We start from the raw sequence: 226,656 nt of genomic DNA on the forward strand, positions 1-226,656 counted from the left end.
AGCGCTACGGCGAGCGCTGTCGCATGCTCAACGACGACATGCAGGGCACGGGCGCCATCACACTCGCCGCCGTCCGGTCGGCGCTGAAGGTCACCGGAGCACCGTTCCGCGAGCAGCGCGTCGTGGTCTTCGGTGCCGGGACGGCCGGCGTGGGGATCGCCGACCAGCTCCGCGAGGCCATGGTCCGTGACGGTCTGGACAGTGACGATGCCACCCGCCGCATCTGGCTCGTCGACCGGCCGGGGTTGCTGCTGGACGACATGGACGGTCTGCGCGACTACCAGCGCGGGTACGCCCGGCCGCGGGAAGAGGTCGAGGGGTGGCGGGACGCGTCGGACGCTCGGGGCGCCTCGGACGCGCGGGGCGGTGTCGGTGCGCGGGGCGGGTTCGATTTGCTGACGACCGTACGGAACGTGCGTCCGACTGTTCTTGTCGGCACCTCGACCGTACGTGGCGCTTTTACCCGGCAGATCGTGGAGGAGATGGCCCGGCACGTCGAGCGGCCCGTCATCTTCCCGCTCTCCAACCCGACCGAGAAGATCGAAGCGATGCCCGCGGACCTGCTGCGCTGGACCGGCGGCAAGGCACTGACGACGGCCGGCATCCCGGTGGATCCCGTGGAGATCGACGGCGTCCGGCATGTCATCGGCCAGGCCAACAATGCTCTCGTCTATCCGGGGCTCGGACTGGGCGTGGTGGTGTCGCGCGCCGAGCGGCTGACCTCCGGGATGCTGCTGGCTGCCGCCGACGCGGTCGCCGGGCAGGTCGACGGCGGCGGGCCGGGGGCGCCGCTGCTGCCTCAGGTGGAGAATTTGCGGGCTTCTTCGGCTGCCGTCGCGGTCGCGGTGGTACGGGCGGCCGTTGACGAAGGGGTCGCGCGCGTGACTCCCGACGATGTCGTACAGGCGGTGCAGGACGCGATGTGGCAACCGGAGTACGGGAATGAGCCGGCGCCCTCCGGTTGACGAGGCGTCCACTCAGTGGATCTAATGAAACGCGTGTGCGCGTGACGTCGGCCAAAGAGCAGTGGGCCGGCCGGCAGTCGGGTGACACACCTTTCTTCAGGGACTACGTCATGAGTTCATACTTCGCAGGCCGGGCCTGATTTTCGCGCGCCGAGCGCGCGCAGCGGCGTCTCGCATGCCCGGTCCGGTCCTCCTTTTGCCTTTTCGGTACAGGTACAGATGCCGACCGGAGCCGGAACCGGTACCTGTGCCTGTGCTTGTGCCTGTTCGAGTCCTGGGCTGATTTGCCCGGACGGTGACCAGGACAAGACCGAGGACGAGGCGTCCGCCTTTCCCGCTTCCCACCTTCTCACCTTTCACTTCACCGCGGTCGCGGCTGCCTGTGACGCGGCGCGCCCCTGAGGCAGCAGCCATGAGGCAGCCGGCCCGTGGATCACGTTCTCGGAGAGCGACATCAGCATGTCCCAGCGCCCATCCCAGTCCCCACCTCAGTCCTTCAACCAGTCTGTCATCGAGGAGTTTCGAGCCAATGGCGGAAAAGTCGGCGGCCCGTTCGAGGGCAGCGAACTTCTTCTGCTGACCACCACCGGCGCCGCGTCCGGAAAGCCGCACACCGTACCCCTCGGGTGCGTCCGTGACGGTGAACTGTTGCTCGTCGTCGGGTCGAATCTCGGCGCTCCGGACCACCCCGACTGGTACCGCAATCTGCTCGCGCACCCGCAGGTGCGGGTGGAGATCGGTACCGCGGCGTACGAAGCGATCGCGGTACCCGCCGAGGGAGAGCGGCGCGACCGGCTGTTCGCGCGGGCGGTGAGTGTGGCGCCCGGGTACGGCGATTATCAGGCCAGGACGTCCCGCACACTGCCGGTCGTGGTGCTGGAGTCCGCCGAGCCCGCGTATGTGAAGTCGGACGGGGAATTGCCGAGCGCGGTCACCTCGCTCGCCGACAAGCTCGTACAGGTGCACACGTGGTTGCGCGCGCAGTTGCGGCACGTACGCGACGAGGCCGAAGCCCATCTCGCGGCGCGGGCTGCCCACCAGGGCCCGGAGGCGCCGCTGGCGCCGGGGCTCGGGCTCCAGATCCGTCAGCACTGCCTGGCGTTCTGCCAGAGCCTGGAGTTCCATCACACCGGTGAGGACGCGCACATCTTCCCCATGGTCGCCCGATACCACCCCGGGCTACGCCCTGCCCTCGACCGGCTCCAGGAGGAGCACCGAACGATCGCCCGTATCCAGAGCGACCTGCTCGCCCTCCTCGCGGACATCGACAACGCCGACCCGAAACGTTTCCTCACCGATTTGGAGCGGATGTCCGATGAGCTGCGGGCCCACCTTGCCTATGAGGAGGAGCAGTTGATCCCAGCGTTGGCTGATGTTCCGTGGCCGCCTTCGGCGCCGACGCCGTAAGGGGATGGAATGCTGGCGGCCGGTGGCCGGCGACCACCGGCCGGCAGCCACCGGTCGCCGGCCGAAAGCCGCCGACCGGCAGGCGTGGGCCCAAGCTGCCGGAGCAATCGTTCGACCGTCCGGGCGAGCCCGACGGGGGCTCGACGGGAGAGCTCGACAAAGCGTGGGCCGGCCTGCAATTCCTGCTGGACGCCGAGGGCGTATCGATTGAGCTCATGATGGACGGCTTTCCGATCGGCGAGGACGGCCTCAGCGGGTGGAGCGTCGAAGAGGTACGGGAGGCTGCGGAGAGGTTGGGCGTGGTCCCGTTCGAGCGGTTGGCCGCCCATTAGGGCCCGGTTCGGTTGAGGGAGGTGGACGTGTATCCCAACGTATGAGGGATCGGTGAGGGTGCCGATGTCGAGCGCCTACGGGAGTACTACGAAGTGCTGAGCACTGCTGAGCACTTCTTCGGCGTCACGGCCGGTACGGATTCGGCAGCAATCATGTGTTTCAGTAACTGAGCCGGTACTTCCGGGATAAGGCAACGCCGTTCGCCCCACTCGGGGCTGCGAAGGGCGGGCCGGCCAGGTCGAGCGATACAGCCCGTCCCGGAGCGGCAATTCGTAAGCCTTCCGGTGGGGCGTAAGCGTCTCCATGGTTCGCATCCCACCGTAACTATGCGTTCGACGGGTGCTGGTCGTTCACCTCGCATGCGCTCGGCCGAGCCGCGGCTCGCGCGCGGCCAGGCCCAGGCGTGTCCGTCGAGGGACAGGTCGATGCCGGTCCAGGCTCCGCGGGGGACCGCGGGCAAAACCACAAGAAAAACCGCGGGGAGAACCGCGGGGAGAACCGCGGGGAGATCTGGACGAACAGTTGCGACGTGGGGTAGGTCCCCACCCGCCCGAACGGTGATGGCCAACGCCGAAGAAGCGTTGGCCATCAGCCGTACGGAGCAAGCGCCCGAGCGGCCTGGCGGTCCGCTCGCCGCGTGCTCAGCCCTTCGACGCCGCGATCTGTCGGGACATGATCGTCGTCAGTTCGTAGGCCGTGTGGGAGGCGGCCACCGACGTGATCTCGGCGTGGTCGTACGCGGGGGCGACCTCCACCAGGTCGGCGGAGACCAGGTTGCAGGAGGACAGGCCGCGCAGGATCTCCAGGAGTTCGCGGGAGGTGAGGCCGCCGGCCTCGGGGGTGCCGGTGCCGGGGGCGTGGGCCGGGTCCAGGACGTCGATGTCGATGGATATGTACAGGGGGCGGTCGCCGATGCGCTGGCGGAGCTGGTCGGCGACCTCGTCCACGCCGCGGCGCATGACGTCGGCGGACGTGACGATGCCGAAGCCCATCTTCTCGTCGTCGTCGAGGTCCTTCTTGCCGTACAAGGGACCGCGGGTGCCGACGTGCGAGAGGGCGGAGGTGTCGAGGATGCCTTCCTCGACGGCGCGGCGGAACGGGGTGCCGTGGGTGTACTCGGCGCCGAAGTAGGTGTCCCAGGTGTCCAGGTGCGCGTCGAAGTGGAGCAGGGCGACCGGGCCGTGCTTCTTGGCCATCGAGCGCAGCAGGGGCAGTGCGATGGTGTGGTCGCCGCCCAGCGTCATCAGGCGGGCGCCGGTGTCCAGGAGGTCGTCGGCGGCGGCCTCGATGGTCTCGACGGCCTCGTTGATGTTGAAGGGGTTGGCGGCGATGTCGCCGGCGTCGGCGACCTGCGCGAGCGCGAAGGGGGACGCGTCCTGGGCCGGGTTGTACGGGCGCAGCAGGCGCGACGCCTCGCGGATGGCGTTGCCGCCGAAGCGGGCGCCGGGGCGGTAGGAGACGCCGGTGTCGAAGGGGACGCCGACCACCGCGACGTCGGCCGTGCCGACCTGGTCGAGGCGGGGCAGCCGGGCGAAGGTCGCCGGGCCCGCGTAGCGGGGGACGCGGGAGGAGTCGACGGGGCCGACGGGTTCCTGGGTGGCGCCGGAAGCGGCGGATGCGGTGGTCATGGGGGGAGCGTAGGCAGGGGCGGCGGGGCTGCCCATGGACATTTGTGGTGATGTGGCGCCGGCCGATGGACATCACGTCCATGGGGTGGTGCTTCAAGGGACAATGACCTCATGCCGATACTGCCGCCTGTTCCCAGCCGCACCGAACTCGTCGACCATCTCGTACGGACCCGGATCGCCGGTGAGGTCGCCACTCCCCGCGAGAACAACCTCGACCACTACCGCAAGCTGGCCAACGGAGACCGTCACTACTGGCTCGGGCTGGAGCTCGGGAACCGCTGGAGCGACGAGCAGGACGTGCTCGCGGTGATGGCGGAGCGGTGCGGCGTCATCGACGACGCCCGCCACCGGATGGGCCAGGACACCATCGACCCCGAGCTCACGGTGGACGCGCTGGACCGCGCGGCCGCCCGGCTGCGCAAGGCCGCCGCCGGCCGGGAGCGCGTGCTGTTCGCGACCGGGCACCCCGGAGGGCTGCTGGACGTGCACCGGGCCACCGCGGAGGCGCTGCGCGCGAAGGGCTGCGACATCGTCGTCGTACCGGACGGGTTGCGGGCGGACGAGGGCGTGGTGTTCCAGTTCGCCGACGTGGCGATGCTGGAGCGCGGCGCGACGCTGTGGCACACCCACTCCCCCGCGCCGATGACCGCGGTGCTGGACGGGCTGGAGCGGGCGGGCGAGGCGCTGCCCGATCTCGTCATGGCGGACCACGGCTGGGCCGGGTGCGCCGGTCAGCGCGGTCTCGACGCCATCGGGTTCGCGGACTGCAACGACCCGGCGCTGTTCCTCGGCGAGGCGGAGGGCACGCTGCAAGTGACGATTCCGCTGGACGATCATGTGCTGAGCCCGCGGTACTACGACCCGCTGACGGCGTACCTACTGGGCGCGGCGGGCCTGACGGGCTGAGCCCTGGCCGATGCGGGGGCGGAAGCCAGCCCTGCGCCTCGACTGAAGTGGGGGGCGGGAAGCCAGCCCTCCACCCGGCTGAAACAAGACCGGAAGCCCCCCACCCCGACTGAAGCAGGACCGGAAGCCAGCCCCCACCCCGGCTGAAACAGGACCGGAAGCCAGCCCCCACCCCGGCTGAAACAGGACCGGAACCCCGCACCCCGGCCGAAGCGGGGGCGGGAGGCTAGCCCTCCACCCAGCCGGAACGGAGCGGGAGGCCAGCCCCCACCCCAGCCGGAACGGGGCGGAAGGCCAGCCCCCCACCCCAGCCGGAGATCAGTCCTCCGCCCCGCCCCTGTCCACCCCCCGCCGCTCCTGACAAGCCCCCGGTGTCGGGTCCAGGAACACCCGTCGGATGGCCGGGAAGCGGGCGCGGAGTCGTTGTTCCGCGTGCTCGCAGGCCCATTCTATCTGCTCGGCCGTGGCCACGTCCCGGAAGTCGATCTTCGCGGCGATCAGCACCTCACGCGGCCCCTGGACGAGGGTGACCAGTTCCAGTACGTCCACGACCTGCGGCACCGCGCGCAGTTCCGCCCGTACGGCGGCCCGCATCGGCGGCGGCAGCGGGCGGCCGATCAGGAGCTGCGCGTTGCTGCGGCCGAGCACCCAGGCCACGTACACGAGCAGCAGCCCGATGCAGACCGACGCGGCTCCGTCCCAGACGCCGGAGCCGGTGAGCTGCCCGCCGAGCAGTCCGCCCGCGGCCAGCAGCAGGCCGGCCAGGGCGGCGGAGTCCTCCATGACGACGGCCTTCACGGCGGTGTCGGGGGTGTGCGCCATGTACCGGTGCAGGGAGACGCCGAAGCGGGCCGCCTCGCCGCGTGCCTGGCGTACGCCCTTGAGGAGCGAGGCGCCTTCCAGGAGGAAGGCGAGGGCGAGGATGACGTAGGACAGGAGTGGGTCGCCCGGGTCCTCGCCGTGGGTGAGGGTGTGGATGCCGTCGTGGATCGCGAAGACCGCGCCGCCGACGAAGGTGGCGACGGAGGCGAGCAGTGCCCATACGTAGCGCTCGCCGCCGTGGCCGAGCGGGTGGTCCTCGTCGGCCGGTTTCCCGCTGCGTTTGAGGGCGGTCAGCAGGAGGAGTTCGGTGACGGTGTCGGCGGTGGAGTGGGCCGCTTCCGAGAGCATCGCGCTGGAGCCGCTGGCGGCACCGCCCACCGCCTTGGCCGCGGCGATACCGAGGTTCGCGGCGGCGGCGACCAGGACGGTGCCGGTGCTTTCGTCCGAGGCGGAGGGCGCGGCGGGAGCGAACGGGTCGGGAGGATCCGGCGGGCCGTCCGAGTCAGCCGCTCCGGACGGGTGTACGGACCTGCTGGAAGCATCCATGGAGATCCAGTATCCGCACACATCCGGCATCACACACTAAAAGCACCCCACAAGTCCCATCAAGCCCCACAAGCCCCACAAGCCCCATCAAGCCCCGCGAGCCCCACTGAGCCCCGCGAGCCCCACTGAGCCCCGCAAGCCCCGCAAACTCCCCAAGCCCCTCACTCCCGAGACTCCCGAGACCCCCCAGCCCCCCGAGCCTCCTGAGCCCCCCGAGGCACCCGAATGACCCCTTCCTGAATCACCGACACCGCCAGCCGCCCGTCCGCCGTGAAGATGCGGCCCTTGCCCAGGCCCCGTCCGCCCTGTGCGGTGGGTGACTCCTGGTCGTACAGCAGCCAGTCGTCGGCCCGGAACGGCCGGTGGAACCACATGGCGTGGTCCAGGCTCGCGCCGACGACGTCGCCGACGGCCCAGCCGCCGCGCCCGTGGGCGAGCAGTACCGAGTCCAGCAGGGTCATGTCGGAGACGTAGGTGACCAGGCAGATGTGCAGCAGGGGCTGGTCGATGTCGCCGTCGAGCTTGCCGTTCGTACGGAACCAGACCTGGGAGCGCGGTTCGCGCGGTTCGCCCGCGGTGCCGAACGGCGGTGCGTCCACGTAGCGCAGGTCGACGGCGGCGCGGGCCTCCAGGAGGCGCTGGGTGACGCCCGGTTCGCGGAAGCGGTCGGCGTAGCGGGGCAGCATCTCGGCGGCGGTCGGCAGGGTCAGCGGGTCCGGTGCGGGCGGCATCGGCTCCTGGTGTTCCATGCCCTCCTCGTACACCTGGAAGGAGGCGGAGAGGTGGAAGATCGGCTGGCCGTGCTGGACGGCGACGACGCGGCGGGTGGTGAAGGAGCGGCCGTCGCGGATGCGGTCGACGGTGTAGACGATGGGCGCGCCGGGGTCGCCGGGGCGCAGGAAGTAGGCGTGCAGGGAGTGCGGGGGGCGGTCTTCGGGGACGGTGCGCCCGGCGGCGACCAGGGCCTGGGCCGCGACCTGGCCGCCGAAGACCCGGGGCACGACGGAGGGGCGGCTGGTGCCGCGGAAGATGTCCTGCTCGATGCGTTCCAGGTCGAGCTGTTCGAGCAGGTCGGTGAGGGCGTCGTTCACGCGCGTACGGCTTTCGTTCGGGCTGCGGCACGTGGGCTCGGGCGCCGGCGCGGCAGCGGGCCGCGGGGCCTCACAGCCCCATGGACTTGGCGATGATGGAGCGCATGACCTCGCTGGTGCCGCCGTAGATGCGGGTGACGCGGGTGTCGGCGTACAGGCGGGAGATCGGGTACTCCTGCATGTAGCCGTAGCCGCCGTGCAGCTGGAGGCACTTGTCGATGACGACGGCGGCGCGCTCGGTGGTGAAGAGCTTGGCGGAGGCGGCGTCGGCGGCGGTCAGCTCGCCCGCGTCGTGGGCGTCGAGCGCGCGGTCGACGACGGCCTGCATGGCGTCGACCTCGGACTTGCAGTCGGCGAGGGCGAACTTGGTGTTCTGGAAGGAGGCGACGGACTTGCCGAAGACCTCGCGCTCCTGGACGTACGCGGTGGCGAAGCGGACCGCGGCGGCTGCCTGGGCGTAGGCGCTGACGGCGATGCCGAGACGTTCCTGCGGGAGGTTCTGGCCGAGGTAGGAGAACGCCTTGCCCTCTTCGCCGAGGCGGTCCTCGACGGGCACCTTGACGTCGGTGAAGGAGAGTTCGGCGGTGTCGGAGGTCTTGAGGCCGAGCTTGTCCAGCTTGCGGCCGACCGCGTAGCCCTCGGAGGTGGTGTCGACGACCAGGAGGGTGATGCCGGCGCGGCGGTCCTCGGGTGTGGGGAGCGCCGTACGGGCGCAGACGATGACGCGGTCGGCGAGGACGCCGCCGGTGATGAAGGTCTTGGCGCCGTTGAGGACGTAGTGGGTGCCGTCCTCGGAGAGCTTGGCGGTGGTGCGCATGCCGGCCAGGTCGGAGCCGGTGCCGGGCTCGGTCATGGCGATGGCGGTCATCATGTCGCCGGAGACGAAGGGCGGCAGCCAGCGCTGCTTCTGCTCCTCGGTGGCGTACTTGAGGAAGTACGGGAGGCACAGCGCGGTGTGGACGCCGGAGCCGCCGAAGCTGACGCCCGCCCGCGCGCATTCCTCGGTGATGACGGCGTTGAACTTGAAGCTGGTCTCGCCGGCGCCGCCGTACTCCTCGGGGACCTCGATGCCGAAGACGCCCAGTTCGCCGAGTTTCTTGTAGAAGTCGCGGGGGGCCTGTCCGGCCTGCATCCACTCGTCGTAGACGGGGACGACCTCGGCGGCGATGAAGTCGCGGATGGTCTCCCGGAACGCCTCGTGATCCTCGTTGAACACCGTACGACGCATCCGCCGCCTCCTCAGGTCCGCCGGCCGGCCACGGCCGACTCGTCGACTAAGCGCTTGCTCAGCCGAAAGCTACCCGGCGGTCAGTGAGGCTGTCCAGAGGGGTCCGAGGGGCCGGAGAGCGCGTCGGCGCCGCCCCTGCCGCCGTCCGCCCCCACCGCCGCGAAGGCGCCCCGCGCCAGCCGGTGCAGCAGTGCCGACATCTCCGTACGGCCCGGGAGCGCGCCGGGGCGGCTGAGGTGCGGGGTCGAGTTGAGCAGGCCGAAGACGGCGTGCACGGAGGCGCGCGCGTCCGCTTCCGTATAGGCCGGGTACACCTCGCGCACCACCTGCACCCACAGTTCCACGTACTCGCGCTGGAGGCGGCGGACCCGTTTGCGGTCGGCCTCGCGCAGCCGGTCCAGTTCGCGGTCGTGGACGGTGATCAGCGGGCGGTCGTCGAGGGCGAAGTCGATGTGCCCCTCGATCAGGGCGTCCAGCGCCGCGACGGGGGTGTCGCCCCCGGAGGCGGCGCGGATGCGGCCGCCTTCCAGGAGCCGTTCACTGATACCGACGAGCAGCTCGGCGAGCATCGCGTCCTTGCCGGCGAAGTGCCGGTAGAGGCCGGGCCCGGAGATGCCGACGGCGGCGCCGATCTCGTCCACGCCGACGCCGTGGAACCCGCGCTCGGCGAAGAGGCGGGCCGCCTCCTTGAGGATCTGCTCGCGTCGGCTGGTGGCTGCCGGGGCGTGTGTGCTGCTCATACAACTAATTGTAGACAGGCGGGTTAGTGGTCGTTAACCTGAGGGAAATGAAGTTAACGCCCATTAACCGTGCCGCCGGGCGATCCCCGGCGTCCACGGCTGCCGGACGGGAATGGCCGTACGGCAGCCGCACGAGAAAGGCCGTAGCGATGCAGCCGGTGGCGATGGAGCCGACGGAGACGGAGGTCCGGTGCTGATGGATCCGATGCCGATGGACCCGGCGCAGCAGGCCCCGGTGCTCGACACCACGGCCGATCCCGCCTCGGACACCTGGCGCGCCAACGAGGCCGCGCACCAGGAGCTGGCCGAGGACCTGCGGGCCCGCCTGGCCGCGGCCCGCCTGGGCGGCGGCGAGAAGGCCAGGGCCCGGCACACGGCGCGCGGCAAGCTGCTGCCCCGCGACCGGGTGGACGCGCTGCTGGATCCCGGCTCGCCGTTCCTGGAGCTGGCGCCGCTGGCGGCGGAGGGGATGTACGGCGGGGCCGCGCCGGCCGCGGGCGTGATCGCGGGCGTCGGACGGGTCTCCGGCCGCGAGACGGTGATCGTCGCCAACGACGCGACCGTCAAGGGCGGCACGTACTACCCGATGACGGTCAAGAAGCACCTGCGCGCCCAGGAGGTGGCGCTGGAGAACCGCCTGCCGTGCCTGTACCTGGTCGACTCGGGCGGCGCCTTCCTGCCGATGCAGGACGAGGTCTTCCCCGACCGGGATCACTTCGGTCGGATCTTCTACAACCAGGCCCGGATGTCGGGCGCGGGCATCCCGCAGATCGCGGCGGTCCTCGGGTCCTGCACGGCGGGTGGCGCGTACGTCCCGGCGATGAGCGACGAGGCCGTGATCGTACGGAACCAGGGCACGATCTTCCTGGGCGGGCCGCCGCTGGTGAAGGCCGCGACCGGCGAGGTCGTCACGGCCGAGGAGCTGGGCGGCGGCGAGGTGCACTCCCGTACGTCCGGGGTGACCGACCACCTCGCCGAGGACGACGCGCACGCGCTGCGCATCGTGCGCACCATCGTCTCCACGCTCGGCGGCCGCGGCCCGCTGCCCTGGACGGTGCGGCCCGCCGAGGAGCCCAAGGTGGATCCGGCGGGGCTGTACGGCGCGGTGCCCGCCGACTCCCGTACGCCCTACGACGTACGCGAGGTCATCGCGCGTGTCGTGGACGGCTCCCGCTTCGCCGAGTTCAAGGCCGAGTACGGCACGACGCTGGTCACCGGCTTCGCGCACATCCACGGCCACCCGGTCGGCATCGTCGCCAACAACGGCATCCTGTTCTCCGAGTCCGCCCAGAAGGGCGCGCACTTCATCGAGCTGTGCGACCAGCGCGGTATCCCGCTGGTCTTCCTCCAGAACATCTCCGGCTTCATGGTCGGCCGCGACTACGAAGCGGGCGGCATCGCCAAGCACGGCGCGAAGATGGTCACGGCGGTGGCCTGCACCCGCGTCCCCAAGCTGACCGTCGTCATCGGCGGCTCGTACGGCGCGGGCAACTATTCGATGTGCGGCCGCGCCTATTCGCCCCGCTTCCTGTGGATGTGGCCGAACGCGAAGATCTCGGTGATGGGCGGCGAGCAGGCCGCGTCCGTCCTCGCGACCGTCAAACGCGACCAGCTGGAGGCGCGCGGCGAGGAGTGGAGCGCCGAGGAGGAGGCCGCCTTCAAGGCCCCGGTCCGCGAGCAGTACGAGACGCAGGGCAGCGCCTATTACGCGACCGCGCGCCTGTGGGACGACGGGGTCATCGACCCGCTGGACACCCGCCGGGTGCTGGGGCTGGCCCTGACGGCGTGCGGCAACGCGCCGCTGGGCGAGCCGGGCTACGGCGTCTTCCGGATGTGAGGGAGTGCGGGGAGTGAAGGAACAGATGAGCATGTTCGACACCGTCCTGGTCGCCAACCGGGGCGAGATCGCGGTCCGCGTCATCCGGACGCTGCGCGCGCTCGGCGTCCGTTCGGTCGCCGTCTTCAGCGACGCGGACGCCGACGCCCGCCATGTCCGCGAGGCCGACACGGCCGTACGGATCGGCCCGCCGCCGTCCACCGAGAGCTATCTGCACGCGGGCCGGCTGATCGAGGCCGCGCGGCGCAGCGGCGCGCAGGCCGTGCACCCGGGCTACGGCTTCCTCGCCGAGAACACCGCGTTCGCGGCGGCCTGCGCCGACGCCGGGCTGGTCTTCATCGGGCCGTCCGCCGGGGCCATCGAGCTGATGGGCGACAAGATCCGCGCGAAGGAGACGGTACGGGCGGCCGGGGTGCCGGTCGTGCCCGGCTCCTCCGGCAGCGGGCTGACCGACGCCCAACTGGCGGACGCCGCGCGCGAGATCGGCATGCCCGTACTGCTGAAGCCGTCCGCGGGCGGTGGCGGCAAGGGCATGCGGCTGGTGCGGGACGAGGCGCTGCTCGCCGACGAGATCGCCGCCGCGCGGCGCGAGGCGCGCGGCTCCTTCGGCGACGACACGCTGCTGGTCGAGCGCTGGGTGGACCGCCCCCGGCACATCGAGATCCAGGTCCTGGCGGACGCGCACGGCAACGTCGTCCACCTCGGCGAGCGCGAGTGCTCGCTCCAGCGCCGCCACCAGAAGGTGATCGAGGAGGCGCCGTCCGTCCTGCTGGACGAGGCGACGCGGGCCGCGATGGGCGAGGCCGCCGTGCAGGCCGCGCGCTCGTGCGGCTACCGGGGCGCGGGCACGGTCGAGTTCATCGTGCCGGGCGACGACCCGTCCTCGTACTACTTCATGGAGATGAACACCCGCCTCCAGGTCGAGCACCCGGTCACCGAGTACGTCACCGGCCTCGACCTGGTCGAGTGGCAGCTGCGGATCGCCGCCGGAGAGCCGCTGGCGTTCGGGCAGGACGGCGTCCGACTGGCCGGGCACGCCGTCGAGGCCCGGATCTGCGCCGAGACGGTCTCCGTCAAGGAGGGCGCGCGCGGCTTCCTGCCGTCCGGCGGTACGGTCCTGGCGCTCGCCGAGCCGCAGGGCGACGGGGTGCGCACGGACTCCGGCCTGGCCGAGGGCACGGAGGTCGGCAGCCTGTACGACCCGATGCTCTCGAAGGTGATCGCGTACGGTCCGGACCGCGCGACCGCGCTGCGCAAGCTGCGCGCCGCGCTCGCCGAAACGGTTGTGCTCGGCGTTCCCACCAACACCGGCTTCCTGCGCCGGCTGCTGGCCCACCCGGCCGTGGTGGCGGGCGAGCTGGACACCGGGCTGGTCGAGCGGGAGATGGACGCGCTGGTGCCGCGGGAGGTGCCCGCCGAGGTGTACGCGGCGGCCGCCGCCGTACGCAACGCGGCGCTGGAGCCGGTGCCGGACGGCGGCTGGGTGGACCCGTTCGCCGTACCGGACGGCTGGCGGATCGGCGGCCGTACGGTACCCGTCACCCACCAGGTCAAGGTGCCCGGGCACGACCCGGTGGCCGCCACCGGCACCGGGCACGTCACCGCCGACCGGGTGCGCGTGACCGTGGACGGTGTCGTGCACACCTTCCACCGGGCCGGCGACTGGCTCGGCCGCGACGGCGACACCTGGCACGTCACCGATCACGACCCGGTAGCCGAGACGCTGCGCGGCGCCGCCGGCGCCCACGGCATGGACGCGCTGACCGCGCCGATGCCCGGTACCGTCACCGTCGTGAAGGTGGCCGTCGGCGACGACGTGGCCGCCGGGCAGGGACTGCTGGTCGTCGAGGCGATGAAAATGGAACACGTCATCTCCGCGCCGCACGCCGGCACGGTCAGCGAGCTGGGCGTCTCCCCCGGCAGCACCGTCGCCATGGACCAGGTGCTCGCCGTCGTGGACCCGCACGAGAGCGCGCCACAGGACCCGGCGTCCGGCCCGGCCGAGGAGGCAACGGCATGACCGCACCCGGACTCCCGATGCCCGTCCCGGCCCCCGGCCTGCCGGCCCGGGTCCGTATCCACGAGGTCGGCGCCCGCGACGGCCTGCAGAACGAGTCCGCCGTCGTCCCCACCGAGGTCAAGGCCGAGTTCGTGCGCCGCCTGGTGGACGCCGGGCTGACGACGGTGGAGGCGACCAGCTTCGTGCACCCCAAGTGGGTGCCGCAGCTCGCCGACGCCGAACAGCTCTACCCGATGCTGGCGGACCTCGACGCGCAGTTGCCCGTCCTCGTCCCCAACGACCGTGGCCTGGACCGCGCGCTGGCCCTCGGCGCCCGCCGTATCGCGGTCTTCGGCAGCGCCACGGAGTCCTTCGCCAAGGCCAACCTCAACCGTACGGTCGAGGAGTCGCTGGCCATGTTCACCCCGGTGGTCGCCCGCGCGAAGGAGGAGCAGGCGCACGTCCGCGGCTACCTCTCCATGTGCTTCGGCGACCCCTGGGAGGGCCCGGTGCCGGTCGCGCAGGTCGTACGGGTCTGCCGCGCCCTGTTCGACATGGGCTGTGACGAGCTGAGCCTGGGCGACACCATCGGCGTGGCCACCCCCGGCCACGTCCAGGCGCTGCTCGCCGCGCTGAACGAGGCGGGCGTGCCCACCGACCGCCTCGGCGTGCACTTCCACGACACGTACGGCCAGGCACTGGCCAACACCCTCGCCGCGCTGCAACACGGCGTCAGCACCGTCGACGCGTCGGCGGGCGGCCTCGGCGGCTGCCCGTACGCCAAGAGCGCCACCGGCAACCTCGCCACCGAAGACCTGGTGTGGATGCTGCACGGCCTCGGCATCGAGACCGGGGTCGATCTGGGCCGGCTCACCGCCACGAGCGTGTGGATGGCCGGACAACTGGGCCGTCCGAGCCCGTCCCGCACCGTCCGTGCCCTCTCCCACAAGGAGTGAAGGATGTCCCTGGACCACCGCCTGTCCCCCGAACTCGAAGAGCTGCGGCGCACGGTCGAGGCGTTCGCGCACGACGTGGTCGCCCCCAAGATCGGCGAGTTCTACGAGCACCACGAGTTCCCGTACGAGATCGTGCGGGACATGGGCCGGATGGGGCTGTTCGGCCTGCCCTTCCCCGAGGAGTACGGGGGCATGGGCGGTGACTACCTCGCCCTCGGCGTCGCCCTGGAGGAGCTGGCCCGCGTCGACTCGTCGGTGGCGATCACCCTGGAGGCGGGCGTCTCGCTCGGCGCCATGCCGGTCTACCACTTCGGTACCGAGGAGCAGAAGCGCGAGTGGCTGCCCCGGATGTGCGCGGGCGAGGTGCTCGGCGCGTTCGGGCTGACCGAGCCGGACGGCGGCTCGGACGCGGGCGCCACGCGGACCACCGCCGTGCGGGACGGCGACGAGTGGGTGATCAACGGCAGCAAGTGCTTCATCACCAACTCCGGCACCGACATCACCGGCCTGGTCACGGTCACCGCCGTCACCGGCCGCAAGGACGACGGCAGCCCGCTGATCTCCTCGATCATCGTGCCGTCCGGCACCCCGGGCTTCACCGTCGGCGCCCCGTACTCGAAGGTCGGCTGGAACGCCTCGGACACCCGTGAGCTGTCCTTCTCCGACGTACGGGTGCCGGTCGGCAACCTCCTCGGTACCGAGGGCCGCGGCTACGCCCAGTTCCTGCGCATCCTGGACGAGGGCCGGATCGCCATCGCGGCGCTGGCCACCGGCCTCGCGCAGGGCTGTGTGGACGAGTCCGTGCGCTACGCCAAGGACCGGCACGCCTTCGGCCGGCCGATCGGCCACAACCAGGCCATCCAGTTCAAGCTGGCCGACATGGAGATGCGCGCCCACACCTCCCGGCTGGCCTGGCGCGACGCCGCGTCCCGGCTGGTGCACGGCGAGCCGTTCAAGAAGGAGGCGGCGCTGGCCAAGCTCTACTCCTCCGAGATCGCGGTGGACAACGCCCGTGAGGCCACCCAGATCCACGGCGGCTACGGCTTCATGAACGAGTACCCGGTCGCCCGGATGTGGCGCGACTCCAAGATCCTGGAGATCGGCGAGGGGACGAGCGAGGTGCAGCGGCTGCTGATCGCGCGGGAGCTGGGCGTGTAGGGCGGGCAGCACCTACGGCGTACGAGTGCGCGTACGCGTACCGCTGCTGCCGGATACGGCGCGGGGCGGGTCCGGATCTCCGGGCCCGCCCCGCCGTCGTCACCGCCCTCGCTCACTTGTGCCAGGGGACCTGCGGCGACTTGTAGTAATCGAAGCCCATGGCCTCCCAGCGGGGCGCCTGGGACGCCAGCCGGTGCTTGTAGGTGTTCCAGTCGTGGGTGGACCTCGGCGACCAGCCCAGCTCGGCGATGCCGGGCATCCGCGGGAAGGTCATGTAGTCCAGGTGCTGGTCGGTGGAGAGGGTCTCGGTCCAGATGGGCGCCTCGACACCCATGATCGACTTCTGCGGCGCGCCCTTCAGGTACGTCGCGGGATCCCAGTCGTAGGACCGCTGCACCTCGACGTACCCGGCCCACGCCTTACCCAGCTTGGTGTCCTTGGTGTACTTCATGTCGAGGTAGGACCGGTCGGCCGGCGACAGGATGAGCCCGGCGCCCTTGCGGGCCGCCGCCGCGACCTGCTCCCGCTCCTTGGCGGGGGTCTTGTCGTAGCCCCAGTACTGCACCGCGGCGCCCTTGGCGGGCGTGACGGCGGTCAGCTGGTGCCACCCTATGACCTTCTTCTTGTACTTGGTCACCAGCGGCTGGACCTTGTTCATGAAGGTCACGTAATCGGCGTGGCTGGTGGAGTGGGCCTCGTCGCCGCCGATGTGCAGGTACGGGCCGGGGGTCAGCGCGGCGACCTCACGGAAGACGTCGTCCAGGAACTCGTACGTCACCTTCTTGGGCACGCACAGCGAGCTGAAGCCGACCTCGACGCCGGTGTAGATGGGCGGCGCGATGTTGTTGCAGTTGAGCTTCGCGTACGAGGCGAGCGCGGCCTGGGTGTGCCCCGGGGTGTCGATCTCGGGGATGACCTCCATGTAGCGGCCGGCGGCGTACCGCAGGATCTCGCGGTACTGCGCCTTGGTGTAGTAGCCGCCGGGGCCGCCGCCGACCTGGGTGCTGCCGCCGTAGCTGGCGAGGCGCGGCCAGGAGTTGATCTGCAGCCGCCAGCCCTGGTCGTCGGTGAGGTGCAGATGCAGCTTGTTGTACTTGTACAGCGCAAGCTGATCGATGTAACGCTTCAGCTGCTCGACCGTGAAGAAGTGCCGGGACACATCGATCATCCCGCCGCGGTATCCGTAGCGCGGGACGTCGGAGATGGTGCCGCCGGCGACCTTCCAGTGGCTGTGCTGCTTGCTGCGCTTCTCGACGGACGGCGGCAGCAGCTGGCGCAGGGTCTGCACGCCGTGGAAGAGACCGGCGGGCCGGGCGGCGGTGATCGTCACCGCGTGCCGGGTGGAGGTCAGACGGTATCCCTCGGCGCCGAGCTTCTTGGTGTCCTTGCCGCCCAGGCGCAGCACGATGCCGTCCCGGCCGTCCTTGCCGGTGACCGGCAGCGGGTAGCCGGTGGACGGGCGCAGGACGTCCGCGAGGTAGCCGGCCACCCGCCTGACCTCGCCGGACGCGCCGGGCACCCGGATCTGCGTCCGGTCGCCGATCGTGTACGGATCCTTGCCCGGCCTGACCGAGGCGGGCGCCGGGATGACCTGGTCGAGGGCTATCGGCTTGGCGTGGCGGGCGGACGGGCTGCCGCGGTCGGCCGCGGCGGACTGCGCCCCGGCCGTCGACAGGCCGGCCGCCGCGACCAGCAGCAGCGAGCAGAACAGTCTGCTTCGTCTCACGAGATTCCCTTCGGTGGGCTCATCGTGCAGGGCCGTGCGTGGACGTCGTACGTGGCGTCGGGCCGTCCGCGGCCCGAGCGGTACGTGGCATGGAGCAACCGAACGTCAACATTGAGTACCGCTCACCCCCCTGGTGGTCAAGGTGGGCACCACGTCTGGCGTCATCCGGCGTGTCGCTTGCCCGATATCGGGCAGGTTTCTTGCATTACCCGGGGCGACCCATCAGTATTCATCGGGTGCTTGATCGCCGTTCGCCTCATGAGGACCTCGTCGACCACCTGGTGCGCAGCACGCCGCTACAGCGCGGCGAGGCCGCCCGGGTGGTGCTCGACGTCCTCGCGTACTTCGACGAGACGACCGAGGACTACGTCCGCAGACGCCACCGGGAGCTGCAGTCACAGGGACTGCGCAACGAGGCGATCTTCGAACGCATCGGCCAGGAGCTGCCGCACCGCGCGGTCCGCCCGCCCGAGCTCTCGGCGCGCCAGCTGCGCCGCCTCGTCTACGGCTGAACCGGCCGAGCACCCGGCGCGCGCCGCATCGCGCGCCACCTGTCCAACTGCCTGACCGGGAGGGTCACCACATGTGCGGCATCGTCGGCTACATCGGTAAGCGGGACGTGGCTCCGCTGCTCCTCGAAGGACTGCAGCGTCTGGAGTACCGCGGGTACGACTCCGCCGGTATCGCCATCCACGCCAAGGGCACCGGCAAGGCCGCCGGCGGCCTGAAGACCGCCAAGGCCAAGGGCCGCGTCCGCGAGCTGGAGTCCCGCCTGCCCAAGCGCTTCGCGGGCACCGCCGGCATCGCGCACACCCGGTGGGCCACCCACGGCGCGCCGACCGACGAGAACGCGCACCCGCACGTGGACACCGAGGGCAAGGTCGCCGTCGTCCACAACGGCATCATCGACAACGCCGACGAGCTGCGCGCCAAGCTCACCGCCGACGGCGTCGAGTTCCTCTCGGAGACCGACACCGAGGTGCTGGCCCACCTGATCGGCCGCTCCCAGGCGCCGACCCTGGAGGAGCAGGTCCGCGAGGCCCTGCGGGTCATCGAGGGCACGTACGGCATCGCCGTGCTGCACGCCGACTTCCCCGAGCGCATCGTCGTCGCCCGCAACGGCTCGCCGGTCGTCCTGGGCATCGGCGAGAAGGAGATGTTCGTCTCCTCCGACGTCGCCGCGCTGGTCTCGCACACCCGCCAGGTCGTCACCCTCGACGACGGTGAGATGGCCACCATCAAGGCCGACGATTACCGCACCTACACCACCGAGGGCTCGCACACCTCCGCGCAGCCGACCACCGTGGAGTGGGAGGCCGAGTCGTACGACATGGGCGGCCACGACACGTACATGCACAAGGAGATCAGCGAGCAGGCCGACGCCGTCGACCGCGTGCTGCGCGGCCGCATCGACGACCGTTTCTCCACCGTGCACCTGGGCGGCCTGAACCTGGACCCGCGCGAGGCGCGCGCCATCCGCCGGGTGAAGATCCTCGGCTGCGGCACCTCGTACCACGCGGGCCAGATCGGCGCGCAGATGATCGAGGAGCTGGCCCGTATCCCCTCGGACGCCGAGCCGGCCTCCGAGTTCCGCTACCGCAACCCGGTCGTGGACCCCGACACCCTCTACATCGCGGTCTCCCAGTCGGGCGAGACCTACGACGTACTGGCCGCCGTGCAGGAGCTCAAGCGCAAGGGCGCCCGCGTCCTCGGCGTGGTGAACGTCGTCGGCTCGGCGATCGCCCGCGAGACCCACGGCGGCGTGTACGTGCACGCCGGCCCTGAGGTCTGCGTCGTCTCCACCAAGTGCTTCACCAACACCGTGGTCGCCTTCGGGCTGCTCGCGCTGCACCTGGGCCGCATCCGCGACCTGTCCGTCGCCGACGGCAAGCGGATCATCGAGGGCCTGCGCAAGCTGCCCGGCCAGATCCAGGAGATCCTGGCGATGGAGGACGAGGTCAAGCAGCTCGCGGCGGAGTACGCCGAGGCCAGGTCGATGATGTTCATCGGCCGGGTGCGCGGCTACCCGGTCGCCCGCGAGGCCTCCCTCAAGCTCAAGGAGATCTCCTACATCCACGCCGAGGCGTACCCGGCGTCCGAGCTCAAGCACGGTCCGCTGGCGCTGATCGAGCCGGCCATGCCGACCGTGGCGATCGTCCCGGACGACGACCTGCTGGAGAAGAACCGCGCCGCGATGGAGGAGATCAAGGCCCGCAGCGGCCGCATCCTGGCCGTCGCGCACCAGAAGCAGGACAAGGCCGACCACACCATCGTCGTGCCGAAGAACGAGAACGAGCTGGACCCGATCCTGATGGGCATCCCGCTCCAGCTGCTGGCCTACCACGTGGCCCTGGCCATGGGCCGGGACATCGACAAGCCGCGCAACTTGGCGAAGTCGGTCACGGTCGAGTAGGCGATCGACGGCGAGCGGTCGTACCCGGGCGGTGGTCGCCCGGGATGGCCGGTCGCTCGGGCGAGCAGTCGCCCGACGGGCCGCGGAGGTCCTGTCCACCTCCGCGGCCCCAGACGTACGTCCAGGGGGCGGGCGGCCTACGGGGGGCTGCCCGGACGGGCGGGACGTCCTTCGAGGGGGCGGGAGGCGGGGCCCCGCGCGTGCCACCATACGCGCGGGGCCCCGCCTCCCCTGTTTGCCGGCGTCGCCCTTACGCCGGCGGTGGCCACCTTCCCGGGAACCGTCACCTCCCGGGCGGCAGCACGCTGTTGACGGCCGGAGAGCCGGGTGGCGGACCGCCCCGGTCCGCCGGACGCCCGTACGCCCCGGGAGCGACGCGGGCCGCGCCCGGCCTCCCGGCCGTTCACGCTCCGTTCGCGTCCCCCTTGATCGGATTTCTACCCCCCAGCACCGCGCATTCCACCTCTACGGGCCAGTAGATATGCCGACTGCCGGTGGACGGGGCGCTGGTGACGCTCCTTCACCTTCCGTATCGGGAGTACGGGGGCAGAGGGACGCCCAGGGCGATGCTGACGGAACTCCATGGCCTTGGCCTCGCGACTCCCCCGGCTACCGCTGGGAGGCGCCCCCAGGCACGCACCCTCGCCGCACGGCGCGAAGGGGACAGGTGGCTCCGCCGCACGGCCCTTCACCCCGTACAGCGAGCGCACGCACCGAACACCGCTCAGGGCCCTCCACGGAGATCCACCAGAAACGCCCTGACGGTGCGGTCATTAGCTTTTCGTTAGAGAAGCATCATGCGCCGAGGGGACTCTTGCAGCACCGGGCGGGCCGGTGCTCGTCACACGGGCACCGAGCCACCGGCGCCGCGTCCCCTCGCCTCAGCAGCGGGGCGAGTGGTGCCGCAAGCGCGTACCGCCCGGGCCGTGAGACACCGACTCCCGACCCCGGCGTACGCCGGCGCCGCCACGTCTAAGGACAGTTGTGACCACTTCACCGCCTTCGGGAACCACCGCATCCCGCTCCGCACGGACCCGGCGCCGAGCCTGGGCCTCCGGCGCCTGCCTGGCCACCGCGGCTGTCGTCTGCGCCGTCTCGCTCGGCGCGAGCCCGGCGGCGTCGGCGCGTCCCGCCGATACCGCACCGCTGAGCACCGACACCGCCGAGGCGGCGTCCGGCAAGCCGCCCGCGGGCTTCAGCTCGTGGCGGGAGCTGACCGCCGCGCAGGAGCCGCTGAGCCGGGCGGCCAACGCCATCGAGGAGAAGCTCGGCGGCTCGGAGGCGTTCGCCGGCATCGCCGTGTCCGTCGAGACCGGCTCCGTGACGCTGTACCACAAGGGCGATGCCGGGCGCGTCGAGGCCGCGGTGGCGCCCGAGCGCGCCAAGGGCGTGCGGGTGGACCTGCGTTCCGCGCCGTACAGTCGGGACGAACTGCGTACGGCGGCCCGCGAGGTCGTCGGCAAGCCGCTGACCATCGACGGTCGGCCGACCACGGTGCACGCGGCGGGCCCCCGCCACGACGGCTCCGGCATCCTGGTCCAGGGAGCGCCGCGCGCCACGTCTGCCCAGAACACGGCCGCCGGGAGGGCGCGTTCCACCGAGCGTGCCGTGGAGCCGGCCGTGCCGTGGAGCGGCAGCGTCACCCCGGCGCCGACCCCCCTGGAGTCACGCGAGCAGGACGTGCCCCTGCACTCCGGCGGCAGCCTGCTGCGGCGGACCTACAAGGGCGGCCCGGTCTGCTCCGCGGGCTTCTCGGTCTGGCTGCCCCAGGCGAACACGGACTACCTGATGACGGCCGCGCACTGCGGTGAGATCGGCAAGCAGTGGTACGCCGGTGACACGGACGTCAGGGCAGGCACGATGGAGAAGCGGTGGGAGAAGCACGACACCGCGCTCATCGCGACGCACCACGGGGGGCAGCACAACTTCACCGTGTGGGCCGGCCAGCCCATCTACCGCCAGACCCAGCAGCTTCGCCAGGTGAAGGACGCCCGGCACTCCGTCGTGGGCGAATACCTGTGCGCGTCCGGCTCGCTGTCCGGGGAGATCTGTGGCCTGAAGGTCGTCGAGCCCAAGCAGTTCGAACGCATCGAGAGCAACAGGGACCTGGCCGAGGTCTACCTGCTGAAGCAGACGGAGAAGCGTCCCACGGCGATGAAGGGGGACAGCGGCGGCCCCATCTTCTCCTACAACGTGGACGGCTCCGTCGTGGCGCGCGGTCTGATCAGTGCCGGCCAGGGCACACCCGCCACGTGCAGCAACCCCGCCGTGAACAATTCTCCGGTCAATTGCTACCGGAACATCTACATGACCGACGTGGTCGACGTGCTCAACATCAATCCCGGCATGCGCATTCACGACTGACGCCCCCGGACCCGGCGGGTCGCCGAGTCCACAGGGACGAATCCCCCATGACGAATCCCCCATCACGCATTCCCAGTGGAGACGGACAGTGAAGATTTTGACGAAGAAGAAGACCGGCGTGATCAGTGCTCTGGTCGCCGCGGCCTGTATGACCGTCATGGCCGCGCAGACCCCGGCGTCCGCGGCGGGCCCGGCCAAGGCGAAGACGCTGACCAACTGGCAGACCAGCTACTGCCTCGACGGTGACGCCAAGGGTGCCCTCTACACCTCGAAGAACAGCAACGGCTGCGGATACAACAATTCCTACCAGCAGTGGAACTTCCACACCGGGGAGCACGGCGTGATGCTGCAGAGCCGCAAGACCGGCCTCTGTGTCACGGCCGGGGGCTCGGGCAGCGACCGGGTGTCCGCCAGGGCCTGCGACTCCGGGGACGACCGGCAGTGGTGGACTCAGGAGTACCTGATGGACGACGTGTATTTGATGATCAACTACCAGAACAAGCGCGCTCTGGACTCCAACATGAACGGCAACGTGTACACGAGTATCCCCTCGGACTCGAACTCCTACATGAAGTGGTTCATACCGAGCTGATGCCACTGTGACGACCACGGCGCGGCCGGGGCGGGACCTGATGTCCCGTCCCGGCCGCGCCGGTCTGTCGGGCGGGGACACTCGCCCGGCGTCCGTCCTCCTCCGGTGATCCGAGTCAGAAATTCGGTGGCTCTTGTGGGCCGCGTAATGGTCCAGGATCAGGGATCAGGTGCACTTCGAGGCTGTCGGGAATTTCCCGGTCGAGCTCGGTCAGGAATTTCTCTCACTCCGCGTCCGGTGCCGGCGGTGGAGCGAGCCGATGGCCTTGCCGGTGGCGACCTCAAGGGCGGCGAAGAGGGGGGTCGTGCCGGCCCGGACGTGGTCGTGGCGGCGACGTTCAGGGACACCGGCCACCGTCGACAGGCCGCCCCGAGCAGACCCGGTCGACCAGCAGCCGCCTGCCGAAGACCAGCGGCGGGGGCAGGGGGCAGGGGGGCAGGGCGCGTACGAGGCCGTACGGGAGGGGCGTAGCGCGTCGGACGGGCGGGCCATGGCGCCGTGCGCGGGGTGGGCCGGGTGCCGTCGGCGGTCAGGGAATGACGATCACGGGCCGCTGTGCCCGCCGGGCCAGCCGGCCCGCGACCGAGCCGAAGATCCGGCCGACGATGCCGTGCGTCGAGCCCACCACGATGGCGTCGGCCTCGTACTCGTGGCCGACCTCTTCCAGTTCGTGGCAGATGTCGCCGCCGCGCTCCACGAGGATCCACGGGATCTCCGAGAGGTGGTCGGCGCAGGCCAGCTCCAGCCCCAGCACTTCCGTACGGTGGTCCGGCACGTCCACGAAGACCGGCGGCTCGCAGCCCGCCCAGACGGTCGTGGGCAGCCGGTTGGCGACATGGACGATGATCAGGCCCGAGCCGGAGCGCCGCGCCATACCGATTGCATACGCCAACGCCCGTTCACTCGACGTCGAGCCGTCGAAGCCCACCACGACGCCGTGCCGGAAGGCGGGGTCGCAGGAGTGGCGTGTCTGATCCGCCGCTTGGAGGTCAGCCATCGGATCGGCGACCTGCTTGCGGTCCGCGGGTTCGGGGATTTCGTGACCGGCCATGGTGTCTCGGCGAAGGAAGTCCTTGCGGAGGGGCGGACGGGGAGCGGCGATTGACTTGATCCGGCAGTTGACTGAGCTGGCTTGATCGAGAGGTCGGCCCCATAGTTCAAAGGGGAACAACACGACCGGGAATCATCTTCCCAATGCCTTACCCCAAGAGTACGGCGCCGGCCCCCCGCTGCCCAGAGCCCCGCGCGGACGGCGGACCCCTGAGGCGGGGGCGGCCCCCCGCGGCCACACGGGCGGGGTACCGCTCGAACATTCCCCGGAGCATGCCGGAGCGTGGCCCGGTTGGCAATGCCCCGGCCTGCCCCCGTACGTACCCATCGCGGTGACTCATGGCCCCCCGCCGCCGTTGTAGTACCAGCCTGCCTGGAGGGAGTACAGCGTGCCCGGTCCGTCGAACACATCAGCCGATCCGGTGAGCGATCTCGTCCGCTGGGCGGCGTTCAGCTGCGCCGTGGTTCCCCTCGTCCTCGTCCTGTGCGGCGCGTCCGCCGCCGGAGCGCTCGGCACCGCCGTGGGGCTGGCGGCCGTCACCGGCGCCTGCCGGGCCCTGCTGCGCCAGTCCGAGCGCACCGCCGCCCGGCCCTCGCCCGACGAGATCGCCCCGCACCGCGGCCGGCACAGCCGCACCGGGACCGGAGCCCACCGCGGAGGGCGCCGCTCCGAGGGGCGTACGCCGGAGGAATGACGCGCTCGCAAGCCTGCCCAGGTTCGTTTTCGGCCAACTTCGTGCCCAGGTGCATCCCTTGGCAAAAGCGACCCACAACCTGGGCCTGAGCTGCGAGGAAAGGACCACCGGGCGTGGTTGCGCCCTACGGCTTACGGGCAGAGGCGAGAGGCGTACTTCCCAGCAGGCCCGACGAGTGGAACGCTTCGTGATCGAATGCTTCGCGCCAAGTTGCCATATCGACATACGAGCGGGTGGTGAACTTGGCACTCCATCCTCACGGGACGCAGTAGATTCGATCTTGGCAATCACGGCGGGGGAACAGTGCAGGACCGAGAGGGCGAGACGACCGAGGGGGGCTTAAGTGCCATGAGCCAGGACTCCGCTGCCGTACCAGATGCCGCACGCAAGCTCGCCGCCCGACGACGCCGCGAAATAGTCGCGGTGCTCCTCTTCAGTGGCGGCCCGATTTTCGAGAGCTCCATTCCGCTCTCGGTCTTCGGCATCGACCGCCAGGACGCGGGTGTTCCGCGGTACCGACTACTTGTGTGCGCGGGCGAAGATGCGCCTTTGCGCACCACCGGGGGGCTCGAACTGTCGGCCCCCTACGGGCTGGAGGCGATCGCCCGCGCGGGCACGGTCGTCGTACCGGCCTGGCGGTCCATCACACAGGCACCACCACCGGCCGCGCTGGACGCGCTGCGCCGGGCACACGAAGAAGGGGCCCGCATCGTCGGGCTCTGCACGGGAGCCTTCGTGCTCGCCGCCGCAGGGCTCCTCGACGGCCGCCCCGCGACCACCCACTGGATGTACGCGCCGACGCTCGCCAAGCGTTATCCGTCCGTCCATGTCGATCCCCGCGAGCTCTTCGTCGACGACGGCGACGTGCTGACCAGCGCGGGGACCGCCGCCGGCATCGACCTGTGCCTGCACATCGTCCGTACCGACCACGGGGCGGACGCGGCCAACGCGCTCGCCCGGCGGCTGGTGGTCCCGCCCCGGCGCACCGCGTCGGACCTGGGGCACCAGAGGTACCTGGACAGGTCATTACCGGAAGAGATCGGTGCGGATCCGCTCGCCGAGGTCGTGGCCTGGGCGCTGGAGCACCTCCACGAGCAGTTCGACGTGGAGACGCTGGCGGCCCGCGCCTACATGAGCCGCCGTACCTTCGACCGCCGTTTCCGGTCCCTGACCGGAAGCGCTCCGCTGCAGTGGCTGATCACCCAGCGCGTCCTCCAGGCGCAGCGGCTGCTGGAGACCTCGGACTACTCCGTGGACGAGGTCGCCGGACGCTGCGGCTTCCGGTCGCCGGTCGCCTTGCGCGGCCACTTCCGGCGGCAGTTGGGCGCCTCACCCGCGGCCTACCGCGCGGCCTACCGCGCACGCCGGCCGCAGAACGGGGTACCCGAGCAGGTCACCCGGTCGGACCGGCCGGAGCGCGGTGAGCGCCCCGGTGCCGGTGCGGACCGGTTCGCCGCGGCCGCGGCGGGCCACCTCCCGGGGGGCCACGGCCCGCTGCACCACGGGCAGGCGTCGCACAGCCAGGCGACGCACGCCCAAGGGGGTCTCGGCCCGGGCGGGCACACGCAGGGCCACCCGCAGAGCGGGCACGGTCCGGGCGGGCACCCCCAGGGCTCGCACGGCGGGCACGGTGGTCCGGGCGGGCACGGATCGGGCGGCCAGCCGGGGCACAGTACGGCGGGCCACTCGCAGCCGCTGCACAGCCAGGCCACGGCGCTCGCACCCACCGAACCGGGCAAACCGGAATCCGACGCGTACGCGCCACGGCTTCCGGAGCAGTCCGCCGGAAGGCCGGCCGGCCGCCCGGTGCTGCCCAGTCAGCGGGAGCGCCCCGTAGGGTGAGACGTATGAACGATCGCATGGTGTGGATCGACTGCGAGATGACCGGGCTCTCGCTGGCGAACGACGCGCTCATCGAGGTGGCCGCCCTGGTCACCGACTCGGAGCTGAATGTCCTGGGCGACGGGGTGGACATCGTGATCCGCCCCCCGGCCGAGGCCCTGACCACCATGCCCGAGGTCGTGCGCCAGATGCACACCTCCTCCGGGCTGCTGGCCGAGCTGGACAGCGGCACCACCCTGGAGGACGCGCAGGAACAGGTGCTCCAGTACCTCAAGCAGCACGTACCGGAACCCGGCCGGGCACCGCTGTGCGGCAACTCCGTCGGCACCGACCGGGGCTTCCTGCTCCGCGACATGCCGGAGCTGGAGAGCCACCTGCACTACCGGATCGTGGACGTGTCGTCCGTGAAGGAACTGGCCCGGCGCTGGTATCCGAGGGCGTACTTCAACAGTCCGGAGAAGAACGGGAACCACCGGGCACTGGCGGACATCCGTGAATCCATCGCGGAACTCCGCTACTACCGGGAGGCGGTCTTCGTGCCGCAGCCCGGCCCGGACTCGGACACCGCGAAGGCGATCGCGGCCAGGCACGTCCTGCCCGCGGCCCCGGAGTGACGTAGCTCGCTCCCGGCCTGACCCAAAGCCGGGAGCGAGCACCCCTCCAGACCCTGTACACTTTTCTCAGCCGGTGGGGAACAAGACACCACACAGCACCGGTCATGGTGGGTATAGCTCAGCTGGTAGAGCACCTGGTTGTGGTCCAGGATGTCGCGGGTTCAAGTCCCGTTACTCACCCCAACGAGTAGGGCCCCCGGACGTGAAAGCGTCCGGGGGCCCTAGTCGTTGGGGGGCTTGGGGGCCGTTGGGGGGATGCGCCCTGGCCCGGCGGTTGTGGGCGGGCCGGGGAGTCCGGTCGGGGCCGGTGGCCTCCGGGGCGCCCGGGCGCCGGCTGCGCCCCGTGGGCTCAGTAGCCGACGGTGAAGCGCTCGCCGATGTGCTGGGGCTTCTCGGCCTCGTCCAGGAGGGCGACGGCGTAGTCCTCGGCGGTGATCCGGCTGGTGCCCTCCGCGTCGGCGACCAGGTCGTCCAGGGCCGTGCGGTACGTGCCCGTACGCTCTCCGGGCTCGATCAGGGCGGCCGGGCTCACGTTGGTCCAGCGCACGTCCGTCACGGTGCGGTAGAAGTCCAGCGCGTCGCCGTGCGCGTGCATGATCTGGAGCAGGAACTCCGGCAGGCCCTCCGCGTCCCAGACCTGCTTGCCGTCCGGCGTACGCAGCGAGCCGGCGCCGCCGACGGCGATCAGCCGGGGCGCGGCCTCGCCGAGGGTGCGCAGGCCCGCGACCAGGGCCTCGGCCGCGGGCTTGATCGTCGCGAGGTGGCCCGGGCCGTCGCCGCCGCCCACCGCACTGACCAGCACGTCCTGCCCCTGGGCCGCGGCCGCGACGGAGGCCGGGTCGAGGATGTCGCCGGTGGTCACGGTCAGGTTCGGGTCGGTCTTGGTGATCTTCGCGGGGTCGCGGACGACCGCGGTGACCTGGTGGCCGCGGCGCAGCGCCTCGTCGAGGACGCGGCTGCCGATGGTGCCGTTGGCTCCGAAAATGGCGATCTTGGACATGGCGGTACTCCCTGCGCCCCTGCCGGGGCATACTCTGGCTTTCCTTTTTCCGTCATCAGCCGCGCTGACGCCTTCCACGCTAGGCGCGCGAACACGGCCTACCGGGGTGGACACGGGACCAGTGATGGTGAAAAAACGACACGCTGCGCAGGGCGCCGGGGAGAGCATCCCGGAGGTCGCGTTCACGGCACCGGCCGGGCGGCCGGCCGGGGTGGAGGTGCTGACCCTCGCCGAGCTGCGCGACCGCGCCGACGCCTGCGCCCTCGCCGTCCCGCACCGTCCGGACTTCCACCACCTCCTCGTGGTGGACAGCGGGCGCCTCCGGCACACCGTGGACTTCCGAAAGTATGAGCTGTGCGCGAATGACTGGATCTGGGTGCGTCCGGGACAGGTTCACCACTTCGGCACCTTGACCGGAGCGGAGGGACGGCTGGTGCTGTTCGAATCCGGCTTCCTGGATCCGGCGACAGCGGCCGTGGCCCGCCTGGAGGACTGGTTCGGCCCCGCCGTGCACCACCCGGAGGGGGAGGAGGCGCAGGCGGTGGAGTGTGCTCTGCGTCACCTGCACCAGGAATTCGGGGCTCTGCGCGGCCTGCCTCTGGAGACACACATCGAGGTGCTGCGCCATCTGCTGGCCGTACTGGTGCTGCGGGTCGCCCGGCTGTCCGCGCGGGGCCGTGATGGTGACGGCGGCCAGGCCGAGGGGGTCTGCGAGGCGAGCGAGACCTTTCTCCGGTTCCGCGACGCGGTGGAGCGCGACTTCACCCGCAGCCGCCGCGTCGAGGACTACGCGCGGGCGCTCGGCTACTCGCCCCGCACCCTCTCCCGCGCGACCGCCGCCGCCACCGGCGTGGGCGCGAAGGAGTTCATCGACCGCCGCGTGGTGCTGGAGGCCAAGCGGCTGCTGGCCCACGGGGACCAGACGGCCGCCCGGATCGCCGGACGCCTCGGCTTCGCCGACGCCACGAACTTCGCGAAGTTCTTCCAGCACCGCACGGGCAGTACGCCGATCTCCTTCCGGATGGAGGTACGCGGGCCGTCGTGAGGGGGGCTTGTGGTGAGGGCCAGGCTCGTCGTGAGGGGATGGCTTATCGCGAGGGCGGGGCTCGTCGTGAAGGCGGGGCCCGTCGTGAAGGCGAGGGTCCGTTCCGTGTGCGGGGGCCGTTGGATGGGCGGGGACCGTTGCATGGTCGGGGACCGGCGTGCGGGCAGGGAGACGTTGTATGGGGCAGGGCCCGTCGTGCGGGCCGGGGCCGTGGCCGGGCGCGCCGGGATGGAGAAGCGCGCGCCGGCCCGTTTCACCGCAACCAGTGGGAGCGCTCCCAAGGATTGAGGCGGGCGGGCGCTCCGTCAAGAGGGGCGCTCGCAGCATCTGACGCGGACTTCCGTCGCGGGATTTACGCAACTGCTATGTGAATCCCGCGCGTTGGCGCTAGCCTCCGTGCAACCAGTGGGAGCGATTCCATCCGTCGCGGGCCGCGCGGGCCCGCGTACGACCCGAGGAGTCGCTCCATGCGCAGACCGTTACGCCGGTACGCCCTGGCGGTGGCCGCGGTACTCGCTCTACCGGGCGCGTCCCCGCCTGCCCCGGCCGCCCCGGCCTCGTCACCGGCCTCGTCACCGGCCTCGTCACCGGCCTCGTCACCGGCCTCGTCACCGGCCTCGTCACCGGCCCAAGCGTCCGCTTCCCCAGCCCCCGCTCCTCCCCTTTCCGTCTCCTCCGTTCCCGCTGCGCCGGCCGCGCCGCCGCAGTTGCGCGTGGAGGGCAACCGTTTCGTCGACCGCGCCGGCGCCACACGCCGCCTGCTCGGGGTGAATCGTTCCGGCGCCGAGTTCGCGTGCGTGCAGGGCCGTGGCATCTTCGACGGCCCGGTCGACGACGTGTCCGTCGCGGCCATCGCGGGCTGGCGCGCCGACACCGTCCGCATCCCGCTCAACGAGGAGTGCTGGCTCGGTACGGCCAACATCGACCCCCGGTACGCGGGCGCCGCGTACACCTCGGCCGTACGCGACTACGTACGGCGCCTGACGGCCCACGGCCTGACCCCGGTCCTCGAACTGCACTGGAGCCACGGCCGCTACACCGGCCCCTCGGCCGGCTGCGCCGACGAGCACGCCGGCTGTCAGAAGCCCATGCCGGACCGGCGCTACTCCCCCGCCTTCTGGTCCTCGGTCGCCGGCACCTTCAAGAACGCGCCCGAGGTCGTGTTCGACCTGTTCAACGAGCCGTACCCGGACCGCGCGACCTCCGACCCCGAGCGGGCGTGGGCGTGCTGGCGGGACGGTGGGACCTGCCCCGGCATCGGGTACGAGGTCGCCGGGATGCAGACCCTGGTGGACGCCGTCCGGGCCACCGGCGCCCGCAACCCGATCCTGGTGGGCGGCCTCGCGTACGCCAACGACCTCAGCCGCTGGACCGCGTACGCGCCGAAGGACCCGGCGGGCAACCTCGCGGCCGCCTGGCACGCGTACAACTTCAACGCCTGTGCCGACGAGAGCTGCTGGTCACGCACGCTGGGGCCGGTCGCCGACCGCGTGCCGCTCGTCGCGGGCGAGATCGGCGAGAACACCTGCGCCCACGCCTTCACCGACCGCGTCATGCGGTGGCTGGACGGGCGCCGGGCGTCGTATCTGGGCTGGACCTGGAACACCTGGGACTGCGCCGCCGGCCCGGCCCTCATCAGCGACTACGCCGGGACGCCCACCGCGTACGGTGCCGGGCTGCGTGATCACCTGCGTGCCCTGAAGCCGGCGTCGCGGGCCCCGTGACCGGCACCACACTCCGCAGAGACCGAGACCGAGACACGTACAGGAACTCCTACCAAGACCGGGACACGTACGGGACTCCCTACCGAGACCGAGACACGTACGGGACTCCCTACCGAGAAAGGACGACCCGCTCATGAGACGTTCCGCTGAACAGTCCTCCGTACGCCGGCCGGACCCGGACGGCACCGTCCAGCGCTCCACCGTCCGGCCCTCCACCGTCCAGCGCTCCACCGCCCGGCACCGTGCCCGCGCCGCCGCGCTCGCGGCCTGCGTGGCGCTGATCGCCGCCGGGACGGCCGACGCTCTGCACGGCACCGCCCACGCGGCCCCGGCCGCCCGCGTCGACAACCCGTACGCGGGCGCCGGCGTCTACGTGAATCCGGAGTGGTCGGCGAAGGCGGCGGCCGAGCCGGGCGGCGGCAAGGTCGCCGGGCAGCCGACCGGCATCTGGCTCGACCGCATCGCGGCAGTCAACGGCACCGATGGCACGATGGGCCTGCGCGGCCACCTGGACACCGCCTTACGGCAGGCGGCGGGCCGGCCGCTCGTCGTCCAGCTCGTCATCTACAACCTGCCGGGGCGGGACTGCTCGGCGCTCGCCTCCAACGGTGAACTGGGCCCGACGGAGATCGACGCGTACAAGACCCGCTACATCGACCCCATCGCGGCCGTGCTCGCCGACCCGAAGTACGCGTCGCTGCGGATCGTGACCACCGTCGAGATCGACTCGCTGCCCAACCTCGTCACCAACACCGGCGGCCGCGTCACCGCCACACCGCAGTGCGACGCCATGCTCGCCAACGGCAACTACGTCAAGGGCGTCGGGTACGCGCTCAACAAGCTGGGCGCGGTCCCCAACGTCTACAACTACGTGGACGCCGGCCACCACGGCTGGATCGGCTGGGACGACAACTTCGGCGCGACCGCGCGGCTGCTGCACCAGGCGGCCACGGCCGAGGGCAGCACGGTCGACAAGGTGCACGGGTTCATCACCAACACGGCCAATTACAGCGCGCTCAAGGAGGAGAACTTCGCGCTGGGCGACAGCGTGGCGGGCCGATCGGTGCGGGAGTCTAAGTGGGTGGACTGGAACCGTTACGGCGACGAGCTGTCGTTCGCCCAGGCGTTCCGGCAGGAGGCGGTGCGGGCCGGGTTCCGCCCGGACGTGGGCATGCTGATCGACACCTCGCGCAACGGCTGGGGCGGCAGCGCACGGCCGGCGGGGCCCGGGCCGCGTACGGACGTGAACGCGTACGTGGACGGAGGCCGGTACGACCGGCGGCTGCACGTCGGCAACTGGTGCAACCAGGCGGGCGCGGGGCTGGGCGAACGCCCGCGGACGGCGCCGGCGGCGGGCATCGACGCGTACGTGTGGATGAAGCCGCCGGGTGAGTCGGACGGTTCGAGCGCGGCGATCCCGAACAACGAGGGCAAGGGCTTCGACCGCATGTGTGACCCGACGTACGAGGGCAATCCGCGCAACAACCATCACCGGTCGGGGGCCCTGCCGAACGCACCGCTGTCCGGGCACTGGTTCTCGGCACAGTTCAGGGAGTTGTTGAAGAACGCGCATCCGGCGCTGTAGGGGCGGGGGCCCAGTTGGGGTCGCCCGTAGTCCTGGAGGGGCTAGTGATTCTGGAAGGGCCGGTGGGTCCTGGGTGGGCCGATGGTCCTGGGAGGGCTGGTGGTCCTGGAAGGGCCGGTGGTCCTGGGAGGGCTGGTGGTCTTGCAGGCTACCTGTGGTCTTGCAGGGCACCTGTGGTCTTGCAGGCCACCTGTGGTCTTGCAGGGGCCGGTGGTTCCTTAGGGACGGTGGCGGTCTCGCAGGGACGGTGGCTCTGTATGGGGCTGTAGTTCCGCAGGCGCTGTAGGAGGACGGCGGGTCTGGTCCCGGCTTCGGAGCCGGGACAGCGGGTCTGGTCCCGGCTTCGGAGCCGGGGCCAGGCCCCTTGCCGTTCAGGAGGACGCCCGGCGCACCAGCTCCGTCGGGTACACGAGGTGGTGACCCGGCCGGTCCGCCTGACTGCCCGCCTGGCTGCCTGCCTGACCGCCCGTCTGGTCACCCACCTCACTGCCCAGCCCGCTGCCGCCCGCCGCCCCGGTGATCAGTTCCATCAGCAGCTCCGCCATCGCCCGGCCCATCTCCTCGATCGGCTGGCGGACGCTGGTCAGCGGCGGATCCATGTGCCGGGCGATGGCGGAGTCGTCGAAGCCGACCAGGGCCACGTCGTCCGGGATGCGGCGGCCCGCCGCGCGCAGTTCCTGCCGGGCGCCCGCGGCCATCACGTCCGAGGCGCAGAAGACGGCGTCCAGGGCGGGGCGGCGGGCGAGCAGTTCGCGCATGGCGCGCCGGCCGCCCTCCTCGGTGAAGTCGCCGTGGGCGACGAGTGCGGGGTCCTCGGGGTGGCCGGCGGCGCGTACGGCCTGCCGGTAGCCGTCTAGGCGGCAGTGGGCCACGTACATGTCGGGCGGCCCGGCGATGGTGGCGGCCTGGCGCCGGCCGCGGCCGATGAGGTGTTCCAGGGCGCTCTGCGCGCCGCCGGTGTTGTCGGAGTCCACGTACGGGACCGTCTCCCCGGCGGTGCGGCGTCCGTTGAGGACGGTCGGGATCGCCATCCGGCCCAGCAGGTCGGGCAGCGGGTCGTCGCCGTGTACGGAGACCAGCAGTACGCCGTCGACGCGGTGCGCGGCGAGGTAGTCCGCGAAGCGGCGCCGCTCCTTGGACGTACGGATCAGGGTGAGCAGCAGCTGCATGTCGTGGTCGGCGAGGCCGGCGCTGACGCCGCGGAGGATGCCGGAGAAGTACGGCTCGGCGAAGAGCCGGGTCTCGGTCTCCGGCACGACCAGGGCGACCGTGTCGGCGCGGTTGCCCGCCAGGGCGCGGGCGGCGCGGTCGGGTACGTAGCCGAGGTCGGCGACGGCCTGCTGCACCAGGGTGCGGGTCCGTTCGCTGACCCGGGGGGAGCCGTTGATCACGCGGGAGACCGTGCCGCGGCCGACGCCCGCGCGCGCGGCGACCTCTTCGAGTGTGGGCCTGCCGCCCCCTCGCCGTGCGCCTGGTGTCATCGCCGCCTCCGCTTGCCGTCCTGGCCGTACATTCAACAGCGTGCCGCCGTACGGGCGTTGGCGCGCGATCCCTTGACATGCGCGCCGGGGAACCGCGACCCTTCACCTCATAACGTCTGGGAGCGCTCCCACAGTACTGGACCCCCCACATCCCGCACGCACGGTCTGCAGGGCACCAGGAGGAGACGCAATGCGAACGACGATCCGCGGCACCCGTCGGCGGGCGGTGGCCCTCACGGCCGCCGTGCTCGGGGCCGCACTGCTCGGCGGCTGCGCCGAGGACAGCGACGCCCCCGGCGCGACGGGCTCGTCGGGGGCCGCCGCCGGGAAGAAGACCACCCTGACGGTCGGTGTCTTCGGTGTCTTCGGCTACCAGCAGGCCGGGCTCTACGACGCGTACATGAAACTGCACCCGGACATCACCATCAAAGAGACCTCGATCGAGCGGAACGAGAACTACTACCCGCAGCTGCTCACCCATCTGAGCACGGGCAGCGGGCTCACCGACATCCAGGCGGTCGAGGTCAACAACATCGCCGAGGTCACCGCCACCCAGGCCGGCAAGCTCGTCGACCTCTCGAAGGCGCCGGGCGTGCGCAAGGACGACTTCATTCCCTGGAAGTGGGCGCAGGCGACGAACGCGAGCGGCAAGACCGTGGGGCTGGGTACGGACATCGGGCCGATGGCGATCTGCTACCGCAAGGACCTCTTCGCCAAGGCCGGACTGCCCACCGACCGGAACGCGGTGGCCAAGCTCTGGGCAGGCGACTGGGGCAAGTATCTCGACGTCGGCGAGCGCTACATGAGCAAGGCCCCGGCCGGCACCGCCTTCGTGGACTCCGCCTCCGGCGTCTACAACGCGGTGATCTCCAGCAGCGCGGAGCGCTACTACGACCGGAACGGCAAGCTGGTCTACAAGGACAGCCCGTCCGTACGGAAGGCGTGGGACGCGGCGATGCGGGCGGCGACGGGCAAACTGACCGCACGCCTGCAGCAGTTCCAGAAATCCTGGGACCAGGCGTACGCCAACGGGCGCTTCGCGACGGTCTCCTGCCCGCCGTGGATGCTCGGTTACATCAAGGAGAAGTCCGGGGACGCGGGCCGCGACAAGTGGGACGTGGCCGCCGCGCCCAAGCCCGGGAACTGGGGCGGGTCCTTCCTGGCCGTACCGGAGGCGAGCCGGCACAGGAGCGAGGCGGTGAAACTGGCGGCCTGGCTGACCGCGCCCGAGCAGCAGGCCAAGCTCTTCACGAAGCAGGCCAGCTTCCCGAGCGCCCGGACGGCGTACGGGCTGCCCGCGGTGGCGGAGGCCAAGCATCCGTACTTCGGGGACGCGCCGATCGGCAAGATCTTCGCCGCGGCGGCCGAAGGCATCCCCCACCAGGTGCTCGGCCCGAAGGACCTCACCGTCAACCAGAACATCACCGATGTCGGGGTGCTCCAGGTCGACCAGCAGGGCAAGACGCCCGAGCAGGGCTGGCGGGCGGCGGTCGAATCGATCGACAACGCGCTGGACCAGTGAGCCGTGGACGGCCGAACCCCTCGCCCCGCGACCCCGGCCGCGGCCGGGACACCGCCACCGCCACCGGAATCGGAATCGGCATCGGCTCCGGAATCGGCATCGGAGCCGGAGCCGGAGCCGGGGCCGGAGCCTGCGTCGGAGCCGGGACCTGCGTCGGAGCCGGGTCCAGGCCCGAACCCGGACCCGGCCCGGAAGAACGCAGCCGGACCCCCCTCGCCCGGGCGGACCGTCACCGCCACCGCCTCCGGCACCGCCTCCGCCTCCGGCCGTGCCGGTGGCTCCGGTCGCGGCAGCAGCGCCGACAGTCCCGCCGCCGTCCGCGCCCGGGAGCGCCGCAGCCGGCGCTACCGCCGGGACCTGCGCTGGAGCCCGTACGTCTCCATCGCCCCCTTCTTCCTCTTCTTCGCCGCCTTCGGGCTCTTCCCGCTGCTCTATACGGGCTGGGCCGCGCTGCACCGGGTGGAGCTGACCGCGCCCACCGACATGGAGTGGGCCGGGCTGCGCAACTTCACCCGGCTGCTCGGCGACGACTTCTTCTGGAACGCCCTCGGGAACACGTTCGTCATCGGCGTCCTGTCGACCGTCCCGCAGCTGCTGATGGCGCTCGGACTCGCGCACCTGCTCAACTACCGGCTGCGCGGGTCGATGTTCTTCCGGGTGGCGGTGCTCACGCCGTACGCCACCTCGGTGGCGGCCGCGACGCTGGTGTTCGTGCTGCTCTTCGGGCGCGACTACGGGATGGTCAACTGGCTGCTGAGCACGGTCGGTGTGGACGGCATCGACTGGGAGAACGGCTCCTGGAGCTCCAAGCTGGCGGTCTCCACGATCGTCATCTGGCGGTGGACGGGCTACAACGCGCTGATCTACCTCGCCGCCATGCAGGCCATACCGCACGACCTGTACGAGTCGGCGGCGCTCGACGGGGCCTCCCGGTGGCAGCAGTTCCGGTACGTCACCGTTCCGTCGCTGCGGCCGACGATCCTGTTCACCTGCGTCGTCTCGACGATCGGTGCCACGCAGCTGTTCGGCGAGCCGCTGCTGTTCAGCGGGAGCGCCGGAGCCACGGGAGGCGCCGATCATCAGTACCAGACGCTGGGCCTTTATCTGTACGAGCAGGGATGGGTGAACCTCCATCTCGGCCGGGCCTCGGCCATCGCCTGGACCATGTTCCTGATCCTGCTGGTGATCGCCGCGGTCAACGCGCTGATCGCCCGCCGGCTGCGCACGAGCCCGTGAGGGGGAGCCATGACAGCCCGACGCGCCGGCCGGCAGCTGCACGGCGGGAAGGTGACCTATGCGGTGCTGATCCTCTTCACCGCGGGGTCGCTCTTCCCGCTGCTGTGGACCGCCGTCGCCGCCTCCCGCAACAACACCCGGCTCGCGCAGACGCCGCCGCCGTTCTGGTTCGGCGGGAACCTGCTGAAGAATCTCGGTACGGCCTGGTCCGACGCCAACATGGGCGCGGCGCTGCTGAACACCACGGTGGTGGCCACGACGATCGCGGCGGGGACGGTGGTCTTCTCGACCGTCGCCGGGTTCGCGTTCGCCAAGCTGCGCTTCCGGGCGAAGAAGCTGCTGCTGTTGCTGGTGATCGGCACGATGATGGTGCCGCCGCAGCTCAGTGTCGTACCGCTGTTCATGACCGTCGCCGAGCTGGAGTGGACCGATCAGCTGCAGGCCGTCATCCTGCCCACGCTCGTCAGTGCCTTCGGGGTCTTCTTCATGCGGCAGTACCTGCTCCAGGCGCTGCCCACCGAGCTGATCGAGGCGGCGCGGACGGACGGGGCGAACAGCTGGCGCGTGGTGTGGCACGTCGTCTTCCCGGCCGCCCGGCCCGCGATGGCGGTGCTCGGCCTGCTCACCTTCGTCCAGGCGTGGAACGACTTCTTCTGGCCGATCATCGCGCTGACGCAGAACGGCAATCCGACCGTGCAGGTCGCGCTGACCGGTCTCGGCCGCGGCTACATCCCCGACCAGTCCGTGATCATGGCGGGCGCGCTGCTGGGCACGCTGCCGCTGCTCGTCGCGTTCGTCCTGTTCGGCAAGCAGATCGTCGGGGGGATCATGCAGGGCGCGGTCAAGGGCTGACCGGTGGGCCGCCGCGCCACTCCCCCGGGCCCGTACGTGCTTGCGTACGGGCCGGACCTCCCCCGCGCACCACTCGTACCACCTGCACCACTCGCGCCACGCGCCCCGCACGGCCCGCGCCGTGCGCCGCGTCCTCGTGAACGGGAGTACCGCCATGTCCTGCCCCCTTCGTTTTCCGCCCGGCTTCGTCTGGGGTGCGGCCACCGCCGCCTATCAGGTCGAGGGCGCCGCCCGGGAGGGCGGCCGCACCCCGTCGATCTGGGACACCTTCAGCCACACCCCCGGCAAGGTCGCCGGAGGCGACACCGGTGATGTCGCCGTCGACCACTTCCACCGGCGCCACGAGGACGTGGAGCTGATGGCCGCCCTCGGGCTCGGTGCCTACCGCTTCTCCGTCTCCTGGCCGCGGGTGCAGCCCACCGGCCGCGGCCCCGCCGTACAGCGCGGCCTCGACTTCTACCGGCGGCTCGTCGACGACCTGCTCGCCCACGGCATCCGGCCGGTGCTCACGCTCTACCACTGGGACCTGCCGCAGGAGCTGGAGGCCGACATCCACGGCGGCTCCGCCTCCGGAGGCGGCTGGCCGCACCGGGACACCGCGCAGCGCTTCGCCGATTACGCGGCGATCGTCGCGGACGCCCTCGGTGACCGTGTCGAGTGGTGGACCACCCTCAACGAGCCGTGGTGCAGCGCGTTCCTCGGATACGGGTCGGGGGTGCACGCCCCGGGCCGCACCGATCCGGAGGCCGCCCTGCGCGCCGCGCACCACCTCAACCTCGCCCACGGGCTCGCCGCCCAGGCGCTGCGCGCCGCGCTGCCCGCCCGCGGCCAGATCATGATCAGCCTCAATCCGGCCGCCGTGCGGGCCCGCTCCGACGCGCCCGCCGACCTGGACGCTCAGCGGCGGATCGACGCGCTGGCGACGCGTATCTTCACCGGGCCCCTGCTGCGCGGCGCGTACCCCGCGGACCTCCTCGCGGACACCGCGCGTATCACCGACTGGACCTTCGTCCGCGATGGCGACCTCGCCGTCATCAAGCACCCCCTCGACGCGCTGGGCATCAATTACTACACACCCACATTGGTATCAGGCGGCACTGACAACGCCCCGCTGCCGCGGCATGACGGACACGGCGCTGGCGCCCGTTCACCCTGGCCAGGGGCCGATCGGGTGGCTTTCCACCAACCGCCGGGCGAGCGCACGGCGATGGGCTGGTCGGTGGATCCGACCGGCCTGTACGACCTCCTCATGCGCTTCCGCCGGGAGGCCCCCGGCCTGCCCCTGTACGTCACCGAGAACGGCGCGGCCTACGACGACCTGCCCGACGCCGAGGGCGCGGTGCACGACCCGGAGCGCATCGCCTACGTCCACGCCCACCTCGCCGCCGCGCACCGCGCGGTCTCCGACGGCGCCGACCTGCGCGGCTACTTCCTGTGGTCGCTGATGGACAACTTCGAATGGGCGTACGGCTACAGCAAGCGGTTCGGCTCGGTGTACGTGGACTTCACGACGCAGGACCGTACGCCCAAGTCGAGCGCCCACTGGTACGCGGACGTGGCGCGCGCCAACGCACTGCCGGCCCTGAGCGCCGGTGTGACCGCCTCGTGAGAGTGGCGGGACACAGCGGTGGGGGGTGGCCGCTGTGTCCCGCCGGTGGGGGTGGTGGTTCGGTGGTGGTTCGGTGGTGCCGGTCGGGTCGGGTCCGCGGTGCGGGCCGGATCGGGTCCGCGGTACCAGTCGGGCCTGGTCCGCGGTGCCGGCAGGATCTAGTAGGCGCCGAGCGTCTTCGTGAAGTCGAGCGGCTGCTGCGCGATCGAACTGCACGTCGGCTGCGCGGAGTTCTGCGGTCCGCCCGGGCACGGCTTGTCGCGCGTCGAGGACCACATGGACAGCCAGGCGAGGTGCTTGGACTGCGCGAAGGTGACCAGTTCCTTGGCGTCCTCGACCGTGAAGATCTCCTTCTGCACGTCGTTGACGCCGATCATCGGGGTCACGGCGACGGCCTTCCAGGCGGCCGCGTCACCGAGGCCGAGCGTCTTCTTGAGCTGCCCCTGGGTGGCGGTGGCGGCCTGGATGGCGTACTTGCCCATGTCACCGTCGTAGGAAGCGCCGTAGTCCATCGCCATGATGTTGACGGCGGAGATCTTCACGCCGTTCTTCTTGGCGTCGGCGACCAGGTTCACGCCGTCCTGCGTCAGGCCCTCGGGCATGACCGGCAGCGTGAAGGAGACGTCCAGGCCGGGGTGCTTCTTCTGGAGCTGCGCGACGGCCTGCGCCCGCCGGGTGTTGGCGGCGGTGTCCGGCAGCGCGCCGCCCTCGATGTCGAAGTCGACCTTCTTGAGCGCGAACTGGTCGATGACCTTGCCGTACGCGGCGGCCAGCTCGCCCGCCGACTTGCAGGCCAGGCCCAGCTCGGAGCCGTTGGCGCCGCCGAAGGAGACCCGTACGTCGCCGCCGGCCTTGCGCAGGGCCGGGATCTGCTTGGCCACCGCGTCGTCGCCCAGCCCGCCCGAGCCGCCCCACTTCGGTTCGCAGCCGCCGCCGGAGGTGACGAAGGCGAGGTTGAAGGTCTTCACCCCGGTCTTCCGCACGGTGTCGGCCATGTCGTACGGGGGGTACAGGGAGGTGTCGATGTACGGGGAGAAGGCGCCGCCGACCTTGGTCGCCGGAACGGCTGCCGGCGCCTTGGTGGCCAGGGCCGAGCCGGCGACGGCGAAGGCGCCGCCCGCGGCCAGCGCGGCCGCCGCTGCCGTACCGATCAGCTTGGCCTTGCGGCTCTTGCGGCGGCGGTGTGCCGAGGAACTCATGTCGTGCCTGCCTGTTCGTCAAGGGGGGACGGTGGTGCGGTGGTGCGTTCCGCACGCTAGCGATCAGGAAACGGACAAAAGGCGGTTTCGGTACGGCACTTGGAAGGCTTATGGCGCTCTTAAGGGACGGAAAGGGACTGGTTAAGCGGAGGGGGCGACCGGGCTTCCGTGCGTCCTGGTGGCGGCCGTGACGTCCCGGCCCTGACGCCTCTGTCGGTACCGCTCACTCCCCGCCGGAACCGGACTGCGGGCGCCTCGCCGCCCGTCGCCCCCGCGAGCGGCCCAGGCGGCGCCCCAGACGACGGCGCAGGCGGTGCCCCGTGTGCCGTCGGCGTGCCGCGCGCGCCCGCCGCACGCCGTTCAGCGCCAGCCACACCCGTACCTCCGTGCCGCCCAGTACGGACCGGCCGATGCGGACGTCCCCGCCGGTCGTCTCCGCGAGCCGCCGCACGATGTCCAGGCCGAGCCCCGTGGATCCGTCCCCGCCGTCCCCGTGGCCGCGGCGCAGGGCCGCGTCCGGGTCGTCGATGCCGGGGCCGGCGTCCGACACCAGCACGATCACCGCGTCCTCCGCGTTGTGCACGTCCACCGCGAAGGCGGTGCCCTCGGGGGTGTGCCGGAAGACGTTGCCGAGCATCGCGTCCAGCGCGGCGGCCAGATCGGGGCGCGCGACGGGGACGCGTACGGGCCGGTCCGCGCCCGCGACGCGCACCGTGCGCCCCTCGTCCTCCGCGAGCGCCGACCAGAAGTCCATCCGTTCCCGGATCACCTCGGCCGCGTCGCAGCCGATCGCGGCGGCCACCTGCTGGGCGTGCGCCTTCTGCTGCCGCGCGGTACGGATGATCTGGTCGACCTCGCGCTCCAACTGGGCGACCGCCTCGCGGGTCTGGTCGGCCGCGGGGCCCTCGCCGAGCGAGGCGGCGTTCAGGCGCAGCACGGTGAGCGGGGTGCGCAGGCGGTGCGAGAGGTCGGCGGCCAGCTCGCGTTCGTTGGCCAGGAGCTGGACGACCTGGTCGGCCATCGCGTTGAAGGCGGCGGCGGCCGCGCGCAGTTCGCGGGGGCCGTCCTCGCGTACCCGTACGCCCAGCTTGCCCCTGCCCAGGTCGTGGGCGGCGCCGGCCAGGCGCTCGGCGGGCCGCACCATACGGGTGCCGAGGCGGTCGGCCACGGCGACCGAGCCGACGATCAGCGCCAGGCCGACGCCCGCCAGCAGCGCCCACGAGGTGGTGACGCCGTTGGTCAGCGCGGCATCCGGTACGTACACCTCGACCACCGCGATGCCGGAGGCCACGGCGGTGGGCTGGAGCAGCACCGAACCGCCGGGCACCGGCGCGATGGAGGCGCGGCCGAGACCGACCGCGGCGTCGACGTCCTCGGGCCGGGCCCGCCGGGAACCGATCTCGGCGGGCTCGCCGCCCTTCTCGCCCGCCGGCACATGGACGCCGATGTGTTTTCCGGGCCCGCTCTCGGCGCTGGCGACGGCGCGCTCCAGCTGCGCGTGGTCGGTGGTGATGGCGAGGACGGGGCCGATGGTGGCCGCCTGCCGCTCGGCGTTGGAGAAGGCGCGGTCCTTGGCCATCTCCTTGACGACGAGCCCGAGCGGTACCGCGAAGGCCACCACGACCATCGCGGTGACGGCCAGGCACACCTTGACCAGGGCCCATCTCACGGCGCGTGCTCCGGCGCTGGCGCCTGCGAGCGCGCGCTCGGCACGGCGGCGCGCGTCACAGGGGTGGCTCCAGTTTCACGCCCACGCCGCGCAGGGTGTGCAGGTACCGCGGCTGTGCGGCCGTCTCGCCCAGTTTGCGGCGCAGCCAGGAGAGGTGGACGTCGATGGTCTGGTCGTCGCCGTACGACTGCTGCCAGACCTCGGCGAGGAGTTCCTTGCGGGGCACGACGACCCCCGGGCGGCCGGCCAGGAAGGCGAGCAGGTCGAACTCGCGGCGGGTCAGGTCGAGCGGCGTACCGTCCAGTTCGGCCTGGCGGCGCAGCGGGTCGATGCTGAGGCCGCCGACCTGGAGCACCCGGGACGGCGGCTCGCCGCCCGCGGCGGCGCCCCGGGAGCGGCGCAGTACGGCGGCCATCCGGGCGGAGAGGTGCTCCACCGAGAACGGCTTGGTCAGGTAATCGTCGGCGCCGTCGTTGAGGAGCCGGACGATCTCCGCCTCGTCGTCCCGCGCGGTGGCGATGATCACGGGGACGTCGGTGATCCCGCGCAGCATCTTCAGGGCCTCCGCCCCGTCCAGATCGGGCAGGCCGAGATCCAGGATGACGACGTCGAAGCCGACGTGAGCCACCTCGCGCAGCGCCTCCAGGGCCGTACCGACGCTGCGTACCGTGTGGCACGCCTCGGTCAGATGCCGGATGAGGGCCGAGCGCACGAACGGGTCGTCCTCAACCACGAGCACACTTGCCATGGGCCGCACCGTACGCCATTCGAGTGGTTTTCTTTATCTGAGGTTGACGTCGCGGAGCGTGCCATCAGCCCGCTTTTCGGCGGGTGTTGCGCGGTGTACCCGACCCGTCCCGGAATCTCCCTCCGTACCGTCTTCGTGCCGTCTTCGTCCCGGCCACTCCGGGCTCTCCGGCCCGCTGCCCCGGTTGCCCACGTGGTGCAATATGAACCGGATGCACAGAGGACTGGTTCACACGGCGGCCTGGACGCTGGCGACGGGTGCCGCCGTCACGCTGTCGTGGTTCGGCGTGCACACCGTGCTGGCCGGCACGGCGTACGACCCGCCGCGCGCGCTCCCGCTGTCCGACAACGCGCCGTCGCCGCACGACGGAGCGGACGGCGGAGTCTCGCCCCGCGCCTCCTCCACGCACCGGCCCAAGCCGACCGCACCGGCCTCCCCCCGCCCCGGTCAGTCCGCGAAACCGGGCGACCGCTCCAAGGAGGTCGGCGGCGCCGCGTCCGGCGGTGGCGGAAAAGGCACAGGCAACGGCCCGCAGCCACCGCCCGGGGACGGCGGCCGGTCCGCCACAGGCAGCTCGGTGAAAAGTTTCTCCACCGCGGGCGGGCGGGTGGTCATCGATCTGGGCACCCACTCGGCCCAGCTGGTCTCGGCCACCCCGGACGCGGGCTGGCAGATGCAGGTGTGGCAGCAGGACCAGTGGCTCCGGGTCGACTTCCGGGGCGGCACGGGACACGCGTCGGTCATCTGCGCCTGGAACGGCCACCCGCCGACGGTCGAGACGGACAACCACGCGACGTGACGCGCGCCTTGCCCGTCGGCATTCCGGGCCGGCCGCCGCTCAGGTGAAGACGGCGGGCGGCGGGGACGGCGAGTCCACCGCGGTCGCGTCCGTCACGGGCTGCGCTCCCCCGGTGAAGTCCAGCAGCGCGCGCCCGTGTTCGACGCGCCCCTGCTGCGGGTCGGTCGCGGCCCGCCGGGTCAGCTCGGCGACCGGGAGCGGCCCGGCGGCGGCGAGCAGGACGGCGTTGCCGAAGCGCTTGCCCCGAAGGACGGCCGGATCGGCGGTCAGGCACAGCTCGGGGAAGACCGTACGGACCGTGGCGACCTGCGCCCGTACGAAGGCCAGCGGCGGGCCGTCCGCGAGGTTCGCCGCGTACCAGCCGCCCGGCCGCAGCGCCCGCGCGACCTCCCCCGCGAACTCGGCGCTGGTCAGGTGCGCCGGGGTGCGGGCACCGCGGAACACGTCCGCGATCACGAGATCCGCCCAGCCGTCCGGGATCTTGGCGAGCCCGGCGCGCGCGTCCGCGTTGCGCACCCTGATCCGCCAGCCGCTGTCCAGAGGCAGCTCACGGCGGACCAGTTGCACCAGTGGCGCGTCGATCTCCACGGCCTGCTGGGTGGAGCGCGGACGGGTGGCCGCCACATAGCGCGCCATCGTCAGCGCTCCGCCACCCAGGTGCACCACCTGGAGGGGCTTACCGGGCGGCGCGGCGAGGTCGACGATGTGTCCGAGGCGGCGCTGGTACGCGAAGTCCAGGTACGCCGGGTCGTCGAGGTCCACGTGGGACTGCGGGGCACCGTCGAGGAGCAGGGTCCAGCCGCGCGGCCGGTCCCGGTCGGGACGCAGTTCGGCGACGCCGCCGTCCACGGTTTCCACCACGGCCTCGGGCCCCGTACGGGACCGGCCTCGCCTGCTCTTCGCCATGGCTCCAGTATGGCGCGTCGCCGCTGGTCAGAGTGGGCGGCGGGGTGGGGAGGAGGCGAGGGGCCCCGAGGGCGGCCGGCTCACCGGCAGCGGTCGACGGCCTCGATCGTGCGGGCCGCCTCACCGAGGGCCTCGCGCAGGACGACGGGGTCGGTGGCGGTGCCGCACGCGCCGTCCGGGGACACCAGCCAGTCGGTGCCCGTGACGGGCGGTTCCACGGGAGCGCTGTCGGCGTCCCGCGCGCCCCCGCCGGGCGCCTCGCGCTCGTACGTCTGCGTGCAGGCGCTGCCCGGCAGGTCCCAGCCGTCGGCCGTGCCCGGCGGCACCAGGAAGCCGAGGGTGTCGCACGCGTCGTCGTGCAGGACCGGGCCGACGCCGGCCCGCAGCCGCAGGATGTCCACCGCCTCCAGGCCCTGACGGGCCGGCACCGTCACCAGGTCGCAGGGCCGGGGCGCCTCGGGAAGCAGGGCGTGCTCCACGGAGGGCCAGCGGCGGTCGGCGGCCGGCGAAACGTGCCCGCCCGGACGGCCGTTAGCGTGCGGCGCTCGTACGGCGCGCACGGCACCGCCGTGCGCCGTCCCACCGGCGCCCGCCTCCCCGCTGACGGCGGTCCTGACGTTGGCCATGCCGGTCTCCCGCACGGAAACCCCTCCTCTGCACACGCCGGTCCCTTTACCTGCTGTTCAACGTCCGGACACGTCAACGGCTACGGCGGCAGAGCGCCGCAAAGGATGGCAGTTCATGGCGGATGGTGCGTGAGATATCCGTTTTGTAGCCAAACCCTGCGTGTCGAGCCAGTCACAGCTAGTACCGTCGTCCCGCCGCACCGCCAGGCCGCGGCATCGCCACGGAGCCGGCCCGAAGCCGGCACGGAGGATCTGCCATGGCGTCGCCCACCGCGGGATCAGCGTCGTCCCCCCATGTCCCCGCCCAGCCCAACCACGCCTTCCGGCAGTTGCGCGGCCGCCTGTCGCCGGGCGAGTTCGCGGCGTCGGTGCGCCGCGCCGCGCGCGAGATCGGGGAGCAGGTGGCGTGCGACGCCCGTTACGTGGGCCGCGTCGAGGCCGGCGAGATCCGGTGCCCGAACTACGCCTACGAACGGGTCTTCCGCCACATGTTCCCCGGCCTCACGCTCGCGGACATGGGGTTCGCGCCCCGGGAGACGGTGCGCGGGCGGCGGGCCCGTACGGCGGACGGAGGCGGCGGTACGGGGGCGGGGCGCGCCCCCTGGACGCTGCCCGGCACGCCGGCGAGCCCCGGGGGACTCGCCGGCTCATGGGCAGGCCCAGAAACGTTTACCGGGCCACAGGCGGATACCGGGCTGCTTCCCGGGCCACGGACAGATTCCGGGCCTCCCGGACCACGGACAGGCGCCGGTCCGGCGGCCGGGCGCCCGATGGGGCCCGCGACCGGGCCAGGGCATCGCGATACGGACATCCAGACCGGCAAGGAGAGCGACGTGCTGCGTCGCGCGTTCATCACGGGCGGCCCGGCCGCCGCGCTGGGGCTCACCGCCCTGCCACCGTTCGTCCCGGAGGCCGCGGCCGGGCCCGGCGTGCCGGACGCGGTGCCCCGCGTACCGGGTCCTGTCCCTGGGGGCGGTCCCGGGCGGGCCGGCGCGTCCGAGGCGGCGGCCGTGGAGGAGGCGGTACGCCGTATCCGGCTGCTGGACGACCGGCACGGCGGCGAGGGGCTCTACCGGCGCGCGGCGAAGCCGCTGCGGACCGCGTACGAGTTGCTGGACGCCGGAGTGCACCGCGGCTCCGTCAGCGACCGCCTGCACGCGGGAGCCGGGGAACTGGCCATCTCCGTCGGCTGGCTGGCCCACGACTCGGGCCGCTTCGGGGACGCCCGGTCGCACTACGGCGAAGCGCTGGCCACCGCCCGTGTCGCCGGGGATGCCGCCCTGGAGGCGCACGCGTTCTGCAACACCGCCTTCCTGGCGCGGGACGCGAACCGCCCCCGGGAGGCCGTGCGGGCCGCGCAGGCCGCCCAACAGGCTGCGAAGAAGCTGGGATCGGCGCGCCTGCTGTCCCTGTTGGCGCTGCGCGAGGCGGGCGGCTGGGCGGGGCTGGGCGACCGCAGGAGCTGCGAGCAGGCGCTGCTGCGGGCGCAGCGGCTCTTCGCCCAGGGGCCGTCCGACGGTGACCCGGAGTGGATGTCCTTCTACGGGGAGGCCGAGCTGGCGGGCTTGGAGGCGCAGTGCTGGTCCGCACTGGGCGAGCAGGGGCGCGCGGCGACGCACGCGCGCCGGGCGGTGGCGCTCCAGAACCCGCACTTCACCCGGAACATCGCCCTGTTCACCGCGGAACTAGCGGGCGATCTCGCGCTCAGCCGAGCGCCCGAGGAGGCCGCGTCGGCCGGGACGCGGGCGCTGATCCTCCTGGAGGACGTCCGGTCGGCCCGTATCCGCACGATGCTGGACGCGACGGCGCGGGCCCTGCGGCCGTACCGCGACGGCGCGGGGAGGACGGGCGACGAGGTCGGCGCCTTCCTGGACCGGCACGCCGCCACCCGGCCGCCCGTGCGGACCACGGCCGGCAAGGGCAGGCGGCGGACGGCGTACGGCACGGCGCGGCCGGGGAGGCAGACGGGCGCGTCTGCGGGGTGAGGGGGTGTCCGGGCTCCGGGCGGGGCGGTCGGGGGGACGGGGCGGGGGGGCGGAACGATGGGCCTACGGGGCCACCGGACCTCAGCCCAGGTGCCCCGTGTCGTTCCAGCGCTCGATGGCCGGTTCCCCGTAGGCCCAGCCCAGGACCGACAGGGACGTCGGCTCCAGGCGGATGCGGGCGGCGAAGGAGACGTCCAGGCCGAGCCAGCGGGCGCCCAGGGAGCGCAGGATGTGGCCGTGCGCGAAGATCAGGACGTCCCGGTCGGCCGAGCGCGCCCACTCCACGACCTCGTCGGCCCGTGCCGCGACCTCGGCCAGCGTCTCGCCCTCAGGGACGCCGTCGCGCCAGATGAGCCAGTCCGGGCGCCCGGCCTTGATGTCGGCGGGCGTCAGGCCCTCGTACGCCCCGTAATCGACCTCCATGAGCGCGTCCCAGTCCCGCGCACGGTCGCCGAAGCCGGCCAGCTCGCAGGTCTCCTTGGCGCGCACCAGGGGGCTGGTGCGGACCTCGACGTCCGGCAGGCCGTTCCAGGGCGCGCGGTGCAGCCGCTCCCCCAGGAGCTTGGCGCCGCGGCGGCCCTCCTCCAGGAGCGGAATGTCCGTACGGCCGGTGTGCTTGCCGGACAGGGACCACTCCGTCTGCCCGTGCCGGGCCAGCAGAATGCGCGGTGCCATGGGGAATACCTCTGGCCGATTGCTCGGCTCTTCCGTCCTCGGAGCCCGTTTCGGGGCTGTTGCTGCTCGTGTGTGCCCGATCGGCGCTGATCCGGGTCCGGCTCCCGTCGCCTTCGGGCGGTGGCCGTCCGTTCCATCATCGCGCATCGTTCCGGTACGCCCGCTGCCCCTCCCCGCCGGGAGCATCGCGCCGTACGGCGTACGGTGGAGGGTCGGCGTCTTTCCGCGCCGACGGGTGCCGCACCGCGCCGCACCCCCTCGCACCAGGCCCGCGACCGATCCGCCACGGGCCGCGCAGCTTGGAGAACGACCAGGATGGACGCCGTAGCGCGCCGCCCAGCGGCAGCCGGCAGCAGGCTCCGGTGGTGGACGGAACTGCCACTGCTGGCCCTCGTGTACGTGGCCTACTCCGCGGGCCGCCTCGTGGCCCGCGGTGACGCGCACACCGCCGCGGAGCACGGACGGACGATCCTGCGGTGGGAGGAGCTGCTGCAGCTGGACCCGGAACGTGCGCTGAATCGTCTCTTCACCGCCACGCCCGCCCTCGGCGTCCCCGCCGACTTCGCGTACGCCTCGCTGCACTACCTGGTCACGCCCGCGGTCCTCATCTGGCTGTGGAACCGGCGCCCCCGGCACTACCGGACGCTCCGTACGTGGCTCATGCTGGCCACCCTCATCGGGCTGATCGGCTTCACGCTGCTGCCGACCGCGCCACCGCGCCTGCTGGAGGCGGGCAGCGGGTTCGCGGACACCATGGCGCAGTTCTCCTCCTACGGGTGGTGGGGCGCCGACGCGAGCGCGCCGCGCGGGCTCGGCGGCATGACGAACCAGTTCGCGGCGATGCCCAGCCTCCATGTGGGGTGGGCGCTGTGGTGCGGCGTGGTGCTGTGGCGGCACGGCCGGTCGCGGGTGACGCGGATCCTGGGGGTGGCGTACCCGCTGCTGATCGTGCTGGTGGTGATGGGCACCGCCAACCACTACCTGCTCGACGCGCTGGCCGGTACGGCCGTGATGGGGGCGGGCCTGCTGCTGACACGCCCGGCGCTGCGGCTCGCGGACAGGGTGCGTGGACGGTTCCGGAAGGACGGGGACGGGGCCGGTGCGGGGGCGGGCGACGCGCCTCTCCCGGCCGCGGCGGTCGGCCCCGGCGCCGGTGCGGAGGCGGGCGACGCGCCTCTCCCGGCCGCGGCGCGTGGCTCCGGCGCCGGTGCGCCGCGCGATCTTCCGGCCGCCGGGATGCCGGGGGCGCACGCGAATGTCAGTGGCGGATGCCAGACTTCCGCGGGTGAACGTTTTCCGCGACAGCCGACCCGCCGCGGCCGACCGGCCGCCGGAGCCGCCACCGCTGCCGCAGCCGACGACGGGGCTGCGACAGCGGCTCGGTGAGCTGCGCGGCCCCGGCGTACGGCCGCGGCCCCTGGACGCCCGCGCGCTCGCCGCGCTGGCCGCCAACCCCGGCTGCCGCCGCCGCGCGCTGCTGGACGGCGCGGGCGTCGACAAGGCGGCGCTCGCGGGTGCCCTCGGGTCGCCGGCTGCCTACGGGCAGTCGCAGTTCGCGCTGGCCCGGGGCAACTCCTTCGAGGCCCGCGTCAAGGCCGACGACGGCGCGGACCTGATGCGGCTGCTGTACGAGCGGACGGGCGGCGGCGCGGCGGCCCCCGAGCCCGGCGGGGTCGCCGTCCCCGACCTGTCCGCCGCCGGTCCCGAGGGGCGGGCCGCCCGTACGGCTCTGGCGCTGCGCGAGGCGACGGCCGCCGGCGGCTGGACGCTGCTGGACCACCCCCTGCTCACCCTCGACGTGGCCGGCTCGCCCGCCTACCTGGAGCCGGACGCGGTCGTGGTGCGTCCGGACGGCGGCTGGACGGTCGTGGAGATCAAGTCCTTCCCGATGATCGACGGTTCCGCCGATCCGGCCAAGGTGGGCGCGGCGGCCCGCCAGGCGGCGGTGTACGTGCTCGCGCTGCGGCGGGTGGCCGGGCAGGTGCTCGCCAGTACGGGCCGTGCGGTGACGGTGCGGGACCAGGTGCTGCTGGTCTGCCCGAAGGACTTCGCGAACCTCCCCACCGCCGAGGCCGTCGACATCCGCAAGCAACTGGCGACGACCGAGCGGCAGTTGCGGCGCCTGACCAAGGTCGAGGAGATCGCCGGGCAGCTCCCGCCCGGCACCACCTTCGACCTGCGGCTCGCGGACGACGGGAAGACGGTGACGCGGTCCGCCGCCGAGCTGGCCGAGGCGGTCGAGTCCGTGGAAGCGGCGTACGCACCGGAGTGCCTGGCCGCCTGCGAGCTGGCGTTCCACTGCCGGGAGCGGGCGCGGGCGGCGGGCGCCGTGGAGTCGCTGGGCCGCGGGGTGCGCGGTGAGCTGGGCGGGCTGCGTACGGTCGAGGAGGCGCTGGCGGCGGCACGTACGGGGGGCGCGTGGGGCGGCGTGGGCGCGGCGGACGGGCTTGCGGGCGCGGCCGCCCACCCTCTGGGCGCGAACGCGGGCGTGGGCACGGACAAGGGCACGGGCACGGAGGAGGGCGTGGCCCCCGACGCGGACGCTCCCGCCGTCGAAGCGCTGCGGCGGGCGGCGGCCCTGCGCGCCGAGGCGCTGGCCGCCGCCGGACGCGGCGGTGCCGGGGAGGGAGCGGCATGGCGTTGATCGAGGTACTCGCCAGGATGGAAGCCGTGGCGGCGGGCCGCGCGCAGCCGCTGACGACGGTGCGGCACCGGCATCTGTCCGCGCGCCCGCTGGTCTTCGTCCCGCTGACCACCTCGGGTGAGGCGGGCGCCCCGCTGGGTGCGCTGGTCGGCACCGACCGCGAGAAGCCGCTGCTGCTCGCCGTGCCACAGCCGCGCGACCGTGACCTGCGGTTCGCGTTCCTCGCCGAGCTGGCCGAGACCGTCCTGCCGTACGTGGACGGGTACGCGGACACCGTCGAGCTCGAAGAGCGCAAGGAGACCGACCCCGAGACGGGCAAGAAGGTCCCGGTCGAGGTGGAGCTGTGCGCGGACGCGCCGCAGGTGATCGTGCCGAGCGCGGCGGGCGTGGCGTACGTACGGCTGCTGGGCCGCTCCATGCGGTTCCGGCGGACCGCCGAACAGGAACCGGACACTCCGCATCCGGCGCCGCCTCATGTGCCGCTGCTGGGCCGCTGGTTCACGCACTTCGGGGAGCGGGCCCGGGTGCCGGGCGCGAGTCTGCTGCTGCCGATGACCGGTCTGCTCGCCCGCCACTGGGCGACCGGCCAGAGCAACCTGGAGGACCAGCACCTGGGCGCGCTGCTCGCCTGGATCGACCCTCCCGAGGGCGAGCACGGCGCGACGGCCGCGCGGCGCGCGGAGACGGCCCGGGACGCGGACGGCCAACTGCTGTGCCCGCCGGCCGGCCCGGCCACCGACCCGGCCTTCGACAACAAGCGCCTCGCCCCGGCGATGGCGCGTTACGACGCGGGGCTGCCCGGCGCCGAGGACGAGATCCGCGCGCTGGTCGAGAGCCAGCTGCGGCCCACCTGGGACGCCGTGTGGCACGGCATCGACCTGCTGCGGGCCCTGCCGGAAGGCGCCCGGGTCGCCGACCGGTGGAAGCGCGACCGCTGGTCGTACACCGCGCACCGCGACCGGGTACGGGCCGGTGAGCCGCCGCAGCCCAAGCGGGACGACGCGATCACGGCCGCCCAGAAGCTGTCCTCCCGGGAGACCGCGCAGGCGCAGCTCGACGCGCAGGAGGCGCTGGACGACCCGCTGGTCATGGCGGGCCGACGGCTCGCCGGGGAGGCGCTGGCCGGTGAGGTGACCGGCGTGGAGATGGCGTATTCGGACGGCAAACGGCCGATGCCGCGCCCGCTGGTGACGCTCTGGACGGACGACCGGCCGCAGCTGACCGAGGGCGGCAAGCTCTACCGTCCGCTGCCGGACGGGAAGGCGCAGCCCGCCGAGTTCGTGGCGTACGTGACGGGCGGGACGGGCGGGACGGGCGGGACGGGCGGGACGGGCAGCCTGCCGAACGATCCGACGAGCGCCCCGGCGAGCGGCCCCGCAGCCAGCCCCGCACACGCCCCTCTGGGCCTGATCATCCGCCTGACCGGCGGCATGGGACGCGGCAAGGCCCCGGAACCCGGGTCCGTGCCCGAGCCCGGTGACCGGGTGTGCTGGACACTGTTCGAGCATCAGCCGCGCGGCGGGCCGGAGCTGCCCGAGCCCGAGGACACGCCGTGGACGCACGGCGGGCCGCCCGCGGCCGACGCCGCCGTACTGCCCGTGGACCAGCCCGACCCCGTCACCGCGGAGGACTTCCTGTGACCGAGGCCCGCCCCGCGTACCCCGGCGTGCCCGCCGCCCGGCGGCCGGACGGCGGGGCGCCCTTCGACCCCGGCGCGGCGGCGGCCGAGGCCACCGACGCGATCGTGCACAGCACCCTGCACGGCGCGCACCGCGGTGTCGTCGTCGACTCGCCGCCCGGCGCGGGCAAGTCCACGCTGGTGGTGCGGGCGGCCCGGGAACTGGCCGCGGCCGGACGCCCGTTGATGATCGTCGCGCAGACCAACGCGCAGGTCGACGACCTGGTCCTGCGCATCGCCGAGAAGGACCCCGAGCTGCCGGTGGGCCGGCTGCACAGCAGCGAACCGGGCGCGTTCGACCCGGCGCTCGCGGAGCTGCCCGCCGTGCGTACGTCGGCCAGGATCGCCGACCTGGCCGGGCTGGACATCGTCGTCTCGACGGCCGCCAAGTGGGCGTACACGAAGGTCGACGAGCCGTGGCAGCACGCCATCGTCGACGAGGCGTACCAGATGCGCTCGGACGCGCTGCTCGCCGTCGGCGGCCTGTTCGAGCGGGCGCTGTTCGTGGGCGACCCGGGGCAGCTGGACCCGTTCAGCGTGGTCGGCGCCGAGCAGTGGGCCGGGCTCGCGTACGACCCGTCTGCCAGCGCCGTGACCACCCTGCTCGCGCACAATCCCGGTCTGCCGCAGCACCGGCTGCCGGTGTCGTGGCGGCTGCCCGCCTCCGCCGCGCGGCTGGTCTCCGACGCGTTCTACCCGTACACGCCGTTCCGCAGCGGTACGGACCACGGGGACCGGCGGCTCGCCTTCGGGGTGCCCTCCGACGGCTCGGGCGTGGACCGCGTGCTGGACGAGGCCGCCGAGTCCGGCTGGGGCCTGCTCGAACTGCCCGCCCGCCACACCCCGCGGACGGACCCGGAGGCGGTGCACGCCATCGCGCGAGTGGTGCGGCGGCTGCTCGACCGGGGCGGCGCGGCGACCAGCGAACGCGGCCCCGACCCCGTGCCATTGACCGCCGACCGGATCGCGGTCGGCACGGCCCACCGCGACCAGGCGGCGGCGGTACGGGCCGCGCTGGCCGGGCTCGGCGTCGGCGGCGTCGCGGTGGACACCGCCAACCGCCTCCAGGGACGGGAGTTCGACGTCACGGTCTTCCTGCACCCGCTGTCCGGCCGCCCCGACGCGACCGCCTTCCACCTGGAGACGGGCCGGCTGTGCGTGCTGGCTTCGCGCCACCGGCACGCCTGCATCGTGGTCTGCCGCGCGGGCGTTCCCGAGCTCCTGGACGAGCACCCTTCGGCGGAGCCCGTCCAACTGGGCGTCACGGTCAAATTTCCGGATGGTTGGGAGGCCAACCATGCGGTCCTGGCGCATCTCAACGAGCACCGGGTGGCCTGGCATCCCTGACCGCCGTTCCGAGGCCTGCTCGGCAAGGGGCCAGCACGGCGCCGCCCGGCCCGCCGGACGGAGTCCGGCACACCGCCGCGGGCGGCCGATGGAAACAGCCCCGGACGGCTGGGAAGCCAACCATGCGGTCCTGGCGCATCTGAACGAGCACCGGGTGGCGTGGCGGCCGTGAGTGACGGCGCGCGGTGACCGGAGCGGCGCATTGCCGCCGTCGTGCGCCGCGTACGGTCGTACGGTGGCGGTGCGGGCGCGGAGCAGGGGCGCGCGGCACGCGGCGCGCTGCTCCTCGGTGGGCGGACGAGCCCCTGTAAGGGCGCGTCCCCAGGCGCACTTGCGCAGCGCGGGACAATGGAACGCGGCACACGATCCAGGAGGTACGTACATGTCCGAGCCGCAACCGGCTTCCGACCCGCGCGGGGCCGCCTCCGCGCCCCGGCGCCTGAAACCGGCTCCGCTGCTCTTCGAGCCTCCGGAGGCCACGTCCGACCCCGAGCACTTCTTCGACCTGGAGTCCATCGAGGATCCCAAGGAGCTGCTCGCCCGCTCCACCGAGCTGACGCTCGCCTTCCGCGCGGCGGCCGACCGGGCCACGGAGTTCCAGGCGATGGCGGCGGCCCACCTCGCCGACCCGCGGCGTTTCGACCGGCTGCCGCTCTCCGCGATCGCGGAGCGCGCCGACTGGACCGAGGACTACACGGCGAAGATGGTCGAGTTCGGCCGCGGCCTGCTGCGCAGCGGCGGGGGCAGCCGCCTCGACGCGACGGACTGAACGGTTCACCTCCGGCGCCGCGCGGCCTCAGGGCCCGCCGCGCCCCCACCCATACCCGGCTCAAGGCCGCCGCGCCCCCACCCGTCCCCGGCTCAGGGCCCTCCGCAGGCCCCGGTCCACTCCCTGCACGCCGCACGCCGCATGCCGGCGGCCCATGACCCCGCACCTCGCCGATCATGGGCCGCTGGCATATGCGGGCGCGGGAACATACCCCACACCGCCCCGGCCTGTCCCGATTTCGGCCATTCCGCAGAAACGGAACACCTCGTACCGGTAAACCAGGGTTCATGACCGACTGGCCCTCCGAGCACCCCCGCCGTCCCGCCCCCGCCACCTTCCACACCGCGGCGTACGTCACCCTCGCCGGCGCCGACTGGCTCGCCTCCGCCGACCCGTACCCGGAGAGCGTGCACGCCCGGTGGGCAGCGCGCCCGGACGCCCCGAGCACGCTCCCGTGCGGCACGGTCTTCGACGTGATCAACGCGCCCGCGCTCTTCGGCCGCGACCTGGTGGACCGCTTATGGACGGCGGGGCCCGGCTCCGGCCCGGTCGCCACCCACCGCGGCCGCATCCTGCTGTTCGCCGAGCCGGGGACGGCCCGGCGACTGCCCGCCCTGCTCGCCTGGGAGGAGTGGTCCGGGTCCGTACCACCCCTGCTCTGCCACGGGCCCGGCGACGCGGTGACCGTGCCGCCCCTCTTCCCGCGCCGGCCGCCCCAGCCGCTGCCGGAACCCGCGCACACCACCCACCCGGCCCAGGCCGCACTCCCCACTCAGAGCCCCACCGCTCAGAAACCCACAGCTCAGGGCCCCACCACGCAGAAGCCCACAGCTCAGGGCCCCATCGCCCAGGACCTCACCGCCCAGGACCCCACGCCCCAGGACCCCACCCCCCAGGACCTCACCGACTCCCGCTGGCTGGTCGCCCCGGACGTACGCCACCCCTGGCTCCCCGGCCCCGGCGCCCTCCTCTGGGCCTGCATACGGGCCGCCCGCCGCGCCACCACCACGACCGGCACCCCCACAGCCGCCACCACCACCCGAACGCCACCCCCCATGTGACCAGCACCACCTCCGCCCCCGCCTCCGGAACCGGGCCCGCCCAAGGCCCCGGGCCCCGCACACCCCCCGCACCCCCCGGCACGGCACAGCCTCCGCGGAATCGATTTTTGCGCCGCCCGATCAGGATGCTAATGTTTTCCACGTCAGCAGGCGCCGCTAGCTCAGTTGGTTAGAGCAGCTGACTCTTAATCAGCGGGTCCGGGGTTCGAGTCCCTGGCGGCGCACCGACAGAAGAAGGCCCCCACCTCGGTGGGGGCCTTCTTCATGTGCGCCCTCCTTCGTGTGCGCGGGCAGCCGCTCAGCCGCTCCGCTCCACCTTCACCGTCCAGTCCCCCGAGGACGAGCGTCCGTACACCTGCACCCGCACTCCGTCCTCGGCGTCGTCCAGGCTTTCGCCCGCGCCGAGCGGCGCATCAGCAAGCTGGGGGAATACGGAAGTCCCCCAACACGCCTCGGTACCGGGGTGACCGTCCAGTACCTCCACCGGGCCGCTCCCGGACGCGGTCTCGCTGTGCACGCGGTAGACCAGGACGCCCTCGGCGCAGACGTCGTGATCGTTGCCCACCGCGCCGCGCGCCTCGACGGCCAGCGCGCTGCGCGGACCGGTGCGTACGACCAGCAGCCGCGCCCGCCGGCCGTCGCCCGGCCCCATGGGGGCGGACAGCGGCCGCAGGGTGTGCACGGAGGAGCGCCGGTCCCCGGCGAGGGAGACGCACGTCACCTGGCGGTCGCCGAGCCAGCCGACCTTCCACTTGTGCCAGCCGAAGGGGTCGGGGGCCAGCCCGAACTGGCTGCCCATGAGGTCCCAGTCGCCCACGTACGTGTCCCAGTCGCCCTTGCCGTCCTGCGGGCGGTGGTAGAGATCCGGCAGGTCGAAGACGTGGCCGGTCTCGTGGGCCAGCACGTTGCGGTCCGGCGGGCTCTGCTCGAAGACGGTGACGAACCGGCTGAGGTCGGCGTCGTCGGCGCGCAGCGGCCGGTCGAGGTTGACGACCTTGGTGGCGTCGGAGTCGACGCCGGCCGCGTCCGGGTCGGCCACGAGGTAGACGATGTCGTAGCGGCTGAAGTCCACCGAGCCGTCGGCGGCGGCGACCGCGTCGCGCAGGTAGGCGACGCGGCGGCCGGCGTCCCAGTCCCGGCGTATGCCGTACGTGCCGGCCGGCTGCGGCATCCGTACCCAGCGGCGCTGGGTGTCGGGGCGCAGGGTGAAGCGGCCGTAGGACGCGCGCTCGAAGAAGCGGGAGGTGGCCGGGAAGTACTCCCCGGCCAGCTCACGGGGGTCGGTGACCGGCTGGGAATCCGGGAAGGACAGGAAGACCATGACGGCGCGGAGGGCGCGGACGGGACGGGGGTAGGCGCGGTTCCAGGTGTCCAGGCCTTCGGAGTGGTGGGCCTCGCTGCGGGCCAGGGCGCAGGGCAGCGCCCCCTCGGACGCGGTGGCGGGGCCCGAGATGACGGAGGTGGCTATGACCGCGCTGAGGGAGGTGGCCACCGCGGCCACCCGGCGCAGTACGTGCCGGTCCACCTCCGGAGGTTGCTGGGCGCGGGGCACATCGACCTCCCGGTACGGATTCGGAGCACCCTCACCACCTTGTGATGGTTTGCCGGGTTCCGCCCTGTTCCGGGGCCCCAGACGAGTGACCGGCCCAACTCCCCACCCCGTAACGGAAAGTCACTATCGATCGTTGACCGGATACGCACGAACACAGCCGGACGGAAATGGCCAAACTTCCGCCACGGGTGCCGATGATCACGGTTGGGCCGCTGGATAGGCCCTTGCGGCAGCCTCTATGATCGCCACACTTTCCAGCGCGGATTCCCCCCTCCATCACGAGACAAGCGCCATGCGGGAGCGAGCAGTGAGCGGATACCCCGGCGGCACGGGCCGCGCGCCCGGAACGACGCTCTCCGCGGTGACGGAGCGTAATGAACCGACCAATGAATCCGCCGGAGGCCCGGACGACGCCTCCGGCCCGGACCGCACCGGCGGCCCCACCGCGGCCGACGGACACCCCCGGCCCGGCCCGCCCGGCGCACCACGCACCGGCGCCCGCGGCGAACCCGACGCCGGCGACGGCTCGGCGGCCTCGCTGCGCGACTACCGCGCCGCCTTCCGGGCCGCACGCGCCCCGCTGGCCGTACTGAACCGCGACGGCCTGATCCTCGCCGCCAACCCCGCCTTCGGCGAACTGGTCGGCGCGGCGCCGGACGACCTGGTCGCGGCGACCGCCGCCGACCTCACCGAGCTGGGCACCGACCCGCGCATCTGGGCCGCCTACCGGGAGGTGCTGCGCGGCCACAGCGACCGGCTGCGGTGCACCCGACGGCTCAAACATCCCGACGGGCAGTTCCTGTGGGCCGAGGTGACGGTCGAGCCGCTGCCGGACGAGGACTGCGTCCTGCTGTCCGTGGCCGACATCAGCGACCGGCACGACCTGCTGGCCCGGCTGCGCCACCTCCAGATGCACGACCCGGTGACCCGGCTGCCCAACCGCGCGCTGTTCTTCGAGCGGCTGGCGGGCGCGCTGGAGTCGGCCGCCTTCGAGCAGCACGGTACGGGCCGGGTCGGCCTGTGCTACCTCGACCTGGACGGCTTCAAGGCCGTCAACGACACCCTCGGGCACCGCGTCGGCGACCGGCTGCTGAGCGCGGTGGCACAGCGCCTGACGCACTGCGCCGAGAGCCTGGCCGAACGCGGCGCGGTACGCGGCGGCAGCGGCCACCTGGTGGCGCGGCTGGGCGGCGACGAGTTCGCGCTGCTGGTGGAGGACTCGGCCGGCACCGAGCAGCTCGCCGAACTGGCGCAGCGCGTGCTGGACGCGCTGCAACGGCCGTTCGACCTGGCCGGTCAGCGGCTGTCGGTCTCGGCGAGCATCGGCGTCGTGGAGCGGGCGGCGACCGGCACCACCGCGACCGGCCTGATGCAGGCCGCGGACACCACGCTGTACTGGGCGAAGGAGGACGGCAAGGCCCGCTGGACGCTCTTCGACCCGGAGCGCAACGCGCACCGGATGACCCGCCAGGCGCTGTCCAGCACGCTGCGCCCGGCGGTGGACCGCGGGGAGTTCACGCTGGAGTACCAGCCGCTGGTCGGGCTCGGTGACGGGCGGGCGCAGGGCGTCGAGGCGCTGGTGCGCTGGCGGCATCCGCAGTTCGGCACACTGTCGCCGAATCGGTTCATCGGATTGGCGGAGGAGAACGGCTCGATCGTCGAACTGGGCCGCTGGGTGCTGGCCCGCGCCTGCCACCAGGCCCGCGCCTGGCAGCTGGCCCGCCCCGGCGCGGAGCCGCTGTTCGTCAGCGTGAACGTCGCCGTACGGCAGGTGTGGGACTCCGACCTGGTCGCGGACGTGGCGGGCATCCTCGCCGAGACCGGGCTGCCGCCGGCCCTGCTCCAGCTGGAGCTGACCGAGTCGGCCGTGATGGGGTCGGCCGGGCGCCCGCTCCAGGCGCTCCAGGCGCTGAGCGAGATGGGCGTACGGATCGCCATCGACGACTTCGGGACGGGTTACTCGAACCTGGCGTACCTCAGCCGGCTGCCGGTGTCCGTACTGAAGCTGGACGGCTCCTTCGTGCGCGGGTTCCGCTCGCAGGAACACCCGAACCCGGCGGACGAGACGATCGTGGAGGCGCTGGTGGCGCTGGCGCACCGGCTGGGCCTGACGGTCACGGCGGAGTGCGTGGAGAGCGCCGAACAGGCGGAACGGTTGCGCCGTATCGGCTGTGACACCGGGCAGGGGTGGCTCTACTCCCGTCCGGTGCCGCCGGACCGGGTCTGCGATCTGATCGGAGCGGGACGGCGGCAGGCCGGCGCGTAGCAGCGGCCGAGGGAGCGGGCGGGCCGGCGCGCTCCCCCGCCCGCTCCGATACGTCCGTCCGCTTCCCCGGCGGCCCGGGCGTCACCCCGTCGGCAGCCCGTACGCGTCCGCGATCAGCTCGTACGAGCGCAACCGGACATCGCCGCCGTGCGCGTTGGCCGTGATCATCAGCTCGTCCGCGCCGGTGCGCTCGGCGAGGCCGTCCAGGCCGGCGCGGACCGCGTCCGGCGTGCCGTGGACGATGTTGGACAGCCAGCTGTCGACGAAGTCCCGCTCCATGCCGCTGAACGGGTACGCCGCCGCTTCCTCGGGGCTGGGCACCAGCCCGGGACGCCCGGTGCGCAGCCGGATCATGGACAGCGCGCCGGTGAGGATCTGGCGGTGCGCCTCCTTCTCGTCCTCGGCGGCCAGCGCGGCGACGCCGATCAGCGCGTACGGCTCGGACAGGACGGCGGAGGGGCGGAAGGACTCGCGGTACAGGTCCAGCGCGGGGATGGTGTTCGCCGCCGAGAAGTGGTGGGCGAAGGCGAACGGCAGGCCCAGGCGGCCCGCCAGCTGGGCGCTGAAGCCGGAGGAGCCGAGCAGCCACAGCGGCGGCCGGTGCGCCGACTGGACGCCGCCCGGGGAGGTCGCCTGGACCGGTCCCGGCACCGCGTGGATACGGCTGTACGGGTGCCCGTCGGGGAAGTCGTCGTCCAGGAAGCGGGTCAGCTCGGCGAGCTGCTGGGGGAATTCGTCGGCGCCTTCGTGCAGCCGCTCGGTACGGCGCAGTGCGGCGGCGGTCGCGCCGTCGGTACCGGGCGCGCGGCCGAGGCCGAGGTCCACGCGCCCCGGGGCCATCGCCTCCAGGGTGCCGAACTGTTCGGCGATCACCAGCGGCGCGTGGTTGGGCAGCATGACGCCGCCGGAGCCGAGCCGGATGCGGTCGGTGTGCGCGGCGAGGTGCGCCAGCAGGACCGCCGGGGACGAGGAGGCCACGCCGGGCATCGAGTGGTGCTCGGCGACCCAGTAACGGTGGAAGCCGCGCCGCTCGGCCGTGCGGGCGATGCCGACGGCGGTCCGTACGGCATCGGAGGCGGTGTGCCCGGCGCCCACGGTCACCAGGTCCAGTACGGACAGGGGCACGGGCGCGGTGCCGAGGGCCGCGCCCCGGATGCCGTCGCCGTTGCGGGCGTCGGCCCGGTGGTCGGCACCGGCCGGGTGGCCGGCACCGGCTCCGTTCCCGGCACCGGTCCCGTTGCCGTCGTGGTCCCGGATCTCGTCGTGGTCGCCGCTCACGGTGCGGGCCCTCCTCGCGTCGCTGGTCTGCCGGGAGAACAACCGGAGTACTTCTCCGGTTATTCCCGAGCGCGCGAGGCAGGCCCTCGGACGGCCCCCGTCACCCCACCTCGGACGGCACCGACGACCCCGCGAACAGCGTGCCCAGCGCCGGACAGGCCACCGTACGGTCCAGCAGCCGCAGCCCCTCCCAGGCGGTGACCTGGTTGGCGGTGAGCACCGGCTTGTGCAGTTCCTCCTCGATGGCGGGCACGTACCCGGCGGTGTGCAGGGCCGTGTCCGGGAGCAGCACCACCTCGGCGTCGGGATGGTCCCCCGTACGGGCGAGCAGCAGGACCTCCTCCAGGCCCCACGTGCCGACCTCGGCGGCGGTGATGATCCCGCTGCCGCGCGTCGAGACGACTTCGGTGCCCGCGGACTTCAGGAAGGCGCGGAAGCACTCGGCGACGTCGTCGGGGTAGGTCGCGGCGATGGCCACCCGCCGGGCGCCGAGGGCCCGTACGGCGTGCGCGAAGGCGAAGGACGTGCTGGAGGCGGGCAGCCCGGCGGTGGCCGACAGCTCACGCACCTGCTTCTGGGCGCCCTCCCAGCCGAAGACGAAGCTGGCGCTGGTGCAGGCCCAGACGACGGCCTCGGCTCCGCGGCTCTTCAGCTCGGCGACGCCGGCGGCGAGCCGGGCGGCGGAGCCCATCTCCAGCAGCGCGTCGACGCGGTGGGCGTCCTCGCCGATGTCGGTGTGGACCAGCGGCAGGCTCAGGCCGTTGCCGAGGAGTGCTTCGAGCCGGGGGTAGTCGTCCTCGGCGGAGTGGCCGGGGTAGAGGAAGCCGACCGTGGATGCCATGCACGTCTCCTGACGGGGTGGGGTGATGCGTGTGGGGGTGCGCGCCGCGGTGCGCGCGCCCTCCCGTGCGTAGGTGCGCGGGGCGCGCGGGTGGACGCGGGGTGGGGTGCGGGAGGGAACGGGCCGGGGCGGCATCCCGCGGGGCGCCGCCCGTACGGGTCACAGCGGTACCGGCGGGCCGGGCTCCTCCGGGGGATGGAAGGGCGGCACGTCCGGTCCGTCGGCCGGCTCCGCCTCGGACGAGGGGACCGCCGACCCGGCGAACGCCGCTTCGGACAGGCCGCTCCGCCTCGGCATCCCGGCCCCTTCCTCCGGGGCCCAGGAGGCGGTCATGGAGGCCGGTCCGCGTCTGGCGACGGGGTCCACCAGCGCTTGGTACGGGCCGACGGCCTCGGCCCCGATGGCCCGCAGGGAGGCCCACATCGTGACCTGGTTGGCCGACAGGACCGGCATCCGCAGTTCGGCCTCCAGCTGCGGGATGACGTCGTACGTCGGCAGGTTCGTACAGCTGATGAACAGGGCGTCGGCGGCGCCGACGACGGCCTGGCGGGCCATGTCGACCACGTCGCGGTACGGCACCTTCCAGATGTGCCGGGTCAGGCCCAGGTAGGCGCGGCCGGTGACGGTGACACCGGCTTCCTTCAGGTACTCCTCCAGGGAGTCGGTGACGGACTTGGTGTAGGGGGTGACGACCGCGATCCGCCAGGCGCCGATCTCGCGCAGCGCTTCGAGGAGCGCGCCGGAGGTGGTGAGCGCCGGGAGCCGGCCCCCCGCCTGGGCCATGGCGGTGCACATGGCGCGCTCGCCGGCCATGCCGCCGACGAAGCTGCCCGAGGTACAGGCGTACGAGACGACCTGCGGGGAGACGGCGCACAGTGCCTGGACGGCGGCGTGCAGGGTTTCGTGTTCACTGACGAGGCGGGCCAGGTCGAGGCTCACCTCGACGGGTACAAAAGGGGTGCGGGTGAGGTGGAGGGACACATCGTCGGGGATCCAGCGCCACAGCTCGCGGTCCAGGGCGAAGTCGAACGGAGCGACGACACCCACACCGAGCTGAGGCTTCGGTCCCCCCAGAAATGAGACGTCCATGATGCCCCCAGAAGAGCGAAGGGCTGGCAAGGGCAAGGCCATTGGCCAGGGGTTTGGTGCGACCGGCACAAGCCGGGGACGTCGGGACAGAGCCGTTGTTGACACGGTAGTTACGACTTCTTAGCGTGGTCAATCCTCGCATCTCAGGCATCTGTCGGCGCCTCCTTTCATTCAAAGGGGCTCACGTTTCAGAACGGTTTCTGGCCTATGTCCGAAAGCACCGTCCTCGTCCTCGGCTCCGACCCGCCCCCGAAACTGGACCGGCTGGCCGGCCGGGCCCGGCTGGTGTACGCCGACGACGAGACCTTCGCCGACCAACTTCCGTATGCGGACGTGGTGTTGGCGTGGAACTTCACCTCCGACGCGATCCGGGACGCCTGGCCCGGCGGCGGCCCGCGACCCGTTTGGGTGCACACCGCGAGCGCGGGCGTGGACCGGCTGATGTGCCCCGAGCTGGCCGCGGACGAGACCCTGGTGACCAACGCGCGCGGCGTCTTCGAGCAGCCCATCGCCGAGTACGTGGCCGGCCTGGTGATCGCCATGGCCAAGGACTTCTACGGCAGTTGGGAGCTCCAGCGGCAGCGGCGCTGGCGGCACCGGGAGACACTGCGGGTGGCGGGCAGCCGCGCCGTCGTGGTGGGTTCGGGGCCGATCGGCCGGGCCATCGGCCGGACGCTGCTGGCACTGGGTGTCAGAGTGGAGCTGGTCGGGCGGCGGGCGCGTACGGACGATCCCGACTTCGGCCGGGTGCACGCGAGCGGCGCCCTGCACGGCCTGCTCGGCACGGCCGACTGGGTGGTGTGCGCGGCGCCGCTGACCGAGGAGACGCGCGGCATGTTCGACCGGGCCGCGTTCGGCCGGATGCGGCAGCGGGCCCGCTTCATCAACGTGGCCCGGGGGCCGCTGGTCGTCGAGGACGACCTGGTGGCGGCGTTGCGGGAGTGGCGGATCGCGGCGGCGGCGCTGGACGTCTTCGAGCACGAGCCGCTGACCGCGGACAGCGCCCTGTGGGACGTGCCGCACCTGATCGTCTCCCCGCACATGAGCGGCGACACGCTGGGCTGGCGGGACGCGCTGGCCGAGCAGTTCGCGGACAACTTCGACCGGTGGGCGGCGGGCGAGCCGCTCACCAATGTGGTGGACAAGCGGCTGGGCTACGTACCGGGCTCCTGATCTTCCGGGACCGTGGGGGCGGAGTGTTCGCGCAGGGTTCGTGGAGGGAGGTCGGGATGGCTGAGGTGACGGATCTGGCCGACTGCTCGGCGGTGCGGCTGGTCGCCGGGTACGCGGCGGGCGAGTTCTCGCCGGTCGAGGCGGTGCAGGCGGTGATCGAGCGGGCCGGGTGGGCGCAGGAGCGGGTGAACGCGTTCACCCGGATCGACGCGGACCCGGCGCTGGCCGCGGCGAAGGAGTCCGAGGAGCGGTGGCGGTCCGGGCGGCCCGCCGGACTGGTGGACGGGGTGCCGGTCACGGTCAAGGACCTGCTGCTGACCCGTGGCGTGCCGACGCTGCGGGGCTCGCACACGGTGCGCGAGGAGGGCGCGGTCTGGGACGCGGACGCGCCATCGGTGGCGCGGCTGCGCGAGCACGGCGCGGTGTTCGTGGGCAAGACCACCACGCCCGAGTTCGGCTGGAAGGGCGTCACGGACAGTCCGCGGCACGGGGTGACGGGCAATCCGTACGACCCGTCCCGGACGGCGGGCGGTTCCAGCGGCGGCAGCGCGGCGGCCGTGGCGCTCGGCGCGGGGCCGCTGAGCCTGGGCACGGACGGTGGCGGGTCGGTGCGCATCCCGGGGTCGTTCTGCGGGATCTTCGCGCTGAAGCCGACGTACGGGCGGGTGCCGCTGTATCCGGCGAGTCCGTTCGGGACGCTGGCGCACGTCGGGCCGATGACCCGGGACGCGGCGGACGCGGCGCTGCTGATGGACGTGATCACCGGGTCCGACTGGCGGGACTGGTCGCAGCTGGCGCCGCAGGAGGGGTCGTTCCGGGACGGGCTGGAGCGGCCGGTGGCCGGGCTGCGGGTGGCCTACAGCCCGTCGCTCGGCTGGGACGTGCCGGTACGCCCGGAGGTCGCCGCGGCGGTGCGGCGCGCGGTGGACCGGCTCGCCGAGCTGGGCGCGCACGTGGAGGAGGCCGACCCGGGCGTCGCGGACCCGGTGGAGGAGTTCCACACCCTGTGGTTCAGCGGCGCGGCGCGGGTCGTGCAGCACCTGAGCCACGCGCAGCGCGAGCTGCTCGACCCGGGGCTGCGGGAGATCTGCGCGGAGGGCGCGCGGCGCAGCGCGCTGGACTATCTGGCGGCGGTGGACGTACGCATGGCGATGGGCGTGGCGATGGGGCGCTTCCACGGCACGTACGACCTGCTGGTGACGCCGACCGAGCCGGTCACCGCCTTCGAGGCGGGGGCCGAGGTGCCGGCCGGGTCCGGGCACACCCGCTGGACGGGCTGGACGCCGTTCACGTACCCGTTCAACATGACGCAGCAGCCCGCCGCGACCGTGCCGTGCGGCGTGGACGGGGACGGGCTGCCGATCGGGGTGCAGCTGGTGGGCGCGCGGCACGCGGACGCGCTGGTGCTGCGCGCCGCGCACGCCCTTTTCACTTCGGGCGCCGCTGACCTGCCCGCGCCGGCTAGGCCCGGCGGAAGCTGAGGGTCTCCCCCAGTGCGCCGGCGCGCCACAGGTCCTGGCAGGCGTCGGCCATCCGGTCCAGGCCATCCACCACCGAGCCCCACACGATGCCCGGCACCCAGCCCGCGTCACCGTTGATCAGCAGGTTGTTGCGTTCGTAGAACAGCGCGAGGTCGACGACGGTGGCGCGGCCCTGGTGCTTGGCCTGGCTCTCGTAGCCGTACGAGGCGGTGCCCAACTGGGTGTCGGTGAAGGTGAAGTAGCACAGGTCACCGGGGATGGGCGTGATGGTCGGGTTCTCCAGAGGGGGCTCCTCCGGGGCGAACGGCGGGACGAGGGCGTAGATCTCGTTACGGGCGTACTTGGCGTGGTAGACGTCGCCGCCGAGCGGCAGCGCGTCCCAGACGGCCTTGCAGGTGACCGGCGCGCGGTCGTCGAGCAGCTTGGCGGTGCAGCTCACGCCCCGCTTGTCGAGGGAGACTTCGAGGAAACGGTCGACCATTTTTGCCTCCTTACGGTGCTTTGCGGCTCCATGGTGGACCAGCGGGCGGCACGATGCACACGGCACCTCCGTACGCGGTACCCGGCATCTTCCCCACGGCTCACATCCGCTGCCGACCGTCGTCAACAAGCCACGCCCGTAACGGGTTTGACGCACCCGAACGGGTGTCGTATGCACGCGTGTCCGGCGTGCGCCACGGCTCCGCACCGCTTACATCAAGGGCCGGAAACGATTGGCATATTTTCAACGAGTTCGGGTAATCGCGCGCCCATGGCTCCACCACAGGGGAACAGCTCAGGAAACACCGCATCAGGGTTCCGCCGCCGCTCACTGCTCGCAGGAGCGGCGGCGCTGGGTTTGTCAGGGGCGCTGGGAGCGACCGCAGGGTGCTCGCGCGTGGACGTCACCGGAGCTACGGACGGGGGACACCTGCTCGACGACCTGCGCGGCAGGGGTGTCGTACGGATGGGCATCGCCAGCGAGCCGCCGTACGCGTCGATCGACGACCAGGGCGAACTGACCGGCGAGGCACCCGCCGTCGCCAAGACCATCTTCCAGCGGCTGGGGGTGGCGGGCTTCGAGCCGGTGCCGGTGGAGTTCCAGGCGCTCGTGCCCGGCCTGCACTCCTTCCAGTACGACGTGATCGTGGCCGGCATGTTCATCAACAAGGCCCGCTGCCAGGCCGTGCTCTTCTCCGACCCGGACTACGAGTCGAAGGACGGCTTCCTCGTGCCCAAGGGCAACCCGAAGAAGATCACGTCGTACGAGGACGTGGCCGAGGGCGGCCTGCGGATGGGCACCGGCATCGGGTACGCGGAGATCGACTACGCGGTCGGCAACGGCGTCGCCAAGGGGAAGATCCAGACGTACGGCGACCAGATCGCCGGCATGGAGGCGCTGGAGGCGGACCGCATCGACTGCTTCGCCGGAACCGCGCTGACCATGCGGGAGGCGCTGAGGACCGGCAAGCACCCCAAGGTGGAGATGACCGAGCCCTTCACGCCGGAGGTGGACGGCAAACCCCAGCGGGACGGCGGCGGTTACGGCTTCCGGATCGGCGAGACGACGCTGCGGGACGCCTTCAACCGCGAGCTGCACCAGATGAAGAAGAGCGGCGAACTCCTGCGCATCGCCCGGCCGTTCGGGTTCACCGAGGAGTTCATGACCGACCTCACGGCGAAGGAGCTCTGTGCCCGGTGACCGGAGCGTTGTGGGAACTGTTCTTCAAAGGGGTCTGGATCACCGTCCAGCTGATGGTCTACAGCGCCGTGCTGGCCGCCGTCGTCGCCTTCGGCATCGGCATGGCCCGCTCCTCGCGGCTGTGGATCGTGCGCTTCCTGTCCGGCGTCTACGTGGAGTTCTTCCGCGGCACCTCGGCACTGGTCCTGATGTTCTGGCTGTTCTTCGCGCTGCCGCTGCTGGGCTGGCAGCTGGCCGGCCTCTGGGCGGGCACCCTGGCGCTCGGCCTGTCCTACGGGGCGTACGGCTCCGAGGTCGTACGCGGCTCCATCCAGGCGGTGGCGCCCGCCCAGCGTGAGGCGGCCATCGCGCTGAGCTTCACGCCGTGGCAGCGGATGCGCAAGGTCATCCTGCCGCAGGCCGTACCGGAGATGATGCCGCCGTTCAACAACCTGCTGATCGAGCTGCTCAAGGGCACCGCGCTGGCCTCGCTGCTGTCGATCGGCGAGCTGACCTTCCAGGCCAAGCTGGCCCGGCTCTCCACGGGCCAGAGCGCCCAGGTCTACGGGATCATCCTGATCCTCTATTTCGTCATCGCGTTCGTGGTCACCCGGATCATGCGCCTCCTGGAACGCCGGGCCAAGGCGTCCATCGGCCGCGCGCCGGAGAAGTCCGGCTGGTTCTCGCGCCGGCTGCCGATCACGGAGCACGGCCCGCAGGTGAGCACCGCCCCCGGAGGTAAGCCGTGAACAACTGGTCATGGGAGTACGTCGGCGACATCCTGCCCGACCTGCTCGACGGCTTGCGGATCACCTTGCTGGCGACGCTGCTCGGCTCGCTGGTGGCGTTCGCGCTCGGCCTGGTGTGGGCCCTGCTGCTGCGCTCCCCCAGCCGCTGGGTGACGTGGCCGGTCAGCGTCTTCGTCGAGTTCATCCGCAACACGCCGCTGCTGGTGCAGCTCTTCTTCCTCTTCTTCGTGCTGCCGGGCTGGGGCCTGACCTTCGACCCGCTGACCACCGGCGTCATCGGCCTGGGGCTGCACTACTCGACGTACACCGCCGAGGTCTACCGGGCGGGCATCGACGGTGTCCCGGAGGGCCAGTGGGAGGCGGCGACGGCGCTGAGCCTGCCGCGCCGGCGCACCTGGACCTCGGTGATCCTGCCGCAGGCGTTCCGCCGGGTGGTCCCGGCGCTCGGCAACTACGTCATCGCGATGTTCAAGGACACGCCGATGCTGGCCGCGATCACCGTCGCGGAGCTGCTCTTCCAGGCGAACAGCATCAGCGCGACCACCTTCGACTACATGGAGCCGATCACGGTCGTCGGCGTCCTGTTCGTCGTGATCTCGTACCCCACCTCCCTTCTCCTGCGAGTCCTGGAGCGTCGCCTTGTCCGCTGACAGCACCCCCACCGCGCCCGCGCAGCCCACGGTCGGCGCCGAGGAGGACGGCCCCGAGCTGGTCCGCTTCGACCGGGTCACCAAGCGCTTCGGCGCGCACACCGTCCTGGACGCGCTGGACATGACGGTCTACTCCGGCAAGCACGTGACGCTGATCGGCCCCTCGGGGTCCGGCAAGACCACGATCCTGCGGCTGCTGATGACGCTGCTGAAGCCGGAGGAGGGAAAGATAAAGGTCGGGGACGCGTACCTGACCCACGAGGAGAAGAACGGCAAGCTCGTGCCGGCGAGCGAGAAGCACTGCCGGGAGGTGCGCAAGAACATCGGGATGGTCTTCCAGCAGTTCAACCTCTTCCCCAACATGAAGGTGCTGCGCAACATCACCGAGGCGCCGGTGCACGTCCTGGGCCTGGACAAGGAGGCCGCCGAGGAACGGGCCCGCGGGCTGCTGGACCTGGTGGGCCTGACCCAGCACATCGACAAGTACCCGTCGCAGCTCTCCGGCGGCCAGCAGCAGCGGGTCGCCATCGCGCGCGCCCTGGCCATGCGGCCGCAGGTGCTGCTGCTGGACGAGGTGACCAGCGCGCTCGACCCGGAGCTGGTGGCCGGCGTGCTGGACGTGCTGCGCGACATCGCCCACACCACCGACATCACCATGCTCTGCGTGACGCACGAGATGAACTTCGCGCGGGACATCTCCGACTGCGTGATGATGTTCGACCAGGGGCGGGTGATCGAATTCGGGACGCCGGAGAAGATCTTCAGCGAGCCGGAGAACGACCGCACCCGGGAGTTCCTGAGCGCGGTTCTCTGAGGCGCGGCGCGGCGCCCGGGGGCGGCTGCGGCCGCGCTCCGGGCGCCGTGTCCGGCCCTGCCGCACCCCCGGAATGACGTGGGCATATGCCGTTGGACCACGCCCCAGTACAGATGCGTGGCTGGGCCCCCTTTTCGGTCAAGACCCCCTCCGGCGGGCGGCTTTGCCCGCTATCGTGGTACGTGCCTCGCCGCCCGGGAACGGCCGGTTCTGTTCGACCACCGTGACCGCCGGCGACGGCATCGACGCAAACGGTCACAACCTGCTAGGGGGACACCGTGGCGCTGAAGCCCGAGCCGACCGCGCCGTTCCACTCGGTGCAGTACGCCCTCCGCGTGCTCGAAACCGTCGCCCGGCACGCCGACGGCGTGTCGGACGTCCAGATAGCCCGCGAGACCGGGCTGCCGGCCGGGCACCTCGCCCACATGCTGGCGATGCTGCGCCGCGAGGGCTATGTCTCGCAGGTCGCCGACGGTGCGTACGTCGTCGGCGAGTCGCTCGTCCTGCTCGGCTCCGGCGGCGGCCGCGAGGAGGCGCTCCGCGACAAGCTGCAGCGCACCCTCGTCGAGCTGCGCGACTCGGTGGGCGCGGCGGTCTACATCAGCCGCTACATCGACGGCGAGGTCAAGATCCTGCACTACGCCGACGGACCGCGCGCCCCCAAGGTCAACGAGTGGGCGGAATTCCGCCGAACGGCACATGCCAGCGCGGTCGGCAAGTGCCTGCTGGCGCAGCTGGACCACGACGGCCGGATGGACCACCTCTCCCGCCACAAGACCGCCCGGCTGACCTCCCGCACGATCACCAACGAGAAGGTGCTCTTCCACAAGCTGGACAGCCAGCCACCCACGGTCCCGATGCTGGACCTCCAGGAGTACGCGGTGGGCACGGTCTGCGCGGCCGTACCGATCACGGCGGGCTCCACGGTCGGCTGCCTGGCCCTGTCGCTGCCGCTGGAGCACGCCCACCGGCTGCGGCAGGCCGCCGACACGCTGAACCGGCGGGCAGCCCCGGTGCTGCTGTCGCTGACGCTCTGATCCCGGGGGCCCGGAGACCCGGTGCCCCAGCGGCCCGGCGGCGCCTGCCGGGGCCCGGAATTCCGGCCTCCGGCGGGGGCCGCCGGTGCGGTGGTCGGAAGCACCCCTTCGGACCAGGTAGTATTTCTTTTGTCAGCGCGCGCCGCTAGCTCAGTTGGTTAGAGCAGCTGACTCTTAATCAGCGGGTCCGGGGTTCGAGTCCCTGGCGGCGCACCTGAGAGTGGGCCCCCGAAGCACAGCTTCGGGGGCCCACTCGCGTTTCTCCGTGCCGCGGCGGCGCTCAGTACTGCACGTCCGAGCAGGCGTAGAACGCGTTGGCGGTGTCGGCGATCGTCCAGACGCCGACGATCAGGTGCCGGCCGCTCTTCCCGCCGGGCAGTGTCCCCTGGTGCGTGTAGGTGTAGGGCGGCTGCTGCCCGTTGTAGGGGACGGTCAGGAACGGGGCGGGCTCCAGGTCGGCCCGGGTAAGGGGGCGGCTGGGGTTCCAGCCGTTCCTGGTGATGTAGTAGCGGAAGTCCGTGGTGCGGTGCGGGGCGGTGAAGCGCCAGCGGAAGGTGTACGAGCCCGCGCTCACCTGGGTGGCCGGCCACTGGCCGCCGCGCGGGTCGTCCAGCTCCTTGAAGCGGCTGTTGCCGCCGGAGCAGATCTTTCCGTCGGCGGGGCCCGCGGCCGGGAAGCCCTTGGGGCCCTCGACGCTCTGCGGCTCCCACTGGATCGCGCCGCAGTTCTTCACCGTGCCGTCGGCGCACAGTTTCTGTCTGCTGATGGGGGCGTCGGTGTAGCCGTGGCTGCCCGCGCCGCTCGTCGACAGGACGGACGCGCCGATGACGCCCAGACCGATGACGGCCGTGCTGATCCTTTTGCGCATGGGTCGCTCCCGGAACATGAGGGGGTGGTTCCTGCGAGCCGAGTGCACTGCGGTCCAGACCAACCAGCAGAATATTCCCGCCGGTCGGTGCTGCCTAGGGGAGGCGGGCCGGCTGATACGGACCGGGCGCGGCAGGGAGCGAGGGGTGCGGGCGGCGGGAATCCGGCGGAGGGGCCTCCCCGGAGGAAGGACAGGGAGGCCCGTGGCGGCTCCGGCGCCGTGCGGTTACGACAGGTTGACGTCGGAGCAGGCGTAGAACGCGTTACCGGTGTCGGCGATGTTCCAGACGCCGAGGATGATGTGGTGGCCGGTCTTCTGGGTGGGCACCGTGCCCTGGTGCTGCACGGTGGCGGCCGGCTGCCGCCCGCCCATCGGCACCGTCACGAACGGCTCGGGTTCGAGGTCCGCCCTGGTGAGCGGCTTGCTCGGGTCGTATCCGTCCTTGGTGATGTAGTACCGGAAGTCGGTGGTGGCGTGCCGTGCGGTCAGCCGCCACTGGAAGGTGTAGCCCTGGCCGCCCTTGAGGCTGGTGGCGGGCCACTTGCCGCCGCGCGGGTCGTCCAGCTCCTTGAACCCGCTGTTGCCGCCGGAACATATCTTGCCGTCGGCGGGGCCCGCGGCCGGGAAGCCCTTGGGGCCCTCGACGCTCTGCGGCTCCCACTGGATCGCGCCACAGTTCTTGACGGTGCCCTTGGCGCAGAGCGCCTGGCGGCTGGGGGGCTGGTCGCTGTAGCCATGGCTGGAAGCGCTGCCGGTGGCGAACAGCGAGACGCCTGCGATGCCGAGTCCGACCACGGCAGCGCTGAGCTTCTTGCGCATAGGTGTGCTCCTGAAGAACGGGGGGTGTGTTCTGTGAGCTGCTCATCTGCGTGCTGTGCGGTCTAGACCAAACGGCAGCGTAGTGACGCTGCATGGACATGTCCAGACCAATCACACGCGGACGCCCGGTTGCCACTTCCGTACCGTCCCGCGAACAACACCCGTGACATCACGCCACGGTGTTCAGCCCGCCCCCGGCCGGAATCCCGCCCGGGTGCGCCGCACAGTGCACCAGTCCCGCGTACGTACGCCGCAGCGCGATCAGCGATTCGCGCGCCTCGCAGTAGAGCGCGGCGTCCGGACCGCCGCGGTGGGCGAGGGTGCGTACGGGCGCGCAGTGCCGGTCCAGCGCGGTCAGCCGGGCGCGGTGCGCGGTCGGCAGATACCGCCGCAGCTGATGCCGGCCCGACTCCCCCGCCCGGCGGCCGCCCGCACCGAGCACCGCGTCGGCCACCAGGAACACCGGCGGCTCCAGCGCGCGCTGCGCCGCGAGGGCGGCGAGCACCGCACCGTGCCGTGCGGAGGCCGGGGCCGCCCGCAGCTCCGCCGCCTCGCCGCGGAGCTGAGCGCGCAGCGCGTGCTGGACGCGGATCAGGCGGCGCAGCGCCGTACGGGTGGACGCGTCCCCGGGACCACGGCCGGCGAGCGTCCCGGCCAGCCGGAACAGCCAGCTGCCGTGCGCCTCCAGGCGGGTGGTGGCCAGCATCAGCCGGTCCAGCCGGCCGAGCGGCTGCCCCGGTGGCGACCAGCGCACGACGGGGACCAGCGGCTCCGTACGGGCGAGCTGGTCGACGGGCAGCCGGCGGCGCGGCTTGCGCTCGGGGGCCCAGTTCAGCAGGGCGAGGGTGGGCAGTCCGACGAACTGCTGGTGGTCGATACGGTGCGCGACCGCCGACCACAGGCCGAGGAAGGCGGCGTCGGCGGTGCGCAGGGCGGCGGGGGCGAGCGGATCCAGCGCGCTCCAGCCGCAGGCCGCCGCGATCACCGCCACCCGCAGGGACGCGGCGTCGGCGTTGCGCGGTGACAGGCGCGAGACGCGCTGCCGCAGCGCGGTCAGGTCGCCGTCCCGCCCTGCCCGGGCGACCAGGCCGCGGGCGGTGTCCAGGTCCGGCGCGGTGGCGGCCGCACCGGCCAGTTCGCTCAGCCGCACCCAGGTACCGGCCATGGTCCGTACGGGCGGCCGCTCGGGCAGAAAGCCGTGCGCGGCCAGGCCGGGGGTTCGTACGGGAGTAGTGGGGGCGGGGTCGACGGGACCGGCGGGGGCGGGGCCCGGGACGGCAGGGGTGGCAGGGGTGGCAGGGGCGGACGTCGGGCGGCCGGATATCGCGCCGCCGGGCGGAGGAGTGGTGAGCGCTGTCGACGCCATGACAGTCGGCCTTTCGGTACGGGCGGGCCCGCGCGGCGGGGGGGCGGCGGACGGACTGCGGGGTCAGCCGACCCGTCCGTACAAGGTGGGGCGGTAGGCGGAGAAGGACGAGATCCGGACCGCCCGGCCGGACCGCGGCGCCTCCAGGTACTGGCCGCCGCCGAGGTAGATCGCCACGTGATGGATGCCGGACGAGGAGCCGTTGGACGACCAGAAGACCAGGTCGCCGCGGCGCAGCTGGGACCGCGTGATCGGTTCGGCGGCGCGGTACTGCGCGTCGGCGACCCGGGGCAGCGAGATGCCCGCGCGCTGGTACGCCTGCTGGACCAGCCCCGAGCAGTCGAACGCGGACGGGCCGTTGCCGCCCCACGCGTAGGGCTTGCCGAGCTGGGCCATCGCCCACCGGATCGCCGCCTCGGTGCCGTACCGGACAGGGGTGCCCTTGCCGCTCCCGCCGCCCGGGGAACCGGCGGAGCCCGAACCGGTGCCGGTGGACGCGTCGTCGCCCGGATCACCCGCCCTGCCGGTACGGGCCTCGTAACGCTCCCGGTGGCTGGTCCACCACCAGCTGCCGCCCTGCTGGTACCAGTACACCCGGTCGACGGAATCCCAGCCGGAGCGGCCCCGGAAGGTGGGGTCGGGGTTGTGGCCGCGCGCGCCCTTGCCGGCCGGAGCGGGCCCGGAGGACGCGGCCGGTGCCGTGCCGGACCTGCCGCCGGAACCGCCCGCGTGCCGCGCGTACTTCCCGTGGTGGCTGGTCCAGCGCCACCAGCCGGTGGCGTCCCGGTACCAGTACTTCGCGCCGTCCCAGCCCGCGTGCCGGGGCGCCGGTTCGGCGCCCGCCGTGCCCGCGGCCGCGCCGGCCAGCGTCACCGCGCCCAGCGCCGCCGCGACCGCGCCCCGCACCGTGCACCGCGCCCGGCTGCCGCCGTTGCGCGCCGCGGACTCGACCGCGGCCCCGCTGCAGAAGGCGCACCCGCAGTCGGCCCCGACGACCTCGAAGAACACCGGTGTCCGCATCCCACTGCCTGCCTCTCCGCCGTGTCAGTTCCGGCCGGCGGCGCTGCCGCGCGCCGTGTAGAAGGCCACGGTCAGGTCCTTGACCAGGGCCTTGCGTTCGTAATCGTCCAGTTCCACCAGTCCCCTGCTGGTCAGCCGGCGGACGGTGTCGTCGACCGCGTCCACGACCGAGGTCAGCACGCTGTCGCGGTGCTTGGCGTCGATGGCCGCGATCTGCCGGCGCTGCATGGCCGCCGCCACCTCGGGCGCGTACTCGATCCGGGTCGGCTGGACGGAGAAGACCTCGATGCCGACCGGGCGGCAGTCGGCGGACAGCACCTCGGTCAGGGCCGCGCCGACCGCCTGGGAGTCGCGCAGGGTCGGCGCCTCCTCGTGGAACGCGTCCGCCGGGAGCTGCGAGAGCACCCGCGCCATCCCCGACTCCACCTGTTCGCGCAGGTAGGCGGTGTGATCGCGGACGGTGAGCAGGGCCCGCGCGGTGTCCCTGACCCGCCATACGACGAGCACCACGACGCGCAGCTGGATGCCTTCCGCGTCCACCGCCGGCATCGCCTCGCTGCGCCAGTGCCGCAGCCGTACGTCGACCCGGCGGCGCAGCACCAGCGGGCTGATCCACACCAGGCCGGTGCGGCGCACGCTGCCCCGGTAGCGCCCGAAGAGCGTGAGCACCCAGGCGCTGCCGACCCGCCCGCGGGCCAGCCCGCCGAAGGCGATCACCGCCAGTACGGCGCCGAGTCCGGCCACCGCCCACTCCCACAGGTGCGGCGAGGGCCGGACGGCGATGTCCAGGCCCAGGGCGCGCACCACGGAGGCGGGCAGCATCCCCCGCCACCACAGGAACGCCACGGATCCGGCGATCGCCAGCAGCCCGGCGAACAGGGCCAGCCAGCCGGACAGCGAGAACCCGCGCCGTTCGGTCACGCCGGCGTCCTCTTCGGGCGTGCGGCACGCGCCCGGCCCGGAGACGTCGCGGAACCACGAGGGCCTGCCGCCCGCGGCCGTACCGGCGCCGTCCCGGCCGTCGCCCGTTCCGGCGCCGTCCTCCGTACGGGACCGGCTGCCCGCGTCGACCACCCCGAGGGCGCCGTCGAGCGCGGCGCGTTCCGCGGTGTCCAGCAGGTCGGTCACCGCGGCGATGCCGGCCACGGCGGCGTCGGCGGGGGTGCCGCGGCCGGGCTCCTGCTCCGGCGCGGGGGCGGTGACCCGCGGCTGTTGGGCGGTGTCCGCGTCGGCGTCCGCGGTGCAGGTGTCCGGCTCGGCGCGGAAGAGCATGTCCATGGGGATGCTCTCGCCGTGACCGACGGGCCGCAGCCGCGCGGACCAGGGGGGCGGGGCGGCGGCGTCCCGGGCGCCGGTTGCCCGGCCGGCGGAGCCCGAAGGGCCATCAGAGGCGCTGGCGCCTGGGGCACCTGATGGCGCATCAGCGCGCGTCGCCTCCTCCCCTGCCCCGCTCGGCCTGCCGCGCTCCCCTTCCGCTCTTCCCGCCACGGCCGCCGCCGTCGACGCACCCGCGGGCGTCTTCCCGCTCTTGGCGCCCGCCCCGGTGTCCACCGGCCCGGCGCCGGCTGCTCCGGCTCTCCCGGCGCCCGCCCCGGTGTCCACCGTCCCGGCGCCGGCTGCTCCGGTGTCCGCTGTCCCGGCGCCGGCTGCTCCGGTGTCCGCTGTCCCGGCGCCGGCTGTCCCGGTGCCCGCTGTCTCGGTCTTCGTCGCCATCGTGCGCTCCGTCATCGGAAGAGTCGCCGCCATGTCTCGGGGCCGGGGTAGCCGTCGGCGTCCCGGCCGGTCCAGCCCTGGGCCCGCTGGAACGCCTCGACGTTGCGGCGGTCCGCCTCCGTCCACCGGGGTCCGGGGCCGGAGCTGTAGTACGTGCCGAAGCCCTTGCTCACCAGCCGGTTCCCGAGGCTGGTGACGTAGGCGTTCGTCTGTCCCGGCCGGAACCAGCCCCGGCCGGGGAACGCCGTGGCGCCGCCGCCGGCGGAGCTGCCGATGTCCCGGCCCACGCCGTTGACCAGGTACGACCAGGTCACCGGGCCCGGGATGCCGTCCGCCTCGGCGCCGGTCCAGCCCTGGGCCCGCTGGAAGGCCTCGGTGGCCCGGCGGTCCGCCTCGCTCCAGCGCGGGCCCGGCCCCGTCGTGTAGAACCGGCCGCCGCCGCGCTCCACCAGCATCCGGCCCAGCCGGGTGACGTACGCGTTGTCCGCGCCCGGCCCGAACGCCCCGGCGCCGGGAAACGCCGACGTGCCGCTGCCCGGGTCGTCGCCGTGTTCGCCGCCTTCGGTCAGGCCGCGGTAGCGATAGGCGACGTAGCGCGTGGAATTGCTCCAATAGGCGTACGGCGTGGACCGTTTCACCGTGTGCGGCCGGGTCTGTTCGTAAGCGATGTACCGCGTACGGGAGGAGTCGGTCCAGCCGCCGAAAATCGTGGCGTGGGAGCCGGCGCCCGGATTTCCGGGATTGTGGAAGAGCAGCATGTCGCCGGGCCGCAGTTCGCTCTTCGTTATACGGGTGCCGTACTGGGCCAGGCTTCCGGTCCATTGATTGCGGCCGAGATTCCAGGCCATCGAGATGAATCCGGAGCAGTCCTGGCGGTAGCCGTCCGACCAGTAGCGGTTCATGTGGTACGGGACCTGGGCGCTGACCCAGCGCTGGGCCCGCGCGATGATCTCGTCGCGGGTGAGGGGCCGGGGCGCGGCGGCGGCCACGGCGCGCCCGCTGCCCGCCCCTCCGTACAGCCCGCCGGCCTGCCCCTGCGGGGTCGCGCCCGAGGTCAGGGAGAGGGCCGGGGCGGGGGCCAGGAGCGCCCGCTCGCGGCCGGCCGGCGTGCCCGTACCGGCCCCGGAGCCGAGCGCCGCGGCCGCCCCGGATCCGGAAACGCCGCTGCTCAGGACCGTTCCGGCGGTCGCCATGAGGACCAGCGCGCGGCGTGCGCCGTGCGCGGCGGGGTGCCCGCCGTCCCGGAGCGCCGTCGCGCGCTGGAGGGCGCGCCGCTCCTGGGCGCAGCCGCCGCAGGGGCAGCCGCCCGCGGGGTCGAATTCCACGAATTCCGGCACTGCCATTCCCGTTCCCCTCCAGGCTCGATCCGTTTCCGTTCGCCTTCGCACGTGCGACAGCTTCTCAACTGGTAGGAGATATCGCATGTTGACGGGGCAACTGATGATCATCCATTACGAAAGCATACTCACAGACCAAATCGGTCACCCGGCTCGGCGAAGGTCCCGAGATCACGGGACTTTCGCCCTGCCGGACCGCGGAATCCGGTGCCGCGCCGGCACTCCCCGGACGGACGCAGCAACCCGTGACACAGGTCACACATTCGGCGGGCCCGTGCGGCCGGGCAGGTGGTCAGGAGCACCCCTGGAGTTCGTGTAAAGTTTTCTACGTCAGCGCGCGCCGCTAGCTCAGTTGGTTAGAGCAGCTGACTCTTAATCAGCGGGTCCGGGGTTCGAGTCCCTGGCGGCGCACGTCACACCGAGGCCTCTCGCAGCTGCGAGGGGCCTCGGTGCTTTTCCGCCCGCCGGGCCGGTGGATCGCTGGTCAAAACGGTGATCGAGGTGCACAGTCGCACAATGGCGCACGAGAACCAGGAGCGGATCAAGAAGCTCATCATCGACCGGCGGCTGGCCCCCGGGGCGCCGCTGCCCACCGAGACGGACCTGATGGAGCTGCTCGGGGTCAGCCGGAACTCCGTCCGCGAGGCGCTCAAGGCGTTGCAGGCGATGGGCATCGTGGAGATCCGGCACGGCTTCGGCACGTACGTCGGCCCGATGTCGATGGCCCCGATCACCGAGGGGCTGGCCTTCCGGACGGTGGCCGGCCACTACCGGGGCGAGGACAGCCTGCTCCAGCTGCTGGAGCTGCGGGAGGCGGTGGAGACCGGGCTGATCGCGCGGCTGGCGGACCAGGCGCCGCGGGACGCGCTCGCGGAGCCGGCCGAGCTGGTGGAGCGGATGGCGGCGGAGGCCGCGGAGGGCGCGGTGCGGGCCGAGACCGACCGGGCCTTTCATGCCGCGCTCTACCGGGGGCTGGACAACCGGCTGCTGAGCGAGGTGCTGGACGCGTTCTGGGAGGCGTTCCACCGCGTGCGGACGGACCTGGCCGGGCTGGGGGCCGATCCGCGGGTCACCCACCGGCAGCACGCGGAGATTCTCGCGGCAGTACGCGACGGTGACGCGCGGCGGGCCGAACAGGCCGTACGCAGCCATTTCGACAACATCCGTCAGCGGCTGCGCAGTTCGGGTCCGAAATAGTGCCCCCTCTGACCTGACCCGTCCATCAATGCACTCCCATGTCCGGTAAACCCCTCGTTTCACCCTTGCGATCAAGATATGAGCTTCGAGACCCTGACGGGATGCTGAAGCCCAACTGAGCCTGTGCGAGCTCAAGTTGGGACAAGCACCGGTTGCGATGAGTGTGGGAGTGGGGAACCGCTGCACGGGACGCGAGTCGGAGCGGGAATCATGCAACCGGAAGGCGACCGTCCTACGTCTACGTCGTAGGCGGCCGACACCATGTGCGCCCGGGACCGGCCGAGGGGGGCCAAAGGTTCGGGCCAGGAGAAGACGGGCACGCAGCCAGCATGCGTGCCGGGGGGATGGACTCATGACGTCGCCGCCTACCGGCGCCCGGCAGGAGCACCAGTACGACCCGTCCGCGACGACGCGCCTGCGCGTGCCACGCCACCACCGGCCGCGCCGGCCGCAGCGCAAGCCGCTGCCGCGCTACGACTACGAGCACTACAGCCGCCTCGCCGGACCGCTCACCCAGCCGGACCCTGACAAGCCCTACAAGGTGCGCTACCGCAGCCTGCTGGCGGACGAACCGCACCGAATACGCGCGGCGTTACTCCTCGGCGCCGCTCCACTGCTCTCGCTCGGCCTGCTCGCCTGGCTGATGCAGCCGGCCCACTGGACCGAACGCGACCACCCCGCCTACGACTTCCTGCCGGTGCTGGACGTCGTCATGCTGGTCTCGATCGGACTGATCGAGTTCTTCCGGTGCATGAACGTGCTGTCCAACGCCCACGCCACCCTCGTGGCCCGCGACCCCGTCCCGGTCGTCCCCGAACACGGCACCCGCGTCGCCTTCCTCACCTCCTTCGTCCCCGGCAAGGAGCCGCTGGAGATGGTGACCAGGACGCTGGAGGCGGCCGTCAAGATCCGCCACCGCGGTCTGCTGCACGTCTGGCTCCTCGACGAGGGCGACGACCCGGACGTCAAAGCGGTCTGCGAGCGCCTGGGCGTGCACCACTTCACCCGCAAGGGCATCCCCCAGTGGAACCAGAAGAAGGGCCCGCACCGCGCGAAGACCAAGCACGGCAACTACAACGCCTGGCTCCAGGCGCACGGTGACGCCTACGACTTCTTCGCCTCGGTCGACACCGACCACGTCCCGCTCCCCAACTACCTGGAGCGGATGCTCGGCTTCTTCCGCGACCCGGACGTCGGGTTCGTCATCGGCCCCCAGGTGTACGGCAATTACGACACGTTCGTCACCAAGGCCGCGGAGTCGCAGCAGTTCCTCTTCCACGCGCTGATCCAGCGGGCCGGCAACCGCTACGGCGCGCCCATGTTCGTCGGCACCTCCAACGCCGTACGCATCAAGGCACTCCAGCAGATCGGCGGCCTGTACGACTCGATCACCGAGGACATGGCGACCGGGTTCGAGATGCACCGGCACCGCAACCCGGACACCGGCAGGAAGTGGCGCTCGGTCTACACCCCCGACGTGCTCGCGGTCGGTGAGGGCCCCACCGCCTGGACGGACTTCTTCACCCAGCAGCTGCGCTGGTCGCGCGGGACGTACGAGACCATCCTCAAGCAGTTCTGGAAGGCGCCCTTCACGCTGCCGCCGGGCACGTTCTTCAACTACACGATGATGGTCATCTTCTACCCGATGTCCGCCATGAACTGGATCCTGGCGGCGCTCAGCTGCGCGCTGTTCCTGGGGCTGGGCGCCTCGGGCGTGCAGATCGACCCGTCGGTGTGGATGATGCTGTACGGCAACGCCTCGGCGCTCCAGATCGGGCTGTACGTCTGGAACCGCCGGCACAACGTCTCGCCGCACGAGCCGGAGGGTTCCGGCGGCGTGGCCGGCATGGTGATGTCCGCGCTGTCCGCGCCGATCTACGCGCGCTCGCTGTTCGACGCCGCGCTGCGCCGCAAGAGCAAGTTCGTGGTCACGCCGAAGGGCGACTCCTCCAGCCCGGACACCCTGTTCGGCACGTTCCGCGTGCACCTGTTCTTCATCCTGGTCTTCGGGGGCTCGCTGGCCGCCTCGTTCGTCCTCGGGCACAGCCATCCGGCGATGGTCACCTGGGCCGTACTGGCGTTGCTGATCACCGCGGCGCCGGTCTTCGCCTGGCGCTGGGGAATGCGGCAGGACCGGCGGAAGAAGCCGGGAGGGGACGCGCCGGCGTCCGGCGACGGGCCGCGGCTGGCGCCCCGTCCGCAGCGCCAGCCCAGCTGGGCGGCGCCCACCGGACACGATGCCCCCGGTGAGCCGGGCCACCGTACCGCCACCGCCACCGCCTCCGCCGACGCCGACCGGACCGCGCAGACCGCCCTTGGGGGACGTCACACATGAAATACCGTCCGAGCCGGCGCACCCGCAGAGTCGCGACAGGCGCGGCGGTGGTGCTCGCACTGGCGGGGATGAACGGCCCGGCCCTGTTCGGGTTCGTCTCCGAGCAGTACCACCAGTACAAGATCAATCAGCCGGAGTACAAGGCGGCGAACGGCCACTGGGACGTGGTGGACGTACCGCCCGAGTACAAGATCAACACGATTCACGCCGCGCTGCTGCACACCGGCAAGGTGCTGCTGGTCGCCGGGTCCGGGAACAACGCCAAGAACTTCGCGGCCAAGTCGTTCCGTACGGTCCTGTGGGATCCGGTGAAGAACACCTTCAAGAACATCCCCACCCCGAAGGACCTCTTCTGCTCGGGCCACACCCAGCTGCCCGACGGCAAGCTGCTGGTGGCCGGCGGCACCCAGCGCTACGAGAAGCTCGGCGGCGACGTGAAGAAGGCCGGCGGGCTGATGATCGTCTACAACGAGAACCCGGACGCGCCCAAGACGTTCCCGGCCGGGACGCTGTTCACCGGCAAGCAGAACGGCAAGACCTTCGCCTCCAAGGACCCGGTCGTGGTGCCGCGCGCCAAGAAGAAGGCGGACCCGAAGACCGGCAAGGTCACGGTCACCCACAGCGAGGCCCGGGTCTACGTGGAGGCGCTCAAGGAAGGCCGCGAGTATGCGACCGGCGCCCAGGACAATTACCGCATCCACGGCCTGACCGGCGCCGACGCCCGCAATTTCTACGGCATCGCGCAGAAGCTGTCCTTCGACAAGAAGGACTTCCAGGGGATCAAGGACTCGTTCGAGTTCGACCCGGTGGCCGAGCGCTACATCCCGGTCGACCCCATGAACGAGGCCCGCTGGTACCCGACGCTGACCAGCCTGGAGGACGGCAAGGTGCTGTCCACCTCCGGGCTGGACGAGATCGGCCAGGTCGTCCCGGGCAAGCAGGAGATCTACGACCCGAAGACGAAGAAGTGGACCTACCTGCCCAAGCAGCGCTTCTTCCCGACCTACCCCGCCCTCTTCCTCACCGACAAGGGGCGGCTGCTCTACACCGGCTCCAACGCCGGGTACGGCCCCGACAACGTCGGGCGCACCCCCGGCATCTGGGACCTGAAGACCAACACGTTCCAGGTCATCCCCGGGATGAGCGACCCGGACGTACTGGAGACCTCGATGTCCGTCCTGCTGCCGCCGGCACAGGACCAGCGGTACATGGTGCTGGGCGGCGGCGGCGTCGGCGAGGACCCCAAGGCCACCGACAAGACACGGCTGGTGGACCTGCACGCCGACCGGCCGCGCTTCAAGGACGGGCCGCCGCTGTACGCGAAGGCGCGCTACCCGAGCAGCGTGATCCTGCCCGACGACACGGTGCTCACCACCAACGGCTCCGGTGACTACCGGGGACGCAGCGACAGCAACATCCTCAGCGCCGAGCTGTACGACCCGAAGGCCAACACCTCGCGGGCGGTGGCCGATCCGCTGGTGGGCCGCAACTACCACTCCGGGGCGCTGCTGCTGCCGGACGGGCGGGTGATGACGTTCGGGTCCGACTCGCTCTTCGCCGACAAGGACAACACCAAGCCCGGCGTCTTCCAGCAGCAGATCGACATCTGGACGCCGCCGTACCTCTACCGGGACTCACGGCCGAAGCTGACCGACCCGGGGCCGAAGACGGTGAAGCTGGGCGGCCGGGCCACGTACCGGACCGCGCACGCCTCGGCCATCAAGAAGATGCGGCTGATCCGGCCTGGTTCGTTCACGCACGTCACCAACATCGAACAGCGGTCGGTCGCACTGGACTTCACGGTGCACAAGGACGGCGTCACGGTGACCCTGCCGAAGGACCCGACACTGGTGCCGCCCGGCTGGTACATGCTCAACGCCGTCGACGACCAGGGCACGCCGTCCCAGGCGGTCTGGGTCAAGGTGCCGACGGCCTCCAAGGCCGAGCTGAAGGGGCTGGGCCTGAACTGAACCGGTGACGTGTGCGGGGTGTCCCGGAGCCTCCGGGGCACCCCGCACGTACGTCCGCCGGCGCTACTTCGTGTTGCGGGCCAGCTCCAGGGCGTACTCCGGCCACCAGTCGCCCGCCTTGGGCCCGCCCTTGCACGTCCCGTCGGACTCGCCGGGCCGCTTGATCCACAGGTAGGCGTCCACGAGCGGGTCGCCGGTCCGGACCGTCGGCGCCGTGCCGAGGGCGCGGCCGCGCGGATTGCACCAGTTCTCCGGGTCGTCACCGCCGGGCGCGGGGCCGTTGCCGTTGCGGCTGGTGTCGATGACGAAGTGCTTGCCGCCGACCATCGAGGACAGCCGCTTGCCGTACGTCCGGTTCTCCTCGGTGGTCTGGAAGTTGGAGATGTTCAGCGCGAAGCCGTCGGCCTGGGCGATGCCGGCCCGCTTCAGGGGCTCCACCATGCGGCCGGGATCCTTGATCCAGTGCGGATTGCCCGCGTCCAGGTAGACCTTGGTGTGCGGCAGCGCCTTCAGCTTGCCGACGGCCTCCGTCAGCAGGGCGTAGCGCTCCTCGTGGAACTGCTCGGGGGTGCACCTGTCCTCGATGTGCGGCAGCGCGTCCGGCTCCAGGACGACCGTCGTGGGGCGGTCGCCGATGCCCTTGAGCACACCGTCCAGCCAGGCGCGGTAGGCGTTGCCGTCCGCGGCGCCGCCCTTGGAGTAGCTGCCGCAGTCGCGGTGCGGGATGTTGTACAGGACCAGCAGCGCCTCGCGGCCGGCCTTGGCCGCCGCCTCCGTGAAGCCGCGGGCCTCCCTCTCGGGGTCCTCGACACCGATCCACTCGGCCACCGGCTGGGCGGCTATCTTGTCGATCTGCTCGGCCTCGTCGGTCTTGTCGCTCTTGGCGTACGTGGCGGCCTGCTGCGCCGCCTTGCCGTCGGGGTTGACCCAGTACGGCACCGTGGACCTGGGCTGCTGCCCGGGCCTGGCCCCGGCCTTCCCGTCCTCCTCGCCGTCGCCGGACGACGAGAAGCAGCCGGACACCAGCAGCAGCGCCCCCAACGCAGCTGCCGCGCCGGACAGTCCGCGCCGGCGCGCGGCACGGCGCTCACCCGGGGGACCGCTCCCGGATCCCTGAACATTGCCGTACATCCACTCCCCCCTCGGAGCACGGGACAAGACCGGTCGAAACCATCCTGGCACATGCCCCTCAGCCGCCGGCCGGCCTGTGGACAACCTGTTACGCCCGCCACGCCCGGCCGAAAACACCCGGGCGTACCGTACCGGTTCCCCACTCCCCCTAGGCGGCGCCGCACTGTAGTCCTACAGTGAACTTCAGTGTGGACTTCCTGTTGGTCCCTGGCCCCAGCCCCCGGCCACGTGCACGCGCCTGAGCGCAGGCGCCCACGCACCTCCCGCCGGCGGCAGGGCAACTCCCGCAGTCCTGACATCCCGGCGGTCGAGGACCGGCCGGTCGGCGGTTCAGGGGGAGCGGGCCGCCGGCCGGGATCGGTCGCCGCGTGGGTGGTGCTCAACTCTCCGGCGCGGGCGTGACCTTGGACAGGTAGGCGTGTACGACGACGTTGGCGGTGTAGGCGTCCCGCTCGCTGTCGTAGGCACCGGCGCAGGTGATCAGGCGCAGTTCGGCGCGGCCCGGCAGGTGCGCGCCGTAGACCTTGCGCGGTACGAAGGTGCGGCGGTCGTAGATCTTGACGTCCTCGACGGTGAAGCGGGCGGTGCCGCCGTCCTCCCTGCGGACGTCCACCGGCTGCCCCGGCTGGAGGCTGCCGAGGCGGTGGAAGACCGCGCGGCCGCCGGTCGTGTCGACGTGCCCGACCAGCACCGCGGCGCCCGCCGTGCCCGGCTGCGGTCCCTTCGCGTACCAGCCGACGAGGCCGGGTGTGCGGTACGGGGGCGCGTCGACCGCGCCGGTCGCGTCCAGGCCGGTCTCCATGACGCCCGCCCGTACGCCCAGCGCGCCGACCGAGATCTCGGTGGGGCGGCCGCCCGGCGAGGTGGCCAGAGGCGCGTGGGCGGTGGGCAGTTCCTGTTCCAGGGGGCGGCCGACGGCCGCGACGTCGCCGGTGGTCGGCGCCTTCCCCAGGCCGCCGCCGTCCGTCAGGTCCCGGCCCCACAGCCACAGGCCCAGCAGCAGGACCGCCCAGACGACACCGACGGTCATCCGGCCCTGGCCGGGGCCGCGCGGGTGGCGGTCCGCCACCGGGTGGTCGTCAGCCCGCATCGCCATCGCCCGACCCCTTGCGCCGGCGCCGCATCCGCAGCGCCTGTCCGGTGAGTGCGAGGAGCGCGCCTCCTGCCAGGACCAGTCCCACCGCGTACGCGCCGTCGGCCTCGTGGCGCGCGGCGGTCCGTACGGGCGTCCTGGTGTGCTGCCCGGGGGGCACCTCCCCCATGCGCGCCGCGGCGGCGTGCGGGTGCTGTGCGTGCGGGTGCCGCGGGTACGGCTGCGCGTGCGGTCGCGGCTGCCCGTGCGCGTGCGCCGCCGTCCAGCCGCCTCCGGCCCGTACCGGAGCGGTGGGGGAAGCCGGCGGACCGGAGCTGCCGGACGCCTCGGCGAAGGGGGCGGCGGCCGCCGTCCCGTCGGCTCCTCCGGTCAGGTCCGCTTCCCCGGCTCCGGCGGCACCGGCCGTCTCCGCGCCCGCCGGCGCCGGGACGACCTCGAAGGTGCCCGCGGCCCGCGCGTCCTCGCCGTCGCACTGGACGGAGACGGCGTACGTGCCGGGGTCGGCCGTGGAGCGCACCCGTGCGTCGCCCACCAGCCCGGCGGCGACCCGGGCCAGCGGTACGGCGTCGACAAAGGCGTCCGAGGTGGCGCGGCCGGCGCGGCCCGTACAGCCGTTGACCTGGAGGGCCGCGTCGGTGCCCGGTGCGGGGGCGGACGGTGTGACCGCGACCGTGCCCGCCGTGGCTCCCGGTACCCGGCCCGCGGACGCGAGCGCGGGCCCCGGGGACAGTACCGTCACCGCCAGGGCGGCACAGAGAGTGAATCCCGGTGAGCGCATCGTGAACCTCCGAACACTTCCGAAGGTCCGCCCGGCAGCCGGTTCCCGCATCCGGTGCGGGCCGCGGTTACGCCGTCCGGGTGAGCGGCCGGGGCGCGGCGGGCGGCGCCGGGCCGCGCGGGGCGGTCCGGCGCCCGGCCGCGACCGGTCAGACCAGGTCGACCAGGTCGGCGATGGAGTCGACGACCCGCGACGGCCGGAACGGGTGCCGCTCGATGTCGCCCCGGCCCGTCAGCCCGGTGAGCACCAGGAACGTCTCCATGCCCGCCTCCAGGCCGGCCAGTACGTCGGTGTCCATGCGGTCGCCGATCATCGCGGAGGTCTCGCTGTGCGCGCCGATGACGTTCAGGCCGTGCCGCATCATCAGCGGGTTGGGCTTGCCGACGAAGTACGGTTCCACGCCGGTCGCCTTGGTGATCAGCGCGGCCACCGAGCCGGTGGCGGGCAGCGCGCCGTCCGCGGAGGGGCCGGTCTCGTCGGGGTTGGTGGCGATGAACCGGGCGCCGTCGTTGATCAGCCGGATGGCCTTGGTGAGCGCTTCGAAGCTGTACGTCCGGGTCTCGCCGAGCACCACGTAGTCGGGCTCGTGGTCGGTGAGCACGTAGCCGATGTCGTGCAGCGCGGTGGTCAGGCCGGCCTCGCCGATGACGTACGCGGTGCCGGACGGCCGCTGCTCGTCCAGGAACTGGGCGGTGGCCAGCGCGGAGGTCCAGATGGACTCCCAGGGCACGTCCAGGCCGATGCGGTTCAGCCGGGCGTGCAGGTCGCGCGGGGTGTAGATGGAGTTGTTGGTCAGGACGAGGAAGGGCTTGCCCGATTCGCGCAGCCGCTTGATGAAGGTGTCGGCACCGGGCACCGGGATGCCCTCGTGCATCAGGACCCCGTCCATGTCGGTCAGCCATGACTCGATCGGCTTGCGCTCTGCCACTGCCGGTCTCCCGCCGTGCGTGTCTGCCAGGGGCGCCGGCCGTCCCGCGCCGTCGCGGGGCCCGTACGCGCCGCGCACCCCACCGGGTGACCTGCGTCTCGTACGTATGGCCGACGCCCCCAGCCTAAGTCAGCCCGGGGCGGCGCGGTTCAGGAGGACCGGCGCCGGCGGAGGCGGCGGGCCGCCGTCACGAGCAGCGCGCCGGCGGACAGGAATACGAGGGCGGCGGCGCCGATGTGGGGCACTCCTGGGGCGCCGGTGTCGGCCAGGTGGGGTGGGGGTGTGGGGCGGGAAGGGGCTGCGGTTGTTATGGGGGTGGGTACTGCGTGGGGTGCTGTGTGAGGTGCTGCGTGGGGTGCCGTATGGGTCTTCGCGTCGGCGGTTGCCGGGCGGGGGGCGGCCGCTTCCGTGGCATGGGCCGGTGGCGTGGTGGCCAGGAGGGTCGCGGACAGCAAGGCCGCCGGGAGGGTGGCGCGCAGCGGGGCGCGGGGTGGTACGCGGGGCGGGCGCACGGGCATGACGGACGCTCCTGCTCGATCAGCTCAGGCGACGGGGACCACACCAGGCCGCTCGTATGACCGGTCGGTATGACCGGCCGGCTTCGGACCTTGCCATGCGGGGCCGGCACCGCGGCCCCGACGCCGCCGGTGCGGCTGCCCGATCGCCCGAATGCCGCGCGTTCAGCGGAGTTCCGCCCCTGTTCCGGTACCGAACGGCGCGCCCGGCGCGCCGAAGAGGGGGGCCAGGACGAGCTGCGCCGCGCCGTCCGCGACCGTCCGCGCGCCCCCCTCGGCCAGCGCCACGGGAATCGCGGGCGTACGGCCGTCACCGCGCGTACGGGCCTGTTCGGCCAGGGCCTCGGCCACGCCGCGTACATAAATACCGGGTCGCGCCAGGACCGTACGGCCGCCGAGCAGGACGCGGTCGATGTCGAGCAGTTCCACGAGGTTGGCCGCGGCCACGCCCAGGATGCGCGCCGCCTCCGCGGGCTCGCCGCGCGCCGCCCGGTCCAGGCACAGCGCCTCGACGCAGCCTCGCTTGCCGCAGCCGCAGCGCGGCCCGTCCAGTTGCAGCACCTGGTGGCCGAACTCCCCCGCGCCCGTCCTGGCCCCCCGGTACAGCGCGCCGCCGAGCACCAGGCCGGCGCCCAGGCCCGTACCGAGGTGCAGGTAGCCGAACGAGCCGCGGCCGTCCGGCTGGTGCTGGGCGAGTCCGAGTGCGGCGGCGTTGGTGTCCTTGTCGAGGACGACGGGGAGGCCGAGCCGTTCGGCGAGGGCGTCGCGCAGCGGGAAGCCGTCCCAGTCCGGGAAGCCGGTGACCCGGCGCAGCACTCCGGCCGTGTGGTCGAGCGGCCCCGGGCAGGCGGCGCCGACGCCCAGTACGTGCGGCGAGCGGGCCTCGTCCGGCAGCGCCGCGAGCTGTCCGGCCACCGTGTCGAGCACGGCGGGCGCGCCCGCGCCGAAGTCGAGGGGCGCGGTGCGCTCGGCGACGGTGCGGCCCGCGAGGTCGGTGAGGACGGCGGTCAGCTCGTCGCGGTCCAGGTGCAGCCCGATCGCGTACCGGGCCCCGGGCACCAGACTCAGCACCGTACGCGGCTTGCCGCCGGTGGAAGCACGCCGGCCCGCCTCGGCCACCAGGCCGTCCGCCCGCAGCCGTGCGGTGATCTTGCTGACGGCCTGCGGGGTCAGGCCGGTGTGCGCGGCCAGCTCCAGCCTGCTGACGCCCGCGGGGCCCGCCGCCCGCAGCAGGCCCAGCACCAGCGCGGCGTTATGGCCGCGCAGGGCGGGCAGACCGGCTCCGCCGCCGGACGGGGCGGGGGCCGGTCCGGCGACACGTTCTGCGGGGTTGTTGCTGGTCACCCGTCCATTGTCCGCATTGCTTGCACTTTGGCAACAGCGTTGCTTAAGTGGGTGGCATGAACGACTCCCCCGGCACTCCCCTCCGCGTCGGCCTGATCGGCTACGGCCTGGCCGGCTCGGTCTTCCACGCCCCCCTCATCGCCGCCACCGACGGACTGGTGCTGGACACCGTCTCCACCGGCAGCCCGGACCGGCAGGCGCAGGCCCGCGCCGAACACCCCCAGGTCCGTACCGTCGCCACCCCCGACGAGGTGCTGGCCCGCGCGGACGCCCTGGACCTCGTCGTCATCGCCTCGCCCAACAAGACACACGTCGCGCTCGCCGAAGCGGCGCTGGACGCCGGGCTGCCGGTGGTCGTCGACAAGCCGCTCGCCGGGACCGCCGCCGAAGCCGACGGGCTGGCCGCCCGCGCGGAAGAGCGCGGCCTGATGCTCTCCGTCTTCCAGAACCGCCGCTGGGACAACGACTTCCGTACGGTGCGCAAGCTGGTCACCGAGGGCGCGCTCGGCGACGTGCAGCGCTTCGAGTCGCGCTTCGAACGCTGGCGGCCGAAACCGAAGGGCGGCTGGCGCGAGTCCGGCGACCCCGCGGAGATCGGCGGACTGCTCTACGACCTCGGCAGCCACGTCGTCGACCAGGCGCTCGCCCTGTTCGGCCCGGTCACCCTGGTCTACGCCGAATCCGACGTACGCCGCCCGGGCGCCGAGGCCGACGACGACACCTTCCTCGCCCTCACCCATGCCGACGGCGTCCGCTCGCACCTGTGGGTCAGTGCCACCACCGCCCAGCTCGGCCCGCGCTTCCGGGTGCTGGGCAGCCGCGCGGGTTACGTGAAGTACGGCCTGGACCCGCAGGAAGCGGCGCTGCGCGAGGGCCGCCGGCCGGGCGGCGACGCGGCCGGCTGGGGCGTCGAGCCGGAGTCGGCGTGGGGCCGGCTCGGCTCCGGGGAGTCCCCGCTGACCGGCGGCGGCGACCCCGTACCGACCCTGGCCGGTGACTACCCCGCGTACTACGCCGCTGTCGCGGAAGCGCTGCGCACCGGAGGCGAGCCGCCGGTCAGCGCCAGGGAGGCGGCGGCCGCGCTGCGCGTCCTGGAAGCGGCGAAGACATCGGCGGCCGAGGGCCGCGCGGTACGGATCGAGGAGACGGCGTGAGCGGCATGAACGGGAGGAGCGACGTGAGCGGAATGAGCGGTGGGAACGGAATGAGCGGGACCGTGAGCATGAACGGCTCGGGCGTGGCGAACGGGACGGACGAGCGCGAGGCGGCCCGCCACCAGGTCCGCGAACTGGAGGAACAGGAGCGCCGACTGGTCCTGGACCGCTTCGGCAACGAGGACGCCTGGCGGCTCGGCTGTCTGCTGACGGACCTGGCGCGGGAGCGCGGCGCGGCCGTGACGGTGGACATCCGGCGCGGAGCGCAGCAGCTGTTCCACTGCGCGCTGCCGGGTACGTCGGCGGACAACGACGCGTGGATCGAGCGCAAGTGCCGCGTCGTCGAACGGTACGCGGAGTCCTCGTACCTCGTCGGCGCCCGCTTCCGCGCCAAGGGCCGGACGTTCGAAGAATCGTCCCGCCTCGACCCGGACCGCTACGCCGCGCACGGCGGCGCCTTCCCCGTACGGCTGCGCGGTACGGGGGTCGTCGGCACGGTCGCGGTCTCCGGACTCCCCCAGGGCGACGACCACGCGCTGGTGGTCGACGCCCTGGGGCGCTACATCGAGCAGCAGCAGGCGGACTGACCCGAGGTCAGCTGCCGGAGCGACGGCGGGTGCGGATGATCACTACGAGCACCGCACCGCTGACGACGGCCGCCACCGCCGCCCCGATGAACAACGGATCCTCAAACGCGCTGCCACTGTGCGCCAGCTGGTCTCCGTCGTCTGTCGGTCGTGGGCTGGGTGCTGGGGGGCTGGTGGGGGAGGTGGGGGCCGGGGTGGCGGTCGGGGTCGGAGTGGTGGTCGGGGTCGGAGTGGGTTCGGTGGGTGTGGTGGTGGGCTCGGGCTCGGGCTCGGTGGGTTCTGGGGTGGGGTCCGTCGGGGCCGTCGTGGGTTCCGTCGGGGCTGTCGTGGGCTCGGTGGGGTCCGGAGTCGGTTCGGTGGGGTCCGGAGTCGGTTCGGTGGGGTCCGGAGTCGGTTCAGTCGGTACGGGGGTGGGGTCCGTCGGGGACGGGCTCGGCTCCGGCGGCGTGGGCGACGGCTCCGTCGGGCTCGGTGACGGTGACGGTTCCGTGGGGGTCGGGGACGGCTCGGTCGGGGACGGCGAAGGCTCCGTGGGCGACGGCGACGGCTCGGTCGGCGACGGGCTCGGCTCCGTCGGACTCGGTGACGGCTCGTCCGTCGGTGAGGGCGAGGGCTCATCCGTCGGTGAGGGCGACGGCTCCGTCGGCGACGGTGACGGCTCATCCGTCGGCGACGGCGAAGGGGACGGCGTGACCGTCTCCGGGGGTGACGGGCTCGGCTCGCGGCAGTCCGGCAGGTCCCCGTTGAACGGGTAGCTGTGCATCTCCGCGCCGGACGTCGAGGTGTGCACCAGTGAACCGACCGTGAAGAACCGGCCGTTCATGCCCGGCACCGACACCGTCGTCGTACTGCCCTGCCTGCCGACCAGTACGCTCCCCTGGAACTGCGCGCTGCCCTTGAACTCCACCGTGTTCGCGTCCGGGAAGTTCCACAGCAGCCGCTCGCGGATGCCGGGCGGCTGGAGGTCGTGCCCGATGTAGGTGTTGACCGTGCGGGCGTCGCCGAGCATGTTGACGAGGACGGTCGCGCCCGCCGGGATGCCCGTGAAGGTGATGCCCTGGGCGCCGCCGTTGCGGCCCGCCAGGTCGAAGTCGACGTTGAAGACCTGGAGCGCGGACGTGCCGTCGCCGGTGAAGACCGTCGCGTAGCCCTGGTTGACGGCGGTGCCGGTCGCGGGCCGCGGCCCGTCGCCGGTCCGGGCGTAGCACCGGCTGCTCGCCGTCAGGCCGGGCACCAGCCTGCGGTACGGGTCGGCGACGCCCGGGCGCTGGTCCGCCTGGGGAACCACCGTGCCGGTCAGCCTGCCTTCGTACGCGACGACGCCGTGCGTGCTGCCCTCCTCGGCGAGCAGCCGCTGGCCGGGGGCGACGGTGACGTCGCCGCCCACGGTCAGGAAGTCGGAGCCGTTGGGCGGCGGCACCCGGGATCCCACGGCGATGCCCACGTTGTAGACGCTGGACCCGCCGGTCTTGTTCATCTCGAAGCTGCCGAGGGTGACGACCTTCCCCTCGGCCTCCGCGGCCGAGCCGCCGACGCGGAAGTCCCCGCCGACGAAGACGTTGATGTTCTCGTCCCGGCCGGCCACCGGCCCGTTGTTCGGATCCGGGTACGAGGACGGGCAGCCGCTGCCCAGGCACGGGCCGAGGCCGTCGGGCAGCGGGGCCGCGAAGCCGAAGGCCGCGAACAGGCCGAGGAGCACGGCGGCGACGGCTCCCAGTGCGGCGGCACCCACCACATGAGACCGTTTTGTCTTTTTTGCAGGCATATACGCACTATGTGCGCGGACCGGCCGGGCAGCCGGGCGGCCCGCGCGCCCGTACGGCGAGTCCCCCTGTCCAGCCGACAGCCGCTCACCGGCCGCACCGCCGGCACCGCCGCAAACGGAAGCCGGAGCCCCCGCCCACCCCCGGAGCCCCCGAGCCCCCTCAGGCTCCCTTCAGCTCCTGCCGCTGCCGCCCCAGGCCGTCGATCTCCAGCTCCACCACGTCACCGGCGCGCAGGTACGGCTTGGGCTCCGGGCAGCCCATCGCCACGCCCGCCGGGGTGCCGGTGTTGATCACGTCGCCGGGGTACAGGGTCATGAACCTGCTCACGTAGCGGACCACTTCGGCCACCGGGAAGATCTGCTCGGCGGTCGTGCCGTCCTGCCGCAGCGTGCCGTTGACCCACAGCCGTACGCCCAGCGCCTGCGGGTCGGGCACCTCGTCCGCCGTCACCAGCCACGGGCCCAGCGGGTTGAACGTCTCGCAGTTCTTGCCCTTGTCCCACTGGCCGCCGCGCTCGATCTGGAACTCCCGTTCGGAGACGTCGTGCGCGATCGTGTAGCCGGCGACGGCGGCGCGGGCCTCCTCGTCGGTCTCCAGGTAGCGCGCGGTCCGGCCGATGACGACGGCCAGTTCGGCCTCCCAGTCGGTCTTCACGCTGCCGCGCGGCACCAGCACCGGGTCGTCGGGTCCGACGACCGTGTCCGGCGCCTTCATGAAGACGATCGGTTCGGCCGGTACGGCGGCGCCGGTCTCGCGGGCGTGGTCGTGGTAGTTCAGCCCGATGCACACGATCTTGCCGATCCGGGCGACGGGCGGCCCGGTGCGCAGACCGGCCGGATCCAGGGCCGGCAGGACCCCCGCGGCGGCCGCCGCCCGTATTCGCGCAAGGGCCGGACCGTCCCCGAGCAGCGCCCCGTCGACGTCCGTGACCAGCGACGACAGGTCGCGCAGCACACCTTCCTCATCGAGCAGCGCCGGGCGTTCCGCCCCCACCGGACCGACTCGCAGCAGCTTCATCGGTACAACTCCCGTGGTCGAAGGGTCGGTCCGGAAGGGCTCTCCCGGACCGGCCGATGGGGGACGGCCATCGAGCGATTCGGACGATCGTCCAAGAACGGCGTCCGGTCCGCAAGGCCCGGTTCACGTACTGGACCGTTACCCGGCGGTACGGGCCGGGACCGCCGCCTCCTCCCCCGGCGTACGGTCCTTCCGGCCACCGCGGGAAAGGTCCCGGAACAGCAGCGCCCGCTCGCACGCCGTCCACACCGCGGTCGTCACCAGGTAGAGCGCGGCCGCCAGCGGCAGTACCGCGATGCTGATCAGCGTCCCGAAGGACAGCAGCGGCAGCACCTTCGTCAGGCCGGCGAGGCCGGGCACCGTATCGCCGTCGGACGCGCCCGCCTGCCCGAGGGCCGCGACCGGCGCGGAGTTCCGCGTCATCGCCGTACGGGCCCGCCGGTAGTTCCAGGTCGCGACGGCGGCGGCCAGCACGAACAGCGCGAGGTAGACCCGGCCGTGCGGCCCGAGAACCCCGCCGTCCGCAAGCGCCTGCGACCAGTGCCCGCCCAGCGGCGCGCCCAGCAGCGTGTGCCCGAGCAGGCCGCTGCCGTCGCTGGTGAACAGGTGGTACATGACGAAGAAGACGGGCAGTTGCAGGAGCGACGGCAGGCAGCCGGCCAGCGGGGAGGAGCCGGTCTCGGCGTAGAGGGCGGCCGTCTCCTCCCGTAGGCGCTGCGGGTCCTTCGCGTACTGACGGCGCAGCTCGGCCAGGCGCGGGGCGTGCGCGGAACGGGTCTGCTCGCCGCGGGCGGCGGCGCGGGCGAGCGGGTGCAGTACGGCGCGTACGCACAAGGTGACCAGGATGATCGCGGCGGCCGTCGCCGAGGCGCCGAAGAGCGGTGCGATGAGGTCGGCGGCCTGGGACAGCGCACTGCCCAGGGCGGAGAAAACGGACATGGGGGAGCCCTCCACGGGGTCTCGTCGTGCCGGGATACGGGATCGGCGTGACGAGCCGCGCGGGGCCGGAGCCCCCGCGGAGTGCGAGGGGAAAGGCGCCTACGCGGCCGTCGGGAGGGGACGGCCGGGCGCCCTGGGCCGCGGGCGGCCCGCGGCGTCGGGGTCACGTTGCGGCAGGAAGGCCGTACGGCGTTCCCGGTCGCGCAGCGCGGTGCGTATGCGGCCCGGCGGTTCGGGCCGGGCGAGTACGGCGGCCAGGAAGGCGCGGCACAGCAGCAGTACGGCGGCGGTGGCCGCGGCGGAGGCGAGCGCGGGGGCCAGTCCGCTCTCGGCGAGGAGGAGCCCGGAGAGCAGGAGGAAGACGGCACTCACGTACAGCCGCCAGGCTTCGGCGCAGCGCTTCATGTGCTCACTCCTTCCTCGGGCGATGCGTACTTTTTCACCGGTGTCCGCCCCAGGTTAACGGCAGCGCGGCGGCACGGGTTCCCGGCATCCGGCTGCCCCGGTGGGCAGGCCGATTCGGTACAGGGCGGCGGCTCCGGCAGGGACCATTCCGGCAGGAAGGCGACTCCGGCAAGGGCCATTCCGGCAGGAAGGCGACTCCGGCGGGGAGACGGTCCGGGCACAGGGCGGCGGCCCCGGCGGGGAGACGGTCCGGGCACAGGGCGGCGGCCCCGGAGGGGAGCCCGGGGCCGCCGCGGTCATGGTGTGCCCGTCACAGCCCGTTGACCCGGGCCTCCCTGGCCATGCCCAGCGGACGGATGGTGGAGGCGACGGCCCGGGCCCGGCGGCCGGCCCGTGAGCGGTAGCGCCGTACGTGGGCCATCAGACGGCGGCTGCGCAGCGCCATCTCCAGTTCGAAGCGGGTACGCGGATCGCGCAGCGCGGGTCCGAAGAGCTTCTCGATCTGCCGCAGCCGGTAGCGCACGGTCTGCGGATGCACCTGGAGCACCCTGGCCGCTTCGGGCGCGCCGCCGCCCTCCAGCCAGGCCAGCAAGGTGACCTCCAGCCGCTCGCTCTGGCGTGGCGTCAGGTCGTCGAGCGGGCTCAGCCAGCGTGCGGACAGGGCCCGCGCCAGCGATTCGTCCTGGAGGAGGAGCAGCGCGGACAGGTGGTCGTCGACGAAGGCCGCGCGCGCGTCGGGGCCGCCGCGGCCGGGCGAGAGGGCGAGCAGGGCGCGGGCCCAGCGCAGCGAGGAGGCGGCGTCCCCCGCCGGTACGGCGTGGCCGACCGCCGCCGCCCGGCCCTTGAGCGCGGCCTCCAGCCGGGCGCGGGTCTGCGTGCCGGGGTCGGGCACGAGCAGGCAGGTGTCACCGTCGACGGTGCCGATGAGGGCGTCACCGAGGGCCGCGGCCAGCTGGGGGGCTTCGGCGGGCGAGGCGAGAGCGATGGCCTGGACCAGTGCCGGTACGGGCCAGCCGGCGCAGCGGGCCACCTCGGAAAGAGCGACGTCCGAGACGTCCTTGGCTCCGGACAGGGCGGCGAACATCTCCCGGCGGGCCGGCGCCACCGGCAGCGGGGTGACGACGAGGTCCTTGGGCCGCCGTACCCGTTCCGGGGATTCCTGGTAGCCGAGCGCCACCAGCATGGCCTGTTCCACGGCCCGGCGGGTCTCTTCGGCACCCGTCTCCGCGAGAAGTGTGGAAAAGGCGGGAAATCCGGTCCGCAGCTCCTCGGTCACCTTCTCGGCGAGCACCGGGAGTTCCTTTCTCAGAACGCGGGTCCATTCGCCACGGGGGCGTGACCAGATGCGGTTCAGGAGATCACACATCGCTACCTCGTTCCTGGCGTGATGCGGAGGGGGGTAGGGCCCTGCTTGCACGGACGTGCCGTGCGGAGGTGGTTCGAGCGGTGGTGCGGTGGCCGGGGGGTGGCCGTGGAGCGGACGTGGGGTGGACGTGCTTGGAGGGGCACCATCCGGAGTTACCTCGCGTAACTTCGATGCCGGTGCAGGAATTTGTCACAGCGCGATAAACCGGAGGACGGTCCGGCGGCCTTCCGTGATGCTGCTGCTCACCCCGATCACCGCCTTTGGCGCATACCTTTGCGCGCCCCGGCAGAACACGGCACATAAACGCGGCGGATATCCGGCGGCCCACCCCCCACCGCCCGCGCCGGCTTCCCAGCCCCCGGCCCGTACTCCGCGCTCCGTACTCCCTGTTCCATCTCCTCCCTTGCCCGCCCCTCCTCAAGGAGGCCCGAATGCCCGTATCCCGTCTGCGGATTGCCCTGCGCCCGGCCCTGCCGGCCGTCGTGCTCCTCTTCCTCGCCGTGGCCACCCAGGCCGGCGCGCCCCGACGGGTGCTCAACTTCCTGGACTTCGGCGCGGGCGTCCTCGCACTGGTCTTCCTCACCGGCACCGTGCTGTGGGGCCTCGCCGCCACCGACCGGATGCTGCTGCACTCAGGGCACCGGCTCGTGGCCCAGGCCGTGCACCGCGGTACCGGCGTCGCCGGGCTGGGCTTCCTCGCCCTGCACATCGGGGTCAAGGTCGTCCGCGGCCGGACCAGCGGCACGGCCGCCGTGGTGCCGTTCGCCGACGGCGGCAAGCCGCTGCTCGTCGGGCTCGGCACGCTGGCCGGTTACCTCTTCCTCGCGGCGGCGGTGACCGGCGCGGTACGCGGCGCGTTCACCTCGCACCGCGGGTCACGGTGGTGGCGGGTGCTGCACATGGGTGCGTACGTGGCGTGGTGCGCGGCACTGGTGCACGGGCTGAAGTCAGGGCGTCCGCCCGCCGGTTGGGTGACCACCGGATACCTGCTGTGCGTCAGCGGGGTCGCGGTGATGCTCGTCCTGCGGCTGCGGGCCCCGCGGCCCGGCGGGGTGCCGGGCGGCCGGCCACCCGGAGCGGACGCCGGCGGGCCGCGCGCACCGGCCCACTCCGCCCGGCACCACCGCGGCACCCGGCCTTGACGTACCGGCAGCGCTACGCGCGCAGATGCTGCCGGTGAGCCCGCGGCGGTTCGGAAACCGTGCGGCCTACGGGGGCGGCTTGTGTGGGCCCCCGGTTGCCCCAACGTCTCAGCGACCTTCAGGAGTTCCCGTCATGACGCTCCTCGCGTCCGCCACCACGGTCCCGCTGCCCGCCATCGGGCGCGCCGCCACCACCGACCGTACCCTGACCGGCGACTGCGCCCCCACCACCGACCGCACCCCGACCGCCGACCACGCCCCCACCACCGTCCACGCCCCGACCGCCGACCACGCCCCCACCACCGACCACACCCCGACCGGCGACCACGCCCCCACCACCAACCGCGCCACCCCCACCCTGGCCGTGCTCGGTCCGCCCCGTCTGCTGGCCGGGCTGGACGGGGCGGAGCGGCTCGGCCGGGTGGAGCATCTGGCGCGGCACGGTGGGCCGCCCAACCTGTCGGTGAGCGAGCTGGTGGCGCTGGCCGAGGACACCGGCCTGCGTGGCCGTGGCGGGGCGGGGTTCCCGTTCGCGCGGAAGCTGAGCGCCGTGGTGGAGGGGCAGCGACGCGCGGACGGGCGTGCCGCGGTGGTCGTCAACGGCAGTGAAGGGGAGCCCGGTTGTCTCAAGGACACGGCGCTGCTGCTGTACGCGCCGCACCTGGTGCTGGACGGCGCGCTGCTGGCCGCCCGGGCGCTCGGCGCCGAGGAGGTCGCGATCGGGGTGACGCGGGCGGACGTGGCCCGGTCGGTGCGTAAGGCGATCGCCGAACGCGGGCCGTTGTCCACGCCGGTCCGCGCCGAACTGCTGACGGAACGTTTCGTGACGGGCGAGGGCACCGCGCTCACCGACGGCCTCAACCGGGGGCCCGGCCTGCCCTCGGGCCGCAAGGTCCGCTCCAGCGAACGCGGCCTCGGCGGCCTGCCCACCCTGCTCTCCAACACCGAGACCTACGCCCAGCTCGCCGTCGCCGCCCGCCTGGGCGCCCTGGGCTACCGCGACACCGGCGACCCCGCCGAACCCGGCACCGTCCTGCTGACCGTGGCCGGCCGGCAGGTCGTCGAAGCACCGACCGGAGTACCGCTCGCCCGCGTCCTGGCCCTGTGCGGACTCGGCCCCGGCCAGGGCGTCCTGGTCGGCGGCTACCACGGCACCTGGCTGTCACCGTCCGCCGCCGCCACGGCCCTCCTCTCCCGCGACGACCTGGCCGCGTACGGCGCGGTGCTCGGGGCGGGGGCGGTACTGCCGCTGCCGGAAGAGACCTGCCCGGCGGGCGAGACCGTACGGGTCGCGCGCTGGATGGCCGCCGAATCCGCGGGACAGTGCGGGCCGTGCGTGCTCGGGCTGCCCGCACTCGCCGACGCGCTCGGCCAGGCCGCCGGCGGTGGCGGGCCGCGCGCGCTGGATGCCGTACGGGCCCGGATGCGGGCCGTGGAACGACGCGGCGCGTGCAGCCACCCCGACGGCACCGCACGGTTCGTCGCCTCGGCACTGGCCGCCTTCCCCGACGAGTTCGACCGGCACGCCCGCGGGGCCGGCTGCGGCCGTCCGGTGCTCGGCGTGCTGCCGGTGACCGGCCAGGAGACGTACGGCGCCGGGGGCGCACCCGGCCCAGGCAGCGGGCGGCAGGGCGCCCACGCGGCCACCCGGCCCCCGGCGCCCGAACAGCGGCTGCTCGTCGACTGGACGCTGTGCCGGGGCCACGGCCTGTGCGCCGACCTCGTCCCCGGCATGGTCCGCCTGGGGCCCGACGGCTACCCGGAGCGCGCCACGATGCCGCTGCCCGCCCGGATGCGCCGCCGCGCACAGCTCGCGGTACGGCGCTGCCCGGCGCTCGCGCTGCGCATCCAGGGCGCCCGGTGACGTACGGCCTCCGGCAAGCGTGGTGCGGGACCGCACGACCGGCGTACGGCGTACGGCATCCGGCACCCGGCAAGCGCGTACCGGTACCGGACCGAACAACCCGCGTACGGGCACCGAAGGAGCCCACGCCGGCGCCACTTCGGCGCGGTTTCTGTCCTCCGGTGACAACTTCCGCCCTGCCTGAACAGCCGCTCCCCACCCCTCGTACACCGCAGACAACACCCCCGGCCCCACCGAAGGAGTCAGCCATGAGCCCGCAGTCCCACCCGCACACCCCACGCCCCCATCCGCACACCGAACAACCCCGTCCCCACCCCCACATTCAACGCCCCCACACCCACACCCAACGCCCCCACCCCCACACCGACCACCTCCACCCCGCCACCCCCCACCCCGACCCCCACCGCCGGCACGCCGTGCTCGCCGTGGCGGCCGCTGTCGTCATGGCGCTCACCGCGGCCTGCGGCTCCGGTGACCGGACCGACGCCGCGCCGGTGGCCAACGGCAAGGCGCAGGCGGGCAGCGGCAGCTCCGCCGGGTACGGGTCCGGCGGCGGCAACGGTTACGGCGCGGACAGCGGCGCGGACAAGGGCCAGGCCGGCGACGGTTACGGCTCGTCGGGCGACAGCAACCGGCCCGCCGCGCAGGGCACCCGCGCCGGGACGCTCGCCCTCCGCCAGTCCCCCGAGCTGGGCCCGGTCGTCACCGACAGCAAAGGCATGGCCCTGTACCGCTTCGACAAGGACACCGCCAAGCCGCCCAACTCGGCCTGCTCCGGCAGCTGCGCGACCACCTGGCCCCCGGTCCCCGCCGACGACGCCACCGCCGCCTCCGGCATGGCCGCGAGCGCCCTCGGCTCCGTCACCCGGGCGGACGGCACCGAGCAGCTCACCATCGGCGGCTGGCCCGCCTACCGTTACGCGAAGGACACCGCCCCCGGTGACACCAAGGGCCACGGCGTCGGCGGCACCTGGAACGCGTTCGCGCCGGACGGGAAGAAGGCCACCGCCGGGCCGGCCGCCGACGTCTCCGTCTTCGACCAGCCCAAGCTGGGCAAGCTGCTCGTCGACAAGGAGGGCCGGACGGTCTACCGCTTCAACAAGGACAGCGCCTGGCCGATGAAGTTCGCCTGCAACGGCGCCTGCCTGGACACGTGGAAGCCGGTCGGGCCGGCCGACAAGAGCAAGCTGGCGGACGTCCCCGAGAAGCTGATCAGCACCGTCACCCGCCCCGACGGCACCAAGCAGCTCGCGGTCGACTGCTGGCCCGTCTACACCTTCAGCGGCGACAAACAGCCCGGCGACATCAACGGGCAGGGGAAGATGGGCACCTGGTTCGCCGTCTCCCCGGAAGGCAAGAAGATCACTTCGCCGGCGACGGGCTGACCCCGGCCACGCCGCCTCCCGCCGCGCCGCCCCCCGGCGCACCGTCCCCGGCCACCCCGGGACCGTCCCCCGGGTCCAGGTCCGACGCCAGCACCTCGGCGTCCGGCCGGTCGTCGACGGGCCGCGGGCCCAGCCAGGTCACCGCGAGCGCCACCACCAGGTTCACCGCGAGCGCCACGATCCCCGCGTTCATGCCGCCCACCGGATCGTGCTCGGTGAAGACCAGCCCGCAGACCACCACCAGGCCCACGACCAGGCCGCTCACGGCGCCGTACAGCGTCAGCCGCCGCCACACCAGCCCCAGCAGGATCATCGGGACCAGCTGTGCCATCCCCTCGTAGGAGATGAGCGAGAGCCGTACCAGGGTGTTCGGCGCGGTGTACGTCAGCAGCAGCGCCAGCGCGCCCGCCACCACGACCACCACCTGCGACCACAGCTTCTGGCGGTTCGCCAGCCGGGGCACCGCGCCCAGTACGCTCCTCCCCCACATCGTGCCGATGACCAGCATGAACACGGCCATCGGCACGATGGAGGAGAGCGCGGCGGCGACCCCGGTGACGCCCACCAGCCAGGCCGGCAGCGAGTCCACCACCAGCTTGAACAGCGCCAGATTGGAGTCCGCGCCGGTCAGCCCCGGCACCACGAACAGCGCCGCCATGCCCAGCAGCATCGGCACGAACAGCAGCACGTTGTAGAAGGGCAGCAGCACCGCGTTGCGCCGCAGGGCGTCGGCGCTGCGCGCGCCCAGGTAGCCCGCGACGGTGGTCGGGAAGATGACGACGGTCAGCGAGTTCAGGAGGGAGGTGGTGATGAACCAGCCCTGGCCCAGGCCGCCGGACGCGTGGCCGGGGAAGGTCAGCCACTGCGGCTTCTCGGCGACGATCCGGTCGAGGAAGGGCCCGTAACCGCCGAAGTAGTGCTGCGGTACGTACACGGCCAGGAAGGCGAGGGTCGCGATGACCAGGACGTCCTTGAGGACCGACACCCACGCGCTGCCGCGCAGGCCGCTGACCACGACGAAGAGGGTGGTCACCGCGAAGCCGATGAAGTACGCCCAGTTCAGGCTGATCGCCCCGTAGGAGATGGTCGTCACGACCACGCCCATGCCGGTGATCTGGAGCTGGATGTACGGCAGCAGACAGACGGTGGCCAGGACCGCCACCGCCGTGCCGAGCCAGCGCCGTCCGTAGCGGTGCGCCACCAGGTCGGTGATGCCCACCAGGCCGTGCCGGCGCGCGTAGGACCAGAGCATCGGGCCGGCCACGAAGCCGACCGCGTAGCCGCAGGACATGTACGCGAGGACGTAGAGGACCGGCGCGCCGAAGTTGTAGCCCCAGCCCGCCGCGCCCAGGTAGCTGAAGCTGGTGTAGCTCTCGCCCGCCATCAGCACCCAGATGAAGACCGTGCCCAGGCTGCGGCCGCCCACCGACCACTCGGCGAGCCCGCCCCCGCGGCGCCGGCCGCCGCGGACCGCCAGCAGGCCCAGGGCCAGCGTCAGCACCATGAACGCCGCGAAGATGGAGGTGGCGATGGTGGCGTTCATGCCGCACCCCGCTCCGCGGTCCGGCGCGCGGCCCGCTTGCGGTCGCCGCGCCAGGCCAGCCACACCGACACGGGCGTCAGCAGGGTCGCGAGCAGCATCCAGAAGACGAGGAAGGGCAGCCCGAGGACGGTCGGCGTCACACGGTTCACCAGCGGCAGCACGCCGAGGTAGAGCACGTGGGGGACCAGGAGCCACAGCAGCGTGGGACGTTTCAGCACAGCCGCTGAGCCTATCGGGGCGCGGCGCCCGTCAGACGGCCCCACACCACCAGCCGGTACGCCGAGGAGTACTCGGGCGTACAGGTCGTCAGTGTCAGGTAGGCGTCCGGCCCGGTGTAGCGCAGGGACGGGTGGGCGGTGCTGTACGGGACGGGGGCGGTGACCGTGCCGTCGGAGGGCGTGGTGCGCGGCAGGGTGCGGTCGACGGCGTACGTGTAGCGGGTGGTCGCGGTGACGACGTCCACCGTGTCGCCGGGCCGCAGCCGGTCCAGGAAGCGGAACGGTTCACCGTGGGTGTTGCGGTGCCCGGCGAGGGCGAAGTTGCCCTGCTCGCCGGGTTGCGCGGTGTGCGCGTAGTGGCCCGCGTAGCCCTTGTTCAGCACGGCGGACCTGCTGGTGCCCTCGGCGACGGGGACGGTCAGGCCCAGGCGCGGGATGCGCAGGACCGCGTACGCGGCGTCGCGGCGCGGGCGCGGCGGCGGGTACTGCTCCAGCGCGCTGCGGAACTCCCGCTGCATACGGCCCCCGTGCTGCCCGGGCGGCGGAGAGGTGTCCGGGCCGGGTGACGGGCGCGCGGACGGCGGCCCGTCGGAAGGGGCCCCCGCGGACGGCGGACGCTCCGCCGCCCACTGCCGTTCCAGCCGCGCCACCTGGTCGCGCGCGCTCGCCTGTGCCTGCCGGTTGGTCCAGTACAGCTGGTGTACGACCAGCAGCAGCACGAGCACGCCGAACGTCACCGCCAGCTCCGCGCCCGTCCACAGCACCCGTACGGCGCGCGGCCGTCGCCGCCGCTGCCCCTGCACCACCACCGGAATCCGCTCGCGCACGCGGGCACGGTAGGGCCTGCGGCGGGAGACTTCCAGAGGCGGCGTCCCGCGGGCTACCCGCCCAGCACCCGCGACACCGTGTAGATGCACAGCCCGGCGAGCGCGCCGACGACCGTGCCGTTGATCCGGATGAACTGGAGGTCGCGCCCGATGTGCGCCTCGATCTTCTTCGAGGTGTGGTCGGCGTCCCAGCTCGCGACGGTGTCGGTGATCAGCGAGGTGATCTCGGCGCGGTACGTCGTCACGACGTAGACCGCGGCGCCCTCCAGCCAGCCGTCGACCTTGTTCTGGAGCCGCCCGTCCCGGGCCAGCCGCTGCCCCAGCGACAGCAGGGCCGACCGGGTGCGCTGCCGCAGCTCGCTGTTCTCGTCCTCGGCGGCCGCCACGATCATGGTGCGGACGGAGCCCCACGCGGAGGCGATCAGGTCCTGCACCTCGCCGCGCCCCAGCACCTCCGACTTCAGGCGCTCCACCCGCTCCCGGGTGTCGGTGTCGGACTGGAGGTCGCCCGCGAAGTCCTTGAGGAAACGGTCCACCGCGCCGCGCGCCGGGTGCTCGGGCATGTCCCGCATCTCGGTGACGAACCGCAGCAGCTCCTTGTAGACCCGCTCGCCGACCTTGCGGTCCACGAAGCGCGGCGTCCAGCCGGGGGCGCCGCCGGAGACCGCCGTCATCACCGAGTCGCTGTGCGAGGTCAGCCAGTCGTGGGCCCGTACGCAGATCAGGTCCACGACCCGCCGGTGCCCGCCGTCCGCGACCACCTTCTCCAGCATCTTGCCGAGGCCCGGCGCGACCTCCTGCGCGTCGGCGCGGCGGGTGATCGCCTCGCCGACCACCGCCTGCACGTCGGAGTCGCGCAGTACGGTCAGCGCGCCGCGCAGCGCGGTGGACAGCTCCGCCGTCACCCGGTCGGCGTTCTTCGGCTCGGCGAGCCAGGCGCCCAGCCGGCGGCCGATGCCGACCTTGCGCAGCCGCTGCCGGACCACCTCGCCGGACAGGAAGTTCTCGCCGACGAAATCGCCGAGGCTCACCCCGAGCTGATCTTTCTTCGTCGGGATGATCGCGGTGTGCGGGATGGGCAGCCCCAGCGGGCGCTTGAACAGGGCGGTGACCGCGAACCAGTCGGCCAGCGCGCCGACCATGCCCGCCTCGGCCGCCGCCGCGACGTAGCCCGCCCAGCCGCCCGCGCCGGCGGCCTTCGCCCAGGTGGCGAGGGCGTACACCAGGGCCACGCCGAGCAGCAGCGAGGTGGCCAGGGTCTTCATGCGCCGTACGCCGCGCCGCTTCTCCTCGTCCGCGGGGCTGTACGGGAAGCCGCCGGGCGGTACCGGGCCGCGGATCCGGCCCGTGCCCGCGTGCGCGCCGCCCGGCGGTGTCCCGCCCGGTCCCGCGGCCGTATCCGCCCCGGGAACCACGTCCGTCTTCATCCGTTCCATCCGCTCCACCCGCTCACCCGATCGGACCGTACGTAACGACAGCTGCCCGTTCCGTGCCGGTACGTGCGTTCAACTGTGTCCTACTCCGGCGGCGAACCACGAGTTCCCGCTCCCGGCCCGCCGGGGCGGACGCGGGGCGCCGGGCGGTCCGCCGGGCCCGCGTGGCAGCATGAGAGACCGCTCGGACCGCGCCGCTGACCCCACGCTGCCCTGTGCCCGCCCGGAGCACGCCGCTCCGCGTTCCCCAGGAGACCGTCCCGCATGTCCACCAGAGGGGGCCGCACCCTGTTCGCCGCCCTGGCGGCGCTGGCCACGCTCGTCACCGCCGTGCTCCTGCTCGTCCCGGGCGAGGACGCCGCGCCCCCCGCGGACGGCCGGCCGGCACCCGCCGCCGACCGGTGGGCCGGTACGTGGTCGGCCGCCGCCGCGGCCCTCGAACCCGGCAACCACGACGGCTACGCGGGCACCTCCCTCCGCAACGTCGTGCACACCAGCATCGGCGGCACCGAGGCCCGCATCCAGCTCTCCAACCTCCTCGGCACCCGCCCGCTGACCGTCGGCCACGCCTCCCTCGCCCGCGCCGCCGCGCCGGGCACCCCCGCCACCGCGCCCGGCACGCTGCGCGGGCTCACGTTCTCGGGGCGGCCCGCCGTGACCGTCCCGGCGGGCGGCACGGTCACCAGCGACCCGGTCCGGCTGACCGTGCCGCCCGCCGCCGACCTCCTGGTCACCACCTACATCCCCGTCCCCTCCGGGCCCGTCACCTACCACCCGCACGCCCGCCAGACGTCCTACCTGGCGCGCGGCGACCGGACCACGGACACCACCGGCGCCGCCTACCGCACAAAGGTCACCTCCTGGCGCTATCTGACCGGCGTGGACGTCCGCGGCCCGCACACCGACGGCACCGTCGTCGCCATCGGCGACTCGATCACCGACGGCAACACCTCCACCCCCGACGCCAACCACCGCTGGCCGGACTTCCTCGCCGCCCGGCTGCGCACCGAGCCGGGCGCGCCCCGCTACGGCGTCCTCAACCAGGGCATCAGCGGCAACCGTCTGCTCACCGACGGCAACCGCTGGTCGGTCAGCGGCGGGCCGAGCGTACGGTCGCGGCTGGAGCGCGACGTGCTCTCCCGCGCGGGGGTGAAGTCGGCCGTCGTCGAGATCGGCCTCAACGACCTGTTCAAGTCGCCGCGGCAGCTCGACCCGGAGCAGCTGGCGGACGGCATGCGGGAGATCGTGCGGCGGGCGCGGGCGCGCGGCATCCGCGTCATCGGCAGCACGCTCACCCCGTTCGGCGGCCACCGCGGGTACCGGCCGGAGCTCGACGCCGTACGGCAGGCACTCAACGCGAAGATCCGCGCCGGCGCGGTCTACGGGGCGTACGTGGACTTCGACAAGGCGCTGCGCGACCCGCACGACCCGCTGCGGCTGCGGCCCGCCTACGACTCGGGCGACCACCTGCACCCCAGTGACGCGGGCTACCGGGCGATGGCCGGCGCGGTGGACCTGCGGCAGCTCACGGGAGCGGCCGCGACGGCCTCCTGACGGAGGCCGGGCGGACGGGCCGTCAGCCCAGTTCCTTGCGGCGCCGCTCCGGCACCGCGCGCCGGTCCGGCTCCCCGCCCAGCGCCTGCTCCGCCCGGCGCTCGCGCTCCAGCCGCTGCTTGGCGAGCTTGGACATCTTGCGCCGGACCCCGACGCCGGCCATCATCGCGAACCCGGTGATCTTCACGCGCGGCGCGCCCGGCTCCCCCGGCTCACCGTCGCCGTTGTCGAAGCCGCCCATGAAGCCCCAGCCGGTCACCTGCACCTCGACACCCGGCGGCACCACGACGTCGATGCCGCCCATCAGCGCGAAGCAGCGCACCGTGATCTCGGCGGCCTCGAAGTGCGCGTCGCGCAGGTCGATCTCGCCGCCCGCCTGGAACACCCCGGCGGTGAACGTCCGCGGCGCCGTCCAGCGCCCCTTGCGCGAGAAGCCGCTCCAGAAGGCGAAGGCCCCGCGGGAGGACGGCTCGCCGCCGATCCGCTCCCGCCAGGACAGCGCCCCCGAGCCGCCGGGGCGGGCGGGCGCCGCCCGGTCGTCGTGCGGCTGCGGCAGGTCCGCGACCAGCGGCTTCAGCGCACCGACCGTACGGGCCTGGTAGGCGGCGGTCAGCCGCTCGTCGAACTCCGCCATCTCCAGGCGCCCCTCGGCCAGGGCCTCCCGCAGGATCTCGGCGACCCGCTCGCGGTCGGCGTCCGAAGCGCGCAGATCGGGGAGTTCGTCAGTCATACGGACAGATTAACGCCTCAGGGCGCCGTACTGTCCGCGTACATACGGGAGATGACGTCCTCGATGTCCGGCTCCCGCACCGACAGGTCCACCAGCGGATACCGCTCCGCCACCGCCGAGACGACCGGCGCCGCGCTCTGCGCCGCCGGGAACGCCAGCCACTGCCGCGGACCTTCGACCTTGACCGTACGGGCGCCGGGCACACCCTCGATGGGCGGAAGCTCCCGTTCCAGATCCACCACCAGCATCCGTTCGCTGCGCCCCACCGCGTGCAGCCCCTCCAGCCCGCCGTCGTACACCAGCCGCCCGTGGTCGATGACCATCACCCGGCGGCACAACTGCTCGATGTCGGTGAGGTCGTGCGTGGTCAGCAGGACGGTGGTGCCGCGCTCCGCGTTCACCTCGCGCAGGAAGCCGCGGACCCTCGCCTTGCTGATGACGTCCAGGCCGATGGTCGGCTCGTCGAGGTAGAGCACCTCCGGGTCGTGCAGCAGGGCCGCCGCGATGTCGCCCCGCATCCGCTGGCCCAGCGAGAGCTGCCGCACCGGGACCGGCAACAGCCTGCCCAGGTCGAGCAGTTCGACGCAGCGCTCCAGGTTGCGGCGGTACACGGCGTCCGGCACCCGGTACATCCGCCGCACCAGCTCGTAGGAGTCCTTCAGCGGCAGGTCCCACCACAGCGTCGTACGCTGCCCGAAGACCACCCCGACGCGGCGCGCGAGCCGGGTGCGCTCACGCGCGGGGTCGATGCCCGCCACCCGCAGCCGGCCGCCGCTGGGCACCAGGATGCCGGTGAGCATCTTGACGGTGGTGGACTTCCCCGCGCCGTTCGGACCGATGTAGCCGACCATCGCGCCGCGCGGCACCTGGAAGCTGATGCCGTCGACGGCCCGCACCTCCTCGCGCACCCGCCGCAGCCGCCCCGCCTTGCGCCGTACATGGAAGACCTTCTCGACGCCGTCCAGCTCGATGAAGCCGGGCTCGCCGTGGCGCTCCGTCCCGTCCCGCCCCGCTGCGCGCCCGCCGCCCGGCGCCACGTCCCGCGTACCGACTCGCATACCGTCCCTCAGCTCCCCGTGCTCCGATAGTTCCGCAGGCCCGCCCGCCAGGCCAGCCAGGCCAGTCCACACATCGCCGCCGCCACCGCGGGCCCCAGGAAGTCCACCCAGCCCGGCAGCCCGAGCGGATCGTCGCGGCCCAGCAGGCGCAGCGCGGGCAGCCAGTTGACGAAGGCGAGGGGGACGAGGAACGTCACGCCGCGCACCAGGTCCTCGGCGAAGACGGTGGGCGGGTACTGGAGCATCGTCGACCCGCCGTACGTGAACGAGTTCTGCACCTCGGCGGCGTCCTGCGCGACGAACTGGAACGCGGCCCCCAGCGTGAAGACCGCCCCGAAGATCACCGCGCCGCACAGCAGCATCATCGGCACCAGCAGCACCGTGCCCGGCGTCCAGTCCACCTCCAGCAGCGGCAGCGACCAGCCCATCACCAGCAGCGCCTGCAGGATCCGGCCGAGCCGGCGCAGCGCGAAACGGTCCGCGGCGACCTGCGCGAAGACCGGTACGGGCCGCACCAGCAGGACGTCCACCGTGCCGTCCCGGACCCTGGACCCGAGCCGGTCCATGCTGCCCAGCGCCAGGTCCGCCAGGCCCAGCGCGGCGTTGGACGTGCCGTACAGGAACGCCACCTCGGGCAGCGAGAACCCGCCGAGGACGGTGATGTGCGAGAACATCAGCAGGATGGCCACGAAGTCCAGCCCGGTGGCGGCGAAGTGGCCGAGCGCGGTCAGCAGGAAGGACGTCCGGTAGGCGAGCGTGGAACGTACCCACATCGCCACGATCAGCCCGTACGCCCGCAGCCCCGCCCCCAGCCGCGGGACCACCCCGGTACGCGCCCACTCCTCAGCCACCCTGCACCACCACCTTCCGCGTCGCCACGGACTGCACCAGCCGCCCCGCCACCAGCAGCACCACCGCCCACCCCGCCTGGAAGGCCAGCGCCCGCGCCACGCCCACGCCGTCGTGCACCTCCAGCAGGACGTCGGCCGGCACCTGGAGCATCGAGGCCCACGGCAGCAGCCGTACCACCTCCCCGAAAGCGCCGGGGAAGACGGTCAGCGGCAGCACCATCCCCGAACAGAACATGCACAGCAGCCCGGCCACCATCCCCACCCCCGCGCCGTCCAGCAGCCAGAACGACGTCAGCGCCACGAGGTAGCGCAGCGCGAAGCCGACCACCACCCCGAGCGCCACCGACACCAGGAACAGCAGCCAGGTCACCGGCGAGGCGGGCAGCGCCGACGGGAAGACCAGCGTGCCCACCGCCATCGGCACCAGGCCCCGGCCCAGCAGCTGGAAGGCGGCCCGCCCGAGGTCCGCGGCCAGCCACCACACCTGGAGGTCGGCGGGCCGGTACAGGTCGACGGCGATGTCCCCGCTGCGGATGCGCTCCTGGAGCTCGTCCATGCCGCCGCCCATGAGCAGCCCGGTGGCCGCCAGCAGCGCCTGGCCGATCCAGACGAACGTCAGCGCCTGCGGCAGGCCGTAGCCGCCCAGCTGAGGACGCTCGGTCCACAGGGCGATGTAGGTGTAGGCGATGATGAAGCCGAAGACGGTGTTGGTGAAGACACCGGAAGCGGTGGCGATACGGTAGGTGGCATAGCGCCGGAAGCTGCCGGACGCGACGGCTGCGTACAACACGTACGGCGCCTCCCGTACCTGACGGCGCGCCACTTCGGCGCGGAGCACAGGAGCCTAGTGCGGCGCGCCGGGGCCCGGCCACGCATTTATTCACCCGTTCCGGTGAGACTTACGACCCGTTCGGCCGGTCACGGAGCGGTCACAGGTGCGCGCCGCCCCTCGTGAGTGAAGGGCATGATGCGAGAGTTTCGTATCGGGCGACAGTTCCTTTTCCGGCTTTGAACGCGAATCGCCCGACACGTCACCGATCCGCCGCGGTACAACCCTCGGCGGCGGCCGAGGAGTCCATACAGACATGAGTGACGATCCGCAGCAGGACGGCAAGGCCGGCCCCCGCGTACCGAGGTGGGCCGCGCGCTCCGGGCGGCCGGCGGCCGCCGACGGCACCGCCGCCCAGGAGGGCCCGGCGGCCGGCGCGGAGGCCGGGGCCGGCAAGGGCGGCAAGGGCCGCCCGAAGCGCACCGGCTGGCGGCGGGCCCTGCCCACCTGGCGGATGGTGCTGGGCGGCTTCCTGCTCATCCTGCTGCTGATCGCGGGCGGCCTCGTCGCCGGGTACATGCTCGTCCCCATCCCCGCCGCCAACCGGGCCGCCCAGGCACAGAGCAACGTCTACCTGTACGCCGACGGCAGCCAGATCGCCCGCGACGGCAAGGTCAACCGCGAGAACGTCCCGCTGAGCCAGGTGCCGAAGACCACCCAGGAAGCCGTACTGGCCGCCGAGGACCGCGACTTCTACTCCGAGTCCGCCGTCGACCCCGTCGCCATGCTCCGCGCCGCGTGGAACACCGTCACCGGCAAGGGCAAGCAGTCCGGCTCCACCATCACCCAGCAGTACGTGAAGAACTACTACCTCGGCCAGGAGCAGACCGTCACCCGCAAAGCCAAGGAGTTCTTCATCGCGATCAAGCTGGACCGCGAGCGCAGCAAGTCCGAGATCCTGGAGGGCTACCTCAACACCAGCTACTACGGCCGCAACGCGTACGGCATCCAGGCCGCCGCCCAGGCGTACTACAGCAAGAACTCCGACCAGCTCACCACCGCCGAGGGCGCCTACCTCGCCACCCTGCTCAACGCGCCCAGCGCGTACGACGTCGCCACCCACCCCGAGAACCGGCAGCGCGCCCTGGACCGCTGGAACTACGTCCTGGACGGCATGGTCAAGAAGAAGTGGATCAGCGAGTCCGAACGGGCCACGCTGACGTTCCCCGCCCCCGGGAAGGCCAAGCCGCCCACCGGCCTGTCGGGACAGCGCGGCTACCTGGTCGAAGCGATCAAGGACTACCTGACCAACAACAAGATCCTCGACGATCAGACGCTGGCCGCCGGCGGCTACCGCATCACCACCACCCTCGACAGGAAACGCCAGGACGCCCTGGTCGAGGCCGTCGACAAGAAGCTGATGCAGCACCTCGGCACGTCCGGGGCGGACCGCTACGTACGGGCCGGCGGCGCCTCCATCGACCCCGCCACCGGCGACGTCGTCGCCATGTACGGCGGCATCGACTACGCCAAGCAGTACGTCAACAGCGCCACCCGCCGCGACTACCAGGTCGGCTCCATCTTCAAGCCGATCGTCTTCACCTCCGCCGTCGCCAACGAGGCCGTCACCCAGGACGGCAACAGGATCACCCCGAACACGGTCTACGACGGCACCAACAAGCGCGAGGCGGTCAGCAACGGCCGGCGCGTCGGCTTCGCCCCCGAGAACGAGGACGGCCGCTCCTACGGGCCGATCACCGTCTCCACCGCCACCGACAAGTCCGTCAACGCCGTGTACGCCCAGATGGGTGTCGACGTCGGCCCGGAGAAGGTCAAGGAGACCGCCATCGACCTCGGCATCCCCAAGGACACCCCGAGCCTCGGCTCCTCCCAGGGCGCCATCTCCCTCGGCACCGCCACCCCCAGCGTCCTGGACATGACGCAGGTGTACGCCACCCTCGCCAACCACGGCAAGCAGCACGCGTACAGCCTCGTCGCCAAGGCCGCCAAGGGCGGCGAGACCGTCGAGCTGCCGGACCGCGGCGCGAAGACCGCGGTCCCCCGCAACGCCGCCGACACCACCACCTCCATCCTGCGCAGCGTCATCGAGAGCCCCGGCGGCACCGGCGCCGCGGCCCGCGCCGTCGGCCGGCCCGCGGCCGGCAAGACCGGCACGGCCGAGAAGGACAAGGCCGCCTGGTTCGCGGGCTACACCCCCGACCTGGCCACCGTCGTCGGCGTCCTGGGCCAGGACCCGGACACCGGCGCGCAGAAACCGCTGTACGGCGCGGCCGGCCAGGCCCGCATCAACGGCGGCGGCTACCCCGCCGAGATCTGGGCCGCGTACACCTCGGCGGCCCTGGAGGGGAAGCCGGCCAAGGACTTCGACCTGGACCTGGAGGAGGGCGCGAGCCAGGCACCCAGCGAGTCACCGTCCACCTCGCCCGGCGAGTCGCCGAGCACCAGCGCGGCCCCGCCCACCGACACCCTCCCGCCCACCGGCCCGACCGGCACCCCGCCGACCAGCGGCCCCACCACGGCCCCCGGCCCCAGCTTCCCGACGTTCCCGACCCAGGAACCGACCACCGGCCCCACCGACGACTGGCCCACCGTGGAGCCGCCCGCCGGTGGCGCCGAGGGCGCGATCGGCGGCGGTGGCCGGGGCGGCATCGGCGGCGGGATGGGCGGCGGCATGGGGGGCGGGTACGACGGAGGGTACGGGGGGTGGGAGAACTTCCCAGGGGCTTGAGGCGGGGGCCTGGGGCGGGGCCTTGAGGTTCTTGAGGCGGGGTGCGGCCCTACGGCCGCGTCAGTGGCCGGACGTCATCTTCAGCCCCACCACCGCCACCAGCAACAGGCAGATGAAGAAGATCCGCGCGGCGGTGGCGGGCTCACCGAGCACCAGCATGCCGACGACCGCGGCACCCGCCGCGCCGATGCCGACCCAGACGCCGTACGCGGTGCCGATCGGCAGGGTACGGGCGGCGTACGAGAGCAGCACCATGCTGGCGACGATGCCCGCGCCGGTGAAGACGCTGGGCCACAGCCGGGTGAAGCCGTCGGTGAACTTCATACCGATCGACCAGCCGACCTCCAGCAGACCGGCGACGGCGAGCAGGATCCATGCCATGACGGCACCTCCGTGGAAAACGAGCTTCTACAGGGGTGCGTCGTCTTGTCGTGACCCGGTACGGCGCGTCTCGTCGGGATGCTTCCGACCCTAGCAAAAGGCACGCAAAACGGGCGGTGACCCTGGTCACCGCCCGCTGTCGCCTCCGTACGGCCGTACACATCCGTACAGCCGTACGCCTTTGGGATGTGTACGGCCTCACCGCTGCCGCTTTCTACAGGTACAGCCCCGTCGCGTCCTCGGCGCCCTCCAGGCGCTCCGCCGCCACCGCGTGCAGGTCGCGCTCGCGCATCAGCACGTACGCGACACCGCGCACCTCGACCTCGGCCCGGTCCTCCGGGTCGTACAGCACCCGGTCGCCGGGCTCCACGGTCCGTACGTTCTGCCCCACCGCGACCACCTCGGCCCAGGCCAGGCGGCGGCCGACCGCCGCGGTCGCGGGAATGACGATGCCGCCGGTCGAGCGGCGCTCGCCCTCGGCGATGTCGGTACGGACCAGCACCCGGTCGTGCAGCATCCGGATGGGCAGCTTGTCGTGGGTGTCCTTGGCGTTATTCGGGCTCACGGCAAGACGGTACCTGGCCGCACGGCCGCACACCGCCCGGCCCGGGCCCGTACCTAGGAACGGCGGCGCTTCGAGCCCACCACCAGCAGCCCGACGACAGCCACCCCGATCATCGCCAGCGGCACCACCCGCTCCAGCCGGGGCGCGCCGTCCTCCGCCACGAGCTGGGCGCGGAGGTCCGAGACCGCGCGGTTGGCGGCCACGTACGCCCGGCCCGCCGTGCGGTCCACGGCCGCCGCCGTCTTCGCCTTCGCGTCCCCCATGATCGTCTTCGGGTGCAGCCGCACACCGATCTCGTCGAGCGTCACGGCAAGCTCCTGCCGCCTGCGGACGATGTCCTTCTCGATCTGCGCAGGGGTCCTGGCTTCCGACACCGCGCTGCCTCCGGTCGTCTCGATCCGTCTCCGTCCGGACAGTCTGTCAGCACCACCGCCCCGCCGCCCCACAGCACCCCCTTTTCGGGCGGCTCAGTAATCTCGGGGCGTACCGCAAACAGGGGCGCGACGCGCTCGCGCACCCGCCACCCCGTACGTGTTCCCCGCGTGCCGCCCACCCCAAGGAGAGCCATGAGCGAGCGACTGCAGCCCGGCGACACCGCCCCCGCCTTCACCCTCCCCGACGCGGACGGCAAGCAGGTCTCGCTCGCCGACCACAAGGGCCGCAAGGTCATCGTGTACTTCTACCCGGCCGCGCTGACCCCCGGCTGCACCAAGCAGGCCTGCGACTTCACCGACAACCTCGACTTCCTGGCCGGCCACGGCTACGACGTCATCGGCATCTCCCCCGACAAGCCGGAGAAGCTCGCGAAGTTCCGCGAGAAGGAGGAGCTGTCGGTCACCCTGCTGGGCGACCCCGACAAGCAGGTCCTGGAGGCGTACGGCGCCTTCGGCGAGAAGAAGCTGTACGGCAAGGTCGTGACCGGCGTGATCCGCTCCACGGTGATCGTCGACGAGGAGGGCAAGGTCGAGCGCGCCCTGTACAACGTGAAGGCCACCGGCCACGTCGCCAAGATCATCAAGGATCTGGGGCTGTAGGAGGAACCGGGGCCGTGAGGCTTTCGGAGCTGTCGCCCGCGGCCTGACGGTCAGCGGCCTTGGCCGGGGCCGGTGCCGGGACCGGTGTCCGCGCACACCGGCCCCGGCACCGGCCAAGACCCCGGTCCCGGCACCCGGCACCCGGCACCCGGCACCCGGCACCCGGCACCCGGCCAAGGCTCCGGCCCCGTACAGCCCCCTACGAGGCCGCCACCGCGCCCCGCTCCACCACCGGCACCCGCTCCGCCCCGCCCGGCTCCACCGGCCCCGGCAGCTCCAGCACCGCCTCCGCGCCGCCGCCCTCGGCCGCACCGAACACCAGCCGGCCGCCCAGCACCTCCGCCTGCCCGGCCGCGATCGTCAGCCCCAGACCGTGCCCCGTACCGCGCTCCGGAGCCGCCGTACGGAACCGGCGCGGCCCCTCCGCGCACAGCTCCGGCGGATACCCGGGACCGTGGTCGCGTACGACGATCCGCGCGCCCTCGACCCGCACCTCCACCGGCGGCGCGCCGTGCTTGGCCGCGTTCGCCAGCAGGTTGACCAGCACCCGCTCCACCCGGCGCCGGTCGGTCTCCACCACCCGCGCCGGACCCACCACGACCACCTCGACGCCCGAGATGCCGCGCACCACCTCCGCCCGGCCCACGATCCCGCGCACCAGCGACGGCAGGTCCACCGCGTCCAGCTGCGCGGACTCCACGCCCGCGTCCAGCCGGGACACCTCCAGCAGGTCCTCGACCAGGTTGCGCATCGTCTGCGCCCGGTCCCGCACCAGCTCGACGGCGCGCTCGTGCGGCAGCAGCTCGGCCGCCGCGACCAGCCCCGCCACCGGCGTCCGCAGCTCGTGCGCCACGTCGGCGGTGAACTTGCGCTCCGCCTCCACCCGCGCCGCCAGCGACGTCGCCATGTGGTGCACCGAACGGCCCAGCTCGGCCACCTCGTCCCGGCCGCCCGCGGCCAGCGCGTCCGCGTCCGGCGGCTCGCCCGCCGCGATCCGGCGCGCCGCGGCCGCACTGTGCCGCAGCCGCCGCGACAGCCGCTGCGAGACGAACCACGACACGCCCGCCATCAGCACCACCGTGCCGATGCCCGCGATCAGCAGCGCCCGGTCCAGCGCCTCCTGGGCCGGGTCGTTGTCCGGGAACGCCGCCGACACCGACAGCGTCCGCGGCTGCGCCCCGGACCCGCCGGAACCTTCCGTCTCCGGGTCACCCGGCCCCCCCGAGCCGGAACCACCGGTTCCCGAGCCATCGGTTCCGGACTCACCGGCCCCGGAACCGCCGGCCCTGGAACCGCCGCCCACGCCGGTCGCGGCCCACACCCGCGGGTCCTCGCCCTGACTCACGTACGTACGCGACTTGCCCTCGAAGACGGCCGCCCGCAGCGGACCCGGCAGCGTCGCGTCGTCCAGCTGCGCGCCCAGCGCCAACGTGCCGTCCCGCTCGTAGATCTGCAGCGCCGAACTGAGCCGGTCGTCCTGGTACGAACGCGCCGACCGCTCCCGCTCCGCGTCCGCGATGTGGTGCACCGCGAACCCCAGCACCACCACCGCCAGCGCCGTCACACACGAAATGGCCAGCGCGATCCGGCCCCGGATACCCATCACGCGAGGTTGTACATCTCCGTCGAATCACCGAGCGGCGTCGAGCCCTCGTACGTCACCTCCAGCCCCGTGAAGGCCCGCGCGCCGTCCACCGTCTTCGCCCCGTACAGCCGGAACGTCGCCGGGAACCCGGCGTCCGTACCCGCCCCCGCCGCGGCCTTCTCCACCTGCACCACGCCCTTGCCCTCGGCCTCCGCCGTGCCGTACCGGTCCCACGTGATGCCGGTCGCCACCATGCCCGCGTCCGCACACGTCAACGTGATGACCCGCGGCTTGATCTCCGGCTCGCCGAACCCGCAGTCCCGCACCCCCGGCAGCCCGCCGGACGCCTTCCCGGACGACTTCACGTCCTGCACCGCCGACGTCTTCGGCGCCACGTCCACCGCCGACGCGCGGTCCGTCGCCTGGCTGAACCACACACCGGCGGCCGCCAGCGCGGTGACCGCGGCGAAGGTCGCCAGGGCGGTGCGCCCGCTGAACCGGCGGGAGCCTTCGCGGTCGGTCATGAACTTCTCCTTCCGGGGCAGCGGCCCCGTGCCGGCGCAGAACGGGCCACCACGTCCGAACGCATCACGCGCCACCGGGTGAACGTTCCACGCGCGCGCGAGAAACGAGGCACACGTACGCGAGGTGTCCGCAGAGCGAACGGTTCGGAGCATAAGGGCGGTTTCGATACCCGCAACTCTCCCCTCCCCGCCACACGAGCTGATTGCCCGGACGCTTCGGTGACCACGCGGCTTTGTACCAGTTCTGTAACAGCGACCGGCACACCCCTGGCGAAATCCACCACGAAACCGGGAGAAACCGCTGCGCCGGACGGCGCACGCCACGTGACGTACATCGCGTTGTGGGGTCAGAGTGGTTTGAGTCGCGCTCCACTGCGCAGGCGCACCTGTCGTACGACCACCTTTGTGATCACCGGCGACCACCCGGCGGCCGCCCCGGCCACCCGGCCCTCCGGCCACCGGCCGGCCCGGCCACCCGGACGCCCACGACCGCCGCGACCCACCTGCCGCGCATCGAGCGCGCTGACCGACCGAGAGGACTCGACTCGTGCCGACCGGCAGCACCGAAGCCGAACCCACGACCGACCGGGATCCTGCGGCGTTCAAACGCCACAGAAACCTGTTCCGTGCCGTCGCCCGCCGCCGGAACCCCCGGCTGCGCCGCACCGACATCACGGTGACCGACGAGCGCATCGTCAAACGCGCCGTGAAGGCCGCCGCGCTCGGCAACGCCATGGAATGGTTCGACTTCGGCATCTACAGCTATCTCGCGGTCACCATCGGAAGGGTCTTCTTCCCCGGCGGCAGCGACACCGCCAGTCTGCTGTCCTCCTTCGCCACCTTCGCCGTCGCCTTCCTCGTACGGCCCATCGGCGGTGCGTTCTTCGGGCCCCTCGGCGACCGCATCGGCCGCAAGAAGGTCCTCGCCCTCACCATGATCATGATGGCCGCGGGCACCCTGTGCATCGGCCTGATCCCCTCGTACGCCAGCATCGGCCTGTGGTCCCCGATCCTCCTGATCGTCTTCCGCATGATCCAGGGCTTCTCCACCGGCGGTGAGTACGGTGGCGCCTCCACCTTCATCGCCGAGTACGCGCCCGACAAGAAGCGCGGCTTCTTCGGCAGCTTCCTGGAAATGGGCACCCTGGCCGGCTACGTCGGCGCCGCCGGCCTGGTCCTGATCCTCAACACCGCACTCGGCTCCGAGACCATGCACGACTGGGGCTGGCGCATCCCGTTCCTGGTCGCCGGACCGCTCGGCCTGGTCGGTCTCTACCTGCGGATGAAGCTCGACGAGACCCCCGCCTTCCAGAAGCTCGAAGCGGTCCGGACGCACAACGGTGACGCCTCCGTCGCCGAGACCGAAGCCGACTTCTCCCACCTCTCGGAGAACGCCCCCAAGAAGAAGCTCGGCGAGATCTTCTCGCAGCAGTGGCCGATGCTGATCCTGTGCATCGCGCTGGTCGGCGCGTACAACATCTGCCACTACATGCTGCTCTCCTACATGCCGACCTACCTGACCGACACCCTCCACTACGACGAGGCGCACGGTCTGCTGATCGTCATCGGCACCATGATCGTCCTGATGTGCATCATCAGCAGCGTCGGCAAGCTCAACGACCGCTACGGCCGCAAGCCACTCCTGATGGCCGGCATGCTCGGCTTCTTCCTCCTCTCCGTCCCCGCCTTCCTGCTGGTCAAGCAGGGCAGCGTGGCCGCGATCATCCCCGGCATGCTGATGCTCGGCCTCTCCCTGGTCTGCCTCCTGGGCACCATGTCCGCCGCGCTCCCCGCCCTCTTCCCCACCAGCGTCCGCTACGGCTCCCTCTCCATCGGCTACAACCTCGCCGTCTCCCTCTTCGGCGGCACCACCCCCCTGGTCATCACCGCCCTCATGGACGGCTTCGGCGGCAACGACATGATCCCCGCCTACTACGCCATGGGCGCCGCCCTCGTCGGCGCCATCGCCGTGGCCTGCATGAAGGAAACCGCCCAACAGCCCCTGGAAGGCTCCCCACCCGCAGTAGCCACCAAGGAGGAAGCCGTAGAAATGGTCACCGCCCAGTCCCCGGACCCGCGGTTCTGATCCCTCTTCGCAGTCCGCATCGCGGCCCTCGCCCTGTTGGGCGGGGGCCGCGGTCGTTTTTTTGGGTTTATGGGCTGTTCGGCGTAACCGGGTGGGGGGTGAGGGCGTTGGACAGTTCGAGAGTGCGACACACAGCCGAAAGACATCACGGGGGTTCATATGCCGGTCAGTCCCTTTACCCGCGAGCGCTTGGCCGAGGCGGCGGCTTCGTCTCGTACGTTGTCGGAGGCGTTGGTCAAATTAGGGGTGGATCCGAAGAGTTCACGGCGTACTTACCTCCGTGAGCGCATGAGGTTGATGGCAATCGACACCTCGCACTTCGTGAGTGAGGGCGCACGCTGGACCAAAGAAGTACTGGAGCCCGCGGTGGCCTCCTCCACGAATGTCTGTGAAGTGCTGCGGTACCTCGGCATCGAGGAGGTGGGCGGCCACCACACCCACATCAGCCGCCGGATCCGGGCACTGGGGATCGACACCTCGCACTTCACGGGCAAGAGCCGCACCAGGCGGGCGACCCGGCGTCGCTCCGACGCCGGTCTGCTGGTGGAAATGCCGGCCGCAGGCGCCCGCCGGGTGCCGAGCAGCCGCTTGAAGGCGGCGATGCTGGCCCGCGGCGCCGCCGACGAGTGCACGCTGTGCGGCACGGGCCCGAACTGGCGCGGCGGCACCATCCCACTCGAGATCGACCACATCGACGGCGATTGGCGGAACAACCGGATGGAGAATCTCCGGGTTCTCTGCCCCAACTGCCATTCGGTGACGGACACCTATCGCGGACGCGCCAAAAGGGCCCGGAGCGCGCTGGCGGGTGTACGACGATGAGCAGCGGTGTGCGTTACACCAGGGAACTGCTCGACGAGGCCGCTCGCCGCTGCAAGAACATCGACGAAGTCGTCGCCTTCGTCGGTGTCCGCCCCTACCAACAGGTCCGGAGGCACATTCTCCGGCGCTTCGCCCACTTCGGCATCGACGTTTCGCACTTTGAAGCCGTGGGGCGAGGCCACCCGCGCCTCACGAAAGCGGCACTCCAGGAAGCCGTCACCTCCTCCTGTTCCGTGGCAGCGGCTCTACGGCATGTGAACCGGACTTCGAACTGCTGCACGCGCAAGCAGTTCCGGCGGTGGACCGCCGAGTACGGCATCGATACCAGCCACTTTCTGGGCCAGGCCCACCAACGGGGAAAGGTGATGCACAACAGGAAACCAGCTCACGAAATACTCAAGAAGCAGGACACCGGGCGCCGCACCGGCACATCGCAACTGCGACGGGCATTGCTGGAGACCGGCCTCGCCGACCAGTGCGCGGAGTGCGGAACCGGCCCGGCGTGGCACGGTCGGCCGATGACGCTGGAGATCGACCACATCAACGGTGACTGGAGCGACAACCGGCCCGAGAACCTCCGCCTGCTGTGCCCCAACTGTCATGCGGCGACCAGCACCTGGTGCAGGGGAGGCGACCCGCGTCGCAGAGCCCGTTGATCCGTCCGTATCCCACTGAAGCCGCCAGCCGGTACCATGGCTGGCGGCCAGTGGCCGTGGCGGAAAGGCAGACGCGCGCCGGTTTAGGTCCGGGTGAGCTTAGCTCGTGTGGGTTCGAATCCCACCGGCCACACTGGTCAGAAGGGCTGTCCCTCAGAGGGGGGCAGCCCTTCTGCTTGCTTCAGCCCAACAACTCCCGCACCACCGGCACCAGCCCCCGGAACGCCTTGCCGCGGTGGCTGATGGCGTTCTTCTCGTCGGGGGTCAGTTCGGCGCAGGTGCGGGTGTCGCCGAGGGGGGCCAGGATGGGGTCGTAGCCGAAGCCGCCGGTGCCGGTGGGGGTGTGGCGGAGGGTGCCTTCGAGGCGGCCTTCCACGACGCGTTCGGTGCCGTCGGGGAGGGCGAGGGCCGCGGCGCAGGCGAAGTGGGCCGTGCGGTGGGGGTCGGCGATGTCGGAGAGCTGGGCGAGCAGCAGGTCGAGGTTGGCCTGGTCGTCGCCGTGCCGGCCGGCCCAGCGGGCGGAGAAGATGCCGGGGGCGCCGCCGAGGACGTCGACGCACAGGCCGGAGTCGTCGGCGACGGCCGGGTGGCCGGTGGCCTGTGCGAGGGCGTGGGCCTTGAGGAGGGCGTTCTCGGCGAAGGTGACGCCGGTTTCCTTGACGTCGGGGACGTCCGGGTACGCGTCGGCGCCGACCAGTTCGACGTCGAGGTCGGCGGCGGCCAGGATGGCGCGGAGTTCGGTGACTTTGCCGGCGTTGCGGGTGGCGAGGATCAGGCGTTTCATGGGGCCCGATTATCCAGGGGCGGCGGCCGGTCCGCTCATCCCGTCGCGCAGCTCTGGGTGAGCGCGGCGGCCGCGTCACGCAGCGCGGACAGGTCGGGGGTGCGGCCGTCGCGTACGGCGTCGTCGGCCTTGCTCAGGGCGTCGCTCAGGTTGCTGAGGGCCTTCTGTACGCCGGGGTCGTCCGTCGTCTTGCGGATCTTGCCGAGGTCGTCGTTGAGGCGGTCGATGGCGCGTTCGGCGTCCTGGGGGCTGTTGCCGGCGTTGCCGAGGTCCTGGGTGAGGGAGGACAGGTCGTTGGCGAACGTGGTGGCGGTCTTGGCGCAGCCGACGGCCTTCTCGACCGCTCCGCAGGCGGAAAGCAGAGGGACGGCCAGGACGGCCGCCGCGAGGACGGCCGCGGTGGTGGCCGCGGGGCGGCGGTCAGCAGCGCGGCGGAGTGCGGTGCGGCCGCGGAGCGCGGTACGGCGGCGTAGAGCCATGGAACGGTCCTCCCCTGGGCGTGCCGGGCACGGGCGGTGCAACCGGGTACTCGTACTGGGAGAAACGCCGCCGGGCGGGGTTTTGGTTGCCGGGGCGGAGCAGCGGGCGGGGCGGCTGCCCTCGCGTCAGCGGCGGCCGCGCCGCGCGTCACATGAGGCCGGTCTGGGTGAAGAGCATGGCCAGGACGACGACGAGGGCCCAGCCGGCGACGTGTTCCAGCGGGTTGTTGCCGTCCTTGGGTCCGCCGGTGCGGGCCCGGGACACGGTGACGGAGGCGTCGGCTGCGGCAGCCGTGACAGCGGAAGTGGACATGGGTTCCACGGTGCGCGGCCGTCCGGCGTTTTCCTAGAGACGCAGATCCCACGAGAAAAAGGTCACAGGGGGACGCCAGGGGCGGAAAGGGGCGCGCCGGCCCCGCTGGTGGCGGGGCCGGCGCGTCAAGCGTCCGTACGACTGCGGTGGCCGTCAGAGCGTGCGGGCGAGGGCCTCGCGCTGGGCTGCGTCGAGGGAGGCGCAGCCGGCGACGGCCAGGTCGAGGAGGGAGTTGAGCTCCTCGCGGGCGAAGGGTTCGGCCTCGGCGGTGCCCTGGACCTCGACGAAGCGGCCGTCGCCGGTGCAGACGACGTTCATGTCGGTCTCGGCGCGCACGTCCTCCTCGTAGCAGAGGTCGAGCATCGGTACGCCGCCGACGATGCCGACGCTGACGGCGGAGACGGTGCCGATCAGCGGCTGGCGGCCGGCCTTGATGCTCTTCTTGGCCTGGGCCCAGGCGATGGCGTCGGCGAGGGCGACGTAGGCGCCGGTGATGGCGGCGGTGCGGGTGCCGCCGTCGGCCTGGAGGACGTCGCAGTCCAGGACGACGGTGTTCTCGCCGAGGGCCTTGAAGTCGATGACGGCGCGCAGCGAGCGGCCGATGAGGCGGGAGATCTCGTGCGTACGGCCGCCGATCTTGCCGCGGACGGATTCGCGGTCGCCGCGGGTGTTGGTGGAGCGCGGCAGCATGGAGTACTCGGCGGTGACCCAGCCCTCGCCGCTGCCCTTGCGCCAGCGCGGGACGCCTTCGGTGAGGGAGGCGGTGCAGAAGACCTTGGTGTCGCCGAAGGAGATCAGTACGGAGCCTTCGGCGTGCTTGCTCCAGCCGCGTTCCATGGTGACGGGGCGGAGCTGGTCGGGGGTGCGGCCGTCGATACGAGACATGGCCCCGACCCTATCGGCTCGGCAGGGGGGCGGGTTCCGGATCGGTGCGGGGTCTCGGGACGTGCGCATGCCGGAGCCCCGGTCCGTCGTCAGGGGCGACGGGCGGCCGGGGCCCGGGCGGGTGAGCGGTCAGCTGCTCACATCATGTCTTCGATCTCGGCGGCGATCGGGTCCGCGTCGGTGCCGATGACGACCTGGATGGCGGTGCCCATCTTCACGACGCCGTGCGCGCCGGCGGCCTTGAGCGCGGCCTCGTCGACGAGCGAGGGGTCGGCGACCTCGGTGCGCAGGCGGGTGATGCAGCCCTCGACCTCTTCGATGTTGTCGAGGCCGCCGAGCCCGGCGACGATCTTCTCAGCCTTGCTGGCCATGTCCACTCCTGCTTGTCTCGGCCACCGGCGGTCGGTGCCGCACGGTGCTCACACGGTAACGCACGTTCAGCCCAGTTACCTGGGCGCGTGCCCGCGCTCTGGCGAATGATGGCGACCACCCGGCAGCGCTTTCCGGGGCCCGAAACGCACCACAAGTGGTCTACACCATCAGTATGCGGTACGTACCGAGCCGGTCCGTCACGGACCGACGGCGGGGAGGATGCGGATGAGTTCGAACGCGGCAGCGGCGGGAGCGAAGAAGCGGTCGGCGGGTCTGTTCCAGGGACTTCAGAAGATGGGGCGCAGCCTTCAGCTCCCCATCGCGGTGCTGCCCGCTGCGGGCATCTTGAACCGGCTGGGCCAGCCGGACGTCTTCGGCGCGGACGGCCTGGGCTGGGAGAGTGTGGCGAAGGTGTTCGCGGGGGCGGGGGGCGCGCTGCTGGACTCCTCACTGGGGCTGCCCCTGCTGTTCGCCGTCGGTGTGGCGATCGGCATGGCGAAGAAGGCGGACGGTTCGACGGCGCTGGCCGCGGTGGCCGGCTTCCTCGTCTACTACTCGGTGCTGCACCAGTTCCCGCAGGACTGCGCGGCGGGGTCCGAGTACGCCACGGCCGGGCAGTGGGGCGGGGTGTGTGTCGACGGGAGCGGGAAGGCCACTCCGGCGGCGTTCCAGAATCCGGGGGTCTTCGGCGGGATCGTCATGGGGTTCCTGGCGGCGTGGTTCTGGCAGCGTTACCACCGGGTGAAGCTGGTGGACTGGCTGGGCTTCTTCAACGGGCGCCGGCTGGTGCCGATCATGATGGCGTTCGTGGGGCTGGCCTTCGCGGCGCTGTGCCTGTGGGTCTGGCCGCCGGTCGGTGACGCGCTGACGAGTTTCAGCGAGTGGCTGACGGATCGGGGTGCGGCCGGTTCGGGCGTGTTCGGGGTGGCGAACCGGGCGCTGCTGGTGATCGGGATGCACCAGTTCCTGAATACGTTCATGTGGTTCCAGTTCGGTGATTTCACCAAGCCGGACGGTACGACGGTGCACGGTGACGTCAACCGGTTCCTGGCGGGGGATCCGACGGCCGGGCAGTTCATCACGGGTTTCTTCCCGATCATGATGTTCGCGCTGCCGGCCGCGGCGCTGGCGATCACGCACTGCGCCAAGCGGCACCGCCGTAAGGAGATCGGCGGTCTGATGCTGTCGGTCGGTCTGACGTCCTTCGTCACGGGGGTGACCGAGCCGATCGAGTACTCGTTCCTGTTCGTCGCGCCGGTGCTGTACGCGATCCATGCGGTGCTGACGGGTGTGTCGATGGCGGTGAGCTGGGCGCTGGGCGTCAAGGACGGGTTCAGTTTCTCGGCCGGGCTGATCGACTACGTGATCAACTGGGGGCTGGCGACCAAACCGTGGCTGATCATTCCGATCGGTCTGTGTTTCGCCGTCGTCTATTACGCGCTCTTCCGCTTCGTGATCACCAAGTTCGACCTGCACACTCCGGGCCGTGAGCCGGAGGAAGTGGAGGAGGAGCTGACGAAGGAGAATACGAAGTAGGCCAGGGGAAGGGGAGAGAGGGGCGGGGCGCCGGCCGGGCGGGGCGACGGCGGGGACGATCAGGTGTCGACGAGGCGTCGGCGAGGCCCGGGCCGGAGTACGGCCCGGGCCGACCGGCCCTTGGTGCCGGGGCACTTGTAGGCCACTCGGCATGTGATCTAAACGTTGGGGAACAACGGATTCCTTTATCTGTGGGCGACATGCTAAGAATGGTCTAAACCACTGAGTGGTGTAGACCAAGCCGGCGGGCCGTCCCCTTTCTCCGAGAGCCCGCCTCACCAGGAGGAATCCGATGAGTTCGGCCACCGCTACGGCGGCTCCCGACAAGAAGCGCCGCGGCGCCGGCGCCATGGCCGTCGCCCAGCGCATCGGCCGCAGCCTCATGCTGCCGATCGCCACGCTGCCCGCCGCGGCACTCATGGTCCGGCTCGGCCAGTCCGACCTGCTCGGCCACGAGAAACTGCCCGCGTTCCTGAACAAGATCGCGGAGTTCCTGGCCGCCGGTGGCGGTGCGCTCCTGGACAACATGCCGCTGCTGTTCGCCGTCGGTATCGCCATCGGCTTCGCCAAGAAGTCGGACGGCTCGACCGGCCTGGCCGCCGTCGTCGGCTACCTGGTCTTCAGCAAGGTACTGGCGACCTTCGGTGACGACAGCCTCCCGAAGATCGCCAAGGTGGTCGACGGGAAGATCGTCGAACAGGCCGCGCCGGCCGACGCCAAGGTGCTCGGCGGCGTGGTGATGGGCATCGTGGTCGCCCTGCTCTACCAGCGTTACAGCCGCAAGAAGCTGCCGGACTGGCTCGGCTTCTTCGGCGGCCGCCGCCTGGTCCCGATCCTCGCGTCCTTCGCGGGTCTGCTGATCGGCATCGTCTTCGGTTACATCTGGCCGGTCCTCGGCACCGCCCTGCACAACTTCGGTGAGTGGCTGGTCGGCTCCGGCGCGGTCGGCGCGGGCATCTTCGGTGTCGCCAACCGCGGTCTGATCGCCGTCGGCATGCACCACCTGCTGAACTCCTTCCCCTGGCTCCAGGCCGGTGACTTCCACGGCAAGCACGGCGACATCGCGCGCTTCCTGGAGAAGGACCCCACCGCCGGCCAGTTCATGACCGGCTTCTTCCCGATCATGATGTTCGCACTGCCCGCCGCCTGCCTGGCGATCGTGCACTGCGCCCGCCCCGAGCGCCGCAAGGTCGTCGGCGGCATGATGTTCTCGCTCGCGCTCACCGCCTTCGTCACCGGCGTGACCGAGCCGATCGAGTTCACGTTCATGTTCATCGCCCCGGTGCTGTACGCGGTGCACGCCGTACTGACCGGTGTGTCCATGGCGCTGACCTGGGCGCTGGGCATGAAGGACGGCTTCGGCTTCTCGGCCGGCGCGATCGACTACGTACTGAACTTCGGTATCGCGACCAACCCGCTGGGGCTGGCCGTGGTCGGTCTGTGCTTCGCCGCCCTGTACTACGTGATCTTCCGGTTCGCGATCACCAAGTTCAACCTGAAGACGCCGGGCCGCGAGACCGACGAGGAACTCGCCGAGCTCCAGAAGGCCGAGGGCAAGTAGGCCCCGGCCGCACGCCCCCGTACGCACCAGGCCCCCGTGACCACATGGTCGCGGGGGCCTGGTGCGTACGGGGGTCTGCTGTGCTCGGGGGCTGCTGTGCTCGGGGTCTGCTGCGTACGGACCCGCCGTGAACGGACCCGCCGTGTACGAGCCGGGTGTACGGGGCGGGTCCGGCCCCCGGAGAATGGGCGCCCCGGGCCCCGGACCCCGTTCCGGCCGCGTCTCAGATCTCGTACACCGCGCCCGCCTTGGCGACCTCGACCGGCCCGTCGAAGACCTCCTGCGCGTCGCGCAGGTTGATGCCCGGGTCGGTCCACGGCGGGATGTGGGTCAGGACCAGCCGTCCCGCGCGGGCGCGCGCGGCGTGCGCGCCGGCCTCGCGGCCGTTGAGGTGGAGGTCCGGGATGTCCTCCTTGCCGTGCGTGAAGGACGCCTCGCACAGGAAGAAGTCGGTGCCCTCGGCGAGGCCGTCCAGCGCGTCGCAGACGCCGGTGTCGCCGGAGTACGTCAGCGACTTGCCGTCGTGTTCGATACGGAAGCCGAACGCTTCGACGGGGTGGCTGACCAGGTCCGTCCGGACGGTGAAGGGGCCGACGGTGAAGGTGCCGGGGGTCAGGGTCCGGAAGTCGAAGACCTCGCTCATGGCCTGGTCGGTCGGCAGGTCCGCGTGCGCGGCGGTCAGCCGGCGTTCGGTGCCGGCCGGGCCGTACACGGGCATCGGCGCGCACCGGCCGCCGTCGGGCCGGTAGTAGCGGACGACGAAATAGCCGCACAGGTCGATGCAGTGGTCGGCGTGCAGGTGGGACAGGAGTACGGCGTCGAGGTCGTAGAGACCGCAGTGGCGCTGCAGCTCGCCAAGGGCGCCGTTGCCCATGTCGATGAGCAGCCTGAAGCCGTCGGCCTCCAAGAGGTAGCTCGAACAGGCCGATTCCGTGGAAGGGAACGACCCCGAGCAACCGACGACAGTGAGCTTCATGCGGGCGTGAACCTCCGTGGCTGGGGGCGGAGCGGCGGGTCCATGCGGGGCTTCGGCGGGGGCGTGCACGGGTCCTCGCCGGTCCTCGCCCGGCGGGCGTCCTTGCCGGGTCCTGAACGGTCATTGCGGTGCCCACGAGCGTAAGGCGCGAAAGGGCCGGTGGCTCCTCCGGCGGGGCGAGCTGTGGGCGGAATCACCAGTCCGGGTGGGTGTGTACAGGAAGGCGTTCCCTACCTGTCGTTCCCCGGCGCCGTACGCCTACACGACGCCCGTACGGCGGCGCCGTCCGACCCTGTACCGCCGTGCGGTCCGGCCCCGTACGGCCGTGCCGTCCGGTCGCTCGGGCCGGTACGGTCGGGGCCGGGCCGGGATCTTGGAGGGAGCGGGCCGTGGACCTCTCACGGTGGTGGCCGGCGCTGGCCGTGGTGGCCGCGCTGGCGCTGGTGGCGGCGCTCGTCGACGGGCGGGCACGGGCGCGGGGCGCGCGGCGGCGGCAGAGCGCGCGTTTCAGGCCAAGAGCGCGGGCGCGCGGCCGTACGCGCCCCGGCGGGCATCCTCCCCGGGTCACGGAACCGGGCGCCCGCACGCCGCGGGCGCGGGAGATCTGGTGGGCGCTGGTGCCGTACGAGGACGGGCCGGGCGGGAAGGACCGCCCGTGCCTGGTGCTGTCGGTACGCGGCGGTACGGCGCAGGTCGCGAAGATCACGAGCCGGTACCACCCGGACCGCCCGGGTGTCCTGCCGCTGCCGCCCGGCACGGTCGGTGACGGTCAGGGCCGGGCGAGCTTCCTGGAGACCGACGAGCTGCGCGACGTGCCGCTACGGGACTTCCGCCGCCGCGCGGGAACGGTCGACGCGGCCCTGTGGAAGCGGGTCCGCCGCCTCACCGGGCGGTGAGGGCGCGGGCGGATGCGCCGGGGAGGACCCCGGCCCCCGCCCGGCTCCCGGCCCCCGCGCCCCTCATGCCCAGAGCTGGCCGTGCAGCGTTTCGATCGCGGCCTCGGTGGTCTCGGCGGTGTAGACCCCCGTGGAGAGGTACTTCCAGCCGCCGTCGGCGACGACGAAGGCGATGTCGGCGGTCTGCCCGGCCTTGACCGCCTTCTTGGCCACGCCGATCGCCGCGTGCAGGGCGGCGCCCGTCGAGACGCCCGCGAAGATGCCTTCCTCGGCGAGGAGTTCGCGGGTGCGGCGGACGGCGTCCTCGGAGCCGACGGAGAAGCGGGTGGTGAGCACCGACTCGTCGTACAGCTCGGGCACGAAGCCCTCGTCGAGGTTGCGCAGCCCGTAGACCACGTCGTCGTAGCGCGGCTCGGCGGCGACGATCTGTACGCCGGGGACGTGCTCGCGCAGGTAGCGGCCGACGCCCATGAGCGTGCCGGTGGTGCCCAGGCCCGCCACGAAGTGGGTGATGGAGGGCAGGTCGGCGAGGATCTCCGGGCCGGTGGTGGCGTAGTGCGCGCCGGCGTTGTCGGGGTTGCCGTACTGGTAGAGCATCACCCAGTCGGGGTGCTCGGCGGACAGGTCCTTGGCGACCCGTACGGCCGTGTTGGAGCCGCCCGCCGCGGGCGAGGAGATGATCTCGGCGCCCCACATGGCGAGGAGTTCGCGCCGCTCGGAGGAGGTGTTCTCCGGCATGACGCAGACGATGCGGTAGCCCTTGAGCTTGGCCGCCATCGCCAGCGAGATGCCGGTGTTGCCCGAGGTGGGCTCCAGGATCGTGCAGCCGGGGGTGAGCCGGCCGTCCTTCTCCGCCTGCTCGATCATGTGGAGCGCGGGGCGGTCCTTGACCGAGCCGGTCGGGTTGCGGTCCTCCAGCTTGGCCCAGATGCGGACGTCCGCGGCGGGCGACAGCCGCGGCAGGCGGACCAGCGGGGTGTTGCCGACCGCCGCCAGCGGGGAGTCGTACCGCATCAGCGCCGGCCCCGGGGGCCGCCGGACATGCCCGAGCCGCCGGCCACGGCGGGCAGGATGGTGACGCTGTCGCCGTCACTGAGCTTGGTGGAGATGCCCTCCAGGAAGCGCACGTCCTCGTCGTTGAGGTAGACGTTCACGAAGCGGCGCAGCTGCTCGCCGTCGACGAGGCGCTCGCGGATGCCGGAGTGGCGGCTCTCCAGGTCGGCGAAGAGGTCGGCGAGGGTGTCCCCGTTGCCTTCGACGGCCTTCTGGCCGTCGGTGTAGGTGCGGAGGATGGTCGGAATACGGACCTCGATGGCCATGAGAGCTCCTGTGTGAAGGCAGTGACGTGCGGGCGGGCGTGCGGGCGGCGCAGGCTCGGGGCGTGCGCCGCGGAGGCGCTGGGCGGATGGGCGCGTTGCCGGGCGCGCACGGCAGGGTGCGCGCCGGGACCGCCGCGCGGCCGGTGTACCGGCGGCGTCAGGCGGCAGCGCTGATCGGACAGATGGCGCTGGCAAGGCGGCACAGGTCGACGTGCAGCCGCGCCACAAGCAACATGCCCGGCGTCTTCTCGCTCACGTCGTCAGAAACCATGCGGTCATCGTATCGATTCCCGGTCCGGGGACTGGAACCTCGTCTTGCGATGCGGACGCCCGGTGCACACCAGGTGGGACGCGGTCGGTGGCGGTACGGGTCAGGGGCGCGCCTCGTACGCCGCGATCCGCTCGTCCCTGCTGGTCAGGCAGCAGCTGGCGCAGCGCACGGCTTCGGCGCTCGTGTAGAAGAGGCAGCAGGTCCGGCGGAGGTGGACCAGGCGCGGGGAGCCGTCCCGGCGCGTGACGGTGACCACATCACCCAGCGCGGCGAGGCCGCCGGGCGCGCCGTCCAGGAAGGCGGCCCAGCGGCGGGCCAGCAGCGCCGGATCGGCGCGGGAGGCGCCGAGGGCGGTCGCGCAGCCGTGCGCCACTCCCCCGCGCAGCTGCCGCAGCCCGGCACGGGTGCGTTCCCGCAGGGCGTCGGCCAGCGGGAGCAGGTGGCGGGCGAGGACGACCTGCTGAAGCGTTTCGGCGCCGCCGTCCGGCGCCACGTCCAGGGTCCGGAACGTCCGCAGCCGCACCCCCGCGATGCCGTGGCCGGGGTCCGGCCGCAGGAGCACGTTCTCCGGCCGTACGTCCAGGACGCGGCCGGTCAGTGCCCAGTGCAGGACGGCCGCCGCGGTGACCCGGCCCGCGTAGACCGCGATGAGGGTGAGGGCGGCGGCGTGGGCGGTGCGGTGGCCGCTGCCCTGGTACTCGGTGTCCAGCAGGTGGGACAGTTCCGAGCCGTGCGGGTCGAGCAGCCGGTCGGCGGCGAGCCAGCCGGGCTCGCCGTCCGGCGGGGCGCCGAGGCCGAGGCGGTAGCGGGGGCCGTGCGCGGCGAGCGCGGCGAGCGGCCCGGCGGGACTGCCGGCGGCGGCTTCCTCGTACGTGTTCACCGGCGCTCCGCCGCCGTCGCGCTCCGGGCGGCCGCGCCGTCCGTGGCATCCGTGGCATCCGTGGCATCCGTGGCGCCCGCGCTGTCCGTGGCGCCCACGCCGCCCGCGCTGCCCGTGGCACCCACGGCACCCGTAGCACCCACGGCACCCGTAGCACCCGCAGCACCCGGCGGCAGGTACACCACCGTCGGCGCCCCCGTCACCGGATGTGTGCTGACCTCGGCGGCGACGCCGTACACGTCGGCCAGCAGGCCGGGGGTGAGGAGTTCGCGCGGTGTGCCGTGGGCGACGACGCGGCCCTCGCGCAGCACGTACAGGCGGTCGCAGTAGTACGCGGCGAGGTTGAGGTCGTGCAGGGCGAGCAGGGTGCTGGTGCCGAGGGCGGTGACCAGGGAGAGGATGTCGAGCTGGTAGCGGATGTCGAGGTGGTTGGTCGGCTCGTCGAGGACGAGCAACGACGGCTGTTGCACCAGGGCGCGCGCGACCAGAACGCGCTGCCGCTCACCGCCGGACAGCGCGGCGAAGGAACGGTGGTGCAGCGCGGCGACGCCCACCCGTTCCAGCGCCTGGTCGGTGCGGGCGGCGTCGTCCGCCGTATCGGTCTGCCAGAACCGTTTGTGCGGGGAGCGGCCCATGGCGACGATCTCGCGCACGGTCAGTTCGAACGTACCGGTGCCGTCCTGGGGCACGGTGGCGATCCGCCGGGCCCGCTCCTTGGCCGAGAATCCGGCCAGGTCGCGGCCGTCCAGCGTGATGCGGCCGTGGGTGGGCGCCAGGGTGCCGTAGACGCAGCGCAGCAAGGTGGTCTTGCCGCTGCCGTTGGGCCCGACCAGGCCCACCGTCTCGCCGGGCGCGACGTACAGATCGGCGCCGTCGACGAGGTGGCGGCCGTCGACGCCGTACGACAGGCCCTCGGTCCGCAGCTCGGCGGGGGCGGGGTCCGTGCCGGGGCCCTCGCCGGGGCCCGTGCTCAGGCCGCTCATCCGGTGATCCCTTCCGTACGGGTGGTGCGGCGCAGCAGCCACAGGAAGAACGGGCCGCCGGCCAGCGCGGTGACCACCCCGACGGGGATCTCCTGGGAGCCGGCGACCGTACGGGCGAGCAGATCGGCGAGGACGACGAAGACCGCGCCCGCCAGCGCGACCACCGGCAGCAGGGCCCGGTGCGAGGCGCCGACGAGCATCCGGACGGCGTGCGGCACCATCAGGCCGACGAAGCCGATCGAGCCGCTGGCCGCCACCAGGACGCCGGTGACCAGCGACGCGAGGACGAAGACGGCGGCGCGGAAGCGGCCGGTGTCCAGGCCGAGGACGGTGGCGCCCTCCTCCCCCACCAGCAGCAGGTCGAGCGGCCGGGCGAGGGTGAGCAGCAGCGCGAGGCCGGCGAGCAGGACGGCGGCGGGCAGCCACAGGGTGTCCCAGCGGGCCTGACCGAGGCCACCGAGGGTCCAGAACATGAGGGACCGCAGGTGTTCGGCCTTGGCCGAGGTGACCAGGACGAGGCTGGTGAGCGCGGAGAGGATGTACTGGACCGCGACGCCGGCCAGCACGAGCCGCCCGGTGGTCATGGTGCCGCCGCGCCGGGCCAGCGCGTACACGGCGACCAGGGCGCCCAGCGACCCGGCGAAGGCGGCCAGCGGCATCGAGACGGTGCTCGCCATGCCGCCGCCGACGCCGAGCACGACGACCATGACGGCGCCCGTCGAGGCACCCGAGGAGACGCCGAGCAGGAACGGGTCGGCGAGCGGATTGCGCACCAGCGCTTGCAGGACGGTGCCGATGACGGCGAGCCCGGCGCCGACGACGGCGCCGAGCAGGACGCGCGGCAGCCGTACGTCGAGCACGATGGTGGGGAACGGTCCGGCCGGCGCGTCCCCGGTGAGGATGCGCAGCACGTCGGCGGGCGGGATGCGGACGGAGCCGAGGACGAGGCCGGCCAGGCCCGCCGCGAGCAGGGCGGCGAGGAGGACGGACAGCACGAGGGGGTAGCGCAGCCGGCGCGGTGCGGCCGCGGTCTCGCAGCTCACCGGGGCTGCTTGAAGGCGTCCGGGTGCAGCTGTCCGGCCAGCGACCGGACGGCGTCCGGTACGCGTACGCCGAGCACCGCGCTGGACAGCGGCAGGACCGCGAAGCGCTTGTTCTTGACGGCCGGTACGTCCTGGAGCGCCGGGTCGTCGAGCAGCCGCTTCTTCTTCGCCTCGACGGGGGTGCCGCCGTAGTCGTAGATCACGATGATCTCGGGCTTGCGTTCGACGATCTGCTCCCAGGAGACGTCCGTCCAGGTCTTGGCGGTGTCCGCGAAGACGTTGCGGCCGCCGGCCAGCGAGATGATCTCGTTGCCGATGCCCTTGCCGCCCGCGGTGTGCACGGCGCTGTCGCCGCTGTCGTAGACGAAGACGGAGGCCGGTGCGGTGCCCTTCAGCTTGTCCTCGGTGGCGTCGATCGTGGCCTCGGCCTTCTTGACCAGGGCCTCGGCGCGGTCACGTACGCCGAAGGTGGCGCCGACCTCGCGGAGTTCCTGGCCGAGCTGCTGCACACCGGTCTTGCCGGGCGTGCAGTACTCGATGTTCAGGCGGGTGCGGATGCCGGACTTCTCCAGTGCGGACCGTTCCCGTCCCTCGCCCTTGTCGAAGGCGCTGGCGTAACCGCCGTAGACGAAGTCGGGGTTGGCGCCGAGCAGCGTCTCGTAGGAGGGGTACTCCTTGGCGAGCACCTTGACGCTCTTGTAGTCCTTCTCGTACTGCGGCAGCACCTTGTCGTCGAGGTAGGCGGTGCCGGCCAGCCGGTCCTTGAGGCCGAGGGCGAGCATGATCTCGGTGGCGTGCTGGTTCATGGTGACCACGCGCTCGGGCGGGGCCTTGAAGGTGGTGCGTACGCCGCAGTTCTCGACGGTGTACGGGAAGCCGGCCGTCTTCGCCGTGGCCCCGCCGGACGCCTTTCCTTCGCCGTCGCCGCCGGTGCCGCAGGCGGCGAGCGGCAGCAGCAGCGCCGCCGATACGAGCGCGCGCAGCGCGCCGCGGGACCTGGATCTGGACATGGCCGTGCCTCCTCCGGGGGATCCGCGTCCCCTGGTCGGTGTGAGGGCGGCAGGTCAGTTCCTGGCTTCCAGGCCGTGTGGCCTGGTCACAGTGGCGGGACCGTCCCGGATTCGCACCGGGTTCCTGGGTCCTGCCGCCCGAGGTGATGCGGCACAGTGTGTCAGGTGCGCGGGCGGCGTCCGCCGCCGCGGTGGCGGGTACGCGCAGGCGGCGTCGCCGGCCGGTACGCGTCCGTGCCCCGGCGCTCAGTACGCGTCGACGACCTCGACGTCTTCCTCCGTGACCTGGCCGTCCACGATGCGGAACGAGCGGAACTGGAACGGGCCGGCGTCGTCGGTGTCGGCGGTGGAGACCAGGACGTAGTGCGCGCCGGGCTCGTTCGCGTACGAGATGTCCGTACGGGACGGGTAGGCCTCGGTCGCGGTGTGCGAGTGGTAGATGATCACGGGTTCCTCGTCCCGGTCGTCCAGCTCGCGGTAGAGCTTGAGCAGGTCCTGGGAGTCGAACTCGTAGAAGGTGGGCGAGCGGGCGGCGTTGAGCATCGGGATGAACCGCTCGGGGCGGCCGCTGCCGGCCGGACCCGCGACCATGCCGCAGGCCTCGTCGGGGTGGTCCTGGCGGGCGTGGTCCACGATCTGGTCGTACAGGGCCTTGGTAAGGGTCAGCATGGGCCCCAGAATAAGCAGGCGGGCCGGTCCGTACCGAAGGTTGGTACGAACCGGCCCGCATGCTGGACGACTGTCCCGCGGCCCGCCCGGAGCGGGCCGCCCTCAGCCCTTCTCGACGTCCATCTTGACGTCCTTCGCGGCCGCATCCGCCCCCACAGCGGTAGCGGCCGGCCTGGCGAACGACTCCGGGTTGCGCGCCTTGAGCACCAGGTAGCTGACGCCCAGGACCAGCGCCCAGAACGGCGCCGCGTACAGGGAGACGCGGGCGTCCGGGTCCACGCCCATCATCACGATGACCATGCCGATGAAGGCCAGCGCGAAGATCGAGGTGTACGGGGCGCCGGGCGCCTTGAACTCGGACTGCGGCAGCTCGCCGCGGTTGGCCTTGGCCCGGTACCGCAGCTGGGAGAGCAGGATCATGATCCAGGCCCACATACCGGAGATCGTCGCGAAGGAGACGACCAGGTCGAAGGCCTTGCCCGGCCACTGGTAGTTGATCCACACGCCGAACAGCATCATCGCGACGGAGACGCCGGTGCCCCAGGTCGGCAGGCCGTTCTTGCTGAGGCGGGTGAACAGCTTGGGGCCCTGGCCGTTGAGCGCGAGGTCGCGCAGCATCCGGCCGGTGGAGTACATGCCGGAGTTGGCCGAGGACAGCGCCGCGGTCAGCACCACGAAGTTGACGATGGCCGCGCCGCCGTACAGACCGATCTGCTGGAAGGCGGCGACGAAGGGGCTCACGCCCGGCTCGAAGACCGTCCAGCTGACGACGGACAGGATGATGATCAGCGCGCCGATGTAGAAGAGGCCGATCCGCCACGGCACCGTGTTGATCGCCTTGGGCAGGACCTTCTTCGGGTCGGTGGCCTCGCCCGCCGTGACGCCGACGAGTTCGACCGCCAGGAAGGCGAACATCACGATCTGCAAGGTCATCAGCGTGCCGCCGATGCCCTTCGGGAAGAATCCGCCGTCCGACCACAGCAGGCTGAACGAGGCGGTGTCGCCGGCGTCGGAGAAACCGAGAATGATCACGCCGAGGCCGATGAGGATCATGCCGATGATCGCGGTGACCTTGACCATCGAGAACCAGAACTCCAGCTCACCGAAGAGCTTCACGGAGATCAGATTGATGCCGAACAGGGCGACCGTGAACACTAGGGCGGACGCCCACTGGGGTATTCCCTTGTTCCAGTACTGCACATAGGTGGCTGCTGCAGTTACTTCGGTGATGCCGGTGACCACCCAGAACAGCCAGTACGTCCAGCCCGTCACGAATCCCATGAACGGGCCGAGGAATTCGCGGGCGTACTCCGAGAAGGAGCCCGACACCGGGCGATACATGAGCAGCTCGCCCAGGGCGCGCATGATGCAGAAGATGACCAGGCCCACGATGGCGTAGGCCAGGATGATGCTGGGTCCTGCTTTCGAGATCGCCTTGCCCGCTCCGAGGAACAGACCGGTTCCGATGGCGCCACCGATGGCGATCATCTGGATCTGCCGGTTTCCCAGCCCCCGCTGGTAACCCTCTTCCGAGGCAGATCCCGCGGCGTCGCTGCCGCCGGCTTTCTTTTCGACCTGCACAGAGGTCATGTGTGGTGCGCCCTTCTCCATTCCGACCCGGTCTGTCCGGATCGGGTTCCGATCCCCCCGGATGGAGTTCCTGCACGCCGACGGTCGGCCGGCCAAGCGCTCCCGGAGTGACAGGGGTGGCGTCACTCGCGGCAGGTTCGTGAACATGTATCACGGCCCCTTGGGCATCTACCAGTGATGTCTTGGAGCCGAGCACAAGAAAAGTAGGATAAATGCTGGAATGGCCTGCTGGGTAGTCAGGGTCGGTGACGCGATCGTTATCCGGATTTGAGCGTCCGTTGAGCGGGGTGCGATCGGCGAGGCGGCACCCGGGCCGGACGGCGGCCCGGTAGGCCCGGGCCTCCCGTGTCCCGGCTCGGGCCGTCCGTGTCCCGGCTCGGGCCGTCCACAGGCCGCTCAGGCCGTCAGCGTCTCGATCAGGCTCTCCTGGAGGCCGCCCAGCCACAGGTAGGCCATCACCATCGGCTTGCGCGGGTCACTGTCCGGCAGCCGCAGCAGTTCGCCGCTCTCGTCCTCGTCGGTGACCTCAAGGCGGGTGCCGATGGCCAGCCGGAGGTCGTTCAGGGCCCCCAGCCACTGCCGCGACTCGTCCGGCTTCAGGCGCAGCACGGCGCCGTCCACGGCAGCCTCCCCGCCCGGACCGCCGGTAGCTCCCGTAGCTCCCGTAGCTCCCGTACCGCCCGCCGCGCCCACCGGACCGAGCGCGTCCAGGGCCCGTACGACCGCGAGCGCGTCCTCGCGCTTACGGGCGCGCAGATCGTTCTCCGTGTAGCGGCGGAACTCGGCCGCCGCGGCGTGCGTGGCGTCGTCCGGCACCTCGTCCGGACCGCCGTACGCGTTCGGGAAGAGCCGGGCCAGCGCCGGGTCGGAGGGGGGCTCGCTGGGGCCCTCCGTGAACAGCGCGGCGAGCGGGTCGTCGCCCTCGGCCGGCTCCTCGCCCGGACCGATCAGCTCCATGAGCTGGACGGCGAGGCTGCGCAGGATGGAGATCTCGACCTCGTCGAGGGGGGCGGCCGCGCCGCCGCCGGGCAAGGGCTCGAAGTGGCCGGCCATCAGCGGTCCTGCGTGAGGGTCGCCCACAGGCCGTACCCGTGCATCGCTTGCACGTCACGCTCCATTTCCTCGCGGCTGCCGCTGGAGACGACCGCCCGTCCCTTGTGGTGAACGTCGAGCATGAGCTGGCGGGCCTTGCCCTTCGAGTAGCCGAAGTACGCCTCGAAGACGTACGCGACATAGCTCATGAGATTGACGGGGTCGTTGTGCACCAGAGTGACCCAGGGCACGTCCGGGTCGGGCACCTCGGAGGGTGCCTCACTGGACTCGGGCCGTTCGATCTCCACGGGGGCGCCGAGCGCGCAGCGCGGCGGTCGAAGGGCGAGGGTGGCAGACGGGTCGGCGCTCACGGTGTCCATGCTGCCACCCGCGATGGGCCATCGCACAAACGGCCCGGGGAAATCGTCAGAGTGACGAGTATGAGAGGTAGCATCCTCACCATGAACACAGCAGACCTGGGGCTGCCGGTGGCCGTGCCGTCGACTGCGCTCTTCACCGACCAGTACGAACTCACCATGCTGCAGGCCGCGCTGCGGTCCGGGACCGCCGACCGCCGCTCGGTCTTCGAGGTCTTCACCCGGCGCCTGCCCGAAGGCCGCCGCTACGGCGTCGTCGCCGGAACCGGCCGGGTCCTGGACGCGGTGGAGAACTTCCGCTTCGACGAAACGATTCTCGGCTTCCTGCGGGAGCGCGGCATCCTCGACGAACGCACGCTCGACTGGCTGGCGGACTACCGCTTCCGCGGTGACATCTGGGGCTACCCGGAGGGCGAGGTCTACTTCCCCGGCTCGCCGATCATGCGCGTGGAAGGCACCTTCGCCGAGGCCGTCCTCCTGGAGACGGTGATCCTCTCCATCCTCAACCACGACTCCGCGGTGGCCGCCGCCGCGTCCCGGATGGCCGTCGCGGCCGGCGACCGGCCGCTCATCGAGATGGGCGCCCGCCGCACCCACGAGCTCGCGGCGGTCGCCGCCGCCCGTTCGGCCTACGTGGGCGGCTTCCACTCCACGTCCGACCTGGCGGCCGGCTTCCGCTACAACATCCCCACCGTCGGCACCAGCGCCCACTCCTTCACCCTGCTGCACGACAGCGAGCGGGACGCGTTCCAGGCGCAGGTCGACTCGCTGGGCAGCGGCACGACGCTGCTCGTGGACACCTTCGACGTCACCGAGGCGGTCCGTACGGCCGTCGAGGTGGCCGGGCCCGGCCTCGGCGCCGTACGCATCGACTCCGGCGACCTGCTGCTGCTCGCCCACCGCGTCCGGCAGCAGCTGGACGAGCTGGGCGCCCGCGACACGCGCATCGTCGTCACCAGCGACCTGGACGAGTACGCCATCGCCTCGCTCGCGGCGGCGCCGGTGGACGCGTACGGCGTCGGCACGCAGCTGGTGACGGGCAGCGGGCACCCGACCGCCTCGATGGTCTACAAGCTGGTCGCCCGCGCCGACAGCGACGCGCCGGACGCGCCGCTGCGGCCGGTGGCCAAGAAGTCCATGGGCGGCAAGGCGTCGCTCGGCGGCCGCAAGTGGTCGGCGCGGCGGCTGGACGAGCACGGCGTCGCCGAGGCCGAGGTCGTCGGCACCGGGCCGGTACCGCCGGAGCTGGCCGACCGCCTGCTGCCGGTGCCGCTGGTGCGCGGCGGGGACGTGGTCGCGCGGGAGCCGCTGGACGCGGCGCGGGAGCGGCACATCGCGGCGCGGGCGGGGCTGCCGATGTCGGCGATGCAGCTGTCGCGGGGGGAGGCGGTGCTGCCGACGGAGCAGGCCTGAGGGGTGCGCCCCCGGGCCCCCAGTGCGCACTCCCGCTCGGCGGGGCTTGTGGCTACCCTCGGTCACATCGCTCCGCGCCCACTTCACCGCTCCCCAGCCGGAAGGCTCGCACCATGCACCGGGCATTGATCGTCGTAGACGTGCAGAACGATTTCTGCGAGGGCGGCAGCCTTGCCGTGGCGGGAGGTGCGGATGTGGCTGCCGCGATCACCGATCTGGTGGGTGAGGCCGCGGGCAGCGGCTACCGGCACATCGTGGCGACCCGTGATCACCACATCGATCCCGGTGACCACTTCTCGGTCCGCCCGGACTACGAGACGTCCTGGCCTCCCCACTGTGTCGCCGGCACGGAGGGCAGCGGCTTCCACCCGAACTTCGCGCCGGCGCTCGCGTCCGGGGCGGTCGACGCGGTCTTCTCCAAGGGCTCGCACGCTGCCGCTTACAGCGGCTTCGAGGGCGTGGACGAGAACGGGCGCCCCCTGGCGCAGTGGCTGCGGGATCACGGGGTGAGCGAGGTGGACGTGGTCGGGCTGGCCACGGATCACTGCGTGCGGGCCACGGCGTTGGATGCGGTGAGCGAGGGCTTCCGGGTCCGTGTACTCCTCGACCTGACGGCGGGGGTGGCGGCGGGGACTACGGAGCGGGCGCTGGGGCGGATGCGGGCGGCGGGGGTTGAGCTTACGGGGGAGCCGGTGGTTTTTGCGGCTTGAGGCCCTGTTGTCCTCAATCGCCGGACGGGCTTGTGTGGCGCTGGCCGGGCCTGGTGTGGGAGGGCTGGTGGGGGTGCGCGTTGTGCGCGATGGGTCCGGTGGTGGGGGGCTCGGGGCCACACAGGGGTCACTCCTCGGCACCGTGTACGTCGCCCGGGGCGTGAAGTGAACCCGGGCTCCCGGCTGACCTGCGGGGAGACCCCTGTATGTCCCCGAGCCCGCGCCGTTTGCGGGTATCCCGCCATCGGGGCAACAATCCCGCCCCTCGCGCGCAGCGCGAGGCAGGCGGGCAGGCACCCGGGCCGCCTTATGACGCTCATGTGACGCGGAGTGACGCCCCTGCCCCGGCGTGAGCCTCACCATGTGGTGGGGGCACGCCAGGGTGATCGACCCCCTCCCCCCTGCTGTCCCGGCCTCGCCAAACGGCCTGAGGGGGCGTGTAGGGGGCCATCCCCGCAGGTCAGCCGGGAGCCTTGGTTCACTTCACGCCCCGGGTGACGTACACGGTGCCGAGGAGTTGGCCCCCTGCGCGCCCCCGCCCCAAACGAAACCAATGCGAGCCGCGCGACAGCGCAAACCTCGCGCGAAGCGCGAGACCAGGGCCACGGTCACCCACCGTGACAACGGCACCCCGAGCGGAGCAACGACCGTATCGGGTGCCACGACTCCGTGTCGTCCTCCGGCGTCTCGCGCCAGACCAGGCCGTCGGGGTGGTGCAGCACCGCCGTGACCTCGTCCGGCGTCGGCGGCTGCGTGTTGCCGCGGAGGTACACCGCCCGCAGGCCCAGGTTGCGCAGCCGCGTCAGGGCCCGCTGCCGGTTCACCGCGTGGACGAGGACCCGGACGCGGTGTCCGTTGTCGCCCGGTCTGGGCAGTGCCAGGGCCACCACCACGCTTCCGCCGGGAAGCCTGATGAACCCTCCTCCGGATGTGGGCACGGTTTCCCCCGTGAGACTCGGCGTCAACAAGAACTCGCAGGATGCAGTTAAACGCGATCGGCCGCCGCCCGCTAGGGGGCGACGGCCGATGAGGCTGTGACCTGCGGTTTTGCTGCTTACTTGGTGGAGGGGCCCACCTGGAGCGTCACCGTCGAACCGTTCCACGCCTCGTTGAGGATCTTGATACGGGTGTTGGTGTCAGCAACGATCACGCCACCGGTCGGGTTCGACTCGTCGTAGTAGTCGCCCTTGCGGTCGTCGAAGACGGTCACACCGGGCTTCGACTTGATCTTGGTGACCTTGCCGTCCTTGTGGAGCGTCAGCGCATCCGTACGGTGCCGGGTGAAGGTCGAGTCGTAGGACTGGAAGCGGTTGCGCATCAGCTTGCCGTCCGACCACTTCTCGGCCTTCGGGTGGGCGTCGACCGGGAGGATCTGGCCGTAGCCGGGGTGCTGGCCGACGTTGTTGTCGGGCTGCGAGGTGTCCCACAGCCAGATCAGGACGCCGTTCTGGTACGGGAAGTGCTCGACCCACTGGGGACGCGTGGAGGCCCAGCCGAAGTTGTACGGACCGGTCTTGAGGGTCTTGTCGTACGAGACGTACTGGCGGTTCTCCGCGATGTAGTAGCGCGGGTAGTCCTTGGTGAAGGACGCGCCGATGCGCGAGAAGCCCTTGGCGGTCCAGCCGTTGTCACCGGCCTCGGCGCCATCCGTGAACAGCGCCGTGCCGTCGGCGGTCACCGAGATCGCGTCCGCAGCGAAGCCCTTCTGGGCGGCGCCGCCGTCCGTCTGGTAGCGGAAGCGCAGGTCGATCTTCTTGCCGGCGTACGCGTCGAGCGGGAAGACCAGGTCCTTGTAGGCGCCCGAAGTGCCGGTCAGGGCGGGCTTGTCGCTGCCGTCACGGGTGATCGGCTTGCCGTCGGCGGTGCCTTCCAGCGGCGTGTAGGTGGCGCCGCCGTCCGTGGAGACCTCGGCGTAGGCGAAGTCGTAGTTCTGCTCGATGTCCCACCAGCCCTTGAGGGTCAGGGCGGCCTTCTTCGTGCCGGTGAGGTCCACGGAGCGGGACAGGGTGTTCTTCAGGTCGTTGCCCATGCCGCTCCACCACTGCTGGGTGCCTTCGGCGGGCTTGACGACGTCGGTACGGACCGTCTTGGCGGGCAGTTCGACGACCAGGGCCTGCTTGTCCTTGGTGTTGTACTCGGCCACGCCCAGCTTGTGGGTGGACTTGGTGGCCGCCTTGGCCTTGGCGTAGTTCAGCCAGCCCAGCTGGAGCTTGTCCCAGGCGCTCATGTCGCCGGGGAGGTCGCCTATGGAGTCCTTGCCGGTGCCGAGCCAGGAACCGCCGGACATCAGGGACCAGTTGTCGACGGAGGATTCGCCGGTGCCGGTGGTGTCGTACTCGTCGGGCAGCCCCAGGTCGTGGCCGTACTCGTGGGCGAAGACGCCGAGGCCGCCGTTCTCGGGCTGCATGGTGTAGTCACCGACCCAGATGCCGGTGCTGCCTATCTGGGTGCCGCCGGCCTTGTTGCCGGACGGGCCGGTGCGGCCGGAGTCGCTGCCGTACGCGTACCAGCGGTGCGCCCAGATCGCGTCGGTGCCCTGCGCGCCGCCGCCCGCGGACTCGTCCTCGCCGGCGTGCACGATCTGGAAGTGGTCGATGTAGCCGTCGGGCTCGTTGAAGTTGCCGTCGCCGTCGTGGTCGTAGCGGTCCCACTGGTCGTACTTGGCGAGGTCGGCCTTGATCTGGGCGTCGGTGCGGCCCTTGGCCTTCTGGTCCTCGGCCCAGCGGTTGACGCCGTCGCGGATCAGGTCCCAGGCGCTGGCGCAGTTGGTGGAGCCGCAGAAGTTGGAGCCGTAACGGGCCTCGTTCCAGTCGACCTTGACCCAGTCGGAGACCTCACCGTCGACGGAGTAGCGGCCCGAGGACTGCTTCTCGTAGTACTTGGCCAGGGACTCCTTCTTCTTGTCGTGGGAGAAGTAGAGGTCCTGGAAGTGCTGGCGGTTGTAGTCCTTCTGCCAGGCGGTGGAGTTGTCCTTGCGGCGGTCGGGCTGCGCGATGGTGTTGTGCGCGGGGCCCGGCTTGCCGCCGTACTTCTTGACCGGGGGCTTGGGGCCGTCGCCGTCCGGGTCGTACATGGTGGTGTCGTCGACCTTGTCGCCGAACTCGACCAGGATGGTGAAGATCTTGTCGGTCTTCTCCCGGGCGAGTTCGACGTATTTGCCCCGGCCGAGCTTGACGACCTGGGAGGCGCCGTGCCGGGCGGGCGTGGCGTCGCCGGAGATGACCTGCTGGAGCGCTTCCTTGCGCTGCGCCGCCTGCTGGTCGCTGAACGGGCCCTTGAGGTCGTGGTCGACGGCCTGCTTGGCGGGCGCGCCCGGGTCCTGCCGCTGGACGGCGAGCGGTGGCCGGCCGTCGTCGGCCTGCGCCGGCGCGCCGGAAGACAGGGCGGCCGCCCCGATCGCGGCGGCGGCCGTGGCCAGGGCGGCCGGTCTGAACGCCCGTCTCTTGGCTCTCACTTGGCGCATTCCTCCCCTTGAATTCGGTCACTGGATGCCAGCATTTGACCGGAAGGGGGAGGGAAAAGACAGATCTTGACTTGGGCACGACAGGGAAGTACGGTTTTCGGTCCTCAGAATGCGGGTATCGGACAGCTTCGGGCCAGTACGGAGCGTGGTTCGCGTACGTCCCCACACCACCCCGGCGGCCACCCCGCGCCGTACGCCGCGCACCCCGAACGCCGCGCCGGACAGGTCCGTTCAAACCAGGGATGAATCCGTGCGCCCCCTATGCCTCGGAACCGTGGGTTAGGTCACGCTTACCGCCAGTTCCGCTCGGGCAGTAAGGACCGTAGAGTCGTTTGACGGCGCGCCCCTGTCGACCACACCCCTGCCGACCTCTTGAGGACGGATCCGCCATGCCTCGTCCGACTGCCGCACAGCTCGCCTACGGATCGGCCACCGTCGTCTTCTCGACCCTCGCGCTGTTACTGCTCTCGCAGACGCGGACCGGGGTCGGGATCGCGGTCATCGCCATCGCAGCCCTCGCCCTCGGCCTGCTGGTCGCCCTCACGGCGCCACTGCCGGGGGTTTCTCATGTGGCGCGCCGCCGTACGGCCCGGCGCCCGGGCGCGCGGGTGTCCGCCGCCACCGGCCCGGCGGCCCCGCGCCTGCCGCGCCAGCGCACCCACGCGGGTGTCTCCTCGGAGACCCGCGTCAGCGAGCACTCCCGTTAGTCACCCGTCCGTGGCTGGTGGACGCGCGTAGGCGGCCGGGCACCGCTCGGAAGAGGGGTGCGCCGACCGCCGGTTGACGCGCCGGAGCCGCCAGGAGGGGACGGAAGAAGCCGGGAGGAGCCGGGGCGCGCGGTTGGTTGTAGGGGGCAGGCGCCCTCGGCGTCCGCCGGTGCCCGTTGCCGGTGTCCGACGCGGGTGTCCGATGTCCGCGCCCGGTACCGGCGTCCGGTGTCAGGCCGTGGAGACCACCACCGTCTTCGCCGTCTTGTCGTGCAGGCACTGCTGGTACGGCCGGTCCCACGTGCACCACAGGACGTTGACGAGCCAGAAGATGAAGCCGCAGCACGGCACGATCTCCGGCAGCGTGTAGACCGCCGCCCGGACCCACCCCGCCTGCCCGGCCGGTACCGCGCCGTCCTCCAGCATCCCCACCCGGATCTTCATCGCCATCTTGCCGACGGTCTGGCCGCGGCTGGTGAGCATCAGGCCCTCGTAGACGAGGTAGACCAGCATCGTCACCAGCGAGACGGACGCCTGGCGTCCGGTTTCGGTGCCGTCGGTCGTCCAGTAGTCGAAGCCGCCGACGATCGCGCTCATGATCAGGCCGACCGGCACGCAGACGATGATCCAGTCGATGATGCGGGCGACCAGCCGGCGGCCCCGGCCGGCCAGTGGCGGCATGCCGGCCAGCGGGTCGGCGGCGCCGTACTGGTCGCCGTACGGATTGCCCCCGTACGGGTCACCGCCGTACGGAGGCGGCGGCATTCCCCCGGGCGGCGGACCGCCCTGGGGCGTGGAGTTGGCGGGCCGGTCGTACGGGGAGCCGCCGCCCGGCCGGCCGCCGTACGGGGGGCCACCGGCCGGCTCGGCACCGTACGGGGAGCCGCCGGACGGCGGTTCCTGCGGTTTCTTCAGGAACGGGTCGTCCTCCGGCGGTTCGCCTCCGGCGCCGGGCCCGGGCTGGTCGGTGCTCATGGCCCGAGTCGACCCCGGGCCGCCCGCCGCCGCATCCGGCGAGGTCCGGCCGGGTGACGCGGCCCGGCGGGCGGCCGGGCGGGCCGTGCGGCGGGCGGTCTACTTCTCGGCGACGAAGGTACGCGCGATCTTGTCGTGCCAGCACTGCCGCCACGGCCGGTCGAACAGGCACCACACGGCGTTGACGACACCGACCACCAGGACGCCCAGCACGCCGTACACCAGCCACCGCTTGATCACGGAGGACAGCGGCGGGGTGTCGTGGCTCTCGATGTCCAGCACCTTGACGCCGCACACCTTCTTGCCGAGCGTGTGGCCCCACTTGGCGGTCGGCAGCACCTCGTACAGGCCGCCGCCGATGAGCAGCACGGCGAGCACGACGGCCAGGTACGGGCCGGTCGTGCCGTCCAGCAGGTAGACGGTGACCTCGCGCCCGGACTGCTTGGCGGCCTCCACCTTGGCGTCGATGTGGTCGACGGCCGGGCCCCACAGCGGTACGGCGGCGGCACCGGTGAGCACGGCGAGGACCAGCGTGTCGATCAGGCGGGCGGCGAACCGGCGGCCCAGGGAGGCGGGGCGGCCCTGTTCCTGCGCGGCGGCGAGGAACGGGTCGGAGGTCGGTGGCTTCCAGGGGACGACACCTTCGGCCGCCCCGCCCTCCTGCTGCGGCGGGAACCCGGAGAACGGGGCGGGCTGGGCCTGCGGGCCGGGGCCGGCCGCGGGAGCCGGTACGGACGGTGCCTGCGGGCCGGGCGCGGGCGCGGGGACCGGTCCGGCGGCGGGGCCGGGGCCGGGCTGAGGCGGCGCCTGATGCACCGGAGCATGCGGCGCCGGGGACGGCTGCGGTGCCTGCGGCGGCTGAGTCTGCTGCGGCTGCTGGGTCGGGAACGGCTGGTGCTGCACCGGCGGTGCGACGGGCCCCGGCCCGGCCTGCGGCTGTACGGGCCCCTGCGGGGCCTGCTGGGCCGGTCCCTGGGCGGCGGGCCCCCGGACACCGGGACCGGGCTGCGCGGCGGCCTGCTGCGGGCCTGAGGCCGCAGGCTGCTGCGCGCCGGTGGACGGCAGCGGCTGCGGGGCCGTGGCGCCGGGCAGCGGCGACGCCGGGGCGCCGCCGGCCTGCGGCGCCATCCGGATCGCCATCGTGTCGCTCTTGCCGACCGCGTTGCCGCCCGCGTCGGCTCCCGGGCGTACGGCGCGGATCGCGGTCGTACCGCGGTCACCGCCGCGCGCGCCCCCTTCGTCCCGTACGGCCCGGATGGTGACCGTGCCCTCGGAGCGCGGCGGCTCGTCGCCGGAAGCCGGCGCACCGGCCGGGGCGGCCTCCTCGCGCTGCTGCGGCAGGCCGGCCTGCCGCTGCTCCTCGGGCGAGCCCCAGGCGATCCGGCGGTCCTGCTCGCCGCCGAAGCCGCTCTGCCGGGCGGTGTCGGCCTGCCATGCGGAGGCGGGCGCGCCCGTACCGGGTGCGCCGCCCGGCCCGGCCGCCGGGCCGTGGTCCTCCTCCTCGTCGAGGAAGACCGGACCGGTCTCCTCCACGGCGGGGGTGGGGGCCGGTGCGGGCGCGGGGGCCGGTGCGGCGCCGGGCGGCGGCGCGGGCAGCGCCTCGCCTTCGGCGGGCGCGGGACGGCTGGTGCCCGGCACCCATGCGGCACCGTTCCAGTACCGGATGTAGCCGGGGATGGACGGGTCCGGGTAGAAGCCTGGCGTGGGGCTGCCGCCGGCGGATCCTGAGGAAGGGGCGCTCATGTCCGAAGTCCCGTATCTGTTCTCGGCCTGGTGTGGTGGGTGGGGCATGTGCAGTCTGCCGCAACGCAGCGTCCACATCTATCAGACCGAGGGTCGGGCCGGGTGTCCCGGCCGGGCGGGACCACCTGGAAGAGGCCCGCGAAAAAAGTTGTGCGAAGTCGCGTAATGGTCCGGGCGCCGGAGCCTCTCACCAGGTGTGGGCCCAGTGACAGGGGTCCGCAGGAGGCACCGAGGAGAGGCGGACCGTATGCACACCGTGGTGGAACGAGAGCTGGAGCTGGGCCTGGTCCTGTCGCCGGAGCGCAGCATTCCCGTCCCGGCCCGGCTGACCTACCGCACCGACGACCCGTACGCCGTCCACGTCACCTTCCACATCGGCTCGGACGCCCCCGTCACGTGGACGTTCGCGCGCGAGCTGCTCGTCGAGGGGGTGTTCCGGGCGTGCGGTCACGGTGACGTGCGGGTGTGGCCCACGAAGGTGGACGGGCGCAGTCTGGTCTGCATGGCGCTCAGCTCCCCGGACGGGGACGCGCTGCTGGAGGCGCCGGCCGCGGCGGTCTCGGCGTGGCTGGAGCGCACGCTGCGCATCGTGCCGCCGGGGACGGAGCAGGAACACCTGGGGCTGGACAAAGGGCTGAGCGCGCTGCTGGCCATGACGCCGCGGGACGACCTGTGGCTGTCCGACCCGTGGCCGTCGGACGAGTCGCCGGACGCCGGGGCGTGACGGCCTGCCGTACGGTCCGGGCCGGACATACCCGCGTCAGGACGCTGCGGTACCGAGGTCCTCCAGGCTGTGCTTGCGGGTGAGGAACTCGATGGCGTGGCCGTCCGGGTCGCTGACGTAGACGCCGCGGCCGCCCGCGAGGTGGTTGATCTCCTGCGGCTTGCGGCGGTACGGGTCCGCCCAGTACGGCAGTCCGCGCTCCTGGATACGGGCGAGGATCGCGTCGAACTCCTCCTCGGAGACCCGGAACGCGAGGTGCTGCGGCACGATCGCGTCCGGCTCGACGACGTGCTCGGCGTAGTCGATGGTCAGACCGTTCGCGGTGGGCACGGCGGCGAACGGACCGAACGCCGTCGGCTCCTCCAGACCGGCCAGCTCCGCGAGGAAGCGCGCGGACGCGAACTTGTCGGTGGCGTGGATGATGGTGTGGTCGAGTTGCACGGACACGGTGTGCCTCCTGCGAAGGTCGTCGGTGTCCAGGTCCGTCGAGCCCTGGCACTGCTGACCGTACGGCGGCACACCGCGCGCGGGTATCGGGATTGCGGCCTACGCCGCCGGTCCGGCCGCGCCCGGACCGAAGTCCTCGGTCCGGCGTCCTCGGTCCGGCGTCCTCAGCCCCGGTACGTCTCCAGCAGCCGAAGCCACACCTCGCTGATCGTCGGATAGGCGGGCACCGCGTGCCACAGGCGGGCGAGGGGGACTTCGCCGGCCACCGCGACGGTGGCCGAGTGGAGGAGTTCGCCGACGGCCGGGCCGACGAAGGTGACGCCGAGGAGGATTTCGCGGTCCAGGTCGACGATCATGCGGGCGCGCCCGCGGTAGCCGTCGGCGTACAGGGAGGCGCCGGCGACCGAGCCGAGGTCGAAGTCGACGACGCGGGTGCGGTGGCCGGCGCGTTCGGCGTCGGCGGCGGTCAGGCCGACGGAGGCGGCCTCGGGGTCGGTGAAGACGACCTGGGGCACCGCGGCGGTGTCGGCGGTCGCGGCGTGCGCGCCCCAGCGGCCGGTGTCCAGGCCGGTGCCGCCCTGGGCCTGTGCGGCGATGGCGGCGCCGACGATACGGGCCTGGTACTTGCCCTGGTGGGTCAGCAGCGCGCGGTGGTTGACGTCGCCGACGGCGTACAGCCAGCCGCCTGCCACGTCCCTTACCCGGCAGGTGTCGTCGGTCTCCAGCCAGGAGCCGGGTTCCAGGCCGACCGTCTCCAGGCCGATGTCGTCGGTGCGCGGCGCGCGTCCGGTGGCGAAGAGGACCTCGTCGGCGACGATCTCCGCACCGTTGTCGAGCACGACGGTGGCGGGTCCGTTGGGCATCTCCCGGCGCACCGCGCTCACCGAGGCGCCGGTGCGTACGGTGGCGCCCGCCGCGGCCAGGGATTCGGCGACCAGTTCACCCGCGAACGGCTCCATCCTGGGCAGCAGCCCGCCGCCGCGCACCAGGAGGGTGACCCGGGAGCCCAGGGCCTGCCAGGCGGTGGCCATTTCGACGCCGACGACTCCGCCGCCGACCACCACCAGGCGTGCCGGTACGGACTGCGCGCTGGTCGCCTCGCGGCTGGTCCAGGGGCGGGCGGCGGCCAGTCCGGGGAGGTCCGGGAGTACGGCGCGGCTGCCGGTGCAGACGGCGACGGCGTGCCGGGCGGTCAGGGCGCGCTCGCCCCCGCCGTCGGTGGCGACCACGACCCGCCGGGGGCCGTCGAGGCGGGCCCGGCCGCGTACGAAGTCGATGCCGGCCGAGTCCAGCCACCGGACCTGGCCGTCGTCCTTCCAGTGCGACGCGAACGCGTCGCGGTGGGCGAGCACCGCCTTGGTGTCCAGCGGGGCGGACGCCGTCTGGCGCAGGCCGGGGACGCGGCGCGCTTCGGCGCGGGCGGTGACCGGGCGCAGCAGTGCCTTGCTGGGCATGCAGGCCCAGTACGAGCACTCGCCGCCGACCAGTTCGCTCTCCACGATCACCGCGCTCAGGCCGAGGGCGTGCGCCCGGTCGGCCACGTTCTCGCCGGTCGGCCCGGCGCCCAGCACGACGACGTCGTACGTGTCCTGGCCCGCGGCCTCTTCGGCCCCTGTGGTCGCTGGCATCGCTCATCGCTCCCTGCGTCGGCGTCGGGCAATGGGTCCATCCTGGTCCCGGGGGCCCGGCTCGGCCACCTGTATCGGGGCTTTCGCCGGGCGGCGGGGACACCGGCTCTCACCCTTCCCGGCGTTCCACCGCTTCCTTGGCCTCCACCAGGTCCGCACCGGTCAGTTCGCGGTAGCGCTTGATCGCCTCGATCTTCTTGCCCTTGTGCAGCAGGGCGTCGATCTCGGCCATGCCTTCGGGGCCGGTCTCCTCGATGCCGAGGTGTTCCATGATCAGGTCCAGCTTGCGGTCCATGCGCCGCAGGCGGCGTTCGAGCGTCTTGTGGCGGGCGTCCATGGTGGAGGCGAGGACGACGATGACGACGGCCGCCGCGCCGATGATGGTCCAGAGGTCGGAGTTCATGGACCGAACCCTAGAAGGTGCAGCTCACCACGCCGAACCGCGGCGGTCCCGCTCAGAACACCTTCCCAGGGTTGAGCAGCCCCAGCGGGTCGAAGACGGCCTTGATGCCGCGGTGCATCTCCAGGCCGACCGGGCCCAGCTCGCGGGCCAGCCACTCCTTCTTCAGGACGCCGACGCCGTGTTCGCCGGTGATGGTGCCGCCCAGTTCCAGGCCGAGGGCCATGATCTCGTCGAAGGACTCGCGGGCGCGCCGGGACTCGTCGGGGTCGTGCGCGTCGAAGCAGACGGTGGGGTGGGTGTTGCCGTCGCCCGCGTGCGCGCAGACGCCGATGGTCAGGTCGTACGTGGCGGCGATGGCGGCGGTGCCGTCGATCATCGCGGCGAGCTGCGAGCGCGGTACGCACACGTCGTCGATCATCGTGGCGGACTTGACGCGTTCCAGGGCGGTCAGGGTCAGCCGCCGCGCCTGGAGCAGGAGGTCGGACTCGGCCGGGGTGTCGGCCGGTACGACCTCGGTGGCGCCGGCGGCCTTGCACAGGTCGCCGACGGCGGCGAGGTCGGCGGCCGGTTCCGGGGTGTCGAAGGCGGCCAGGAGGAGCGCCTCGGTGCTGTCGGGCAGGCCCATGTTCGCCATCGCGTTGACGGCGCGGATGCTCGTACGGTCCATGAGTTCGAGCAGTGAGGGGGCGTGGCCGCGCGCCATGATCTCGCAGACGGCGTCGCACGCGGCGGCGGTGGAGGGGAACTCGGCGGCGAGCGCGAGCTGCTGGGGCGGTTCGGGCTTGAGGGCCAGGACGGCGCGTACGACGACGCCGAGGCTGCCTTCGGAGCCGACGAAGAGGCGGGTGAGGTCGTAGCCTGCGACGCCCTTGGCGGTGCGGCGGCCGGTCTTGAGCAGCCGTCCGTCGGCGAGGACGACGTCCAGGCCGAGGACGTACTCGGCGGTGACGCCGTACTTGACGCAGCACAGGCCGCCGGAGGCGGTGCCGATGTTGCCGCCGATGGAGCACTCCTCCCAGCTGGAGGGGTCCGGCGGGTAGTACAGGCCGTGCTCGTTGACCGCGCGGGAGAGCACCGCGTTGACGACGCCGGGTTCGACCACCGCGATCCGGTCGACGGGGTTGATCTCGATGATCCGGTCCATCTTGACCAGGGAGAGGACGATGCAGCCGTCGGAGGCGTTGGCGGCGCCCGACAGGCCGGTGCGGGCGCCCTGGGGGACGACCGGGACGCGCAGCGCGGTGGCGGTGCGCAGGACGTGCTGGACCTCTTCGACCGTGCGCGGCAGGACGACGGCGGCCGGCGTGCCGGCCTCGCAGAAGCTCGCCATGTCGTGGGCGTAGGCGCCGGTGACATCGGGGTCGGTGAGGATCGCTTCCGCGGGGAGTCCGTCGCGCAGGCGTGCGATGAGGTCCATGCCGCCAGCCTCCCATCCGTGGGCCGTACACGGAAGATCCTCTCCCGCGGTCGGGGGCTCCCTCCCCCGCAGCCGAGGTTCCTCTCCCGCACCCGGGCGGCGGTCCCGGGTGCGGGAGCGCCGCTCCCCGGCGGGAAGGGCCACGGCCCCGCCGGGTCAGGGTCCGGCGGGGCCGTGGGGGTGGGGGGTGGCGTCCGGAGGACACCCGGGCGGTGGCCGGGTGTCAGAGGTTGCCGCGGCGTTCCTGCTCGCGCTCGATGGCCTCGAAGAGGGCCTTGAAGTTGCCCTTGCCGAAGCCCAGCGAGCCGTGCCGCTCGATCAGTTCGAAGAAGACGGTGGGGCGGTCCTGCACCGGCTTGGTGAAGATCTGCAACAGGTAGCCGTCCTCGTCGCGGTCGACGAGGATCTTCAGCTCGCGCAGCGTCTCGACCGGGACGCGGGTCTCGCCCGCCCACTCGCCGAGGGTGTCGTAGTACGAGTCCGGGGTGTCCAGGAACTCGACGCCCGCCGCGCGCATCGCCCGTACGCTCGCGACGATGTCGTTGGTGGCCAGGGCGATGTGCTGGCAGCCGGGCCCGCCGTAGAACTCCAGGTACTCGTCGATCTGGGACTTCTTCTTGGCGATGGCCGGCTCGTTGAGCGGGAACTTCACCTTGCGGGTGCCGTCCGCGACCACCTTGGACATCAGGGCGCTGTACTCGGTGGCGATGTCCGAGCCGACGAACTCCTTCATGTTCGTGAAGCCCATGACGTTGTTGTAGAAGGACACCCACTCGTCCATCTTGCCGAGCTCGACGTTGCCGACGCAGTGGTCGATGGCCTGGAAGCGGCGCTTGCCGGGCTCGACGATGGGGTCGGCGGCGACGTAGCCGGGCAGGTAGGGGCCGTCGTAATCGGTGCGCTCGACCAGGGTGTGCCGGGTCTTGCCGTACGTGGCGATGGAGGCGCGGACGACGACGCCGTGCTCGTCCTTGGTCTCGTACGGCTCCTCGATGCCGGTGGCGCCGTGCTCCAGGGCGTACGCGTAGGCGGCGCGTGCGTCCGGCACCTCTATGGCGAGGTCGATGACGCCGTCACCGTGGGCGGCGACGTGGTCGGCCAGGAAGCGGCCCCAGTCGGTCGTCGGCTTGATGACGGAGGTGAACACGAAACGGGCGCCGCCGGATTCCAGCACGTAACTGGCGGTCTCGCGGCTGCCGTTCTCCGGGCCGGAGTAGGCGACGCGCTTCATGCCGAAGGCGGTGGCGTAGTAGTGCGCCGCCTGCTTGGCGTTGCCGACGGCGAAGACGACCGCGTCCATCCCCTTGACCGGGAAGGGATCGGCCTGCCGCGCACTGGTGGGGGTGGTGTGGTCCGTGGTCTGTGTCATGCCCGCAGGCTGCCCGCGACCCACAAGGTGCGCAATAGTTTGTGCATTCACTGGGCAGTCTGTACAGCGAATCGGCTGATTCACCGGACGATTCGTACATGATGACCATCAATTTCGGAGGCAACGGCCGTGGCGATCGATCATTTGGACGGCAGGCTCCTGGAGCTGCTCGCCGAGGAACCGCGCATCGGCGTCCTGGAAGCGTCGCGCCGGCTCGGGGTGGCGCGCGGTACGGCGCAGGCGCGCCTGGACCGGCTTCAGTCGAACGGAGTGATCCGGGGATTCGGGCCCGACGTGGATCCCGCGGCGCTGGGCTACCCGGTCACCGCGTTCGCGACACTGGAGATCAAACAGGGTCAAGGGGCCGATGTCCGGGCGCACTTGGCGTCCGTACCCGAAGTGCTGGAGCTGCATACAACGACGGGACATGGGGACATGCTGTGCAGACTCGTTGCCCGTTCCAACGCCGATCTGCAGCGGGTGATCGACCGTGTTGTGGGGTTCGATGGCATCATGCGGGCTTCCACCGCCATCGTCATGGAAAATCCCGTTCCATTGCGCATCATCCCCCTGGTGAAACAAGCCGCGGGGGACTGACCGAGGAGAGCGCGTGTGAGCTTCTGGGAGTACGTCGGCAACCGGCACACCCAGCTGCTGACGGACACGTTTCAGCACGCCAGCGCCGTCTTCCAGTGCATGGTGCTCGCCACCGTGCTCGGAGTGCTGCTCGGCGTCGCCACGTACCGCAGTGAATGGGCCGGGAACCTGGCCACCGCCACCACCGCGACCATCCTGACGGTGCCCTCGCTGGCCCTGATCGGCCTGCTCGTCCCGATCGTCGGTCTGGGGGTGGCGCCCACCGTCATCGCCCTGACCCTGTACGGGCTGCTGCCGGTGGTCCGCAACGCCGTCGTCGGCCTGCGCGGCGTCGATCCCGCGCTGATCGACGCCGCCAAGGGCATAGGAATGTCCCGCGCGGCGCGGCTGCTGCGGGTGGAACTGCCGCTGGCCTGGCCGCCGATCCTGACCGGCATCCGGGTCTCCACCCAGATGCTGATGGGCATCGCGGCCATCGCCGCGTACGCCTCCGGGCCCGGCCTGGGCAACGAGATCTTCCGCGGCATCTCCTCCCTGGGCAGCGCCAACGCGCTCAACCAGGTGCTGTCCGGGACGCTCGGGATCGTCGTCCTCGCCCTGCTCTTCGACGCCGCGTACCTCGTCCTCGGACGGCTGACCATCTCCAGGGGGATCCGTGCCTGACACCACCGCCTCCGGCGCCGGCATCGCGCTGGAGAACCTGAGCAAGCTCTACCCGGGCAGCCCCGCGCCCGCGGTCGACAACGTGAGCATGGACATCAAGCCCGGCGAGACGGTGATCCTCGTCGGCCCCTCGGGGTGCGGCAAGTCCACCACCCTGAAGATGATCAACCGGCTGATCGAGCCCACCTCGGGGCGCATCATGATCGGCGACGAGGACGTCACCGGCATCGACCCGGTGCGGCTGCGCCGCAAGGTCGGTTACGCGATCCAGTCGTCCGGCCTCTTCCCGCACATGACCGTCGCCCAGAACGTCGCGCTCGTCCCGAGGATGATCGGCTGGCCGAAGGCGAGAGTGAGCAGCCGCGTCGAGGAGATGCTCGACCTGGTCGGCCTGGACCCGCGCGAGTTCCACGGCCGCTATCCGCGGCAGCTGTCCGGCGGGCAGCAGCAGCGGGTCGGCGTGGCGCGGGCGCTGGCCGCCGACCCGCCCGTCCTGCTCATGGACGAACCGTTCGGCGCGGTCGACCCGATCACCCGCGACCACCTCCAGGACGAGCTGATCCGGCTCCAGCACGAACTGCGCAAGACGATCGTCTTCGTCACCCACGACTTCGACGAGGCGATCAAGCTGGGCGACCGGATCGCGGTGCTGCGCGAGCGCTCGCACATCGCGCAGTTCGACACCCCGGAGGCGATCCTCACCAATCCCGCCGACGACTTCGTCTCCGGCTTCGTCGGCGCGGGCGCGGCCCTCAAGCGTCTCAACCTCACCCGCGTACGCGACGTCGGCGTCGTCGACTTCCCCACCGCGTCCATCGACGACCCCCTGCAGTCCATCTTCGACCTGCTGCGCTCCGGCGCCACCAACGAGATCCTGCTGCTGGACCGGCACCGGCGCCCGTACAAGTGGCTGCGGCGCGGCGACCTGATGCGCGCCAAGGGCTCGCTGGCCCGCGCGGGCACGCTGGTGCACGACACGGTCACCCGCGACGCGACGCTGCGCGACGCGCTGGAGGCGGTGCTCACCGACAACGCGGGCCGGGTCGCGGTCACCGGGCGGCGCGGCGAGTACATCGGCGTGGTCGACATGGAGACGCTGATGAACAACGTCCACGAACTGCTGGAGGAGGACCGGCTGGAGGCCGTCGAGCACCGGCACGCGCTGGAGGAGCAGCGCGCCCGGCAGACACGGCTGCCCCAGGAGGGCGTGGATCCGGCGGGCGGCGCGTACGGGGTCAAGGCGTGAGCCCCCGGGACAGGCGCCGGCCGCCGAAGGGCGAGCGGCCGCCGGGCGAGCACGAGGTACGCGGTGTGCCGTTCCGCGACGAGGCGGCGGCCGGGGAGCGCGGGCCGTTGTCGGCGGTCGAGCCGGCGCCCGCCGCGCCCGCCGGGCCCGCCACCCGGCCGCCGCGCCGGATCACGTGGAAGAGGGCGGCCACCCTGCCCGCCGTACTGGCGGCGGTGCTGCTCGCCACCTGGCTGTGGTTCCGCGGCGCCCACCTGGACTCGATCGCGCACCAGGCGGTGGACGGCGGCAAGATCTGGCTCGCGCTGCGCCAGCACCTCCAGCTGACCGCCGTGTCGACCTTCTTCGTACTGATCATCGCGCTGCCGCTGGGCATCGCGCTGACCCGCGCCAGGCTGCGGCGGGCCGCGCCGCTCGCGGTGGCGGTGGCCAACCTCGGGCAGGCGGTGCCCGCGCTGGGCCTGCTGGTGCTGCTGGTCATCTGGATCGGCATCGGTCCCGAAGCGGCCGTCATCGGCATGGTCAGCTACGCCGTGCTGCCGGTCCTGGCCAACACCATCGCGGGCCTGAAGGCCATCGACCCGACGCTGACCGAGGCCGCCCGCGGTATCGGCATGTCGGCGGCCGGGGTGCTGGGCAAGGTCGAACTGCCGCTGGCCGTACCGCTGATCCTGGCGGGCGTACGCAACGCGCTCGTCCTGAACGTTGGCACCGCCACGCTGGCCACCTTCGGCGGTGGCGGCGGGCTCGGCGACCTGATCTCGGCGGGCATCATCACCCAGCGGATGCCGGTGCTGGTGCTCGGGTCGGTGCTGACGGTGGTGCTGGCGCTGCTGGTCGACTGGCTGGCCTCGCTCGTGGAACTACTGTTGCGCCCGCGCGGGCTGGAGGTGGGGGAAGGATGACCACAGGAGAGCACCGGCCGCACCGGCCACTCCGGACCGTACCGGCCGCCGCCACCTGCCTGCTGCTGACCGCGGCCGGGCTGAGCGGCTGCGGGCTGGTCAGCGGCAGCCCGATGAGCGACGCCGTACGGCCCGGCACGATCGGCCGGGGGCAGCCGCTCAGGGGCGCCGAACTGACCGTGACGTCCAAGGAGTTCACCGAGAACATCATCCTGGGCCAGATCATGGGCCTGGCCTTCAAGGCGGCCGGCGCCACGGTCGTCGACAAGACCAACATCCAGGGCACGATCGGCGCCCGCGAGGCGGTCAAGTCGGGTACGGCGGACGGCATGTTCGAGTACACCGGCACCGGCTGGATCACCCACCTCGGCCACGAGAAGCCCATCGCCGACCCGCAGAAGCAGTGGGAGGCGGTCCGCGACGGCGACCGGGCCAACGGCCTGGAGTGGCTGCCGCAGTCCAGACTGAACAACACCTACGCGCTGGCGCTCAACGCGGAACAGTACGAGCGGCTGGGCGTCGAGACGCTGTCGGACGTCGCCGCGCTGTCCCGCAAGGACCCGAGCGCGGTCACGCTGTGCGCGGAGGCCGAGTTCTCCGCCCGTAACGACGGCCTGCCGGGCATGGCCGAGGCGTACGGCATGCGGATCCCGGCCGGCAACATCAAGAAGATGACCAGCGGCGTCGTCTACACGCAGGTGGCGGAGGGCCGGGCCTGCACGTTCGGCGAGGTCTACACGACCGACGGCCGGATCAGGGCGATGGACCTGAAGCCCCTCAAGGACGACCGGCACTTCTTCCCGAACTACAACGCGGCCCCCGAGATGAACGCGGCGACGATGAAGAAGTACCCGCAGATCGCGGACCTCCTCGCGCCCGTCACCGCGGCCCTGGACAACGCCGTCGCGCAGAGCCTGAACGCGAAGGTGGACGTGGACGGGCAGGACCCGCACACGGTCGCCAAGGACTGGATGATCGAGAAGGGGTTCATCGAGGACGGGGACTGAGACGGGGAGCCGGGACCGCGGCCGCGGCCGCGCCGTACGGGCGCCCCGTCCGGCCTCCCCGCCCGGCCCCTCAGCAGCTGGGGACCTCGCCGCCGGACTTCAGCGCCTTGAGCGCGTCCACCGTGCCGGACAGCGTGCTGACCGGGATCAGCCGCAGCCCGTCCGGCAGCTCGGCCCGCGCGTCCTTGCACTCCGACTTGGGGACGAGGAAGACCGTGGCGCCGTCCCGGCCCGCGGCCTGCGTCTTCAGGGAGACGCCGCCGACCGCGCCGACCTCGCCGTCCTCGGTGATGGTGCCGGTGCCGGCGATCTTCCGGCCGCCGGTCAGGTCGCCGCCCTGGCCGTCCCCGGCGAGCTTGTCGATGATGCCGAGCGAGAACAGCAGGCCGGCGCTGGGCCCGCCGATCGTGCCCAGGTCCAGCTTGACCTTGACGTCCTTGTCGCTCTTGTGCAGGTAGTTCAGGGCGGCGCGGGTGGCGACGTCCTGGGAGGAGCGCATGTCCTTCAGGTTGTGCTCCACGGCCTTCTCCGCCGTGTCACCGACCGGGTAGACCGACTCGACCGGCATCACCGCCTGGTCCGTACGGAACCAGCCCTTGACGATGTCCGGCAGCCGGACCGGCGCGTCCGGGCCGGTCGCCACGATCGCCGCCATCCGCAGCTGGCCGCTGGTCCCGCGGGTCGGCGCGCCGCTGATGGTGATCACCTGTTTGCCCTTGTGCTTGCCGAGCACGTCCGCCGTGTCGCCGGGGAAGGCGACCGAGAACGGCAGGGGCGCGAAGGCCACCGTGGCGAGGAGCGCGATGACCAGGGCGGCGCAGATCCCGAGGGCGCGAGTGCGAGAAGACACCCCGCCACCCTAGATGACCAGCGCCCGCGGCCTCTCACCACGGGGCGGCAGCCGGTGCGCCCCGGTGTGCCCGGCCCCGCCCGCCGCCGGGCCCGGCTCAGCGCAGCGCTTCGGAGACCTCGCGGGCCGCCTCGACCACCCGGGGCCCGACCCGCTCGGGCACCGTGTCGGCGAGCATCACGACCCCGACGCTGCCCTCGATGCCGCTCACCCCGAGCAGCGGGGCCGCCGCGCCGCTCGCGCCCGCCTCCAACTCGCCGTGCGTCAGCGCCAGTCCGGCGTCCTCGATGCGCCCCTGGCGGGCCTTGAGGATCGCCCGTCCGGCCGCGCCGCGGTCCAGCGGATGCCGGAAGCCCGCGCGGTAGGCGACGTGGTAATCGGTCCAGGACGGCTCGACGACGGCCACGGCCAGGGCTTCCGTACCGTCCACGAGCGTCAGGTGGGCGGTGGCGCCGAGGTCCTCGGCCAGGGCCCGCAGGGCGGGCAGCGCCGCCTCACGCACCAGCGGGTGCACCTGGCGGCCCAGGCGCAGCACGCCGAGACCCACCCGGGCCCGGCCGCCGATGTCGCGGCGGACCAGGGCGTGCTGCTCCAGGGTGGCGAGCAGGCGGTAGACCACGGTCCGGTTGACCCCCAGCTTGGTGGACAGCTCCGTGACGGTCAGGCCGTGGTCGGTGTCGGCGAGCAATTTGAGGACGCGTAGTCCCCGGTCGAGCGTCTGGGAGGTCTCCGCGGTCACGACGCCCCCTCCTCGGGTGAGTGGCGGCTCGTCCGCGGGGTGCGCTGCCGGTCCCGGGGCAGCGCGCGCAAAGAGGCCGCCGGCCGCATGGCACCGGCTGCGCTCCGCGGCGGCGCTGCCACGGGGCGTGTGCGTGACCGGGACAGTAGCGAGCCAGTCCGGTGAGCGGAAGAGTCCGTCCAGAATCCGGTCTTCCGTGACCGCTTTATCCCTGAACATCCGCAGGTTGTGACCGTACGGCGGCGGTCTCGGGCCTTTCGGCCTGGGGCACAACACGGGTGTGTACGGACACGCGGAAGCGCGTACGGCACGCACGGGCGCGTACGACCACGCGCCGGCGCACACGGCGACGGCCCGCGCCCCGGAACACCGTCCGGACCGCGGGCCGCCACCTCAGGTCACGCGGGACTCACTTCATGCGCGTGGCCCACTCCCGTACCTTCTTGATCCGCTCGTTGAGCTGCCCGGCCGTGGCCTCCGCGCTCGGCGGGCCGCCGCACACCCGGCGCAGCTCGGTGTGGATCACGCCGTGCGGCTTGCCGCTCTGGTGGACGTACGCGCCGACCAGCGTGTTCAGCTGCTTGCGCAGCTCCAGCAGCTCCTTGTGCGTGACCACCGGGCGCCGCTCGGCGGGCAGCTCCAGCAGGTCGGCCTCGGAGTCCGGCTTCTTCTTGCTGTGCGCTATCTGCCGGGCCTGCCGCTTCTGGAGCAGCATCTGCACCTGGTCGGGCTCCAGCAGTCCGGGGATGCCGAGGTAGTCCTGCTCCTCCTCGCTGCCCGCGTGCGCCTGCATGCCGAACTCGGCACCGTCGTACAGCACCCGGTCGAAGACCGCCTCGGACTCCAGCGCCTCGAACGAGAACTGCTCCTGCTCACCGGTGTCCTCGTCCTGCTGCTTGTTGGCCTCGTCCAGCTCCTTCTCGGACTCGGCGTACGGGTCCTCCTCGCCGTCCTTCTTCGGCTTGTCCAGGACGTGGTCGCGCTCGACCTCCATCTCGTTGGCGAAGGAGAGCAGCGAGGGCACGGTGGGCAGGAAGACGGACGCCGTCTCGCCGCGCTTGCGGGACCGTACGAAGCGGCCCACGGCCTGGGCGAAGAACAGCGGGGTGGAGATCGTCGTCGCGTACACGCCGACCGCCAGGCGCGGGACGTCGACGCCCTCGGACACCATCCGGACCGCGACCATCCACCGGTCGTCGGAGTGCGCGAAGTCGTCGATGCGCTGCGAGGCGCCGCTGTCGTCGGACAGCACCAGGGTCGCGCCCTCGCCGGTGATCTCGCGGATCAGCTTGGCGTACGCGCGGGCCTGCTCCTGGTCGGAGGCGATCACCAGCGCGCCGGCGTCCGGTATCGCCTTGCGGACCTCGGTCAGCCGCTGGTCGGCGGCCTTGAGGACCTTGGGCATCCAGTCGCCGCGCGGGTCCAGCGCGGTGCGCCAGGCCTGCGAGACGGCGTCCTTGGTCATCGGCTCGCCGAGCCGCGCGGCGATCTCGTCGCCGGCCTTGGTGCGCCAGCGCATGGAGCCGCTGTACGACAGGAAGATCACCGGCCGGACGACGCCGTCGCCGAGCGCGTTGCCGTAGCCGTAGGTGTAATCGGCGGCACTGCGCCGGATGCCGTCGTTGCCCTCCTCGTACGTCACGAAGGGGATCGGGTTGGTGTCGGAGCGGAACGGCGTACCGGTCAGCGCGAGCCGCCGGGTGGCCGGCTCGAACGCCTCCAGGCAGGCCTCGCCCCAGGACTTGGAGTCACCGGCGTGGTGGATCTCGTCGAGGATGACCAGCGTCTTGCGCTGCTCGATGCGGTTGCGGTGCAGCATCGGACGTACGCCGACACCCGCGTACGTGATCGCGATGCCGTGGTACTCCTTGCCGAGCGGACCCGCGCTGTACTCCGGGTCCAGCTTGATGCCTATCCGGGCGGCGGCCTCCGCCCACTGCTTCTTCAGGTGCTCGGTGGGGGCGACCACGGTCACCTGCTGCACGACGTGGTGGTGCAGCAGCCAGGAGGCGAGGGTGAGCGCGAAGGTGGTCTTGCCCGCGCCGGGGGTCGCGACCGCGAGGAAGTCGCGCGGCTGCGTCTGGATGTACTTGTCCATCGCGGACTGCTGCCAGGCGCGCAGCTTGTTCGCGGTACCCCACGGGGCCCGTCCGGGGAAGGCCGGGGACAGGTGGTGGTTGTTGGTGGCGCTGGTGGTGGTAGTCACGGTCTCCGTCGGGCTGGCTCGGCGATCGGCAACCGCGTCAGCCTAACGCTCCGCGGGAGCGGACGGCGTGCGCGGGCCGGGCACCGGTGCCGTCTTCCCGCCACCCGCCGGGACCGTCCCGAGGCCGCTGCCGGCGGGCTTCAGGCGTGTGGCCACCCAGGATCCGGTGAGGGCCACCGCCGCCATGGTGACGAAGACCGCGGCGAAGGCGGCAGGCTGTCCGGATGCGGCGTTGGTCACGTCCGGCGTGCCGCCCGTGTCGACCGCGGCACCGCCGAAGGCGCTGAACAGCAGGCCGCTGATCCCCACGAACGTGATGTTGCCCAGCGCGTCGGACACCTGGAGGGAGGCCGAATTGCTGCCCGCGTCCTCCGGCGGGGACAGCTTCAGCAGCAGCACACTCCCGCTCGAAATGTTCAGCCCGATACCGAACCCGGCCACCACCCACGCCACCGCCACGATCCAGACCGGCACCGCGTCGAACAGCACCAGCGGCACGGCCAGGATCGCCGCCGTCATCAGCAGCAGCCCGATCCCCATGATCCGTTCCCGGTGCGGCTCCAGGCGCGGCCGGCTCTGGGTGTACGAGCCGAGGGCCCAGGTGAGACCGCCGCCGGTCAGCGAGAGCCCGGCCAGCGTGGTCGACAGGCCGCGCTCGGTGACGAGCATCAGCGGGATGAAACTCTCGGCGGCGAGCAGCGAGCCGGCCGCCAGGCCGCGGATCAGGACGACCGAGGGCAGCCCGCGCGCGGCCCGGAACGTGCCCGCGGGCAGCAGCCGGACGACGGCGGGCACCAGGAGGGCGAGGCCGGCCGCCACCGGCAGCAGGGCGGCCCAGTCGCGCCGCTGCGCCGCGTACTGCAGGAGCCCGGCCCCCGCGGCCACCGCCAGGGCCAGCAGGATGCGGCGCCGGTCCATCCGCCCGTCCCCTCCACGGGGCGGCAGCTTGCGCAGCGCGGGCAGCATGACCGTCAGCGGCAGCAGGACGAGGACGGGTATGGACAGGAAGACCCAGCGCCAGCCCAGCTGCTCGGTGACCGTCCCGGCGACGAGCGGTCCGACGATCACCGGCAGCACCCAGGCCGCCGAGAACGCCGCGAGCACGGCGGGCCGCAGCGCCTCCGGGTAGGCCCGCCCCACCACCACGTACAACGCGACGATGACCAGCCCCCCGCCGATCCCCTGCACCCCGCGCCCCACCACGAACAGCCACATCTCCTGCGCCGCCCCCGCGACCACCAGCCCCGCCCCGAAGGTGGCGATCCCGGTGAACAAGGGCGCCAGCAGCCCGCCCCGGTCGCACCACTCCCCCGACAGCGCCATCGCGAACAGGCTCGCCGTGAAGTACGCGGAGAACGCGAACGCGTACAGCTCGATGCCGTCCAGGGCGTGGCCGACCGCGGGCATGGCGGTGTTCACCGCGCTCGCCTCGAAGGCGATGAGCGAGACGACGGAGATGATGCCGAGGGTGAGCGCCCGGTACGTACGCCCGAGCACGCCTTCGGCGGGCGGCGCGGCCGACGGGCCGGTGGGCAGGGGCACTTCGGCGGCTTCGCGCGGGTCCACGGCAGTCATGCGGTCAGCGTAAGAGGCGTCGGCCCGGTGCGCCCCTGTCGCGGGACGGGGATCTTGTCAGCCGCCGGTCCTAAGCCCCACCGCACGACGGGGATCTTGCCGGCCGGCGGACCCGAGCCCTGCCGCGCGACGGAGGCCTTGCCCGCCGCCGGTCCTCAGCCCCACCGCGCGACGGGGATCTTGCCGGCCGGCGGACCCGAGCCTTGCCGCGCGACGGAGGCCTTGCCGGCGGACGGTCCTGAGCCCCACCGCGCAACGACAACCCCTCTCGGCCGCCGGACCTGAGCCTCCCCGCACGGCGGCCGCCCCCGCTCCCCCTCCCCGCATACGGCAAGCTGGCCCCATGCCGTACTTCACCAGCTACGACACCACCGCACTGCACTACCGCGTCCTCGGCCCCGCCGGTTCCGCCCTGCCGCCCCTGCTCTGCCTGGCGGGCGGGCCAGGACGGAACGCCGCCTACCTGGACGACCTCGGCGGCCTGGCGGAGGACCGGCAGCTGGTGATCCCGGACAGCCGCGGCACCGGCGCCTCCCCGCCCGCCGCCGACCCGTCCCGCTACGCCTTCCCGCACCTGGCCGAGGACCTGGAGGCACTCCGCGCGCACCTGGGCCTGGAACGCTTCGCGCTCCTCGCACACGACGCCGGGACGGCGACCGCCCAGGCGTACGCCGCCGCGTACCCGGACCGCCTCACCCGGCTGATCCTCGTCTGCCCCGGCTCACGCATCCAGGGAGAACTCCCCGACGACGCCCCGGAGATCTTCGCCTCCCGCTCGCACGAGCCGTGGTGGCCCGAGGCATCGGCGGCGGTCCAGCGCCTGGCAGAGACCTCCGACATGACCGAGGTACGCGGCCTCCTGCCGGCCGCGGCCCCGCTCGCGTACGGGCGCTGGGAGGCACCCCAGCAGGCCCACGCGGCAGCAGAGGGCGAACAGCTGAACCCGGTGCCGCGGGCCGGCTTCTGGCAGGGCGTGGACGAACCGGCCCGCCGGACACTGCTGTCGGGCCTGCGCGAGGTCCGGTGCCCGGTCCTCGTCATGACCGGCGGCCGCGACGCGGTGACAGGCGTACGAGCGGGCGGCCTGGTCGCCGAGTCCTTCCCCGACGCCCGCACCCACCACCTGCCCGAAGCGGGCCACTACCCCTGGATCGACGACCCGCTCCGGTTCCGGACCACGGTGCAGCAGTTCCTGCACACCGCCTGAGCGACAGCACACCACCACTGAAAACCCGCACGAACCGGACCCGTGAACGCCACATTGCCACCTCATGGCAACCCGGCCCGCCCCCTTGCCCCTCCCCCGGCCCCCGGCCTAACCTCGGTACACCGCCTCAACACGGCCGTGTGCCCGAGCGGTTCAGGGACCGGACTGCAAATCCGGTTACGCGAGTTCGAATCTCGCCACGGCCTCCGGAGCGCGTGAGGGCGGCCCGTATGCGTACGGGCCGCCCTCACGCGCGTGCGGGTGTCTACCGCTGCTGGGCCACCGCCGCCTGGGGGCGGATGGGGAGGCGGCCTATGGGGCGGCCGGTGGCGGCCCGGACGGCGGAGGCCACGGCGGCCGGGGAGGTGACGACCGGGACGGCGCTGGCGGGTTTGGCGCCGAAGGGGGCCACCACGTCGCGTTCCTCGACGAGTTTGACGATGCGGATGTCGGGCGCGTCGAGGGCGGTGGGCAGCGGGTAGCCGGTGAGGTCGGGGTGGCGGACCTGGCCGCGGGTGGTGCGCAGGTTCTCCATCAGGGCCGCGCCGAGGCCCTGGGTGACGCCGGCCTCGATACGGGCGCGGAGCTGGCGGGGGTTGAGGACCCGGCCGACGTCCTGGGCGACGGACATCTCCACGACGCGGACGGTGCCGAGTTCGATGTCGACGTCCGCGACGCAGCGGATGGCGCAGAAGGCCAGGCCCACGAAGGCGTCGCCCTGGCCGGTCTCGTCGAGGGGTTCGGTGGGGTGCGGGCGGCACTGGGCGGTGGCCCACAGTTCCTTGCCGTCGAGGGCCTCGGCGACGGTGGTGCTGAGCACGCCGTCGTACGAGGTGATCTTGCCGTCGTTGATCTGGAGGAGTTCGGTGGACATGCCGAACTTGTGGGCCAAGGGTTGCAGGAGCTGGGTGCGGACCATCTTGGCGGCGCGTTCGACCGCGCCGCCGGAGACCCAGGTGTGGCGGCTGTGGCAGGCCCGGCCGGCGGACGGCTGGTCGGTGTCGACGCCCGCCACGTGCACCTCTTCGATGCCCAGGGTCTCCTGGACGATCTGGCGGGCCAGGGTGGAGAACCCCGAACCGGTCTCCACGGCGGCGCACAGGACGGTGGCGACCGAGCCGCTGACCTTGACCGTGGCGGTGGACACCTCGTCGGTGCCCTCCGCGCCGAGCATGTGCACCATGCCGAGCGCGTAGCCGACGCCGCGGCGCACCGCGGACGGCTCGCCCGCGCCCTCCAGGCCGCCGGGCAGCAGCCAGTCCTCCTCCGGGGTGTCCTTGGGGAGTTCGGGCAGCGGCTCGTCCTTGACGGCGCGCAGCAGTTCGGCGACGGGCGCCGGGCAGGTGACGGTCTGGCCGGTGGGCAGCAGGTCGCCGGTGGCCATGACGTTGCGCAGCCGCAGGTCGGCCGGGTCCATGCCGAGCTTGGCGGCCAGCTTGTCCATCTGGCCCTCGTACGCGGCGCAGACCTGCATCGCGCCCTCGCCGCGCAGGTGCCCGGAGGGCGGGTTGTTGGTGCGGACCGCCCAGCCCTCGATGAAGGCGTGCGGAACCACGTACGGGCCGCAGGCGAACGACACGGCGGCGGCCAGCGCCTCGGCGGAGGTGTCCGCGTACGCGCCCGCGTCCATCAGGATCTGCGCCTCGACCTTGACCAGCTTGCCCTCGGCGTCCGCGTGGTGGCGGTAGCGCAGGAGGGTGGGGTGGCGGTGGGCGTGCCCGAGGAAGGACTCCTCGCGGGTGGCGGCCAGCTTGACCGGGCAGCCGGTACGCAGCGCCAGCAGCCCGAGGGAGAGCTGCATACCCGGGTCCTCGCGGTCCGCGGTGGCACCGGGCACTCCGGTGACGACGACGCGTACCCGCTCCGGCTCCAGGCCGAAGCAGGCGGCGGCCAGGTCACGGTCGGTGTGCGGGTCGGTGGAGGCGGTGTAGATCTCCACGCCGCCGTCCGGGCGCGGCACCGCGAGCCCGGCCTCCGCGCCGATCGGCGCCGGGTCCTGGCGGCCGATGCGGTACAGGCCCTCGACGATGGTCTCGCCCACCACCTCGGGGTCGCCGAAGTGCAGCGGGATGTGCCGGATCAGGTTGCCGTCCGGGTGCAGCGGCTCGGCCTCGAAGGCCAGTTGCGGGTCGGTGACCGGTTCCAGGACGTCGTACTCGACGGCGATGGCCGCGGCCGCCAACCGGGCCGTGTCGGGGTGGTCGGCGGCGACGGCGGCGATCGGCTCACCGTGGTAGCGCACCACGTCGTGGGCGAAGACCGGGCGGTCGGGGACGCCCCGGCCGTGCCCGGTGTCCCCCGGCACGTCCGCGTGCGTGACGACGGCCCGTACGCCCGGCATCTCCGCGGCCGGCTTGGTGTCGACGGACCGGATGCGGGCGCTGGGGTACGGGGAGCGCAGGATCGCGGCCCACAGCAGGCCCTCGGCCCACAGGTCGGAGGCGTACGGGAAGACGCCCTCGGTCTTGGCGGGCGCGTCCGCGGACGGCAGGGACACGCCGAGGCCGTGCGGCGGCGGGTCGGCGGGGAGGGGGACGCCCGCGGCGGGGGTCGCGGTGACGGCGCCGGCGCCCTCGGATGTGCCGGTCATACGGAGCCTCCGGACTGCGGATCAGCGCCCGGGCCGTGGGGGTGCGGCCCGTGGGGGTGGTGGCCGTGGGAAGCGGGGCCCTGGGGGTCGGCGGGGCCCGCCTGGTGGGGGATGCGGGGGGTGCCGGCGCCGGGCTCCTCGGGGGCGGCGGCCGCGGCCTCCTCGGCCGCCGCGGCGGCTTCGGCGCGGGACCGTACGACCTCGTTGACCGCGTCGAGCACGCCCCGGTAGCCGGAGCAGCGGCACAGGTTTCCGCACAGCGCCTGCCGGGTCTCCAGCTCGGTGGGGGCGTGGTTGCCCTCCAGCAGGTCGTGGACGGTCATCGCCATGCCGGGGATGCAGAAGCCGCACTGTACGGCGCCGGAGTCGGCCAGCGCGCACTGCACGTCGGAGGGCGCGCCGTTCTGCGCCAGGCCCTCGACCGTACGGACCTCGCTGCCCGCGGTGGTCGCGGCCGGCACCAGGCAGGACGCGACGAGCCGCCCGTCGACCTGGACGGAACAGGCCCCGCACTCGCCCTGCGCACAGCCGTCCTTGGCCCCGGCGAGTCCGAGGCGCTCGCGCAGCACGTACAGCAGCGACTCGCCGATCCAGGCGTCGGTGACGGGGCGGTCGGTGCCGTTGACGGTCAGGACGTAGGAGGTGTGGGGGTGTTCGTCGTGGGCGGGTTCTTCGTGGGGGGCTTCTTCGGGGGGCTGTTCTTCGTGGGGGGTGGTGGGGGCGGGGGCCGCGGATGCTTCTTCGGGGGTGGCGGCCGTGGTGGAGTCCGGGGTGGGTGCGGGCTCCGGCTCGGTCGCGGGCTCGGTGGGAGCGGTCGCGGCCTCGGGGGCAGGCACGGGGGCGTCCGCGGGGGCGTCCGTCGGAGCTTCGGGGGCGGCTTGGGCACCGGCCTCGATTCCGGTTTCGGCCTCGGGGGCGGGCACGTCCTGGGGGACCGGCACGGTCTCGGACGCGGGCACGGCTTCGGGCGCGGGCACGGCTTCGGGCGCGGGCACGGCTTCGGGCGACGTGGCCTCGGTGGGCCTGCCCTCCACCTCCGCAGCGTCTTCCGGCCCGGTCGCCTCAGGGGCGGCGGGCTCCTCGTCCGTGCGCGCCTCGGCGGCGGGCCTCCCGGCCTCGTGCGCGGCCGGTTCAGCCGGTTCAGCCGGTTCGGCCGGTTCGACCGGATCAGCCAGTACAGCCGGTTCGGCCAGTACAGCCGGTTCAGCCGATTCGACCGGTACATCCGCGTCCGCCCGGTCGGCGGCGACCGGACCGAGGGCGATCGGCTCGGCCGCCGGCTCCGGGGCCGGCTGGCCGGCGTCCTCGCCGATCCCCTGCTCCGACTCCGGTCCCTGCTCCGGCTCCTGGTGCGACTCCCGCTCCGGTTCACGCTCCGGCTGCACCGCGTCGTGTGCCGCCGGCCCCTCCGGCTCGGTGCGGGGCTCGTCGGCCGGTTCGGAGCGCGGCGGCCACTGGGCCAGCGCGTCGGCGGGCAGGGACCAGTTGCCCGCGCCGCCGCCCGAGGTGTCGCCGGCCGCGGGGACGCCGAGGCCGGGGTCGTAGCCGGGGGTCACCTGGTCGGCGGGCCGGTGGGCCTGCTGGTCGTACGGCAGGTGGCCGGTGCCCGGGTGCCGGCCGGTGGTGAAGTGCCACTGTCCGGTCGCCGCCGGGTCGGTGCCGTGTCCCTGGTCGACGTGCCCGTACGCGCTGCCGTACCCGGAGGCCGGGTGCGTACGGTCGTCGCCGAGCAGGTACTCGCCGGACTCCTCCAGCACCTCGTCCGGGGCGGTCGGGATCGCCCACTGGCCGGTGGTGCCGCTGGATCCGTCGCTGCTCGCGGCGGGCCAGAGCCCGTGCGGCGTGCCGTCCTGGCCGTCGCCGTAGTGGCCGCCCGGTGCGCCGGGGTGCGCGCCGTCGTCCGGCATCCCGTGCGAGGGCAGGCCGGTGGCCGGGACGTCCGCGAACGGCAGCGTCCACTGCCCGGTGGCCGCCGGGTCGGTCGTCGCGCTCGGGGTGGGCGGCGCGAAGGAGGACGGCGGGGTGTAGCCGTGGCCGGGCGCGGCGAGCGGGTCGGCGGCGTATCCGCCGTGCTCGCCGGGGCCGGGCACGGCGCCGTGGCCGTCCGGCGCGCCGGTGCCGTGCGCGTCCGGGTAGGCCTGGTAGCCGTAACCGCCCGGGTACGGGCCGCTGGTGAAGCCGTCCGGGAGCTGGACGAAGGCGGTGGCCTCCGACTCGTACTCGTTGCCCTGCGGCAGCGGCTCCCACCGCTGGCGGTCCTGCGGCCGCACCACGCGCAGCGGCTGGGTGTCCTCGGGGCTGTTGCGCCGGTCGGGACGGTCGGGGCTGTCGGCGTCGCTCACGAGAGCGCCCTCCCAAGTGCTCGGCGGGCCAGGGCCGCCACCGTACGGCGCAGGTGCAGTGCGGCGGGCGGCAGGGTCTGCGGTTCCGTCCCGTCCTGCGGCGGGGGCGGGTCCGGGATACAGGCGGCGGCCACGTAGTCGCCGAAGGCGGCCAGCGCCTCGGGCACCAGCTTGCGTTCGCCGTCCCAGTCGATGATGGAGGCCACCCACTGTTCGGCCTCCAGGGGCCGCAGCGGCATGGCGGCCACCGCGCCGACCGCGCAGCGCACGCCGCGCCGGGCCGGATCCAGGACGAGCGCGACGGAGGCGGTGGCGCGTCCGGGGCCGGTGCGGCCGGTGGCCTTCAGGAAGGTCTGCGGGGCGTGCAGCAGCGGCACCCGTACGTAGCCGACGAGTTCGCCGGGGCGCAGCATCTCGCGGCCGGCCAGCAGATGACTGACGGGGACCTCGCGGCGGGCGCCGCCGGGGCCGGCGACGACGAGGTCGGCTTCGAGGGCGGCGAGCACCGGCAGGGTGTCGCCGGTGGGCGCGGAGGTGACGATGTTGCCGCCGAGGGTGCCGGCGTTGCGTACCTGCGGGGGGCCGGCGGCGCGGGCGGCGGCGGCCAGGCCCGGGATGAGCGCGGCGAAGTCGGGGCGGCCCATCCGCGCGAGGGTCAGGCCGGCGCCGAGCAGCGCGTGGCCGTCCTGGTACTGCCAGCCGCGGATCTCGCTGATCCGGCCGAGGCCCACCAGTCCCGCGGGCCGCAGCAGCCCGGAGTTGACGGCGGCCATCAGGTCCGTACCGCCCGCGACGGGCACGGCGGCGGGCATGGCGGCGAGCGCCGCCACGGCCTCGTCGAGCGAGGCCGGCAACGTCACCGATTGCGAAGCCTGCGGTGCGTGCGTGGTCAACCCAGCTGCCCCTTCCCCGGTGTCCCGGCTGTTCCGCTCCGCCGTACGGTACGTGCTCACGGTCCGGACGTGGCAACTCTGGCACATCTTTGCAGGCCCGCGGCGCTAGGGCCCGGCTTCTGGGCGCTTGCGCACGGCAGGGGGCGCCCGGCGGGCGGGACATGGCCGGTGTTCGGGGCGTTCGGGACGTTCGGGACGCGAAGCGGAGTGGGGCTCCGTCGCGCGGCCGGATGCCGGTGGCCGGGGGCCGTACGGCGCGCGAGCGGGCGCACTCAAGGACAGCAGGTGCGACTTACCGGACATACATCACCTTGACCGCCTTGCGTGCTTCGCCTGCCCTGCCTGCGCCACCCGCCATCTCCGCGCCGCCTGCGCTGCGCGGGAACCACCGTCCCAGCAACCGGCCGCTCCGGCCGCCCGCATCCGTCCCGGCTCACACGTTTGGGGGCGCCCCCTCGATCGGGCGTCCGAGCAACCCGGGGCGCCGCTGCCACGGGAAGGGGCCACCGGGCGGCCGGTAGTCGACGCCGAGGGCGTCCAGGCGGTGGTAGTGGGTGTCCATCCGGCGGGTGAAGCCGGCGTGGTCGCGGTCCCCGGGCGGCGGGAGCTGCGACCAGGCCACCTCGGCGAAGGCGGCGAGCCGCGGGAAGACCTGGTAGTCCAGGCGCTGCTGGGTCTCCATCACCTCGGTCCAGACGTTGGCCTGGGTGCCGAGGATGTGGGCGGCCTCTTCCGGTGTGAGCTGCGGGGGTACGGGCTCGAAGCGGTAGACGTCCTCCAGGGTCCGTACGTAGCCGATCGGTACGGGTTCGTCGGGGCCGCCGTCCTGCCGGTGGTCCAGGTAGACCTGCTGCTCCGGGCACATGACGACGTCGTGGCCCGCGCGGGCGGCGGCGATGCCGCCCGCGTAGCCGCGCCAGGACGACACCGCGGCGCCCGGCGCGAGGCCGCCTTCCAGGATCTCGTCCCACCCGATCAGGCGGCGTCCGCGGTCGGCGAGCCAGCGGTCGAAGTGCCGGATGAACCAGCTCTGCAGCTCGTCCTCGCCGGCCAGTCCCAGCTCCTTGATGCGGGCCTGGGCGTACGGCGACGCGCGCCACTGGTCCTTGGGGCACTCGTCGCCGCCGATGTGCACGAACCGGGAGGGGAAGAGGGCGAGGACCTCCTCCAGCACCCCTTCGTAGAAGCGGAGGGTGTTGTCAGTGGGGGCCAGTATGTTCGGGTTGATGCCCCACGTGTCCCACGGCTTGAGGGAGTTGGTGTCGATGACGTCGGTGTTGCCCAGTTCCGGGTATGCGGCGATGGCGGCCTGCGAGTGGCCCGGGATATCGATCTCCGGGACGACGGTGATGTGCCGCGCGGCGGCGTAGGCCACGATCTCGCGGATGTCCTCCTGGGTGTAGTGACCGCCGTGCGGCCGGTCGTCCCACAGGGGGGAGGCGCGGTGGCCGAGCTTGGTGCGCTCGCGCCAGGCGCCGGTCTCGGTGAGCCGCGGGTGGCGCCGGATCTCGATCCGCCAGCCCTGGTCGTCGGTGAGGTGGAAGTGCAGGACGTTGAGCTTGTGGGCGGCGAGCAGGTCGAGGTAGCGCAGTACGCCGTCCTTGGGCAGGAAGTGGCGGGCGACGTCGAGCATCATGCCGCGCCAGGCGAAGCGGGGCGCGTCCTCGATGCGTACGGCCGGTACGGACCAGGGCTGTCCGGGGCGCAGCGGCGCGCGGCGGTGCGCGTCGGGGCCGAGGAGCTGCCGCAGGGTCTGCGCGCCCCAGAACGTGCCGGCCGTACCCCCGCCGAGGAGGGTGACGCCGTCGCTGTCCGCCGACAGCCGGTAGCCCTCGGGGCCGAGCGCGTCGGCGGTCTCCGGGTCGAGGCGCAGGCGTACGACACCGCCGTCGGGGCCGTCCGCCGCGGTGCCGGGCGGGAGCGGCAGACCGGTCGCGGCGCCGACGGTGCCGCGCAGCCAGGCGGCGGTGTCGGCCGTACCGGGCCCGGCGTCCAGGACGGTGCCCGGACCGAGGAGGCACGTGCCGCCCTCGGACCGGGTGTCGCGTGGCTGCGGTATCAGGGCGGCTTCCGCCGTCACGGTGTCGTCCATGAGCTGACCCTTCCTTGAGGGGGCTGAGGGGGCTGAGGGGGCTGAGGGGGCTGAGGGGGCTGAGGGGGCTGAAAAGGATGGGAGCGGTGCCGGGCGGAGTGGGCGGGAGCGGTGCCGGGCGCGGGCATCGTCAGTCCTTCACCGCGCCGCCGAGGCCCGACACCAGCCTGCGCTGTACGAGCACGAAGAACACCAGCACGGGCACGGTCATCACGGTCGAGGCCGCCATGATGCCGCCCCAGTCGTTCTCGTCGGGCTTGAAGAAGACCAGCAGGGCCATCGGGAGCGTGGAGTTCTCGGTGGCGCTGATGATGAAGGACTTGGCGAAGAGGAAGTCGTTCCAGGTGCTGATGAAGGAGAAGACGCTGGTCGCGACGAGGCCGGGGAAGACGAGGGGGAAGAGGATCTGCCACAGGAAGCGGGCGCGGGACGCGCCGTCCAGGTAGGCGGCCTCCTCCAGGGCCTCGGGTACGGCCCGGACGAAGCCGCGCAGCATCCAGATCGCGAAGGGGAGGGAGAAGGCGAGGTGCGGCAGGATCAGTGCGCCGAGGGTGTTCAGGCCGATGCCGGGCACCGCGTCGCCGACGTCCCGCATCAGGAAGAACAGCGGGATGGTCAGCGCCTCGACCGGCACCGTCTGCGCGACCAGGAACATGATCAGCAGCGTCGTGCGGAACCGGAAGCGGAAGCGGGTGACGGCGGTGGCCGCGAGGAAGGCGATCAGCGCGGAGACGATGACGACGACGCCCGCCACGAACAGGCTGTTGAGGAAGTAGCGGCCGAAGTCCTGCTGCTGGAAGACCCGCCGGAAGGCGTCCAGCGAGGGGTGCAGGGTCCAGGGCAGCGGCTCGGTGGACTGGATCTCGCCCGCCGGTTTGAAGGCGGACAGCACCATCCAGTAGAGGGGGAAGGCCACGGCCGCGGCGAGCAGCAGCGCGCCCGCCTCGGCGGCCGGCCGGCCGGGCCGCCGGATCCGCGGTGCGCGCAGGGGCGTACGGATCGGCGTACGGGCGGACGTACGGCTCGGCGTACGGACCGTACTCACAGTTCCTCCCCCTGTCGGCGCAGCAGGCGCAGGTGGACGAGCGTGACGGCCAGCAGGATCAGCAGCATCACGATGCCGATGGCGGAGCCCAGGCTGTACTGGGACGAGGCGAACGCCTTCTGGTAGGCGTACACGTTCAGTACGAGGTTCTGTCCGGCGATGCCGCCGCCGTTGGTCATGACGTAGATCTGGGTGAAGACCTTGAAGTCCCAGATGACGGACTGGATGGTGACGACGACGAGGATCGGCCGCAGCATCGGCGCCATGACCGAGCGCCAGATCCGCCACTGTGACGCGCCGTCCATGGCCGCCGCCTCCAGGACCTCGCCCGGGATGGCGCGGATGCCCGCGTAGACGGTCACCATCACGAACGGGAACGAGCACCAGACGACTTCCAGCAGGACCAGCGCGAAGGCGCTGTAGCGCTCGTAGGTCCAGGAGAAGTCGCCGAGCCCCAGCACCCGGTTGACCGGCCCGAAGTCCGGGTCGAAGAGGAAGACCCAGACGGTGGAGCCGGTGATGGCGGGGGTGGCCCAGGCGCCGAGCGCGGCGAGCATCAGGGCCAGGCGCGGCACCGCCCGTATCCGGGTGAGCAGGACGGCGCACGCGCAGCCGACGGCGAGGGTGCACAGGACACAGGCCGCGGCGAAGACCACCGTCGCCAGCAGCACCTGCCAGAACTGGCCGTCCCCGAGCAGTTCGGCGTAGTTCGCCAGCCCCTTGAAGCTGGTCGGTTCGCCGCCGCTGACCTGGGCCTGGGTGTATTCGAGGAAGGAGATCAGGCCGAGCTGGTAGATCGGGTAGACCAGCAGCCCGCCCAGGACGACCAGGGCGGGGGCGAGGTAGAGCCACGGCGTCCAGCGGCTCCCGTGCCGGGACGGCGGCCGGCCGCGGCGCCCGCCGGTGAGCGGCGGCCGGCCGCCCCCGGCCCGTACGTCCTTGACCGTGAGCGTCACTTCTTGAACGCCTCGTCCATCTTCCGGGCCGCGTCACCGGAGGCCGTGGCGACGTCCTTGCGGCCGCTGACGATCTCCTGGTACATCGTCGGCAGCACCAGCGAGGAGTCGATGGTGCCCCAGGCGGGAGACGTCGGCACGAACTTGGCGCCCGCCTCCAGCGTCTGCACGAAGGGCCGGACGAACGGCTGCTTCTTCGCCGCCTCGGCCCGTACGTCGCCGTACGTCGGCAGGAAGCCCATCGCGTCGAACAGCCGCCGCTGGGTGTCCTTGCCGGCCAGCTGCTTCATCAGGTCGACGGCCAGCGTGCGGTGCGCGCTGCTCTTCAGGACGCCGATGTTGTTGCCGCCGGCGAAGGCCGGGGCGATCGAGCCCTTCGTCGTGCCGGGCAGCGGTACGACCGCGTACTTGCCCTTGACCTTGCCGTTCTCCATCGCCTGGTGGCTGAAGTCGCCGCCGATCGCCATGCCCGCCTTGCCGGCGGCGAACGCGGCGACGGTGTCGTTGCCGCCCATCTCGGCGCACTTGGCGGCCGGGCAGTTGGCGTCACCGAAGAGGTCCGCGTACGCCTTGATGCCCGCCTGGGCCTTCGGGCTGTCCACGGCGGCGGTGTACGAGTCGCCCTTGCCGGTGGCCAGTTCGCCGCCGTGTGCCCAGAGGAAGGGCAGCGCGCCGTACGTGTACGCGCCGCCGACGGCGATCCCGTACAGCTCGGGCCGCTTCTCGCGGATCTTGCGGGCGGCCGTGGCGACCTCGTCCAGGGTGGTGGGCACGGCGATGCCCAGGTCCTTGAAGACGTCGGTGCGGTAGTACAGCGCCCGGACGCCGACGAACAGCGGCGCGCCGTAGACCTTGCCGTCCACGGTCACCGACTCCTTGGCGGCCGGGTCGGTGGCCTTGGCGTCCTTCCAGGCGCCGAACTCCTGGGTCACGTCGGCCAGTCCGCCGTCCTTGACGTACCCGGCGGTGTCGGTGTTGCCGTACTCGATGACGTCGGGGGCGCTCTTGGGGTCGTTGAAGGCCGCCTTGATGCGCTGGGCGCGGGTGTCGACCGGGATGTAGTCCACTTCGACCTTCGCGCCCTGGTGTGCGGCCTCGAAGTCGGTCACCGCCTTGCGGACGACCTCTTCCTTGGGCTTGTTGTCGACCTCCTGGAAGAGCCAGACCCGCAGCGTGCCGGTCCTGGTGTCCTCCTTGGCGCCGCCGCCCGAGGTGGACGGGGCGCAGCCGGCGACGGTACCGACGGCGGTTCCTAAGGCCAGGACAAGTGCCGCGGCGCGGACGGCTGTTCGGGCGGAGAGCTGCATTGGGTACCCCCTGAAGGAACGTTGCAGCATACGCAACGGGCGTTTCGCCATGCACAATCCTCAGGAGGCTAAGCGCGCCGGCGCTCCCCGACAAGAGCCGATCAGCCACCGGCGCGGGCGACACGCCGCCACTGGCCCACAATCGCCGCGAATATGCCCCGGTACGTCTATCTATGAATCAGATGTCCCTCCTCGGCTCCCAGAAGCAGCCCAGGGCACCGTCCGCGCGGACCGGTACCCGGCAGCAGCCCCTGGAAGCAGCTCCCAGCCGCACGACACGCAAAGGACCCGACCGAACCCATGCGCGCAAGACCCGTACGCACCGCCCTGCTGGCCGTCGCCGCCCTGGGGCTGCTGCCCTTCGCCGCCACCCCCGCCACCGCCGACGGCCGGCCGGAGACCGGCGGCCGCCAGCACATCGCCATCCACGAGGGCACCGACCCCTCCGGCCCGCTCCTCGCCGCCGCCTACCTGCGGTGCTTCCCCACCGGCGGCAGCCACCCGACCCCGGAGGCGTCCTGCCTCAAGCTGGCCCTCGCCAACGGCGACTACGCCCGCGTCCCCCAGGCCCACCGAGCCTGCCCGCGGATCTACCAGCCGGTCACGGTCGTCGCCCACGGCACCTGGCACGGCAGGACGACCGCCTACAAGCACACCTATCCGAACCAGTGCACCGCCAACGCCGAGAGCGGCGACATCTTCAACCTCACCCCCTGGCGCGACTGACACCTCCGCCGACTGACACCAAAGGCCCGGCCCCCGTATCGGGGACCGGGCCTCGGTGTGCCGCGGCGCGCCTCGGCGGCGCGCCGCGGAACGGGCGGGAGGCCGCGCGGCAGCGCGCCGGCCCGCGGCGGACGGACTACTTCTTGCCGCCGTCCTTGCCGCCCTTGTCCTTGTCGCCGCCGGCGCCCATGGACTCGTAGATCTCCTTGCACATGGGGCAGACCGGGTACTTCTTCGGGTCGCGGCCCGGAACCCACACCTTGCCGCAGAGAGCGACGACGGGCGTCCCGTCGAGCGCGCTCGCCATGATCTTGTCCTTCTGGACATAGTGGGCGTAGCGCTCGTGATCGCCGTCACCGTGCGACGTCTGCGGCGTCGGCTCCACGAGGGTTCCCGTACCTGCCCCGCGCTCAGGCTCAACAGTGCTCATAACCGCCAAGGGTACCGACGCGCACGACGTCCCGGGAGCGGCGGCCCGCACGCGCCGGGGAGCCCCCGGCGCCACGCCCCCGTCAGTTCAGCGACGGATCGTCCGGATACGTCGCCACCATCGCCAGTTCGTTGCGCTGGCGGCGCAGGACGGCTCGCCACAGCTGTTCCGGGTCCGGGGAGGAGACGTCGCCCGGTTCGGATTCGACGACGTACCAGGCGCCCTCGACCAGTTCGTCCTCCAGCTGGCCGGGGCCCCAGCCCGCGTAGCCGGCGAAGATGCGCAGGCTGCCGAGGACGGTGGAGAGCAGTTCGGGCGGGGCTTCGAGGTCCACCAGCCCTATGGCGCCGTGGACGCGGCGCCAGCCCAGGGGGCCGTCGCCGACCAGTGCGCTCTCCGGTGTCTCGGGGCCGCCCGGCACCACGGCCACGCCCAGGGCCGAGTCCAGGGAGACCGGGCCGCCCTGGAAGACCACGCCGGGCTCGCCGGCCAGCGGCGCCCACGGCTGCAGGATGTCGCCCACGCCGACGGGCGTCGGACGGTTGAGGACCACGCCGAGCGACCCCTCCTCGTCATGGTCGAGCAGGAGCACCACCGCGCGGTCGAAGTTCGGGTCGGCGAGCGCCGGTGTGGCGACGAGCAGCCGACCGGTGAGCGAGGACACCTCGGTCATGGGGACATGATCCCGCACATCGCACCGCGGCGGGGAGTCAACTGCGGTACCCGGGCGAGAGCAGTGCAGGGCGTACGACGGCAGCCCCGGCGCACAGGCGGGCGGCCCGGCCGACATAGCGGGGCGTAGGCGCGCGGACCGTAGCGAATGTCGATTACAGAACAAAGGCGGACCGTAGCGGAGGGTGTTGTGACAAAGCCATTACACGCTCCTGACCGGCTCGGGCCTACGGGCACCCCCTCCACCGCCCTTACCATTTCCCCTTGGCCCCTTGTCCGTCTCCAGGAACGCGAGATCCATGACCGTCTCTACCGACGACGTACTGCTTGTCCACGGCGGCACCCCGCTGGAGGGCGAGATCCGGGTTCGCGGCGCGAAGAACCTCGTGCCCAAGGCCATGGTCGCCGCGCTGCTCGGCAGCAGCCCGAGCAGACTGCGCAATGTGCCCGACATCCGCGACGTACGCGTCGTACGCGGCCTGCTGCAACTGCACGGCGTCACGGTGCGCCCCGGCGACGAGGCGGGCGAGCTCATCCTCGACCCCTCGCACGTGGAGAGCGCCAACGTCGCCGACATCGACGCGCACGCCGGCTCCTCGCGCATTCCGATCCTCTTCTGCGGCCCGCTGCTGCACCGCCTCGGCCACGCCTTCATCCCGGGCCTGGGCGGCTGCGACATCGGCGGCCGGCCGGTCGACTTCCACTTCGACGTGCTGCGCCAGTTCGGCGCGACCATCGAGAAGCGGGCGGACGGCCAGTACCTGGAGGCGCCGCAGCGCCTGCGCGGCTGCAAGATCCGCCTGCCGTACCCGTCCGTCGGCTCGACCGAGCAGGTGCTGCTGACCGCCGTCCTGGCGGAGGGCGTCACCGAGCTGTCGAACGCGGCCGTGGAGCCGGAGATCGAGGACCTCATCTGCGTACTGCAGAAGATGGGCGCGATCATCTCCATGGACACCGACCGGACCATCCGGATCACCGGTGTCGACAAGCTGGGCGGCTACAACCACCGCGCGATCCCGGACCGCCTGGAGGCGGCCTCCTGGGCGTCCGCGGCGCTGGCCACCGAGGGCAACATCTACGTGCGCGGCGCGCAGCAGCGCTCGATGATGACCTTCCTGAACACCTACCGCAAGGTCGGCGGCGCCTTCGAGATCGACGACGAGGGCATCCGCTTCTGGCACCCGGGCGGCTCGCTGGACGCGATCGCCCTGGAGACCGACGTGCACCCCGGTTTCCAGACCGACTGGCAGCAGCCGCTGGTGGTCGCGCTGACGCAGGCGTCCGGCCTGTCCATCGTCCACGAGACGGTGTACGAGTCCCGGCTCGGCTTCACCTCGGCGCTCAACCAGATGGGCGCGCACATCCAGCTCTACCGCGAGTGCCTGGGCGGCAGCGCCTGCCGCTTCGGGCAGCGCAACTTCCTGCACTCGGCGGTGGTGTCCGGTCCGACCAAGCTCCAGGGCGCCGATCTGGTCATCCCCGACCTGCGCGGCGGCTTCTCGTACCTGATCGCCGCGCTCGCGGCACAGGGCACCTCGCGGGTGCACGGCATCGACCTGATCAACCGGGGCTACGAGAACTTCATGGAGAAGCTCGTGAGCCTGGGGGCGCACGTGGAGCTGCCGAACGGGGCACTGAAGGGCTGACGGGGCGCCGCGGGCGCCAGGCCCGCACATCCCGCCATGAGGGGCGGTCACCGAACAGGTGGCCGCCCCTTTCGGCGTGGACGGGCGGCGCGGCGCGGGACGGCTTCGCGGCAGAACGGGGTGGTGTCGCTGCGGCGTGGACCGGCAGCCCGGCTTGCTTTTGCGAATGGTTGAACGCGGGTCTTTGGGGCGGGTGCGGTCGGCGGCGTGGAGCCGTGGGGATTGCGGGTGCGACGACGGCGCGGAGGGGTGGGGAGCAGGGAACGGCGGCGCGTCCCCGTGGTCCGGTGGAGGCCGTACGCGCTCTGCCGGCGGGCTTCCGGACGCTCCGTACGGGCTCTGCCGGCGGGCCCCCGGACGCCCCGTGCGTCCGCCACGGGCGCCGCCGGGCACCCCGTACGCCCGCCAGAGCCCGCTGTGCCGTCTCTACGCCTCTGTAGAGCAACAGGAGGCACAAGGGCCCCACGGGCCCCATCCGCGGGCCTCCTGGGGCCCTTCCCGGGCGTTCTGTGCAGACAAAAGGGCGGCCGTCCCCCGGGGGGACGGCCGCCCTCACGCCTTTGTCACCGGGGCCGGTCAGGCCCCCGGCGGGTTACTTGCCCTTGGCGGCTTCCTTGAGCTTGGAGCCCGCGGAGACCTTCACGCTGTAGCCGGCCGGGATCTGGATCGGGTCGCCGGTCTGCGGGTTGCGCGCGGTGCGAGCGGCACGGTGGGTGCGCTCGAAGGTCAGGAAGCCGGGGATGGTGACCTTCTCGTCGCCCTTGGCGACGACCTCGCCGACGGTCTCGGCGAGCGCGGCCAGAACGGCGTCGGCGTCCTTGCGGGTCACCTCGGCGCGGTCGGCCAGAGCGGCCACCAGCTCACTGCGGTTCATGTTTGTACTCCCGTGTTCTTCTTGCCAATGAGGCGTGAGATCGAAGCCGATGCTGCCAGGGCCCTTGGACGGTGCCCGGACCCGGGTCTGCTGACAGACCCTCGCGCCCGGGTACGCATCCTGCCCCCACCTGCGGCGGTAAAGCCAATCCGGCACCCAGGAGGGTCACACGAAAAGCGCCACTGCCTCATAGTGGTGACGTCCCGCACCGTGCCTCACCGGGCCGGCCCCGCAGGGCGGCGGCCGTTGCTGCCCGCCACCCTATGGGGGCGCCGCGGGCCCCGTGCCACGCGACGCGCCGGACGTCAGGCCGTCGTGGCGGCCGTCACAGCCTCTCCCGCGGCCTTCGCGGCTTCCTTCACCGCGTCCGCCACCGCGCCCGCGACCTTGTCGTTGAAGACGCTCGGGATGATGTAGTTCGCGTTGCGCTCGTCGTCGAGGACGACGTTCGCCAGGGCGCCGGCCGCGGCCAGCATCATGTCCGTGTTCACCGTACGGGACTGGGCGTCCAGCAGGCCGCGGAAGACGCCCGGGAAGACCAGCACGTTGTTGATCTGGTTCGGGAAGTCGGAGCGGCCGGTGGCCACGACGGAGGCGGTCTGCCGCGCGACGCTGGGGTCCACCTCGGGGTCGGGGTTGGCGAGTGCGAACACGATCGCGCCGTCGGCCATCTTGGCGACGTCGTCGCCGTCCAGGACGTTCGGGGCGGAGACGCCGATGAACACGTCGGCGCCGACGACGGCCTCCTTGAGGGTGCCGGTCTCGCCCTCCGGGTTGGTGTTGTCGGCGATCCAGCGCAGCGGCGAGTCCGGGTCGGCGTCGACCAGGTCAGCGCGGCCCGCGTGCACCACGCCGTTGATGTCGGCGACGACGGCGTGCTGGACGCCGGCCGCCATCAGCAGCTTGAGGATGGCCGTACCGGCGGCGCCGGCGCCGGACATCACCACGCGGACGTCCTCGAACTTCTTGTCCACCACGCGCAGCGCGTTGGTCAGCGCGGCGAGCACCACGATGGCGGTGCCGTGCTGGTCGTCGTGGAAGACCGGGATGTCCAGGGCCTCGCGCAGCCGCGCCTCGATCTCGAAGCAGCGGGGCGCGGAGATGTCCTCCAGGTTGATGCCCGCGAAGCCGGGGGCGATGGCCTTGACGATCTCCACGATGGCGTCGGTGTCCTGGGTGTCCAGGCACAGCGGCCAGGCGTCGATGCCGGCGAAGCGCTTGAAGAGGGCCGCCTTGCCCTCCATGACGGGCAGCGCGGCCTTGGGGCCGATGTTGCCCAGGCCCAGCACGGCGGAGCCGTCGGTGACGACCGCGACGCTGTTGCGCTTGATGGTCAGGCGGCGGGCGTCGTCGGGGTTGTCGGCGATGGCCTGGCAGACCCGGGCGACGCCGGGGGTGTAGACCATCGACAGGTCGTCGCGGTTGCGGATGGGGTGCTTGGACTGCATCTCGATCTTGCCGCCGAGGTGCATCAGGAACGTACGGTCGGAGACCTTGCCGAGCGAGACGCCCTCGATGCCGCGGAGCTTCTCGACGATCTCGTCCGCGTGGGCGGTGGAGGTCGCGGCGATGGTGACGTCGATGCGGAGCTTTTCGTGGCCGGAGGCGGTCACATCGAGGCCGGTGACGGAGCCGCCGGAGGACTCCACGGCCGTGGTGAGCTGGCTGACCGCCGTACCGCTCGCGGGAACCTCCAGCCGCACCGTCATCGAATACGAGACGCTGGGCGCCGTTGCCATGGCCGACTTCCTCTGCTTTCCCTTGTTTCTCTCTGCGCGCCACTCCGGGGCCCGCGGAAGGGGCCAGGCCGGAGCGCGAAGACCGATCGTCCCACCTACCAGCCGGTACACGGTAACCAGCGCCGTCACCGGGTGATCATTCCGGAAAGACTTTTCCACCATACGAGAGGGTGGGGGCGAACGGAAGACCTGACCGCCGACCGCGGATGAACAGTGCGCGAACGCCGACGGGCGCCTTCCGGATTGCTCCGGAAGGCGCCCGTCGTGTGGTTCAGTGACACCGACCCGCCATGCTCGCCTCGCGGCAAGTGGTCGCTCGTAGCGACTATGGTTGGGCCCGGGGGCTTGGATCGGGCCGGTGCCACCACCAAGGCTAACAAACCATCCCTCGAAGCGAATCCCGTCCCGGACCTTCTTTTGCCGGGACGCGCGCCCGCCGGGGGCGTGGCGCGGGCCCTCAGTCCCTGAGCAGGTCCGGCACCCCGTCGGCGTCCGGCTCGTCGCGCGCGCCGGACAGGACGGTCAGCTGCTGGGTGGCCCGGGTCAGCGCCACGTACAGCACCCGCAGCCCGGCCGGCGACTCGTCCGCGATCTCGGCGGGCGAGACCACCAGCGTCGCGTCGTACTCCAGGCCCTTGGCCTCCAGCGAGCCCAGCGCCACCACCCGGTCACCGAGCTCCGCCAGCCAGCGGCGGGCCTGCGCACGCCGGTCCATCGCCACCACGACGCCGACCGTGCCGTCCACCTCGGCCAGCAGCCGCCGGGCCGCGTCCCGTACGGAACCGGCCAGGTCGTCCTCGTCGGCGACCATGAAACGCGGCGTCAGGCCCGTCGAACGGACCGCCTCCGGCGCCTGCATGCCCGGCATGGCCAGCGCGAGCACCCGCGCCGCCAGCTCCGCGATCTCCGCCGGGTTGCGGTAGTTCACGGTGAGGGTGAAGCGGCGGCGCGGGCGGGTGCCCAGCGCCTCGTCGCGGGCGACGGCCGCCTCGTCCGGGTCCGACCAGGACGACTGCGCCGGGTCGCCGACCACCGTCCACGTCGCGTGCCGGCCGCGGCGGCCGACCATCCGCCACTGCATGGGCGTCAGGTCCTGCGCCTCGTCGACGATGACGTGGGCGTAGTCCGTACGCTCCTCCTCCAGGCGCTCACGCCGGCCGCGCCCGCCGCCGGACATCCGCTCGCCGTACGTGCTCAGCTCCTCCAGACCGGTGAGCTGGTCCAGCGGATCGGCCTCGCGGGACCTGGCGGGGCGGGGCGGCGCGCCGAGGATGAGCTGGAGCTCGTCCAGGAGGGCCACGTCGTGGACGGACAGCGGGCCCTGCCCCTGGTCGTCCAGACGGCTCAGCGAACGCGCCAGTCTGCGCACCTCGCGCTGGTTGAGCACCCGGCGCGCCCAGCGGCCCAGCCTGCGCTCGTCGGCCATGGCGGCCAGCACGCCGCGCGGGGTCAGCTCCGGCCACCAGGCGTCGAGGAAGTCCTGGAAGTCCTGCTCGGTGGTGATGTCCTCGTCGAACGCCTGGCGCGCCTCGGCGGCCAGTTCGGGGTCCGTGTAGCGCTTGGCGGCGCCGGATCTGGACCAGAGGGCGTCGAGGATCAGGCGGCGGGCGCGCGGGCGCAGCAGGTTGACCGGCGCGGTGCCGCCGAGGGCGGACTGCCGGATGCGGTGCAGGTCGCGGGCGTCCAGTTCGACGCGGGCGCCGAAGACGACGACGCGCAGCCGGTCCGGCGGCCCTGCGGGGGCCCCTGCGGACCGGTCGTCCTCCTCTCCGAAGGCGAGCTGGCCGTCGGCGGGCTCGGCGGCGGCCCCCGCGGACGCCGTACCGGCCATTTCCAGGGCCCCGCGGGCCGCCTTGCGCAGCAGTTTCTGCATCCGGCTGGAGCCCTTGATGCGGGCTACGGCCGGCGCGTCGTACGCGGTGGCTTCCGCCCCGTCGACAAGAGAGCCCAGCGCGCGGATGGCGACCTGGCCCTCCTCGCCGAGGGACGGCAGGACGCCCTCGGTGTACGCGACGAGCAGCGGCGTCGGGGAGACGATGAGGATGCCGCCCGCGTAACGGCGCCGGTCCTGGTAGAGCAGGTAGGCGGCACGGTGCAGCGCCACCGCGGTCTTGCCGGTGCCGGGGCCGCCCTCGACCTCCGTGACGGAGGCGGCGGGGGCCCGGATGACCATGTCCTGCTCGGCCTGGATGGAGGCGACGATGTCGCGCATCGTGTGGCTGCGGGCCCGGCCCAGGGCGGCCATCAACGCGCCGTCGCCGACCGCGGGCAGCTCCTCGCCGTTCAGCGTGGCGGTGATCTCCGGGCGCATCAGGTCGTCCTCGACGCCCAGCACGCGGCGGCCCTTGGAGCGGATGACCCGGCGGCGTACGACCCGGCCGGGCGCCACCGGGGTGGCCCGGTAGAAGGGGGCGGCGGCGGGCGCGCGCCAGTCGATGACCAGCGGGCTGTAATCGGCGTCCAGCACGCCGAGGCGGCCGATGTGCAGGGTCTCGGCGATCTCGGCGTGCCCGCCGGTGATCGCGCCGTCGGCGGGCTCGACGGAGGTGTACGCGCCGTCCGGGCCCTTCTTGCCGTCCTTGCCCTGGAGCAGGTCGATCCGGCCGAAGAGGAAGTCCTCGTACTCGGAGTTGAGCCGGTTCAGATGGGCGCCGGCCTGGAAGACCTGGGCGTCCCGCTCGGCGAGCGCGCCGGGCGTGCCGACCTGGCCGCGTTTGGCGGCGTCGTCCATGAGGAACTCGGCCTCGTGGATCTTCTCCTCAAGACGCTGGTAGACACGGTCGAGGTGCTCCTGTTCGGAAGCGATCTCGCGCTCGCGTGTGCTGTCCGGCTGTGCGTCGTCGACGGAGTCCGGCGCGTGCGTGGCATTCTGCGCGGCCACCCAGGCCCCCTTCTTCTGTGCGTAGGGCAGCCGTCAACCGTACGCGAACCGGGCACCGGGCGCACCTGACCCAAAGGACCAAATCACCACCGGGCGGGAGCAAACCGGGCACCGCGGGCGGACGATGGCGGGCAGACCGTACGGAATCAGGGGCTCCGTTTTGTGCCGCGCCGGCGGACCGGCGCGAAACCGGGGGCCCGGCCCGCCGCTCAGACCTTGATCTGCGCCAGCCGCCGGCCGTCGAGCGTGCGGACCTCGAAGCGGTCGATGTTGGATCGGTTCATCGCCGAGCCGCCGTGGGTGTAGAGCGGCTCCTTGTTCCACTTGGCGGCGCCGTCCTTCAGGCCGTAGCCGCCCGGGGGCACCGCCCAGGTCGTCACGGTCTGCTCCGCGCCGCTCTTGCCGACCGCGACCAGGTCACAGGTGAGCGGGCCCTTGACGTTGCCCAGCTTCAGGGCGACGTGGGTGCCCCAGGGCTTGCGCTCCAGGGAGACGCTGGCGGCGACCTTGGTCACGGGGTCGACCGTGCCGACCTTCTCGCCGTGTTCGTACATCGTGCGGGCGTAGCTCGTCAGGTGCTCCGGGCTCTCGTCGGTGTCCCCGGCGGTCAGCGCGTACGTGGTCAGCGGGCCGCCGACGACCAGGACGGCAGCGGCGGCCACCAGGTACAGGCGGCGCCGGCGGCGGGTCCGGCGCACCGCGCCGACCTCGGCCAGCAGCCCGTCCAGGAGGCCGGGGCGGGGAACCGGACTGACCGCCTCCGGGTCCGGTGCCGCCTCCTTGGCGTCGGCGAGCAGGGGCGGCAGGCCCAGCAGGCCGTCGAGTTCGGCGGCGCACCGGCCGCAGTCGGCGAGGTGCTCCTCGAAGCGCGCCGCCTCGGCGGCGTCCAGGACGCCCAGCGCGTAGGCGCCGACGTCGGTGTGTACTACGGGCTCCGTGGGCCGCTTCACGCCGTCACTCCTCGTTCTTCGAGCGAGAGCTTCAGGGAGCGCAGGGCGTAGAAGACCCGGGACCGGACGGTCCCGGCCGGCACCCGGAGCACTTCGGCCGCCTCATTGACCGTACGCCCCTTGAAGTAGGTCTCTATCAACGCCTCCCGGTGGGCTGCACTGAGGTCGCCGAGCGCTTCGGTGATCGTCATCAGGCGCAGGGCCCGGTCGATCTCGTCGGCGGCCGGCATCGATTCCAGGGGCGCGGCATCGACCTCCTGGGGACGTGCCTGACGGCTGCGGTGGCTGTCGATGACGATGCGCCGGGCGACGGTGACCAGCCAGGGCCGGACGGAACCGGTCGCGCGCTGCAGCTGGCCGGCGTTGCGCCAGGCCCGCAGCAGGGTCTCCTGCACCACGTCCTCCGCCCGGTGCCGGTCCCCGGCGACCAGGCGCAGCACGAAGGCGAGCAGCGGGCCCGCGTGCTCCTCGTAGAGGGCCCGCATCAGCTCCTCGTCCGGCGCCGTACTGTCTGCCACGACGGCATCCTTGCGCACGCCAACTCCCGGGTCGATAGCGCGGATCGGACATTCGCAGCGCACGGGCATCAGCGCTCGCGCACGTCGCGTGCGGCACTGCCGTCACCGTCCGCACCGCCGATCACCTCGGTCTGCCGTCCGCGGCCGGGCTCGCGCATGTCCGCCCCCTCGTCTCGCATTCCGGGCGCGATACCGCCCCTTCAGCCAGCAGTACGGGGCCGGGCGGACCGCGACTCAGCGCCCGCCGCGGTAATTCCGGGAGAGAGTGGCGGAGTTACGCACACGGGCGGGCGGGCGTTTCCCGCGCGCCCGCGCGGGCGGCACGGTTTTCCCCTTCCGCGCGTTCGGTCCGGCCGCCATGGCACTGCCCCCAATTCGCCGGTGAACGGGTGCGGCGGACGCCCCGTACAGCAGCCCGACGAGCCCGGTGCCAGGCCGGGCACCGGGCCAGGGAGGTACACCGTGAACCGTGGCAGGACCGTCTCCACCGCCGGGGCCGTGGCCGCCGTCGCGGCGGTGCTCGTGGCGCCGCCCGCGCAGGCCGGGGAACCGGCGCAGGTCAGAGCGGCGGGCCGGGCCGAAGGCGGCGCTGCCGTCTCCTTCGTGAGCAGCCTGACCGGAGAGAACGAGGTGGCCGCGCCGGGCGACCGGGACGGGCGGGGGCTGGCGTTCCTCCGGCTCCGGGGCGACCGGCTCTCGTTCGCGCTGTCGTACCGGGGTGTCGCCGGCCCCACCGCGGCCGTCCTCCAGGAGGCGCGGAAAGGCGCCGAAGGGCCCGTCCGCATTCCCCTGTCCGCGCGGCGGCATTCCGCGGGGAAGGCGGCGGAGAGCCGCACGGAGCGGAGCGCGGAGAACGGCACGGTGAGCGGTACGGTCACGGTTTCCGACCGGCGTGTCCGGGACGCCCTGCGGAAACAGCCGAATGGTTTCTCTTTCAATCTCCTCACGGCGCCATTCCCGCACGGCGCGGTCCGCGGACAGCTGCACGCTTCGACCCGCCCCCTCGACCCGGACCGGGCCCTGCGGCACAGCGTGCAGGCGCGGGTGCTCCGCGGCGCGCAGGTCTACGCCTGTACGCGGCAGAGCGACGGCCGGCACGCGTTCACCCAGCGGAACGTCCGGGCCCGCCTCGAAGGCGGCATCGCGCACTTCTTCGCCGCGCCCGGCCCCGGAGGCCCGCCCGCCTGGGTGGCACCGGACCGCTCCGCCGTCACCGGCACGGTGCGCTCCAGGACGCCGAACGGCGCGGGCAACATCCCCGAACTCGCGCTGGACGCCCGCCAGGCGGGACGCCCTGGCGGCCGGCTCGGCAGCACCGAAGAGGTCCTCCGGCTGAACACGGTGGGCGGCGTCGCCCCCACCGGGACCTGCGATCCGGCCGTGCGCCCCGAGGTCGCCGTGCCGTACCGGGCCGATTACGTGTTCGTCGGCACCGTGCGTACAGCGGGGAGCTGAACCTGGGCGCTCCCCGCGGGCTGCTGCCCCGCGCGGCTCACCGCCCGCCGGCGGTGGCGCGCCACCCGCTCCCGGTTCCCGCACACCTCGCTGGAGCACCACCGGCGGCGCCGCCCGCGCGAGGTGTCCAGGTACACCAGCGCGCAGCTCTCGCCCTCGCACTGCCGCAGCTGGCCGCGGGTGACCGCGTCGGTCAGCATCCCGATGGCGTCCCGCGCCACCGCCGCCAGCAGTCCGGCGCAGTCGGGCGGCCCGGTGAGCGCCCGGACCAAGGCGCCGTCGTCGGCGCGTACGGCGCGGGCGGGCGGCACCGGGACGGCGGCCGCCGCGTTGAGCAGGCGCAGGTCGCCGTCGGCGGCCCGGCCGCACAGTTCGTCGTGGACCACGCGGCGCAGCAGTTCGCGCAGCATCCGGAAGCGTACGACCCAGCCGCGGTCCACGGCGCCGAGCTGGGCGGCGCCGGGGACGACGCCCGCGCCCACCAGCCAGGCCGTCAACTGTTCGGGGCCGGCCAGGCGTTCGGCGGACCGGCCGGTCGTGGCCATCAGGTCCAGGCAGATCCGCCCGCAGTCGAACCGCAGGTCAAAAGGCGCCGCCATGTGCCCGTACTCCTTGGGAGACAACCGCTGCCCTATCAGAGTGCCCGGCGCGGCCCCCGGCCGGAACCCTCGGCACCGCCGCGTACGGGACAGCACCCCGTGTATACATCGCATGTATACCGACGATGTATAGTCCGGATCATGTCGGCCAAGACCCTGCTCAAGAACCGCTCCAGCCTGACGCACAAGGTCCGCTACGCGGTCAGCAACCCGGCGCGGATCGCGCCGTACCTCCGGCGCACCGCCCGGGACACCTGGCTCCGCCTCAAGCACCCCGACCACGTCGCGTACTACCGCGCCGTGATGGCCTCCGACGCCGGCCGCAGCCCCGAGGCGGCGGTCGGCAGCCGCAGCCACGAACGGTGGCTGGCGCTGGGCGAGATGCAGTTCACCTATCTGATGGAGCACGGGCTGCGGCCCGGCATGCGGATGCTGGACATCGGCTGCGGCAACCTGCGGGCCGGCTGGCGCTTCATCGACCACCTCGACACCGGCCACTACTACGGCATCGACATCTCCCCCGACATCCTGATCGCCGCCAAGAAGACGCTGGCCACCTACGAACTCCAGGACAAGCTGCCGCACCTGACGATCACCCAGGACCTGACCTTCGACTTCCTGCCGGACGCGCACTTCGACGTGGTGCACGCGCACAGCGTCTTCTCGCACTCGCCGCTGTCCGTGATCGACGAGTGCTTCCGGCACGTCGGCCGCATCCTGGCGCCCGGCGGGTTCTTCGACTTCACCTTCGACCGCACCGAGGGCGCCGAGCACCAGGTGCTGCGCGAGGACTTCTACTACCGCACCGAGACGCTGCTGGCGCTGGCCCGCAAGCACGGGCTGGAAGCCCGGTTCATGGCGGACTGGGAGACCCGTCCGCACGGGCAGTCCAAGATCAGGGTGTCGAATCCTGCGTGACAGCGGCGTCGGAGGTCCTGGAGGCCTGGAGGCTTCGGAGGCCTGGAGGCCTGGAGGCCTGGAGACTCGGAGGCCTGGAGGCTCGGAGGCCCGAAGGCTTCGGAGGCACGGACGCTTCGGAGACGGCCGTCCGGCGGATGCGTCACGGACGGCGGGACGACGGGACGACGGGACGGCGGGGCAGCGGGACGGCGGGGCGGCCGGAACGTCACGCCTCCGCGTACTTGGCCCCCACCCGGGGATCGAGTGCCAGCCGGTACCCCCGCTTGACCACCGTCTGGATCAGCTTGGGCGCGCCCAGCGCCCCCCGCAGCCGGGCCATCGCCGTCTCCACGGCGTGCTCGTCGCGGCCCGCGCCGGGCAGCGCGCGCAGCAGATCGGCGCGGGAGACGACCCAGCCGGGGCGGCGGGCCAGCGCGCGCAGCAGCGCCATCCCGGCCGGAGGTACGGGCCGCAGTACGCCGTCGACCAGGACGGCGTGCCCGCGGATCTCCACCCGCCGCCCGGCGACCGTCAACGGCCGCACCCGGCTCGGCAGTTCCTGGCACAGCAGCTGGACGAGCGGGCCGAGCCGGAAGCGTTCGGGCTGGTGCGTGGCCACCTCGTGCGCTTCGAGGGGCAGCGCGGTGACCGGCCCGACGCAGGCGGGCAGCACGTCGTGGCGCAGTGCGTGCAGCAGCCCGTCGAGCAGGCCGCGCTCCTCGGCGCGGCGCAGCAGCGAGGAGGCGGCCGGCGCGCTGGTGAAGGTGATCGCGTCCAGGCCGCGGGTGACCGCCGCGTCCAGCAGCCGGTCGACGGGCCCGATGTCGGCGGGCGGCATCCAGCGGTAGACCGGTACGCCGACCACCTCGGCGCCGCCCGCCCGCAGCGACTCCACGAACCCCGGCAGCGGTTCGCCGTGCAGCTGGAGGGCGACGCGGCGCCCCCGTACGCCCTCTTCCAGCAGCCGGTCCAGCACCTCGGCCAGCGACTCCGACTGCGGCGACCAGGTCTCCGTCAGCCCGGCCGCGCGGATGGCGCCCTTGACCTTCGGGCCGCGGGCCAGCAGTTCGACGGCGCCGAGCCGGGCGAGCAGCGCCTCGCCGAGCCCCCAGCCCTCGGCGGCCTCGATCCAGCCGCGGAAGCCGATGGCGGTGGTCGCGATCACCACGTCCGGCGCCCGGCCGATCAGGTCCTCGGTGGTGGCGAGCAGTTCGGCGTCGTCGGACAGCGGCACGATGCGCAGCGCGGGGGCGTGCAGGACCTGGGCGCCGCGCCGTTCGAGCAGGGCGCCCAGTTCTTCGGCGCGGCGGGCGGCGGTCACCCCGACGGTGAAGCCGTCCAGGGGCCGTACGTCGGCCGGGCCGTCCGGGGGCGGTACGTCAGCGGTGCCCGCCGCGGCGGGCCGTGCCGGGCCGTCGTGCCGCCCCGCGCCGTCCTGTGCGCCGTCGTCCCGTCGCGCGTCGTGCTCGCCCTCGTGCATGGTCCGTCCCTGGCTCGTCCCGGCTCCGGTGCGCCGGGCACCGGTGAAGGTCCGAGCCTGCCAACCGCTGGTGACAGGCTCGCTCCCGCAGTATTTCCCAGCTGTTACGGACCATCACGGCCGCCCGGCGCGCCGTGCGTCACACCTCCGCGAGCGCGGGCGCCGCCTCCTCCCGGTCCGGTACCGCCACGGTGGCCGCCGTACGCCTCAGGTATACGGCCCAGGTCACCGCGGAGCACAGCGCGTAACAGCCGAGGAAGGCCACGCACGCCGGGGTGCCGGTGCCCGCCGACTGGAACGACTGGCGGAAGGCGAGGTTGATGCCGAGTCCGCCGAGCGCGCCGACCGCGCCGGTCAGCCCCATGGCCGCGCCGGACAGCCGCCGTCCGTGGGCCGCGGCGGCCTCGCCCGTCAGGCCCTTCGCCAGCGCCTTGGCCTGGAAGATGCCGGGGATCATCTTGTACGTGGAGCCGTTGCCGAGCCCGCTGAGCACGAACAGGGCGATGAAGCCGGCGAGGAAGACGTCCAGCGAGTGCCGCGCCGACGCGACGATCACCACGCCGGTGGCCAGCGCCATCGCCGCGAAGTTGACCAGGGTGATGCGGGCGCCGCCGTACCGGTCCGCCAGCCGGCCGCCCACCGGCCGCACCAGGGAGCCGAGCAGCGGCCCGAGGAAGGTCAGCGACGCCGCCTGGAGGGGCGTGCGCGCGAACTGCGTCTGCAGGACCAGGCCGAAGGCGAAGCCGTAGCCGATGAACGACCCGAACGAGCCGACGTACAGGAGCGAGACGATCCAGGTGTGCGGGTCGCGGGCCGCGTCCCGGACCGCCCCGGTGTCGTTGCGCACCGGGCGCAGGTTGTCCATGAACAGGGCCGCCAGTACGGCGGCGAGCACGATCAGCGGCAGGTAGACGGCGAGCACCAGCCGCGGGTGCGCCGCGCCGGCCGTGGCGATGACGAGCAGCCCGAGCAGCTGGACGACGGGGACGCCGAGGTTGCCGCCGCCCGCGTTCAGGCCGAGCGCCCAGCCCTTCTTCCGCAGCGGATAGAAGGAGTTGATGTTCGTCATGGACGAGGCGAAGTTTCCGCCGCCGACCCCCGCCAGCGCCGCGACCAGCAGGAAGACGGTGTACGGGGTGCCCGGGCGGAGCGCGAACGCCGCGGCGGCGGTGGGCACGAGCAACAGCGCCACGCTGCACACCGTCCAGTTGCGCCCGCCGAAGCGCGCCACCGCGAACGTGTACGGCACCCGCAGCACCGCCCCCACCAGCGTGGCCACCGCCACCAGGAAGAACTTCCCGGCCGCGTCGATCCCGTACTCGGGCCCCAGGAACAGCACCAGGACCGACCACAGGCTCCATACCGAGAACCCGATGTGCTCGCAGAGGATGGAGAGGGCGAGGTTGCGCCGGGCGATCCGCCGCCCGTGGTCGCGCCAGAAGGTCTCGTCCTCCGGATCCCAGTGTTCGATCCAGCGGCCCGTCCCCCGCGCGGGGGTTCGGGCCACCGCCTCGCCCGTGGCCGTCGTCGTGTCCGTCATCGCGCCCTCCCAGCTGCCGGTTGCCGCCGTACCGCGACGCTAGGAAGGGCGCGTTTCCCTTCTGTGGCGGGACGTGACCGGCGGGAAACCTTGCGCTCACCGCGTCCGGGGGCGCGCGGTGAGCGGAACGCACACCGTCGGCGCACAACCGCCGGAGGTTACGCCAATGCACCCCGTGCGCCCCCTACATCACTCGTTAGGGGCAATGGCAGGGGCTGCGGATGCTGGCAGCATCTCCCCTGGACGCACTGCGTAATCGCATGAACACAGCCTGTGTTCACCGGCGGGCGCGGTACTTCTGAGGGAAGGGGATCATTCTCATGCCGGAAGTTCAGGAACCGTTCGAGACGGTCGAGTACGAAGCACCGGAGCTGGCCGAGGCCGGGGACTTCACCGAGCTGACGCTCGGGTTCCACGGCCACCACTGGGATGCCTGGGGAGGCCGCGGCCACCACTGGTGGTGAGCCCCGGAGCCCTCCGGGCCCCATCGGATCCTGCCACGCCCCGGTGGGGCCTGCGGGCCCCCGGCCTGACGGGACGTCGTCCACGCGCCCCCAGTCCGGCGGTCCCTGCCCGGGCGCGCACCGCCCGCCCCGGCAGGGGCCGCCCCCACCCGGCACCCGCCCGTCCTCCCTCCGCACCCGACCGGAACCAGCCATGAGCCGCACGCCCGCACCGCACGCCAGGGGTGGTAAGTCATCGTGGATTTCGTCGTCTTCCCCGATCATCCCGCGACCGGCCCGCTGTGTCTGAACCTGCGCCGCGACCCCACCGTGCGCACGGTGCGCCACCCCTCCGGGCGCCCCTGGGTCATGGGGCACTGGACCGACGACGAAGCCGTGGCGACCGGCCCGGGGCCGGACCGGCTGCTGCTGCTCGGCACGGCCGCGGCCGACACCGGGACACTGGACCGGATGCTGCGCCGGCTGCGCCGCCTGGAGGACCTGGACAGCCGGGTCCGTGAACTGCCCGGCAGCTTCTTCCTCCTGGCCGCGATGGGCTCCCGCGTCCGGTGCCAGGGCAGCCTGTCGACGGTCCGGCAGATCCATCACGCGAGCGTCAACGGCGTCACGGTGGCGGGCAGCCGCCCGCACGACCTGGCGGCGCTGGCCCGCGAGGCGAGCGCCGCCGGGCTCCCCACCGGCGCGCCCGGCCTCGGCTCGGTCGACGAGGAGAGCCTGGCCGTGCGCCTGCTCGCCCCGTTCGCGCCGTATCCCCTCGCCCAGCGCCCGGCCTGGCGGGCGGTGCGGGCCGTACCGCCCGGCCACTGCCTGACCCTCGGCGCCGACGGGCGCCACGGCACGGCACGCTGGTGGCGGCCCCCGCGGCCCGACCTCTGGCTGGAGGACGCCGCCGAGTGCGTACGCGACGCCCTGACCGAAGCCGTACGGGTACGCGCCCGCCGCCCGGCCCTGAGCGCCGACCTCTCCGGCGGCATGGACTCCACCAGCCTGTGCTTCCTGGCCGCCCGCGAGGACACCCGGCTGATCACCACCGCCTGGGTGTGCCGGGACGAGGCCAACGACGACAACGTGTGGAGCGACCACGGCGCGGCCCTGCTGCACACCGCCGAGCACCTGCCGCTCCCCTACACCGACGCGCCCACCTGGTACGCACCGCCCGCCCGCACCGACCCCGCGGGCCCGCTCGCCGTGATCCGGGAGAGTGCCCGCCTCGACCACCAGGCCGCGGCCGTCGCCGCCCGCGGCTCCCGCACCCACCTGATCGGCGTCGGCGGCGACGAACTGTTCTCCCCGCGCCCGGTGGCCCTGAACTCCCTGGCCCGTACGGATTTCCGCTCCGCCGCCCGGCGCGCGTGCGCGGCCCGCCGGCTGGGCCGCTGGACGCTGGTCGACACCCTGCGCACCCTGTTCGGCGGCGTGCCGTACCCGCAGTGGCTGGAGGCCTGCGCCGACCGGATCGTGCCCGGCGCGCGGTCCGGTGACAGCGGCGCCGACTGGGAGGTCGTGCCGGCCATGCCGCCGTGGGCGCACCCGGACGCGGTGGCCACCGCCCGCCGCCTGGTACGGGACGCCGCCGCCGCGGAACCCGAGCCGTTCGCGCCGCTGCGCTGCCAGCACGAGGTGCTGCGGGCCGCCGCCCGCGCCGGGGAGATCGTGCGCGGCGCGGCCGCGCTGACCGCGCACCACGGCGTCACCTTCGAGGCCCCGTTCCTCGACGACAACGTCATCGAGGCGGCGCTGACCGTGCGGCTGGTGGACCAGGTCGCGGTCGGCTCGTACAAACCCCTGCTCAGCGCGGCCATGCGCGGCATCCTGCCGGACGCGGTACGGGCCCGCGGCACCAAGGGCGAACACAGCGCCGAGGTCTACGCGGGCCTGCGCCGCCACCGCCGGGCCCTGGCCGCGCTCTGCGACGACTCCCGCCTGGCCGGACTGGGCCTGATCCGCCCCGAAGTGCTGCGCACGGCCCTGACCTCGCTCCAGCCCCTCGCACACACCCTGCAACCCCTGGACCCCACCCTGGCGGCCGAGTACTGGCTGCGCTCCCTCCAGGAGCAGCCGCGGCCCGCCGCCCCCGCCCGCCCCACCGTTCCCGCCGCGGAAGGAGCCTGAACCCGATGGCGTTCGCCCTCGCCCCCCATGTCAGCAGCGTGCGCACCCCCGGAGGCATGGTGCTGCTCAACGCCCGTACGGGCCGCTACTGGCAGATGAACAACACCGGCGCGTTCGTCCTGGAACATCTTCTGGCCGGCGGCACCTGCGCCTCGGCCGCCGACGAGCTGCGCCACCGCCACCCCTCGGCAGCGGACCGGGTGGGCGCGGACGCCGTCGCGCTGCTGGAGTCGCTCCAGTCGGCGAAGCTGGTGATCTCGTGAGCATCCCGGTCGCCACGGGCGTGCCCGCCCGCCTGCCGTTCGCGGACCGCTGCGCCGCGCTCGGCTGCGTGGCCGCGGCCCGCCTCCTGACGCGCTTCTCCCCCCGCACGCTCTGCCGCGTCCTGGACACCGTACGGCGAGGTGCCCGGCCGGCCACCGAACCGCAAGCCGCGCGCGCCCGGCACGCCGTCGTCACGGTCAGCCTGCGCTGTGCGGGCAACGGCTGTCTGCAACGCTCCGTGGCGACCGCCCTGTTGTGCCGGCTGGGCGGCCGGTGGCCGCAGTGGTGCACGGGCGTGCGGACGGAACCGTTTCGCGCGCACGCGTGGGTCGCGGTGGACGGCCGCCCGGTCGGCGAGCCGGACGACACCCGGCTCTACCACCCGCTGCTGTCCGTCCCGCGCTGAGAGCCGGGGGCCGGCCTGTCCGGGACCGCGCCGGTCAGTCGGCCGCCGCCCGCGGGGGTGCCATGCGGATGCGGTGGTCGCACACGTCCATGAACTCCATCCGCCGGCCCTTCTCGTCCTGAACCCCTACCTCGGTTCTGTCGCCGTCGCGGGGTGCCGCCACCACGGCGCTGCCGTTCTTGACCCAGCAGTCACCGTCTCCGGGACGCCCCGCTTCGACGTCCCGGTAGCGCAGGTCGACCACGACGCCCTTGCCGCTGGGCACACTGACCGGACGTGTACGGCCCTGCCCCACACCGTCCGCCTGACCGGCCTTGCCGCTGTGCACCAGGAACTCCGGGTAGCCACGGAAGACGCACCCGTCCGCGCCGGTGTTGACCGCCGCGAGGCGGGCCTCCCGGTGCGGGGTGCGGGCCTTCTTCTTCAGTACCGTGACCTTCCACTTCAGGGCCTTGGTCGTACAGTTCGCCTGGAACACGTCGACCCGCGGGTCGTCACAGGCGACCAAGCCACCGCTCAGCACGAGCACGGCCAGAGCCGCCGCGGTCAGCGGACGCTTTCGCACGGGAACCCCCAACAGTCCGGCTATGGTTCTTGCCGTCGGTAAGGAGGGGTTCCCGCGCTTACAGGTTGCTTATACGGCAAAAATTCGGCCGTCACCGGCTGTAAGCCATCAACGCCGCATCCTCCTCCGGCAGCCACACCGGCCCCTCCGGCCACCGCAGCCACCCGCGTTCCGCCGCCAGCCCCCGGCACGCCGCCCGCAGCGCGTCCAGTCCCGCATGGCGCAGCCCCCGCCGCCACACCAGGGATATCGGCGCCAGCGGCACCGGATCGACGACCGGCCGCAGCGCCATCCCCGGCACGTCGATGAACTCGACGCTGGCCAGCACCGACCAGCCCTGCTTGCGCACCACCCGCATGAACTCCGCCGACCCCTCTATCTCCGGGAACGGCGCCGCCATCGCGATGCCCCGCCCGGCGAAGAGGCGGGCCGCCAGGTCGGTCCACTCCGCGGTGTGCGCGTTCCCGGCCCCGGCGTAGAGGGTCTCACCGGCGAGCGCGGCCAGGGGGACGGTGGACCGGGCCGCCAGGGGGTGGTCCGCGTCCAACAGGACGGCCATCGGCTCGTACCGTACGGGCAGGTGTTCCAGGCGGGCCCGGACGGCCGGCGGCAGGCCGGCGACGCGTCCGAAGGACACGTCCAGCCGCCCGGCGGCGAGTTCGGCCGCCGCGCCGGTCAGGCCGCTGTGGTAGCGCGCGACGAGTTCGCAGGCGGGAGCGAGGCGACGGGCCTCCTCCAGGACGGCGTGCGCCGTGCCGATGGGCACGCTGACGTCGACCAGCAGGGGCCGGTCGTCGGGGGCGAGGAAGGCGGCGGCCAGCTCATCGTGCGCGGCCAGCACGCGGCGCGCGTACGGGAGCAGGCGGGCACCGTCCTCGGTGAGGGTGACCCGGCGGGTCGTACGGTCGAAGAGGTCCGCGCCCACCTCCTGTTCCAGCCGCCGGATGTCGCGGCTCAGTGCCTGCTGGGCGATGTACAGCCGGCCGGCGGCGCGGGTGAAGTGCAGTTCGTCGGCGACGGCGGTGAAGGCGCGGAGCAGGCGCGGGTCGAGATCTCGGGACACGCGCACATCGTGCCACCGGCGCGCGCGGGCCCTGTACGCGCCGACGGCATTCACAACAGAAGTGCGTGAATGCGCGCGATGCAGGTGTTGGACGCGGAACGACCCGCACGGCGACGGTACTTCCATGGTTCTCTTCCTCGCCGCCCGCCCGGTGACTGCCCCGCCCGTCCGCCGCGTTCCGCCCGCCCGCCGCCGGCGCCGCCGCTCCCCCGCCGCGCTCCGCCGCGTACTCGGGCCTTACGGCCGGATCTTCACCGTCCCCGGCGCCCGCGCCTTCACCGCCGCCAACCTGCTCGCGCGGCTGCCCATGGGCATGTTCAGCGTCAGCGCGATCCTGATGATCGCCGGGTCGCGCGGCTCGTACGCGCTGGCCGGCGCGGTCACCGCGACCGGACTGGCGGCCACGGCGGTCGCCGGACCGTGGACGGCGCGGCTGGTCGACCGGTACGGGCAGGCCAGGGTCGCCGTCCCCGCGACGGCCCTGGCCGTCCTCGGCTCGCTGGCCCTGGTGCTCTGCGTCCACCTGGGCGCGCCGTCCTGGACGCTGTTCGCCGCGTACGCCTGCACCGCGACCACGCCCAACACGGGCGGCATGGCCCGTGCCCGCTGGGCCCGCCTCCTGCGGGACGACCCGCGCGCGCTGCACACCGCCAACTCCTTCGAGCAGGCGGCCGACGAGGTGTGCTTCATGCTCGGGCCGGTCCTGGCGGCCTTCCTGTGCACCGGGCTCTTCCCGGAGGCGGGCACGCTGACCGGCGCGGTGCTGCTGCTGACCGGGGTGCTGCTGTTCGCCGCCCAGCGGCGCACCGAGCCGCCGGCCGTGCCCGTCGCCGCGCGCCACGGCGCCGGGCGGCTCGTCACCGCGCTGCTGCCCCTGCTGCTCACCTTCCTCGCCACCGGCGCGGTCTTCGGCTCGCTGGAGGTCGTCACGATCGGCTTCACGGACGCACACGGGCAGCGCGCGGCGGCGGGCGCGCTGCTCGCCCTCCAGGCGGCCGGGTCCTGTGCGGCGGGCCTGCTGTACGGGGTGCTGCGCCCGGCCGGACCGGCGGACCGGCGCTTCGTACGGTGTGTCGCCGCCATGGCCGCGCTGATGTGGCTGCCGTTCGCGGCGGCGAGCGCGGGCGGCGGGCTCCTGCCGGCGGCGGCGCTGCTGTGCGCCGGGATGGCCACGGCGCCGACCATGGTCACCGGCATGGGCCTGATCCAGTCGCGGGTGCCGGCGGGCCGCCTGAACGAGGGCCTGACGCTGGCCGTCACCGCGCTGCTGACCGGCATCGCGGCGGGCTCGGCGGGCGGCGGCTGGGCCGTGCAGCACCTGCCCGCGGGCACCGCCGCCGGCTACACCGTGCCCGCCGCCGCGGCCGCCCTGGCCCTGGCCGCGGCCGGCACCGCGCACGCCGTACGGACCGCCCGGCGGCCGGCGTGAACGGAAACGGCGGCCGCCCCCGGACACCGGCGGCGGTACGACGAAGGCCCCGCTGCCTGAGCAGCGGGGCCTTCGCCTCACATGGGGTGACGGGTCCGGGGGCCGGGGCCTCCGGTTTCTCCGTCGAGTGGAGATGGCGGGAATCGAACCCGCGTCCAACGGTGCGGAAACAGGGCTTCTCCGAGCGCAGTCCGCTGCGATTTTCTCGGCCCCGGAGATCTCGCGGACAAGTCTCCGACGGGCTCAGTCACTGTTTGATTTCCTCCTAGGCCCCGTGACCGGACCTAGAAGTTTAGTTCCCTAGCTGATGCCAGGATCCGGGTCGGGAACACCCCCGGGCTGACACTTCGCAGGTCGCTACTTAGGCAGCGAGGGCGAAGGAATCGCGCTTGGTGTTGGCGATTATTTTTTGCGACATATGGTTTACGAGATCATTGCCGCTTCCTCGGCTCGCTTCCCCTGCTTCGACATCCGCTGTCGAAACCGATCATCCCCATGTTGTGTTTTCAAGGTGGTGCCTGCACCGGCGTGCGGTGCGTAGCCCATCGTACGTGACCAACGCGCGACGATGCCAGCGTATTCCCGCCCGGACGGCGGGGAGCCCGGCTGGTCAGGCCCGCTCGCGCCGCTTGGCCGCCGAGATCGCCCGGTCCGCCTCGCGGCGGTCCTGCTGCTCACGCAGCGTCTGCCGCTTGTCGTACTCCTTCTTGCCCTTGGCCAGCGCGATCTCGACCTTCACGCGGCCGTTCTTGAAGTACAACGACAGCGGCACGATCGTGTGGCTGGTCTCCTGGGACTTCGACTCCAGCTTGTCGATCTCCAGGCGGTGCAGCAGCAGCTTGCGCTTGCGGCGCGCGCTGTGGTTGGTCCACGTGCCCTGGGCGTACTCCGGGATGTGCACGTTGTGCAGCCAGGCCTCGCCGCGGTCGATCTGCACGAAGCCGTCCACCAGGGACGCCCGGCCCTGGCGCAGCGACTTGACCTCCGTGCCGGTCAGCACCAGCCCGCACTCGTACGTGTCCAGGATGAGGTAGTCGTGCCGCGCCTTCTTGTGCTGGGCGATGAGCTTGCGGCCGGTCCCGTCGTCCTTCTTGCCGTTCTTCTTGTTCGCCTTAGAGGTCTTGGTCATAGTGGAGCCATTTTCGCACTACGCCCCGCCCCCGAGGCCACTCAATACCGTGCGGGCACGGGCCGGGGCGTCGTCCTCGGCGACCAGGTCCGGGGTGATGCCGCGGTCGTCGACCGTCCGGCCCGACGGGGTGCGGTAGTGGCCGACGGTCAGCTCGGCGACCGAGCCGTCGGGCTGCTCGCTGGGCAGCTGCACCGAGCCCTTGCCGAAGGTCGGCGTGCCGACCAGGACCGCGCGCCCACGGTCCTGGAGCGCCCCGGCCAGCAGCTCGCCGGCGCTCATCGTGCCGCCGTCCACGAGCACCGCGAGGGGGATGTCCGTATCGCCGTCGCCCTGGGCGTACAGGGCGCGCTGGCTGCCGCGGACGTCGTACGTGGCGACCAGACCGCCGTCCAGGAAGGCGGAGGCGGCGGTGACCGCCTCACTCACCAGGCCGCCGGTGTTGCCCCGCAGGTCCAGCAGCACGCCGCCGCGCGGGGAGGCGGCGCGCACCGCACGGCGGACCTCCTCGCCCGTACCGCTGCTGAAGGCGCCGACCCGGATGCGGGTGGGCCCGTCCGGGCCGTCGGGGCGGTCGGTGGTCACGTTCTGGTCCCGCAGGCGGGCCCGGCGCAGGGTCTCGGTCCACTGCCGCGTACCGCGCCGCAGCTCCAGGGCGACGCTGCTGCCGGCGCCCGGCCGCGGGCCCGCGGCCGCCGCCCCGGCGTCGCCGCGCAGCCGCGCCACGACCTCGGTGACCTGGCTGCCCCGGGAGGCCACACCGTCCACCGCGCGCAGGTCGTCGCCGGGGCGCAGGCCGGCCGCCGCCGCGGGGCTGCCGGGGCGTACCCGGGAGACCAGGGCGCGGCCGTCCGCCGCCTGCCGCAGCCACAGGCCCACGCCCACGTACTCGCCGTCCAGCTCGCGCTGGAAGTCCTCGTACTCGCGGGCCGAGAACGCCGTGGACCAGCGGTCACCGCTGCGGCTGACGACCTCGTCCGCCGCGCCGGAGCCGGCCGGGTGCGCCCCGGCGTGCCCGTCGGCGCGCGCGGGCCGGTGGACGTGGCCGGCGGCCGTACCTCCGGACGCCTGCCCGCCGCCCGCCGGGTGCCCGCTCTCCTTCCAGGTACCCGCCGCCGCGCCGGTCGCCAGCACGCTCACGAAGACCAACGTCAGGGCCGCCCCGCGGCGGCTGCGGCGGGGCCGGACGAACAAACACGGGCCCGTCATGCCGGTGAGTGTAGGACAGAAAGAAGCGCCGTACGGGGAGTTGACCGTACGGCGCCCTTGGCATACGTCACACCTTGAGGTACTTACGGAGCGCGAAGAACGCGGCGAGCGCCGGCATCAACAGGCCGATCAGCAGCACCAGCGGCAGCACCGCCACGACCGAATCCCAGCCGATGAACTTGATGACCAGGATCTTGGTGGCCAGCCAGTTGTTGATCAGCACCCACTTGCCGCCGACGATCAGCACACAGGCGAACACCGCTCCCAGCAGGCCCGCGATGGCCGCCTCCAGGATGAACGGCATCTGGATGTAGAAGCTGGACGCGCCCACCAGGCGCATGATCCCGGTTTCCCGCCGCCGGCTGAACGCCGACACCCGCACGGTGTTGACGATCAGCATCAGCGCCACCACCAGCATCAGCGCCATCACCACCAGCGCGGCGATGTTCATGCCGTTGAGGAGGTTGAACAGCGGCTCGATGGTGTCGCGCTGGTCCTGCACCTCTTGGACGCCCGGCCGCTCGGAGAACGCCGACTTGATCACTTCGTACTTGGTGGGGTCCTTGAGCTTGACCCGGAAGGACTCCGGCAGCTGGTCGGGGGTGACCAGACCCGCCACCGGCGTGTCGCCGAACTGCTCCTTGTAGTGCTTGTACGCCTGGTCGCTGGACTCGTACTGCACGTTCTGCACGATCGGCAGCCGGTCCAGCTCGGCCTTGATGTCGTTCTTCTGCTGCTCGGTGGCCGCGCCCTTGGCGCAGTGGGCCCCCGTCTCGGCGTCGTTCTTGTTGCAGAAGAAGATGGAGACGTTGACCTTGTCGTACCAATAGCCCTTCATCGTGCTGACCTGGTCGCGCATCAGCAGCGAGGCGCCGAACAGGCCGAGGGAGAGGGCGACGGAGACGATGACCGCGAAGGTCATCGTGAGATTCCGGCGGAGACCGACGCCGATCTCCGACAGGACGAACTGGGCGCGCATGGCGTCCTTTCAGTGCTGGGGGCCGTACACGCTTAGTGCTGGTAGCCGTACACGCCGCGCGACTGGTCACGCACGAGCCGGCCCTTCTCTAGTTCCATGACGCGCTTGCGCATCTGGTCGACGATCTGCTGGTCGTGGGTGGCCATGACCACCGTCGTACCGGTCCGGTTGATCCGGTCCAGCAGCTTCATGATGCCGACCGAGGTCTGCGGGTCGAGGTTGCCGGTGGGCTCGTCCGCGATGAGCAGCAGGGGACGGTTGACGAACGCCCGCGCGATGGCGACGCGCTGCTGCTCACCACCGGACAGCTCGCCCGGCATCCGGTCCTCCTTGCCGCCGAGGCCGACGAGGTCGAGCACCTCGGGGACCGTCTTGCGGATCTGGCCGCGCGGCTTGCCGATGACTTCGAGGGCGAAGGCGACGTTCTGTCCCACCGTCTTGTTGGGGAGCAGCCGGAAGTCCTGGAAGACGGTGCCCACCTGGCGCCGCATCTGCGGCACCTTCCAGTTGGACAGTTTCGCGAGGTCCTTGCCCAGTACGTGCACGGCGCCATGGCTGGCGCGTTCCTCCCGCAGGAGCAGACGCAGGAAGGTGGACTTACCGGAGCCCGAGGAGCCCACCAGGAAGACGAACTCACCGCGCTCGATCTCCAGGGAAACATCCCTGAGGGCGGGGCGGTTCTGCTTCGGGTAGGTCTTGGAGACGTTGTCGAATCGGATCACTGATGCACCACGGTCGACCTGGGTAGCGGCACGGGATGCCCCTGTCGCGGCTCCCGTCGGTGAGCGTGACCCTACGCGAGTCTCGCGCGAAGGCGCAGTCGCCGTTCGGGGTTGGTGCGTTTATTCACGGCATCTACGGGGACAAAACGAACACATTCCGGCCCGTGGAGCCGGGCGGTGGCGGCGAAAAGGCCGGAAGCCGACCGGGGCGCGCCGTTCCGTCGGCGAGCTGGCACAGTGGTAGAGGGAACCATCGTGGTTCCTTGCGCGTTGCAGCGGTTGATGAGGAGGTCGCATGACGTACGACCGGCTGGTGTGCGCCAACTGCGCGGCCCCTGTGAACGAGGGCCGCTGCCCCGTGTGCCGGGCCAGCAGGGAACGGCTGCAGGAGAGCGGGCTGTTCGGCCAGGTGACCCCCGCGGCCGTGGTGGCGCTGCTGGTGGCCCTGGTGGCGCTCGCGATGCTGATACACCAGGCCGCCTGAGGCCACCCCAGGTGACGGGCCGCGTACGGAGCGCCACCCTGCCCGGCGCGGCGCGGACATGAGAGCACCGAAGGGCCCGGAGCGCTGCTCGCGCTCCGGGCCCTTCGTCATGCGCTGCCCCGCGTACGGGGCGGGGCCTGGTGTCAGGCCGCGGCCGCGCCACCGCTCTTGTTGATCAGGCGCGGCATCAGGCGGAAGCCGATGCCACCGGCGATCATCGTCGCCGCGCCGACGAGCAGGAAGGTGGTGCCGGAGGCACCGGTCTCCGCGAGCTCGCCGCCCTTGGCCTGCTGCTGCGGCTGGCCCGGGGTGTTCACGATCTGCTCGTTGCCCTCGCCGGGCTGCTCGATCGGCTTGCTGCCGGCGTTGTCGGTACCGGTGCCGGTGCCGTCGTCGCTGCCACCGGAGGTGCTTCCGTTCGAGGTGCTGCCGTTGGTGTCGTCCGAACCGCCGGAGCCGCTGCCACCGGTCTGGCTGCCGCTCTGGCCGCCGGACTGGGTGCCACCGGTCTGACTGCCGGACTGGCCACCGGACTGCGTGCCACCGGTCTGGCTGCCGCTCTGACCGCCGGACTGGGTGCCGCCGGTCTGGCTGCCGGACTGGCCACCGGACTGGGTGCCGCCGGTCTGGCTGCCGGACTGGCCGCCGGACTGGGTGCCGCCGGTCTGGCTGCCGCTCTGACCACCGGTCTCGCTGCCGCCGGTCTGGCTGCCGGACTGGCCGCCGGTCTCGCTGCCGCCGGTCTGGCTGCCGCTCTGACCACCGGTCTCGCTGCCACCGGTCTCGGAACCGCCGGTCTCGCTGCCGCCGATCTCACTGCCGCCGGTCCCGGAACCACCGGTCTGGCTGCCACCGGTGTCACTGCCACCGGAGGTCGGGCCGCCGAAAATCCCGCCGAGGAAACCGCCCTCGTCCGGAGCGCCCACCGTCTGCTCGGTGCCGACCGCCGAGGCCGCCCCGGCCGCGGTGAGCGACGCACCGGCCGCGATCACCGCACCGGCCGCAATGCGCGCCACGCGCAGCCGCGTCTTCTTCGTCATGTACTGCTACCCCCAGTAGCTCTACTCGTCATGGGAGCATCGCTGTTCGGGGCAGCGGCCGACCCGGGTAGGCGAGTCGCGGTACCGCCCTGCGGCCGTTGCACTCAGATCCCCGTTCACACGCACGCCCCAGACATACGCATGCCGCGTACCACCCTTCCCAGTTCTCACACCATCGTCAAGGTCAAATAAAGGTGCGATGACCGAATTGAGGGGAGTTGCGGGGTCCATGGACGTATGACTGTGACCAAACCGCCACATGCCCCGGCACGGCAAAAAACAACTGCCGCTCGAAAAGCGGCAGTTGTTTCACAGAACATCCAGGGAAAATCCATACGGCATTCCGCCGCGGATTGCCGCCACGGCGTGCTCGCGCGGCTTACTTCCCCTGCTCCTGCTGCTTGCGCCAGCGAATGCCCGCCTCCAGGAAGCCGTCGATGTCACCGTCGAGCACGGCCTGCGGGTTGCCGACCTCGAACTCGGTGCGCAGGTCCTTGACCATCTGGTACGGGTGCAGCACGTACGACCGCATCTGGTTGCCCCAGGAATTGCCGCCGTCGCCCTTGAGTGCGTCCATCTTGGCCTGCTCCTCCTGGCGGCGGCGTTCGAGCAGCTTCGCCTGGAGGACGTTCATCGCGGTCGCCTTGTTCTGGATCTGCGAGCGCTCGTTCTGGCAGGAGACGACGATGCCGGTCGGGATGTGCGTCAGGCGCACCGCGGAGTCGGTGGTGTTGACGCCCTGGCCGCCGGGGCCGGAGGAGCGGTACACGTCGACGCGCAGCTCGGACTCGTCGATCTCGATGTGGTCGGTCTGCTCGACCACCGGCAGCACCTCGACGCCCGCGAAGGACGTCTGGCGGCGGCCCTGGTTGTCGAAGGGCGAGATGCGCACCAGGCGGTGGGTGCCCTGCTCGACGGAGAGCGTGCCGTAGGCGTACGGCACCTGGATGGCGAAGGTGGTCGACTTGATGCCGGCCTCTTCGGCGTACGAGGTCTCGTACACCTCGGCCTTGTAGCCGTGCCGCTCGGCCCAGCGCAGGTACATGCGCTGGAGCTTCTCGGCGAAGTCGGCGGCGTCCACGCCGCCGGCCTCGGCACGGATGTTGACGACGGCCTCACGGGAGTCGTACTCGCCGGACAGGAGGGTGCGGACCTCCAGCTCGTCGACGGCCTTGCGGACGTCGGCCAGCTCGCTCTCGGCCTCGGCGCGGGCCTCGTCGTCACCCTCGGCCTCGGCGAGCTCGAAGAGCACACCGACGTCGTCGACCCGGCCGCGCAGCTCCTCGGCCCGGCGCAGCTGGCCCTGGAGGTAGGACAGCCGGCTGGTGATCTTCTGCGCGCTCTCCGGGTCGTCCCAGAGGGACGGCGCCGCGGCCTGCTCCTCAAGCGCGGCGATATCGGCCCTCATCTTGTCGAGGTCCAGGACGGCCTCGATCGACCCCATGGTCGAGGAGAGGGACTTCAGCTCTTCGGATACATCGACGACTGCCACGCACCCCAGCCTAACGGCTGCCGCCGCCTGCGTGCCCCGAGCCTCGCGCCGCTCCCCGGGCGGCGGGGCGCCGGGGCAGGTGGGGCGGGGTGCGGGGCGCCGCCCCGGCCGGTGCGGGCCGGGGCGGCCGGAGGTCAGGGCGCGGGCCTCGGGGTGGTCGCGTCGGAGTGGTGGACGCCCGGCTCGGCGTCGCCGGAGTCGCCGTGCTGGGAGGCGAACCAGCCGCCGAGCCCGGCGGCGGCCACCACCGCGGCGGCGGCCAGGCCCAGCTTCACCCGGCGGCGGCGCACCGCCTCACGGTGCCGCGCCGAGCCGGCCCGGGGCTCGCCGGCGGCGCGCGGGGCGCGGGCCGTGCCGTGCGCGCCGCCCGCCAGCTCGTCCGGGCCCGGCACGCGCATGCTCGTGTGGGTCTCGCGGTTCGAGTCGGGGGCGGCCGAGCCGTGGACGAGCGGTACGGCGCCGCGCGGCCGGGAGCCGCCCGGCGCGACCGGCGGGTAGAGGGCCTCGTCGTACGGGCCCTGCCGCGGCCCGGCGGCGTCGGACACGTACGGACCGGTGGCGGTCTCCTCGGGCTCCTCGGCGGACTGGTCGCCGTCGGGCTCGTCGATGTCCAGCGGCGGGTGACCCGCCAGGCCCGGCAGGATCTCGCGCAACCGGGCGGCCAGTTCGGGGGCGCGCAGCCGGGAGGCGGGCGCCTTGGCCAGGCACTGCAGGAGCAGTTGCCACAGCTCGTCCGGGATGCCGGGCAGCGGCGCGACGGCCTCGGTGACGTGCCGGCGCAGCACCGCGCCGGGGTGGCCGCCGCCGAAGGGGGTGAAGCCGGCGAGCATCTCGTAGAGCACCGTGGCGAGCGCGTAGACGTCGACGGACGCGCGGGGCGGCAGGCCTTCGATGATCTCGGGCGCGAGGTAGTCGGGCGTCCCGATGACCTTGGTGGCCCGGGTGTGCCGCGGCGTGTCGACGAGGCGGGCGATGCCGAAGTCGGTGAGCAGCGCGGGGTGGGCGCCGCCGGGCCCGAGCGGTCCCTGCATGTCCAGCAGGACGTTCTCGGGCTTCACGTCGCGGTGCACGACACCGGCCTGGTGCGCGGCGGCGAGGCCGTCGGCCACGTCGGCGGCGATGGCGACGGCGGCCTCCGGGGCGAGCCGGCGCTCCCGCTCCAGGCGGGTGCGCAGGTCCGTGCCGCGTACGAGGTCCATCACCAGGGCGAGGTCGTTGCCGTCGACCACCAGGTCACGCACGCCGACGACGTGCGGGTGGTCCAGGCCGAGCAGCGCCGCGCGCTCCTGGACGAAGCGGCCGACCAGCTCCTGGTCGGCGGCGAGGTCCTCACGCAGCAGCTTGATGGCGACGGCCCCCTCGGGTCCGTCGCCGAGCCATACCGTGCCGGCACTGCCGCGGCCAAGGATCTGGTGGGCGGTGTACCGGCTGCCGATCTTCCGTGCCAAGACTGCTCCGACGTGTCGGGCCCGCTGAGCGTCCTCAGGGGGCTGAAGGTGGCGTCAAAGCTACGCGGGTGCCGGGGGGTTCCGTGCCCAGGATGGGCACGGTCATCACTTCTGTGGGGGAAATCGCCCCCTGGAAGTCGACAAATCTCCTCAGTCACCGTGCCGCACGCCACCGGCGCACGTCACACGACGCCCCAGGACATCACTTGCCGAACCAGGTGCCGACGTCCTTGAAGAAGTCCCGGACGCCGCCGATGACATCGCCGATCTGTTCGAAGTAGCCCTTCGTCGTACCGATCCACTCCTGGAGCGGGGAGAACTCCCAGACCGCCCAGCCGCCGACGAAGAGGATCACCAGGACGAACAGACAGCCCTTCAGGCAGCCCAGCCCCGGGATGCGCATCGGGTTGGCGCTGCGCTGCCGGGGCTCACGGCGCGGCCGCGGCTCCCGCTCCGGCCGCGGCTCGGGCTCGCGGCGCTGGGGCGGCGGCGGCTGCCGGCGCGGCGCCTGCTGGGGCTGGTGCTGCGGCGGCTGGTAGGGCGCGGGGGCCTGCTGCTGGTACGGAGCGGGTGCCTGCTGCTGGTACTGCGGCGGCTGCTGCTGGGGCTGCGCCGGCTGCCGTTGCGGGCGGCGGCGCAGCGGGTCCTGGCCGGGGTCCAGGTACTGCGTCTGCTCGTTGCGGTCCCGGGCGGCCCGCATCTGGGATTCCCACGGGTGCGGCCCCTCGGGCCGGCCACCGGGCGGGCCGGGCGGTACGGGAGGCATCGCACGGGTCGGGTCGGCGCCGCCCTGGCCGTACCCCTGGCCGTCCTGGCCCGGGCCGTACCCCTGGCCGTCCTGGTCCGGGCCGCCGGAGCCGGCGGCGAGCACCTGGGTGGGGTCGGCGTCCGGGCCGCCGGGACCGCCCCGGCCGCCGGCGGACGGCAGCACGCTGGTCGCCGCGGCCGGGTCGTACGCGGCGCCGGTCGACGGCAGCACCTGGGTGGGGTCGGCGTCGCCCGTACCGCCGGTGCCGGTACCGGGCACCGTGGCGGGGGACGGGTCCGGCGCGAGCAGCGCGGCCACGCCGAGCGCGGCCTCGGCCTGCGCCGGGGTCGCGTGCACGCCGACGCCGGCGGCGACCGTGCGCAGCGCGCGGGCCAGGTTCTCGGCGCTCGGCCGGTCGCCCGGCTCCTTGCTCAGGCAGCGCTCTATGACCGTCCACAGCGGCTCGGGGACGGTGGACGGGCGGCGCGGCTCCTCGCTGAGGTGGCGGTGCAGCACTTCGAGGGCGCTGGCGCCGCCGAACGGCGGGCGGCCGGTGACCAGCTCGTACAGCAGGATGCCGGCGCCGTAGATGTCCACGGCGGAGGTCTGCGGGCGGCCTTCGGCGGACTCGGGCGCCACGTAGGCGGGGGTGCCGACGAACTCGTGGGTGCGGGTCAGGCCGGGCGAGTCCGCGAGGCGCGCGATGCCGAAGTCGGTGAGCATCGGGTGCAGCTCGGCGGTGTCGCCCTCGCCGGTGCCCTGGAGCAGGACGTTGGCGGGCTTCAGGTCGCGGTGCACGACGCCGTCGGCGTGGCTGGCGGCCAGCGCGTCGGCGATCTGCGCGGTCAGCAGGGACGCGGCGACGGGGCTGAAAGGGCCGTTGTCGCGGAGGTAGCGGTGCAGGTCGGGGCCGTCGACGAGGTCCATGACCAGGGCGAGCAGGTCGCCCTCGACGACCAGGTCGCGGGTGCGCACGATGTTCGGATGGGTCAGCCGCAGCAGGACCGAGCGCTCCCGCAGGAAGCGCATGACGACGTCCGCGTCGTGCGCCAGCTCCTCCTTGAGGACCTTGATCGCGACCGTCTCGCCGGGCTCCCCGGCCACCGACGCCTCGGCGCCGGCCGTCTCCCTCTGACGGGCACGCCAGACGGTGCCCGTGGCGCCGCGTCCCAGCGGCTCCTCAAGCAGGTACTTGCTGCCTACCGGCCGCACGTGCGCTCCCTGGTCGTGATCGATCCTTGCCGGGCCGGTGGGTCGCAGCGGCCCGTCGCCCCACTGTAGTGCCGCCGTACGGGCCGTACGGCGGGACGATCGGGCGGGGCTCGGGGGAAAGACGCGCAATCAGGACAGATGGTTGCGGGCGGCTCGGGATCGGCGTCCACGTCAGGCCGAACAGCGAACGCCGATGATCGAAAATAGGCCGTTCGCAGTACCCGATCAGGCGGTTTTCCGTCCGGGCGCGATCAATCAAGATCACTGAGTGATGGTCGGCGGGCGTGTTGTCAGTGGCAGGTGCGAGGATGCACCCAGCACGGAAGCGGTGGGGGTACGGGGTCTCCGTCGCGCGCGTGCGGCGCGGGAGTCACGAGCACCGCGCCTAGGGACTTGTACGTGCCGAGTGCCCGGGCGCGGCGGGGGAGGTCACGGGCCCCCGCCGAACGGTCCGGGCGGAAGGGACCGCTGACGGCGATGCAGATCCGGCTGACCGTCCTCGGGCCGCACAGCGGCCACCCCACGCGGGCCTGCGACGTCCTCGTCACGGCCCCGGCCGGGACGGCGCTCGCCACGGTCGCGGGCGGCCTCGCGGCCGCCGTGGCCGGGTCCGGCGCGGACATCGGCAGCAGCGGCAGCGGCAGCAGCGGCAAGGGCGGTGCCGGCGCGGGCGGCGCCGGCGGCCCCGTCGTGCTGTACGCGGGCGGCGAGCGGCTGGACCCGCAGCGCGCGGCCGTCGGCGAGCCGCCGCTGATCGACGGCGCGGTGCTCTCCCTCGGCGCCCCCGGTCCCGCCCCGGCGCACGGCCTGCCGCACGGCGCGCCCCGGCTGCGGGTCGTCTCCGGGCCCGACGCGGGCGGGGTCCACCTCCTGCACGGCGGCCACAGCGGCGCGATCCGCGTCGGCCGCTCCGCCGAGGCGGACGTGCCCCTCGACGACCCCGACGTCTCCCGGCTGCACTGCGCGGTGACGGTCGAGCCGGACGGCTCCGTACTGGTCGCCGACCTCCGTTCGACCAACGGGACGGCCGTCGGCGGCGCCGAGGTCGGCGAGCGCCCGGTGCCGCTGCCGCCCGGCGCGCTGCTGCGCATCGGCGAGTCGGCGCTGCGCCTCCAGGCCGCGCCCGCCGAGCCCGACCCGGCCCTGGTGTGCGCTCCCGACGGCGAGGGCCGGTTGCGCGTCTCCCAGCAGGACGCGGCCCCCGGCGGCGAGCGTCCCGGCGCGCCCGCCGTCCCCGGCGCGCGGTCCGCCGCGCACGACCAGGACACCCGCCGGCCCGAGGTGCCGCACCAGACCTCCCCCGCCGCGCCCCCGGCCGCCCAGGGCGCCACGGCGCACACCACCGGTCCGTACACCCCGCCCCCGTACGACGGCCCGGCCCCGTACGACGCCCCGCGGCCGCACGAGGAGCTGCCCGCCGGGTACGACAGCCCGGCGCGCCGCGGCACCCCGCTGCGCGGCACCCCGTATCCCGGCAGCCCGCAGGAGCGCTACGAGCCGTACGGCCCCGGCGCCGCCGGCCCGGAGCAGACCCACGGCGGCGGGCAGGACCTCGCCCCGGCCGGCCGCCTCGCCGAGGCCGAGGCCCACGGCCCGCGCCAGGAGGAGGCGCCCGCCAAGGCCGCGCGCCGCGGCGGCATCGGGGCCTGGGCCCGCCGGCTGACCGGCGCCCGGCCCGCCGCCGAGCGCGGCGGGACCGGGCCCGCCCCCGCGCCGACGGTGTGGGAGGAGCAGCAGCGGCAGTCGCAGGCCGCCGCGTCCGGAGCGGCGGAGCCGGCGTACGAGCCCGCCGACGAGCCGCTGAGCCCCGAGGCGGCCGACGAGCGGTGGCCCGACCCGGCGACGGTGCTGCTGACCGCGCTCGGCCCCGGGCCCCGGCTCTGGGAGCGCGGCCCCGACCACCCGGACGCGCTCACCGTCCGGCTCGGCACGGTCGCACAGGACGGCGGCCGGTCCGCCGCGCCGGTGACGGTCGAGCTGCGCAAGGCGGGGGCCCTGGGACTCGCCGGACCGCGCGCCCGGCTCGGCGGCCTCGCGCGCGCCACGGTGGCGCAGCTCGCCGCCCTGCACTCCCCCGCCACCCTGGAGATCGTGCTGGTCAGCACGGACCGGGTGCGCTCCCTGGAGGACCGGCTGGCCGACTGGGCCTGGCTCGGCTGGCTCCCGCAGGTGCGCCCGGCCCACGCCCAGGACTGCCGGCTGCTGCTCGCCTACGACAAGGAGCAGGCGGCGGCCCGTACGGCCGAGCTGGCGCGCCGTCTGGACGACGGCCCGCTGGGCCCGCACTGGGCGAGTGCCGACCGGTCCGCCGTGGCCTCCGCCGCCGCGCGCTACAACGGCCCGTACACCCTGCTGATCATCGACGGCGACCCCGGCTCGTCGGCGCTGCGCGAGACGACGGCCCGGCTCGCGGCGAGCGGCCCCGCGGCCGGCATCCACGTGCTGTGCCTGGCCGAGACGCCCGCCGCCACCCCGGCCTTCCCGCTGGCCGCGACGTACGAGGCCGCCCGTACGGCGTCGCCCGCGTTCGGCGAGTGCGGCGCGGTCGCCGTGCTGAGCGGCGACGTCGCCACGGCGCTGCGCGTCGTCCAGCCCGGCACGGGCCCGAACGGCACGGTCGCCGCGGTCGACGCGGTCTCCGGCGCCTGGGCCGAGCGGTTCGCGCGCGCTCTGGCGCCGCTGCGCGAGGCCGACACGGGCACGGGCCTGGGCGGGCGCCCGGCGCGCAGTGCGGCCGTACCGCTGCCGGACACCTCCCGGCTGCTGGACGAGCTGGGCCTGGCGCGGGCCACCCCGGCGTCGCTGCTGGTCCGCTGGGCCGCCGCGGCCGACCCGGGCCGGGCGGGCGCCGCCGCGGTGCTGGGCGCCGGCCCGCACGGGCCGCTCTGCGCGGACCTGGCGGCCGACGCCTCCCAGCTGCTGGTGACCGGCGGCCCGGGCACCGGCAAGACGGAGCTGCTGCGCTCGCTGGCCGCCTCGCTCGCCGCCGCCGACCGCCCGGACCTGCTCTCCCTGGTCCTGGTGGACGGCGCGGGCCCGGAGCGCGGCGAGGGCCTGCGGGTCTGCACGGACCTGCCGCACGTGACCACCCATCTGACGGCCTCCGACCCGGTGCGGATGCGGCAGTTCGCGCAGGCGCTCAGTTCCGAGCTGAAGCGGCGCGCCGAGACGCTGGCCGGCGCGGACTTCGCCGAGTGGCGGGCCGCGCACCTCCCGGCGCCGCGCACGCCGGCGCCCCGGCGCCCGTCCGAGGGCCCGTCCGGCTCCGCCGCCGACCCGGACAGCACGTCGACGGGCACCCTGCGGCTGCGGGCGCGCAGCGCTCCCGTGCCCGGCCCCGAGGGGCAGGCCCCGCAGGCCGCGCCGTTGCCCCGGCTGTTCGTGCTGGTCGACGACTTCGACGCGCTGGTCGCCCCGGCCCTCGGCAGTACGGGCCGCCCGGCGGCCGGTTCGGTGGTGCGCGCGCTGGAGGCGGTGGCGCGGGACGGCGCGGCGCTCGGCGTGCACCTGATAGCGGCCACCGGCCACCCGGACCGTACGGCCGAGACGGCCACGGACCGCGCGGCCGGACTGCGCGTGGAGCTGGGCCCGGCGGACGACGCGGCCGAGCCGGTGCCGCCGGGGCGCGGCCGCCTGCGCCGTACGGCGGACGCCTCCGTCACGCCGTTCCAGGCCGGCCGGGTGACCGGGCGGATACCCCGTACGTCCACGCTCCGCCCCACGGTCGTACCGCTGGAGTGGGAGCGGATGGGCGACCCGCCGGCCCGCCGCCCGCTGCGCGAGCTGGGCAACGGGCCGACCGACCTGGCCCTGTTGGCCAGCGCCCTGCAGCGGGCCGCCCAGTCCGCCGGCGCGGCCACCGCCCCGCCGCTGCTCTGAGCGCCGGCCCCCGGGCCCCGGCGAGGCGCGGCGCGCGGTTCCGGCCGCGAGGTGTACGCGAGGGGTAACGGGCCGGTCACGAAAGGCCAGTTGGGGCGGGAGGCGGTATTGCGGGGCCGGTGATCCGGGCGTAGGACTGTGCCCGGCGGGCCGTCGCACGGCGCGGACCGTCACACGGCGCTCAGTGCACCGCACGGGAGGGGCTTACGGGGATGGGCACTTCACGCACACGGCACGCCGGCGCGCGTACCGCGACCACCGGCCGCACGGCGGACGGCGCGCGGGCCGCCCGCACCCGCGTCACCGCGGCCCGCCGCGCCGCCCTGGCGCTCGCCGCGGCGGGCGCCCTGACGCTGACCGCCTGCAGCGGCAACGGCGGTGACGGCGGTGACGGCGGCAAGAGCGGGAGCAGCAGCAAGGGCAGCAGCGGCGTCTCCGTCCAGCTGCCCAAGCTGACCGGCCAGAAGCTCCAGGTCGCCGCGGTGTGGACCGGACCGGAGCGGGCGAGCTTCCTGAAGGTGCTGGAGGAGTTCGAGAAGCGCACCGGCGCGACGGTCGACTACATCCCCAGCGGCGACGACATGGCCGGCTTCATCGGCTCGAAGATCGCCGGTGGCGGGCAGCCGGACGTGGCGTTCCCGCCGCAGGTCGGTGTGTTGCGGGAGTTCGCCCGCAAGGGCTGGCTCAAGCCGCTCGGGCCCGCGGCCAAGGAGCAGCTGGCCAAGAACTTCTCGCCGGGCTGGCGCAACCTGGGCGCGTACGGCGGCACCGAGTACGGCGTGTACTACAAGGCCAGCAACAAGTCGCTGATCTGGTACAACACCAAGGTCTTCGAGGACGCGGGGGTGGCCGAGCCGAAGGACTGGGCGGAGTTCCTGAAGACCGCGCAGACCATCTCGGACTCCGGGGTGCCGCCGGTCTCGGTGGGCGGCGCGGACGGCTGGACGCTGACCGACTGGTTCGAGAACATCTACCTCTCGCAGGCCGGTCCGGAGAAGTACGACCAGCTCGCCCAGCACAAGATCAAGTGGTCCGATCCGACCGTCACGAAGGCGCTGACCGCGCTCGGCCGGCTCTTCGGCACGACGGGGCTGCTGGCCGGCGGCAACAGCGGCGCGCTGCAGACCCAGTTCCCCACCTCGGTCACCCAGACCTTCAGCGGCGACCAGCCGAAGGCCGCCATGGTCTCCTCGGGGGACTTCGCCGCCACCAACATCGCGCAGACCAAGGCCAAGGTCGGCGAGGGCGCCAAGGTCTTCCCGTTCCCCGCGGTGGGCTCCCGGTCCCCGGTGGTGACCGGCGGCGACGCGGCGGTGGCCCTGAAGGACACCAAGGGCGCGCAGGCGCTGCTCACCTTCCTGGCCTCCACGGACGCCGCGAAGATCTGGGCGCAGGCCGGCGGCTTCATCTCCCCCAACAAGGAGCTGGACCAGGCCGCGTACGTCAACGACACGATGCGCGAGATCGCCCAGGCGCTGATCAAGGCGGGCGACGACTTCCGCTTCGACATGTCCGACCAGGCACCGGCGAGCTTCGGCGGCAAGCCGGGCCAGGGTGAGTGGAAGGACCTCCAGGACTTCCTGAAGAACCCCAAGGACATCGCGGGCACCCAGAAGAAGCTGGAGCAGGACGCCGCCAAGGCGTACGGCAGCTGACATCCGGAGCGTCCGTACGGCGGCGGGCCGGCGCGGCCCGCCGCCGCGCGGCGCACCCACGGTGCGCACCGCCGCACCGCCGCCGACCGTATCGACCGGGGGACACCACCATGAACGCTGCGACCGCGGGCGGGCCGGCCGGCCCGGTCCGTCCGCGCACCGGCACGCTGCGCCGGGTCAAGAGTGTGGCGGGCACCCGCCCCTGGATCGCCGCCCTCTTCCTGCTGCCCGCCCTGGTGCTGCTCGGGGCGCTGGTGGTCTACCCCATCGGCTTCTCGGTCTACCGGAGCCTGTTCGACGCGTCCGGTGACGGGTTCGTGGGCCTGGGCAACTACGGCGAGCTGTTCACCGACGAGCGCATCCGCATCGCGCTGAAGAACAACGTCATCTGGGTCGTGGTGGCCCCCACCGTCGCCACCGCGCTGGGCCTGATCTTCGCGGTGCTCACCGAGCGGGTCCGCTGGGGCACCGCCTTCAAGCTGGTCGTCTTCATGCCGATGGCGATCTCGATGCTGGCCGCGGGCATCATCTTCCGGCTGGTGTACGACCAGGACCCGGAGCGCGGTGTCGCCAACGCCGTGTGGGTCGGCGTCCACGACACGTTCGCGGAGCCCGCGCCGTACCCGGGCGCCAAGCCCCGGCCGAACGCCGGGCTGACGGCGTCCGGGGGCGCGTACACCACCGTGAAGCCGGTGCGCGCGGGCGACCCCGCGAACCTGCCCCTGGTGGCCGTGCAGCCCGGCGACCTGGGCGACGCGCGCCCGGCGACCGCCGCGCGCCCGGAGGCGGGCAAGGTCACCGGCACCGCCTGGCTGGACTTCACCCGCGGTGGCGGCGGCACCCCGAACATCGTCGACCGTTCCGAGAAGGGCCTGCCGGGCCTGACGGTCGAGGCGGTCAAGGACGGCCGGACGGTGGCGAGCGCGACCACCGGTCCGGACGGGCGGTTCACGCTGCCCGCCGCGGCGGACGGCGCCCTGCTGCGGCTGCCGGCGGCGAACTTCGCCGAGGCGTACAACGGGGTCAACTGGCTCGGCCCGGCCCTGGTCACCCCGTCCATCATCGGCGCGTACGTGTGGATGTGGGCCGGGTTCGCGATGGTGCTGATCGCGGCGGGGCTGGCCGGGATGCCGCGCGAGCTGCTGGAGGCGGCTCGGGTGGACGGCGCCAACGAGTGGCAGGTCTTCCGCCGGGTGACGGTGCCGCTGCTGGCGCCCGTCCTGATCGTCGTGCTGGTCACCCTCATGATCAACGTGCTGAAGATCTTCGACCTGGTCTACATCATCGCGCCGGGCTCCAGCCTCAAGGACGCCAACGTGCTCGCGCTCCAGCTCTTCCAGTCGTCCTTCGGCACGGATGTGGACCAGGGCATCGGCAGCGCCATCGCGGTGTTCCTGCTGCTGCTCGTCCTGCCGGTGATGTACGTCAATCTCCGGCGCCTACGGAAGGAGCGCGGGCGATGACGACCGCCGACGGAGTCGTACGGGCCAAGCAGTCGCTGCCCGCCCGGATCGCGGCCCGCGCGGGCGGCGGCGCCCTGCGGGTCGTCCTGATCCTGACCGGGCTGTTCTGGCTGATGCCGACGGCCGGCCTGCTGGTGTCCTCGCTGCGCTCGCCGCAGGACATCGCCGAGTCCGGCTGGTGGACGGTGTTCACCGAGCCCGCCCAGCTGACCTGGTCCAGCTACGGCGCGCTGCTGGAGAACGCCAAGGTGATGGACTCGCTGCTGACCACCGCGCTCATCACGGTGCCGGCGACGGTGCTGGTGGTCGTCATCGGGGCGCTGGCCGGGTACGCGTTCGCCTGGATGGACTTCCCCGGCCGCGACGCGTGGTTCATGGTCGTGGTGGGGCTGCTGGTGGTGCCCGTGCAGGTCGCGCTCATCCCGGTCGCCGAGCTGTTCGGCGCGATCGGCCTGTTCGAGACGACGCCCGGGGTGATCGTCTTCCACACCGCCTTCGGCCTGCCGTTCGCGGTGTTCCTGCTGCGCAACTTCTTCGCCGAGATCCCGCGCGAACTGCTGGAGGCGGCCCGGCTGGACGGCGCCAACGAGATCCGCCTGTTCACCCGGGTGGTACTGCCGCTGGGCGGGCCCGCCATCGCCTCGCTGGGCATCTTCCAGTTCCTGTGGGTGTGGAACGACCTGCTGGTGGCGCTGATCTTCGCGGACAGCGGCAGCCCGCCGATCACGGTCGCGCTCCAGCAGGAGGTGCGGCAGTTCGGCAACAACATCGACGTGCTGGCGCCCGGCGCGTTCCTGTCGATGGTGGTCCCGCTGGTCGTCTTCTTCGCCTTCCAGCGGCAGTTCGTCTCCGGGGTGATGGCGGGCGCGGTGAAGTGACCGCTCCCCCGGTCCGAGGGGCACGGGGTGGCGTGCGGGACGGGTGCGGTGACGTAAGGGAACGCTGTGCCGTACGCCACTTTCCGTTCACGTCGCTGCCCCACGATGGCGGCCGGCCGACGCCCCCGACCGTCTGGAGACGGACCGCACATGACTGCCCGCACCGCAGACCTCAGTGACGGACAACTCCCGCGCCCCGGGCGGCTGTCCGACGTCAAGGGCTGGTTCTTCACCGCCGACCAGCTGCTCTTCGACTGGTTCCTGAACCGCCAGCAGGAGCGGGCCGAGCCGGGCGACCTGCTCGAACTCGGCGCCTACCTGGGCAAGAGCGCCATCTTCATGGGCGCCCGGCTGCGTCCCGGGGACCGCTTCACGGTCTGCGACCTGTTCGACTCGCCCGCCGAGGACGCCTCCAACTCCAAGGAGATGGCCAAGTCCTACGCCACACTGACGCGTCGCGCCTTCGAGGCGAACTACCTCTCCTTCCACGACGAGCTGCCCGAGATCGTGCAGGGCCTCAGCTCCAGCGTCGCGCACCACGTCGAGCCGGGCAGCTGCCGCTTCGCACACATCGACGCCTCGCACCTGTACGAGCACGTGCACGGCGACATCGTCACGGTGCGCGACCTGCTCACGCCCCAGGGCATCGTCGTCCTCGACGACTTCCGGGCCGAGCACTGCCCCGGGGTGGCCGCCGCCACCTGGCAGGCGGTCACCGGCCAGGCGCTGCGCCCCATCTGCATCACGCCGACCAAGTTCTACGGCACCTGGGGCGACCCCGCGCCCGTACAGGCCGCGCTGCTGGCCTGGCTGACCGGCCGCGAGGGCATGTGGCACGAGGTGCAGGAGGTCAACGGGGCGCCGCTGGTCCGGCTGAGCGCCAAGGGCGCCAAGGAGCCGGCGCACCCGGTCTCCCGGCACCGTACGGAACCGGCGCCGAGCGCGTCGCCCACGGCCCCCGCGGCCGCCGGCTCCCGGACCCCCGCCCGCCCCGCCACGGCCCGCCCCGCCGCGCGCGCCCGCCGCAGCCCGGCCCGCCGCCTCGCGGTGAACGTCCTGCCGCCGTTCATCACCAAGGCCGTCGTCGCCGCCCGCCGCCGCTCGGCGACCCGCTGACCCCGCGCCGGCTCCTGTCACCCGACGACGGCACCGGGCCCGGTGAGGGTGCGGGTGGCGCCGTCCTGCTGGGCCACGGCCCGTTCGGCGGCCCGGGGTGACGGGGCGACCCGGCGTTCCCCGGGCGGCAGCAGGGGCAGCAGGTCGTCCTCGCCGAGCAGGACCCGGCGCACCACCCGCTCCGCGGCCAGCCCGTCCTCGTACTGGCAGAAGCGCTCCCGGAAGGCGGCCCGCAGCGCCGCCGCCGCCGGGCCGTCCCAGCGCCCGGAGTGGAAGGCCCCGGCGATGGCCGCCTCGTCCTGCGCGAGGACGCCCGGGGTGTCGCCGGGCCGCCCGGACAGCAGGTCCACGTAGACGCCGCGGGCGGCCCGGAAGGCGTCCCAGCCGGCGGTGTGCACGACGATCGGCCGGTCCAGGTTCGCGAAGTCGAACAGGACGGAGGAGAAGTCGCACAGCAGCGCGTCGGCGGCCAGGCACAGGTCCTCGATGTGCGGGTGTCCGGAGACGTCCAGGACCGTGCCGTCCTCCAGGAGGGCGGCCGTGCGCGGGTCCGGCGCGCTCCGGTGCGGGTGGGCGTCGTACGGATGGGCGGCGTACGGATGGGCACTGTACGGGTGGCTCTCGTAAGGCCTCGCGCTGTACGGGTGGCTGTCGTAAGGCCCCGCGCTGTACGGATGGGCGCGGACCAGGAGCTGGAAGCGCGGGCCGAGCGCCGCGGCGAGGCGGGCCACGTCCAGCGGCGGGGCGGCGCCGGCCGGGTGCTCGCGGCGGGCGGGCGCGTACAGCACGGCGGTCGCGCCGGGCCGGACGCCGAGCGCGGCCCGTACCGCGCGCACGTCGGCCGCGGTGGCGGTGGCGTACCGGTCGTTGCGGGGGAAGCCGGTGGCCAGCGTCTCGTACGAGCTGGGGTAGGCGCGCTCCCAGATCTCGCTGGAGTGCTGGTTGGCGGAGAGGCAGAAGTCCCACTGGTCGGCGTGTTCCAGGACCCGGCCGGACCCCGGCCCTGCCGGGGCGCCCGGGTGGCGGTGCGTGTCCAGGCCCGTGGCCTTCAGCGGGGTGCCCTGGTGGGTCTGGAGGCAGACCTGCCCCGGCCGCCCGGCCGCGCCGGGGAAGTCGCCGTCGGTGACCAGGTAGGCGGCGCGGGCCAGCAGCTCCCAGTAGCGGCGGGAGCCGACGGTGACGTGGTCGGCGCCCGCCGGGACGGCGTCCACCGCGTCCTGGTGGACGGCCCAGACACCGTGCAGCTGGGGTGCGATCTCGCGGGCCTTGCGGTCGACGGCGTACGGGCTGCCGTTCACCGCGCGGTTGCCGCGGGTGCCGTAGAGCACCAGGTCGGTGTCGAGCGGGGCGTGCAGCCGCAGGCCGTAGTAGCGCCGGAAGGCGGTGCGGGCGGCGGCCTCGCCGCGGTCGCGCAGTTCCCTGGCCACCTCGCGCCGCAGCACCTGGGCGCCGTGCAGTGACCGGTAGGCGCGGTACGAGCGCAGTGCGGCCGGCAGCGGCGCGCCGTCCGGGCGGTGCCGGCGGATGCAGCGGCTCGCGGCGCGGAAGAAGGCGGCGCGGTCGGCGGGCACGATGCGGTCGGGGTCGTCGAGGATGGCCAGCAGCCGGTCGGTCATCCGGGCGTGCAGGACGCTCAGCAGCGCCGGCCGGCCGTCCTCCGCCGCGCCCGGCTCCCCGCCCTCGCCCCCGTCCCGGTCTTCGTCCCCGTTCTCGCCTTTGTTCTCGTTCCCGCCCGCGTTCCCGCCCCCGCCTTCGTCCCCGTCGCCCCGCGGCCCGCCCGGCAGCAGCCCGTCGAGCCGGTCGAACAGCTCCTCGTAGCGCTCGACGGCGACGAAGTGGTGGCGCCCCGGCGTGGTGACGGCGCTGCCCCGGCGCCGCTCGCGCCAGGTGACGCAGACCCGGTCCAGCGCTGCGACGCGCCCGGCGGTCAGCAGGCTCCCGTACGCGTACGGGACGTCCTCGTACGGGCCGTCGGCGAAGGCCAGCCCCCGGCCGGTCCAGTGCTCGCGGCGTACCGCGCGGTTCCACGCGGCGGGCTCGACGCCGAGCACGGCGGGGCGGCGTACGGCGTCGAAGACCGTGTCGCCCGCCGCCGCCAGGAGGGCGCCGTCGCCGCTGGGGCGCCGCCGTTCCCAGACGTCCATCCGTTCGTGGTCCCACAGCAGGACGTCGGGCTCGCCGCAGGCCCGCAGCCGTGCGTCGACGGCGGCCAGCGCGCCGGGCGCCAGTGTGTCGTCGCCGTCGAGGAAGAGCAGGTAGTCGCCGGCGGCCAGCGCGGCTCCGGCGTTGCGGGAGGGGCCCGCGCCGCTCGGCCGGCGCAGGTGCAGGGCGGTCAGGCGCGGGTCGCGGTCCGCGTACTCGGTGATGATCGCGCCGGTGGCGTCCGCCGAGCAGTCGTCGACGGCGATCACCTCCACGTCCCGGTGGGACTGCTCCAGTACGGAGTCCAGGCAGGCGCGCAGAAAGCCCTGGACGCTGCGGGCGGGGACGATGACGCTGAACCGGGGCATGGCCATCCCAAGGTCGGGGCGCTCGGCGCGCGTACACGAATGGACGCAGAGCGTAACCAGTTCACTACGTACTGTCGATCGCGCCTGTCACCCGTTCGGCGCACGGCCGGCGATCCGCCGCGGCCCCTGCGGGCCGGTCCGCACGGGGCGGGCGGCGGGCAGCCGGGGGCCCGCGCCCGGCCGGGCGCGGGAGACGGCAAGATGGCCCGGAGCAGGGGCGCGCTTGCCACCGTGTGCCGACTCACGGCCCCGCAGCACGGGGGCGCGAGCCACGGGGGCCTCCGGCGCCGACCACACCGACACGAAATGTAGATGTAGTGACTGTGAACGAAGCCCCAGAGCCGCGGCCGGGGCCCGCCGGCGCACCGTCCGCGCAGGTCAGCATCGTCGTCATCGCCTACAACGACGCCACGCTGGTCGACGAGGCGGTGCGCTCCGCACTGGCGCAGGGGGACGCGGTCGCCGAGGTGATCGCGGTCGACGACGCCTCCACCGACCGCACGGGCCAGGCCCTGGACGACCTCGCGCGGGAGCACGGGCGGCTGCGGGTGATCCACCGCGCGGACAACAGCGGCGGCTGCGGCACGCCCCGCAACGACGGGCTGCGGGCCGCCACCGGCCGCTTCGTGATGTTCCTGGACAGCGACGACGTACTGCCCGCCGGCGCCGTCGACGCCCTCCTGGCGGCCGCGCTGCGCCACGGCACGCCGGTGACGGCCGGACTGTGCGTACGCCGCGAACTGCCGGGCCCGCGCGAGGTGCCCTGGCAGCCCGGCCTCTACCGCGAGCCCGCGCTGCTCGCGCCCGTCACCGCCCACCCCGAGCTGGTCGGCGACACCCTGTGCGTCAACAAGCTCTACGACCGGGCCTTCCTGCTCGACCACGGCATCCGCTTCCCCGACGGCCGCTTCACCTACGAGGACTTCGTCTTCACCTCCCGGGTGCTGGCCGCCGCCCCGCGCCTGGCGGTGGTGCCCGACGAGGTGTACGTCTGGCACGTCCGGCGCGGCGCCCGCAAGCAGTCGATCTCGCTGGATCGCAAGGACGTCGCCAACTGGGAGTCCCGCATCGAGGCGCACCGCACCAGCGTGCGGATCTTCGCCGAGGCCGGGCACAAAGGCCTCGCGCACGCGGCGCGCACCAAGTTCCTCGACCACGACCTGCGGATGTACGTCCGTGAGCTGCACACCCGCGGCGCCGATTACCGGCAGGAGTGGTGGCGGCTGACCCGCGCGTACCTGGCCGGCTTCGAGGAGAGCGAGCTGCTCGCCGCGACCGCCCCGGCCCGCTGGCTCGCCCGGGTGCTGCTCGCCTCCGAGACGCCGCTGGACTCCGACCGGCTCACCCAGCTCGCCGCCCGCCCCGGACGGCTGCTGCCGCCGTACGCGCGCGACGGCGAGCGGCCCGTGTGGTCGGACGCGCTGCCGGGGGTCGAACTGGACGGTCTGGACACGCTGCCCGCCGACGAGCTGCCGGTGACCGTCGACGCCGAGCCCGTCCTCGGCTCCCGCTCCCTGCTGCGGCTGCGCCTGCACGAGCTGTACGGGCGGGTGGCCGCCGCCGGGCCGGTCGGCATCGACGTGGAGCTGCGCCGCCGGGCGGACGGCCGGCCGGGGCCCGTGCACACCGCCACGCTCACCCCGGACCCGGCGGGGGACAGCTGGACGGCCGAGACCGCCCTCGACCTCGGTGCCCTGGTCATCCGCGGCGACCACGGCTCCGGGACTCCCGTCCCGTGGGACCTGACCGCGCGGGTGCGCTGTGCGGACGGCTCCGTCCTGCACGCCGCGCTGCGGGCCACCGGCCCCGGCTTGCGGCGGCACGCGCTGCCCAGCGCCCGGCACGGGCTGCTGCTGGCGCAGCCGTACGCGACGACCGGCGGCGCGCTGGCGCTGCGGATGGCGTCCGGTATGCGTACCGCGTGGCAGATCGCGGCCCGCAAGCTGCGCCGCGGCGGCGGGCGCGCTCGTTAGTCACGTCACAGCGGCCCGGCCGGCGACGGCCGGGCCCGGTGCGGCGCAGGCCGCGCGACGGCCCCGGTCAGCGCGCCGGAGACGGCCGTACGGCGGCCGGGACGCCGGCGGCCGGCGGCCGCACCTGCACCACCCGACGAGCAACGACCACCTTAGGATGGCGAGATGTCTTACTTGATCACGGGCGGCGCCGGCTACATCGGCGCCCACGTCGTACGGGCCATGACACAGGCGGGCGAGCGGGTCGTGGTACTCGACGACCTCTCCACGGGCGTGGCCGCCCGGATTCCCGAGGGCGTGCCGATGGTGGTGGGCTCCACCCTGGACCGCGAGCTGCTGGACCGCACCATCGCCGAGCACGGCGTCACCGGTGTCGTGCACCTCGCCGCGAAGAAGCAGGTCGGCGAGTCCGTCGAGATGCCGCTGCACTACTACCGCGAGAACGTGCACGGTCTGCAGACGCTGCTGGAGGCCATGGCGGCGGGCGGCGTCGGCCAGTTCGTCTTCTCCTCCTCGGCCGCCGTGTACGGCATGCCGGACGTGGACCTGGTCACCGAGGACACCCCCTGCGCGCCGATCAACCCGTACGGCGAGACCAAGCTCGTCGGCGAGTGGATGGCGCGCGCGGCGGGCAAGGCGCACGGCATCAACACCGCGTGCCTGCGCTACTTCAACGTGGCCGGTACCGCCACCCCCGAGCTGGCCGACATGGGCGTCTTCAACATCGTGCCGATGGTCTTCGAGAAGCTCACCGACGGCGAGTCGCCGCGGATCTTCGGCGATGACTACCCGACCCCGGACGGCACCTGCGTCCGCGACTACATCCACGTCGCGGACCTCGCGGACGCCCACCTGGCCGCCGCCCGCAAGCTGGCCGAGCCCGGCCCGGTGCGCGACCTGACGCTGAACATCGGCCGTGGCGAGGGCGTCTCCGTCAAGGAGATGGTCGACCTGATCACCGAGATCACCGGGCACACCGACGCCGTCGCCGAGGTCACCCCGCGCCGTCCCGGCGACCCTGCCCGAGTCGTCGCCGCCGCCGACCGTATCGCCGGTGAGCTGGGCTGGAAGGCCCGCTACCACGTACGCGACATGATCACCTCCGCCTGGGAGGGCTGGCAGCACCACCGCGCCGGCGCCTGACCGGCACCGCCTTCGTACGCCCCCGGTGCCGCCGGGGGCGTACGGCGTTTCAGGCCGTGCCCCGGGCCTCCGCCGGCCGCAGTGCGTAGCAGTCGTCCGGAATACCGCGCTCCGGGTCGCGGAAGTACGGGTACGCGGCGTACTCCCGGCCGTCCTCGCCGCTCACCGGCGGCCCCGGCTCCCGCCCGGTGTCCGCGTGGACGATCTCGCTCAGTTCGTCCACCAGCCCTTCGCGCAGACAGTGCGCGCGCAGCCGCAGCCGGGGCGGCAGGGCGGCCAGCACCCGGCCGGTGAGGTAGGACTCGACCAGCGGGCGGGCGGCCTTCGCCATGGCGTGGCGCCCCTCGGTGTCCCGGGCCAGGTAGGGCGCGGTGAACTGGGCGAGGATCTCGCCGTGGAAGTGGCGGACCATGAGCGTGTCACGCTCGGGGCCCGGCGGCACCAGCTCCGCGACCTGCGCGAGCACGGTGGCGATGTAGCCGAGGTGCTCGGGCCAGTCGAGGTCCTGGCGGCTGGCGTTGGAGTCGTCGTCGCGGCCTTGGAGGTAGTAGCAGTCGTAGTCGCCGAGGACGGAGACGGTGCCCGCGCCGAGCAGGGCGCCGATGCCGAAGGGCAGGTCCTCGGCGAGCAGCCGTCCTTCGACGAAGCGCAGGCCGCGCTCCTGGACGTAGGAGCGGCGGAAGAGTTTGTAGGCGGCCAGCGTCCAGTAGACGGGCGAGTCCCAGGGCGTGACGCGGGGGCTGGTGGTGCGCAGGTCGACGGGCGCGGGACGCCCGCCGGTGCCGACTATGCGCCCGTAGACGAGGTCCGAGCCGTGGGTGTCGGCCATCGCGGTGAGCCGTTCCAGGGCTTCGGTACCGAGGTGGTCGTCGGAGTCCAGGAAGAAGAGGTAGCGGCCGCGGGCGTGGTCCATGCCGACGTTGCGCGGCCGTCCGGCGCCGCCCGACGGCGGCTGGTGGAGCACGGTCAGGTTCGGGTGCGTACGGGCCTGTCCGTCCAGCCAGGCGCCGCTGCCGTCGTCGGACCCGTCGTCCACGGCGATCACCTCGACGGCGTCCGGCCCCAGGCTCTGGGCGAAGACGGACCCCAGGCACTGTTCGAGGTAGCGCCGGGTGTTGTGCACCGGCACGACGACGGAGACGGCCGGGTCGCGGGAACCCCGGCCGGCGGGAGCGGGCGGACGGTCTGCTGCCACGGTGTGCCTCTTCCGTCATCCGGTACGGGCCGGCCCCGCGGCGTGCGGAGCCGGCCCGTCCAGGGTGCCTCAGCGCTCCAGCAAGGCGAAGAGATCTTCCCAGCGCTTGATGATCCGGTCGGTCGAGTAGCGCTGGACGTTCTCCCGCGCCGCCGTGCCGAGGCGGTCGCGCAGTTCCTTGTCGGAGATCAGCGCGTCGATGTGGCGGGCCAGTTCGGTGGTGTTGCCGACCACTGCCAGCAGGCCGTCCTCGCCGTCCCGCACGATCTCGTGCACGCCGGGCGCGCAGTCGAACGCCGCGCACGGCACGCCGCTGGCCATCGCCTCCATCAGGGAGAGCGGGAAGCCCTCGGCCCGGGAGGACTGGGCGAAGACGGACGCGCCGCGCAGCGCCCCTGCCACGTCGTCGGTACGGCCCATGAACTCCACGGACTCCGTCAGGCCGAGCGTGGCGGCCTGCTTCTTCAGCAGGTCCTCGTCGTCACCGGAGCCGTAGATGCGCAGCGTCCAGTCCGGGTGGTCCGGCGCGACCATGGCCCAGGTGTCCAGGAGCAGGTCGACGCCCTTCTCGTCGGAGAGCCGGCCGATGCTGGCGACGACCTTGGCGGTGCGGTCGGAGGGCACCTCGGGCGTCACCGGCAGCGGGTTGGGCATGAAGTCCGCGTTGTCCATGCCCTGGCGGATCCACCGGTCGGCGTCCTCACGGGTCAGGGCGAGCAGCCGGTCCACGTCCTTGTAGTACTTCTTGACCCGCCCGAAGCGCGAGGAGTTGCGGCAGGCGTCGAAGGACTCGTGGGTCATGCCGACGACCGGCAGGCCCGCGGTGTCGGCGAGCGCCACCCACTCCATGGCCCACACCTGCGTCACGATGACCACGCCGCCCGGCCGGGCGCCGCGGAACAGCGCGCTGAGCTTGTCCGCCTGCTGCTGCATCCCGGCCTGGCGGGCGGCGCGCCGCCGCTGCTCGGCGATGTTCAGGCGGCCTTTGAGCCCGCGGGGGGCCGGTACGGCCTGGGGCGGGTGGGCGTCGTAGAGGGTCGTCGTCGCGTACGGCAGGTCGTCGCCGAGGTCAGCGCGCAGTTCCTCGGGGGCCGGTACGACGCCGATGACGTGCACCCGGTGGCCGCCGGCCGTGAAGAGCCGGGCCATCTGGTGCGACCAGGTGGTCACCCCGCCCATCTCGTCGACGTTGTTGGAGACGATGAAGATGTCACGCCCGGTCATGGGCTTCCCCCTTCACGGAAGAACCGCTGTGCGCGGAGCCGGTGATGACGGTGGGGCCGGGCAGCGCGTCGCCGGGCTCCGGGCCGCTGTCCGCGGCGTGGCCGGCGCCGCCTCCGCCGAAGAACCGGTCGACGATCCGGCGGGCCGCGTCGCCCCGGTCGTACTCGCCGAACTCGGCGGTGAAGCGGCGCCGGGCCTCGCGGTGCCCGTCGTCCGCCGCCTTCAGCGCCTCGACGGCCTCGAAGAGTTCCTCGGCCGTGCCCAGGACCGGCCCGGGTGCCTTCTCCTTGAGGTCGAAGTAGGTGCCGCGCGCCTCGTTGGCGTACTCCTCGTAGTCGTACGCGAAGAACAGCATCGGCCGGTCGAGCAGCGCGTAGTCGAACATCACCGAGGAGTAGTCCGTGATCAGGCCGTCGGCCAGCTGGAGCAGCGGGGTGATGTCGTGGTACCCGGTGACGTCGATGACCTTGCCGCGTACGGACGGCGGCAGCACCACGTTGTTCAGGTAGTGCGAGCGCATCAGCAGCACGAAGCGGTCACCGAAGCGCTCGGCGAACTCGTCCACGTCAAAGGGGAGTTCGAAGCCGCGCACCGAGCCGTTGGGGTTGGCACGGAAGGTCGGCGCGTACAGCAGCACCGTCTTGTCGGCGCCGATGCCCAGTTCCTCGGCGAGCGGGCCGCGCTCGCGCACGCCGCTCGCCTCCTCGGCGCGGCGGGTGGCGACCAGTGCGTCGTTGCGCGGGTAGCCGCTGCGCAGCAGCACCTCGTCGCGCAGCCGGAAGGCTTTGGCCAGGGTCCGTACGTCGTGCTCGGAGCGGACCAGGAAGTGGTCGAAGCGGTCCAGGACCTTCTGGAAGTCCGCCTGGGCCGCCCGCGTCCTGAGCTTCATGCGCGGCTCGTCGAAGCCCATGCGCTTGAGGGCTGAGCCGTGCCAGGTCTGGATGTAGGTGGTTTCCGGGCGCTTGACCAGGCGCAGCGGGAAGCCCTGGTTGTCGATCCAGAACTCGGCCTGGGCGAGGGCGCGCAGGTACTGCCAGCTCCAGCGCTTGACGAGGGTGGCGTCCTGGGGGAAGCCGTCCGGCTTCCTGCCGTCGTAGGCCCATACGGCCTCGAATTCGACGCCCTGGCGGCGCATCTCCTCGTAGATGGCGCGGGGGCTGTCGCTGTACTGCTTGCCGAGGTGGCTCTCGAAGACGACCAGGCCCTTGCGGACGGGCAGCTTGCTGAACACCTCGTGGTAGACGCGCAGTTTGGTCTCGCCGGAGTTCAGGTCGCGCTGGGCCTTGCGAGCCTTGCGCACGCCGCTCTTGGCGAGGTCGGCGGCGGGGCTGCGCAGTGCCTGCCGCAGCACCTCGTTGGCGCGCCGGGCCGCCTTGCCCTGGGCGTCCAGGACGAAGGTGAGGTGGCCGCGCTTGGAGGTGGCGGGCTCGACGCGGTCGGAGACCAGCCGGGTGAGCCGGGGGCGGACCCGCAGCGCGTGGGCGCTGTCCAGGTCGACGCCGCCGACGGTCAGGCGGGTGCGGGTGGTGACGCCGTCCACGTCCAGGATCAGCCGGACGTCCCAGACGGCGTCGATCACGCCGAGCGGGCGCAGCCTGCGGGCGAGGTCGAGTTCGGCGTCCCAGTGCAGGCCGTCCGCGGCGATGCGCAGCGAGGTCAGCGGGAAGGAGAAGGTCTGGAGGCTCTTGCGGCGGGCCTTGAGTTCGAGGCGGCCGCGCAGCGGGGTGCCGGGGGCGACCTTGCCGAGCGGGTTGACGACCGTGCCGGCCAGCCGGACCGTGCCGCGTCCGTCGTCCTCGTAGGCGGTGAGCTGGTTGCGCAGGAAGAGCCGGCCGACCGAGCGGGTGTGGTAACCGGCGTCGGTGACGTCCAGGACCCGGCGGCCTTCGGGGTCGTCGAGGTGTTCGGCGCACCAGTAGATACGGCCGTCGCGTTCGGCGAGTGGTGCGGAGAGTTTGTCGCGGTTGATGAGGGTGTCCACCGCGGGCATCAAATTCCGCCAGTCCTCCTTGGCCAGGAGGTAGGCGCAGATCGCCTGAATGCGCTGGACCCGTTCGTACGCTTCGGGGGCGATACCGGCGAGATAGCCGTTGGCCATCCGGGCGAACTCGCGGCGGTACTCCTCGTCCAGCAGTGGAAGATCACGCAGATGCAGCACGAGGTCGTGCTTGAGGAACTTGACGTCCTTGTGGAATTTGAGGTCGGCCAGGCCCTCGCGCTCCAGCAGCTCGTCGACCCGGCGGTGGATCTCCATGCGGTGCGCGAAGTTGGCGATCTCGTGACGCCGGTTGCTGATCGACTTGGTGGCGGCCTTCTCGAAGACGTTCCAGAAGTAGACGTGGTTGGGGATCAGGGTGATCCGGCGGGCCGCCACGTACGCCTGGGCCGAGAAGAGCAGATCCTCGTAGTGGATGCCGACGGGAAAGACGAGCCCGGCCTCCAGGAGGAATTCACGCCGGTAGCACTTGTTGGTCGACAGCGTGTCGAAGACCAGCAGGTCGGGCAATTCGGAAACGGACTCGATGGTGCGGGTCCGGGAGTAGAGCCACGGATACCACTCGGTCTGCTTCTTGTCACGGGAATCGACGTTGACCCGGACGCACATACCGGAGACCAGATCGGCGCCGGTGCGCTCGGCCGCCTCCAGCATGTTGCGGCAGGCGTTCGGCTCCAGCACGTCGTCGCTGTCCAGGAACATCACGTACGTGCCGGTGGCGTGCTGGACGCCGTGGTTGCGGGGCGCTCCGCAGCCGCCGCTGTTCTCCGGCAGCCGCAATGCCCGTACCCGGTCCGGGTGGGCGGCGGCGAGCTGCTGGGCCACGTCGAAGGATCTGTCCGTGCTGCAGTCGTCCACGATCAGAACTTCGACTCCGTGGAGCGTCTGGTCCAGTACGGACCGGACGGCCGTCGGTAGCCGGTCGGCGTCGTTATAGACGATCACGACTACGGAGACGTCAGGCACGGGCACCCCAATCCTCTTTTCATAGCGCTGCGGGATCCCAAAGCTACCTTGGCCGGCGACCGGCCCGGCACGCCGTCGACCGCCGTACGAGCGCACGTTCGCCGCCGCACCTCGCTCTTGTCAAACCGCATTATTGCGGACATTTGGCTTACCGTAGGACTCTCGACCCGGGGACGATCACCCGCATCGAGAACCGGGTCA

The 226,656-nt window shown here is 72.7% G+C and carries 190 protein-coding genes, 6 tRNA genes, 1 other RNA gene, 2 pseudogenes and 2 riboswitches (1 of these 201 cut by a window edge); of the genes and pseudogenes, 88 read left to right on the forward strand and 111 right to left on the reverse strand.

What is annotated here, in order from left to right:
- The 3 genes from AB0L45_RS02335 to AB0L45_RS02345 form a co-directional block, all read left to right on the forward strand.
- Nucleotides 1-965, forward strand: partial view of an NAD-dependent malic enzyme gene (locus tag AB0L45_RS02335; protein ID WP_365835191.1) — the 3' portion only. It extends 742 nt beyond the left edge of the window; 965 of the gene's 1,707 nt are visible here — the last part of the coding sequence; its start codon lies off the left edge, out of view; it ends in the stop codon at nt 963-965.
- Between the two features lie 459 nt (nt 966-1,424).
- Nucleotides 1,425-2,372, forward strand: coding sequence for a nitroreductase/quinone reductase family protein (locus AB0L45_RS02340; protein ID WP_365835193.1), 948 nt, complete (start codon nt 1,425-1,427; stop codon nt 2,370-2,372).
- On the forward strand, nt 2,345-2,704 hold the full coding sequence (locus AB0L45_RS02345; protein ID WP_365835195.1) for a DUF1877 family protein: 360 nt from the start codon (nt 2,345-2,347) through the stop codon (nt 2,702-2,704). Before AB0L45_RS02340 ends, AB0L45_RS02345 begins: the two co-directional genes overlap by 28 nt.
- 642 nt (nt 2,705-3,346) lie before the next feature.
- Here AB0L45_RS02345 and speB read toward each other — a convergent pair.
- A complete protein-coding gene (speB, locus tag AB0L45_RS02350; protein WP_365835197.1) occupies nt 3,347-4,333 on the reverse strand; it encodes an agmatinase in 987 nt (328 codons plus the stop codon).
- Nucleotides 4,334-4,444: 111 nt separating this feature from the next.
- Here speB and AB0L45_RS02355 point away from each other — a divergent pair, with 111 nt between their 5' ends.
- A complete protein-coding gene (locus tag AB0L45_RS02355; RefSeq protein WP_365835199.1) occupies nt 4,445-5,239 on the forward strand; it encodes a phosphatase in 795 nt (264 codons plus the stop codon).
- Between the two features lie 318 nt (nt 5,240-5,557).
- Here AB0L45_RS02355 and AB0L45_RS02360 read toward each other — a convergent pair whose 3' ends face one another.
- The 4 genes from AB0L45_RS02360 to AB0L45_RS02375 all read right to left on the reverse strand — a co-directional run bounded on the left by AB0L45_RS02360 (nt 5,558) and on the right by AB0L45_RS02375 (nt 9,666).
- The gene (locus AB0L45_RS02360; RefSeq protein WP_365835201.1) at nt 5,558-6,607 is read right to left on the reverse strand and encodes a cation diffusion facilitator family transporter; all 1,050 of its coding nucleotides are present in this window, start codon (nt 6,605-6,607) and stop codon (nt 5,558-5,560) included.
- 161 nt (nt 6,608-6,768) lie between these two features.
- A complete protein-coding gene (locus AB0L45_RS02365; RefSeq protein WP_365835203.1) occupies nt 6,769-7,698 on the reverse strand; it encodes an acyl-CoA thioesterase II in 930 nt (309 codons plus the stop codon).
- A gap of 70 nt (nt 7,699-7,768) precedes the next feature.
- Complete coding sequence (locus tag AB0L45_RS02370) at nt 7,769-8,926, reverse strand: acyl-CoA dehydrogenase family protein (protein ID WP_365835205.1); 1,158 nt, start codon at nt 8,924-8,926, stop codon at nt 7,769-7,771.
- Nucleotides 8,927-9,006: 80 nt separating this feature from the next.
- Complete coding sequence (locus AB0L45_RS02375) at nt 9,007-9,666, reverse strand: TetR/AcrR family transcriptional regulator (RefSeq protein WP_365835207.1); 660 nt, start codon at nt 9,664-9,666, stop codon at nt 9,007-9,009.
- A 205-nt stretch (nt 9,667-9,871) separates the two neighbouring features.
- Between AB0L45_RS02375 and AB0L45_RS02380 the strand changes: the two genes are divergently transcribed.
- The 4 genes from AB0L45_RS02380 to AB0L45_RS02395 are packed head-to-tail and all read left to right on the forward strand — an operon-like array spanning nt 9,872 to nt 15,616.
- Nucleotides 9,872-11,503, forward strand: a complete 1,632-nt coding sequence (locus AB0L45_RS02380; RefSeq protein ID WP_365835633.1) for a carboxyl transferase domain-containing protein — start codon at nt 9,872-9,874, stop codon at nt 11,501-11,503.
- Nucleotides 11,504-11,534: 31 nt separating this feature from the next.
- Nucleotides 11,535-13,523, forward strand: a complete 1,989-nt coding sequence (locus AB0L45_RS02385; protein WP_365835209.1) for a biotin carboxylase N-terminal domain-containing protein — start codon at nt 11,535-11,537, stop codon at nt 13,521-13,523.
- On the forward strand, nt 13,520-14,458 hold the full coding sequence (locus tag AB0L45_RS02390) for a hydroxymethylglutaryl-CoA lyase (protein ID WP_365835211.1): 939 nt from the start codon (nt 13,520-13,522) through the stop codon (nt 14,456-14,458). The genes AB0L45_RS02385 and AB0L45_RS02390 overlap by 4 nt, the downstream gene beginning before the upstream one ends.
- A gap of 3 nt (nt 14,459-14,461) precedes the next feature.
- Complete coding sequence (locus AB0L45_RS02395) at nt 14,462-15,616, forward strand: acyl-CoA dehydrogenase family protein (protein ID WP_365835213.1); 1,155 nt, start codon at nt 14,462-14,464, stop codon at nt 15,614-15,616.
- Between the two features lie 112 nt (nt 15,617-15,728).
- Here the strand turns inward: AB0L45_RS02395 and AB0L45_RS02400 are convergent, their stop codons facing one another.
- On the reverse strand, nt 15,729-17,342 hold the full coding sequence (locus AB0L45_RS02400) for a beta-N-acetylhexosaminidase (RefSeq protein WP_365835215.1): 1,614 nt from the start codon (nt 17,340-17,342) through the stop codon (nt 15,729-15,731).
- Nucleotides 17,343-17,578: 236 nt separating this feature from the next.
- On the opposite strand from AB0L45_RS02400, the gene AB0L45_RS02405 reads away from it, so the two are divergent.
- The 4 genes from AB0L45_RS02405 (at nt 17,579) to AB0L45_RS02420 (ending at nt 22,711) form a co-directional block, all read left to right on the forward strand.
- Entirely contained in the window at nt 17,579-17,854 is a 276-nt protein-coding gene (locus AB0L45_RS02405) for a hypothetical protein (RefSeq protein ID WP_030018892.1), read from the forward strand.
- A 71-nt stretch (nt 17,855-17,925) separates the two neighbouring features.
- Nucleotides 17,926-19,755: a glutamine--fructose-6-phosphate transaminase (isomerizing) gene (gene glmS / locus AB0L45_RS02410; protein WP_365835217.1), complete on the forward strand. Its 1,830-nt coding sequence runs from the start codon at nt 17,926-17,928 to the stop codon at nt 19,753-19,755.
- Between the two features lie 984 nt (nt 19,756-20,739).
- Nucleotides 20,740-22,119 carry a hypothetical protein gene (locus AB0L45_RS02415; RefSeq protein ID WP_365835219.1) on the forward strand — a complete coding sequence of 460 codons (1,380 nt, stop codon included), beginning with the start codon at nt 20,740-20,742 and terminating at the stop codon, nt 22,117-22,119.
- Between the two features lie 88 nt (nt 22,120-22,207).
- On the forward strand, nt 22,208-22,711 hold the full coding sequence (locus tag AB0L45_RS02420) for an RICIN domain-containing protein (RefSeq protein ID WP_365835221.1): 504 nt from the start codon (nt 22,208-22,210) through the stop codon (nt 22,709-22,711).
- 529 nt (nt 22,712-23,240) lie between these two features.
- Here AB0L45_RS02420 and AB0L45_RS02425 read toward each other — a convergent pair.
- Nucleotides 23,241-23,762 carry a universal stress protein gene (locus tag AB0L45_RS02425; protein ID WP_365835223.1) on the reverse strand — a complete coding sequence of 174 codons (522 nt, stop codon included), beginning with the start codon at nt 23,760-23,762 and terminating at the stop codon, nt 23,241-23,243.
- A gap of 388 nt (nt 23,763-24,150) precedes the next feature.
- On the opposite strand from AB0L45_RS02425, the gene AB0L45_RS02430 reads away from it, so the two are divergent.
- The 4 genes from AB0L45_RS02430 (at nt 24,151) to AB0L45_RS02445 (ending at nt 27,095) form a co-directional block, all read left to right on the forward strand.
- Nucleotides 24,151-24,456: a hypothetical protein gene (locus tag AB0L45_RS02430; protein WP_365835225.1), complete on the forward strand. Its 306-nt coding sequence runs from the start codon at nt 24,151-24,153 to the stop codon at nt 24,454-24,456.
- Nucleotides 24,457-24,804: 348 nt separating this feature from the next.
- The gene (locus tag AB0L45_RS02435; RefSeq protein ID WP_365835227.1) at nt 24,805-26,298 is read left to right on the forward strand and encodes a helix-turn-helix domain-containing protein; all 1,494 of its coding nucleotides are present in this window, start codon (nt 24,805-24,807) and stop codon (nt 26,296-26,298) included.
- Between the two features lie 5 nt (nt 26,299-26,303).
- Nucleotides 26,304-26,912: an oligoribonuclease gene (gene orn, locus AB0L45_RS02440; RefSeq protein ID WP_365835229.1), complete on the forward strand. Its 609-nt coding sequence runs from the start codon at nt 26,304-26,306 to the stop codon at nt 26,910-26,912.
- A gap of 107 nt (nt 26,913-27,019) precedes the next feature.
- Nucleotides 27,020-27,095, forward strand: a tRNA-His gene (locus AB0L45_RS02445).
- Between the two features lie 166 nt (nt 27,096-27,261).
- Here AB0L45_RS02445 and AB0L45_RS02450 read toward each other — a convergent pair.
- Entirely contained in the window at nt 27,262-27,912 is a 651-nt protein-coding gene (locus AB0L45_RS02450; RefSeq protein WP_365835231.1) for an NAD(P)H-binding protein, read from the reverse strand.
- Between the two features lie 124 nt (nt 27,913-28,036).
- Between AB0L45_RS02450 and AB0L45_RS02455 the strand changes: the two genes are divergently transcribed.
- The 3 genes from AB0L45_RS02455 to AB0L45_RS02465 all read left to right on the forward strand — a co-directional run bounded on the left by AB0L45_RS02455 (nt 28,037) and on the right by AB0L45_RS02465 (nt 32,266).
- The gene (locus tag AB0L45_RS02455) at nt 28,037-28,957 is read left to right on the forward strand and encodes an AraC family transcriptional regulator (RefSeq protein ID WP_365835233.1); all 921 of its coding nucleotides are present in this window, start codon (nt 28,037-28,039) and stop codon (nt 28,955-28,957) included.
- Nucleotides 28,958-29,424: 467 nt separating this feature from the next.
- Nucleotides 29,425-30,681, forward strand: coding sequence for a cellulase family glycosylhydrolase (locus AB0L45_RS02460; protein WP_365835235.1), 1,257 nt, complete (start codon nt 29,425-29,427; stop codon nt 30,679-30,681).
- Nucleotides 30,682-30,814: 133 nt separating this feature from the next.
- On the forward strand, nt 30,815-32,266 hold the full coding sequence (locus tag AB0L45_RS02465; protein WP_365835237.1) for a glycoside hydrolase family 6 protein: 1,452 nt from the start codon (nt 30,815-30,817) through the stop codon (nt 32,264-32,266).
- A gap of 371 nt (nt 32,267-32,637) precedes the next feature.
- Here the strand turns inward: AB0L45_RS02465 and AB0L45_RS02470 are convergent, their stop codons facing one another.
- Nucleotides 32,638-33,747 carry a LacI family DNA-binding transcriptional regulator gene (locus AB0L45_RS02470; RefSeq protein WP_365835239.1) on the reverse strand — a complete coding sequence of 370 codons (1,110 nt, stop codon included), beginning with the start codon at nt 33,745-33,747 and terminating at the stop codon, nt 32,638-32,640.
- Between the two features lie 190 nt (nt 33,748-33,937).
- Between AB0L45_RS02470 and AB0L45_RS02475 the strand changes: the two genes are divergently transcribed.
- From AB0L45_RS02475 to AB0L45_RS02490, 4 genes are all read left to right on the forward strand, one after another.
- Nucleotides 33,938-35,269 carry an ABC transporter substrate-binding protein gene (locus tag AB0L45_RS02475; protein WP_365835241.1) on the forward strand — a complete coding sequence of 444 codons (1,332 nt, stop codon included), beginning with the start codon at nt 33,938-33,940 and terminating at the stop codon, nt 35,267-35,269.
- Nucleotides 35,270-35,272: 3 nt separating this feature from the next.
- Entirely contained in the window at nt 35,273-36,505 is a 1,233-nt protein-coding gene (locus tag AB0L45_RS02480) for a sugar ABC transporter permease (RefSeq protein ID WP_365835243.1), read from the forward strand.
- A 9-nt stretch (nt 36,506-36,514) separates the two neighbouring features.
- Complete coding sequence (locus AB0L45_RS02485; RefSeq protein WP_365835245.1) at nt 36,515-37,357, forward strand: carbohydrate ABC transporter permease; 843 nt, start codon at nt 36,515-36,517, stop codon at nt 37,355-37,357.
- Nucleotides 37,358-37,511: 154 nt separating this feature from the next.
- On the forward strand, nt 37,512-38,966 hold the full coding sequence (locus AB0L45_RS02490; protein ID WP_365835247.1) for a GH1 family beta-glucosidase: 1,455 nt from the start codon (nt 37,512-37,514) through the stop codon (nt 38,964-38,966).
- A 158-nt stretch (nt 38,967-39,124) separates the two neighbouring features.
- On the opposite strand, the pseudogene AB0L45_RS02495 reads toward AB0L45_RS02490, so the two are convergent.
- The 3 genes and pseudogenes from AB0L45_RS02495 to AB0L45_RS02505 form a co-directional block, all read right to left on the reverse strand.
- Nucleotides 39,125-40,003 (reverse strand): annotated as a pseudogene (locus tag AB0L45_RS02495) (chitinase); the annotation flags it as partial.
- A gap of 385 nt (nt 40,004-40,388) precedes the next feature.
- Nucleotides 40,389-41,834, reverse strand: coding sequence for a HAMP domain-containing sensor histidine kinase (locus tag AB0L45_RS02500; RefSeq protein ID WP_365835249.1), 1,446 nt, complete (start codon nt 41,832-41,834; stop codon nt 40,389-40,391).
- Between the two features lie 55 nt (nt 41,835-41,889).
- A complete protein-coding gene (locus tag AB0L45_RS02505) occupies nt 41,890-42,582 on the reverse strand; it encodes a response regulator transcription factor (RefSeq protein WP_365835251.1) in 693 nt (230 codons plus the stop codon).
- Between the two features lie 211 nt (nt 42,583-42,793).
- On the opposite strand from AB0L45_RS02505, the gene AB0L45_RS02510 reads away from it, so the two are divergent.
- Nucleotides 42,794-43,381: a hypothetical protein gene (locus AB0L45_RS02510; RefSeq protein WP_365835253.1), complete on the forward strand. Its 588-nt coding sequence runs from the start codon at nt 42,794-42,796 to the stop codon at nt 43,379-43,381.
- Between the two features lie 39 nt (nt 43,382-43,420).
- On the opposite strand, the gene AB0L45_RS02515 is transcribed toward AB0L45_RS02510, so the two are convergent.
- Together AB0L45_RS02515 and AB0L45_RS02520 are read right to left on the reverse strand one after the other, a co-directional pair.
- Entirely contained in the window at nt 43,421-44,287 is an 867-nt protein-coding gene (locus tag AB0L45_RS02515) for a fused MFS/spermidine synthase (protein WP_365835255.1), read from the reverse strand.
- Nucleotides 44,288-44,367: 80 nt separating this feature from the next.
- Nucleotides 44,368-44,913 carry a hypothetical protein gene (locus tag AB0L45_RS02520; protein WP_365835257.1) on the reverse strand — a complete coding sequence of 182 codons (546 nt, stop codon included), beginning with the start codon at nt 44,911-44,913 and terminating at the stop codon, nt 44,368-44,370.
- 257 nt (nt 44,914-45,170) lie between these two features.
- On the opposite strand from AB0L45_RS02520, the gene AB0L45_RS02525 reads away from it, so the two are divergent.
- The gene (locus AB0L45_RS02525; RefSeq protein WP_365835259.1) at nt 45,171-46,898 is read left to right on the forward strand and encodes a hypothetical protein; all 1,728 of its coding nucleotides are present in this window, start codon (nt 45,171-45,173) and stop codon (nt 46,896-46,898) included.
- Between the two features lie 81 nt (nt 46,899-46,979).
- Here the strand turns inward: AB0L45_RS02525 and AB0L45_RS02530 are convergent, their stop codons facing one another.
- Nucleotides 46,980-47,573 carry a histidine phosphatase family protein gene (locus tag AB0L45_RS02530; protein ID WP_365835261.1) on the reverse strand — a complete coding sequence of 198 codons (594 nt, stop codon included), beginning with the start codon at nt 47,571-47,573 and terminating at the stop codon, nt 46,980-46,982.
- A 315-nt stretch (nt 47,574-47,888) separates the two neighbouring features.
- On the opposite strand from AB0L45_RS02530, the gene AB0L45_RS02535 reads away from it, so the two are divergent.
- From AB0L45_RS02535 to AB0L45_RS02565, 7 genes are all read left to right on the forward strand, one after another.
- The gene (locus AB0L45_RS02535) at nt 47,889-48,959 is read left to right on the forward strand and encodes a phosphatase PAP2 family protein (protein WP_365835263.1); all 1,071 of its coding nucleotides are present in this window, start codon (nt 47,889-47,891) and stop codon (nt 48,957-48,959) included.
- A complete protein-coding gene (locus tag AB0L45_RS02540; RefSeq protein WP_365835635.1) occupies nt 48,919-50,217 on the forward strand; it encodes a hypothetical protein in 1,299 nt (432 codons plus the stop codon). Before AB0L45_RS02535 ends, AB0L45_RS02540 begins: the two co-directional genes overlap by 41 nt.
- On the forward strand, nt 50,208-51,857 hold the full coding sequence (locus AB0L45_RS02545; RefSeq protein ID WP_365835265.1) for a hypothetical protein: 1,650 nt from the start codon (nt 50,208-50,210) through the stop codon (nt 51,855-51,857). Before AB0L45_RS02540 ends, AB0L45_RS02545 begins: the two co-directional genes overlap by 10 nt.
- Nucleotides 51,858-51,883: 26 nt before the next feature.
- On the forward strand, nt 51,884-53,242 hold the full coding sequence (locus tag AB0L45_RS02550) for an AAA domain-containing protein (protein WP_365835637.1): 1,359 nt from the start codon (nt 51,884-51,886) through the stop codon (nt 53,240-53,242).
- Between the two features lie 382 nt (nt 53,243-53,624).
- Nucleotides 53,625-54,011, forward strand: coding sequence for a hypothetical protein (locus tag AB0L45_RS02555; protein ID WP_365835267.1), 387 nt, complete (start codon nt 53,625-53,627; stop codon nt 54,009-54,011).
- A 287-nt stretch (nt 54,012-54,298) separates the two neighbouring features.
- Complete coding sequence (locus AB0L45_RS02560; protein ID WP_365835269.1) at nt 54,299-55,072, forward strand: hypothetical protein; 774 nt, start codon at nt 54,299-54,301, stop codon at nt 55,070-55,072.
- A 150-nt stretch (nt 55,073-55,222) separates the two neighbouring features.
- Nucleotides 55,223-55,296: transfer RNA gene (locus AB0L45_RS02565), tRNA-Lys, on the forward strand.
- Between the two features lie 74 nt (nt 55,297-55,370).
- On the opposite strand, the gene AB0L45_RS02570 is transcribed toward AB0L45_RS02565, so the two are convergent.
- Entirely contained in the window at nt 55,371-56,597 is a 1,227-nt protein-coding gene (locus AB0L45_RS02570) for a M6 family metalloprotease domain-containing protein (protein WP_365835271.1), read from the reverse strand.
- A gap of 265 nt (nt 56,598-56,862) precedes the next feature.
- Here AB0L45_RS02570 and AB0L45_RS02575 point away from each other — a divergent pair, with 265 nt between their 5' ends.
- On the forward strand, nt 56,863-58,890 hold the full coding sequence (locus AB0L45_RS02575) for an EAL domain-containing protein (RefSeq protein WP_365835273.1): 2,028 nt from the start codon (nt 56,863-56,865) through the stop codon (nt 58,888-58,890).
- A gap of 81 nt (nt 58,891-58,971) precedes the next feature.
- Here the strand turns inward: AB0L45_RS02575 and AB0L45_RS02580 are convergent, their stop codons facing one another.
- The 3 genes from AB0L45_RS02580 to AB0L45_RS02590 form a co-directional block, all read right to left on the reverse strand.
- Nucleotides 58,972-60,045, reverse strand: coding sequence for an LLM class flavin-dependent oxidoreductase (locus AB0L45_RS02580; RefSeq protein ID WP_365835639.1), 1,074 nt, complete (start codon nt 60,043-60,045; stop codon nt 58,972-58,974).
- A 223-nt stretch (nt 60,046-60,268) separates the two neighbouring features.
- Nucleotides 60,269-61,009 (reverse strand): decarboxylase, encoded by a 741-nt coding sequence (locus tag AB0L45_RS02585; RefSeq protein WP_365835275.1) that lies wholly within the window; start codon nt 61,007-61,009, stop codon nt 60,269-60,271.
- A 159-nt stretch (nt 61,010-61,168) separates the two neighbouring features.
- On the reverse strand, nt 61,169-62,098 hold the full coding sequence (locus tag AB0L45_RS02590; RefSeq protein WP_365835277.1) for a decarboxylase: 930 nt from the start codon (nt 62,096-62,098) through the stop codon (nt 61,169-61,171).
- A gap of 207 nt (nt 62,099-62,305) precedes the next feature.
- Here AB0L45_RS02590 and AB0L45_RS02595 point away from each other — a divergent pair, with 207 nt between their 5' ends.
- Together AB0L45_RS02595 and AB0L45_RS02600 are read left to right on the forward strand one after the other, a co-directional pair.
- Nucleotides 62,306-63,271, forward strand: coding sequence for a D-2-hydroxyacid dehydrogenase (locus tag AB0L45_RS02595; protein ID WP_365835278.1), 966 nt, complete (start codon nt 62,306-62,308; stop codon nt 63,269-63,271).
- A gap of 56 nt (nt 63,272-63,327) precedes the next feature.
- Nucleotides 63,328-64,752 carry an amidase gene (locus AB0L45_RS02600; RefSeq protein WP_365835280.1) on the forward strand — a complete coding sequence of 475 codons (1,425 nt, stop codon included), beginning with the start codon at nt 63,328-63,330 and terminating at the stop codon, nt 64,750-64,752.
- Here the strand turns inward: AB0L45_RS02600 and AB0L45_RS02605 are convergent.
- Nucleotides 64,733-65,233: a DUF3830 family protein gene (locus AB0L45_RS02605; RefSeq protein WP_365835282.1), complete on the reverse strand. Its 501-nt coding sequence runs from the start codon at nt 65,231-65,233 to the stop codon at nt 64,733-64,735. The two genes, AB0L45_RS02600 and AB0L45_RS02605, sit on opposite strands and share 20 nt — an antisense overlap.
- 270 nt (nt 65,234-65,503) lie before the next feature.
- On the opposite strand from AB0L45_RS02605, the gene ehuB reads away from it, so the two are divergent.
- From ehuB to AB0L45_RS02635, 6 genes are all read left to right on the forward strand, one after another.
- The gene (gene ehuB / locus AB0L45_RS02610) at nt 65,504-66,433 is read left to right on the forward strand and encodes an ectoine/hydroxyectoine ABC transporter substrate-binding protein EhuB (protein ID WP_365835284.1); all 930 of its coding nucleotides are present in this window, start codon (nt 65,504-65,506) and stop codon (nt 66,431-66,433) included.
- Complete coding sequence (ehuC, locus tag AB0L45_RS02615) at nt 66,430-67,161, forward strand: ectoine/hydroxyectoine ABC transporter permease subunit EhuC (RefSeq protein ID WP_365835286.1); 732 nt, start codon at nt 66,430-66,432, stop codon at nt 67,159-67,161. The genes ehuB and ehuC overlap by 4 nt, the downstream gene beginning before the upstream one ends.
- Complete coding sequence (gene ehuD / locus AB0L45_RS02620; RefSeq protein ID WP_365835288.1) at nt 67,158-67,811, forward strand: ectoine/hydroxyectoine ABC transporter permease subunit EhuD; 654 nt, start codon at nt 67,158-67,160, stop codon at nt 67,809-67,811. The genes ehuC and ehuD overlap by 4 nt, the downstream gene beginning before the upstream one ends.
- On the forward strand, nt 67,801-68,625 hold the full coding sequence (gene ehuA / locus AB0L45_RS02625; RefSeq protein WP_365835290.1) for an ectoine/hydroxyectoine ABC transporter ATP-binding protein EhuA: 825 nt from the start codon (nt 67,801-67,803) through the stop codon (nt 68,623-68,625). The genes ehuD and ehuA overlap by 11 nt, the downstream gene beginning before the upstream one ends.
- Nucleotides 68,626-68,903: 278 nt before the next feature.
- Nucleotides 68,904-69,662 carry an IclR family transcriptional regulator C-terminal domain-containing protein gene (locus AB0L45_RS02630; protein ID WP_365835292.1) on the forward strand — a complete coding sequence of 253 codons (759 nt, stop codon included), beginning with the start codon at nt 68,904-68,906 and terminating at the stop codon, nt 69,660-69,662.
- 139 nt (nt 69,663-69,801) lie between these two features.
- Nucleotides 69,802-69,875: transfer RNA gene (locus AB0L45_RS02635), tRNA-Lys, on the forward strand.
- A gap of 67 nt (nt 69,876-69,942) precedes the next feature.
- On the opposite strand, the gene AB0L45_RS02640 is transcribed toward AB0L45_RS02635, so the two are convergent.
- From AB0L45_RS02640 to AB0L45_RS02665, 6 genes are all read right to left on the reverse strand, one after another.
- Complete coding sequence (locus tag AB0L45_RS02640) at nt 69,943-70,530, reverse strand: lytic polysaccharide monooxygenase (protein ID WP_365835294.1); 588 nt, start codon at nt 70,528-70,530, stop codon at nt 69,943-69,945.
- Nucleotides 70,531-70,755: 225 nt separating this feature from the next.
- Nucleotides 70,756-71,349 carry a lytic polysaccharide monooxygenase auxiliary activity family 9 protein gene (locus AB0L45_RS02645; protein WP_365835296.1) on the reverse strand — a complete coding sequence of 198 codons (594 nt, stop codon included), beginning with the start codon at nt 71,347-71,349 and terminating at the stop codon, nt 70,756-70,758.
- Nucleotides 71,350-71,518: 169 nt separating this feature from the next.
- Complete coding sequence (locus tag AB0L45_RS02650) at nt 71,519-72,715, reverse strand: hypothetical protein (RefSeq protein WP_365835298.1); 1,197 nt, start codon at nt 72,713-72,715, stop codon at nt 71,519-71,521.
- 63 nt (nt 72,716-72,778) lie between these two features.
- Nucleotides 72,779-73,735: a C40 family peptidase gene (locus tag AB0L45_RS02655; RefSeq protein ID WP_365835300.1), complete on the reverse strand. Its 957-nt coding sequence runs from the start codon at nt 73,733-73,735 to the stop codon at nt 72,779-72,781.
- 24 nt (nt 73,736-73,759) lie between these two features.
- Nucleotides 73,760-75,013: an SPFH domain-containing protein gene (locus AB0L45_RS02660; RefSeq protein ID WP_365835302.1), complete on the reverse strand. Its 1,254-nt coding sequence runs from the start codon at nt 75,011-75,013 to the stop codon at nt 73,760-73,762.
- A 446-nt stretch (nt 75,014-75,459) separates the two neighbouring features.
- Nucleotides 75,460-76,791 (reverse strand): peptidoglycan-binding protein, encoded by a 1,332-nt coding sequence (locus tag AB0L45_RS02665; protein WP_365835304.1) that lies wholly within the window; start codon nt 76,789-76,791, stop codon nt 75,460-75,462.
- A 331-nt stretch (nt 76,792-77,122) separates the two neighbouring features.
- On the opposite strand from AB0L45_RS02665, the gene AB0L45_RS02670 reads away from it, so the two are divergent.
- The 4 genes from AB0L45_RS02670 to AB0L45_RS02685 all read left to right on the forward strand — a co-directional run bounded on the left by AB0L45_RS02670 (nt 77,123) and on the right by AB0L45_RS02685 (nt 82,287).
- A tRNA-Lys gene (locus AB0L45_RS02670) sits at nt 77,123-77,196 on the forward strand.
- 105 nt (nt 77,197-77,301) lie between these two features.
- Entirely contained in the window at nt 77,302-77,982 is a 681-nt protein-coding gene (locus AB0L45_RS02675) for a FadR/GntR family transcriptional regulator (RefSeq protein WP_365835306.1), read from the forward strand.
- Between the two features lie 352 nt (nt 77,983-78,334).
- Nucleotides 78,335-80,317, forward strand: coding sequence for a cellulose synthase catalytic subunit (locus AB0L45_RS02680; RefSeq protein ID WP_365835308.1), 1,983 nt, complete (start codon nt 78,335-78,337; stop codon nt 80,315-80,317).
- Complete coding sequence (locus AB0L45_RS02685; RefSeq protein ID WP_365835310.1) at nt 80,314-82,287, forward strand: kelch motif-containing protein; 1,974 nt, start codon at nt 80,314-80,316, stop codon at nt 82,285-82,287. The genes AB0L45_RS02680 and AB0L45_RS02685 overlap by 4 nt, the downstream gene beginning before the upstream one ends.
- A 63-nt stretch (nt 82,288-82,350) precedes the next feature.
- Here the strand turns inward: AB0L45_RS02685 and AB0L45_RS02690 are convergent, their stop codons facing one another.
- The 5 genes from AB0L45_RS02690 to AB0L45_RS02710 all read right to left on the reverse strand — a co-directional run bounded on the left by AB0L45_RS02690 (nt 82,351) and on the right by AB0L45_RS02710 (nt 88,007).
- Nucleotides 82,351-83,418, reverse strand: a complete 1,068-nt coding sequence (locus AB0L45_RS02690; RefSeq protein WP_365835312.1) for a glycoside hydrolase family 6 protein — start codon at nt 83,416-83,418, stop codon at nt 82,351-82,353.
- A gap of 379 nt (nt 83,419-83,797) precedes the next feature.
- Complete coding sequence (locus AB0L45_RS02695; RefSeq protein WP_365835314.1) at nt 83,798-84,514, reverse strand: class F sortase; 717 nt, start codon at nt 84,512-84,514, stop codon at nt 83,798-83,800.
- A complete protein-coding gene (locus AB0L45_RS02700; protein ID WP_365835316.1) occupies nt 84,498-85,289 on the reverse strand; it encodes a hypothetical protein in 792 nt (263 codons plus the stop codon). Before AB0L45_RS02700 ends, AB0L45_RS02695 begins: the two co-directional genes overlap by 17 nt.
- 148 nt (nt 85,290-85,437) lie before the next feature.
- Nucleotides 85,438-86,217: an HAD-IIA family hydrolase gene (locus tag AB0L45_RS02705; protein WP_365835318.1), complete on the reverse strand. Its 780-nt coding sequence runs from the start codon at nt 86,215-86,217 to the stop codon at nt 85,438-85,440.
- A 680-nt stretch (nt 86,218-86,897) separates the two neighbouring features.
- Complete coding sequence (locus AB0L45_RS02710) at nt 86,898-88,007, reverse strand: ROK family transcriptional regulator (protein WP_365835640.1); 1,110 nt, start codon at nt 88,005-88,007, stop codon at nt 86,898-86,900.
- Between the two features lie 125 nt (nt 88,008-88,132).
- Here AB0L45_RS02710 and AB0L45_RS02715 point away from each other — a divergent pair, with 125 nt between their 5' ends.
- Together AB0L45_RS02715 and AB0L45_RS02720 are read left to right on the forward strand one after the other, a co-directional pair.
- Nucleotides 88,133-89,230, forward strand: a complete 1,098-nt coding sequence (locus tag AB0L45_RS02715) for a Gfo/Idh/MocA family oxidoreductase (protein ID WP_365835320.1) — start codon at nt 88,133-88,135, stop codon at nt 89,228-89,230.
- A gap of 68 nt (nt 89,231-89,298) precedes the next feature.
- Complete coding sequence (locus tag AB0L45_RS02720) at nt 89,299-89,817, forward strand: heme-degrading domain-containing protein (RefSeq protein ID WP_365835642.1); 519 nt, start codon at nt 89,299-89,301, stop codon at nt 89,815-89,817.
- Between the two features lie 7 nt (nt 89,818-89,824).
- Here the strand turns inward: AB0L45_RS02720 and AB0L45_RS02725 are convergent, their stop codons facing one another.
- The 5 genes from AB0L45_RS02725 to AB0L45_RS02745 all read right to left on the reverse strand — a co-directional run bounded on the left by AB0L45_RS02725 (nt 89,825) and on the right by AB0L45_RS02745 (nt 95,235).
- A complete protein-coding gene (locus AB0L45_RS02725; RefSeq protein ID WP_365835322.1) occupies nt 89,825-91,549 on the reverse strand; it encodes a choice-of-anchor A family protein in 1,725 nt (574 codons plus the stop codon).
- 193 nt (nt 91,550-91,742) lie between these two features.
- Complete coding sequence (locus tag AB0L45_RS02730) at nt 91,743-92,600, reverse strand: fumarylacetoacetate hydrolase family protein (RefSeq protein WP_365835324.1); 858 nt, start codon at nt 92,598-92,600, stop codon at nt 91,743-91,745.
- A gap of 138 nt (nt 92,601-92,738) precedes the next feature.
- Nucleotides 92,739-93,539 carry a membrane protein insertase YidC gene (gene yidC, locus AB0L45_RS02735; RefSeq protein WP_365835326.1) on the reverse strand — a complete coding sequence of 267 codons (801 nt, stop codon included), beginning with the start codon at nt 93,537-93,539 and terminating at the stop codon, nt 92,739-92,741.
- Nucleotides 93,540-93,638: 99 nt separating this feature from the next.
- Entirely contained in the window at nt 93,639-93,944 is a 306-nt protein-coding gene (locus AB0L45_RS02740; RefSeq protein ID WP_365835328.1) for a DUF6412 domain-containing protein, read from the reverse strand.
- 310 nt (nt 93,945-94,254) lie between these two features.
- Entirely contained in the window at nt 94,255-95,235 is a 981-nt protein-coding gene (locus AB0L45_RS02745) for a helix-turn-helix domain-containing protein (protein WP_365835330.1), read from the reverse strand.
- A 506-nt stretch (nt 95,236-95,741) separates the two neighbouring features.
- On the opposite strand from AB0L45_RS02745, the gene AB0L45_RS02750 reads away from it, so the two are divergent.
- The 3 genes from AB0L45_RS02750 (at nt 95,742) to AB0L45_RS02760 (ending at nt 99,701) form a co-directional block, all read left to right on the forward strand.
- Nucleotides 95,742-96,452, forward strand: a complete 711-nt coding sequence (locus tag AB0L45_RS02750) for a hypothetical protein (protein WP_365835332.1) — start codon at nt 95,742-95,744, stop codon at nt 96,450-96,452.
- 133 nt (nt 96,453-96,585) lie between these two features.
- Complete coding sequence (locus AB0L45_RS02755) at nt 96,586-98,316, forward strand: NADH-ubiquinone oxidoreductase-F iron-sulfur binding region domain-containing protein (RefSeq protein WP_365835334.1); 1,731 nt, start codon at nt 96,586-96,588, stop codon at nt 98,314-98,316.
- A gap of 443 nt (nt 98,317-98,759) precedes the next feature.
- Nucleotides 98,760-99,701, forward strand: a complete 942-nt coding sequence (locus AB0L45_RS02760) for an SCO0930 family lipoprotein (RefSeq protein ID WP_365835644.1) — start codon at nt 98,760-98,762, stop codon at nt 99,699-99,701.
- Here AB0L45_RS02760 and AB0L45_RS02765 read toward each other — a convergent pair.
- Genes AB0L45_RS02765 through AB0L45_RS02780 form a run of 4 tightly spaced genes read right to left on the reverse strand, consistent with a single transcriptional unit; the run spans nt 99,679 to nt 103,734 of the window.
- Nucleotides 99,679-101,244, reverse strand: a complete 1,566-nt coding sequence (locus AB0L45_RS02765; protein WP_365835336.1) for a sodium:solute symporter family protein — start codon at nt 101,242-101,244, stop codon at nt 99,679-99,681. The two genes, AB0L45_RS02760 and AB0L45_RS02765, sit on opposite strands and share 23 nt — an antisense overlap.
- The gene (locus AB0L45_RS02770) at nt 101,241-101,462 is read right to left on the reverse strand and encodes a DUF3311 domain-containing protein (protein WP_365835338.1); all 222 of its coding nucleotides are present in this window, start codon (nt 101,460-101,462) and stop codon (nt 101,241-101,243) included. Before AB0L45_RS02770 ends, AB0L45_RS02765 begins: the two co-directional genes overlap by 4 nt.
- An 11-nt stretch (nt 101,463-101,473) precedes the next feature.
- Nucleotides 101,474-102,289: a class E sortase gene (locus AB0L45_RS02775; RefSeq protein ID WP_365835340.1), complete on the reverse strand. Its 816-nt coding sequence runs from the start codon at nt 102,287-102,289 to the stop codon at nt 101,474-101,476.
- Between the two features lie 53 nt (nt 102,290-102,342).
- The gene (locus AB0L45_RS02780; RefSeq protein WP_365835342.1) at nt 102,343-103,734 is read right to left on the reverse strand and encodes a DUF445 domain-containing protein; all 1,392 of its coding nucleotides are present in this window, start codon (nt 103,732-103,734) and stop codon (nt 102,343-102,345) included.
- A gap of 252 nt (nt 103,735-103,986) precedes the next feature.
- On the opposite strand from AB0L45_RS02780, the gene AB0L45_RS02785 reads away from it, so the two are divergent.
- The gene (locus AB0L45_RS02785; protein WP_365835344.1) at nt 103,987-105,276 is read left to right on the forward strand and encodes an SGNH/GDSL hydrolase family protein; all 1,290 of its coding nucleotides are present in this window, start codon (nt 103,987-103,989) and stop codon (nt 105,274-105,276) included.
- A 22-nt stretch (nt 105,277-105,298) separates the two neighbouring features.
- Here AB0L45_RS02785 and AB0L45_RS02790 read toward each other — a convergent pair whose 3' ends face one another.
- The 4 genes from AB0L45_RS02790 to AB0L45_RS02805 form a co-directional block, all read right to left on the reverse strand.
- A complete protein-coding gene (locus AB0L45_RS02790; protein ID WP_365835346.1) occupies nt 105,299-106,006 on the reverse strand; it encodes a DUF1707 domain-containing protein in 708 nt (235 codons plus the stop codon).
- Between the two features lie 17 nt (nt 106,007-106,023).
- Nucleotides 106,024-107,064 carry an ATP-binding cassette domain-containing protein gene (locus AB0L45_RS02795; protein WP_365835348.1) on the reverse strand — a complete coding sequence of 347 codons (1,041 nt, stop codon included), beginning with the start codon at nt 107,062-107,064 and terminating at the stop codon, nt 106,024-106,026.
- 8 nt (nt 107,065-107,072) lie between these two features.
- Nucleotides 107,073-107,837: an ABC transporter permease gene (locus tag AB0L45_RS02800; RefSeq protein ID WP_365835646.1), complete on the reverse strand. Its 765-nt coding sequence runs from the start codon at nt 107,835-107,837 to the stop codon at nt 107,073-107,075.
- A gap of 70 nt (nt 107,838-107,907) precedes the next feature.
- Nucleotides 107,908-108,705 (reverse strand): ABC-2 family transporter protein, encoded by a 798-nt coding sequence (locus tag AB0L45_RS02805; protein ID WP_365835350.1) that lies wholly within the window; start codon nt 108,703-108,705, stop codon nt 107,908-107,910.
- Between the two features lie 295 nt (nt 108,706-109,000).
- Here AB0L45_RS02805 and AB0L45_RS02810 point away from each other — a divergent pair, with 295 nt between their 5' ends.
- Nucleotides 109,001-111,433, forward strand: a complete 2,433-nt coding sequence (locus AB0L45_RS02810) for a transglycosylase domain-containing protein (protein ID WP_365835352.1) — start codon at nt 109,001-109,003, stop codon at nt 111,431-111,433.
- Between the two features lie 60 nt (nt 111,434-111,493).
- Here the strand turns inward: AB0L45_RS02810 and AB0L45_RS02815 are convergent, their stop codons facing one another.
- The 3 genes from AB0L45_RS02815 to AB0L45_RS02825 all read right to left on the reverse strand — a co-directional run bounded on the left by AB0L45_RS02815 (nt 111,494) and on the right by AB0L45_RS02825 (nt 112,753).
- Nucleotides 111,494-111,814: a multidrug efflux SMR transporter gene (locus AB0L45_RS02815; RefSeq protein WP_030023730.1), complete on the reverse strand. Its 321-nt coding sequence runs from the start codon at nt 111,812-111,814 to the stop codon at nt 111,494-111,496.
- A gap of 34 nt (nt 111,815-111,848) precedes the next feature.
- A riboswitch (guanidine-III (ykkC-III) riboswitch) is annotated at nt 111,849-111,914 on the reverse strand.
- A gap of 114 nt (nt 111,915-112,028) precedes the next feature.
- A complete protein-coding gene (locus AB0L45_RS02820; protein ID WP_174856576.1) occupies nt 112,029-112,331 on the reverse strand; it encodes a co-chaperone GroES in 303 nt (100 codons plus the stop codon).
- A 101-nt stretch (nt 112,332-112,432) separates the two neighbouring features.
- Nucleotides 112,433-112,753, reverse strand: a complete 321-nt coding sequence (locus AB0L45_RS02825) for a DUF3618 domain-containing protein (protein ID WP_365835354.1) — start codon at nt 112,751-112,753, stop codon at nt 112,433-112,435.
- A gap of 192 nt (nt 112,754-112,945) precedes the next feature.
- Between AB0L45_RS02825 and bcp the strand changes: the two genes are divergently transcribed.
- The gene (bcp, locus tag AB0L45_RS02830) at nt 112,946-113,413 is read left to right on the forward strand and encodes a thioredoxin-dependent thiol peroxidase (protein WP_365835356.1); all 468 of its coding nucleotides are present in this window, start codon (nt 112,946-112,948) and stop codon (nt 113,411-113,413) included.
- Between the two features lie 199 nt (nt 113,414-113,612).
- On the opposite strand, the gene AB0L45_RS02835 is transcribed toward bcp, so the two are convergent.
- The gene (locus tag AB0L45_RS02835) at nt 113,613-115,016 is read right to left on the reverse strand and encodes a HAMP domain-containing sensor histidine kinase (RefSeq protein ID WP_365835358.1); all 1,404 of its coding nucleotides are present in this window, start codon (nt 115,014-115,016) and stop codon (nt 113,613-113,615) included.
- Entirely contained in the window at nt 115,016-115,522 is a 507-nt protein-coding gene (locus tag AB0L45_RS02840; protein WP_365835360.1) for a hypothetical protein, read from the reverse strand. Before AB0L45_RS02840 ends, AB0L45_RS02835 begins: the two co-directional genes overlap by 1 nt.
- Nucleotides 115,523-116,069: 547 nt before the next feature.
- On the opposite strand from AB0L45_RS02840, the gene AB0L45_RS02845 reads away from it, so the two are divergent.
- From AB0L45_RS02845 to AB0L45_RS02860, 4 genes are all read left to right on the forward strand, one after another.
- The gene (locus AB0L45_RS02845) at nt 116,070-117,608 is read left to right on the forward strand and encodes an MFS transporter (RefSeq protein WP_365835362.1); all 1,539 of its coding nucleotides are present in this window, start codon (nt 116,070-116,072) and stop codon (nt 117,606-117,608) included.
- 159 nt (nt 117,609-117,767) lie between these two features.
- The gene (locus tag AB0L45_RS02850; RefSeq protein ID WP_365835364.1) at nt 117,768-118,430 is read left to right on the forward strand and encodes an HNH endonuclease signature motif containing protein; all 663 of its coding nucleotides are present in this window, start codon (nt 117,768-117,770) and stop codon (nt 118,428-118,430) included.
- Nucleotides 118,427-119,086: an HNH endonuclease gene (locus AB0L45_RS02855; protein WP_365835366.1), complete on the forward strand. Its 660-nt coding sequence runs from the start codon at nt 118,427-118,429 to the stop codon at nt 119,084-119,086. The genes AB0L45_RS02850 and AB0L45_RS02855 overlap by 4 nt, the downstream gene beginning before the upstream one ends.
- Nucleotides 119,087-119,136: 50 nt before the next feature.
- A tRNA-Leu gene (locus AB0L45_RS02860) sits at nt 119,137-119,219 on the forward strand.
- Between the two features lie 48 nt (nt 119,220-119,267).
- Here AB0L45_RS02860 and rdgB read toward each other — a convergent pair.
- The 5 genes from rdgB to AB0L45_RS02885 form a co-directional block, all read right to left on the reverse strand.
- Entirely contained in the window at nt 119,268-119,870 is a 603-nt protein-coding gene (gene rdgB, locus AB0L45_RS02865) for an RdgB/HAM1 family non-canonical purine NTP pyrophosphatase (protein WP_365835368.1), read from the reverse strand.
- Between the two features lie 35 nt (nt 119,871-119,905).
- Nucleotides 119,906-120,349, reverse strand: coding sequence for a hypothetical protein (locus tag AB0L45_RS02870; RefSeq protein ID WP_365835370.1), 444 nt, complete (start codon nt 120,347-120,349; stop codon nt 119,906-119,908).
- A 148-nt stretch (nt 120,350-120,497) separates the two neighbouring features.
- Complete coding sequence (locus tag AB0L45_RS02875) at nt 120,498-120,662, reverse strand: SCO1431 family membrane protein (protein ID WP_365835372.1); 165 nt, start codon at nt 120,660-120,662, stop codon at nt 120,498-120,500.
- A gap of 153 nt (nt 120,663-120,815) precedes the next feature.
- Nucleotides 120,816-121,547 (reverse strand): ribonuclease PH, encoded by a 732-nt coding sequence (rph, locus tag AB0L45_RS02880; protein WP_365835374.1) that lies wholly within the window; start codon nt 121,545-121,547, stop codon nt 120,816-120,818.
- A 137-nt stretch (nt 121,548-121,684) separates the two neighbouring features.
- Nucleotides 121,685-121,918 (reverse strand): glucose PTS transporter subunit EIIB, encoded by a 234-nt coding sequence (locus AB0L45_RS02885; protein WP_003986022.1) that lies wholly within the window; start codon nt 121,916-121,918, stop codon nt 121,685-121,687.
- 226 nt (nt 121,919-122,144) lie between these two features.
- Between AB0L45_RS02885 and AB0L45_RS02890 the strand changes: the two genes are divergently transcribed.
- Nucleotides 122,145-123,455 carry a PTS transporter subunit EIIC gene (locus AB0L45_RS02890; protein WP_365835376.1) on the forward strand — a complete coding sequence of 437 codons (1,311 nt, stop codon included), beginning with the start codon at nt 122,145-122,147 and terminating at the stop codon, nt 123,453-123,455.
- A 292-nt stretch (nt 123,456-123,747) separates the two neighbouring features.
- Nucleotides 123,748-125,016, forward strand: a complete 1,269-nt coding sequence (locus AB0L45_RS02895; RefSeq protein ID WP_365835378.1) for a PTS transporter subunit EIIC — start codon at nt 123,748-123,750, stop codon at nt 125,014-125,016.
- A gap of 223 nt (nt 125,017-125,239) precedes the next feature.
- Here the strand turns inward: AB0L45_RS02895 and AB0L45_RS02900 are convergent, their stop codons facing one another.
- Nucleotides 125,240-125,992: an MBL fold metallo-hydrolase gene (locus AB0L45_RS02900; RefSeq protein ID WP_365835380.1), complete on the reverse strand. Its 753-nt coding sequence runs from the start codon at nt 125,990-125,992 to the stop codon at nt 125,240-125,242.
- A 389-nt stretch (nt 125,993-126,381) separates the two neighbouring features.
- On the opposite strand from AB0L45_RS02900, the gene AB0L45_RS02905 reads away from it, so the two are divergent.
- Nucleotides 126,382-126,888, forward strand: a complete 507-nt coding sequence (locus tag AB0L45_RS02905) for a type II toxin-antitoxin system PemK/MazF family toxin (RefSeq protein ID WP_365835382.1) — start codon at nt 126,382-126,384, stop codon at nt 126,886-126,888.
- Nucleotides 126,889-126,951: 63 nt separating this feature from the next.
- On the opposite strand, the gene AB0L45_RS02910 is transcribed toward AB0L45_RS02905, so the two are convergent.
- From AB0L45_RS02910 to clpS, 11 genes and pseudogenes are all read right to left on the reverse strand, one after another.
- The gene (locus AB0L45_RS02910; protein ID WP_365835384.1) at nt 126,952-127,902 is read right to left on the reverse strand and encodes a cysteine synthase; all 951 of its coding nucleotides are present in this window, start codon (nt 127,900-127,902) and stop codon (nt 126,952-126,954) included.
- Entirely contained in the window at nt 127,902-128,207 is a 306-nt protein-coding gene (locus tag AB0L45_RS02915) for a MoaD/ThiS family protein (protein ID WP_365835386.1), read from the reverse strand. Before AB0L45_RS02915 ends, AB0L45_RS02910 begins: the two co-directional genes overlap by 1 nt.
- A 157-nt stretch (nt 128,208-128,364) precedes the next feature.
- Nucleotides 128,365-128,478 carry a putative leader peptide gene (locus AB0L45_RS02920; RefSeq protein WP_365835388.1) on the reverse strand — a complete coding sequence of 38 codons (114 nt, stop codon included), beginning with the start codon at nt 128,476-128,478 and terminating at the stop codon, nt 128,365-128,367.
- 100 nt (nt 128,479-128,578) lie between these two features.
- The gene (locus tag AB0L45_RS02925; RefSeq protein ID WP_365835390.1) at nt 128,579-129,358 is read right to left on the reverse strand and encodes a (2Fe-2S)-binding protein; all 780 of its coding nucleotides are present in this window, start codon (nt 129,356-129,358) and stop codon (nt 128,579-128,581) included.
- Between the two features lie 164 nt (nt 129,359-129,522).
- Nucleotides 129,523-130,341: pseudogene (locus tag AB0L45_RS02930) on the reverse strand (ABC transporter ATP-binding protein); the annotation flags it as partial.
- Entirely contained in the window at nt 130,338-131,384 is a 1,047-nt protein-coding gene (locus AB0L45_RS02935) for an iron ABC transporter permease (protein ID WP_365835392.1), read from the reverse strand. The pseudogene AB0L45_RS02930 and the gene AB0L45_RS02935, both read right to left, overlap by 4 nt.
- Nucleotides 131,381-132,394: an ABC transporter substrate-binding protein gene (locus tag AB0L45_RS02940; protein ID WP_365835394.1), complete on the reverse strand. Its 1,014-nt coding sequence runs from the start codon at nt 132,392-132,394 to the stop codon at nt 131,381-131,383. Before AB0L45_RS02940 ends, AB0L45_RS02935 begins: the two co-directional genes overlap by 4 nt.
- Nucleotides 132,395-132,449: 55 nt before the next feature.
- A riboswitch (cobalamin riboswitch) is annotated at nt 132,450-132,521 on the reverse strand.
- Nucleotides 132,522-132,640: 119 nt separating this feature from the next.
- A complete protein-coding gene (locus AB0L45_RS02945; RefSeq protein ID WP_365835396.1) occupies nt 132,641-133,063 on the reverse strand; it encodes a M67 family metallopeptidase in 423 nt (140 codons plus the stop codon).
- A 102-nt stretch (nt 133,064-133,165) separates the two neighbouring features.
- Nucleotides 133,166-134,653, reverse strand: coding sequence for an amino acid permease (locus AB0L45_RS02950; RefSeq protein ID WP_365835398.1), 1,488 nt, complete (start codon nt 134,651-134,653; stop codon nt 133,166-133,168).
- A gap of 396 nt (nt 134,654-135,049) precedes the next feature.
- Entirely contained in the window at nt 135,050-135,706 is a 657-nt protein-coding gene (locus AB0L45_RS02955; protein ID WP_365835400.1) for a DUF2017 domain-containing protein, read from the reverse strand.
- Complete coding sequence (clpS, locus tag AB0L45_RS02960; RefSeq protein ID WP_365835401.1) at nt 135,706-136,065, reverse strand: ATP-dependent Clp protease adapter ClpS; 360 nt, start codon at nt 136,063-136,065, stop codon at nt 135,706-135,708. The genes AB0L45_RS02955 and clpS overlap by 1 nt, the downstream gene beginning before the upstream one ends.
- Before the next feature lie 81 nt (nt 136,066-136,146).
- Here clpS and AB0L45_RS02965 point away from each other — a divergent pair, with 81 nt between their 5' ends.
- Complete coding sequence (locus tag AB0L45_RS02965) at nt 136,147-137,475, forward strand: nicotinate phosphoribosyltransferase (protein ID WP_365835403.1); 1,329 nt, start codon at nt 136,147-136,149, stop codon at nt 137,473-137,475.
- 113 nt (nt 137,476-137,588) lie between these two features.
- Nucleotides 137,589-138,185 carry an isochorismatase family protein gene (locus tag AB0L45_RS02970; RefSeq protein ID WP_365835405.1) on the forward strand — a complete coding sequence of 199 codons (597 nt, stop codon included), beginning with the start codon at nt 137,589-137,591 and terminating at the stop codon, nt 138,183-138,185.
- A gap of 608 nt (nt 138,186-138,793) precedes the next feature.
- Here AB0L45_RS02970 and AB0L45_RS02975 read toward each other — a convergent pair.
- The gene (locus AB0L45_RS02975; RefSeq protein WP_365835407.1) at nt 138,794-139,075 is read right to left on the reverse strand and encodes a hypothetical protein; all 282 of its coding nucleotides are present in this window, start codon (nt 139,073-139,075) and stop codon (nt 138,794-138,796) included.
- A 164-nt stretch (nt 139,076-139,239) separates the two neighbouring features.
- The gene (locus tag AB0L45_RS02980; RefSeq protein ID WP_365835409.1) at nt 139,240-141,639 is read right to left on the reverse strand and encodes an immune inhibitor A domain-containing protein; all 2,400 of its coding nucleotides are present in this window, start codon (nt 141,637-141,639) and stop codon (nt 139,240-139,242) included.
- 398 nt (nt 141,640-142,037) lie between these two features.
- Between AB0L45_RS02980 and AB0L45_RS02985 the strand changes: the two genes are divergently transcribed.
- Nucleotides 142,038-142,355 carry a hypothetical protein gene (locus AB0L45_RS02985; protein WP_365835411.1) on the forward strand — a complete coding sequence of 106 codons (318 nt, stop codon included), beginning with the start codon at nt 142,038-142,040 and terminating at the stop codon, nt 142,353-142,355.
- 231 nt (nt 142,356-142,586) lie between these two features.
- Here the strand turns inward: AB0L45_RS02985 and AB0L45_RS02990 are convergent, their stop codons facing one another.
- The gene (locus AB0L45_RS02990) at nt 142,587-143,330 is read right to left on the reverse strand and encodes an RDD family protein (RefSeq protein ID WP_365835413.1); all 744 of its coding nucleotides are present in this window, start codon (nt 143,328-143,330) and stop codon (nt 142,587-142,589) included.
- 99 nt (nt 143,331-143,429) lie between these two features.
- Nucleotides 143,430-145,073: an RDD family protein gene (locus AB0L45_RS02995; protein WP_365835415.1), complete on the reverse strand. Its 1,644-nt coding sequence runs from the start codon at nt 145,071-145,073 to the stop codon at nt 143,430-143,432.
- A 247-nt stretch (nt 145,074-145,320) separates the two neighbouring features.
- Here AB0L45_RS02995 and AB0L45_RS03000 point away from each other — a divergent pair, with 247 nt between their 5' ends.
- The gene (locus AB0L45_RS03000) at nt 145,321-145,797 is read left to right on the forward strand and encodes an SsgA family sporulation/cell division regulator (RefSeq protein WP_365835417.1); all 477 of its coding nucleotides are present in this window, start codon (nt 145,321-145,323) and stop codon (nt 145,795-145,797) included.
- Between the two features lie 36 nt (nt 145,798-145,833).
- On the opposite strand, the gene AB0L45_RS03005 is transcribed toward AB0L45_RS03000, so the two are convergent.
- From AB0L45_RS03005 to hppD, 5 genes are all read right to left on the reverse strand, one after another.
- Nucleotides 145,834-146,244 (reverse strand): VOC family protein, encoded by a 411-nt coding sequence (locus tag AB0L45_RS03005; protein ID WP_365835419.1) that lies wholly within the window; start codon nt 146,242-146,244, stop codon nt 145,834-145,836.
- 164 nt (nt 146,245-146,408) lie between these two features.
- A complete protein-coding gene (locus tag AB0L45_RS03010; RefSeq protein ID WP_365835421.1) occupies nt 146,409-147,872 on the reverse strand; it encodes an NAD(P)/FAD-dependent oxidoreductase in 1,464 nt (487 codons plus the stop codon).
- A gap of 109 nt (nt 147,873-147,981) precedes the next feature.
- Nucleotides 147,982-148,275 (reverse strand): hypothetical protein, encoded by a 294-nt coding sequence (locus tag AB0L45_RS03015; RefSeq protein ID WP_365835423.1) that lies wholly within the window; start codon nt 148,273-148,275, stop codon nt 147,982-147,984.
- A gap of 52 nt (nt 148,276-148,327) precedes the next feature.
- Nucleotides 148,328-149,692, reverse strand: coding sequence for an FAD-linked oxidase C-terminal domain-containing protein (locus AB0L45_RS03020; RefSeq protein ID WP_365835425.1), 1,365 nt, complete (start codon nt 149,690-149,692; stop codon nt 148,328-148,330).
- A 223-nt stretch (nt 149,693-149,915) separates the two neighbouring features.
- A complete protein-coding gene (hppD, locus tag AB0L45_RS03025; protein ID WP_365835427.1) occupies nt 149,916-151,061 on the reverse strand; it encodes a 4-hydroxyphenylpyruvate dioxygenase in 1,146 nt (381 codons plus the stop codon).
- Nucleotides 151,062-151,190: 129 nt separating this feature from the next.
- On the opposite strand from hppD, the gene AB0L45_RS03030 reads away from it, so the two are divergent.
- From AB0L45_RS03030 to AB0L45_RS03050, 5 genes are all read left to right on the forward strand, one after another.
- The gene (locus AB0L45_RS03030) at nt 151,191-151,658 is read left to right on the forward strand and encodes an Lrp/AsnC family transcriptional regulator (protein WP_031007388.1); all 468 of its coding nucleotides are present in this window, start codon (nt 151,191-151,193) and stop codon (nt 151,656-151,658) included.
- Nucleotides 151,659-151,673: 15 nt separating this feature from the next.
- The gene (locus AB0L45_RS03035; RefSeq protein WP_365835429.1) at nt 151,674-152,321 is read left to right on the forward strand and encodes an ABC transporter permease; all 648 of its coding nucleotides are present in this window, start codon (nt 151,674-151,676) and stop codon (nt 152,319-152,321) included.
- Complete coding sequence (locus tag AB0L45_RS03040; RefSeq protein ID WP_365835431.1) at nt 152,314-153,567, forward strand: betaine/proline/choline family ABC transporter ATP-binding protein; 1,254 nt, start codon at nt 152,314-152,316, stop codon at nt 153,565-153,567. Before AB0L45_RS03035 ends, AB0L45_RS03040 begins: the two co-directional genes overlap by 8 nt.
- Nucleotides 153,564-154,472, forward strand: a complete 909-nt coding sequence (locus AB0L45_RS03045; RefSeq protein ID WP_365835433.1) for an ABC transporter permease — start codon at nt 153,564-153,566, stop codon at nt 154,470-154,472. Before AB0L45_RS03040 ends, AB0L45_RS03045 begins: the two co-directional genes overlap by 4 nt.
- A gap of 113 nt (nt 154,473-154,585) precedes the next feature.
- Nucleotides 154,586-155,479 carry a glycine betaine ABC transporter substrate-binding protein gene (locus AB0L45_RS03050; protein WP_365835648.1) on the forward strand — a complete coding sequence of 298 codons (894 nt, stop codon included), beginning with the start codon at nt 154,586-154,588 and terminating at the stop codon, nt 155,477-155,479.
- A 70-nt stretch (nt 155,480-155,549) separates the two neighbouring features.
- Here AB0L45_RS03050 and AB0L45_RS03055 read toward each other — a convergent pair whose 3' ends face one another.
- The 4 genes from AB0L45_RS03055 to AB0L45_RS03070 all read right to left on the reverse strand — a co-directional run bounded on the left by AB0L45_RS03055 (nt 155,550) and on the right by AB0L45_RS03070 (nt 160,849).
- A complete protein-coding gene (locus AB0L45_RS03055; protein WP_365835435.1) occupies nt 155,550-156,329 on the reverse strand; it encodes a S16 family serine protease in 780 nt (259 codons plus the stop codon).
- Between the two features lie 97 nt (nt 156,330-156,426).
- Complete coding sequence (locus tag AB0L45_RS03060; RefSeq protein WP_365835437.1) at nt 156,427-157,068, reverse strand: helix-turn-helix domain-containing protein; 642 nt, start codon at nt 157,066-157,068, stop codon at nt 156,427-156,429.
- A 409-nt stretch (nt 157,069-157,477) separates the two neighbouring features.
- The gene (locus tag AB0L45_RS03065) at nt 157,478-159,274 is read right to left on the reverse strand and encodes a DEAD/DEAH box helicase (protein WP_365835439.1); all 1,797 of its coding nucleotides are present in this window, start codon (nt 159,272-159,274) and stop codon (nt 157,478-157,480) included.
- 42 nt (nt 159,275-159,316) lie between these two features.
- Nucleotides 159,317-160,849, reverse strand: coding sequence for an MFS transporter (locus AB0L45_RS03070; protein WP_365835441.1), 1,533 nt, complete (start codon nt 160,847-160,849; stop codon nt 159,317-159,319).
- A 343-nt stretch (nt 160,850-161,192) separates the two neighbouring features.
- Here AB0L45_RS03070 and AB0L45_RS03075 point away from each other — a divergent pair, with 343 nt between their 5' ends.
- On the forward strand, nt 161,193-162,056 hold the full coding sequence (locus AB0L45_RS03075) for an alpha/beta hydrolase (protein ID WP_365835443.1): 864 nt from the start codon (nt 161,193-161,195) through the stop codon (nt 162,054-162,056).
- 134 nt (nt 162,057-162,190) lie between these two features.
- A tRNA-Cys gene (locus AB0L45_RS03080) sits at nt 162,191-162,262 on the forward strand.
- 59 nt (nt 162,263-162,321) lie between these two features.
- Here the strand turns inward: AB0L45_RS03080 and AB0L45_RS03085 are convergent.
- From AB0L45_RS03085 to AB0L45_RS03115, 7 genes are all read right to left on the reverse strand, one after another.
- Nucleotides 162,322-164,646 (reverse strand): xanthine dehydrogenase family protein molybdopterin-binding subunit, encoded by a 2,325-nt coding sequence (locus AB0L45_RS03085; protein WP_365835445.1) that lies wholly within the window; start codon nt 164,644-164,646, stop codon nt 162,322-162,324.
- Nucleotides 164,643-166,988 carry a 2Fe-2S iron-sulfur cluster-binding protein gene (locus tag AB0L45_RS03090; protein ID WP_365835447.1) on the reverse strand — a complete coding sequence of 782 codons (2,346 nt, stop codon included), beginning with the start codon at nt 166,986-166,988 and terminating at the stop codon, nt 164,643-164,645. Before AB0L45_RS03090 ends, AB0L45_RS03085 begins: the two co-directional genes overlap by 4 nt.
- Nucleotides 166,985-167,881 carry an FAD binding domain-containing protein gene (locus AB0L45_RS03095; protein WP_365835450.1) on the reverse strand — a complete coding sequence of 299 codons (897 nt, stop codon included), beginning with the start codon at nt 167,879-167,881 and terminating at the stop codon, nt 166,985-166,987. Before AB0L45_RS03095 ends, AB0L45_RS03090 begins: the two co-directional genes overlap by 4 nt.
- 433 nt (nt 167,882-168,314) lie before the next feature.
- A complete protein-coding gene (locus tag AB0L45_RS03100; RefSeq protein ID WP_365835452.1) occupies nt 168,315-169,973 on the reverse strand; it encodes a beta-N-acetylhexosaminidase in 1,659 nt (552 codons plus the stop codon).
- A gap of 130 nt (nt 169,974-170,103) precedes the next feature.
- The gene (locus AB0L45_RS03105) at nt 170,104-170,973 is read right to left on the reverse strand and encodes a carbohydrate ABC transporter permease (protein ID WP_365835650.1); all 870 of its coding nucleotides are present in this window, start codon (nt 170,971-170,973) and stop codon (nt 170,104-170,106) included.
- A gap of 41 nt (nt 170,974-171,014) precedes the next feature.
- On the reverse strand, nt 171,015-171,974 hold the full coding sequence (locus tag AB0L45_RS03110) for a sugar ABC transporter permease (RefSeq protein WP_365835454.1): 960 nt from the start codon (nt 171,972-171,974) through the stop codon (nt 171,015-171,017).
- Nucleotides 171,971-173,281: an extracellular solute-binding protein gene (locus AB0L45_RS03115; protein ID WP_365835456.1), complete on the reverse strand. Its 1,311-nt coding sequence runs from the start codon at nt 173,279-173,281 to the stop codon at nt 171,971-171,973. Before AB0L45_RS03115 ends, AB0L45_RS03110 begins: the two co-directional genes overlap by 4 nt.
- A gap of 300 nt (nt 173,282-173,581) precedes the next feature.
- Here AB0L45_RS03115 and AB0L45_RS03120 point away from each other — a divergent pair, with 300 nt between their 5' ends.
- On the forward strand, nt 173,582-174,007 hold the full coding sequence (locus AB0L45_RS03120) for an SSI family serine proteinase inhibitor (RefSeq protein WP_365835458.1): 426 nt from the start codon (nt 173,582-173,584) through the stop codon (nt 174,005-174,007).
- A 136-nt stretch (nt 174,008-174,143) separates the two neighbouring features.
- Here the strand turns inward: AB0L45_RS03120 and AB0L45_RS03125 are convergent, their stop codons facing one another.
- Together AB0L45_RS03125 and AB0L45_RS03130 are read right to left on the reverse strand one after the other, a co-directional pair.
- Nucleotides 174,144-174,437, reverse strand: coding sequence for a DUF3039 domain-containing protein (locus AB0L45_RS03125; RefSeq protein WP_031007434.1), 294 nt, complete (start codon nt 174,435-174,437; stop codon nt 174,144-174,146).
- Between the two features lie 82 nt (nt 174,438-174,519).
- The gene (locus tag AB0L45_RS03130) at nt 174,520-175,110 is read right to left on the reverse strand and encodes a YqgE/AlgH family protein (protein WP_206507758.1); all 591 of its coding nucleotides are present in this window, start codon (nt 175,108-175,110) and stop codon (nt 174,520-174,522) included.
- A gap of 298 nt (nt 175,111-175,408) precedes the next feature.
- Here AB0L45_RS03130 and murA point away from each other — a divergent pair, with 298 nt between their 5' ends.
- Nucleotides 175,409-176,755, forward strand: coding sequence for a UDP-N-acetylglucosamine 1-carboxyvinyltransferase (gene murA / locus AB0L45_RS03135; protein ID WP_365835460.1), 1,347 nt, complete (start codon nt 175,409-175,411; stop codon nt 176,753-176,755).
- Between the two features lie 592 nt (nt 176,756-177,347).
- Here the strand turns inward: murA and AB0L45_RS03140 are convergent.
- The 5 genes from AB0L45_RS03140 to AB0L45_RS03160 form a co-directional block, all read right to left on the reverse strand.
- Nucleotides 177,348-177,629, reverse strand: coding sequence for an HU family DNA-binding protein (locus tag AB0L45_RS03140; RefSeq protein WP_004571953.1), 282 nt, complete (start codon nt 177,627-177,629; stop codon nt 177,348-177,350).
- A gap of 305 nt (nt 177,630-177,934) precedes the next feature.
- Nucleotides 177,935-179,368, reverse strand: a complete 1,434-nt coding sequence (locus tag AB0L45_RS03145; protein WP_365835462.1) for an NAD-dependent malic enzyme — start codon at nt 179,366-179,368, stop codon at nt 177,935-177,937.
- A 457-nt stretch (nt 179,369-179,825) separates the two neighbouring features.
- Nucleotides 179,826-182,249: a UvrD-helicase domain-containing protein gene (locus AB0L45_RS03150; protein WP_365835464.1), complete on the reverse strand. Its 2,424-nt coding sequence runs from the start codon at nt 182,247-182,249 to the stop codon at nt 179,826-179,828.
- A gap of 209 nt (nt 182,250-182,458) precedes the next feature.
- Nucleotides 182,459-183,199 carry a zf-HC2 domain-containing protein gene (locus tag AB0L45_RS03155; protein WP_365835466.1) on the reverse strand — a complete coding sequence of 247 codons (741 nt, stop codon included), beginning with the start codon at nt 183,197-183,199 and terminating at the stop codon, nt 182,459-182,461.
- Complete coding sequence (locus tag AB0L45_RS03160) at nt 183,196-183,717, reverse strand: sigma-70 family RNA polymerase sigma factor (RefSeq protein WP_279634536.1); 522 nt, start codon at nt 183,715-183,717, stop codon at nt 183,196-183,198. The genes AB0L45_RS03155 and AB0L45_RS03160 overlap by 4 nt, the downstream gene beginning before the upstream one ends.
- 462 nt (nt 183,718-184,179) lie before the next feature.
- Between AB0L45_RS03160 and AB0L45_RS03165 the strand changes: the two genes are divergently transcribed.
- A complete protein-coding gene (locus tag AB0L45_RS03165; protein ID WP_365835468.1) occupies nt 184,180-185,172 on the forward strand; it encodes a CHRD domain-containing protein in 993 nt (330 codons plus the stop codon).
- Here AB0L45_RS03165 and AB0L45_RS03170 read toward each other — a convergent pair.
- Complete coding sequence (locus tag AB0L45_RS03170; RefSeq protein ID WP_365835470.1) at nt 185,133-185,771, reverse strand: ABATE domain-containing protein; 639 nt, start codon at nt 185,769-185,771, stop codon at nt 185,133-185,135. The genes AB0L45_RS03165 and AB0L45_RS03170 overlap by 40 nt on opposite strands.
- Before the next feature lie 141 nt (nt 185,772-185,912).
- On the opposite strand from AB0L45_RS03170, the gene AB0L45_RS03175 reads away from it, so the two are divergent.
- Complete coding sequence (locus AB0L45_RS03175) at nt 185,913-186,689, forward strand: methyltransferase (protein ID WP_365835472.1); 777 nt, start codon at nt 185,913-185,915, stop codon at nt 186,687-186,689.
- 208 nt (nt 186,690-186,897) lie between these two features.
- On the opposite strand, the gene AB0L45_RS03180 is transcribed toward AB0L45_RS03175, so the two are convergent.
- Entirely contained in the window at nt 186,898-188,151 is a 1,254-nt protein-coding gene (locus AB0L45_RS03180; RefSeq protein ID WP_365835475.1) for a uroporphyrinogen-III synthase, read from the reverse strand.
- 139 nt (nt 188,152-188,290) lie between these two features.
- Nucleotides 188,291-189,691, reverse strand: a complete 1,401-nt coding sequence (locus tag AB0L45_RS03185; protein WP_365835477.1) for a nitrate/nitrite transporter — start codon at nt 189,689-189,691, stop codon at nt 188,291-188,293.
- Between the two features lie 320 nt (nt 189,692-190,011).
- Here AB0L45_RS03185 and AB0L45_RS03190 point away from each other — a divergent pair, with 320 nt between their 5' ends.
- From AB0L45_RS03190 to AB0L45_RS03205, 4 genes are all read left to right on the forward strand, one after another.
- Nucleotides 190,012-190,155, forward strand: a complete 144-nt coding sequence (locus AB0L45_RS03190; RefSeq protein WP_365835479.1) for a lasso RiPP family leader peptide-containing protein — start codon at nt 190,012-190,014, stop codon at nt 190,153-190,155.
- Nucleotides 190,156-190,392: 237 nt separating this feature from the next.
- Nucleotides 190,393-192,267: an asparagine synthase-related protein gene (locus tag AB0L45_RS03195; protein WP_365835481.1), complete on the forward strand. Its 1,875-nt coding sequence runs from the start codon at nt 190,393-190,395 to the stop codon at nt 192,265-192,267.
- A 5-nt stretch (nt 192,268-192,272) separates the two neighbouring features.
- Nucleotides 192,273-192,530 (forward strand): lasso peptide biosynthesis PqqD family chaperone, encoded by a 258-nt coding sequence (locus AB0L45_RS03200; RefSeq protein WP_365835483.1) that lies wholly within the window; start codon nt 192,273-192,275, stop codon nt 192,528-192,530.
- Nucleotides 192,527-192,937, forward strand: coding sequence for a lasso peptide biosynthesis B2 protein (locus AB0L45_RS03205; RefSeq protein WP_365835485.1), 411 nt, complete (start codon nt 192,527-192,529; stop codon nt 192,935-192,937). Before AB0L45_RS03200 ends, AB0L45_RS03205 begins: the two co-directional genes overlap by 4 nt.
- 34 nt (nt 192,938-192,971) lie before the next feature.
- On the opposite strand, the gene AB0L45_RS03210 is transcribed toward AB0L45_RS03205, so the two are convergent.
- Both AB0L45_RS03210 and AB0L45_RS03215 read right to left on the reverse strand, forming a co-directional pair.
- Entirely contained in the window at nt 192,972-193,502 is a 531-nt protein-coding gene (locus tag AB0L45_RS03210) for a DUF4232 domain-containing protein (protein ID WP_365835487.1), read from the reverse strand.
- A 91-nt stretch (nt 193,503-193,593) separates the two neighbouring features.
- Complete coding sequence (locus tag AB0L45_RS03215; RefSeq protein WP_365835489.1) at nt 193,594-194,565, reverse strand: LysR family transcriptional regulator; 972 nt, start codon at nt 194,563-194,565, stop codon at nt 193,594-193,596.
- A 124-nt stretch (nt 194,566-194,689) separates the two neighbouring features.
- Here AB0L45_RS03215 and AB0L45_RS03220 point away from each other — a divergent pair, with 124 nt between their 5' ends.
- Entirely contained in the window at nt 194,690-195,994 is a 1,305-nt protein-coding gene (locus AB0L45_RS03220; protein ID WP_365835491.1) for an MFS transporter, read from the forward strand.
- A 125-nt stretch (nt 195,995-196,119) separates the two neighbouring features.
- Here AB0L45_RS03220 and ssrA read toward each other — a convergent pair.
- The 5 genes from ssrA to ftsE form a co-directional block, all read right to left on the reverse strand.
- Nucleotides 196,120-196,489, reverse strand: a transfer-messenger RNA (tmRNA) gene (gene ssrA / locus AB0L45_RS03225).
- Nucleotides 196,490-196,604: 115 nt separating this feature from the next.
- A complete protein-coding gene (gene smpB / locus AB0L45_RS03230; protein ID WP_365835493.1) occupies nt 196,605-197,123 on the reverse strand; it encodes an SsrA-binding protein SmpB in 519 nt (172 codons plus the stop codon).
- Nucleotides 197,124-197,141: 18 nt separating this feature from the next.
- Nucleotides 197,142-198,332 (reverse strand): S41 family peptidase, encoded by a 1,191-nt coding sequence (locus tag AB0L45_RS03235; protein WP_365835495.1) that lies wholly within the window; start codon nt 198,330-198,332, stop codon nt 197,142-197,144.
- Nucleotides 198,333-198,399: 67 nt separating this feature from the next.
- The gene (gene ftsX / locus AB0L45_RS03240; protein WP_365835497.1) at nt 198,400-199,311 is read right to left on the reverse strand and encodes a permease-like cell division protein FtsX; all 912 of its coding nucleotides are present in this window, start codon (nt 199,309-199,311) and stop codon (nt 198,400-198,402) included.
- A gap of 32 nt (nt 199,312-199,343) precedes the next feature.
- The gene (gene ftsE, locus AB0L45_RS03245) at nt 199,344-200,033 is read right to left on the reverse strand and encodes a cell division ATP-binding protein FtsE (protein WP_003986514.1); all 690 of its coding nucleotides are present in this window, start codon (nt 200,031-200,033) and stop codon (nt 199,344-199,346) included.
- Between the two features lie 295 nt (nt 200,034-200,328).
- Between ftsE and AB0L45_RS03250 the strand changes: the two genes are divergently transcribed.
- The gene (locus tag AB0L45_RS03250) at nt 200,329-200,517 is read left to right on the forward strand and encodes a hypothetical protein (protein WP_365835499.1); all 189 of its coding nucleotides are present in this window, start codon (nt 200,329-200,331) and stop codon (nt 200,515-200,517) included.
- 143 nt (nt 200,518-200,660) lie between these two features.
- Here the strand turns inward: AB0L45_RS03250 and AB0L45_RS03255 are convergent, their stop codons facing one another.
- The 4 genes from AB0L45_RS03255 to AB0L45_RS03270 form a co-directional block, all read right to left on the reverse strand.
- The gene (locus AB0L45_RS03255; RefSeq protein ID WP_365835501.1) at nt 200,661-201,557 is read right to left on the reverse strand and encodes a hypothetical protein; all 897 of its coding nucleotides are present in this window, start codon (nt 201,555-201,557) and stop codon (nt 200,661-200,663) included.
- Nucleotides 201,558-201,936: 379 nt separating this feature from the next.
- Nucleotides 201,937-203,049 carry a peptide chain release factor 2 gene (prfB, locus tag AB0L45_RS03260; protein ID WP_365835503.1) on the reverse strand — a complete coding sequence of 371 codons (1,113 nt, stop codon included), beginning with the start codon at nt 203,047-203,049 and terminating at the stop codon, nt 201,937-201,939.
- Nucleotides 203,050-203,183: 134 nt separating this feature from the next.
- Nucleotides 203,184-204,497, reverse strand: a complete 1,314-nt coding sequence (locus tag AB0L45_RS03265) for a serine/threonine-protein kinase (protein ID WP_365835505.1) — start codon at nt 204,495-204,497, stop codon at nt 203,184-203,186.
- A 202-nt stretch (nt 204,498-204,699) separates the two neighbouring features.
- Complete coding sequence (locus tag AB0L45_RS03270) at nt 204,700-206,457, reverse strand: serine/threonine-protein kinase (protein WP_365835507.1); 1,758 nt, start codon at nt 206,455-206,457, stop codon at nt 204,700-204,702.
- Between the two features lie 477 nt (nt 206,458-206,934).
- Between AB0L45_RS03270 and AB0L45_RS03275 the strand changes: the two genes are divergently transcribed.
- From AB0L45_RS03275 to AB0L45_RS03295, 5 genes are all read left to right on the forward strand, one after another.
- Nucleotides 206,935-210,336 carry an FtsK/SpoIIIE domain-containing protein gene (locus tag AB0L45_RS03275; RefSeq protein ID WP_365835509.1) on the forward strand — a complete coding sequence of 1,134 codons (3,402 nt, stop codon included), beginning with the start codon at nt 206,935-206,937 and terminating at the stop codon, nt 210,334-210,336.
- A gap of 212 nt (nt 210,337-210,548) precedes the next feature.
- On the forward strand, nt 210,549-211,991 hold the full coding sequence (locus tag AB0L45_RS03280; protein WP_365835511.1) for an ABC transporter substrate-binding protein: 1,443 nt from the start codon (nt 210,549-210,551) through the stop codon (nt 211,989-211,991).
- 110 nt (nt 211,992-212,101) lie between these two features.
- Nucleotides 212,102-213,454: a sugar ABC transporter permease gene (locus AB0L45_RS03285; protein WP_365835513.1), complete on the forward strand. Its 1,353-nt coding sequence runs from the start codon at nt 212,102-212,104 to the stop codon at nt 213,452-213,454.
- Complete coding sequence (locus AB0L45_RS03290) at nt 213,451-214,332, forward strand: carbohydrate ABC transporter permease (protein ID WP_365835515.1); 882 nt, start codon at nt 213,451-213,453, stop codon at nt 214,330-214,332. The genes AB0L45_RS03285 and AB0L45_RS03290 overlap by 4 nt, the downstream gene beginning before the upstream one ends.
- 150 nt (nt 214,333-214,482) lie before the next feature.
- Complete coding sequence (locus tag AB0L45_RS03295; RefSeq protein ID WP_365835517.1) at nt 214,483-215,448, forward strand: class I SAM-dependent methyltransferase; 966 nt, start codon at nt 214,483-214,485, stop codon at nt 215,446-215,448.
- A 17-nt stretch (nt 215,449-215,465) separates the two neighbouring features.
- Here the strand turns inward: AB0L45_RS03295 and AB0L45_RS03300 are convergent, their stop codons facing one another.
- A complete protein-coding gene (locus AB0L45_RS03300; protein ID WP_365835519.1) occupies nt 215,466-217,958 on the reverse strand; it encodes a CDP-glycerol glycerophosphotransferase family protein in 2,493 nt (830 codons plus the stop codon).
- Nucleotides 217,959-218,281: 323 nt separating this feature from the next.
- On the opposite strand from AB0L45_RS03300, the gene AB0L45_RS03305 reads away from it, so the two are divergent.
- Nucleotides 218,282-219,931 (forward strand): glycosyltransferase, encoded by a 1,650-nt coding sequence (locus AB0L45_RS03305; RefSeq protein WP_365835521.1) that lies wholly within the window; start codon nt 218,282-218,284, stop codon nt 219,929-219,931.
- Between the two features lie 165 nt (nt 219,932-220,096).
- Nucleotides 220,097-221,074 carry a UDP-glucose 4-epimerase GalE gene (gene galE / locus AB0L45_RS03310; protein ID WP_365835523.1) on the forward strand — a complete coding sequence of 326 codons (978 nt, stop codon included), beginning with the start codon at nt 220,097-220,099 and terminating at the stop codon, nt 221,072-221,074.
- Between the two features lie 49 nt (nt 221,075-221,123).
- On the opposite strand, the gene AB0L45_RS03315 is transcribed toward galE, so the two are convergent.
- The 3 genes from AB0L45_RS03315 to AB0L45_RS03325 all read right to left on the reverse strand — a co-directional run bounded on the left by AB0L45_RS03315 (nt 221,124) and on the right by AB0L45_RS03325 (nt 226,461).
- Complete coding sequence (locus tag AB0L45_RS03315) at nt 221,124-222,269, reverse strand: glycosyltransferase (RefSeq protein ID WP_365835525.1); 1,146 nt, start codon at nt 222,267-222,269, stop codon at nt 221,124-221,126.
- Nucleotides 222,270-222,338: 69 nt separating this feature from the next.
- Nucleotides 222,339-223,493, reverse strand: coding sequence for a glycosyltransferase (locus AB0L45_RS03320; protein WP_365835527.1), 1,155 nt, complete (start codon nt 223,491-223,493; stop codon nt 222,339-222,341).
- Nucleotides 223,480-226,461 carry a bifunctional glycosyltransferase family 2 protein/CDP-glycerol:glycerophosphate glycerophosphotransferase gene (locus tag AB0L45_RS03325; RefSeq protein WP_365835529.1) on the reverse strand — a complete coding sequence of 994 codons (2,982 nt, stop codon included), beginning with the start codon at nt 226,459-226,461 and terminating at the stop codon, nt 223,480-223,482. Before AB0L45_RS03325 ends, AB0L45_RS03320 begins: the two co-directional genes overlap by 14 nt.
- Between the last annotated feature and the right edge of the window lie 195 nt (nt 226,462-226,656).

This window comes from Streptomyces sp. NPDC052496, from assembly GCF_040679095.1.
In the GTDB taxonomy this organism is placed as follows: Bacteria; Actinomycetota; Actinomycetes; order Streptomycetales; family Streptomycetaceae; genus Streptomyces.

What these genes read in the sequence shown, in the direction of transcription:
- AB0L45_RS02340 (WP_365835193.1), top strand. Translation starts at nt 1,425, where the DNA reads ATGTCCCAGCGCCCATCCCAGTCCCCACCTCAGTCCTTCAACCAGTCT.
- speB (WP_365835197.1), bottom strand. Translation starts at nt 4,333, where the DNA reads ATGACCACCGCATCCGCCGCTTCCGGCGCCACCCAGGAACCCGTCGGC.
- AB0L45_RS02355 (WP_365835199.1), top strand. Translation starts at nt 4,445, where the DNA reads ATGCCGATACTGCCGCCTGTTCCCAGCCGCACCGAACTCGTCGACCAT.
- AB0L45_RS02360 (WP_365835201.1), bottom strand. Translation starts at nt 6,607, where the DNA reads ATGGATGCTTCCAGCAGGTCCGTACACCCGTCCGGAGCGGCTGACTCG.
- AB0L45_RS02370 (WP_365835205.1), bottom strand. Translation starts at nt 8,926, where the DNA reads ATGCGTCGTACGGTGTTCAACGAGGATCACGAGGCGTTCCGGGAGACC.
- AB0L45_RS02375 (WP_365835207.1), bottom strand. Translation starts at nt 9,666, where the DNA reads ATGAGCAGCACACACGCCCCGGCAGCCACCAGCCGACGCGAGCAGATC.
- AB0L45_RS02380 (WP_365835633.1), top strand. Translation starts at nt 9,872, where the DNA reads ATGCCGATGGACCCGGCGCAGCAGGCCCCGGTGCTCGACACCACGGCC.
- AB0L45_RS02385 (WP_365835209.1), top strand. Translation starts at nt 11,535, where the DNA reads ATGTTCGACACCGTCCTGGTCGCCAACCGGGGCGAGATCGCGGTCCGC.
- AB0L45_RS02390 (WP_365835211.1), top strand. Translation starts at nt 13,520, where the DNA reads ATGACCGCACCCGGACTCCCGATGCCCGTCCCGGCCCCCGGCCTGCCG.
- AB0L45_RS02395 (WP_365835213.1), top strand. Translation starts at nt 14,462, where the DNA reads ATGTCCCTGGACCACCGCCTGTCCCCCGAACTCGAAGAGCTGCGGCGC.
- glmS (WP_365835217.1), top strand. Translation starts at nt 17,926, where the DNA reads ATGTGCGGCATCGTCGGCTACATCGGTAAGCGGGACGTGGCTCCGCTG.
- AB0L45_RS02425 (WP_365835223.1), bottom strand. Translation starts at nt 23,762, where the DNA reads ATGGCCGGTCACGAAATCCCCGAACCCGCGGACCGCAAGCAGGTCGCC.
- AB0L45_RS02435 (WP_365835227.1), top strand. Translation starts at nt 24,805, where the DNA reads ATGAGCCAGGACTCCGCTGCCGTACCAGATGCCGCACGCAAGCTCGCC.
- orn (WP_365835229.1), top strand. Translation starts at nt 26,304, where the DNA reads ATGAACGATCGCATGGTGTGGATCGACTGCGAGATGACCGGGCTCTCG.
- AB0L45_RS02450 (WP_365835231.1), bottom strand. Translation starts at nt 27,912, where the DNA reads ATGTCCAAGATCGCCATTTTCGGAGCCAACGGCACCATCGGCAGCCGC.
- AB0L45_RS02455 (WP_365835233.1), top strand. Translation starts at nt 28,037, where the DNA reads ATGGTGAAAAAACGACACGCTGCGCAGGGCGCCGGGGAGAGCATCCCG.
- AB0L45_RS02460 (WP_365835235.1), top strand. Translation starts at nt 29,425, where the DNA reads ATGCGCAGACCGTTACGCCGGTACGCCCTGGCGGTGGCCGCGGTACTC.
- AB0L45_RS02465 (WP_365835237.1), top strand. Translation starts at nt 30,815, where the DNA reads ATGAGACGTTCCGCTGAACAGTCCTCCGTACGCCGGCCGGACCCGGAC.
- AB0L45_RS02470 (WP_365835239.1), bottom strand. Translation starts at nt 33,747, where the DNA reads ATGACACCAGGCGCACGGCGAGGGGGCGGCAGGCCCACACTCGAAGAG.
- AB0L45_RS02475 (WP_365835241.1), top strand. Translation starts at nt 33,938, where the DNA reads ATGCGAACGACGATCCGCGGCACCCGTCGGCGGGCGGTGGCCCTCACG.
- AB0L45_RS02485 (WP_365835245.1), top strand. Translation starts at nt 36,515, where the DNA reads ATGACAGCCCGACGCGCCGGCCGGCAGCTGCACGGCGGGAAGGTGACC.
- AB0L45_RS02490 (WP_365835247.1), top strand. Translation starts at nt 37,512, where the DNA reads ATGTCCTGCCCCCTTCGTTTTCCGCCCGGCTTCGTCTGGGGTGCGGCC.
- AB0L45_RS02505 (WP_365835251.1), bottom strand. Translation starts at nt 42,582, where the DNA reads ATGGCAAGTGTGCTCGTGGTTGAGGACGACCCGTTCGTGCGCTCGGCC.
- AB0L45_RS02510 (WP_365835253.1), top strand. Translation starts at nt 42,794, where the DNA reads ATGCACAGAGGACTGGTTCACACGGCGGCCTGGACGCTGGCGACGGGT.
- AB0L45_RS02515 (WP_365835255.1), bottom strand. Translation starts at nt 44,287, where the DNA reads ATGGCGAAGAGCAGGCGAGGCCGGTCCCGTACGGGGCCCGAGGCCGTG.
- AB0L45_RS02520 (WP_365835257.1), bottom strand. Translation starts at nt 44,913, where the DNA reads ATGGCCAACGTCAGGACCGCCGTCAGCGGGGAGGCGGGCGCCGGTGGG.
- AB0L45_RS02525 (WP_365835259.1), top strand. Translation starts at nt 45,171, where the DNA reads ATGGCGTCGCCCACCGCGGGATCAGCGTCGTCCCCCCATGTCCCCGCC.
- AB0L45_RS02530 (WP_365835261.1), bottom strand. Translation starts at nt 47,573, where the DNA reads ATGGCACCGCGCATTCTGCTGGCCCGGCACGGGCAGACGGAGTGGTCC.
- AB0L45_RS02535 (WP_365835263.1), top strand. Translation starts at nt 47,889, where the DNA reads ATGGACGCCGTAGCGCGCCGCCCAGCGGCAGCCGGCAGCAGGCTCCGG.
- AB0L45_RS02545 (WP_365835265.1), top strand. Translation starts at nt 50,208, where the DNA reads ATGGCGTTGATCGAGGTACTCGCCAGGATGGAAGCCGTGGCGGCGGGC.
- AB0L45_RS02555 (WP_365835267.1), top strand. Translation starts at nt 53,625, where the DNA reads ATGTCCGAGCCGCAACCGGCTTCCGACCCGCGCGGGGCCGCCTCCGCG.
- AB0L45_RS02560 (WP_365835269.1), top strand. Translation starts at nt 54,299, where the DNA reads ATGACCGACTGGCCCTCCGAGCACCCCCGCCGTCCCGCCCCCGCCACC.
- AB0L45_RS02575 (WP_365835273.1), top strand. Translation starts at nt 56,863, where the DNA reads ATGATCGCCACACTTTCCAGCGCGGATTCCCCCCTCCATCACGAGACA.
- AB0L45_RS02585 (WP_365835275.1), bottom strand. Translation starts at nt 61,009, where the DNA reads ATGGCATCCACGGTCGGCTTCCTCTACCCCGGCCACTCCGCCGAGGAC.
- AB0L45_RS02590 (WP_365835277.1), bottom strand. Translation starts at nt 62,098, where the DNA reads ATGGACGTCTCATTTCTGGGGGGACCGAAGCCTCAGCTCGGTGTGGGT.
- AB0L45_RS02595 (WP_365835278.1), top strand. Translation starts at nt 62,306, where the DNA reads ATGTCCGAAAGCACCGTCCTCGTCCTCGGCTCCGACCCGCCCCCGAAA.
- AB0L45_RS02600 (WP_365835280.1), top strand. Translation starts at nt 63,328, where the DNA reads ATGGCTGAGGTGACGGATCTGGCCGACTGCTCGGCGGTGCGGCTGGTC.
- AB0L45_RS02605 (WP_365835282.1), bottom strand. Translation starts at nt 65,233, where the DNA reads ATGGTCGACCGTTTCCTCGAAGTCTCCCTCGACAAGCGGGGCGTGAGC.
- ehuB (WP_365835284.1), top strand. Translation starts at nt 65,504, where the DNA reads ATGGCTCCACCACAGGGGAACAGCTCAGGAAACACCGCATCAGGGTTC.
- AB0L45_RS02640 (WP_365835294.1), bottom strand. Translation starts at nt 70,530, where the DNA reads ATGCGCAAAAGGATCAGCACGGCCGTCATCGGTCTGGGCGTCATCGGC.
- AB0L45_RS02645 (WP_365835296.1), bottom strand. Translation starts at nt 71,349, where the DNA reads ATGCGCAAGAAGCTCAGCGCTGCCGTGGTCGGACTCGGCATCGCAGGC.
- AB0L45_RS02650 (WP_365835298.1), bottom strand. Translation starts at nt 72,715, where the DNA reads ATGGCGTCGACAGCGCTCACCACTCCTCCGCCCGGCGGCGCGATATCC.
- AB0L45_RS02655 (WP_365835300.1), bottom strand. Translation starts at nt 73,735, where the DNA reads ATGCGGACACCGGTGTTCTTCGAGGTCGTCGGGGCCGACTGCGGGTGC.
- AB0L45_RS02660 (WP_365835302.1), bottom strand. Translation starts at nt 75,013, where the DNA reads ATGGACATGCTCTTCCGCGCCGAGCCGGACACCTGCACCGCGGACGCC.
- AB0L45_RS02665 (WP_365835304.1), bottom strand. Translation starts at nt 76,791, where the DNA reads ATGGCAGTGCCGGAATTCGTGGAATTCGACCCCGCGGGCGGCTGCCCC.
- AB0L45_RS02675 (WP_365835306.1), top strand. Translation starts at nt 77,302, where the DNA reads ATGGCGCACGAGAACCAGGAGCGGATCAAGAAGCTCATCATCGACCGG.
- AB0L45_RS02680 (WP_365835308.1), top strand. Translation starts at nt 78,335, where the DNA reads ATGACGTCGCCGCCTACCGGCGCCCGGCAGGAGCACCAGTACGACCCG.
- AB0L45_RS02685 (WP_365835310.1), top strand. Translation starts at nt 80,314, where the DNA reads ATGAAATACCGTCCGAGCCGGCGCACCCGCAGAGTCGCGACAGGCGCG.
- AB0L45_RS02690 (WP_365835312.1), bottom strand. Translation starts at nt 83,418, where the DNA reads ATGTACGGCAATGTTCAGGGATCCGGGAGCGGTCCCCCGGGTGAGCGC.
- AB0L45_RS02695 (WP_365835314.1), bottom strand. Translation starts at nt 84,514, where the DNA reads ATGGCGATGCGGGCTGACGACCACCCGGTGGCGGACCGCCACCCGCGC.
- AB0L45_RS02700 (WP_365835316.1), bottom strand. Translation starts at nt 85,289, where the DNA reads ATGCGCTCACCGGGATTCACTCTCTGTGCCGCCCTGGCGGTGACGGTA.
- AB0L45_RS02715 (WP_365835320.1), top strand. Translation starts at nt 88,133, where the DNA reads ATGAACGACTCCCCCGGCACTCCCCTCCGCGTCGGCCTGATCGGCTAC.
- AB0L45_RS02720 (WP_365835642.1), top strand. Translation starts at nt 89,299, where the DNA reads ATGAACGGCTCGGGCGTGGCGAACGGGACGGACGAGCGCGAGGCGGCC.
- AB0L45_RS02730 (WP_365835324.1), bottom strand. Translation starts at nt 92,600, where the DNA reads ATGAAGCTGCTGCGAGTCGGTCCGGTGGGGGCGGAACGCCCGGCGCTG.
- yidC (WP_365835326.1), bottom strand. Translation starts at nt 93,539, where the DNA reads ATGTCCGTTTTCTCCGCCCTGGGCAGTGCGCTGTCCCAGGCCGCCGAC.
- AB0L45_RS02740 (WP_365835328.1), bottom strand. Translation starts at nt 93,944, where the DNA reads ATGAAGCGCTGCGCCGAAGCCTGGCGGCTGTACGTGAGTGCCGTCTTC.
- AB0L45_RS02750 (WP_365835332.1), top strand. Translation starts at nt 95,742, where the DNA reads ATGCCCGTATCCCGTCTGCGGATTGCCCTGCGCCCGGCCCTGCCGGCC.
- AB0L45_RS02755 (WP_365835334.1), top strand. Translation starts at nt 96,586, where the DNA reads ATGACGCTCCTCGCGTCCGCCACCACGGTCCCGCTGCCCGCCATCGGG.
- AB0L45_RS02760 (WP_365835644.1), top strand. Translation starts at nt 98,760, where the DNA reads ATGGCGCTCACCGCGGCCTGCGGCTCCGGTGACCGGACCGACGCCGCG.
- AB0L45_RS02765 (WP_365835336.1), bottom strand. Translation starts at nt 101,244, where the DNA reads ATGAACGCCACCATCGCCACCTCCATCTTCGCGGCGTTCATGGTGCTG.
- AB0L45_RS02785 (WP_365835344.1), top strand. Translation starts at nt 103,987, where the DNA reads ATGTCCACCAGAGGGGGCCGCACCCTGTTCGCCGCCCTGGCGGCGCTG.
- AB0L45_RS02790 (WP_365835346.1), bottom strand. Translation starts at nt 106,006, where the DNA reads ATGACTGACGAACTCCCCGATCTGCGCGCTTCGGACGCCGACCGCGAG.
- AB0L45_RS02795 (WP_365835348.1), bottom strand. Translation starts at nt 107,064, where the DNA reads ATGCGAGTCGGTACGCGGGACGTGGCGCCGGGCGGCGGGCGCGCAGCG.
- AB0L45_RS02800 (WP_365835646.1), bottom strand. Translation starts at nt 107,837, where the DNA reads ATGTGGGTACGTTCCACGCTCGCCTACCGGACGTCCTTCCTGCTGACC.
- AB0L45_RS02810 (WP_365835352.1), top strand. Translation starts at nt 109,001, where the DNA reads ATGAGTGACGATCCGCAGCAGGACGGCAAGGCCGGCCCCCGCGTACCG.
- AB0L45_RS02815 (WP_030023730.1), bottom strand. Translation starts at nt 111,814, where the DNA reads ATGGCATGGATCCTGCTCGCCGTCGCCGGTCTGCTGGAGGTCGGCTGG.
- AB0L45_RS02820 (WP_174856576.1), bottom strand. Translation starts at nt 112,331, where the DNA reads ATGCTGCACGACCGGGTGCTGGTCCGTACCGACATCGCCGAGGGCGAG.
- bcp (WP_365835356.1), top strand. Translation starts at nt 112,946, where the DNA reads ATGAGCGAGCGACTGCAGCCCGGCGACACCGCCCCCGCCTTCACCCTC.
- AB0L45_RS02835 (WP_365835358.1), bottom strand. Translation starts at nt 115,016, where the DNA reads ATGGGTATCCGGGGCCGGATCGCGCTGGCCATTTCGTGTGTGACGGCG.
- AB0L45_RS02840 (WP_365835360.1), bottom strand. Translation starts at nt 115,522, where the DNA reads ATGACCGACCGCGAAGGCTCCCGCCGGTTCAGCGGGCGCACCGCCCTG.
- AB0L45_RS02850 (WP_365835364.1), top strand. Translation starts at nt 117,768, where the DNA reads ATGCCGGTCAGTCCCTTTACCCGCGAGCGCTTGGCCGAGGCGGCGGCT.
- AB0L45_RS02855 (WP_365835366.1), top strand. Translation starts at nt 118,427, where the DNA reads ATGAGCAGCGGTGTGCGTTACACCAGGGAACTGCTCGACGAGGCCGCT.
- rdgB (WP_365835368.1), bottom strand. Translation starts at nt 119,870, where the DNA reads ATGAAACGCCTGATCCTCGCCACCCGCAACGCCGGCAAAGTCACCGAA.
- AB0L45_RS02870 (WP_365835370.1), bottom strand. Translation starts at nt 120,349, where the DNA reads ATGGCTCTACGCCGCCGTACCGCGCTCCGCGGCCGCACCGCACTCCGC.
- AB0L45_RS02875 (WP_365835372.1), bottom strand. Translation starts at nt 120,662, where the DNA reads ATGTCCACTTCCGCTGTCACGGCTGCCGCAGCCGACGCCTCCGTCACC.
- rph (WP_365835374.1), bottom strand. Translation starts at nt 121,547, where the DNA reads ATGTCTCGTATCGACGGCCGCACCCCCGACCAGCTCCGCCCCGTCACC.
- AB0L45_RS02885 (WP_003986022.1), bottom strand. Translation starts at nt 121,918, where the DNA reads ATGGCCAGCAAGGCTGAGAAGATCGTCGCCGGGCTCGGCGGCCTCGAC.
- AB0L45_RS02890 (WP_365835376.1), top strand. Translation starts at nt 122,145, where the DNA reads ATGAGTTCGAACGCGGCAGCGGCGGGAGCGAAGAAGCGGTCGGCGGGT.
- AB0L45_RS02895 (WP_365835378.1), top strand. Translation starts at nt 123,748, where the DNA reads ATGAGTTCGGCCACCGCTACGGCGGCTCCCGACAAGAAGCGCCGCGGC.
- AB0L45_RS02900 (WP_365835380.1), bottom strand. Translation starts at nt 125,992, where the DNA reads ATGAAGCTCACTGTCGTCGGTTGCTCGGGGTCGTTCCCTTCCACGGAA.
- AB0L45_RS02910 (WP_365835384.1), bottom strand. Translation starts at nt 127,902, where the DNA reads ATGCGGTACGACTCCCCGCTGGCGGCGGTCGGCAACACCCCGCTGGTC.
- AB0L45_RS02915 (WP_365835386.1), bottom strand. Translation starts at nt 128,207, where the DNA reads ATGGCCATCGAGGTCCGTATTCCGACCATCCTCCGCACCTACACCGAC.
- AB0L45_RS02920 (WP_365835388.1), bottom strand. Translation starts at nt 128,478, where the DNA reads ATGGTTTCTGACGACGTGAGCGAGAAGACGCCGGGCATGTTGCTTGTG.
- AB0L45_RS02940 (WP_365835394.1), bottom strand. Translation starts at nt 132,394, where the DNA reads ATGTCCAGATCCAGGTCCCGCGGCGCGCTGCGCGCGCTCGTATCGGCG.
- AB0L45_RS02945 (WP_365835396.1), bottom strand. Translation starts at nt 133,063, where the DNA reads ATGCTGACCCTTACCAAGGCCCTGTACGACCAGATCGTGGACCACGCC.
- AB0L45_RS02950 (WP_365835398.1), bottom strand. Translation starts at nt 134,653, where the DNA reads ATGACCTCTGTGCAGGTCGAAAAGAAAGCCGGCGGCAGCGACGCCGCG.
- AB0L45_RS02955 (WP_365835400.1), bottom strand. Translation starts at nt 135,706, where the DNA reads ATGGCCGGCCACTTCGAGCCCTTGCCCGGCGGCGGCGCGGCCGCCCCC.
- clpS (WP_365835401.1), bottom strand. Translation starts at nt 136,065, where the DNA reads ATGGACACCGTGAGCGCCGACCCGTCTGCCACCCTCGCCCTTCGACCG.
- AB0L45_RS02965 (WP_365835403.1), top strand. Translation starts at nt 136,147, where the DNA reads ATGAACACAGCAGACCTGGGGCTGCCGGTGGCCGTGCCGTCGACTGCG.
- AB0L45_RS02970 (WP_365835405.1), top strand. Translation starts at nt 137,589, where the DNA reads ATGCACCGGGCATTGATCGTCGTAGACGTGCAGAACGATTTCTGCGAG.
- AB0L45_RS02985 (WP_365835411.1), top strand. Translation starts at nt 142,038, where the DNA reads ATGCCTCGTCCGACTGCCGCACAGCTCGCCTACGGATCGGCCACCGTC.
- AB0L45_RS02990 (WP_365835413.1), bottom strand. Translation starts at nt 143,330, where the DNA reads ATGAGCACCGACCAGCCCGGGCCCGGCGCCGGAGGCGAACCGCCGGAG.
- AB0L45_RS02995 (WP_365835415.1), bottom strand. Translation starts at nt 145,073, where the DNA reads ATGAGCGCCCCTTCCTCAGGATCCGCCGGCGGCAGCCCCACGCCAGGC.
- AB0L45_RS03000 (WP_365835417.1), top strand. Translation starts at nt 145,321, where the DNA reads ATGCACACCGTGGTGGAACGAGAGCTGGAGCTGGGCCTGGTCCTGTCG.
- AB0L45_RS03010 (WP_365835421.1), bottom strand. Translation starts at nt 147,872, where the DNA reads ATGCCAGCGACCACAGGGGCCGAAGAGGCCGCGGGCCAGGACACGTAC.
- AB0L45_RS03015 (WP_365835423.1), bottom strand. Translation starts at nt 148,275, where the DNA reads ATGAACTCCGACCTCTGGACCATCATCGGCGCGGCGGCCGTCGTCATC.
- AB0L45_RS03020 (WP_365835425.1), bottom strand. Translation starts at nt 149,692, where the DNA reads ATGGACCTCATCGCACGCCTGCGCGACGGACTCCCCGCGGAAGCGATC.
- hppD (WP_365835427.1), bottom strand. Translation starts at nt 151,061, where the DNA reads ATGACACAGACCACGGACCACACCACCCCCACCAGTGCGCGGCAGGCC.
- AB0L45_RS03050 (WP_365835648.1), top strand. Translation starts at nt 154,586, where the DNA reads ATGAGCGACGCCGTACGGCCCGGCACGATCGGCCGGGGGCAGCCGCTC.
- AB0L45_RS03070 (WP_365835441.1), bottom strand. Translation starts at nt 160,849, where the DNA reads ATGACTGCCGTGGACCCGCGCGAAGCCGCCGAAGTGCCCCTGCCCACC.
- AB0L45_RS03075 (WP_365835443.1), top strand. Translation starts at nt 161,193, where the DNA reads ATGCCGTACTTCACCAGCTACGACACCACCGCACTGCACTACCGCGTC.
- AB0L45_RS03085 (WP_365835445.1), bottom strand. Translation starts at nt 164,646, where the DNA reads ATGACCGGCACATCCGAGGGCGCCGGCGCCGTCACCGCGACCCCCGCC.
- AB0L45_RS03100 (WP_365835452.1), bottom strand. Translation starts at nt 169,973, where the DNA reads ATGGACGACACCGTGACGGCGGAAGCCGCCCTGATACCGCAGCCACGC.
- AB0L45_RS03115 (WP_365835456.1), bottom strand. Translation starts at nt 173,281, where the DNA reads ATGCAGCTCTCCGCCCGAACAGCCGTCCGCGCCGCGGCACTTGTCCTG.
- AB0L45_RS03120 (WP_365835458.1), top strand. Translation starts at nt 173,582, where the DNA reads ATGCGCGCAAGACCCGTACGCACCGCCCTGCTGGCCGTCGCCGCCCTG.
- AB0L45_RS03125 (WP_031007434.1), bottom strand. Translation starts at nt 174,437, where the DNA reads ATGAGCACTGTTGAGCCTGAGCGCGGGGCAGGTACGGGAACCCTCGTG.
- AB0L45_RS03130 (WP_206507758.1), bottom strand. Translation starts at nt 175,110, where the DNA reads ATGACCGAGGTGTCCTCGCTCACCGGTCGGCTGCTCGTCGCCACACCG.
- murA (WP_365835460.1), top strand. Translation starts at nt 175,409, where the DNA reads ATGACCGTCTCTACCGACGACGTACTGCTTGTCCACGGCGGCACCCCG.
- AB0L45_RS03140 (WP_004571953.1), bottom strand. Translation starts at nt 177,629, where the DNA reads ATGAACCGCAGTGAGCTGGTGGCCGCTCTGGCCGACCGCGCCGAGGTG.
- AB0L45_RS03145 (WP_365835462.1), bottom strand. Translation starts at nt 179,368, where the DNA reads ATGGCAACGGCGCCCAGCGTCTCGTATTCGATGACGGTGCGGCTGGAG.
- AB0L45_RS03170 (WP_365835470.1), bottom strand. Translation starts at nt 185,771, where the DNA reads ATGGCGGCGCCTTTTGACCTGCGGTTCGACTGCGGGCGGATCTGCCTG.
- AB0L45_RS03175 (WP_365835472.1), top strand. Translation starts at nt 185,913, where the DNA reads ATGTCGGCCAAGACCCTGCTCAAGAACCGCTCCAGCCTGACGCACAAG.
- AB0L45_RS03180 (WP_365835475.1), bottom strand. Translation starts at nt 188,151, where the DNA reads ATGCACGAGGGCGAGCACGACGCGCGACGGGACGACGGCGCACAGGAC.
- AB0L45_RS03185 (WP_365835477.1), bottom strand. Translation starts at nt 189,691, where the DNA reads ATGACGGACACGACGACGGCCACGGGCGAGGCGGTGGCCCGAACCCCC.
- AB0L45_RS03190 (WP_365835479.1), top strand. Translation starts at nt 190,012, where the DNA reads ATGCCGGAAGTTCAGGAACCGTTCGAGACGGTCGAGTACGAAGCACCG.
- AB0L45_RS03200 (WP_365835483.1), top strand. Translation starts at nt 192,273, where the DNA reads ATGGCGTTCGCCCTCGCCCCCCATGTCAGCAGCGTGCGCACCCCCGGA.
- AB0L45_RS03220 (WP_365835491.1), top strand. Translation starts at nt 194,690, where the DNA reads ATGGTTCTCTTCCTCGCCGCCCGCCCGGTGACTGCCCCGCCCGTCCGC.
- smpB (WP_365835493.1), bottom strand. Translation starts at nt 197,123, where the DNA reads ATGACCAAGACCTCTAAGGCGAACAAGAAGAACGGCAAGAAGGACGAC.
- AB0L45_RS03235 (WP_365835495.1), bottom strand. Translation starts at nt 198,332, where the DNA reads ATGACGGGCCCGTGTTTGTTCGTCCGGCCCCGCCGCAGCCGCCGCGGG.
- ftsX (WP_365835497.1), bottom strand. Translation starts at nt 199,311, where the DNA reads ATGCGCGCCCAGTTCGTCCTGTCGGAGATCGGCGTCGGTCTCCGCCGG.
- AB0L45_RS03250 (WP_365835499.1), top strand. Translation starts at nt 200,329, where the DNA reads ATGACGTACGACCGGCTGGTGTGCGCCAACTGCGCGGCCCCTGTGAAC.
- AB0L45_RS03255 (WP_365835501.1), bottom strand. Translation starts at nt 201,557, where the DNA reads ATGACGAAGAAGACGCGGCTGCGCGTGGCGCGCATTGCGGCCGGTGCG.
- AB0L45_RS03275 (WP_365835509.1), top strand. Translation starts at nt 206,935, where the DNA reads ATGCAGATCCGGCTGACCGTCCTCGGGCCGCACAGCGGCCACCCCACG.
- AB0L45_RS03280 (WP_365835511.1), top strand. Translation starts at nt 210,549, where the DNA reads ATGGGCACTTCACGCACACGGCACGCCGGCGCGCGTACCGCGACCACC.
- AB0L45_RS03285 (WP_365835513.1), top strand. Translation starts at nt 212,102, where the DNA reads ATGAACGCTGCGACCGCGGGCGGGCCGGCCGGCCCGGTCCGTCCGCGC.
- AB0L45_RS03290 (WP_365835515.1), top strand. Translation starts at nt 213,451, where the DNA reads ATGACGACCGCCGACGGAGTCGTACGGGCCAAGCAGTCGCTGCCCGCC.
- AB0L45_RS03295 (WP_365835517.1), top strand. Translation starts at nt 214,483, where the DNA reads ATGACTGCCCGCACCGCAGACCTCAGTGACGGACAACTCCCGCGCCCC.
- AB0L45_RS03300 (WP_365835519.1), bottom strand. Translation starts at nt 217,958, where the DNA reads ATGCCCCGGTTCAGCGTCATCGTCCCCGCCCGCAGCGTCCAGGGCTTT.
- galE (WP_365835523.1), top strand. Translation starts at nt 220,097, where the DNA reads ATGTCTTACTTGATCACGGGCGGCGCCGGCTACATCGGCGCCCACGTC.
- AB0L45_RS03320 (WP_365835527.1), bottom strand. Translation starts at nt 223,493, where the DNA reads ATGACCGGGCGTGACATCTTCATCGTCTCCAACAACGTCGACGAGATG.